The sequence below is a fragment of the Pseudomonas sp. QLc11A genome, from assembly GCF_052112305.1.
Taxonomy (GTDB): domain Bacteria; phylum Pseudomonadota; class Gammaproteobacteria; order Pseudomonadales; family Pseudomonadaceae; genus Aquipseudomonas; species Aquipseudomonas laurylsulfatiphila.
Genome location: NZ_JAVAJJ010000002.1, coordinates 229,884 through 460,569 on the forward strand (window position 1 = coordinate 229,884; position 230,686 = coordinate 460,569).

196 protein-coding genes, 2 tRNA genes and 4 pseudogenes (2 of these 202 only partly in view) are annotated in these 230,686 nt (G+C 60.9%); 97 read left to right on the forward strand and 105 right to left on the reverse strand.

Translation table 11 applies throughout. The features are described 5' to 3' along the window. The 12 genes from Q8X48_RS03940 to glnE form a co-directional block, all read right to left on the reverse strand. On the reverse strand, window positions 1-108 hold the 5' portion of the coding sequence (locus tag Q8X48_RS03940) for an antimicrobial resistance protein Mig-14 (protein WP_126053048.1). The gene continues 789 nt to the left of window position 1, outside the view; only the first 108 of its 897 coding nucleotides appear in the window; its start codon is at window positions 106-108; the stop codon falls past the left edge of the window. After that, a complete protein-coding gene (locus tag Q8X48_RS03945; RefSeq protein ID WP_102673178.1) occupies window positions 108-1,238 on the reverse strand; it encodes a glycosyltransferase in 1,131 nt (376 codons plus the stop codon). Before Q8X48_RS03945 ends, Q8X48_RS03940 begins: the two co-directional genes overlap by 1 nt. After that, window positions 1,222-2,979 carry a carbamoyltransferase family protein gene (locus Q8X48_RS03950; protein ID WP_407799743.1) on the reverse strand — a complete coding sequence of 586 codons (1,758 nt, stop codon included), beginning with the start codon at window positions 2,977-2,979 and terminating at the stop codon, window positions 1,222-1,224. The genes Q8X48_RS03945 and Q8X48_RS03950 overlap by 17 nt, the downstream gene beginning before the upstream one ends. 166 nt (window positions 2,980-3,145) lie before the next feature. Then, a complete protein-coding gene (locus tag Q8X48_RS03955; protein WP_095964667.1) occupies window positions 3,146-3,481 on the reverse strand; it encodes a YceK/YidQ family lipoprotein in 336 nt (111 codons plus the stop codon). Between the two features lie 219 nt (window positions 3,482-3,700). Continuing rightward, window positions 3,701-5,152 (reverse strand): lipopolysaccharide kinase InaA family protein, encoded by a 1,452-nt coding sequence (locus Q8X48_RS03960; protein WP_407799745.1) that lies wholly within the window; start codon window positions 5,150-5,152, stop codon window positions 3,701-3,703. Next, window positions 5,152-5,904, reverse strand: a complete 753-nt coding sequence (locus Q8X48_RS03965; RefSeq protein ID WP_015093189.1) for a lipopolysaccharide kinase InaA family protein — start codon at window positions 5,902-5,904, stop codon at window positions 5,152-5,154. The genes Q8X48_RS03960 and Q8X48_RS03965 overlap by 1 nt, the downstream gene beginning before the upstream one ends. Then, window positions 5,901-6,635 carry a lipopolysaccharide kinase InaA family protein gene (locus Q8X48_RS03970; RefSeq protein WP_015093188.1) on the reverse strand — a complete coding sequence of 245 codons (735 nt, stop codon included), beginning with the start codon at window positions 6,633-6,635 and terminating at the stop codon, window positions 5,901-5,903. Before Q8X48_RS03970 ends, Q8X48_RS03965 begins: the two co-directional genes overlap by 4 nt. Then, window positions 6,635-7,441, reverse strand: a complete 807-nt coding sequence (gene rfaP, locus Q8X48_RS03975; protein WP_126048867.1) for a lipopolysaccharide core heptose(I) kinase RfaP — start codon at window positions 7,439-7,441, stop codon at window positions 6,635-6,637. The genes Q8X48_RS03970 and rfaP overlap by 1 nt, the downstream gene beginning before the upstream one ends. Beyond that, window positions 7,442-8,563, reverse strand: coding sequence for a glycosyltransferase family 4 protein (locus tag Q8X48_RS03980; RefSeq protein WP_407799746.1), 1,122 nt, complete (start codon window positions 8,561-8,563; stop codon window positions 7,442-7,444). Beyond that, window positions 8,563-9,624 (reverse strand): lipopolysaccharide heptosyltransferase I, encoded by a 1,062-nt coding sequence (waaC, locus tag Q8X48_RS03985; protein ID WP_007971808.1) that lies wholly within the window; start codon window positions 9,622-9,624, stop codon window positions 8,563-8,565. The genes Q8X48_RS03980 and waaC overlap by 1 nt, the downstream gene beginning before the upstream one ends. A 1-nt stretch (window position 9,625) precedes the next feature. Continuing rightward, complete coding sequence (waaF, locus tag Q8X48_RS03990; RefSeq protein WP_015093185.1) at window positions 9,626-10,660, reverse strand: lipopolysaccharide heptosyltransferase II; 1,035 nt, start codon at window positions 10,658-10,660, stop codon at window positions 9,626-9,628. A 307-nt stretch (window positions 10,661-10,967) separates the two neighbouring features. After that, window positions 10,968-13,907 carry a bifunctional [glutamate--ammonia ligase]-adenylyl-L-tyrosine phosphorylase/[glutamate--ammonia-ligase] adenylyltransferase gene (gene glnE, locus Q8X48_RS03995; RefSeq protein WP_407799747.1) on the reverse strand — a complete coding sequence of 980 codons (2,940 nt, stop codon included), beginning with the start codon at window positions 13,905-13,907 and terminating at the stop codon, window positions 10,968-10,970. A gap of 383 nt (window positions 13,908-14,290) precedes the next feature. On the opposite strand from glnE, the gene aceE reads away from it, so the two are divergent. From aceE to msrA, 5 genes are all read left to right on the forward strand, one after another. After that, window positions 14,291-16,936 (forward strand): pyruvate dehydrogenase (acetyl-transferring), homodimeric type, encoded by a 2,646-nt coding sequence (gene aceE, locus Q8X48_RS04000; protein WP_126048858.1) that lies wholly within the window; start codon window positions 14,291-14,293, stop codon window positions 16,934-16,936. A gap of 11 nt (window positions 16,937-16,947) precedes the next feature. Beyond that, the gene (gene aceF / locus Q8X48_RS04005; protein WP_407799748.1) at window positions 16,948-18,903 is read left to right on the forward strand and encodes a dihydrolipoyllysine-residue acetyltransferase; all 1,956 of its coding nucleotides are present in this window, start codon (window positions 16,948-16,950) and stop codon (window positions 18,901-18,903) included. A gap of 270 nt (window positions 18,904-19,173) precedes the next feature. Further along, entirely contained in the window at window positions 19,174-20,568 is a 1,395-nt protein-coding gene (locus Q8X48_RS04010; RefSeq protein ID WP_407799749.1) for an alkaline phosphatase D family protein, read from the forward strand. Window positions 20,569-20,797: 229 nt separating this feature from the next. Continuing rightward, window positions 20,798-23,491 carry a putative bifunctional diguanylate cyclase/phosphodiesterase gene (locus tag Q8X48_RS04015; RefSeq protein ID WP_407799750.1) on the forward strand — a complete coding sequence of 898 codons (2,694 nt, stop codon included), beginning with the start codon at window positions 20,798-20,800 and terminating at the stop codon, window positions 23,489-23,491. Window positions 23,492-23,674: 183 nt separating this feature from the next. Then, window positions 23,675-24,328: a peptide-methionine (S)-S-oxide reductase MsrA gene (msrA, locus tag Q8X48_RS04020; RefSeq protein WP_407799751.1), complete on the forward strand. Its 654-nt coding sequence runs from the start codon at window positions 23,675-23,677 to the stop codon at window positions 24,326-24,328. Window positions 24,329-24,448: 120 nt separating this feature from the next. Here msrA and Q8X48_RS04025 read toward each other — a convergent pair whose 3' ends face one another. Then, window positions 24,449-25,288 (reverse strand): 23S rRNA (adenine(2030)-N(6))-methyltransferase RlmJ, encoded by an 840-nt coding sequence (locus Q8X48_RS04025; protein WP_217836998.1) that lies wholly within the window; start codon window positions 25,286-25,288, stop codon window positions 24,449-24,451. A 207-nt stretch (window positions 25,289-25,495) separates the two neighbouring features. On the opposite strand from Q8X48_RS04025, the gene Q8X48_RS04030 reads away from it, so the two are divergent. Further along, window positions 25,496-25,990, forward strand: a complete 495-nt coding sequence (locus Q8X48_RS04030; protein ID WP_015093177.1) for a DUF2165 family protein — start codon at window positions 25,496-25,498, stop codon at window positions 25,988-25,990. An 80-nt stretch (window positions 25,991-26,070) separates the two neighbouring features. Here Q8X48_RS04030 and putP read toward each other — a convergent pair whose 3' ends face one another. Then, on the reverse strand, window positions 26,071-27,555 hold the full coding sequence (gene putP, locus Q8X48_RS04035) for a sodium/proline symporter PutP (RefSeq protein ID WP_126048845.1): 1,485 nt from the start codon (window positions 27,553-27,555) through the stop codon (window positions 26,071-26,073). 461 nt (window positions 27,556-28,016) lie between these two features. Here putP and putA point away from each other — a divergent pair, with 461 nt between their 5' ends. Both putA and Q8X48_RS04045 read left to right on the forward strand, forming a co-directional pair. Then, complete coding sequence (putA, locus tag Q8X48_RS04040; protein ID WP_407799752.1) at window positions 28,017-31,967, forward strand: trifunctional transcriptional regulator/proline dehydrogenase/L-glutamate gamma-semialdehyde dehydrogenase; 3,951 nt, start codon at window positions 28,017-28,019, stop codon at window positions 31,965-31,967. Between the two features lie 258 nt (window positions 31,968-32,225). Beyond that, window positions 32,226-34,028 (forward strand): acyl-CoA dehydrogenase, encoded by a 1,803-nt coding sequence (locus Q8X48_RS04045; RefSeq protein WP_407799753.1) that lies wholly within the window; start codon window positions 32,226-32,228, stop codon window positions 34,026-34,028. Window positions 34,029-34,169: 141 nt separating this feature from the next. Here Q8X48_RS04045 and Q8X48_RS04050 read toward each other — a convergent pair. Both Q8X48_RS04050 and Q8X48_RS04055 read right to left on the reverse strand, forming a co-directional pair. Continuing rightward, a pseudogene (locus Q8X48_RS04050) lies at window positions 34,170-34,688 on the reverse strand (methyl-accepting chemotaxis protein); the annotation flags it as partial. A 345-nt stretch (window positions 34,689-35,033) separates the two neighbouring features. Then, a pseudogene (locus Q8X48_RS04055) lies at window positions 35,034-36,107 on the reverse strand (HAMP domain-containing protein); the annotation flags it as partial. 208 nt (window positions 36,108-36,315) lie between these two features. Here Q8X48_RS04055 and Q8X48_RS04060 point away from each other — a divergent pair. Beyond that, window positions 36,316-36,660: a hypothetical protein gene (locus Q8X48_RS04060; RefSeq protein WP_407799754.1), complete on the forward strand. Its 345-nt coding sequence runs from the start codon at window positions 36,316-36,318 to the stop codon at window positions 36,658-36,660. A 70-nt stretch (window positions 36,661-36,730) separates the two neighbouring features. On the opposite strand, the gene Q8X48_RS04065 is transcribed toward Q8X48_RS04060, so the two are convergent. Then, the gene (locus Q8X48_RS04065; RefSeq protein WP_126048833.1) at window positions 36,731-37,033 is read right to left on the reverse strand and encodes a cell division protein ZapA; all 303 of its coding nucleotides are present in this window, start codon (window positions 37,031-37,033) and stop codon (window positions 36,731-36,733) included. Next, window positions 37,030-37,260 (reverse strand): hypothetical protein, encoded by a 231-nt coding sequence (locus Q8X48_RS04070; RefSeq protein WP_007971835.1) that lies wholly within the window; start codon window positions 37,258-37,260, stop codon window positions 37,030-37,032. Before Q8X48_RS04070 ends, Q8X48_RS04065 begins: the two co-directional genes overlap by 4 nt. Window positions 37,261-37,650: 390 nt before the next feature. Here Q8X48_RS04070 and Q8X48_RS04075 point away from each other — a divergent pair, with 390 nt between their 5' ends. The 4 genes from Q8X48_RS04075 to trxC all read left to right on the forward strand — a co-directional run bounded on the left by Q8X48_RS04075 (window position 37,651) and on the right by trxC (window position 44,815). Further along, a complete protein-coding gene (locus Q8X48_RS04075; protein ID WP_407799755.1) occupies window positions 37,651-39,393 on the forward strand; it encodes a potassium/proton antiporter in 1,743 nt (580 codons plus the stop codon). A 34-nt stretch (window positions 39,394-39,427) separates the two neighbouring features. Then, window positions 39,428-42,796, forward strand: coding sequence for a mechanosensitive channel MscK (gene mscK, locus Q8X48_RS04080; protein ID WP_407799756.1), 3,369 nt, complete (start codon window positions 39,428-39,430; stop codon window positions 42,794-42,796). 48 nt (window positions 42,797-42,844) lie between these two features. Next, window positions 42,845-44,308, forward strand: a complete 1,464-nt coding sequence (gene selO / locus Q8X48_RS04085; protein ID WP_407799757.1) for a protein adenylyltransferase SelO — start codon at window positions 42,845-42,847, stop codon at window positions 44,306-44,308. Between the two features lie 72 nt (window positions 44,309-44,380). Then, the gene (gene trxC / locus Q8X48_RS04090) at window positions 44,381-44,815 is read left to right on the forward strand and encodes a thioredoxin TrxC (protein ID WP_407799758.1); all 435 of its coding nucleotides are present in this window, start codon (window positions 44,381-44,383) and stop codon (window positions 44,813-44,815) included. A gap of 126 nt (window positions 44,816-44,941) precedes the next feature. Here trxC and Q8X48_RS04095 read toward each other — a convergent pair whose 3' ends face one another. After that, the gene (locus Q8X48_RS04095) at window positions 44,942-45,712 is read right to left on the reverse strand and encodes a ParA family protein (RefSeq protein ID WP_007972195.1); all 771 of its coding nucleotides are present in this window, start codon (window positions 45,710-45,712) and stop codon (window positions 44,942-44,944) included. Window positions 45,713-46,067: 355 nt separating this feature from the next. On the opposite strand from Q8X48_RS04095, the gene Q8X48_RS04100 reads away from it, so the two are divergent. The 20 genes from Q8X48_RS04100 to Q8X48_RS04195 all read left to right on the forward strand — a co-directional run bounded on the left by Q8X48_RS04100 (window position 46,068) and on the right by Q8X48_RS04195 (window position 64,419). Next, window positions 46,068-46,793, forward strand: a complete 726-nt coding sequence (locus Q8X48_RS04100; RefSeq protein ID WP_407799759.1) for a beta-ketoacyl synthase chain length factor — start codon at window positions 46,068-46,070, stop codon at window positions 46,791-46,793. Further along, the gene (locus Q8X48_RS04105; protein WP_015093165.1) at window positions 46,769-47,581 is read left to right on the forward strand and encodes a lysophospholipid acyltransferase family protein; all 813 of its coding nucleotides are present in this window, start codon (window positions 46,769-46,771) and stop codon (window positions 47,579-47,581) included. The genes Q8X48_RS04100 and Q8X48_RS04105 overlap by 25 nt, the downstream gene beginning before the upstream one ends. Beyond that, window positions 47,559-47,834 carry a phosphopantetheine-binding protein gene (locus Q8X48_RS04110; protein ID WP_007972202.1) on the forward strand — a complete coding sequence of 92 codons (276 nt, stop codon included), beginning with the start codon at window positions 47,559-47,561 and terminating at the stop codon, window positions 47,832-47,834. The genes Q8X48_RS04105 and Q8X48_RS04110 overlap by 23 nt, the downstream gene beginning before the upstream one ends. A 9-nt stretch (window positions 47,835-47,843) precedes the next feature. Next, window positions 47,844-48,098, forward strand: coding sequence for an acyl carrier protein (locus Q8X48_RS04115; RefSeq protein ID WP_007992314.1), 255 nt, complete (start codon window positions 47,844-47,846; stop codon window positions 48,096-48,098). Next, window positions 48,095-48,640: a hypothetical protein gene (locus Q8X48_RS04120; protein ID WP_407799760.1), complete on the forward strand. Its 546-nt coding sequence runs from the start codon at window positions 48,095-48,097 to the stop codon at window positions 48,638-48,640. The genes Q8X48_RS04115 and Q8X48_RS04120 overlap by 4 nt, the downstream gene beginning before the upstream one ends. After that, window positions 48,637-50,316 carry an AMP-binding protein gene (locus Q8X48_RS04125; protein ID WP_407799761.1) on the forward strand — a complete coding sequence of 560 codons (1,680 nt, stop codon included), beginning with the start codon at window positions 48,637-48,639 and terminating at the stop codon, window positions 50,314-50,316. Before Q8X48_RS04120 ends, Q8X48_RS04125 begins: the two co-directional genes overlap by 4 nt. Window positions 50,317-50,447: 131 nt before the next feature. Next, window positions 50,448-51,182: a glycosyltransferase family 2 protein gene (locus Q8X48_RS04130; protein WP_126048819.1), complete on the forward strand. Its 735-nt coding sequence runs from the start codon at window positions 50,448-50,450 to the stop codon at window positions 51,180-51,182. Further along, window positions 51,179-52,120 carry an LpxL/LpxP family acyltransferase gene (locus Q8X48_RS04135; RefSeq protein ID WP_407799762.1) on the forward strand — a complete coding sequence of 314 codons (942 nt, stop codon included), beginning with the start codon at window positions 51,179-51,181 and terminating at the stop codon, window positions 52,118-52,120. The genes Q8X48_RS04130 and Q8X48_RS04135 overlap by 4 nt, the downstream gene beginning before the upstream one ends. Next, window positions 52,101-53,645, forward strand: coding sequence for an HAL/PAL/TAL family ammonia-lyase (locus Q8X48_RS04140; RefSeq protein ID WP_407799763.1), 1,545 nt, complete (start codon window positions 52,101-52,103; stop codon window positions 53,643-53,645). Before Q8X48_RS04135 ends, Q8X48_RS04140 begins: the two co-directional genes overlap by 20 nt. Then, window positions 53,638-54,063 carry an acyl-CoA thioesterase gene (locus tag Q8X48_RS04145; protein ID WP_015093159.1) on the forward strand — a complete coding sequence of 142 codons (426 nt, stop codon included), beginning with the start codon at window positions 53,638-53,640 and terminating at the stop codon, window positions 54,061-54,063. The genes Q8X48_RS04140 and Q8X48_RS04145 overlap by 8 nt, the downstream gene beginning before the upstream one ends. After that, on the forward strand, window positions 54,060-54,764 hold the full coding sequence (locus Q8X48_RS04150) for an outer membrane lipoprotein carrier protein LolA (protein WP_407799764.1): 705 nt from the start codon (window positions 54,060-54,062) through the stop codon (window positions 54,762-54,764). Before Q8X48_RS04145 ends, Q8X48_RS04150 begins: the two co-directional genes overlap by 4 nt. Further along, window positions 54,748-57,087, forward strand: a complete 2,340-nt coding sequence (locus tag Q8X48_RS04155) for an MMPL family transporter (RefSeq protein ID WP_407799765.1) — start codon at window positions 54,748-54,750, stop codon at window positions 57,085-57,087. The genes Q8X48_RS04150 and Q8X48_RS04155 overlap by 17 nt, the downstream gene beginning before the upstream one ends. Further along, the gene (locus Q8X48_RS04160; RefSeq protein WP_407799766.1) at window positions 57,087-58,244 is read left to right on the forward strand and encodes a sodium:proton antiporter; all 1,158 of its coding nucleotides are present in this window, start codon (window positions 57,087-57,089) and stop codon (window positions 58,242-58,244) included. Before Q8X48_RS04155 ends, Q8X48_RS04160 begins: the two co-directional genes overlap by 1 nt. Then, the gene (locus Q8X48_RS04165) at window positions 58,231-59,478 is read left to right on the forward strand and encodes an NAD(P)/FAD-dependent oxidoreductase (RefSeq protein ID WP_407799767.1); all 1,248 of its coding nucleotides are present in this window, start codon (window positions 58,231-58,233) and stop codon (window positions 59,476-59,478) included. Before Q8X48_RS04160 ends, Q8X48_RS04165 begins: the two co-directional genes overlap by 14 nt. Further along, a complete protein-coding gene (locus Q8X48_RS04170; protein WP_407799768.1) occupies window positions 59,475-60,200 on the forward strand; it encodes a class I SAM-dependent methyltransferase in 726 nt (241 codons plus the stop codon). Before Q8X48_RS04165 ends, Q8X48_RS04170 begins: the two co-directional genes overlap by 4 nt. After that, window positions 60,200-60,817, forward strand: coding sequence for a hypothetical protein (locus Q8X48_RS04175; RefSeq protein WP_407799769.1), 618 nt, complete (start codon window positions 60,200-60,202; stop codon window positions 60,815-60,817). Before Q8X48_RS04170 ends, Q8X48_RS04175 begins: the two co-directional genes overlap by 1 nt. Next, the gene (locus tag Q8X48_RS04180) at window positions 60,814-62,010 is read left to right on the forward strand and encodes a beta-ketoacyl-[acyl-carrier-protein] synthase family protein (protein ID WP_407799770.1); all 1,197 of its coding nucleotides are present in this window, start codon (window positions 60,814-60,816) and stop codon (window positions 62,008-62,010) included. The genes Q8X48_RS04175 and Q8X48_RS04180 overlap by 4 nt, the downstream gene beginning before the upstream one ends. Beyond that, window positions 62,007-62,468 carry a hotdog family protein gene (locus Q8X48_RS04185; protein WP_407799771.1) on the forward strand — a complete coding sequence of 154 codons (462 nt, stop codon included), beginning with the start codon at window positions 62,007-62,009 and terminating at the stop codon, window positions 62,466-62,468. The genes Q8X48_RS04180 and Q8X48_RS04185 overlap by 4 nt, the downstream gene beginning before the upstream one ends. Further along, a complete protein-coding gene (gene fabG / locus Q8X48_RS04190; protein WP_407799772.1) occupies window positions 62,465-63,193 on the forward strand; it encodes a 3-oxoacyl-ACP reductase FabG in 729 nt (242 codons plus the stop codon). Before Q8X48_RS04185 ends, fabG begins: the two co-directional genes overlap by 4 nt. After that, a complete protein-coding gene (locus tag Q8X48_RS04195) occupies window positions 63,193-64,419 on the forward strand; it encodes a beta-ketoacyl-ACP synthase (RefSeq protein ID WP_407799773.1) in 1,227 nt (408 codons plus the stop codon). Before fabG ends, Q8X48_RS04195 begins: the two co-directional genes overlap by 1 nt. Before the next feature lie 139 nt (window positions 64,420-64,558). Here the strand turns inward: Q8X48_RS04195 and Q8X48_RS04200 are convergent, their stop codons facing one another. Continuing rightward, window positions 64,559-64,774, reverse strand: a complete 216-nt coding sequence (locus Q8X48_RS04200; protein WP_015093148.1) for a DUF6124 family protein — start codon at window positions 64,772-64,774, stop codon at window positions 64,559-64,561. 500 nt (window positions 64,775-65,274) lie between these two features. Then, the gene (locus Q8X48_RS04205) at window positions 65,275-66,177 is read right to left on the reverse strand and encodes a LysR family transcriptional regulator (RefSeq protein WP_407799774.1); all 903 of its coding nucleotides are present in this window, start codon (window positions 66,175-66,177) and stop codon (window positions 65,275-65,277) included. 118 nt (window positions 66,178-66,295) lie between these two features. On the opposite strand from Q8X48_RS04205, the gene Q8X48_RS04210 reads away from it, so the two are divergent. Next, window positions 66,296-67,576, forward strand: coding sequence for an MFS transporter (locus Q8X48_RS04210; protein WP_407799775.1), 1,281 nt, complete (start codon window positions 66,296-66,298; stop codon window positions 67,574-67,576). Here the strand turns inward: Q8X48_RS04210 and gspM are convergent. From gspM to Q8X48_RS04325, 23 genes are all read right to left on the reverse strand, one after another. Next, window positions 67,569-68,000, reverse strand: a complete 432-nt coding sequence (gspM, locus tag Q8X48_RS04215; protein ID WP_407799776.1) for a type II secretion system protein GspM — start codon at window positions 67,998-68,000, stop codon at window positions 67,569-67,571. The two genes, Q8X48_RS04210 and gspM, sit on opposite strands and share 8 nt — an antisense overlap. After that, window positions 67,997-69,103: a type II secretion system protein GspL gene (gene gspL / locus Q8X48_RS04220; RefSeq protein ID WP_407799777.1), complete on the reverse strand. Its 1,107-nt coding sequence runs from the start codon at window positions 69,101-69,103 to the stop codon at window positions 67,997-67,999. The genes gspM and gspL overlap by 4 nt, the downstream gene beginning before the upstream one ends. Continuing rightward, window positions 69,100-69,951: a type II secretion system protein GspK gene (locus Q8X48_RS04225; RefSeq protein ID WP_407799778.1), complete on the reverse strand. Its 852-nt coding sequence runs from the start codon at window positions 69,949-69,951 to the stop codon at window positions 69,100-69,102. The genes gspL and Q8X48_RS04225 overlap by 4 nt, the downstream gene beginning before the upstream one ends. After that, the gene (locus Q8X48_RS04230; RefSeq protein ID WP_407799779.1) at window positions 69,948-70,490 is read right to left on the reverse strand and encodes a type II secretion system protein GspJ; all 543 of its coding nucleotides are present in this window, start codon (window positions 70,488-70,490) and stop codon (window positions 69,948-69,950) included. Before Q8X48_RS04230 ends, Q8X48_RS04225 begins: the two co-directional genes overlap by 4 nt. Further along, window positions 70,483-70,866: a type II secretion system minor pseudopilin GspI gene (gene gspI / locus Q8X48_RS04235; protein ID WP_407799780.1), complete on the reverse strand. Its 384-nt coding sequence runs from the start codon at window positions 70,864-70,866 to the stop codon at window positions 70,483-70,485. The genes Q8X48_RS04230 and gspI overlap by 8 nt, the downstream gene beginning before the upstream one ends. Further along, window positions 70,859-71,326 (reverse strand): type II secretion system minor pseudopilin GspH, encoded by a 468-nt coding sequence (gene gspH, locus Q8X48_RS04240; RefSeq protein ID WP_407799781.1) that lies wholly within the window; start codon window positions 71,324-71,326, stop codon window positions 70,859-70,861. Before gspH ends, gspI begins: the two co-directional genes overlap by 8 nt. 3 nt (window positions 71,327-71,329) lie before the next feature. After that, window positions 71,330-71,785, reverse strand: a complete 456-nt coding sequence (gene gspG / locus Q8X48_RS04245) for a type II secretion system major pseudopilin GspG (protein ID WP_407799782.1) — start codon at window positions 71,783-71,785, stop codon at window positions 71,330-71,332. A 3-nt stretch (window positions 71,786-71,788) separates the two neighbouring features. Further along, window positions 71,789-72,997 (reverse strand): type II secretion system inner membrane protein GspF, encoded by a 1,209-nt coding sequence (gene gspF, locus Q8X48_RS04250; RefSeq protein ID WP_407799783.1) that lies wholly within the window; start codon window positions 72,995-72,997, stop codon window positions 71,789-71,791. A gap of 3 nt (window positions 72,998-73,000) precedes the next feature. After that, window positions 73,001-74,473, reverse strand: coding sequence for a type II secretion system ATPase GspE (gspE, locus tag Q8X48_RS04255; protein ID WP_407799784.1), 1,473 nt, complete (start codon window positions 74,471-74,473; stop codon window positions 73,001-73,003). A gap of 3 nt (window positions 74,474-74,476) precedes the next feature. Then, complete coding sequence (gene gspD / locus Q8X48_RS04260) at window positions 74,477-76,396, reverse strand: type II secretion system secretin GspD (protein WP_407799785.1); 1,920 nt, start codon at window positions 76,394-76,396, stop codon at window positions 74,477-74,479. 8 nt (window positions 76,397-76,404) lie between these two features. Next, window positions 76,405-76,941 carry a type II secretion system protein N gene (locus Q8X48_RS04265; protein ID WP_407799786.1) on the reverse strand — a complete coding sequence of 179 codons (537 nt, stop codon included), beginning with the start codon at window positions 76,939-76,941 and terminating at the stop codon, window positions 76,405-76,407. A gap of 77 nt (window positions 76,942-77,018) precedes the next feature. Beyond that, complete coding sequence (gene gbpA, locus Q8X48_RS04270) at window positions 77,019-78,485, reverse strand: N-acetylglucosamine-binding protein GbpA (protein ID WP_407799787.1); 1,467 nt, start codon at window positions 78,483-78,485, stop codon at window positions 77,019-77,021. 293 nt (window positions 78,486-78,778) lie between these two features. Continuing rightward, the gene (gene hemE / locus Q8X48_RS04275; RefSeq protein ID WP_407799788.1) at window positions 78,779-79,846 is read right to left on the reverse strand and encodes a uroporphyrinogen decarboxylase; all 1,068 of its coding nucleotides are present in this window, start codon (window positions 79,844-79,846) and stop codon (window positions 78,779-78,781) included. Between the two features lie 254 nt (window positions 79,847-80,100). Beyond that, window positions 80,101-81,519, reverse strand: a complete 1,419-nt coding sequence (locus Q8X48_RS04280) for an FAD-dependent oxidoreductase (protein ID WP_126048793.1) — start codon at window positions 81,517-81,519, stop codon at window positions 80,101-80,103. A gap of 32 nt (window positions 81,520-81,551) precedes the next feature. Then, window positions 81,552-85,997, reverse strand: coding sequence for a glutamate synthase large subunit (gene gltB / locus Q8X48_RS04285; protein WP_015093144.1), 4,446 nt, complete (start codon window positions 85,995-85,997; stop codon window positions 81,552-81,554). 349 nt (window positions 85,998-86,346) lie between these two features. Continuing rightward, window positions 86,347-87,948 (reverse strand): AAA family ATPase, encoded by a 1,602-nt coding sequence (locus Q8X48_RS04290; protein ID WP_126048789.1) that lies wholly within the window; start codon window positions 87,946-87,948, stop codon window positions 86,347-86,349. 10 nt (window positions 87,949-87,958) lie between these two features. After that, window positions 87,959-89,059 carry a 3-dehydroquinate synthase gene (gene aroB / locus Q8X48_RS04295; protein ID WP_015093142.1) on the reverse strand — a complete coding sequence of 367 codons (1,101 nt, stop codon included), beginning with the start codon at window positions 89,057-89,059 and terminating at the stop codon, window positions 87,959-87,961. 150 nt (window positions 89,060-89,209) lie between these two features. Further along, a complete protein-coding gene (gene aroK / locus Q8X48_RS04300; protein ID WP_015093141.1) occupies window positions 89,210-89,728 on the reverse strand; it encodes a shikimate kinase AroK in 519 nt (172 codons plus the stop codon). Window positions 89,729-89,732: 4 nt separating this feature from the next. Then, the gene (gene pilQ / locus Q8X48_RS04305; RefSeq protein WP_407799789.1) at window positions 89,733-91,796 is read right to left on the reverse strand and encodes a type IV pilus secretin PilQ; all 2,064 of its coding nucleotides are present in this window, start codon (window positions 91,794-91,796) and stop codon (window positions 89,733-89,735) included. 13 nt (window positions 91,797-91,809) lie between these two features. After that, the gene (locus tag Q8X48_RS04310; protein ID WP_407799790.1) at window positions 91,810-92,337 is read right to left on the reverse strand and encodes a pilus assembly protein PilP; all 528 of its coding nucleotides are present in this window, start codon (window positions 92,335-92,337) and stop codon (window positions 91,810-91,812) included. Further along, complete coding sequence (gene pilO, locus Q8X48_RS04315) at window positions 92,334-92,957, reverse strand: type 4a pilus biogenesis protein PilO (protein WP_407799791.1); 624 nt, start codon at window positions 92,955-92,957, stop codon at window positions 92,334-92,336. The genes Q8X48_RS04310 and pilO overlap by 4 nt, the downstream gene beginning before the upstream one ends. Then, complete coding sequence (locus Q8X48_RS04320) at window positions 92,954-93,520, reverse strand: PilN domain-containing protein (protein ID WP_407799792.1); 567 nt, start codon at window positions 93,518-93,520, stop codon at window positions 92,954-92,956. Before Q8X48_RS04320 ends, pilO begins: the two co-directional genes overlap by 4 nt. Next, a complete protein-coding gene (locus Q8X48_RS04325) occupies window positions 93,520-94,584 on the reverse strand; it encodes a pilus assembly protein PilM (RefSeq protein WP_407799793.1) in 1,065 nt (354 codons plus the stop codon). Before Q8X48_RS04325 ends, Q8X48_RS04320 begins: the two co-directional genes overlap by 1 nt. 216 nt (window positions 94,585-94,800) lie before the next feature. Between Q8X48_RS04325 and Q8X48_RS04330 the strand changes: the two genes are divergently transcribed. Continuing rightward, window positions 94,801-97,242, forward strand: a complete 2,442-nt coding sequence (locus tag Q8X48_RS04330) for a penicillin-binding protein 1A (RefSeq protein ID WP_407799904.1) — start codon at window positions 94,801-94,803, stop codon at window positions 97,240-97,242. A 263-nt stretch (window positions 97,243-97,505) separates the two neighbouring features. Here Q8X48_RS04330 and Q8X48_RS04335 read toward each other — a convergent pair whose 3' ends face one another. The 3 genes from Q8X48_RS04335 to rpmE form a co-directional block, all read right to left on the reverse strand. Further along, window positions 97,506-98,774: a malic enzyme-like NAD(P)-binding protein gene (locus tag Q8X48_RS04335; protein WP_008047852.1), complete on the reverse strand. Its 1,269-nt coding sequence runs from the start codon at window positions 98,772-98,774 to the stop codon at window positions 97,506-97,508. Window positions 98,775-98,954: 180 nt separating this feature from the next. After that, a complete protein-coding gene (locus Q8X48_RS04340; RefSeq protein WP_407799794.1) occupies window positions 98,955-99,746 on the reverse strand; it encodes a thermonuclease family protein in 792 nt (263 codons plus the stop codon). Window positions 99,747-99,781: 35 nt separating this feature from the next. After that, window positions 99,782-100,000, reverse strand: coding sequence for a 50S ribosomal protein L31 (gene rpmE / locus Q8X48_RS04345; protein ID WP_008047849.1), 219 nt, complete (start codon window positions 99,998-100,000; stop codon window positions 99,782-99,784). A gap of 290 nt (window positions 100,001-100,290) precedes the next feature. On the opposite strand from rpmE, the gene Q8X48_RS04350 reads away from it, so the two are divergent. From Q8X48_RS04350 to Q8X48_RS04395, 10 genes are all read left to right on the forward strand, one after another. Continuing rightward, complete coding sequence (locus Q8X48_RS04350) at window positions 100,291-102,510, forward strand: primosomal protein N' (RefSeq protein ID WP_407799795.1); 2,220 nt, start codon at window positions 100,291-100,293, stop codon at window positions 102,508-102,510. Window positions 102,511-102,746: 236 nt separating this feature from the next. Next, on the forward strand, window positions 102,747-104,483 hold the full coding sequence (gene argS, locus Q8X48_RS04355) for an arginine--tRNA ligase (protein WP_095964610.1): 1,737 nt from the start codon (window positions 102,747-102,749) through the stop codon (window positions 104,481-104,483). Between the two features lies 1 nt (window position 104,484). Beyond that, a complete protein-coding gene (locus Q8X48_RS04360) occupies window positions 104,485-105,192 on the forward strand; it encodes an SPOR domain-containing protein (RefSeq protein WP_126048774.1) in 708 nt (235 codons plus the stop codon). A gap of 288 nt (window positions 105,193-105,480) precedes the next feature. Continuing rightward, complete coding sequence (hslV, locus tag Q8X48_RS04365) at window positions 105,481-106,011, forward strand: ATP-dependent protease subunit HslV (protein WP_007975582.1); 531 nt, start codon at window positions 105,481-105,483, stop codon at window positions 106,009-106,011. Window positions 106,012-106,065: 54 nt separating this feature from the next. Beyond that, window positions 106,066-107,403 carry an HslU--HslV peptidase ATPase subunit gene (gene hslU / locus Q8X48_RS04370; protein WP_015093129.1) on the forward strand — a complete coding sequence of 446 codons (1,338 nt, stop codon included), beginning with the start codon at window positions 106,066-106,068 and terminating at the stop codon, window positions 107,401-107,403. Window positions 107,404-107,539: 136 nt separating this feature from the next. Next, window positions 107,540-107,917, forward strand: a complete 378-nt coding sequence (locus tag Q8X48_RS04375) for a gamma-butyrobetaine hydroxylase-like domain-containing protein (RefSeq protein ID WP_007999201.1) — start codon at window positions 107,540-107,542, stop codon at window positions 107,915-107,917. A gap of 258 nt (window positions 107,918-108,175) precedes the next feature. Beyond that, complete coding sequence (gene phaC, locus Q8X48_RS04380) at window positions 108,176-109,855, forward strand: class II poly(R)-hydroxyalkanoic acid synthase (RefSeq protein WP_407799796.1); 1,680 nt, start codon at window positions 108,176-108,178, stop codon at window positions 109,853-109,855. Between the two features lie 163 nt (window positions 109,856-110,018). Further along, entirely contained in the window at window positions 110,019-110,873 is an 855-nt protein-coding gene (phaZ, locus tag Q8X48_RS04385) for a poly(3-hydroxyalkanoate) depolymerase (protein ID WP_007975576.1), read from the forward strand. A 115-nt stretch (window positions 110,874-110,988) separates the two neighbouring features. Next, window positions 110,989-112,671: a class II poly(R)-hydroxyalkanoic acid synthase gene (gene phaC / locus Q8X48_RS04390; RefSeq protein ID WP_407799797.1), complete on the forward strand. Its 1,683-nt coding sequence runs from the start codon at window positions 110,989-110,991 to the stop codon at window positions 112,669-112,671. 59 nt (window positions 112,672-112,730) lie between these two features. Continuing rightward, complete coding sequence (locus tag Q8X48_RS04395) at window positions 112,731-113,351, forward strand: TetR/AcrR family transcriptional regulator (RefSeq protein ID WP_407799798.1); 621 nt, start codon at window positions 112,731-112,733, stop codon at window positions 113,349-113,351. A gap of 192 nt (window positions 113,352-113,543) precedes the next feature. Here the strand turns inward: Q8X48_RS04395 and Q8X48_RS04400 are convergent, their stop codons facing one another. From Q8X48_RS04400 to Q8X48_RS04410, 3 genes are all read right to left on the reverse strand, one after another. Then, the gene (locus tag Q8X48_RS04400) at window positions 113,544-114,434 is read right to left on the reverse strand and encodes a phasin family protein (protein WP_407799799.1); all 891 of its coding nucleotides are present in this window, start codon (window positions 114,432-114,434) and stop codon (window positions 113,544-113,546) included. A gap of 10 nt (window positions 114,435-114,444) precedes the next feature. Further along, window positions 114,445-114,867: a phasin family protein gene (locus Q8X48_RS04405; RefSeq protein WP_104451116.1), complete on the reverse strand. Its 423-nt coding sequence runs from the start codon at window positions 114,865-114,867 to the stop codon at window positions 114,445-114,447. A gap of 243 nt (window positions 114,868-115,110) precedes the next feature. Beyond that, window positions 115,111-115,386, reverse strand: a complete 276-nt coding sequence (locus Q8X48_RS04410) for a polyhydroxyalkanoic acid system family protein (protein WP_015093124.1) — start codon at window positions 115,384-115,386, stop codon at window positions 115,111-115,113. A gap of 155 nt (window positions 115,387-115,541) precedes the next feature. On the opposite strand from Q8X48_RS04410, the gene ubiE reads away from it, so the two are divergent. The 11 genes and pseudogenes from ubiE to Q8X48_RS04465 all read left to right on the forward strand — a co-directional run bounded on the left by ubiE (window position 115,542) and on the right by Q8X48_RS04465 (window position 123,736). Then, complete coding sequence (gene ubiE, locus Q8X48_RS04415) at window positions 115,542-116,312, forward strand: bifunctional demethylmenaquinone methyltransferase/2-methoxy-6-polyprenyl-1,4-benzoquinol methylase UbiE (RefSeq protein WP_007975568.1); 771 nt, start codon at window positions 115,542-115,544, stop codon at window positions 116,310-116,312. Continuing rightward, the gene (locus Q8X48_RS04420; protein ID WP_407799800.1) at window positions 116,312-116,935 is read left to right on the forward strand and encodes a ubiquinone biosynthesis accessory factor UbiJ; all 624 of its coding nucleotides are present in this window, start codon (window positions 116,312-116,314) and stop codon (window positions 116,933-116,935) included. Before ubiE ends, Q8X48_RS04420 begins: the two co-directional genes overlap by 1 nt. Then, complete coding sequence (gene ubiB / locus Q8X48_RS04425) at window positions 116,932-118,536, forward strand: ubiquinone biosynthesis regulatory protein kinase UbiB (protein WP_126048764.1); 1,605 nt, start codon at window positions 116,932-116,934, stop codon at window positions 118,534-118,536. The genes Q8X48_RS04420 and ubiB overlap by 4 nt, the downstream gene beginning before the upstream one ends. A gap of 80 nt (window positions 118,537-118,616) precedes the next feature. After that, window positions 118,617-119,018, forward strand: coding sequence for a phosphoribosyl-AMP cyclohydrolase (gene hisI, locus Q8X48_RS04430; RefSeq protein ID WP_015093121.1), 402 nt, complete (start codon window positions 118,617-118,619; stop codon window positions 119,016-119,018). Beyond that, the gene (locus Q8X48_RS04435; RefSeq protein WP_007975564.1) at window positions 119,011-119,343 is read left to right on the forward strand and encodes a phosphoribosyl-ATP diphosphatase; all 333 of its coding nucleotides are present in this window, start codon (window positions 119,011-119,013) and stop codon (window positions 119,341-119,343) included. The genes hisI and Q8X48_RS04435 overlap by 8 nt, the downstream gene beginning before the upstream one ends. A 25-nt stretch (window positions 119,344-119,368) precedes the next feature. Continuing rightward, on the forward strand, window positions 119,369-119,641 hold the full coding sequence (locus Q8X48_RS04440; RefSeq protein WP_015093120.1) for a twin-arginine translocase TatA/TatE family subunit: 273 nt from the start codon (window positions 119,369-119,371) through the stop codon (window positions 119,639-119,641). Between the two features lie 10 nt (window positions 119,642-119,651). After that, on the forward strand, window positions 119,652-120,101 hold the full coding sequence (gene tatB, locus Q8X48_RS04445) for a Sec-independent protein translocase protein TatB (RefSeq protein ID WP_095964598.1): 450 nt from the start codon (window positions 119,652-119,654) through the stop codon (window positions 120,099-120,101). After that, a complete protein-coding gene (gene tatC / locus Q8X48_RS04450; RefSeq protein ID WP_015093118.1) occupies window positions 120,098-120,892 on the forward strand; it encodes a twin-arginine translocase subunit TatC in 795 nt (264 codons plus the stop codon). Before tatB ends, tatC begins: the two co-directional genes overlap by 4 nt. Beyond that, a complete protein-coding gene (locus Q8X48_RS04455) occupies window positions 120,889-121,596 on the forward strand; it encodes a 16S rRNA (uracil(1498)-N(3))-methyltransferase (protein WP_095964597.1) in 708 nt (235 codons plus the stop codon). The genes tatC and Q8X48_RS04455 overlap by 4 nt, the downstream gene beginning before the upstream one ends. A 223-nt stretch (window positions 121,597-121,819) precedes the next feature. Next, window positions 121,820-122,881, forward strand: a pseudogene (locus Q8X48_RS04460) (methyl-accepting chemotaxis protein); the annotation flags it as partial. A gap of 141 nt (window positions 122,882-123,022) precedes the next feature. Continuing rightward, on the forward strand, window positions 123,023-123,736 hold the full coding sequence (locus tag Q8X48_RS04465) for a methyl-accepting chemotaxis protein (protein ID WP_371317841.1): 714 nt from the start codon (window positions 123,023-123,025) through the stop codon (window positions 123,734-123,736). 200 nt (window positions 123,737-123,936) lie between these two features. Here the strand turns inward: Q8X48_RS04465 and mdoH are convergent, their stop codons facing one another. From mdoH to hutU, 15 genes are all read right to left on the reverse strand, one after another. Beyond that, on the reverse strand, window positions 123,937-126,507 hold the full coding sequence (gene mdoH, locus Q8X48_RS04470) for a glucans biosynthesis glucosyltransferase MdoH (protein WP_407799801.1): 2,571 nt from the start codon (window positions 126,505-126,507) through the stop codon (window positions 123,937-123,939). Then, entirely contained in the window at window positions 126,500-128,314 is a 1,815-nt protein-coding gene (locus Q8X48_RS04475; RefSeq protein WP_015093113.1) for a glucan biosynthesis protein G, read from the reverse strand. Before Q8X48_RS04475 ends, mdoH begins: the two co-directional genes overlap by 8 nt. Before the next feature lie 321 nt (window positions 128,315-128,635). Continuing rightward, the gene (dtd, locus tag Q8X48_RS04480; RefSeq protein WP_407799802.1) at window positions 128,636-129,073 is read right to left on the reverse strand and encodes a D-aminoacyl-tRNA deacylase; all 438 of its coding nucleotides are present in this window, start codon (window positions 129,071-129,073) and stop codon (window positions 128,636-128,638) included. Further along, window positions 129,070-130,041: a prolyl aminopeptidase gene (gene pip / locus Q8X48_RS04485; protein ID WP_095964593.1), complete on the reverse strand. Its 972-nt coding sequence runs from the start codon at window positions 130,039-130,041 to the stop codon at window positions 129,070-129,072. Before pip ends, dtd begins: the two co-directional genes overlap by 4 nt. Window positions 130,042-130,145: 104 nt before the next feature. Further along, a complete protein-coding gene (locus Q8X48_RS04490) occupies window positions 130,146-131,051 on the reverse strand; it encodes an alpha/beta hydrolase (RefSeq protein ID WP_407799803.1) in 906 nt (301 codons plus the stop codon). Between the two features lie 151 nt (window positions 131,052-131,202). Continuing rightward, window positions 131,203-132,150 (reverse strand): choline ABC transporter substrate-binding protein, encoded by a 948-nt coding sequence (locus tag Q8X48_RS04495; RefSeq protein ID WP_407799804.1) that lies wholly within the window; start codon window positions 132,148-132,150, stop codon window positions 131,203-131,205. Window positions 132,151-132,403: 253 nt separating this feature from the next. Then, window positions 132,404-133,207, reverse strand: a complete 804-nt coding sequence (gene hutG / locus Q8X48_RS04500; RefSeq protein ID WP_407799805.1) for an N-formylglutamate deformylase — start codon at window positions 133,205-133,207, stop codon at window positions 132,404-132,406. A 10-nt stretch (window positions 133,208-133,217) separates the two neighbouring features. Then, a complete protein-coding gene (gene hutI, locus Q8X48_RS04505; protein ID WP_407799806.1) occupies window positions 133,218-134,423 on the reverse strand; it encodes an imidazolonepropionase in 1,206 nt (401 codons plus the stop codon). 17 nt (window positions 134,424-134,440) lie between these two features. Continuing rightward, complete coding sequence (locus tag Q8X48_RS04510) at window positions 134,441-135,850, reverse strand: amino acid permease (RefSeq protein ID WP_407799807.1); 1,410 nt, start codon at window positions 135,848-135,850, stop codon at window positions 134,441-134,443. Between the two features lie 109 nt (window positions 135,851-135,959). Then, window positions 135,960-137,492, reverse strand: a complete 1,533-nt coding sequence (hutH, locus tag Q8X48_RS04515; protein WP_095964587.1) for a histidine ammonia-lyase — start codon at window positions 137,490-137,492, stop codon at window positions 135,960-135,962. A 119-nt stretch (window positions 137,493-137,611) separates the two neighbouring features. After that, window positions 137,612-139,135 carry a histidine ammonia-lyase gene (gene hutH / locus Q8X48_RS04520; RefSeq protein ID WP_407799808.1) on the reverse strand — a complete coding sequence of 508 codons (1,524 nt, stop codon included), beginning with the start codon at window positions 139,133-139,135 and terminating at the stop codon, window positions 137,612-137,614. A 166-nt stretch (window positions 139,136-139,301) separates the two neighbouring features. Continuing rightward, entirely contained in the window at window positions 139,302-140,132 is an 831-nt protein-coding gene (locus tag Q8X48_RS04525) for a quaternary amine ABC transporter ATP-binding protein (protein WP_015093103.1), read from the reverse strand. After that, window positions 140,129-140,980, reverse strand: a complete 852-nt coding sequence (locus Q8X48_RS04530) for an ABC transporter permease (protein WP_217836937.1) — start codon at window positions 140,978-140,980, stop codon at window positions 140,129-140,131. Before Q8X48_RS04530 ends, Q8X48_RS04525 begins: the two co-directional genes overlap by 4 nt. Window positions 140,981-141,050: 70 nt before the next feature. Beyond that, window positions 141,051-142,019, reverse strand: coding sequence for an ABC transporter substrate-binding protein (locus Q8X48_RS04535; protein WP_015093101.1), 969 nt, complete (start codon window positions 142,017-142,019; stop codon window positions 141,051-141,053). Between the two features lie 233 nt (window positions 142,020-142,252). After that, window positions 142,253-143,920, reverse strand: a complete 1,668-nt coding sequence (hutU, locus tag Q8X48_RS04540) for a urocanate hydratase (RefSeq protein WP_218475790.1) — start codon at window positions 143,918-143,920, stop codon at window positions 142,253-142,255. 452 nt (window positions 143,921-144,372) lie between these two features. Between hutU and Q8X48_RS04545 the strand changes: the two genes are divergently transcribed. Then, window positions 144,373-146,010, forward strand: a complete 1,638-nt coding sequence (locus Q8X48_RS04545; RefSeq protein ID WP_407799809.1) for a methyl-accepting chemotaxis protein — start codon at window positions 144,373-144,375, stop codon at window positions 146,008-146,010. Window positions 146,011-146,016: 6 nt separating this feature from the next. Here the strand turns inward: Q8X48_RS04545 and Q8X48_RS04550 are convergent, their stop codons facing one another. Then, window positions 146,017-146,589, reverse strand: coding sequence for a HutD/Ves family protein (locus Q8X48_RS04550; protein ID WP_407799810.1), 573 nt, complete (start codon window positions 146,587-146,589; stop codon window positions 146,017-146,019). A gap of 10 nt (window positions 146,590-146,599) precedes the next feature. Continuing rightward, window positions 146,600-147,310: a histidine utilization repressor gene (gene hutC / locus Q8X48_RS04555; protein ID WP_193601812.1), complete on the reverse strand. Its 711-nt coding sequence runs from the start codon at window positions 147,308-147,310 to the stop codon at window positions 146,600-146,602. Between the two features lie 146 nt (window positions 147,311-147,456). Here hutC and Q8X48_RS04560 point away from each other — a divergent pair, with 146 nt between their 5' ends. Further along, entirely contained in the window at window positions 147,457-148,821 is a 1,365-nt protein-coding gene (locus Q8X48_RS04560; protein WP_407799811.1) for a formimidoylglutamate deiminase, read from the forward strand. A gap of 113 nt (window positions 148,822-148,934) precedes the next feature. On the opposite strand, the gene Q8X48_RS04565 is transcribed toward Q8X48_RS04560, so the two are convergent. Both Q8X48_RS04565 and Q8X48_RS04570 read right to left on the reverse strand, forming a co-directional pair. Further along, the gene (locus Q8X48_RS04565) at window positions 148,935-149,504 is read right to left on the reverse strand and encodes a lipocalin family protein (protein WP_015093096.1); all 570 of its coding nucleotides are present in this window, start codon (window positions 149,502-149,504) and stop codon (window positions 148,935-148,937) included. A 30-nt stretch (window positions 149,505-149,534) separates the two neighbouring features. Next, window positions 149,535-149,789 (reverse strand): hypothetical protein, encoded by a 255-nt coding sequence (locus tag Q8X48_RS04570; RefSeq protein WP_007975531.1) that lies wholly within the window; start codon window positions 149,787-149,789, stop codon window positions 149,535-149,537. A gap of 297 nt (window positions 149,790-150,086) precedes the next feature. Between Q8X48_RS04570 and Q8X48_RS04575 the strand changes: the two are divergent. Then, window positions 150,087-151,109, forward strand: a pseudogene (locus Q8X48_RS04575) (HAMP domain-containing protein); the annotation flags it as partial. 93 nt (window positions 151,110-151,202) lie between these two features. Beyond that, entirely contained in the window at window positions 151,203-151,967 is a 765-nt protein-coding gene (locus Q8X48_RS04580; RefSeq protein ID WP_371317842.1) for a methyl-accepting chemotaxis protein, read from the forward strand. A gap of 133 nt (window positions 151,968-152,100) precedes the next feature. Here Q8X48_RS04580 and Q8X48_RS04585 read toward each other — a convergent pair whose 3' ends face one another. The 5 genes from Q8X48_RS04585 to Q8X48_RS04605 all read right to left on the reverse strand — a co-directional run bounded on the left by Q8X48_RS04585 (window position 152,101) and on the right by Q8X48_RS04605 (window position 161,170). After that, entirely contained in the window at window positions 152,101-152,703 is a 603-nt protein-coding gene (locus Q8X48_RS04585; RefSeq protein WP_407799812.1) for a DUF924 family protein, read from the reverse strand. Window positions 152,704-152,706: 3 nt separating this feature from the next. Beyond that, window positions 152,707-153,717, reverse strand: a complete 1,011-nt coding sequence (locus tag Q8X48_RS04590) for a class 1 fructose-bisphosphatase (RefSeq protein ID WP_007975526.1) — start codon at window positions 153,715-153,717, stop codon at window positions 152,707-152,709. Between the two features lie 272 nt (window positions 153,718-153,989). Beyond that, window positions 153,990-155,363 carry a DUF3999 domain-containing protein gene (locus Q8X48_RS04595; protein WP_407799813.1) on the reverse strand — a complete coding sequence of 458 codons (1,374 nt, stop codon included), beginning with the start codon at window positions 155,361-155,363 and terminating at the stop codon, window positions 153,990-153,992. Continuing rightward, the gene (locus Q8X48_RS04600; protein ID WP_407799814.1) at window positions 155,360-158,563 is read right to left on the reverse strand and encodes a DUF2339 domain-containing protein; all 3,204 of its coding nucleotides are present in this window, start codon (window positions 158,561-158,563) and stop codon (window positions 155,360-155,362) included. The genes Q8X48_RS04595 and Q8X48_RS04600 overlap by 4 nt, the downstream gene beginning before the upstream one ends. Window positions 158,564-158,719: 156 nt before the next feature. Next, window positions 158,720-161,170, reverse strand: a complete 2,451-nt coding sequence (locus Q8X48_RS04605; RefSeq protein WP_407799815.1) for a glycogen/starch/alpha-glucan phosphorylase — start codon at window positions 161,168-161,170, stop codon at window positions 158,720-158,722. A 255-nt stretch (window positions 161,171-161,425) separates the two neighbouring features. On the opposite strand from Q8X48_RS04605, the gene Q8X48_RS04610 reads away from it, so the two are divergent. Beyond that, the gene (locus Q8X48_RS04610) at window positions 161,426-161,863 is read left to right on the forward strand and encodes a YkgJ family cysteine cluster protein (RefSeq protein WP_007970630.1); all 438 of its coding nucleotides are present in this window, start codon (window positions 161,426-161,428) and stop codon (window positions 161,861-161,863) included. A 229-nt stretch (window positions 161,864-162,092) separates the two neighbouring features. Here the strand turns inward: Q8X48_RS04610 and typA are convergent, their stop codons facing one another. Together typA and thiI are read right to left on the reverse strand one after the other, a co-directional pair. After that, window positions 162,093-163,913, reverse strand: a complete 1,821-nt coding sequence (typA, locus tag Q8X48_RS04615; RefSeq protein WP_007970631.1) for a translational GTPase TypA — start codon at window positions 163,911-163,913, stop codon at window positions 162,093-162,095. Between the two features lie 139 nt (window positions 163,914-164,052). Continuing rightward, a complete protein-coding gene (gene thiI / locus Q8X48_RS04620) occupies window positions 164,053-165,507 on the reverse strand; it encodes a tRNA uracil 4-sulfurtransferase ThiI (RefSeq protein ID WP_126048719.1) in 1,455 nt (484 codons plus the stop codon). 328 nt (window positions 165,508-165,835) lie between these two features. On the opposite strand from thiI, the gene glnA reads away from it, so the two are divergent. The 4 genes from glnA to ntrC all read left to right on the forward strand — a co-directional run bounded on the left by glnA (window position 165,836) and on the right by ntrC (window position 170,883). Then, entirely contained in the window at window positions 165,836-167,242 is a 1,407-nt protein-coding gene (gene glnA, locus Q8X48_RS04625) for a glutamate--ammonia ligase (protein ID WP_007970634.1), read from the forward strand. A gap of 299 nt (window positions 167,243-167,541) precedes the next feature. After that, window positions 167,542-168,057, forward strand: coding sequence for a DUF4124 domain-containing protein (locus tag Q8X48_RS04630; RefSeq protein ID WP_407799816.1), 516 nt, complete (start codon window positions 167,542-167,544; stop codon window positions 168,055-168,057). Window positions 168,058-168,364: 307 nt separating this feature from the next. After that, entirely contained in the window at window positions 168,365-169,450 is a 1,086-nt protein-coding gene (gene glnL / locus Q8X48_RS04635) for a nitrogen regulation protein NR(II) (protein WP_126048713.1), read from the forward strand. Beyond that, on the forward strand, window positions 169,447-170,883 hold the full coding sequence (ntrC, locus tag Q8X48_RS04640) for a nitrogen regulation protein NR(I) (RefSeq protein WP_407799817.1): 1,437 nt from the start codon (window positions 169,447-169,449) through the stop codon (window positions 170,881-170,883). Before glnL ends, ntrC begins: the two co-directional genes overlap by 4 nt. Before the next feature lie 554 nt (window positions 170,884-171,437). Here the strand turns inward: ntrC and Q8X48_RS04645 are convergent. Further along, on the reverse strand, window positions 171,438-171,878 hold the full coding sequence (locus tag Q8X48_RS04645; RefSeq protein WP_015093086.1) for a hypothetical protein: 441 nt from the start codon (window positions 171,876-171,878) through the stop codon (window positions 171,438-171,440). On the opposite strand from Q8X48_RS04645, the gene Q8X48_RS04650 reads away from it, so the two are divergent. Then, window positions 171,877-172,332, forward strand: a complete 456-nt coding sequence (locus Q8X48_RS04650; protein ID WP_102673912.1) for a tRNA (cytidine(34)-2'-O)-methyltransferase — start codon at window positions 171,877-171,879, stop codon at window positions 172,330-172,332. The two genes, Q8X48_RS04645 and Q8X48_RS04650, sit on opposite strands and share 2 nt — an antisense overlap. Window positions 172,333-172,464: 132 nt before the next feature. Here the strand turns inward: Q8X48_RS04650 and secB are convergent, their stop codons facing one another. The 3 genes from secB to Q8X48_RS04665 are packed head-to-tail and all read right to left on the reverse strand — an operon-like array spanning window position 172,465 to window position 173,676. After that, window positions 172,465-172,950 (reverse strand): protein-export chaperone SecB, encoded by a 486-nt coding sequence (gene secB / locus Q8X48_RS04655; protein ID WP_015093084.1) that lies wholly within the window; start codon window positions 172,948-172,950, stop codon window positions 172,465-172,467. A gap of 56 nt (window positions 172,951-173,006) precedes the next feature. Further along, complete coding sequence (gene grxC, locus Q8X48_RS04660; protein WP_007972741.1) at window positions 173,007-173,261, reverse strand: glutaredoxin 3; 255 nt, start codon at window positions 173,259-173,261, stop codon at window positions 173,007-173,009. Between the two features lies 1 nt (window position 173,262). Continuing rightward, complete coding sequence (locus tag Q8X48_RS04665) at window positions 173,263-173,676, reverse strand: rhodanese-like domain-containing protein (RefSeq protein WP_095964570.1); 414 nt, start codon at window positions 173,674-173,676, stop codon at window positions 173,263-173,265. A gap of 152 nt (window positions 173,677-173,828) precedes the next feature. Here Q8X48_RS04665 and gpmI point away from each other — a divergent pair, with 152 nt between their 5' ends. The 4 genes from gpmI (at window position 173,829) to Q8X48_RS04685 (ending at window position 179,032) form a co-directional block, all read left to right on the forward strand. Then, entirely contained in the window at window positions 173,829-175,358 is a 1,530-nt protein-coding gene (gene gpmI / locus Q8X48_RS04670) for a 2,3-bisphosphoglycerate-independent phosphoglycerate mutase (protein ID WP_407799818.1), read from the forward strand. Between the two features lie 251 nt (window positions 175,359-175,609). Further along, a complete protein-coding gene (locus tag Q8X48_RS04675) occupies window positions 175,610-176,905 on the forward strand; it encodes a murein hydrolase activator EnvC family protein (protein WP_102673914.1) in 1,296 nt (431 codons plus the stop codon). 31 nt (window positions 176,906-176,936) lie between these two features. Continuing rightward, a complete protein-coding gene (locus Q8X48_RS04680) occupies window positions 176,937-178,253 on the forward strand; it encodes a S41 family peptidase (protein ID WP_015093079.1) in 1,317 nt (438 codons plus the stop codon). Between the two features lie 2 nt (window positions 178,254-178,255). Then, window positions 178,256-179,032 (forward strand): divergent polysaccharide deacetylase family protein, encoded by a 777-nt coding sequence (locus tag Q8X48_RS04685; RefSeq protein WP_407799819.1) that lies wholly within the window; start codon window positions 178,256-178,258, stop codon window positions 179,030-179,032. 143 nt (window positions 179,033-179,175) lie between these two features. Here the strand turns inward: Q8X48_RS04685 and Q8X48_RS04690 are convergent, their stop codons facing one another. The 7 genes from Q8X48_RS04690 to Q8X48_RS04720 form a co-directional block, all read right to left on the reverse strand. Then, a complete protein-coding gene (locus Q8X48_RS04690) occupies window positions 179,176-179,931 on the reverse strand; it encodes a substrate-binding periplasmic protein (protein ID WP_407799820.1) in 756 nt (251 codons plus the stop codon). Between the two features lie 78 nt (window positions 179,932-180,009). Further along, the gene (gene hisF / locus Q8X48_RS04695) at window positions 180,010-180,780 is read right to left on the reverse strand and encodes an imidazole glycerol phosphate synthase subunit HisF (RefSeq protein WP_007972752.1); all 771 of its coding nucleotides are present in this window, start codon (window positions 180,778-180,780) and stop codon (window positions 180,010-180,012) included. A gap of 9 nt (window positions 180,781-180,789) precedes the next feature. Next, a complete protein-coding gene (gene hisA, locus Q8X48_RS04700; protein WP_015093076.1) occupies window positions 180,790-181,527 on the reverse strand; it encodes a 1-(5-phosphoribosyl)-5-[(5-phosphoribosylamino)methylideneamino]imidazole-4-carboxamide isomerase in 738 nt (245 codons plus the stop codon). Between the two features lie 42 nt (window positions 181,528-181,569). Further along, the gene (locus tag Q8X48_RS04705; RefSeq protein WP_007989200.1) at window positions 181,570-181,827 is read right to left on the reverse strand and encodes a DUF2164 domain-containing protein; all 258 of its coding nucleotides are present in this window, start codon (window positions 181,825-181,827) and stop codon (window positions 181,570-181,572) included. Then, window positions 181,828-182,466, reverse strand: coding sequence for an imidazole glycerol phosphate synthase subunit HisH (gene hisH / locus Q8X48_RS04710; RefSeq protein WP_116580824.1), 639 nt, complete (start codon window positions 182,464-182,466; stop codon window positions 181,828-181,830). Then, on the reverse strand, window positions 182,466-183,059 hold the full coding sequence (hisB, locus tag Q8X48_RS04715; protein ID WP_003186751.1) for an imidazoleglycerol-phosphate dehydratase HisB: 594 nt from the start codon (window positions 183,057-183,059) through the stop codon (window positions 182,466-182,468). Before hisB ends, hisH begins: the two co-directional genes overlap by 1 nt. Window positions 183,060-183,351: 292 nt before the next feature. Beyond that, window positions 183,352-185,016: an OFA family MFS transporter gene (locus tag Q8X48_RS04720; RefSeq protein WP_407799821.1), complete on the reverse strand. Its 1,665-nt coding sequence runs from the start codon at window positions 185,014-185,016 to the stop codon at window positions 183,352-183,354. Between the two features lie 225 nt (window positions 185,017-185,241). On the opposite strand from Q8X48_RS04720, the gene Q8X48_RS04725 reads away from it, so the two are divergent. The 5 genes from Q8X48_RS04725 (at window position 185,242) to Q8X48_RS04745 (ending at window position 189,468) form a co-directional block, all read left to right on the forward strand. Next, window positions 185,242-185,646, forward strand: a complete 405-nt coding sequence (locus tag Q8X48_RS04725; RefSeq protein ID WP_218485876.1) for an acetyl-CoA sensor PanZ family protein — start codon at window positions 185,242-185,244, stop codon at window positions 185,644-185,646. Between the two features lie 78 nt (window positions 185,647-185,724). Beyond that, window positions 185,725-187,956: an AsmA family protein gene (locus Q8X48_RS04730; RefSeq protein WP_407799822.1), complete on the forward strand. Its 2,232-nt coding sequence runs from the start codon at window positions 185,725-185,727 to the stop codon at window positions 187,954-187,956. Next, window positions 187,953-189,020, forward strand: a complete 1,068-nt coding sequence (gene mutY, locus Q8X48_RS04735; RefSeq protein WP_095964560.1) for an A/G-specific adenine glycosylase — start codon at window positions 187,953-187,955, stop codon at window positions 189,018-189,020. Before Q8X48_RS04730 ends, mutY begins: the two co-directional genes overlap by 4 nt. Continuing rightward, window positions 189,017-189,289, forward strand: a complete 273-nt coding sequence (locus tag Q8X48_RS04740; protein ID WP_007972770.1) for an oxidative damage protection protein — start codon at window positions 189,017-189,019, stop codon at window positions 189,287-189,289. Before mutY ends, Q8X48_RS04740 begins: the two co-directional genes overlap by 4 nt. Window positions 189,290-189,392: 103 nt before the next feature. Next, window positions 189,393-189,468: transfer RNA gene (locus tag Q8X48_RS04745), tRNA-Phe, on the forward strand. Between the two features lie 66 nt (window positions 189,469-189,534). Here the strand turns inward: Q8X48_RS04745 and Q8X48_RS04750 are convergent. After that, window positions 189,535-189,984, reverse strand: a complete 450-nt coding sequence (locus Q8X48_RS04750; RefSeq protein WP_407799823.1) for a carboxypeptidase regulatory-like domain-containing protein — start codon at window positions 189,982-189,984, stop codon at window positions 189,535-189,537. Window positions 189,985-190,238: 254 nt separating this feature from the next. Here Q8X48_RS04750 and Q8X48_RS04755 point away from each other — a divergent pair, with 254 nt between their 5' ends. The 4 genes from Q8X48_RS04755 to Q8X48_RS04770 all read left to right on the forward strand — a co-directional run bounded on the left by Q8X48_RS04755 (window position 190,239) and on the right by Q8X48_RS04770 (window position 193,255). Next, window positions 190,239-191,297 carry a PDDEXK nuclease domain-containing protein gene (locus Q8X48_RS04755; RefSeq protein WP_407799824.1) on the forward strand — a complete coding sequence of 353 codons (1,059 nt, stop codon included), beginning with the start codon at window positions 190,239-190,241 and terminating at the stop codon, window positions 191,295-191,297. A gap of 68 nt (window positions 191,298-191,365) precedes the next feature. Beyond that, the gene (locus Q8X48_RS04760) at window positions 191,366-192,340 is read left to right on the forward strand and encodes an alpha/beta hydrolase family protein (protein WP_407799825.1); all 975 of its coding nucleotides are present in this window, start codon (window positions 191,366-191,368) and stop codon (window positions 192,338-192,340) included. 36 nt (window positions 192,341-192,376) lie between these two features. Next, window positions 192,377-192,793, forward strand: a complete 417-nt coding sequence (locus Q8X48_RS04765) for a hypothetical protein (protein ID WP_407799826.1) — start codon at window positions 192,377-192,379, stop codon at window positions 192,791-192,793. Window positions 192,794-192,799: 6 nt separating this feature from the next. Then, a complete protein-coding gene (locus tag Q8X48_RS04770) occupies window positions 192,800-193,255 on the forward strand; it encodes a hypothetical protein (protein WP_407799827.1) in 456 nt (151 codons plus the stop codon). Between the two features lie 71 nt (window positions 193,256-193,326). On the opposite strand, the gene gabP is transcribed toward Q8X48_RS04770, so the two are convergent. Next, window positions 193,327-194,718, reverse strand: coding sequence for a GABA permease (gene gabP / locus Q8X48_RS04775; RefSeq protein ID WP_015093062.1), 1,392 nt, complete (start codon window positions 194,716-194,718; stop codon window positions 193,327-193,329). A 564-nt stretch (window positions 194,719-195,282) separates the two neighbouring features. Between gabP and Q8X48_RS04780 the strand changes: the two genes are divergently transcribed. The 7 genes from Q8X48_RS04780 to Q8X48_RS04810 all read left to right on the forward strand — a co-directional run bounded on the left by Q8X48_RS04780 (window position 195,283) and on the right by Q8X48_RS04810 (window position 200,805). Next, window positions 195,283-196,056, forward strand: a complete 774-nt coding sequence (locus Q8X48_RS04780) for an ABC transporter ATP-binding protein (protein WP_007972784.1) — start codon at window positions 195,283-195,285, stop codon at window positions 196,054-196,056. A 13-nt stretch (window positions 196,057-196,069) separates the two neighbouring features. Further along, window positions 196,070-196,819 carry an ABC transporter substrate-binding protein gene (locus Q8X48_RS04785; RefSeq protein WP_095964553.1) on the forward strand — a complete coding sequence of 250 codons (750 nt, stop codon included), beginning with the start codon at window positions 196,070-196,072 and terminating at the stop codon, window positions 196,817-196,819. A gap of 72 nt (window positions 196,820-196,891) precedes the next feature. Beyond that, entirely contained in the window at window positions 196,892-197,587 is a 696-nt protein-coding gene (locus Q8X48_RS04790) for an ABC transporter permease (RefSeq protein WP_015093060.1), read from the forward strand. Further along, window positions 197,584-198,273, forward strand: coding sequence for an ABC transporter permease (locus Q8X48_RS04795; RefSeq protein ID WP_407799828.1), 690 nt, complete (start codon window positions 197,584-197,586; stop codon window positions 198,271-198,273). Before Q8X48_RS04790 ends, Q8X48_RS04795 begins: the two co-directional genes overlap by 4 nt. Continuing rightward, window positions 198,254-199,483, forward strand: coding sequence for a methyltransferase (locus Q8X48_RS04800; protein ID WP_407799829.1), 1,230 nt, complete (start codon window positions 198,254-198,256; stop codon window positions 199,481-199,483). The genes Q8X48_RS04795 and Q8X48_RS04800 overlap by 20 nt, the downstream gene beginning before the upstream one ends. Before the next feature lie 343 nt (window positions 199,484-199,826). Beyond that, the gene (locus Q8X48_RS04805; RefSeq protein WP_407799830.1) at window positions 199,827-200,651 is read left to right on the forward strand and encodes an FkbM family methyltransferase; all 825 of its coding nucleotides are present in this window, start codon (window positions 199,827-199,829) and stop codon (window positions 200,649-200,651) included. Between the two features lie 78 nt (window positions 200,652-200,729). Then, window positions 200,730-200,805 (forward strand) — tRNA-Thr (locus Q8X48_RS04810). Window positions 200,806-200,869: 64 nt separating this feature from the next. Here the strand turns inward: Q8X48_RS04810 and Q8X48_RS04815 are convergent. The 7 genes from Q8X48_RS04815 to Q8X48_RS04845 all read right to left on the reverse strand — a co-directional run bounded on the left by Q8X48_RS04815 (window position 200,870) and on the right by Q8X48_RS04845 (window position 205,754). Continuing rightward, window positions 200,870-201,580: an SDR family NAD(P)-dependent oxidoreductase gene (locus Q8X48_RS04815; RefSeq protein ID WP_007972810.1), complete on the reverse strand. Its 711-nt coding sequence runs from the start codon at window positions 201,578-201,580 to the stop codon at window positions 200,870-200,872. 44 nt (window positions 201,581-201,624) lie between these two features. Beyond that, window positions 201,625-202,281, reverse strand: a complete 657-nt coding sequence (locus tag Q8X48_RS04820) for a DsbA family oxidoreductase (protein ID WP_407799831.1) — start codon at window positions 202,279-202,281, stop codon at window positions 201,625-201,627. Further along, on the reverse strand, window positions 202,278-202,499 hold the full coding sequence (locus Q8X48_RS04825) for a tautomerase family protein (protein WP_008046542.1): 222 nt from the start codon (window positions 202,497-202,499) through the stop codon (window positions 202,278-202,280). The genes Q8X48_RS04820 and Q8X48_RS04825 overlap by 4 nt, the downstream gene beginning before the upstream one ends. A gap of 265 nt (window positions 202,500-202,764) precedes the next feature. Further along, a complete protein-coding gene (locus Q8X48_RS04830) occupies window positions 202,765-203,055 on the reverse strand; it encodes a helix-turn-helix domain-containing protein (RefSeq protein ID WP_095964537.1) in 291 nt (96 codons plus the stop codon). Beyond that, the gene (locus tag Q8X48_RS04835; protein ID WP_218503698.1) at window positions 203,055-203,369 is read right to left on the reverse strand and encodes a type II toxin-antitoxin system RelE/ParE family toxin; all 315 of its coding nucleotides are present in this window, start codon (window positions 203,367-203,369) and stop codon (window positions 203,055-203,057) included. Before Q8X48_RS04835 ends, Q8X48_RS04830 begins: the two co-directional genes overlap by 1 nt. Window positions 203,370-203,535: 166 nt before the next feature. Continuing rightward, window positions 203,536-204,822 (reverse strand): OprD family porin, encoded by a 1,287-nt coding sequence (locus Q8X48_RS04840; RefSeq protein WP_407799832.1) that lies wholly within the window; start codon window positions 204,820-204,822, stop codon window positions 203,536-203,538. A gap of 260 nt (window positions 204,823-205,082) precedes the next feature. Then, window positions 205,083-205,754 (reverse strand): DsbA family protein, encoded by a 672-nt coding sequence (locus Q8X48_RS04845; protein WP_407799833.1) that lies wholly within the window; start codon window positions 205,752-205,754, stop codon window positions 205,083-205,085. A gap of 263 nt (window positions 205,755-206,017) precedes the next feature. Between Q8X48_RS04845 and Q8X48_RS04850 the strand changes: the two genes are divergently transcribed. Then, a complete protein-coding gene (locus tag Q8X48_RS04850; RefSeq protein WP_407799834.1) occupies window positions 206,018-208,111 on the forward strand; it encodes a TonB-dependent receptor in 2,094 nt (697 codons plus the stop codon). Window positions 208,112-208,288: 177 nt separating this feature from the next. Here the strand turns inward: Q8X48_RS04850 and Q8X48_RS04855 are convergent, their stop codons facing one another. The 3 genes from Q8X48_RS04855 to Q8X48_RS04865 form a co-directional block, all read right to left on the reverse strand. Beyond that, a complete protein-coding gene (locus Q8X48_RS04855) occupies window positions 208,289-208,501 on the reverse strand; it encodes a hypothetical protein (protein WP_015093048.1) in 213 nt (70 codons plus the stop codon). A gap of 244 nt (window positions 208,502-208,745) precedes the next feature. Beyond that, window positions 208,746-209,852: an agmatine deiminase gene (gene aguA / locus Q8X48_RS04860; RefSeq protein WP_126048659.1), complete on the reverse strand. Its 1,107-nt coding sequence runs from the start codon at window positions 209,850-209,852 to the stop codon at window positions 208,746-208,748. Window positions 209,853-210,127: 275 nt separating this feature from the next. After that, complete coding sequence (locus Q8X48_RS04865; protein ID WP_407799835.1) at window positions 210,128-213,040, reverse strand: aminotransferase; 2,913 nt, start codon at window positions 213,038-213,040, stop codon at window positions 210,128-210,130. Window positions 213,041-213,197: 157 nt separating this feature from the next. On the opposite strand from Q8X48_RS04865, the gene rfbC reads away from it, so the two are divergent. From rfbC to Q8X48_RS04885, 4 genes are all read left to right on the forward strand, one after another. Then, entirely contained in the window at window positions 213,198-213,743 is a 546-nt protein-coding gene (gene rfbC / locus Q8X48_RS04870) for a dTDP-4-dehydrorhamnose 3,5-epimerase (RefSeq protein ID WP_407799836.1), read from the forward strand. A 93-nt stretch (window positions 213,744-213,836) separates the two neighbouring features. Continuing rightward, window positions 213,837-215,645 carry a sensor histidine kinase gene (locus Q8X48_RS04875; RefSeq protein ID WP_102673949.1) on the forward strand — a complete coding sequence of 603 codons (1,809 nt, stop codon included), beginning with the start codon at window positions 213,837-213,839 and terminating at the stop codon, window positions 215,643-215,645. Then, window positions 215,642-217,036, forward strand: coding sequence for a sigma-54-dependent transcriptional regulator (locus Q8X48_RS04880; protein WP_217836893.1), 1,395 nt, complete (start codon window positions 215,642-215,644; stop codon window positions 217,034-217,036). Before Q8X48_RS04875 ends, Q8X48_RS04880 begins: the two co-directional genes overlap by 4 nt. 41 nt (window positions 217,037-217,077) lie before the next feature. After that, window positions 217,078-217,533: a YiiD C-terminal domain-containing protein gene (locus Q8X48_RS04885; RefSeq protein WP_015093042.1), complete on the forward strand. Its 456-nt coding sequence runs from the start codon at window positions 217,078-217,080 to the stop codon at window positions 217,531-217,533. A 168-nt stretch (window positions 217,534-217,701) separates the two neighbouring features. Here Q8X48_RS04885 and cysQ read toward each other — a convergent pair whose 3' ends face one another. Both cysQ and nudE read right to left on the reverse strand, forming a co-directional pair. Further along, window positions 217,702-218,529 carry a 3'(2'),5'-bisphosphate nucleotidase CysQ gene (gene cysQ / locus Q8X48_RS04890; RefSeq protein WP_407799837.1) on the reverse strand — a complete coding sequence of 276 codons (828 nt, stop codon included), beginning with the start codon at window positions 218,527-218,529 and terminating at the stop codon, window positions 217,702-217,704. Beyond that, window positions 218,526-219,092 (reverse strand): ADP compounds hydrolase NudE, encoded by a 567-nt coding sequence (gene nudE, locus Q8X48_RS04895; protein ID WP_007972833.1) that lies wholly within the window; start codon window positions 219,090-219,092, stop codon window positions 218,526-218,528. The genes cysQ and nudE overlap by 4 nt, the downstream gene beginning before the upstream one ends. A gap of 88 nt (window positions 219,093-219,180) precedes the next feature. Here nudE and yrfG point away from each other — a divergent pair, with 88 nt between their 5' ends. Further along, on the forward strand, window positions 219,181-219,843 hold the full coding sequence (yrfG, locus tag Q8X48_RS04900; RefSeq protein WP_407799838.1) for a GMP/IMP nucleotidase: 663 nt from the start codon (window positions 219,181-219,183) through the stop codon (window positions 219,841-219,843). 129 nt (window positions 219,844-219,972) lie between these two features. On the opposite strand, the gene lysM is transcribed toward yrfG, so the two are convergent. After that, window positions 219,973-220,413 carry a peptidoglycan-binding protein LysM gene (gene lysM, locus Q8X48_RS04905; RefSeq protein ID WP_102673942.1) on the reverse strand — a complete coding sequence of 147 codons (441 nt, stop codon included), beginning with the start codon at window positions 220,411-220,413 and terminating at the stop codon, window positions 219,973-219,975. A 134-nt stretch (window positions 220,414-220,547) separates the two neighbouring features. On the opposite strand from lysM, the gene Q8X48_RS04910 reads away from it, so the two are divergent. From Q8X48_RS04910 to Q8X48_RS04925, 4 genes are all read left to right on the forward strand, one after another. Next, window positions 220,548-221,435: a LysR family transcriptional regulator gene (locus tag Q8X48_RS04910; protein WP_126048643.1), complete on the forward strand. Its 888-nt coding sequence runs from the start codon at window positions 220,548-220,550 to the stop codon at window positions 221,433-221,435. Between the two features lie 92 nt (window positions 221,436-221,527). After that, window positions 221,528-222,367 carry a formate dehydrogenase accessory sulfurtransferase FdhD gene (gene fdhD / locus Q8X48_RS04915; protein WP_407799839.1) on the forward strand — a complete coding sequence of 280 codons (840 nt, stop codon included), beginning with the start codon at window positions 221,528-221,530 and terminating at the stop codon, window positions 222,365-222,367. Continuing rightward, complete coding sequence (locus tag Q8X48_RS04920) at window positions 222,364-224,712, forward strand: FdhF/YdeP family oxidoreductase (RefSeq protein ID WP_407799840.1); 2,349 nt, start codon at window positions 222,364-222,366, stop codon at window positions 224,710-224,712. The genes fdhD and Q8X48_RS04920 overlap by 4 nt, the downstream gene beginning before the upstream one ends. Before the next feature lie 355 nt (window positions 224,713-225,067). Then, a complete protein-coding gene (locus Q8X48_RS04925) occupies window positions 225,068-225,559 on the forward strand; it encodes a glycine zipper domain-containing protein (RefSeq protein WP_095964523.1) in 492 nt (163 codons plus the stop codon). A 66-nt stretch (window positions 225,560-225,625) separates the two neighbouring features. Here the strand turns inward: Q8X48_RS04925 and Q8X48_RS04930 are convergent, their stop codons facing one another. The 3 genes from Q8X48_RS04930 to Q8X48_RS04940 form a co-directional block, all read right to left on the reverse strand. Then, window positions 225,626-226,048, reverse strand: coding sequence for an acyl-CoA thioesterase (locus Q8X48_RS04930; RefSeq protein WP_407799841.1), 423 nt, complete (start codon window positions 226,046-226,048; stop codon window positions 225,626-225,628). A gap of 176 nt (window positions 226,049-226,224) precedes the next feature. After that, window positions 226,225-227,451, reverse strand: coding sequence for a 3-hydroxyacyl-CoA dehydrogenase (locus tag Q8X48_RS04935; protein ID WP_407799842.1), 1,227 nt, complete (start codon window positions 227,449-227,451; stop codon window positions 226,225-226,227). A 232-nt stretch (window positions 227,452-227,683) separates the two neighbouring features. Then, the gene (locus tag Q8X48_RS04940; RefSeq protein ID WP_407799843.1) at window positions 227,684-229,618 is read right to left on the reverse strand and encodes a RecQ family ATP-dependent DNA helicase; all 1,935 of its coding nucleotides are present in this window, start codon (window positions 229,616-229,618) and stop codon (window positions 227,684-227,686) included. A 263-nt stretch (window positions 229,619-229,881) separates the two neighbouring features. Here Q8X48_RS04940 and Q8X48_RS04945 point away from each other — a divergent pair, with 263 nt between their 5' ends. Continuing rightward, window positions 229,882-230,686, forward strand: partial view of a S8 family peptidase gene (locus Q8X48_RS04945; protein ID WP_407799844.1) — the 5' portion only. The gene runs 260 nt beyond the window's last position; the window shows 805 of its 1,065 coding nt (coding positions 1-805); it begins with the start codon at window positions 229,882-229,884; its stop codon lies off the right edge, out of view.

The following is a 230,686-nucleotide window of genomic DNA, read 5'->3' on the forward strand; positions in this document are numbered from 1 at the left end:
GGGATGAGTCGCGACGCTGCCGCCATAACGCTGCCAGGTTTCGGCGTAAGTCGAGGCGTCGACTACCGCCCAGCCACGCTCACGCCAGCCTTGAAATCGGTTGAGCATCAGCCCCTCTGTGCCAGTTCGGTAACGTGCGGCAAGTGCCAGAAAGCATCGCGCACTGCGCGGTCGGAAAAGCGTTCGCGCAAGCGCTCGAGCATCATCTCGGCACACTGTCGGCGTTGCTGATCATCCATGGCAGCCAGGTGTTGCAGGCCCTGGGCCAGATGTCCGGCATCGCCCAAGGGGAACAGGATGCCCACACCCTCGACCACTTCTTTCGCTCCGCCGCACGCTGTGGCGAGCAAGGGTACGCCGGCGGCCATGGCCTCCAGCAGCACCATGCCGAACGGTTCGTGATCGGAACTCAGGGCGAACACATCAAAGGCGCGGAAATAGTTGCGCGCATCCGGCACCTGGCCGAGGAACAGCACCCGGTCGCCGATACCCAGCTCGCGGGCCTGAGCCTTGAGGTCTTCCTCCAGGCGCCCCTTGCCGAGAATCACCAACTGGCTGTTGGCCGGCAACTGCGGCAATGCCTGGGCGAAACCATCGAGCAGCGTGGCCTGGTCCTTGTCCGGATGCAGGCGTCCGACGTTGCCGACAATCCAGGCATCCGCCGCCAGCCCGAGGGTTTCCCGGGCCTCGCGAGCCGACACCTGCGTGGCTTGCAAGGCATCGACGTCGATGCGGTTGTACAACGTCTGAATTCGCGAAGCCGGCCACTTCGGCAGGCAACTGCGCATGTCGTCGCGCACAGCGTCGGACACACCGAGCAGGCTCAAACGCTTGCGGAATATATGGGCGAACAGTTTGCGGCTGCCGCGCTTGTAGTCTTCAAACCCGTGGTGCACGCCAATGACCGGCAACGAGGTACCGAGCAAGGCAATATAGATAGGCTTGAAGCGATGAGCGATGCAGAAACTGAAGTTGCGCGACGCGGCGATCTTGCGCAGATCGCCGATGGCGCCCAGTTTCAGGCCACGAATGGCCTTGGAACTGTACTCCATGAACAGCACCTCGTCGGAGGCGCAGCCCGCGGCGACTTCGGCATCGGCAACCCCGGTGAGAAACACCGTGGTCACGCGATAACCGGTCCCGGCGAACAGGCTGGCGTACTGCCGTGCGCAGTCCAGGAACGGCCCGTCATAGCCGTGGCAGAACTGCAGCACATGACGCTCAGCCGAACGTGTCATAGGCGTTTGCGCCCTCTTTGACCACCAGGATGTCTTCCATGATCAGATACTGTAGATCCGAACCGAAGAACATGTTCAGCGCATCGGTCGGCGAGCAGATCATCGGTTCGCCGCGACGATTGAGCGAAGTGTTGAGCGACACGCCGTTGCCGGTGAGCACTTCCAGCGCTTTCATCATGTCGTAGTAGCGCGGGTTGTATTCGCGCTTGAGCACCTGGGCGCGGGAGGTGCCGTCTTCGTGGACGACTTCCGGCACGCGGGTCTTCCATTCTTCCGCCACTTCGAAGGTGAAGGTCATGAACGGAGCCGGGTGATCGATCTTGATCATCTGCGGCGCCACGGTGTCGAGCATCGACGGGCAGAAAGGCCTCCAGCGCTCACGGAACTTGATCTGGTGGTTGATGCGATCAGCCACGCCCGGCACGCTCGGGCAACCGATGATCGAACGACCGCCCAGTGCACGCGGACCGAACTCCATGCGGCCCTGGAACCAGGCCACCGGGTTGCCATCGACCATGATTTTGGCGATCTGCTCCGGCATGTTGTCGAGCTTGCGCCACGTCGGCTTGTCGGCATGACGGGCGCAGGCGGCGATCACGTCTTCGTTGCTGTACGACGGGCCGAGGTAGACGTGTTCCATCTTCTCGACCGGTACGCCACGGGCGTGGGACACATAGGCTGCCGCGCCCACTGCGGTACCGGCATCGCCGGACGCCGGCTGTACGAACAGCTCCTTGACGTCGTCGCGAGCGATGATTTTCTGGTTGAGCTTGACGTTCAACGCACAGCCACCGGCATAGGCCAGTTTGCCGGTTTCCTTGAGCACGTCGCCCAGGTAGTAGTCGATCATCTGCAGCGCAATTTTCTCGAACAGCGCTTGAATGCTGGCGGCGTAGTGGATGTAAGGCTCGTCGGCGATGTCGCCTTCGCGCTTGGGACCCAGCCACTCGATCAGCTTCGGCGAGAAGTAGTAACCCTTGCCCTTCTCTTTGTAGCGACGCAGACCGATGACGTTGGCGTAGTCGGTGTTGATCACCAGCTCGCCGTTTTCGAACGAAGCCAGGCGCGAGAAATCGTATTTGCTGGCGTCGCCGTACGGCGCCATGCCCATGACCTTGAACTCACCGTCGAGCATGTCGAAACCGAGGAACTCGGTGATCGCGCCGTACAGGCCGCCGAGGGAGTCCGGATCGAAGAATTCCTTGATCTTGTGGATCTTGCCGTTTTCGCCGTAACCGAAGAAGGTCGTGGCGTACTCGCCCTTGCCGTCGATGCCCAGGATCGCGGTTTTCTCTTTGAAACCGGAGCAGTGGTAGGCGCTGGAGGCGTGGGCCAGGTGGTGTTCGACCGGCTCGATCTTGATCTTCTTCGGATCAAAACCCAGTTGCTCCAGGCACCAGACGATCTTGTTGCGATAGCGCTTGTAGCGACGATTGCCCATCAGGATCGCGTCGAGGGCGCGGTCCGGGGCGTACCAGTAACGCTTGGCGTACTGCCAGCGGGCCTTGCCGAACAGGCTGATCGGTGCAAACGGAATCGCGACCACGTCAACGTCGGACGGCTTGATACCGGCCTGTTCCAGGCAAAATTTCGCCGATTCGTAGGGCATGCGGTTCTTTGCATGTTTATCGCGTACGAAGCGTTCCTCTTCAGCCGCCGCGACCAGCTTGCCGTCGATGTACAGGGCTGCGGAAGGATCATGGCTAAGGGCGCCGGACAGGCCAAGAATCGTCAATGCCACAGGGGTCTAGCCTCTTTAGTCTGCATGCAGGCGCAAGCGCCTCAAAAATTAATGTGCCCTCGCAAGGGGCGAGAGACAGCTAAAGGGCGGGATTATAGCGTAAAAGCAGCGGCTAGCCTCTAGCTACAAGCGGCAAGCAACCAGGGTGGTGCCCTTGCGATTACTTTTAACCGCGCGAAGGCCGCCAGTAGACAAGGATATTGCCGTCCACGCTCTGCCGGTAAATCGTGTAGGGCAAGGCGGCGGTGTCCAGTGCGCCGGACAGGGCCAGGTCGAGCAAAATGAGCGGTACAAGGACACCCGTGGGATCGGGCGGTGCGTTCAGTACGCAGAAGTCATAAGCGAGGCCGCTATAGACCCGGGGGATGGACTGGCAATAGGTCTTTTGCCTGCGCAGCCCGTGCGCGGCTTCGGCTTCATCCTGCAGGACCGTAGCGGCGGTCCCGCAGCCCATTAGCGACACGGACAAAACACCCGATGAAACTGCCATTTTGATCGACACAGCCTGCCCTCCGAGAACGTCAGGCAAACTAGCATCGGGGTAATTTCGGCCACAGTTCATGGCTTCCCAAGATCGCGTAGGACGGTTCACAAGAACCTGCCTGCTTTCTCGGTTGGCAGTTCCGGCCCCTTCGCGAGCAAGCTCGCTCCCACAGTGGTTCCGGTCGTTCAAAAATCCCTGTGGGAGCGGGCTTGCTCGCGAAAGGACCGAAGGTCCGATTCAGGCCACGCTGGAGATGTCTTTGGGCAAACGCTGATCGATGACCTGATAAAGGGCACTGCCTTCAGGCCAATTGCGCATGAACCGCGCCCGATCCCGCGCATATGCCGGTGCATAACTGGTCAGCGAGCCGTGCTGGCACATCGAGTCGAGGTCGATCAACGCCCAGCGATCCTGCTGCCAGAACAGGTTATGGCCCTTGAAGTCGCCATGACTGATACGCAAACGAATCAGCTCGGCAAACAGATGATCCAGCGCCGCCAGTTCGGCCTGCGGTGCGTCACCGCTTTCAACATAGGGCGCAAAACGCTCGATGATGTCCGGCCCCGGCAGATACTCGGTGATCAGGTACGCCCGGCTGCGCAGCCACAGGAAACGCTTTTCCAGCAACGCCAGCGGCTTGGGCGTGGCAACCCCGAGGAACGCCAGGCGATTGCCTTCGCGCCATGAATGCCAGGCCCGGCTCGGGCGCCAGAAACGCTTGAGCCAGTGGGCAAAACCCTTGATGTTGTAGCGTTTGATCACCAGCGTGCGGCCATCCACCTCGACCTTGCCAACACTCGCCGCACCGCCGGTCTTGTACAGATGCCCCTGGTCGAGCAAGGCATCGGCCTGCTCCAGCACCGGCACCATCGACGCCTCTTCCTCGCGGCGAATCGCCCGCAGTTCGAAGGCCCCGCGCTGGACGCTGAACAGCGTGCACTCGCGACCGACCTTGATCAGGAAGTCCTTGAGGCGCCAGTTGCGGACCTTGTCGATCTGCTTCTGCAGCGCCTCCATAGGCAAGGCGTGTTCGCCGTTGCTGAGCAGGTAATACACCAGCAACTCTTCAATGAAGGGCTCGATCGACTTCGGCAACTGGGCGAAGAACACCCCGAGGTTTTCCAGGACTTTCTGCCGCGACAGCGGCTGGCCAGGCGTCTCGCTGCAGATACCGGCACCATCGATCAGGTACAGGCGGCCGCCCTGGCGCAGTAAATTGTCCAGGTGCAGGTCTTCCTGCCACAGGCCCTTGCGATGCATCTGACCGATCGCACCCAACGCCTCGGCCAGCACCGCCCCTTGTCCATCGGACAGTACGGGCTGCTGCTCAACCTGCTTCCAGGTGTCGCCCAGGCTTTCGGCATGCTCAAGGAAATCAAACAGCAGCCAGCCACCCTCGCCGTCTTTCAGGCCGTCGGCCAACAACTGCGGCGTGGTCAGGCCCTGGGCGCAGAGCAGGCGCACGCCGTCCAGTTCACGCTGAAAATGCCGTGCAGCCTTGCTGCCGACCAGCAACTTGGCCAACACCGGCCGGCCACGCCAGACACCGGCACCGACATAACGCTGCCCCGGCAATACCCGCAACAGGCTCAACAGCTGCAAATCGGCGGGGCCGGCGGCATCGGCCAGCGAAACGCTCAGCGGCAAAGCCGGATGGCGGCCAGCGGATTTCAATTCGGACAAACGCATCAACGTGGCCCCTTTTGGCTGCGCCGTGCGGTCAAGCGCTGCAGCCAGCTGTCGATCAGCGAGCTGTCCTGCGGCTGATCCAGATAGGCCGCCAGCAATTGCCGCAGCTGCGATTCGCCCCACTCGGGCGCGCGGCGCGTCAGCGGTTCCAGGTCCTTGATTCGGTCACGCTGCCCGTACAGCAGCGGCCGGGTCTTTTCCAGGTCGATCAATTGAGCCTGGTAGCCGTGGCCGGTGGCACGCATGAAAATGTGCTTGGGATAGAAACACCCGTGCACCTGGCGTGCAGCGTGCAGTTGCCGGGCCAGTTCGCCACTGGCCTTGAGGATCTCCGAGTGCTGTTCAGGGCTCAATTGAGCCCAGCGCTGCAACAACGAGTCGAGGTCGTCCCAACCGTCCAGGGCGCGGGTCAGCAGGATTGCGCGGACTTCGCCATTGACCTTGCGCTGCCCGTAGAACACCGCTTCCAGCGCCGGAATGCCCATCTTCCGGTAACGGGAGATGTTGCGAAACTCACGGGCAAAACTCGGCTCGCCGAACGGCGCGCGCAAGGTGCGGGTCAGGTAGTTGCTTTGACGCTTGAGGTAGTAGCCATGACCTTCCAGATCCAGCCGAAACACGCTGCTCCAGCCGCCGCGACCGGTGTTGGGTTCGTCCACCGCATCGAGCTGCTTGGCCCAGAGCGCCTCGAACGTGCCGAGACCATGGCGCTCAAGCAGCGCACGGTCTTCAGCGGCCAGAAAATCAGTCATTCGCGTCCCTCGAAAAATCTCACCACATGCCGGATACGTTTCTTGTCCGCGGCGTTGAGCCGGGTCCGGTTGCGGTATTGCAGGTAAAAGCGCAGGCGCTGGGTAGCCGACAGTTGATATTTGGCGACCTTGTCCAGGCACGCCAGATCCTTGGTGATTCGGTACTTGAGCCAGAAACCGCGCCAGAAATCGCCGTTGGGGCAATCGATCAGAAACAGTCGGGCCTCGTCGTCGATCAGCAGGTTGCGCCACTTCAGATCATTATGGGTGAAGCGGTGGTCGTGCATGGTCCGGGTGTACTGGGCCAACTGACGGCTGACGGCATCGACCCAGGCCCGATCCGACAGTTTCGGATCACGTCGCTCGGCCAGTGCCGACAAGTCTTCGGTACGCGGCAGCTCCCGGGTAATCATCGCACCGCGAGCGTAGGCCGCACCGCGACGTTCCAGCCCCCAGGCCACCACCTCGGCCGTGGGGATGCCCCACTTGGCGAAACGCTTGAGGTTCTGCCACTCCATCTTCACCCGAGGCTTGCCCAGGTAACGCCGCAAGCCTTTGCCAGCGCCCACGTAGCGCTTGACGTAGTAGTTGACGCCATTGCGCTGAACGCGAATGACCTCGGAGAGCAGGTCCTTGGTCAACCGCTCGCCCTGAAGCGCAAACACAGCCTCAAGGCTGCCGAAGTCATCGGCCAGATCGCTGTAGGCCGGCTCCAGTTTCCAACCCGACATCAGAGCGCATCCCCGTATCGCTGTTTACGCTCGTAGAGCTTGTTGGCCTTGCCATCGAGCCAGCTCAGCAGCCCGGCTTCTTCGCTCAGGATCTGCCGCAGCGGCTGCTGGAAATAGCCTTTGAGAAAACGCAATTTGTCGCGGCGGGTCAGGCCGATGTCCAGGGCGGAAAAGTACAGGGCGGCCAGATCCTTGTTGCGCCAGCGCGAGGTGATCGCCGGACGGGTCTGGGCGCGGTGCAGGTCGATCACCGAAAGCTTGAAGTCATCAAAGGTCACCGGTTTGTCGGTGTGCAGCAGGAAATGGCAGATGTAGCAGTCGCGGTGGTTGACCCCGGCACGGTGCATCATGCCGGTCATGCGCGCGACCTCGGCGATCAGCGCGCGCTTGAGTTTTGGCTCCGGCGGCTGCTTGACCCAGTTGATGCTGAAGTCTTCGAGGCTGACGGTGGGCGCCAACTCTTCGGTAACGATGAACGAGTGCTGGTCGGCCGGGTTACTGCCCTTCTCGCCATACGCGACAGCGGTCATGGTCGGCACGCCGGCTTCCTGCAGGCGCTGAATGGCCTTCCACTCCTGGCCGGCACCCAGTACCGGGAGCTTGGCCGTGAGCAGGTTCTTGAAAATTTCGCCCCAGCCGATGCCACGGTGGATTTTCACGAAAAACCCGTTGCCGTCGACTTCCGTGCGCAATGTCCGGCGCGCTTCCAGCTCGCGGTACACCTCGCCCTTGAGCCCCTCGACTTCGGCGAACGGGTCGCGTCCGGCCCAAAGGCTCTTGAACGGTTCAGCCAGCATCAACTTCATTTAAGCGTGCTCCGCCAGAATCACATCGGCCGCGTGTTGCGGCATGCTGTAGAGGTCGGCCGTTTCGGCGAAGACCAGACCATTGCGGCTCCAGGCCGCCCTTGCTTGAGCGTCGTTCAACATGCCGGTCAGGTATTGCGTCAGCTGTGCCTGATCGAAGGGCTCGTCCAACACCAGGCCAGCATCGGCCTCGGCGATGTAATGGGCGTAACCGCACACCGCGCTCACCAACACCGGCAAGCCGGCCACCAGTGCTTCGAGCAGCACGGTGCCGGTGTTTTCGTTGTACGCCGGGTGGATCAACAGATCGGCACCCAACAGGAAACGCGGGATATCGCTGCGCCCCTTGAGGAACGTGACGTTGTCACCCAACCCCAATGTCGCACTCTGCATCTGGAATAACTTGGGGTCATCCTGGCCAATTACAAACAGCCGGGTACGCTTCCTCAACTCGGCAGGCAATGCCGCCAGTGCCTTGAGGCTGCGGTCCACACCCTTGGTCTTGAACCCGGAGCCGATCTGCACCAGCAGCAGTTCGTCGTCCTTGAGATCGAATTCCGCGCGGAACCCTGCGCGAATCTCATCGGCATCGGCCGGCCGGCGACGATCCTGGGCGATACCCGGTGGCAGCAGGTGGAATCGCTCCAGCGGTGTGTCGTAATGCTTGATGAACAGCGGCTGCTGGACCTCGGAAATCATCAGCACTTCGGTCTTCGCATCCCTGGCGAACACCGCGCGCTCGTATTCGGCGAAGTGGCGATAGCGGCCCCAACGGCGATACAGCGAGTTGCGCAGGTTCTGCGCCTTGTCTTCGAAGCAGCCGTCGGCGGCGTAGTAGACGTCCAGGCCCGGCATCTTGTTGAAACCGATCAGGCGGTCGACCGGGCGCTTGGCCAGGTCCGCTTCCATCCATTCGCTGAGTTTTTCGTTGCGTCGATGGTTGAAGAACGCCTTGACCGGCGCCACCAGCACTTCGAAACCCGGCGGCACGTCGCCCTCCCAGATCAGCGTGTAGACGCGAATCTGATGGCCGCGCTTCTGGCACTCCAGGGCAATGCGCATGAAATCGCGCTGCAAGCCGCCAAACGGAAAATATTTGTACAGGACAAATGCCAATTGCATCAGCGCAGCTCCTCAGCCATTAACAACGTGCTCAGTCGGCTGGCGACACGCTCGGGGTTCAGACGCGTGAAGCACAGGGGCCACTCGCGTTTCAGGTCAAATTGACGGGCATCTTCGGCCGTCGGTTGATAGGTGCATTTCTTTTGCAGGCAAGGTGCACAAGGGAAGTCGCTGGCCAGGTGAATCTGCACTTTGCCGTAGGCGCCGGTCAGGCCCGGATTGGTCGGACCGAACAGCGACAGCGTCGGCACATCCAGCGCGGCCGCCAGGTGGCCCAGGCCGGTATCCACCGCCACGCAGGCTTGCGCGCCCGCCAGCACCTTGCCGACACCGGCCAGGTTCAATTTGGGTAACACTTCGGCGTGCTTGAAGCCCGCAGCGATGCGCTCGGCCCGGGCTTTCTCCTGCGCATTGCCCCAAGGCAACTTGACCCCAACGCCAAGGTAGCCGACCCGCTCGGTCAGCTCGCGCCAGTAAGCTTCAGGCCAGTGCTTGGTGTCCCAGGTCGTGCCATGCAGAAACACCACGTACGGGTTCTTGCGCGGCAATTCCACCAGGCGCTCGACATTCAGACCGTAGTCGCCCATGCCTTTTGGCAAGTCATAGCCCAACGCGATGGCGAACAACTGACGCACTCGCTCCACCGCGTGCTGCCCGCGAGCAACGGCCAGACGCCGATTGTAAAAGCGCGCAGCGATGGGCTCGCGCGCCGAGCTTTTATCGAGGCCGGCCACCGGTGCCTTGACGTAACGGGTCAGCCAGGCGCTTTTCAGCAGGCCCTGGGCGTCGATCACCAAGTCGTACTTCGTGGCGCGCACGCTTTGCTTGAAGCGCTTCCACTCACCGCTCTTGATGGTCTGCCAGATGTTTTTGCGCCAGCGACGGATCGCCACCGGTATCACCTTGCCCACCGCCGGATGCCAGGTCGGGATTTCGGCAAAGCCTTCTTCCACCACCCAGTCGAACTTGATGCCGGGAATCGCCCGCGCCGCGTCGGTCAACGCCGGCAACGCATGAATGACGTCGCCCAGCGAAGATGTCTTGATCAACAGAACCCGCAAGCTATTTGACCTCGACCACAGTGCCTTGCAACCGCTGCAAGGCTTCGTTCACCGCTTGCGGCATGAGCTGGCGCAGGCAGTTGTAATGGCCGAAACGGCAGGTGCGATCGAAGCACGGGCTGCACTCGATGCCCAGGCGTACGATTTCCACGTGCTCGGCCAACGGTGGCGTGAAACCCGGTGACGTCGAGCCGTAGACCGCGACCAGCGGGCGGTTCAGCGCGGCGGCGACGTGCATCAGGCCGGAGTCGTTGGACACCACCGAGTCGGCACAGGACAGCAGGTCGATGGCTTCGGCCAGCGAGGTGCCGCCGCTGAGGTTGACCGATTCTTCGCGCAGGCCGGGAATCAGCCGCGCGCGGATCTCTTCGCCCACGGCGTGGTCGTTTTTCGAACCGAACAGCCAGACTTGCCAGCCTTCACGGATCTTCGTTTCGGCGACCTTGGCGTAATGCTCGGACGGCCAGCGCTTGGACTCGCCGAACTCGGCGCCGGGGCACAGGGCCAACACAGGACGGTCGAGGGTCAGGCCGAACCTGGCCAGTGCCGCCTCGCGGGTGACCGGGTCGATCTGCAGCGTCGGACGCGGATAGGGTTTTGGCAACTCGACGCCCGGCTCGTAGGCCAGGGCCATGAAGCGCTCGATCATCAGCGGATAACGATCTTTGTCCAGCGTGCGCACGTCATTGAGCAGGCCATAGCGGAATTCGCCACGCCAGCCGGTGCGTTTCGGGATGCCGGCAAAGAACGGCACCAGCGCCGACTTCAGGGAATTGGGCAACAGGATCGCCTGGTCGTACTGGCCGGCCAGGGATTTGCCGATGCGCCGGCGCGTCGCCAACTCCAGCACGCCATGACCGAGCGGAAAGCTCAAGGCCTGGCGAACTTCGGGCATGCGCTCAAGAATCGGCCGGCTCCACTCGGGGGCCAGCACGTCGATTTCGCACTGCGGGTGGCGTTGCTTGAGACACTGGAAAAGTGTCTGCGCCATCACCATGTCACCGACCCAACTGGGCCCAACGATCAGAATTTTCATGTGGTTTCCATAAACGAACCGGGGAGGCCTACGCCTCCCCGCCTCGAGAATTTCTGCGGGAGCATGCTGGCTTGCGATGGGTCATCACCTTCAACATTGCTGTCGACTGTCACTCCGCTATCGCGAGCAGGCTCGCTCCCACATTGGGTATTGGTGTACTTCGATCGGCATGACACTGCAGATCTACTGTGGGAGCGGGCTTGCCCGCGATGAGGGCGTCACATCCGAACATCAATGGTGACTGTGCCTCCGCTATCGCGAGCAAGCTCGCTACCACAGGGGTATCGGGCGTATCAAAAATCCCGTTTCAGTTTAACCCCAGCTCACGCCAGATCCGCATGACCTGCTGCCGTTCGTCCGTGAACTGGTCGGCCGGTATCACCCCCGGGTTCTTCTGCAGAGCCTGTCGGTGGGCGGCGGAACGGTACGCTTTATACGCTTCACGCAACAGGCTGGCATCTTCGACGGGCATCAGCCCTTCGTGCTCCAGCTCTTCCAGAATGCGGATGTTATCGGTCCAGCGCAGCAATGGCGGGTGTGTTTCGGACCACGCCAGGGCCGCGTATTGCACCATAAATTCAATATCGACGATACCTCCGGCGTCCTGCTTGATATCGAACGGCGCCGTGGCTTCGAAGGCATTTGCCCCGGTACCGGCCGCCGTGCTCTTGCTGCCAAGATTATCGCGCATCTTGGCCCGCATCTCGCTGACCTCCTGGCGCAAGGTCGGCAAATCACGCGTCTTGCCCAATATCGCGGCACGGACTTTCTCGAAGGCCTGACCGACATCCTGACTGCCCACCAGCACCCGCGCCCGCACCAGCGCCTGATGCTCCCAGGTCCAGGCTTCGTTCTCCTGATAACGGGCAAACGCCCCCAAAGAACTCACCAGCAATCCCGACGCACCGGACGGCCGCAGACGCATGTCCACTTCATACAACTGCCCGGAGTTGGTCTGCGCCGTCAGCAGGTGAATGATCCGCTGCCCCAGCCGGGTGAAAAATTGCGCGCCGTCGATGGGTTTGGGCCCATCGGTTTCAGCTTGCGGATCACCGTCGTGGATGAACACCAGGTCCAGGTCCGAACCATGCCCGAGTTCCAGGCCGCCGACTTTCCCATAACCGACAATGATGAAGCCGGGATCGCACAAGGTGCCATCGGTGCGTAGCGGCGTGCCGTACTTGGCCACGGTCTGGCGCCAGGCCAGTGCGAGCACCTGTTCAAGAATCGCTTCGGCGAGCCAGGTCAGGTAGTCGCTGACTTTCATCAGCGGCAGGCTGCCGGCGATTTCCGATGCGGCCACCCGCAAGCGGTGCGCCAGCTTGAAGTGACGCAGCGCTTCCATTTGCTGCTCGAGGTCGTCCTCGGGAATCCGCGTCAGGCGCTCGCGCAACTCGGCTGCCAGTTCTGGTGCCAGTGGCGGCTTGAACAATCGGCCTTCGTTGAGCAATTCGTCGAGCAGCAGCGGGAAACGGGTGATTTGCTCGGCGATCCACGGGCTCGCGGCGCACAGCGTCAGCAAACGCCGCAAGGCGCCAGGGTTCTCGGTCAGCAGCACCAGGTACGCGGAGCGACGGGCCACGGCTTCAACCAGCGGCAACACGCGTTCCAGCACCAGATCCGGATTGGCATGTTCCACGGACTGCGCCAGCAAACGCGGAATAAACGCATCGAGACGTTCGCGTCCCAGACGCTGCATCGCCCGCAATTGCGGACTGCTGCGCAAGCCGGCCAAGGCGTTCAAGGCCTTGGGCGCATCCTTGAAACCACCCTCTTCCAGTTGGCGGCAAGCGGCCTCATCGTCCTGAGCCTCTTCCCACAGCGGCAACCACTCACCGCCGACCACCACTTCGCTTTCGGCACCCTGCTCTTCGTCGGGATCGGCGATCACCTGCCCGAAGTGCCAGGCTACGCGGCCACGCCAATACATCAGTTGTTCGTGGAACGCCGTCCAGTTGGCGAAACCCAGCATAAAGGCAATGCGCGCCTGATCCTGCTCGCCACTGGGCAACATTTGCGTCTGGCGGTCAGCGATCGCCTGAATCGCGTGTTCGGTGTAACGCAGGAATTCGTAGCCTTCGCGCAGCTCGCTGATCACAGCCGGCGGCAGATAACCCTGACCTTCCAGCGTGCTCAGCACCTTTAGTAGCGGGCGCTGCTGCAAGCTCAGATCGCGGCCGCCGTGGATCAGCTGGAACGCCTGGGCGATGAACTCGACTTCGCGAATACCGCCGGAACCGAGCTTGATGTTGTCGGCCATGCCCTTGCGCCGCACTTCCTGCTGGATCAACTGCTTCATGGTGCGCAGCGCCTCGATGGCCGAGAAGTCCAGGTAACGCCGGTAAACGAACGGCCGCAGCATGTCCTGCAGTTGCGCGCCAGCCACCTGGTCGCCGGCCACCACCCGCGACTTGATCATCGCGTAGCGTTCCCAGTCGCGACCCTGATCCTGGTAATACTGCTCCAGCGCATTGAAGCTCAGCACCAGCGCGCCCGCCGAACCGTAGGGGCGCAAGCGCATGTCGACGCGGAACACAAAGCCGTCGACGGTCATCGGGTCCAGGGCCTTGATCAGCCGCTGGCCCAGACGAATGAAGAATTCCTGGTTATCCAGCGCGCGCTTCACGCCGACGGTTTCGCCGCCCTCGGGATAGGCAAAAATCAGGTCGATGTCCGACGACAGGTTCAACTCCACGGCACCGAGCTTGCCCATGCCGAGGATGACCATCTGCTGCGGCTCGCCGCTGCGCCGCCCGGTTGGCACGCCGAATTGCTGGCAATGCCGCACGTACAACCATTGATAGGCCTGATCGATGCTGGCATCGGCCATGTCCGAGAGGTCGCGGCAGGTCTGGATCAAATCGGCCTGGCGGGTCAGGTCGCGCCAGATGATCCTAACCTGATGGCGCGCGCGTTGACGGCGCAGGGCACGGCCAAGCAGATCGTCGGTCTCGGCCGTGCTCACGGCGGCCGCGATCTGCGCGCACAATTCACCGGGCGCGTAGCTGCGGTCCAGTTCACCGGACTGCACCAGTTGCAGCAACATCAAAGGGTCACGTACAGACTGTTCAATCACGAAATCGCTGGCGGCAGTGACGCGGGCAAATTGTGCCCAGCGCTCTGGCGACCAGGCAGACAGCCCGTGATCATCGTCCAGAGTGGCGACGGCAGCCCGGAACGACTGCTCGGCGCGGGTGACAAACGGCAGGAGAATGGCCGGCAGTTCGGCAAGCGAAGGGAGGCTCATGGTCTATCCTTGATCGGCGTACAACGGACTGCATGTAGTGGTTTGCGAAAACCCACTACCTGAAGGAGTGTCGAACAAAAGTTAGAAATAGCTGAAATTTCTTTTATTTTGGCAGCCAGCATCAAGCTTTTACCTTTTGTAGTTGGAAAAAGACCAACCTTAACGATTATTCTCACAACGCAGCCGGGGGCCACAAGCCGCTCATCTGTAGTTTTACTACTCGTATATACATTAGACGGGCTGAAATGCCGGATGATTTGTAGTAAAACTACACGCCGCCGGAACAACCTGTCGGCAATCCAAGAATTCATAACGTCTGCCCACAAGGCCAGTCGCTAACTCAGGCAACCGATTCTGGTAGCCTTTCCGCCCTGGAGCAAGCCATGCAAGACCTCGATCCCGTCGAAACCCAGGAATGGCTGGACGCCCTGGAATCGGTTCTCGACAAAGAAGGCGAAGACCGTGCTCACTATCTGATGACCCGCATGGGTGAACTGGCGACCCGCAGCGGTTCGCAGTTGCCTTACGCAATCACCACGCCTTACCGCAACACGATCCCCGTTACCCACGAAGCACGCATGCCTGGCGACCTGTTCATGGAACGCCGCATTCGCTCGCTGGTACGCTGGAACGCGATGGCCATGGTGATGCGTACGAACCTGAAAGATTCTGACCTCGGCGGTCACATCTCCAGCTTCGCTTCCAGTGCGACCCTTTATGACATCGGCTTCAACTACTTCTTCCAGGCCCCGACCGACGAACACGGCGGCGACCTGATCTACTTCCAGGGCCACACCTCGCCAGGCGTTTACGCCCGCGCATTCATGGAAGGCCGCATCACCGAAGACCAGATGAACAACTTCCGCCAGGAAGTCGACGGTCAGGGCCTGTCGTCCTACCCGCACCCTTGGCTGATGCCTGACTTCTGGCAGTTCCCGACCGTATCCATGGGTCTGGGCCCGATCCAGGCGATCTACCAGGCACGCTTCATGAAGTACCTGGAACACCGCGGCTTCATCCAGCCAGGCAAACAGAAGGTCTGGTGCTTCCTGGGCGACGGCGAGTGCGACGAACCGGAATCCCTGGGCGCGATCTCCCTGGCCGGCCGCGAGAAGCTGGACAACCTGATCTTCGTCATCAACTGCAACCTGCAGCGCCTCGACGGCCCGGTTCGCGGCAACGGCAAGATCATCCAGGAACTCGAAGGCGTGTTCCGCGGTGCTCAGTGGAACGTGACCAAAGTCATCTGGGGCCGTTTCTGGGACCCACTGCTGGCCAAGGACGTCGACGGCATCCTGCAACGCCGCATGGACGAAGTCATCGACGGCGAGTACCAGAACTACAAAGCCAAAGACGGCGCGTTCGTGCGCGAACACTTCTTCAACACGCCGGAACTCAAGGCGATGGTTGAAGACCTGTCCGACGACGAGATCTGGAAACTCAACCGTGGCGGCCACGACCCGTACAAGGTCTACGCGGCGTACCACGAAGCGGTCAACCACAAAGAACAACCGACCGTCATCCTGGCCAAGACCATCAAGGGTTATGGCACCGGTGCCGGCGAAGCGAAGAACACCGCGCACAACACCAAGAAAGTCGACGTCGAAAGCCTGAAGTTGTTCCGCGATCGTTTCGACATCCCGGTCAAGGACGACGAGCTGGAAAACCTGCCGTTCTTCAAACCGGAAGAAGGCAGCGCCGAAGCCCGTTACCTGAGCGAGCGCCGTACCGCACTGGGTGGTTTCGTACCTCAGCGCCGCGCCAAGAGCTTCAACATCCCGACTCCACCACTGGACACCCTCAAGGCGATCCTCGACGGCTCGGGCGACCGTGAAATCTCCACCACCATGGCCTTCGTGCGAATCCTCGCGCAACTGGTCAAGGACAAGGAAATCGGCCCGCGCATCGTGCCGATCATCCCGGACGAAGCCCGTACCTTCGGTATGGAAGGCATGTTCCGTCAGTTGGGCATCTACTCCTCCGTCGGCCAGCTCTACGAGCCAGTCGATAAAGACCAGGTGATGTTCTACAAGGAAGACCAGAAGGGCCAGATCCTCGAAGAAGGCATCAACGAAGCGGGCGCCATGAGCTCCTTCATCGCTGCCGGTACTTCGTACTCCAGCCACAACCAGCCGATGCTGCCGTTCTACATCTTCTACTCGATGTTCGGTTTCCAGCGTATCGGCGACCTGGCCTGGGCCGCTGGCGACAGCCGCACCCGCGGCTTCCTGATCGGCGGCACCGCCGGCCGTACCACCCTGAACGGTGAAGGCCTGCAACACGAAGACGGTCACAGCCACCTGCTGGCTGCCACCATCCCGAACTGCCGCACCTACGATCCAACCTACGGCTACGAGCTGGCGGTGATCATTCAGGACGGCATGAAGAAGATGACCGAAGAGCAACAGGACGTCTTCTACTACATCACCGTGATGAACGAGTCGTACCAGCAGCCAGCCATGCCGGCCGGTGCCGAAGAAGGCATCAAGAAAGGCATGTACCTGCTCGAGGAAGACAACCGCGAAGCGGCGCACCACGTTCAGCTGATGGGCTCCGGCACCATCCTGCGTGAAGTCCGTGAAGCCGCGAAGATCCTGCGTGAAGAGTTCAACGTCGGCGCCGACGTGTGGAGCGTTACCAGCTTCAACGAACTGCGTCGCGACGGCCTGGCCGTTGAGCGCAGCAACCGTCTGCACCCTGGCCAGAAGCCTAAGCTGAGCTACGTCGAAGAGTGCCTGAACGGCCGTAAGGGTCCGGTCATCGCCTCTACCGACTACATGAAACTGTTCGCCGAGCAGATCCGTCAGTGGGTACCGTCCAAGGAATTCAAAGTCCTGGGCACCGACGGTTTCGGCCGCAGCGACAGCCGCAAGAAACTGCGTCATTTCTTCGAAGTCGACCGTCATTTCGTGGTGTTGGCAGCCCTGGAAGCACTGGCTGACCGTGGTGACATCGAACCTAAGGTTGTGGCCGAGGCCATCGCCAAGTTCGGTATCAACCCGGAAAAACGCAACCCACTGGACTGCTGAGGAGAGATTCTGTGAGCGAACTCATTCGCGTACCTGACATCGGCAGCGGTGAAGGTGAAGTAATTGAACTGTTTGTGAAGGTCGGCGACCGTATCGAAGCCGACCAGAGCATCCTGACACTTGAGTCGGACAAGGCGAGCATGGAAGTGCCCGCGCCGAAGGCCGGTATCATCAAGAGCCTGAAAGTGAAGCTGGGCGATCGCCTGAAAGAAGGCGACGAACTGCTGGAACTGGAAGTCGAAGGTGCCGCTGCTGCGGCTCCTGCGGCTGCCGCTGCGCCAGCCGCCAAGGCTGAAGCCAAGCCGGCTGCTGCCCCTGCAGCTGCCGCCCCTGCTGCTGCGCCGGCTGCCGCCAGCGTTCAGCAAGTGCACGTGCCGGACATCGGTTCGTCGGGCAAGGCCCAGATCATCGAGATCCAGGTCAAGGTCGGCGACACCGTCGCGGCTGATCAGTCGCTGATCACCCTGGAGTCCGACAAGGCGAGCATGGAAATCCCGTCGCCTGCCGCTGGCGTGGTCAAGGCCATCAGCGTCAAGCTCAACGACGAAGTCGGCACCGGCGACCTGATCCTGGATCTGGAAGTGGCAGGTGCTGCGGCACCGGCTGCCGCCCCGGCCCAGGCTGCTGCACCAGCTGCTGCCGCGGCGCCTGCACCTGCAGCAGCTCCGGCTGCACCGGTTGCCGACAGCGTCCAGGACATCCACGTTCCGGACATCGGTTCGTCGGGCAAGGCCAAGATCATCGAAGTCCTGGTCAAGGCCGGCGACACCGTTGTGGCCGACCAGTCGCTGATCACCCTGGAATCCGACAAGGCCAGCATGGAAATTCCATCGCCAGCCGCTGGCGTGGTGGAAAGCGTTTCCATCAAGCTCGATGACGAAGTCGGTACCGGCGACCTGATCCTCAAGCTGAAAGTCAAAGGCGCTGCCCCGGCTGCTGCGACCGCACCTGCCGCTGCTGCTCCGAGCGCACCTGCTCCTGCCGCTGCTGCTCCTGCCGCGGCCGCACCTGTTGCTGCCCCGGCCGCTGCTCCAGCCAAGCCCGGCGCAAAAGTTCACGCCGGCCCTGCCGTGCGTCAACTGGCCCGCGAGTTCGGCGTCGAGCTGAGCGCCGTCGGCGCCAGCGGTCCGCACGGTCGCATCCTGAAAGAAGACGTGCAGGTTTACGTCAAGGCCATGATGCAGAAGGCCAAGGAAGCACCGGCCGCTGCTGCTGGCGCAACCGGTGGCGCTGGCATCCCGCCGATTCCGGTCGTGGACTTCAGCCGCTTCGGTGAAATCGAAGAAGTGCCGATGACCCGCCTGATGCAGGTCGGTGCTGCCAACCTGCACCGCAGCTGGCTGAATGTGCCGCACGTGACGCAATTCGATTCGGCGGATATCACCGAACTCGAAGCGTTCCGTGTTGCCCAGAAAGCCGTTGCAGAGAAGGCTGGCGTCAAGCTGACCGTCCTGCCGTTGCTGCTCAAGTCCTGTGCGCACCTGCTCAAGGAACTGCCGGACTTCAACAGTTCGCTGGCGCCAAGCGGCAAAGCGATCATCCGCAAGAAGTACGTGAACATCGGCTTCGCCGTCGACACCCCGGATGGCCTGCTGGTACCGGTCATCAAGAACGTCGACCAGAAGAGCCTGCTGCAACTGGCTGCCGAAGCCGCTTCCCTGGCTGAAAAAGCCCGGACCAAGAAGCTTTCGTCGGACGAGATGCAAGGCGCCTGCTTCACCATTTCCAGTCTCGGCCACATTGGCGGCACCGGCTTCACGCCGATCGTCAACGCGCCGGAAGTGGCAATCCTCGGTGTTTCCAAGGCCACCATCCAGCCAGTCTGGGACGGCAAAGCCTTCCAGCCGAAACTGATGCTGCCACTGTCGCTGTCCTACGATCACCGTGTGATCAACGGCGCCGCTGCTGCACGCTTCACCAAGCGTCTGAGCGACCTGCTGGGCGACATCCGCACCATGCTCCTGTAATACCGACCGGCCCTCCTTCACCGGAGGGCCGATCGCGTTCCACGTTTCCGAGCGCCACGCTCGTACCTCAACCCCGCCAATTTGGCGGGGCTTTTTTTTGCCTGAAGTTCTTGTTTGAACACCTTCCTACATTTGTGGCTGATATCGCCCACAACTTGAATCCATTTCTGCCAAGTATTTATTCAGGCTAAATAATTAGTCTTTGCTGAACACCCAATTACATCCGAAACAACCAACTTCCTGATTAACTGGCAGCGAATGGACTCAAGTATGCTAAAACCAACTGTCGGCCCGATTATTGGCCATACAACAACTAATCACGCGCGTATTTTTGTACGCGGCCAAGCGCAAAACAGCGCACCCGTATTTGCCGGAGTTCGTTACCGGCAGTCCGGACATGAACAATGGCTTAATAGTGTCTTTGCAAGGCTGACATACCTGCAGGACATGTCCGATGTCATTGTTCTCAATAACCTGGCCGCCGATACCGAGTACGAATACCAGGCCGGCTGGTTCAGCACCCAGAGTACCGAACACACCGCAGATTCGCTGCAGGAACTGCCGCTGAAATGGCCACCAGAGCTCTATCGCTTGCGCACCCGGTCTGGCGCCGCCGGTACGCCACAAGCCTATTTCGTCGGCTCATGTCGTTACCTGCGGATGACAGCTGGCATCCCGTCGGCACCACAACAGGGTGACCGGATATTTGCCTCGATGGCACAACTGGCAGAGCAAGCCGACCCACCGGTCAGCGCAGTACTGATGACTGGCGACCAGATCTATGCCGATGACTTGAATTTTTTTGCGCCTGACCGCGAATATCAGCAAATACTCGCAAAATACCATGCGGCTTTCTCCCAGCCGCATATTTCCAGGTTAATGGCCAACGTATCGACTTACATGATCCTCGACGATCATGAAATTAAAGACAACTGGCCGGACAAGAAAAGTTCGACCGACGAGGTCTTATACAAAAACGCCATCACTGCATATGAGTTATATCAAGCTAGCCACAGCCCGGCATTTGAATTACTTGACGATGGCCGGATCAGCCGGATCCCGAATCACTACTGGTATCAGTTCGCCGATGGCGATATCGAATGGTTCGTCACCGATAGTCGCACCCGGCGCAACTTGTCCGCCGATGATCGACGCATGCTTGATCTCGAACAGGAACATGCCTTGTGCCAATGGCTGATCAACAGCCCGGCCCGGGTCAAGCTGGTGGTTACCAGTGTGATGTTCTTTCCCGACGCCAAACACGATGGGAATGACGCCTGGGCCGGTTTTCCCGGGCAACGATTGCGGTTGCTGGAGTTCATTCGTTCACACCGGCTGAAGAATGTCATTTTCGTTTCCGGTGACATCCACGCCTCTTTGACCAGTCGACTGACCCACAGCGAAGACCCGGACTTCGAAGTGCACACCATCGTGTCGTCGCCATTGTGCAACACCAAACTGCTGCCCTATGCCAGTCAATCCAGCTTTATCCTCGACCGGCCGCTGGCACGGAACACTGCAGGCGAATATCGGCAGGAATTGACCGGCAAGGTCATCAGCCAGGATAACTTCGCGCACCTGATCATCGATGCAGAGCGCATTCAGGTGAATTACCACGATCGGGATGGCAAGTTGCTGCAATCGACAGACATCAATTTGCGCTGATGGCAAAAAATTGCAGCCTTCGAGACGCCCCCTCAAGGCTGCGACCTGATCAAAAGCCGTACTTTTTTGGGAAACTGCAGAAATCTTCGAGCCTGCCGACATATTCTTATAGCACTTAGCCTTCATCTCTCTTGTCAGTCGGTGTCGCAATGATGCAACCTTGCCGCAGGCAACAGTAAAGAGGGCGTGAGCCCAGCGCGTTCAGCATATTCGAAGCGAGTTTCCCTCCATGAAAAGCCAACCCGATGCCGCCAGCCGTATGGTGGCCGAGGTAGTGACGCAGTTGCCTGTGCCCTCGCGGCTCGGCATGCTGCGTTTCGAACGGCTTAATGAACCCAGCTGGGCGCTCCTGTTTCTCGACCCCAATTGCGAACGCCAGTTCGGCCTGCCGGCTGTGGAGCTGTGTGCACTGGTGGGCTCGCCCTACGCCAGCCTGATGGAGCCGGAAGCGCGCTATCAACTTCATGATGCGGTCCAGCACCAGCTGACTCAAAGCACGCATTACCTGATCCGCTACACCCTGCACACGGCCTCCGGCTCCCTGAATCTGCTGGAACTGGGCGAAGCCTACAAACAACACAATCGCCACCTGTTGCGCGGCTACTTGCTGGTCATTGACGGCCTGTACGAGGATGACCCGCTGCAACCGGCCCTGGATCTGGAAACCCGGAACTCGCGCCTGCAAATCGCCCTGGAGCTCAATCAGCGCGCCCAGCAGGAGCAGCTGCTGCATCTGGACCGGGTGCGCGCCCAGCAGGACCTGATCCTGCTGCTTACCCGGCAGCGCTACAGCAGCAACAACTCCTTGCGCGAAGCCGCCGAGCTGATCACCCGCAGTGCCTGCGACATTTACCAAATCGACTGCGCCAGCCTGTGGAGCCTCGAAGGTTCGATGCTGGTGCCGATCTCGGCTTATCACCGCACGAATCAGGAATACCTGCTGCCGCAGCCGATCGACGTCAGCGTGTTCCCCGATTACCTCGACGCCCTGCACACCGGTCGCGCCATCGACGCCCATAACGCCATGCACGACCCGCGCACCCGGGAGATGGCCGAAAGCCTGCGCCCGCGCGACGTCAACGCAATGCTCGACGCCAGCATCCGTGTCGATGGCCAGGTGGTTGGCGTTTTGTGCCTGGAGCAAATCGGTGCCACCCGTGCCTGGCAGTCGGATGAAATCGCCTTCGCCGGCGAACTGGCCGACCAGTTCGCCCAGGTCATCAGCAACCACAACCGGCGAACCGCTACCAGCGCCCTGCACCTGTTCCAGCGTGCGGTCGAGCAGAGTGCCAACGCCTTTCTGCTGGTCAACTGCGACGGCGTGGTGGAGTACGTCAATCCGAGCTTCACCGCAATCACCCAGTACTCCACCGAAGAAGTGCACGGTCAGCGCCTGTCGGAACTTCCAGCCCTGGAAAACCTCAGCGAACTGCTGTTCGACGCGCCTTCGGCACTGGCCAAGAGCAACAGTTGGCAGGGCGAATTCAAGAGCCGCCGGAAAAACCTCGAACCCTACTGGGGCCAGTTGTCGATCTCCAAGGTTTATGGCGACAACCGCGAGCTGACCCACTACATCGGCATCTACGAAGACATCACCCAGACCAAGCTCGCTCAGCAGCGTATCGAGCGTCTTGCCTACACCGACAACCTGACCAACCTCGGCAACCGCCCGGCGTTCATCCGCAACCTCGATGAACGCTTCGCCCGCGACAGCGACGCGCCGATCAGCCTGTTGCTGGTGGACATCGACAACTTCAAGCGGATCAACGACAGCCTTGGCCACCAGACTGGCGACAAATTGCTGATCAGCCTGGCCCGACGCCTGCGCAACAGCTTGATCCCGAGCGGCAGCCTGGCGCGATTCGCCAGTAACGAATTCGCCGTGTTGCTGGACAACAGCGACCTCACGATGGGTCAGCAGGTGGCCAATCAGTTGCTGGCGACCCTCGACAAACCGATGTTCGTCGACAACCAGTTGATCAGCGTCACGGGCTCCGTGGGCCTGGCCTGCGCGCCGCTGCACGGGCGCGACCCGCAAACCCTGATGCGCAACGCAGGGCTGGCGCTGCACAAGGCCAAGGCCAACGGCAAACATCAGGTGCAAGTGTTCACCGAAGCGCTGAACGCCGAGGCCAGCTACAAGCTGTTCGTCGAAAACAACCTGCGCCGCGCCCTGACACAGAACGAACTCGACGTGTTCTACCAGCCCAAGCTGTGCCTGCGCAGCGGGCGCTTGCTGGGCATGGAAGCATTGCTGCGCTGGGATCATCCGGAAAAGGGCATGATCCGCCCGGATCAGTTCATCAGCGTCGCCGAAGAAACCGGACTGATCATTCCGATCGGCAAATGGATCGCCCGCCAGGCCTGCCGCATGAGCAAAGCGCTGACCGCCGCCGGCCTGGGCAACCTGCAAGTGGCGATCAACCTGTCGCCCAAGCAATTCTCCGATCCGGATCTGGTGGCCTCCATCGCCACCATCCTCAAGGAAGAAGCCCTGCCCGCGCATTTGCTGGAGCTTGAGTTAACGGAGGGCCTGCTGCTGGAGGCCACCGAAGACACCCACTTGCAGCTCGATCAGCTCAAGCGCCTGGGCCTGACCCTGGCCATGGACGACTTCGGCACCGGTTACTCGTCGCTCAGTTACTTGAAAAAATTCCCCATCGACATCATCAAGATCGATCGAAGCTTCATCCACGAAATTCCGGACAACCAGGACGACATGGAAATCACCTCCGCGGTGATCGCCATGGCCCACAACCTGAAAATCAAGGTCGTGGCTGAAGGCATCGAAACCGCCGAGCAGTTGTCGTTCCTGCGCCGTCACCGCTGCGACGTCGGCCAGGGCTACCTGTTCGACCGTCCGATCCCGGGCAATGAGCTGATCGAAAAGCTCAAACGCTACCCGCGTGGCCCAATCGCCTGACAGACACAAAACCTGTGGGAGCGGGCTTGCTCGCGATAGCGGTGGATCAGTCGACATTGATGCTGAAAGTTATGCCCTCATCGCGAGCAAGCTCGCTCCCACAAGGGTAGTGCGTATCTGGCCGGCATTGGGCACACTGACGGTCTGTTTATTTACAACCCAACCTGACTGAGAGGACTGATCATGGTTCTGCGCTCGGAAATTCTGGTGAACAAAAACGTGCTCCCTACTAAAGAACAAGCTCTGCCTGGCCGCGAAACCGCGATGACCCTGCCTGAAAAGCACTTTGTGTTTAAAGACACCCCCTTGCTCGGCCCGTTCTTCGAAGAAGATGTAGACTTCGCGATCTTTGGCCTGGGCTGTTTCTGGGGTGCGGAACGCCGCTTCTGGCAGCGTGAAGGCGTGGTCAGCACCGTGGTGGGTTACGCCGGCGGCTTCACGCCAAACCCGACCTACGAAGAAGTGTGCTCGGGCCTGACCGGCCACGCCGAAGTGGTGCTGGTGGTGTATGACAAGTCCAAGGTCAGCTACCAGGAGCTGCTGGCGATGTTCTGGGAACTGCACAACCCGACTCAGGGCATGCGTCAGGGCAATGACATCGGCACCCAGTACCGCTCGGTGATCTACGCCACCTCGCCTGAACAACTGGAAGCCGCGCTCAAGAGCAAAGAAGCGTACCAGGCTGAGCTGTCCAAGGCCGGCCTCGGTGAAATCAGCACCGAAATCGACCAGGCCCCGACCGTCTACTTTGCAGAGACGTATCACCAGCAGTACCTGGCCAAGAATCCGGAAGGCTACTGCGGGATCGGCGGTACAGGCGTGACCTGCCCGATCTGATTACTGTAGGAGCGAGCTCGCTCGCGAAAAACCAAAGGGCGCCGCTGGGCACCTGGTTTTACGCGCTAACGTTCACGAACATCGTCGGAACGCCGCCCGGAGCTAGTTCGCTCCTACAGATCAACTCTCGGCAATCAACCAATCCATCCGCCACCCACCCTGAGTCTGTCCCAACTTCTCGGACAACCAAGGCAGCAGCTCACGCAACTCCTCCTCCAGCCCCCACGGCGGATTGGCAATCGCCAGCCCGGAACCGTTCAGGCTGTTCGGCGTATCCAGCGGATGCACCAGCAACTCCACCCGCAACAGCTTCGGCGCACCAGTACCCGCCAGGTCCTGGTAGAAACGACGCAGCGCACGCTGATCCTTCACCGGATACCAGATCGCCGCCACGGTCTGGCGCATCCGGCCAATCGCTTCCTTGAGCGACGCGGCACAACGCTGCATCTCGTCGAGCTTCTCGAACGGCGGATCGATCAACATCACCGCACGCTTCTCCGGCACCGGCAGCAAGGCCCGCGACACATGCCAGCCTTCGCCCAGGTGCACCTTGACCCGACGATCGCCGGCCATGTTGTCCTTGAGCAGCACGCCGTCTTCCGGGTGCTTCTCGTTGAGCAACACACGGTCCTGCGGGCGAGTCAAACGTCGCGCCAGCTCCGGCGACCCCGGGTAATAGCGCAACTGGCCATCCGGGTTCATCTCGTGCAGCACCTGCATGTAATCAGCGGTCAGGATCGGCAGATCCGGCTGACCCCACAAACGCGCAATGCCTTCCAGGTACTCACCGGTACGGCTGGCCTGGTCACCCTGAAGGTCATACAGACCGATGCCGGCGTGGGTGTCGAGATAGGCAAACGGCTGCTCCTTGCGCGACATCAGGGCGATGAGGCGGGTCAAGGTCAGGTGTTTGAACACATCGGCGTGATTGCCGGCATGGAAGGCGTGACGATAATTCATGGTTGCTCCTGCGAAGGCCGGGAAGTTTACCTTTTACCGGCCGGCAAGTCAGGGGTTGGCGACTGAGCGGACACTTCAAGCATTCATAGCGGCAACAAGCACACACCATCACTCGACAAATTCAGAAGCGCCTCACAACAGGAAGACTCCCGAACCGGCAAACCGGTGTGATAGCGTTCTTTGTCGAAAAGAGCAAAGGACGCACAAATGACCATTCGCTACGCAAAGATTGCAATGACCCTGGCGCTCGCAGCATTCGCCTTCATGACCGTGTTCAACAACATCACCGACTACGCTTCCAACTTCAACTTCGTCCGGCATGTGCTGAGCATGGATACCACCTTCCCTGACAACGCCGCCCGGTATCGCGCAATTGATCTTCCTTGGGTGTGGCATGGGGCTTACTGGCTGATCATCCTTGGCGAAGCCATTACCTGCGGACTTCTTGGCTACGGCGCACTGCAACTCTGGCGCTCACGGTCAGCCGGTGGGCATGAGTTCAGACAGGCCAGGAAGTGGGCCGTAGCGGGTTTGACGACCGGGTTTTTCGTGTGGTTTTTCGGCTTCATGGTTGTTGGAGGTGAGTGGTTTCTGATGTGGCAATCCGATATTTGGAATGGTCAGGACGCAGCCTTCAGGTTCTACATGGCAATACTGGGCGTGCTGATCTTTCTGAATCAGCCCGATACCGATCTTGACTGATCCCCAATAAAAAACGGCCCGCAACCAAAAGCTGCGAGCCGTTTTTTATCAGCGATGGGAAGCGTTCACCCCATCACTCATCACTTGTTCAGACGATAATCACGCTCTGCAGCCGCAAAACGCTGGAACATGCCGGCAGTCGGCGTGCCCATCTTGCTGACGAAGTAGATCGCCAGGCTGGCGAAGATGAAGCCCGGGATGATTTCGTACAGGCCCAGCAGTTCGAAGTGTTTCCAGACGATCACGGTGATCGCGCCGACCAGGATGCCGGCCAGTGCGCCGTTGCGGGTCATGTCTTTCCAGATCACGGAGATCAGCACGACCGGACCGAATGCGGCACCGAAGCCGGCCCAGGCGTAGCTGACCAGACCCAGTACACGGTTTTCCGGGTTGGACGCCAGGGCGATCGCCACCAGGGCAACCAACAACACCATGGCACGGCCGACCCAGACCAGTTCCAGCTGCGAAGCGGATTTACGCAGGAAGGTCTTGTAGAAGTCTTCGGTCAGGGCGCTCGAGCACACCAGCAACTGGCAGCTCAGGGTGCTCATCACCGCAGCCAGAATGGCCGACAGCAGGATACCCGCGATCCATGGGTTGAACAGGATCTTGGCCAGCTCGATGAACACACGTTCGTGGTTCTCGGTGACTGCGCCAGCCACGTCCGGGTGCGCCGAGAAATAGGCGATACCGAAGAAGCCCACAGCCACGGTGCCGCCCAGGCACAGGATCATCCAGGTCATGGAGATGCGACGGGCGTTGGCAATCGATTTCACCGAATCAGCCGCCATGAAACGCGCGAGGATGTGCGGCTGACCGAAGTAGCCCAGACCCCAGCCCATCAGCGAGATGATGCCGATGAAAGTGGTGCCCTTGAGCATGTCGAAGTTGCTTGGATCTTGCGCTTCGATGGCCAGGAAGGTGGTGTCGACACCACCGGTTGCCAGCAGCACGATGATTGGCGTCAGGATCAACGCGAAGATCATCAGGGTGGCTTGTACGGTATCGGTCCAGCTTACGGCCAGGAATCCGCCGATAAAGGTGTAGGCAATCGTCGCCGCAGCACCGGCCCACAGCGCCGTCTCGTAGGACATGCCGAAGGTGCTTTCGAACAGACGGGCACCGGCCACGATGCCGGAAGCGCAGTAGATGGTGAAGAACACCAGGATCACAACCGCGGAGATGATCCGCAGCAGGCCGCTTTTGTCTTCGAAACGGCTGGCGAAGTAGTCCGGCAGGGTCAGTGCATCACCGTTGTGCTCGGTTTGCACGCGCAGACGGCCGGCGACGAACAGCCAGTTCAGGTAGGCGCCGACGATCAGGCCGATGGCGATCCAGCTTTCGGAAAGACCGGACATGTAGATCGCGCCGGGCAAGCCCATCAACAACCAGCCGCTCATGTCGGAGGCACCGGCGGACAGTGCAGTCACGACGCTGCCCAGGCTGCGACCGCCCAGAATGTAGTCGGAAAGGTTGTTGGTGGAGCGATAGGCCATCAAGCCGATCAGCACCATTGCTGCGATGTAGATCACGAACGTGATCAGGGTTGGATTGCTTACGCTCATTAAGTTACGCCCTGGCTTTGTTTTTATGTAGCGGCGGCTGGTGAACCGCTCGCAAACGCATACGTTTGACAGACGATCCGGATTCCCGCGCATTTATGACTGATGTTTCCCCAGGAAAGCCATCAGCCGGAGCACCCGGTTTCTGTTCGGGTTGCACCTTGGGCGCGAATGCTATTCAACAAAGTAAATATGGTGCAACCTGTTTCTTGAGAATAAGTTGCACCCTTTTCAATTTGCGACAAATCCTACGGTTTTTGCTCCCTTTTAGCGCAGTCCAGCCGCTTTGCTAGAAGAAAAAGCACCAAGCAAGCGCGGTACAGACGTACCAGAATTTATTTCCTGACGAGTCGCGTAATATTCCGACAAAAAAAGGGTTGCACCCGGTTGCACCTCAACAGTTGCACGGCTAATCTTGGCGCCAGCTGATGCCACGCAGTCGTGGCAAACATGAGGATAAAAACATGGCTACCACCACCCTTGGGGTCAAACTTGACGACCCGACCCGCGAACGCCTCAAGGCCGCCGCGACCTCGATTGATCGCACGCCGCACTGGTTGATCAAGCAGGCAATCTTCAATTACCTGGAAAAACTCGAGGGTGGTGCAACCCTGACCGAGCTGAGCGGTTTGACCAAGGATTCCGACGACAGCGTCGACGCGCCTCTGGATCACGCCCACCAGTGCTTCCTCGAATTCGCCGAAAGCATCCTGCCGCAGTCGGTTCTGCGCGCCTCGATCACCGCCGCCTACCGCCGCCCTGAGCCGGAAGTCGTGCCGATGCTGATCGAGCAGGCTCGCCTGCCGGCCCCGATGGCCGAAGCCACCAACAAACTCGCCGCCTCGATTGCTGAAAAACTGCGCAATCAGAAGAGCGCTGGCGGCCGTGCCGGCATCGTCCAGGGCCTGCTGCAGGAGTTCTCCCTGTCATCTCAGGAAGGCGTGGCGCTGATGTGCCTGGCCGAAGCGCTGCTGCGCATCCCGGACAAAGGCACCCGTGACGCCCTGATCCGCGACAAGATCAGCACCGGTAACTGGCACCCGCACCTGGGCAACAGCCCTTCGCTGTTCGTCAACGCCGCCACCTGGGGCTTGCTGCTGACCGGCAAGCTTGTATCCACGCACAACGAAGCCGGCCTGACTTCGTCCCTGAGCCGCATCATCGGCAAGAGCGGCGAACCGATGATCCGCAAGGGCGTCGACATGGCCATGCGCCTGATGGGCGAGCAGTTCGTGACCGGCGAAACCATCGCCGAAGCCCTGGCCAACGCCAGCAAGTTCGAAGCCAAGGGCTTCCGTTATTCCTACGACATGCTGGGTGAAGCTGCACTCACTGAGCACGACGCACAGAAGTACCTGGCCTCGTACGAACAAGCCATCCACTCGATCGGCAAAGCGTCCCACGGTCGCGGGATTTATGAAGGCCCGGGCATTTCCATCAAGCTGTCGGCCCTGCACCCTCGCTACAGCCGCGCCCAGTACGAGCGCGTGATGGATGAGCTGTACCCGCGCCTGCTGTCGCTGACCCTGCTGGCCAAGCAGTACGACATCGGCCTGAACATCGACGCCGAAGAAGCCGACCGCCTCGAGCTGTCGCTGGATCTGCTCGAGCGCCTGTGCTTCGAGCCACAACTGACCGGCTGGAACGGCATCGGTTTCGTGATCCAGGCTTATCAGAAGCGTTGCCCGTACGTGATCGACTACGTGATCGACCTGGCTCGTCGCAGCCGTCATCGCCTGATGATCCGCCTGGTGAAAGGCGCGTACTGGGACAGCGAAATCAAGCGCGCCCAGGTCGAAGGCCTGGAAGGCTACCCGGTCTATACCCGCAAGGTGTACACCGACGTGTCCTACATCGCTTGCGCGCGCAAGCTGCTGTCGGTGCCGGAAGTCATCTACCCGCAGTTCGCCACGCACAACGCCCACACCCTGTCGGCCATTTATCACATCGCCGGTCAGAACTATTACCCGGGCCAGTACGAGTTCCAGTGCCTGCACGGCATGGGTGAACCGCTGTACGAACAGGTTGTAGGCAAAGTCTCCGAAGGCAAGCTGAACCGTCCGTGCCGCGTGTACGCGCCGGTCGGCACCCACGAAACCCTGCTGGCTTACCTGGTGCGTCGCCTGCTGGAAAACGGCGCGAACACCTCGTTCGTCAACCGTATTGCCGACCAGTCGATTTCGATCCAGGAACTGGTAGCCGATCCGGTAGCCAGCATCGAACAGATGGCAACCGTGGAAGGTGGTTTCGGCCTGCCGCACCCGCGCATTCCACTGCCGCGTGACCTGTATGGCGCCGAACGCGCCAACTCCAGCGGCATCGACATGGCCAACGAACATCGTTTGGCGTCCCTGTCCTGCGCGCTTCTTGCTACCGCGCACAACCACTGGAAAGCCGCACCGATACTCGGCTGCGCGTCCAGCAACGAAGCCCCGGCTCCCGTGCTGAACCCGTCCGATCTGCGTGACGTGGTCGGCCATGTGCAGGAAGCCACCGTCGAAGACGTCGACAACGCGATCCAGTGCGCCCTCAACGCTGCACCGATCTGGCAGGCCACCCCGCCCGCCGAACGCGCCGCGATCCTGGAACGTGCCGCCGACCTGATGGAAGCCGAGATCCAGCCGCTGATGGGCCTGCTGGCCCGCGAAGCCGGCAAGACCTTCGCCAACGCCATCGCTGAAGTCCGCGAGGCCGTGGACTTCCTGCGTTATTACGCGGTGCAGGCACGCAACGATTTCACCAACGACGCTCACCGCCCGCTGGGTCCAGTGGTGTGCATCAGCCCGTGGAACTTCCCGCTGGCAATCTTCAGTGGTCAAGTGGCTGCTGCCCTCGCCGCCGGCAACCCGGTATTGGCCAAGCCTGCGGAACAGACTCCGCTGGTCGCCGCTCAAGCCGTGCGCCTGCTGCTCGAAGCCGGCATTCCCGAGGGTGTGCTGCAACTGCTGCCGGGTCGCGGTGAAACCGTGGGTGCCGGTCTGGTCGGCGACGATCGCGTCAAAGGCGTGATGTTCACCGGTTCCACCGAAGTCGCACGCTTGCTGCAACGCAACATCGCTGGCCGCCTGGACAGCCAGGGCCGTCCGATCCCGCTGATCGCCGAAACCGGTGGCCAGAACGCGATGATCGTCGACTCTTCGGCACTGACCGAACAAGTGGTGATCGACGTGGTTTCGTCGGCCTTCGACAGCGCCGGCCAGCGTTGCTCGGCCCTGCGCGTCCTGTGCCTGCAGGAGGATTCCGCCGACCGCGTCATCGAAATGCTCAAGGGCGCGATGGCTGAAAGCCGTCTCGGCAACCCTGAGCGTCTGTCCGTGGACATCGGCCCGGTCATCGACGCCGAAGCCAAGGCCGGCATCGAGAAGCACATCCAGGCCATGCGCGACAAAGGTCGCAGCGTGTACCAGGTGGCCATCGCCGATGCTGAAGAAGTCAAACGCGGCACCTTCGTGATGCCGACCCTGATCGAACTGGAAAGCTTCGACGAGTTGCAGCGGGAGATTTTCGGTCCGGTGCTGCACGTGGTTCGCTACAAGCGCAAGGACATCGATCAACTGATCGGTCAGATCAACGCTTCCGGCTACGGCCTGACCCTGGGCGTGCACACCCGCATCGACGAGACCATCGCCAAGGTGATCGACAACGTCAATGCCGGTAACGTCTACGTCAACCGCAACATCGTCGGTGCCGTGGTCGGCGTGCAGCCGTTCGGCGGCGAAGGCCTGTCGGGTACCGGCCCGAAAGCCGGTGGCCCGCTGTACCTGTACCGCCTGCTGTCGACCCGCCCTGCGGATGCGATCGAACAATCCTTCGCTCGTGGCGATGCCGCCGCAGCACCGGACGTTCGACTGCGCGACGCCATGAGCAAGCCGCTGACCGCCCTGAAAGCCTGGGCCGACAGCCACAAGTTCGCCGACCTGAGCACCCTGTGCGTGCAGTTCGCCGCGCAATCGCAAAGCGGCATCACCCGCGTTCTGGCCGGCCCGACCGGCGAGCGCAACAGCTACGCGATCCTGCCACGGGAACACGTGCTGTGCCTGGCGGAAGTCGAAGGCGACCTGCTGACTCAACTGGCGGCGGTACTGGCTGTCGGCGGTTCGGCGGTCTGGCCGGAAGGTGAACTGACCAAGGCACTGTTCGCACGTCTGCCGAAGGATATTCAGGCGCGCATCAAGCTGGTTTCCGACTGGAACAAGGACGAAGTGGTGTTTGACGCGGTTGTGCATCACGGCCATTCCGACCAGTTGCGTGCGGTTTGCCAGCAGGTTGCCAAGCGTGCTGGTGCGATTGTTGGGGTTCAGGGCCTGTCGCAGGGCGAGACCAACATTGCGCTGGAGCGCCTGGTGATTGAGCGTGCATTGAGCGTCAACACCGCTGCGGCGGGTGGTAATGCCAGTTTGATGACGATTGGCTAAACCCGACAATCCGGGCACCTGCAACAGGTGCCCGGTTCAGCAACAATCCCTGTGGGAGCGAGCTTGCTCGCGATAGCGGTCTGTCAGTCACCTTTAATATTGACTGATCTGCCGCCATCGCGAGCAAGCTCGATCCCACAGTGGTTTGTGGCGCTTGCTAAGTTTCTGCGCGGCTCCAACATCACCCTTATCAATCATCCTGTTCAGCCTCTATTCCCAGCCTTAGACTCGGCCCATCCCAACAATAGGTAGGCCGCCATGTCCGAGACGTTGCTCAGTTCCCGCAATCTGGCTTTCGAGCTGTATGAAGTCCTCGATGCCGAGGGCCTGACCCAGCGTGAACGTTTCGCCGAGCACAATCGCGAAACCTTCGATGCAGCCATTGGCACCGCCCGCAGCATCGCCGAGAGGTTCTTCGCCCCGCACAACCGCAAAGGCGACGAGAACGAGCCGCGCTACGAGAACGGTCAGGCAATCCTGATTCCAGAAGTGAAACCGGCGGTGGATGCTTTCCTCGAAGCCGGCTTCCTCAACGCCGCGCGCAGTTTCGAAGCCGGCGGCATGCAACTTCCTACGCTACTGTCCCAAGCCTGCTTCGCACACTTCCAGTCGGCCAACGCCGCCTCGACCTCTTATCCGTTCCTGACCATGGGCGCGGCCAACCTGATCGAAAGCTTCGGCACCGAGGAGCAGAAGCGCCGCTTCCTGCAACCGATGATCGACGGCCGTTTCTTCGGCACCATGGCCCTGACCGAACCCCACGCGGGCTCATCGCTGTCGGATATTCGTAGCCGCGCGGAGCCTGCGTCCGACGGCACTTATCGCCTCAAGGGCAACAAGATCTTCATTTCCGGTGGCGATCATCCGCTGTCGGAAAACATCGTGCACATGGTCCTGGCCAAGCTGCCGGACGCGCCGGCCGGGGTGAAGGGCATCTCGCTGTTCATCGTGCCCAAGTTCCTGGTCAACGACGACGGCAGCCTCGGCCAGCGCAACGACGTGCTGCTGGCCGGGCTGTTCCACAAGATGGGCTGGCGTGGTACCACCTCCACCGCGCTGAATTTCGGCGATAACGGCGAGTGTGTCGGCTATCTGGTGGGCAAGCCGCACCAGGGCTTGAGCTACATGTTCCAGATGATGAACGAGGCGCGGATTGGCGTCGGCATGGGCGCGGTGATGCTCGGCTACGCCGGCTACCTGTACTCGCTGGAATATGCCCGCGAACGTCCGCAAGGCCGCGTGCCGGACAGCAAGGACCCGAACACTGCGCCAGTGGCGATCATCCAGCACGCCGACGTCAAACGCATGCTGCTGACACAAAAGGCCTACGTTGAAGGCTCGTTCGACCTCGGCCTGTACGCGGCGCGGCTGTTCGATGACACCACGACGCTGGAGACCGAAGCCGAACGCAAGCAGGCCCATGAACTGCTGGACCTGCTGACGCCAATCGTCAAATCCTGGCCCTCGGAGTTCTGCCTGAAGGCCAACGAACTTGCGATCCAGATCCTCGGCGGCCATGGCTACACCCGTGAATACCCGGTGGAGCAGTACTATCGCGACAACCGCCTGAACCCGATCCACGAAGGCACCCACGGCATTCAATCGCTGGACCTGCTGGGCCGTAAACTGGCGCAGAACGGTGGCGCGGGGCTCAAGCAACTGATCCGCCTGATCGCCGACACCGCCGAGCGTGCCCAGGCGTTCGAGTCGCTGACGCCACTACGCGAGCCGCTGGAGAAACTGGTGGCGCGCCTGCAGGCTGTGACCATCGGCCTGCTGACCGACCTGGCCCAGGGCAAGATCAACAGCAGCCTGGCGAACTCGGCGCTGTACCTGAAGGTGTTCGGGCACACCGTCATTGGCTGGCGCTGGCTAGAACAGGCGATTCGTGCCGAGGAAGGTCTGGCCAAGGGCAATGCAGCGGATGTGAGCTTCTATAAAGGCAAGTTGCAGGCAGCCCGCTACTTCCTGACATGGGAAGTGCCAGGGTGTCACCATGAGTTGGCGATTCTTGAGGCACGGGATGATGTTTGCCTGGGGATGCAGGATGAGTGGTTTTGATCCCGGCCTTGTGTAGCCTTTGAAATCCAATCGCTGGCAAGCCAGCTCCCACAGGAGTCTCTGTTGTTCACTAATCCAGTGTTCAACACCAAACCCTGTGGGAGCGGGCTTGCCCGCGATAGCGTCAGCACAGACAGCACATCACCCCAGCTTGAACCCACCCATCTGCCGCGCCAGATCATCCGCCACCCGCTGCAACGTCTGGCAATCCTCACGACAAGCCCTGACCTCCCCCGCCGTCGCCCGCGCAAGATCGGAAATGCCCTGCACGTTGCGATTGATTTCCTCGGTGACTGCCGATTGCTCTTCCGTCGCCGTCGCCACCTGATGGTTCATATCGCTGATGCGCTCCACCTGCCCGGTAATCGCGGTCAACGAGGTGCCGGTACGCTGGCTCGACTCGACACCCGTGCCGGTCGCAGCCTGCCCGGAATGCATCGACGTCACCGCGTTCTCCGCGCCTTGCTTGAGGCTGCCGATCATCTGCTGGATTTCATCGGTGGACGATTGCGTACGCCGCGCCAGGGTGCGCACCTCATCGGCCACCACGGCGAATCCACGTCCCATGTCGCCCGCGCGCGCCGCTTCGATAGCGGCGTTGAGCGCCAGCAGGTTGGTCTGCTCGGAAATCCCGCGAATCACCGCCAGCACCTGATCGATGGATGCCACTTGATGAGCCAGCTCGGCCACCGCCGTGGCCGCGACGCCGATTTCCCGGGACATGCTTTCAATATGGCGGATAGAGCCTCCCACCACCTCCCGCGCCTGTATCGCTTCATCACGAGCGGTTTGTGACGCGAACGCCGCGTTGCCGGCATTCTGCGCAATGTCCTGCACGGTCAGGCCCATTTCGTGAACAGCGGTGGCGACCATGTCTGTCATTTCCTGCTGACGATCAGAGCGTTCGGCAGTGTTGTCCACCACCCGCGCCACTTGGCCGACAGCGGTGCGCAAGCGCTCGCTGGTGGTCAGTACTTCACCGATCATGTCTCGCTGGCTATCCAGGAACCGATTGAAACCGCGCGCCAGATCGCCCAACTCATCGGCGCGACTAGAATCTAACCGGTGGGTCAAATCTCCACCACCGCTACCGATGGCCACCAGCGCCGCTGTTACCTGACGAATCGGTCGCACCAGCCCTCGGGCCAGCAACACCACCAGCAACAGGCACACCAGCGCCACCGCCAGGCCGATGCCGCTGCTCATCCACATGGCACGGCGGGCTTCGGCGTAGATCTGCGATTGCGGCACCTCGGCCACCAGGGTCCAGCCGAGATCGCGCAACGGCAGGCTCAATGCGAGGAAGTCTTCGTCGTCGCGCTGGAAGCCGCTGCTGGTGGCGGCTTTTTGACTCATCACCGCTTGCGCCGCTGTAGCACCAATCTGCTCGGCCAAGGTGCGTTTGCCGCTGAACTGCGCCTCTGGGTGAACCTGGATCAAACCGTCGGAACGCACGAGATAGACCTTGCCGCGCTCACCGAAGCTGAAATTTTGAATCAACTCCGACAGCTCTTTCATGCTCAGGCCAAGCCCCGCAACGCCCACGACTTTACCGGCCTGCTCGACCTTAAGGTCGATGAACAGCGCCAATTCTCCGGTGGCCGTGTCGTTGTCGATGTTGAGAGTGCGCGGCTGGTTGCTGTCGAGGAACGCATAGAACCAGGCATCTTTCGGATTGGATCGACTGAGGGTGCGGTCCAGGCCCTTTTCGGTGATGTAGTGATTGGACGCGGTGCCGACAATCAGCGCGGTAAAGGCTTTGTGTTCGGCGCGGATGCCTTCCAGATAGGTGGCAAAGGTGTTGGTTTGGGCACTGTCTTCACCCCCGGCCAACCAGTTGCGCACCATGCTGTTGCTGGCGATATCCTTCGCGGCGGTGAGGGGCTGGACGAGGATCCGCTCGATATCGTTGCGCATCGCCTCGATGCTCGACGGCAATGCCTGCTCGACCAGATAGCTCTGGGCGAGACGGTTGACCACGAGGGTATAAATGCCAACCACGATCAGGATGCTGACCAGCAGGGCGGTGCCCATGCTCAGGATCAACTGCCATTGAATACTGCGTCGCCAGAACTGCATGGAGCACCCCCAAAGAATAAGAGGCTGAAACACTGCAACAGTTGTGCCTGTTGTATACAAAAAAACAATACAGCTGATCACTAAAACATTATTTATTGAGCTCAACTGCACATCACATTTTCTGCACAACTATCAGATATGACAGGTTACTTCGTGGCCTTGTGTTCGTAACATGCCACCTCCATTACCGTAATAACTGGAGTCAAAGATGAAAGACGAAAATGCTAACGAAGTTAAAAACGACAGTAATATCCAGATAAATACCATGCTCAGGTATGTTCAGATTGGCGAATCTGTGTTTCTAGAGGACGACGTGTATGTCGTCTTGTCGAAGACATTCATCGAGAAGAAGTTTCAGGGGTTTGAGATCGAAATCACGCTCGCACAGCAGTCCCTGAAATCCACCCAATTCATCAGCTATGACGACATGCTCCAATTGATCAAGGTTAATGACATCCTGAATATGGAAGACCGGATCCGTAAGGTCATCAGAAAAACCTATTTCAAATCAGCAGACAGTTACTCTGTCGGAATTTCGATGGGTCCCGTCTGATCTGACTGTGCCTTGAAGTGACGTGAGGGCGCTTGTTGCAAATCGTACGCAAGCACCCTCCAGGCAATCATCAACCCTGATTGATGGTCTTGGTGATGGTCTCAACCGTGGCGCTGACTTGCTCTTGGTAACGGCCGAGTTCGAGCTTGTGCTGTTTCTGCATTTCAATCTGCTGGGAGCACAGATTCATCGCCGCCAGCACCAGCAGTCGGTCACCGATCAGTGTCGGGTACTTCCTCTTGGTTTCGGCCAGGGCTGCCTTCAACATCATCGCGGCGTCCAGCAGGGTCTGTTCTTCCCCGGCCGGTGCCTTGATCGAATAGTCCTCCCCCAGGATCGAGACGACTTTTACCCCTGCGGCGTTGTAACTCATGCGCTGACAGGACCTGCGCTGACGCGCTCAACCAGGGCCTGGATGCGAGCCGCCGTGGCGCCTTGTTTCTCTTCCTGCTCCATCAGGCTCAGTTGCAGGCTTTCGTTTTCATCCTTGGCCTGGGCCAGTTCTGCAGTCAGGGTCTGGTTGGTGCCGAGCAACGTCTGGTTCTGTTGCACCAGGTCGCTGACCAGTTGTTCCAATTGGCTTAGGGATGCTTCCAACATTTTGATATTCCGGGCTTTTTCAAAGGGCGCGTACGATAAAGAAAAGTCACCGTGGATGCCAGGGTTATACAGGCGCAAAGCCTTGATTTTGCTGACGGGCGACCTTCCTCGCGAGTTTTAAAGACTGTGATAAGCCAATCTGGTTCCTGCACTTCGTCGCCCGCCCCCAACTTGTGTAGGAGCGAGCTCGCTCGCGATGATTTCAATGGCGACGCGTTGAGTCAGGCAGTACGCGTTATCGTTGACGCCCATCGCGAGCAAGCTCGCTCCTACAGGGTTCTGCGTTTCAAAAGCTTTTTGACAGCATCACATTTCAACAGGTTAGAATCGCTGGCACGCAGACTGCATGGTCAGTTTGTGCCCGCCTTTCAGTTTTCTGGAGTACTGCCTTTGAATGCGACGACCATCAACAGCCTGTTCTTGATCGGCGCGTTGCTGGTAGGTGCGAGCATTCTGGTGAGCTCCCTTTCGTCCCGCCTCGGCATCCCGATTCTGGTGATCATCCTGGCCGTCGGCATGGCGGCCGGCGTCGATGGCGGCGGCATTATCTTCGACAACTACCCCACGGCTTACCTGGTCGGCAACCTCGCACTGGCGGTGATCCTGCTCGACGGCGGCTTGCGCACCCGGGTCTCGAGTTTCCGCGTGGCGTTATGGCCGGCGCTCTCATTGGCCACGGTCGGGGTGCTGATTACCACTGGCCTGACCGGCATGGCGGCCGCCTGGCTGTTCGACCTGAACCTGATCCAGGGCCTGCTGATCGGCGCCATCGTCGGCTCCACTGACGCCGCGGCGGTGTTCTCGCTGTTGGGTGGCAAAGGCCTGAACGAACGGGTAACCGCCAGCCTTGAAATCGAATCCGGCAGCAACGACCCGATGGCGGTGTTCCTCACCGTCACCCTGATCGACATGCTCGCCAGCGGCCAGACCGGCCTGCACTGGAGCCTGCTGACCCACCTGATCCGCGAGTTCGGCATCGGTGGCGTCATTGGCCTGGGCGGTGGCTGGCTCATGCTGCAACTGGTCAACCGCATCAACCTGGCCACCGGTCTTTATCCGATCCTGGTCATCGCCGGTGGCCTGGCGGTGTTTGCCCTGACCAACGCCCTGCACGGCAGCGGCTTCCTTGCCGTGTACCTGTGCGGCCTGGTGATCGGCAACCGTCCGGTGCGCAGCCGCCACGGCATTTTGCACATGCTCGACGGCATGGCCTGGCTGGCGCAGATCGGCATGTTCCTGGTGCTGGGGCTGTTGGTGACACCTCACGACCTGCTGCCAATCGCCTTGCCGGCACTGGCACTGGCGCTGTGGATGATTCTGTTTGCCCGGCCACTGTCGGTGGTGGTCGGCCTGCTGCCGTTCAAGGCATTCCATGGTCGTGAGAAAGTGTTCATTTCCTGGGTCGGCCTGCGCGGCGCAGTCCCGATCATTCTCGCGGTGTTCCCGCTGATGGCCGGCCTGCCCAACGCCCAGCTGTACTTCAACCTCGCCTTCTTTATCGTGTTGGTGTCGCTGCTGGTTCAGGGCACGAGCCTGCCGTGGGTTGCCAAGCTGCTCAAGGTGACGGTGCCTCCGGAGCCTGCCCCCATCTCGCGCTCGGCCCTGGAAGTGCACGTTACCAGCGAGTGGGAGCTGTTCATTTATCGCCTCGGCGCGGAAAAATGGTGCATCGGTTCGCCCCTGCGTGAGCTGAAAATGCCCGAAGGCACCCGTATCGCAGCCCTGTTTCGTGGTCAACAATTACTCCATCCGTCGGGTAGTACGGTGCTGGAAGTCGATGATTTGCTGTGTGTTATCGGCCATGAACACAACCTGCCGGCCCTCGGAAAACTCTTCAGCCAGCCCCCCCAACGGGGCCTCGATCTGCGCTTCTTCGGCGACTTCGTACTCGAAGGAGACGCCCAGCTGGCCGCGGTTGCGGCCCTGTATGGGCTGAAGGTCGAAGGCATCGATCCGGACATGTCCCTTGGCCGCTTCATTGCCCAGAAAGTCGGCGGCGCGCCGGTGGTGGGTGACCAGGTGGAATGGAACAACACCATCTGGACCGTGGCGGTCATGGACGGGAACAAGATCGGCAAAGTGGGCGTCAGATTCCCCGAAGGAAGTCGCCCGGGTCCCGGACTCTTCCTCTAAACTGCTTCCACTCTCACTTGCTTGACCGGTCTCTATGCCTAACCTGCGCTCCTTTTTCGCCATTGCCCTTCTGGGCTTGAGTCTCTCTGTCGGCCCCCTTGGTTTTTCACAAGCGGCACAAGCGGCCGAACCGCCCTCCAGCGAAGCCGTGCAAGCGAGCCTGGACAAGATTGCCGACCGCAAGCTGCCGGAAGCCGATCAGAAGGCCTTGCAATCCGTCCTGCAAGGCACGCTGAACCAGCTCAACAACAAGCGCGATTACGAGCAGAAGCTGATCGAGCTCAAGCAAACGTTGAGTTCTGCACCCAAGCAGACGATCGAGAACCAGCGCGAACTGACCCGCCTCAAGGCCAGCCCTGTGGTGCCGGTGGCGCAGCGCTTCGCCAAAGAGTCGATCCAGCAGCTGGAGCAAATGCTCACTGAGCGCTCCACCCAGCAAAGCGACCTGCAAAAAGCCCTGGGCGATGCCAACAGCCTGACCATCACTGCCCAGACCCGCCCCGAGCGCGCCCAGGCGGAGATATCCGCCAGTCAGACGCGCATCCAGCAGATCAACAATATCCTCAAGAACGGCAAGGACGCCGGCAAGACCCTGAGCGCCGAGCAGCGCGACCAGCTCAATGCCGAACTGGCGGCACTGAACGCCCTGATCCCGCTGCGCCGCCAGGAACTGGCCGGCAATACCCAATTGCAAGATCTCGGCAACAGCCAGCATGACCTGTTGTCGGAGCGATCCGACCGCCTGGACAAGGAAATCCAGGAACTGCAAACCCTGATCAACCAGAAGCGTCTGGCGTTGTCCCAGGAAACTGTCACCCAGCAATCCATCGAAGCGCAGAAAGCCGGTGGCAGCAGCCTGCTGGCCACCGAAAGCGCGGCCAACCTGAAGCTTTCGGACTACCTGCTCAAAAGCACCGACCGCCTCAACGAAGTCACCCAGCAGAACCTGCAGACCAAGCAACAACTGGACAGCCTGACCCAGAGCGATTCGGCGCTGGACGAGCAAATCAACGTGCTCAAAGGCAGCCTGCTGCTCTCGAAGATTCTCTACAAACAGAAACAGGCGTTGCCGCGCCTGCGGCTCGACCGCAACCTGGCTGACCAGATCGCTGATATTCGCCTGTATCAGTTCGAAGTCAGCCAGCAACGGGAACTGCTGAGCAATCCGACTACCTACGTTGAAAACCTGCTGTCGACCCAGCCTCCCGAGCAAGTCACGCCGCAGTTGCGCAAAAGCCTGATGGAACTGGCCACCACCCGCGCCGACCTGCTCGAGCGGCTCAATCGCGAACTGAGCGCAGTGCTCAATGAGTCCATCACCCTGCAACTGAACCAGAAGCAACTGCTCAGCACCGCACAAAGCCTGCGGGCGACGCTCGATGAGCAGATGTTCTGGATTCCCAGCAACAAACCGCTGGACCTGGAGTGGATTCACAGCGTGCCGGATCGCCTCCAGCGTCAACTCGACTCACTCCCGGTACTTTCAAGCCTGAGCGAACTGACCGACGGCTTGACCCAACGCCCGCTGCTGTTCCTGCCATTGGCCCTGCTGATCGGTGCACTGCTGTGGCGGCGCAAGAGTCTGTACGCACGACTGAACAAGGTTCACCAGGACATCGGTCACTTCAAACGCGATAGCCAGTGGCACACCCCGCAGGCGATTCTGATCAACATCCTGCTGGCGATGCCGGTTTCCCTGGGCCTCGCCTTGTGCGGGCTGGCCCTGCAAATCGACGCCCGTGGGCAGAACGCCAATATGGGCGCGGCGCTGCTGCAAATGGCCGGGGCCTGGCTGGTGTTCTACACCGCCTACCGGATCCTCGCGCCGGGTGGCGTGGCAGAACTGCATTTCCGCTGGGAAAAGCCCCAGGTGGAATTCCTGCGCAGATGGATCCGCCGCCTCGGCATCGTGGTGATGGCGCTGGTGACCGTAGTGGCCGTTGCCGAACAGCAACCGGCGGCGCTGGCCGATGACGTGCTCGGCATGCCGGTGGTGCTCACCTGCTACGCCTTGATGACCTTGCTGCTCAGCCGCTTGCTCATCAGCAGCCCGACCCACGAGAACGCCTCGCTGTTCCGCAAACTGGTGGGGATCCTGTTCACCGCCCTGCCTGTCGCGCTGTTCGTGGCGGTGTGCTTCGGCTACTACTACACCGCGCTGAAGCTCAGCGACCGCTTGATCAATACCCTGTACCTGCTGATGTTCTGGCTGGTGATCGAAGCCACCTTCGTGCGCGGCCTCAGCGTGGCGGCCCGACGGCTGGCCTACCAGCGCGCCCTGACCAAGCGCCTGGCCGCCAAAGAGGCCGGCGACGGCGAAACGGTGATCGAAGAGCCGACCATGGACATCGAGAAGGTCAACGAACAGTCCCTGCGCCTGATCCGCCTGGCACTGCTCGGCGGCTTCATGGCGGCGCTGTATTGGGTCTGGGCCGACCTGATCACCGTGTTCTCGTACCTGGACAACATCACCCTCTACGAATACACCAGCGGTACCGGCGCCAACATGAGCATGGTGCCGATCAGCATCGGCGACATGCTCGGTGCGCTGATCATCATCGGCATCACCTTCGCCCTGGCGCGCAACTTGCCCGGCCTGCTGGAAGTCTTCGTGCTGTCCAAGCTCAACCTGGCCCAGGGCAGCGCCTACGCGACCACCACGTTGCTCTCGTACGTGATCGCCGGCGTCGGTTTCGTCTCGACCCTGTCGACCCTGGGCGTGAGCTGGGACAAGTTGCAATGGCTGGTGGCGGCGCTGTCGGTCGGCCTCGGTTTCGGCATGCAGGAAATCTTCGCCAACTTCATTTCCGGCATCATGATCCTGTTCGAACGTCCGGTGCGGATCGGTGACACCATCACCATCGGCAACCTGTCGGGTACGGTGAGCAAGATCCGCATCCGTGCCACGACCATCACCGACTTCGACCGCAAGGACATCATCGTCCCGAACAAGACGTTCATCACCGGGCAACTGATCAACTGGTCGCTGACCGACACCATCACCCGGGTGACCCTCAAGCTCGGCGTCGACTACGGCTCGGACCTGGACCTGGTGAAAGAGTTGCTGCTCAAGGCAGCACGGGATAACCCGCGCGTCCTGAAAGATCCGGAGCCGCATGTGTACTTCCTGAATTTCGGCGAAAGCACCCTCGACCACGAGTTGCGCATGCACGTGCGCGACCTAGGCGACCGCAACCCGGTGCTCGACGAGGTCAACCGCTTCATCAACCGCGAGTTCAAGAAGCAACACATCAACATCTCGTTCCGGCAGATGGAGGTTTACCTCAAGAACCTGCACGGCCAGGAATACAAGATGGTGCCAATCGAGCCTGAAGCGAAAACCATCGTGCCGATCGTCGACGGCAGGCCGGCGCAAGAACCGCCCGCCGCCAAACTCGACTAACCGGTCTTTCCCCAGCAGAATGCTCGGACATTCTGCTGGAGCCGGTCCTTGAAAGCCCTCGACGAACTCACCTTCGATAATCGCTTCGACCGCCTGGGCGACGCGTTTTCCGCCCATGTGCTGCCAGAGCCCATCGACAATCCGCGCCTGGTCGTGGCCAGCCCCGCCGCCATGGCCCTGCTGGATCTCGACCCGGCCGAAGCCGAAACCCCGGAGTTCGCCGAACTGTTCAGCGGCCACAAGCTCTGGGCCGACGCGATCCCCAGGGCGATGGTCTATTCCGGGCACCAGTTCGGCTCCTACAACCCGCAACTGGGCGACGGTCGCGGCCTGTTGCTCGGCGAGGTGTACAACGAGGCCGGCGAACATTGGGACCTGCACCTCAAGGGCGCCGGCCAGACGCCGTTTTCACGCATGGGCGATGGCCGGGCGGTACTGCGTTCGTCAATCCGCGAGTTCCTCGCTTCCGAAGCCCTGAACGCCCTGAATATCCCGACCACCCGCGCCCTGTGCGTGATCGGTTCCGACACCCCGGTGTGGCGCGAAAAGCAGGAGCGCGCGGCCATGGTCCTGCGCCTGGCGCCAAGCCATGTGCGCTTCGGCCACTTCGAATACTTCTACTACACCAAACGCCCCGAGCAGCAGAAAGTGCTGGGTGATCACGTGCTGGCCATGCACTTCCCAGAGTGCCTGGAACAACCGGAACCCTACCTGGCGATGTTCCGCGAAATAGTGGAGCGCAATGCCGAACTGATCGCCAAATGGCAGGCCTATGGCTTCTGCCACGGGGTGATGAACACCGACAACATGTCGATCCTGGGCATCACCTTTGATTTCGGCCCTTTCGCCTTCCTCGACGACTTCGACGCCAACTTCATCTGCAACCACTCCGACGACCAGGGCCGTTACTCTTTCAGCAACCAGGTGCCGGTGGGCCAGTGGAACCTCAGCGCCTTGGCTCAGGCCCTGACGCCATTCATCAGCGTCGAAGCCCTGCGCGAAACCCTGGGCCTCTACCTGCCGCTGTTCCAGGCCCATTACCTGGACCTGATGCGCCGCCGCCTCGGCCTGACCACGGCGGAGGATGACGACCAGAAACTGCTGGAGAACCTGCTGCAACTGATGCAAAACAGTGGCGTCGACTACAGCCTGTTTTTCCGCCGCTTGGGTGATGAAGCACCGGAGCTGGCCATCACCCGCTTGCGCGATGACTTCGTCGACCTCAAGGGCTTTGATGCCTGGGGCGAACTCTATGTCGCCCGGGTCGCCCGTGAAGGCGCACTTGATCAAGAGCAGCGCCGCCAGCGGATGCACGCGGTCAACCCGCTGTACATCCTGCGCAACTACCTGGCACAAAAGGCCATCGATGCGGCAGAGAGCGGCGACTATTCAGAAGTTCGACGACTGCACGCAGTGCTGAGCAATCCGTTCGAGGAACAACCGGGGATGGAAAGCTACGCCGAGAGGCCGCCGGAATGGGGCAAGCATCTGGAGATCAGTTGTTCGTCGTGAGGCGCACACAATTGAAAATCTGGAGACCTGTCTCCAGATAAGGATCATTCGCTTTCGACTGGACGACTTGTCATGACCGACCCACTCCTCATTCCCTGCCCCCACTGCAACGGCCTCAACCGCATCCCCGCCGAGCGTCTCAACGACCACCCGAAATGCGGACGCTGCAAGGCCGAAGTCCTGCTGAACAAGCCGTTTGAATTGAAACAAGGCGATTACGCCAGCCAGATCAAAGGCGATCTGCCGCTGCTGGTGGACGTGTGGGCGGACTGGTGCGGGCCGTGCAAGTCGTTTGCACCGGTGTTCGAGCAGGCGGCCGGGCAACTGGAGGGCAAGTGCCGGTTGGCCAAGCTGGACAGCGAGGCGAACCAGCAGTTGTCGGCGCAGTTGGGGATTCGCTCGATCCCGAGCCTGATCCTGTTCAAGAACGGCCGGGAAGTCGCCCGGCAGAGCGGGGCTTTCCCGTTGCCGCAATTGATGAGCTGGTTGCGTAGCCAAGGCATCTGAAACAACACAGATCCTGTGGGAGCGAGCTTGCTCGCGATGACGGTGTGTCAGTCAACAGAGATGTTGAATTTGACGTCCTCATCGCGAGCAAGCTCGCTCCCACAGGGTTTTGTGTCGTCTGAAAGATCAGGCGTTTTCCAGCAGGCTGTGCAATTCGACAAACTGCTGGGTCAGCTTGTGCCGCGGGTCGAGATGGATCAGCGGCGTGTTGGCCTGGTGGGATTCGCGCATGCGTACCGAGCTGGCCAGGTACACCGGCAGCACCGGCAGGCCTTCGGCGATCAGTTCGTCGAGGATTTGCTGGGGCAGGCTGGCGCGGGCCTGGAACTGGTTGACGACGATGCCTTCGACTTCCAGGCCTTCGTTATGGTCGTCCTTCAACTCTTCGATTTCCGCCATCAGGCCGTACAGTGCCTGACGTGAAAAACTGTCGCAATCGAAGGGAATCAATACACGATCGGCGGCAATCAATGCAGAAACCGCATAAAAATTCAGCGCTGGCGGAGTATCGAGGTAAATCCGGTCGTAGTCTTCGCTAAGTTCCTCAAGCAACTTACGCAGCTTGTTGATCTTGTGCTTGGCTTCGAGTTTTGGCTGCAAGTCCGCCAGTTCGGCGGTGGCGGTAATAACGTGGAGGTTATCGAAGGGGGTTTCGTAGATGTCGACCTGATTCTTTTTGGAGAACGGCCCGGAAGACAGCGTCTGCTTGAAGAAATCGGCGATGCCCATCGGGATGTCGCTACCAGTGAGCCCCGTCAGGTACTGAGTGGAGTTGGCCTGGGCATCGAGATCCACCAATAAGGTGCGAAAACCCTCGCTGGCACTGACCGCCGCCAGATTGCAGGCAATGCTGGATTTGCCAACGCCACCTTTCTGATTGAACACCACGCGCCGCATGTCAAAACCTCCGTGTATCAAAGAATGACCGAGTGTAGTGGTGCACGGCGTTGCTTCGCTACCTTGTCGGCACAGGGACTACACAGTCAGTTGCCTTCTCTTGCTTGAAAAGCCCTGAACGGCCCGATGGTTTGACGCAGGAACCGACAGACGGAGTAGTGATTGTGTGAATAATTACCAATCGCTCAGTTTTTGCGAGCCAGTCGCTGCATCTTGTTGAGCAAAATGTAACCAGCATTTGCTACACGTTCCCGGCACCGGGATAATGCGCGCCACTCGGCGGCAAACGCCGCGCAGGGTGAGTCTCGGCTCTCGGCCACTCCCCGCGTCAAGTAAGCCCGTGAGGGCGGGATGAATGTCTGTGATCAACTTCAACATCGCCCAATGGCGCGCATGGGCCCCGGGGCTTGAGAGCGTGAACGATTGGCAGGCCTGGAGCCGGCAACCCGTCGTGCTGCCGGACAGCGATGCCGCTCCCGACGCTTCCTTTCTGCCGGCCATGCAGCGCCGCAGGCTCAGCCGCCTGGCACGGATGGCATTCAGTGTCGGCTGGCCATTGGCCGAAGGCCGGCAGGATCTGCCATTGGTCTTTGTTTCCCGTCACGGCGAAACGCCGCGCACCGTCGATATTCTCAGTGATCTGGCCACCGACCAGCCGCTGTCGCCGACCCGGTTCAGCTTGTCGGTGCATAACGCGATTATTGGTTTGTGGTCGATCATGCGCGGTGAAACCAGCGAAATGACGGCCCTGGCCGCCGCAGGCGATGGCCTGGAGCACGGCATGCTCGAAGCTGCCGCGCTGCTGGCCGAAGGCGCTGGCGCGGTACTGCTGGTGGTCACCGAAGAGCGGCCGCCGGAGGCTTACGCGACCTGGATCGACGACGTGCCGTTCCCTTATGCCGTCGGCCTGCTGATCACACCCGGTACCGACTGGCAGCTGTCCCTGAACAGCCCCTCGGATGCGTTGTCCAAATCCCGCTGGCCCCACGCGCTGAATCTGTTGCGTATGCTGCTCGGCCAGCAAACCACCTGCCAACATGCCTGGAAAAATCGTGTATGGACCTGGCAACGCAACCCGTGACCGAGAAAAACCGCGACGCCTATTACTGGCGCTTGCTGGCCACCGCCGCGAGCTTTGCCCTGTTCGGGTTGGGCGGCCTGTGCCTGCGCCTGGTGATTTTCCCTGTGCTGAACTGCCTGCCGGGCGACGCCCGGACCCATCGGCTGCGGGCCCGGCAAACGGTCAGCCGCTGTTTCTGGATTTTTGTGCGCTTCATGGCCCGTACCGGGGTGCTGACCTACGACATTGAAGGCGCGGAAAAACTCGGTCGCCCCGGGCAAATGATCCTTGCCAATCACCCCTCGCTGATCGACGTGGTGTTTCTGATCGGCCTGGTGCGTCACGCCAACTGCGTGGTCAAGCAAAGCCTGTGGGAAAACCCTTTTACCCGCGGACCGCTACGCTGCACCGAATACATCAGCAACGACGGCAGCATGGACATGCTCGACGCGGCGGCCGACGCGCTGAAAGACGGCCAGACCCTGATCATTTTCCCCGAAGGTACGCGCACCCGCCCCGACCAGGCACCGGCCTTTCATCGGGGCGGTGCGGCAATCGCCGTGCGGGGTGCGAAAATCCTCACCCCGGTCATTATCAAGGTCAACCCGACCACATTGACCAAGGCCGAGCCCTGGTACCGCATCCCCAAGCGCCGCGTGCACTTCAGTTTCCGGGTCGGGGCCGATATAGACCCACAGGCCTTCGCCGCGCTGGGGCCAGCTCCACAAGCCTCGCGCAAGCTCAACGATTATCTACATTCTTACTTCATCAAGGAGCTCGCCGAAGATGAGCGATCGGAACACCCATAGCCTGGTGCTGGAAATCAAAGAGCTGATCATCGAAGCCCTGGGCCTCGAGGATATCAGCGCCGAAGACATCGGCAACGAGCAGACACTGTTCGGCGAAGGCTTGGGCCTGGACTCGGTGGACGCCCTGGAACTGGGCCTGGCCATCCAGAAAAAGTACGGCATCAAAATCGATGCCGATGCCAAAGACACCCGTAACCACTTCAGTAACGTGGCGAGCCTTGCGGCGTTCGTCACTGCAAAACAGGCAGCTTGAGACCGGACCATGCAAACTCGTGACGACATCTTCAACACCCTGCGCGATGCCCTGGTCGAGCTATTCGAACTGGACCCCGAGCGTGTGAGCCTGGAATCCAACCTGTATCAGGACCTGGAAATCGACAGCATCGACGCGGTTGACCTGATCGATCACATCAAACGCCAGACGGGCAAGAAAATCGCCGCCGAAGAATTCAAATCGGTGCGTACCGTCAGTGACGTGGTCGAGGCGGTCTACCGTCTGGTTCAACCGGCCGCATGAGTCGACTGATCGGCCTCGGCCTGCTGCTGGCAGGCCTTTTGTATCCCTTTGCGGTGTATTTCGGCATGGAGCACTTCGCCCCCTGGCAGTTCGGCCTGCTGCTGGGCGGACTGTGGCTGGCCCGGGCGCTGACCGGCAAACGTCGGCCCGGCAGCCTGTGGATGGCGACGGTGGCCATTGTGTTCTGCCTGTTGCTGACACTGTTCGACAGCCCGGCGCTGTTGCGCTGGTATCCGGTGTTGATCAGCGTCTTCATGTTGGTGCTGTTCGGCTCGAGCCTGACATTCGGCCCACCGATCGTCGAACGCCTGGCCCGGGTGCGCGAGCCGCAATTGCCGGCCGAGGGTATTCGCTATACCCGTCAGGTGACCGTCGCCTGGAGCGTCTTTTTTCTATGCAACGGTTTGTGTGCCGCCGCCCTGACCCTCTGGGCGCCGCTGAGCTGGTGGACGCTGTACACCGGCCTGATCTCCTACGGATTGATAGGCCTGATGTTTGCCATTGAATGGCTGATACGACTTAGGGTACGAGGCCACCCATGAATTGGATAAAACTTGAGCACTTGCTGCTCAAGGCTCAGCCGGACCGCGCCATCACGACCGGTCCGGCACTGGATCACGCCCGACTCTGCGGACTGGCGCTGAGCCTGGCCGCCGGCCTGCAAGCCCGGGGTGTCCGGCAGATGGCCGTGCACCTTGAGGATGCCGCCGACCTGGCGATTGCCCTGCTCGGTGCCTGGCGTGCCGGGGTCAGCGTGCTGCTGCCGTCCGACCTGCAACCGCAGACCCGCCAACGCTGGTCAGGCGAAGTTGATCTGTGGCTGACCGATCAGCCCGACGACACGCACCTTGGCGATCTCCAACAACCACCGCTCAGCGCCGCCGCGCTGGACCTGGGTAACTGCCGACTCAGCCTGTGCACATCAGGTTCCAGTGGCGAACCCAAGCGCATCGAAAAAAACCTGCGACAACTGGCCAATGAAGTCGAAGCCCTGGAACAGCTGTGGGGCTCTGGCCTGGGCCCGGCGTGCATCATTGGCAGCGTCGCCACCCAGCACATCTACGGTTTGTTGTTTCGGGTACTGTGGCCGTTGTGCGCCGGGCGTCCGTTCGTACGCAAGCAACTGGCGTTCCCGGAAGACCTGCAACGTGCCAGCCGCGAGCACCCGGCCTTCGCCTGGGTGGCCAGCCCGGCGCTGCTCAAGCGCATGGGCGACAACCTCGACTGGCCGGCCTTGAGCTGCGTTCGCCGGGTGTTTTCCTCCGGCGGCGCATTGCCGGTCGAGGCCGCACAGAGCCTGCATGAACGTCTCGGGCAATGGCCAACGGAAATTTTCGGCAGCTCGGAAACCGGCGGCATCGCCTGGCGTCAGGGCGCTGAACTCTGGCAGCCCTTTGCCGATGTCACGCTGACTCAAGACAGTGAGGGCGCGCTGCTGATCGCTTCGCCTTACTTGCCTGACGGTCATGTCGAACAGACTGCCGATTCGGCACGCATCGCCGTCGATGGTCGCTTCGAATTGCTCGGGCGACTGGACCGGATCGTCAAACTGGAAGAAAAACGCATCTCGCTGCCGATGCTGGAACAGGCTCTCATGGCCCATGACTGGGTGAGCGAGGCGCGGCTCGGCGTGGTTCAGGAAAACCGCGCTTCCCTGGGGGCGTTGTTGGTCCCGAGCGAAACCGGTTTGCATGCTCTGCGTAATCTGGGCCGACGCAGCCTCACCGAGCACTTGCGCCAACACCTGAGCCAACACTGCGAAACCCTGGCCCTGCCAAGGCGCTGGCGCCTGCTGCGACAACTGCCGTTGAACGCTCAGGGCAAGCTGCCCCAGGCCGACGTCGACGCCCTGCTGCTGGCGCCGCGCCCCAAAGCCCCGCAGGTGCTGGAGCAAGTCGAAAGCGATGGCGAGTGGAGCCTGCAACTGGCCGTGCCACCGGACCTGGCCTATTTCAGCGGTCATTTCCCCAAGGCGCCGGTATTGCCTGGCGTGGTGCAGGTGGACTGGGCGCTGAGCCTGGGCCGGCAACTGATGAATCTGCCGGAAAAATTCGCCGGCATGGAAGTCTTGAAGTTCCAGCAACTGGTGCGCCCGGGCGATGAAATCCAGCTGCACCTGCGCTTCGACCCGGCACGCGGCAAACTTTATTTCGCCTACCGCAACGAAACCGCCACCTGCTCCAGCGGGCGGATCTTGCTGGAGGTGGTCCATGCATAAGCCGGGTGAGTGCTGCGCACTCAATCGCGAGCAAGCTCGCTCCCACACTGGATTTGTGAACGCCGTGGACCCCATGTGGGAGCGAGCCTGCTCGCGAAGCAGACACCTCGGTCTTTCAGGTGTACACCAACATGCATAGCCCCTGCGCGATTGTCCCGGTGTACAACCACGAAGGCGCCATCACCACAGTGGTCGATGCGCTGATCGCCAGCCATCTGCCGTGCATTCTGGTGGACGATGCCAGCAGCCCGCGCTGCGCCCGGGTACTGGACCGCCTGGCCCAACGTGAAATGGTTTACCTGATCCGCCTCGCCGAAAACCAGGGCAAGGGCGGCGCGGTCATGACCGGCTTGCGCGAAGCTTCACGCCTGGGCTTCAGCCATGCCTTGCAGGTGGATGCCGATGGCCAGCACGACCTGCAGGACGTCAAACGCTTCATCGAACAATCACGCCGCCACCCACGGGCGGTGATCTGCGGTTATCCGCAATATGACGCCAGCGTGCCGAAAGGCCGTTTGTATGCGCGCTACCTCACCCACGTCATGGTCTGGATCAACACCCTGTCGTTGCAGATTCGCGACTCCATGTGCGGTTTCCGGGTTTACCCGTTGCCACCGGTCCTGGCGTTGATCGAGTCGGCGAAAATCGGCAAGCGCATGGACTTCGACTCGGACATCCTGGTGCGCCTGGCCTGGCGCAATCAGCCGATGTTATGGCTGCAAACCAAAGTCCGTTACCCGCTGGACGGCGTTTCGCATTTTCGGATGTTCCACGACAACGTGCTGATTTCCAGCATGCACACGCGGCTGTTCTTCGGCATGTTGCTGCGCTCACCCATGATCCTCTGGCGACGGTGGCGGACATGAGTGCCGACAAACAACACTGGGCCGACCGCGAGGAGCGCGGCAGTTTCTGGCTGATGAAGCTCACCGCATTCGGCGCCAAAGTGCTGGGCCGTCGAGTACTGAGCCCGGTGTTGTACGGCATCGTCCTGTACTTCTTCCTGTTCGGTCGCAGTGCGCGACACAGTGCCTGGCAATACCAGCAACGCCTGGCCGACTGGAGCGGTCGCAACGAACTGCGCCCGAGCCATTGGCGAGTATTCGGCCAGTTCATGGCGTTCGCCGACTCCATGCTCGACAAACTCGACGTCTGGAACGGCAGGCTGAGCATCGAGCAAATCGAAATCATCGACCCGGCGCTGCTGCGCGACCAGTTGCGCGCTGCCCGCGGCCAGATGCTGGTGGGCGCACACCTGGGCAATCTGGAAGTCTGCCGCGCACTGGCGGAAATCGGCGAAAAGGTCACGATGAACGTGCTGGTGCACACCAAGCACGCCGAACAGTTCAACCGTTTGCTGGGCGAAGCCGGGGCGACCAACTTGCGGCTGATTCAGGTCAGCGAGCTCGACCCGGGGATCATGCTGCAATTGAGCGAGCGCCTGGAGCGTGGCGAGTGGCTGGCGATTGCCGGCGACCGCGTGCCGCTGCATGGCGGGCGCAGCGTGACCGTGGATTTTCTCGGCCATCCGGCCAGATTCCCTCAAGGCCCGTGGCTGTTGGCCGGTCTGCTGAAATGCCCGATCAATCTGCTGCTGTGCCTGAAAAAGCCCGACGGCGACTATCGACTGACCATAGAACCCTTCGCTGAGGCAATCACCTGGATACGCAGCGACCGCGAACAGGTCATTCATCAGTGGGCGTCCCGCTACGCCGAGCGCCTGAGTCACTATTGCCTCGAAGCGCCCCAACAATGGTTCAACTTTTACCCTTTCTGGAAGACCGATGACAACGCCAACGCTTGAGCCGGTAACCTTCGGCGAACGCCCTTTGCGCATTGAAGATGTGCTGGCTCTGGCCAACCGCAAGGTGCCGACGCAGTTGCAAAGCGATCCCGCCTACCGCGAACGCATCGCCAAGGGCGCGCGTTTTCTGGACTCGCTGCTGGACAAGGAAGGCGTGATCTACGGCGTGACCACCGGTTATGGCGACTCCTGCGTGGTCGCGGTGCCGCTGCATCACGTCGAAGCGCTGCCGCAGCATCTGTACACCTTCCACGGCTGCGGGCTGGGCAAACTGCTCGACGCCCAGGCCACCCGCGCGGTATTGGCGGCGCGTCTGCAGTCGCTGTGCCACGGTGTTTCCGGGGTGCGCGTGGAGCTGCTGGAACGCCTGCAGGCGTTCCTTGAGCACGACATCCTGCCGCTGATTCCGGAGGAAGGTTCGGTGGGCGCCAGCGGTGACCTGACACCGCTTTCGTACGTTGCCGCCACGCTGTCCGGCGAACGCGAAGTGATGTTCCGTGGCGAACGCTGGCAAGCTGCCGATGTGCACCGCGAACTCGGCTGGCAGCCGCTGGTGTTGCGTCCGAAAGAAGCCCTGGCACTGATGAACGGCACTGCCGTAATGACCGGCCTCGCCTGCCTGGCATTCGCCCGCGCCGATTACCTGCTGCAACTGGCCACGCGCATCACCGCGCTGAACGTGGTCGCCCTGCAGGGCAATCCGGAGCACTTCGACGAGCGCCTGTTCGCCGCCAAGCCACATCCGGGGCAGATGCAGGTCGCCGCGTGGCTGCGCAAGGATCTGGCCATCGACGCGCCGACCGCCCCCTTGCATCGCCTGCAAGACCGCTACTCCCTGCGCTGCGCGCCCCATGTGCTGGGGGTGCTGGCCGACAGCCTGAACTGGCTGCGTTCGTTCATCGAGGTTGAACTCAACAGTGCCAACGACAACCCGATCATCGACGCCGAAGCCGAGCGCGTGCTGCACGGCGGGCACTTCTACGGCGGGCACATCGCGTTCGCCATGGACAGCCTGAAAAACCTCGTGGCCAACGTCGCCGACCTGCTGGACCGGCAACTCGCGCTGCTGGTGGACGAGCGCTACAACCATGGCTTGCCGAGCAACCTGTCCGGCGCTACGGCTGACCGCGCCATGCTCAACCACGGCTTCAAGGCCGTGCAGATCGGCACCAGCGCCTGGACCGCCGAAGCGCTGAAAAACACCATGCCGGCCAGCGTCTTCTCGCGCTCCACCGAATGCCACAACCAGGACAAAGTGAGCATGGGCACCATCGCCGCCCGGGATGCGATCCGCGTATTGGAACTCACCGAACAAGTGGCAGCCGCCACGCTACTGGCGGCCAATCAGGGCGTCTGGCTGCGCGGCCAGGCCGAAGATGCGCGCCCACTGCCACCCGCACTGGCCGCCATGCACGAAGCCTTGGCCGGGGACTTCCCACCGGTCATCGAAGACCGCGCACTGGAAGGCGAGTTGCGCCTGTGCCTGCAGCGCATCGCCGAACAACACTGGAGGCTGCATGCGTAGCAAGGGACTTCTGCACACCGACACGGAAATCGTCGTGCCCTTCTTTGACGTCGACAGCATGCACGTGGTCTGGCACGGCCATTACGTCAAATACCTGGAAGTCGCCCGCTGCGCGCTGCTGGACCAGATCGGCCACAACTACACGGCGATGAACGAATCCGGCTACGCCTGGCCGGTGATCGACCTGCAATTGCGCTACGTGCGCGGCGCGGTGTTCGGCCAGAAACTCAACGTGCGCGCCAACCTGGTGGAGTGGGAGAACCGTTTGAAGATCAACTACCTGATCAGTGATCTGCAAACCGGTGAACGCCTGACCCGGGCCATGACGGTACAGGTTGCCGTCGACCTAGCCAGCCGCGAGATGCAACTGGCCTCGCCGAAGGTGTTCACCGATGCCGTTGAAAGGGCCCTGCCATGATGTTCTGCCACCCCCGCTCCCCTGTAGGAGCGAGCTTGCTCGCGATGGTCGTTAACGATGACACCGGGCACCTGACACCCCGCGGCTTTCTCAGGTTTTTCGCGAGCAAGCTCGCTCCTACAGTGTTCTGCGTGCTACTGGGTATTCCTGGACTGGCCCATGCCTTCGACCTGCAACAACTCAGCGAGCAACTGGCCAAACCCGAGGTGATCCACGGCAACTTCATCCAGGAGAAACACCTGCGCGCCCTGCCCCAGCCGCTGACCAGCAAGGGCTCGTTCGTGCTGGCAAAAAACCACGGCTTATTGTGGCTGCTCAAAACGCCACTGCAACAGGACTATCGCATCACCGCCAAAGGCATTGCCCGGCGTGACGGCATTGTTTGGCAAATGCTGCCGGGCAAAAGCGCCGGTGCCGAGCAGAACCGTTTGTTCCTAGCCGTGCTGCAAGGCGACAGCAGTGGCCTGCAACGGGATTTCGAGCTGTCCCTGAGCGGCGACGCGCAGAACTGGAAGCTCACGCTGGTGCCGCGCTCGATGCTGCTCAAGCAGGTGTTCAACCAGATCAACATTACCGGCGCCGCACTGGTGCAGAGCATCGAACTGCTCGAAACCCAGGGCGACAGTACGTTGTTGCGCATGCAGGACAGCACCAGCGCCCAACCGTTGAGCGACGCGGAGCAACATGACTTTGCCGAGTGAACGGTTACTGCCACGGCTGTTTCTGATCCTGCTGCTGGCCGTACTGGCGCTCGCGGGTTGGCAATGGCGTGACGGCGCGCCACTGTCGGCGAACCTGATGGAACTGGTGCCCGGCACGGCGCCCGACGCCCTGGAGCTGCGCGCCGAACAACGCATGCAAGAACCGCTGAACCGCGAAATGCTGGTGCTGGTGGGCCACACCGATCGCCAGCAAGCCGTCGCCATGGCGCAAACCCTCGGCGAGCAATGGCAGGCCAGCGGACTGTTCGAAAAAGTCCAGTGGACCCTGCAAGCCGACTTGCCGGCGCTGCGCACGCAATTGCTGCAAGGTCGCCTGGCGATGCTCTCGGCGGTGGACCGACAACTGCTGATCGAACACCCCGACACCTTTATCCAGCAACGCGTACAAGCCTTGTTCGATCCGTTCAACGGTTACAGCCTGGTGCCGAGCCAGGATGACTGGCTGGGCCTGACCGGGCGTATCCAGAACAGCCAGCCACAACGCGGTTCGGTGCAACTGGACATCGGCAGTGGCACCCTGGTCGCCGATACCGATGGCAAAAGCTGGGTGCTGCTGCGCGCGCGCACCACCGGCAACGCCTTCGACATGGACCTGCCGCTGCAAGTGGCCGACCTGCTCGAGCACAGCCGCGAACAAGCTGCGCAGCACGACGTGCAACTGCTTGCCGCCAGCGGCTTGCTGTACGCGGCCCACGGGCAACAGCAGGCCGCCCGGGAGATGACCTGGGTCGGTGGCGGTGCCACCGTCGGGATTCTGTTGCTGCTGCTGTTGGCCTTCCGGCGCTGGCGCGTGTTGCTGGCGTTCGTGCCGGTGCTGGTGGGCATGCTCTTCGGAGCCGTGGCCTGCGTGGCGTTGTTCGGCCATATGCATGTGATGACCCTGGTACTGGGTTCGAGCCTGATCGGTGTGGCGGTCGACTACCCGCTGCACTACCTGTCCAAAAGCTGGAGCCTGAAACCCTGGCACAGCTGGCCTGCCCTGCGCCTGACCCTGCCAGGGTTGACCCTGAGCCTGATCACCAGCGGTATCGGCTACCTGGCCCTGGCCTGGACACCCTTCCCGGCGTTGACCCAGATTGCCGTGTTCTCTGCCGCCGGTTTGCTCGGCGCCTATTTGTCCGCCGTTTGCCTGCTACCGGCATTGCTCAAGGGCGTAGAGCTGCGTCCGGCGCAGTGGCCATTGCGTGTTTGCGAGTTTTTGCTGGACTGTCGAGAGGCACTGCTCAAACAGCTGAAAACGCCAGTCCTGCTGGCGCTGCTGATCGCCTTTTGCGTGGGCGGGCTGTTGCAGCTGAGCAGCAAAAACGACATCCGCCAGTGGATCAGCGCACCGCAACAATTGACCGACGAAGCCCGGACCATTGCACAGATCACCGGCTATCAACCCACCAGCCAGTTTTTCCTGATACGCGCCGCCAATCAGCAGCAACTGCTTGAGCGCCAGACCGCCCTGAGCGAACGACTGGATCAATTGATTGGCCTGGAAAAGCTCCAGGGTTATCTGTCGCTCAATCAACTGGTCAGCCCGCCGAACCAACAGCAGCAGGTGCGCGAAGCGTTGAACAAACTGCCGGCGTTCTGGCAACCGTTGCTCGACATCGGTGTACCGGCCGAGGCGTTGCAAGCCGAGCTGACGAAGCTCCAGGCATTACCGGCCGTGGACATCGACGCAGCGCTCAGCGGCCCGCTGGCAGAACCCTACCGGCCCCTGTGGCTGGGGCCTACCGAAGACGGCGTGGCGGCGATGGTCAGCCTGCAAGGCATCAACAACCCGGCCCTGCTGCGGCTCCAGGGCGAGGACCTACCCGGCGTGACACTGGTGGATCGACTGGGTGAATTGAACACTGTCTTCGCCGCCACCCAAATCAGTGCCGCCGAACTGAAACTCGCCTCCTGCGTGCTGATCGTGCTGGTGCTGATCCTGCCGTTCGGTCTCGGCGGTGCGTTGCGCATCGTCTCCCTGCCGCTGCTGGCGGCGTTGTGCAGCCTGGCCAGCCTCGGTTGGCTGGGGCAGCCGTTGACCCTGTTCAGCCTGTTCGGCCTGCTGCTGGTGACGGCGATCAGCGTCGATTACGCGATCCTGATGCGCGAACAGGTCGGCGGTGCGGCCGTGAGCCTGCTGGGCACCCTGCTGGCGGCTTTGACCACCTGGTTGTCGTTCGGTCTGCTGGCGGTGTCGAGCACCCCGGCGGTGAGCAACTTCGGATTATCGGTGAGCCTCGGCCTGGTCTTCAGCTTCCTGCTGGCACCCTGGGCCGGTCGACAGGTGCATGAGTCCACGGCCGCGGAGCGTGCAGCGTGATGATCGTTGTGTTTTGGGCGATGGCCCTCGCGTTGTTCGCACTGGCGACCCTTGTCGGCCGGCATTTTGGCCTGATTCCCATCGTCAGCCAGTTGTTGCTGGCAACCCTCGGTTTGCCGCTGCTGATGTATTTCTGGATCGAGCCGCAATGGCAATTGAGCGGTGCGCAGCTGGTGTCGCCGGGCTGGCTGAAGCACCTCTACAGCCTGAGCTTTGCCCTGTTGCTGGGCTACATCCTCAGCGATGTGATCGACCTGCAACTGGATCGCCAGAGCCTGAAAATCGCCCTGCCGAGCTTTTGCATTCCGTTTGCCTGTGGCCTGACCACGGCCGTCTGGCTGTTGCCGGCGCAACCCTGGATCAGCTCGCTGGCCGTCGGCCTGTTGTTCGCCATCACCGCGATTCCGGTGCTGTACCTGTACCTGCGGCACATCGATTACCCGCCCGGCGCCACCCGGCGCCTGGTGCAAACCGCAATCCTCATCGACCTCGCCTGCTGGACCCTGTTTGGCATCGCCCAAGGCAGCCTGCACCTGAGCAGCCTGTTGCTGCCACTGGCCGGTGCCTGCCTGCCGGTGCTGCTGCGGCTGCTTGGCTTGCGCCAGACCTGGCTTTACAGCCTGGGTTTTTTCGCCCTGCTGGTCGTCGCCGAGCACTACAAGCTCAATGCGCTGATTTTCGGCATCGGCTATGTGTTGATCATGGCCGCGTTGAAAGCGCCGCTGGTGCTGCCGTTGCCGGCCATCTGGATGAGCCGTTTGCAGACGTACATCGCCATCCCGCTGATCCTCACGTTCGGCATCGTGCAGATCAACGTGCACAGCGCGATGGACAGCCTCGGCTGGGTGCAACTGGTGGCCCTGCTGCTGTTGCCGATGCTGAGCAAACTGCTGGGCAACTGGCTCGGCCTCGGCTGGGCCGGGGCTTCGTTCAAGGGCGCCAGCCGCTGGCGGGAAAGTGTGCTGCTGAACATCCGCGGCTTGAGCGAGATCGTCTTTCTCAACCTGTTGCTGCAACAGCAACTCATCAGCCCGCCGCTTTACTTTGCGCTGATGCTGATGGGCCTGATCGCTACACTGCTGCCAGCCCTGACCGGTATGCACCGAATCCCCCTGAAAGCCGCTGTCCCGGCAAGGAGCCCTCATGCCAACCGTTGAAATGGAATGCCGCCAGGTCGTGGTCATCGGTGCCGGTCCTTCGGGTGCCATCGCCGCCGCGTTGCTCAAGCGCAAGGGACACGATGTGCTGGTGATCGAGCGTCAGCATTTTCCACGTTTTTCCATCGGTGAAAGCCTGTTGGCCCATTGCCTGGATTTCGTCGAAGAAGCGGGCATGCTCGACGCCGTCAACGCGGCCGGCTTCCAGGTGAAAACCGGCGCTGCCTTTGCGTGGGGTGAGCGTTACAGCGCGTTCGATTTCAGCGAGACGTTCAGCCACGGCAAATCAACGACATTTCAGGTCCAGCGCGCCGATTTCGACAAGCTGCTGGCCGATCAGGCCACGCTGCAAGGCGTGGAGATCCGCTATGGCGAAACCATCGTCAGCGTCGACATCGACCCGGAAAAACCGCAGCTCGGCGTGCGCCGCGAAGACGGCAGCGAGTACCGCATCGAGGCCGGCTTCCTGCTCGATGCCAGTGGTTACGGCCGCGTGCTGCCGCGCTTGCTCGACCTCGAGGCGCCATCGAACTTCCCGGTGCGCCAGGCCGTGTTCACCCACGTCGAAGACCGTATCGACCACCCGGCCTTCGACCGCAGCAAGATCCTCGTGACCACTCATCCGACCCAACGCGACGTTTGGTTCTGGACCATCCCGTTCAGCAACGGGCGCTGCTCGGTCGGCGTGGTCGCCGCCGAGGAACGTTTCGCCGGCCGCAGCGACAATCTGGACGAGTGCCTGCACGGCTTTATCGGCGAGACGCCAAGCCTGGCCAGTGTGTTGACTAACGCGCGCTGGGATACCGCGGCCCGAACCATCGGCGGTTACTCGGCCAACGTCAAAACCCTGCACGGTCCGGGCTTTGCGCTGCTGGGCAATGCCGCGGAATTCCTCGACCCGGTGTTTTCCTCCGGGGTGACCATCGCCATGCGTTCGGCGAGCATGGCGGCCGGGGTGTTGCACCGCCAGTTGCAGGGCGAAGCCGTCGACTGGCAAACCGAGTTCGCCGAGCCGCTCAAGCGCGGCGTCGACACCTTCCGTTGCTACGTCGAAGGCTGGTACGCCGGAACCTTCCAGGATGTGATTTTCCATGAGAGCAGCTCGCCGGAAATTCGCGGAATGATCAGCTCCATCCTTGCAGGCTATGCCTGGGACCCACTCAACCCGTTCGTCAGCGAAGCCCGGCGTCGGTTGAAGGTGATTTCGGAGTTCTGTGCAAGGGATGCGTCATGAACTACTTGAGCGACCACTACGTCGAAGAAACCCGTTTCGGTTTGTGGTTCCTGCGCAGCCGGATCTGGCAACACTATGTGCTGCGGCTGGCGGTCAACGATTTGCGCGGCCTGTTCAGTGAGGCGCCGCCTGCCGACCCGGTACTGCTGGATGCCGGCTGTGGTCAGGGCAAGTCATTCGCGCTGCTGCGCCAGGCCTTTGCGCCCGCTCGCCTGATCGGCATCGATGCCGACCCGCAGAGCCTCACCCAGAGCGCCGAGGAAGCGTCCCGCCAGGGCATGGACGTGGAGCTGATCGGCAGCGACTGCGCGAGCCTCAAGCTGGCGGACGCCAGTATCGACCTGCTGTTCTGTCACCAGACGTTCCATCACCTGGTGCAGCAGGAACAGGCCCTGGCCGAGTTTTACCGCGTGCTCAAGCCGGGCGGTTATCTGCTGTTCGCCGAGTCCACCGAGGCCTACATTGATACCTGGGTGATTCGCTGGTTGTTCCGTCACCCCATGCACGTGCAGAAAAGCGCGGCGCAGTATCTGCACATGATCCGACAACAGGGTTTCGAATTTACCGCGCAAAACGTGTCTTATCCGTACCTGTGGTGGAGTCGCGCCAAGGATTTCGGCCTGCTCGAATACTTGGGTGTGTGCAAGCCAAAACCCTTTGGCCAACGGGAAGAAACCCTGGTCAATGTGGTGGCGCGCAAACCTTTTGAAGGAACTGTGTGATGTCGATTACCCGTCGCCTGGAATACCCAACCTGTGGGAGCGAGCTTGCTCGCGATAGCGGTGGGTCAGCCAATATCAATGCTGAATGTATCGCCGCCATCGCGAGCAAGCTCGCTTCCACAGGGGTAGTCGGTGTGTTGCGATTTCTGCTACTTGCCGCGGCCCTGCTGCTAAGCGCCTGCACCAGCCGGGCGCCATTGCCCGAGCAAAATCCGGATCTGCCGTTGCCGCTGCAATTGCATATCCAGCTATTGAAGCCCGACGACCGCCTGGACTGGGTAGTGGTGATCCAGCGCGAAGAAGCAGGCATTCGCTGGTCGATGATGGACCTGTTGGGCATTCCCCAGGCCCGCCAGCTATTGAACGATAAAACCTGGCACGCCGACGGCCTGTTGCCACCCAACCCGCAAGCCCGGGAACTGTTCGCGGCGCTGCTGTTTGCGCTGACGCCGAATGATGAACTGGCGGCCAACTATCCCGGCGCCTGGCAGCACGGCAGACAACGGTCCCTGCCCGAGCGCTGGGACATCCGCTACGCACAACCGCAGAATTTTGAATTGATGATTACGAAAGGTGCGACCTATCAAGTCACGCCCCTGAGCGGTGAAACACCATGACGGCTTACCTCAATGCCCTCGGACTGGTCTGCGCGCTGGGCCGCGACAAGCAGGAGGTTGCCCGCCACCTGTTTGCCGGCGACTGCGGCGGCATGCGCGAACAAGCCGGGTGGGTGCCGCAACGCTCGCTGCCGGTCGGCGCGGTCCAGGGCAACCTGGCAACCCTTCCAGCCGACATGTCGCGCCATCACAGTCGCAACAATCAGCTGTTGCTGGAAGCCACGCTGCAAATCCGCCCGGACATCGACAGCGCCATCCAGACTTACGGCCGCGATCGCATCGGTGTCGTGCTCGGCACCAGCACTTCGGGAATCGATGAGGCCAGCCAGGGCCTGGCCCATTACCTGCGCGAAAACCAGTTCCCGCCCGAGTACGACTACCAGCAACAGGAACTCGGTGCGCCGGCAAACTTCCTCGCCGAATGGCTGCAATTGAGCGGGCCGGCCTATGTCATTTCCACGGCGTGCACCTCCAGTGCCCGGGCCCTGATGAGTGCCCAGCGCCTGTTGGACCTGGGCATCTGCGACGCGGTGCTGTGTGGCGGTGTCGATACCCTGTGCAAGCTGACCCTCAACGGTTTCTCGGCGCTGGAAGCGGTCTCGGATCAACGTTGCAATCCGTTCTCGCTGAACCGCAATGGCATCAACATTGGCGAAGCGGCGGTGCTGTTCCTGATGACCAGACACGCAGGCGACAGCCAACCGATTGCCTTGCTCGGCAGCGGCGCCAGCTCCGATGCACATCACATTTCCGCCCCTGAGCCGACGGGTCGAGGCGCCCTGCAAGCCATGCGCAAAGCCTTGGGCCGCGCCAACCTGCAAGCGGAGCAGATCGCTTATCTGAACCTGCACGGTACCGCCACCCAGCACAACGACGCCATGGAAAGCCTGGCCGTGTCGACGCTGTTCCCGGCCGGCGTGCCCTGTTCGTCGAGTAAACCCATGACCGGCCACACCCTCGGTGCAGCCGGGGCGCTGGAAGCGGCATTCTGCTGGTTGAGCCTGAGCGCCGACAATCGCGAGCATGCCCTGCCGCCGCACGTCTGGGACGGGCAGCCCGACCCAGAACTGCCGCCGCTGCAATGGGTGACCCCGGCCACTCGCCTGACGTCCATTGCACCCCGTTACCTGATGAGCAATTCCTTTGCCTTCGGTGGCAATAACGTCAGCCTGATTATCGGAGACGCCCCATGATTGACTGGCCGCTCGCCGAACTGCTGCCCCACGCTGGCGACATGATCCTGATCGATCAGGTCCTGGCGTTCGATGAAGAGCAGATTCACACCCGCCTGACCGTCAAGCCCGATGGCCTGTTCAACTTCCCCGACGGCAGCCTGCCGGCCTGGGTCGGAATCGAACTGATGGCCCAAAGTGTTGCCGCTTTTGCCGGTTGCCATGCGCGTCAGCGCGGCGATGCGGTGGAGTTGGGCTTCCTGCTCGGCAGCCGCAAATTCGAATGCAACGTTGAAAGCTTCCCGGCGGGCACCGAGTTGACCCTCCACGGGATTCGCTCCCTGGAGGACGACAACGGCATGGGCGTGTTCGAGTGCCACATCAACGGCCACGGGATCCATGCCACTGCCCGCCTGAACGTGTTCCGCCCACCCCAGGCCGCTCAATATCTTCATGAACCCGAAGGAGTCCAGTCATGACTGAATCCGTACTGGTCACCGGTTCCAGCCGTGGCATCGGCCGCGCCATCGCCTTGCGCCTGGCCCGGGCCGGGCACGACATCGTGCTGCATTGCCGTAGCGGCCTGGCCGACGCCGAAGCCGTCAAGGCCGAAGTCGAGGCCTTGGGCCGCCGTGCGCGCATCCTGCAGTTCGACGTGGCCGACCGCGCCCGCTGCAAGGAAGTTCTCGAAGCCGACGTGGAAACCCACGGCGCCTATTACGGCGTGGTGCTCAATGCCGGCCTGACCCGCGACGGTGCCTTTCCGGCCCTGAGCGAGGACGATTGGGATGTGGTGATGCGCACCAATCTCGATGGTTTCTACAACGTGCTGCACCCGGTAATAATGCCGATGATACGGCGTCGCGCCGCCGGGCGGATTGTCTGCATCACCTCGGTGTCCGGGCTGATCGGCAACCGTGGCCAGGTCAACTACAGTGCCTCCAAGGCCGGGCTGATCGGTGCGGCCAAGGCATTGGCGATCGAGCTGGGCAAGCGCAAAATCACCGTTAACTGTGTCGCACCCGGCCTGATCGACACAGCCATGCTCGATGAAAACGTGCCGGTGGAAGAACTGATGAAAATGATCCCCGCACAACGCATGGGCACCCCTGAAGAGGTGGCCGGCGCGGTGAATTTCCTGATGTCGGCGGAAGCCTCGTACATCACCCGGCAGGTTCTGGCCGTCAACGGAGGCCTGTGCTGATGAAGCGCGTCGTCGTCACCGGCATGGCCGGCATCACCTCACTGGGCAGCGACTGGGACACCATCGCCGGCAACTTCGCGGCCAACCGCAGCGGCATCCGCCGGATGGACGAGTGGGATCGTTTTACCGAACTCAACACACGCCTGGCAGCCCCCATCGATGACTTCAAAGTGCCAAGCCACTGGACCCGCAAGCAACTGCGCAGCATGGGCCGGGTCTCACGGCTGGCTGTGGGCGCGGCGGAAATGGCGCTGGCCGATGCCGGCCTGTTGGGCGACGAATCGATCAAGGACGGGCGCATGGGCGTCGCCTGCGGTTCCTCGACCGGCAGCACCGACGAGATCAAGGCGTTCGGCAACATGCTGCTCAACTCGGTGGCCGAAGGCCTGAACGCCAATTCCTACGTGCGGATGATGCCGCACACCACAGCGGCGAACATCAGCATCTTCTTCGGTCTCACTGGCCGCCTGATTCCCACCTCCAGCGCCTGCACCAGCGGCAGCCAGGGCATCGGCTATGCCTACGAGGCGATCAAGTTCGGCCGCCTGCCGCTGATGCTCGCCGGCGGTGCCGAGGAACTGTGCCCGACCGAAGCCATGGTCTTCGATGCGCTCTACGCCACCAGCCTGAAAAACGACACCCCACAACGCAGCCCGCGCCCTTACGACACCGCACGCGATGGCCTGGTGATCGGTGAGGGTGGCGGCATGCTGGTGCTCGAAGAACTGGAACACGCCCTGGCCCGTGGCGCCCGCATCCACGCCGAGATCGTCGGGTTCGGCAGTAATGCCGACGGCCAGCACACCACCCGTCCGGAGCAAGTCACCATGCGCAGGGCCATGGAACTGGCCCTGGAAGACGCCGGGCTGACACCTTCGGACATCGGCTACGTCAACGGCCACGGCACCGCCACCGAACAGGGCGACATCGCCGAAACCCTGGCCACCAGCAGCCTGTTCGGCGAACACATGCCGATCAGCTCGCAGAAGAGCTTCCTCGGCCACACCCTCGGCGCCTGCGGTGCACTGGAATCCTGGTTCAGCATCGAAATGATGAACCGCGACCTCTACGCCCACACCTTCAACCTCGACGAAGTCGACCCGCATTGCGGCAAGCTCGACTACCTGCGCGGCGAGTTTCGGCAGATGAGTAACCGGTACGTAATGAACAATAATTTTGCGTTTGGCGGGGTGAATACTTCGCTGATTTTCAAGCGCTGGCCGTAACCTAGAATATTTTCCCTGTGGGAGCGAGCTTGCTCGCGATGGACGTCAACGATAACGCGCGGTGCCTGAATGACCGCGTTGTCTGGACGTTGTTCGCGAGCAGGCTCGCTCCCACAAGGGTTCTCGCCTCCCCGGACGATCACGGTGGGTCGAGGTTATCCAGTACCCGATTCACCGCCATTTCCCCCAGCATGATCGACTGCTGGATGCCCAGCAGGGTGTGGCCCTGCGATCCCTTCAAGTCTCTGGCGAAGTCACTCGCCATGACGCTTGCCGAAGCCAGCGACACGCAGGCGTATTCCAGCAGGGTGCGGTTGTCGATGTCGGGGGCGATAAGGAAGATTGTACTGGTCATGATTCAGCGTCCTGAAAATGGGCGGCCACGCCGAATCGTTGCTGATCATAAGGGTGGCAGCTGTACGCAGGTTAGCAGACCGGGTTACGTGAACCGGCGCGCCCGAAGGCGCCCTGCGCACAGCGGCCGTCAAGGGCAGGTATGGACATACCTGCCTTTCAGGAGCGCTAATACGCTTCATGTAACTACGGGCTGCTAAACCCGATCACTGACAATCAGTGACCCGGATCAAGCTACCGATGGCCCTCAAAGCGCACAAGCCGGCGGATTCTGGAGTAGTTGTAGGCAGCGTCGCAAGGCGCTGTAGCCTGTCCGAGGGATTTCGGAAATGTCCCACGGCCGGTGGTGAAGCTTCCTGCTGGATTGGGATACTGTTGGTGTTTTTGCGGACGCCTTCGCGGGCAAGCCCGCTCCCACAGGGTTTCCCGGCGCTACCAAGATTGTGTTCACAACGCTGCCCCCTGTGGGAGCGAGCTTGCTCGCGATTGACGGCGCAGCCGTCACGGCTTCAGTGGCTCAACCTTCCTCGTCAGCAGCTCAACAAACGCCTTGGCCATCGCCGACTTCTGATCCTTGCGCTGCACCAGCCAAACCGCCGAAACCGCCGCCGGATCCAGCAACGGGCGATAAACCACACCATCAATACGCATCCGCTGATAAGACGCCGGCAACACCGACACACCGAGCCCCGCCGCCACCAACCCGATGATGGTCATCGCCTCGCCGGCCTCCTGGGCGAAGTGCGGACTGAATCCGGCGTCCCGGGCCAGGCTGAGCAGCTGCGCATACAGGCCACTGCCGTAGCTGCGTGGAAAGAACACGAAAGGCTCAAGCGCCAGGGCTGACAGAAACAGGCCCTCTTCTCTTCCCTCTACCAACGGGTGCTTGGAGCTGAGCACCGCGACCAGCGGCTCACGCATCAGCTCGACCACGCTGAGGCAGTCCGGCAGCCCGAGCGGGCGCATGATGCCGACCTCAATCGACTCATCCACCAGCGCATCGGCCACCTGGGTGCTGCTCATTTCCCGCAGGTTCAGGTGCACCGCCGGGAAGCGCTGGCGAAAAGAGAAAATCGCCTGGGGAATGGTCGAGTTGAACGGGGCCGACGAGGTGAAGCCAATCTTCAATTCACCCAACTCACCCAGTTGCGCCCGTCGCGCGACATCCGCCGCTTTGTCGACCTGCGCCAGCACCAGCCGCGCCTCTTCCAGGAACAGCCGACCGGCCTCGCTCAGCTCGACCCGACGATTGGTACGCTCAAACAGCCGCGCGCCGACTTCCTGTTCCAGTGCCTGGATTTGCTGGCTCAGCGGCGGCTGGGAGATGCCCAGCACCTGTGCGGCGCGGCCGAAGTGCAGTTCTTCGGCGACGGCGATGAAGTAGCGCAGATGACGCAATTCCATGAAAACCCCATTAGGTCGTAAAAGCTATCAAACAGGTCGAACAATATATTGGATTGAATCATTAGCCAGCTATATGCTTTTTTCATTGCCTGACCGGCTGCGTCCTCCGAGGTCCCCCGTGAAAACTGCTGTCGCCCCACTCGCCCATGAAGTTCCTCCCGCCGCAAAGGACGCTATCGCCTTTGAGCGGGCAGAGATCTACATCGAAAAAGGCACGCCGGCGTTCATGCGCACGGTGCTGGCACTGTTCTGCGGCGGCTTCGCGACCTTCGCCCTGCTGTACTGCGTGCAACCGATGATGCCGCTGCTGTCCCACGAATATTCCATCAACGCGGCGCAAAGCAGCCTGATCCTCTCTGTCGCCACCGGCATGCTCGCTTTCGGCTTGCTGATCACGGGGCCGATCTCCGACCGCGTCGGGCGCAAACCGGTGATGGTCGCCGCGCTGTTCGCCGCCGCCCTGTGCACCCTTGCCAGTGCGATGCTGCCGAGCTGGCACGCGGTGCTGGCGATGCGGGCGTTGGTGGGCCTGTCATTGAGCGGGCTGGCGGCGGTCGCCATGACCTACCTGAGCGAAGAGATCCATCCGCAGCACATCGGCCTGGCGATGGGGCTGTACATCGGCGGCAACGCGATTGGCGGGATGAGCGGGCGCTTGATCACCGGGGTACTGATCGACTTCGTCAGTTGGCACACGGCAATGCTGGTGATCGGCGGCCTGGCCCTGATTGCGGCGGCGGTGTTCTGGAAAATCCTCCCCGAATCGCGCAACTTCCGTTCCCGCTCGCTGCACCCGCGCAGCCTGCTCGACGGCTTCACCATGCACTTTCGCGACGCCGGCTTGCCGCTGCTGTTCCTCGAGGCCTTCGTGCTGATGGGGGCGTTCGTCACGCTGTTCAACTACATCGGCTATCGCCTGCTGGCCGAGCCGTATCACATGGAACAGGCATTCGTCGGGATGCTCTCGGTGGTGTACCTGTCGGGTATCTACAGCTCGGCGAAAATCGGTGCCCTGGCCGACAAGCTCGGTCGACGCAAGATGCTCTGGAGCACCATTGCACTGATGATCGCCGGCCTGGCCCTGACGATGTTCACACCGCTGTCGCTGGTGATCATCGGCATGCTGGTGTTCACCTTCGGCTTCTTCGGTGCCCATTCGGTGGCCAGCAGCTGGATCGGCCGCCGCGCCACCAAGGCCAAGGGCCAGGCGTCGTCGCTCTACCTGTTCAGCTACTACGCCGGGTCGAGCATTGCCGGTACGGCGGGTGGCGTGTTCTGGCATCTGGGTGGCTGGAACGGGATCGGGCTGTTCATCGGCACGCTGCTGGTGATTGCGCTACTGATCGCGCTAAAGCTGGCGAAGCTGCCGCTGTTGCCACAACACACCTCGGCTACCTGAGTACCAGCTGCGCCTCCAAAACATCGTCACGTTTTTCCAGGGTCAGCGACTGCAACGCGACACCGTTGCGCTCCATAACGTCGAGCCACTGTATCAACGGCTGCGCGTTGCCATTGAGGGTCAGGCGCAGCAGGTCGCTGTCGCTGTCCATCTGACGGATTTCCAGCCCCGCTGCCGCTGCGCTTTCACTGATGCGCAGCGACAGGGGCTGACCGGAGTCCGCGGGGACATGGTTGCGCGGTGACGCCCGCTGCATTTGCGCGGCCAGCTCCGCCTGCCGTTGATACTGTCGCTCGACTGTTTCCAGGCGCTGCCGGTTCGGTTGCCAGATCAGACTGAAAGCCACAACCGCCAACAAAAAAGCCCCCAATACCTGCAACAGCCGTTGTTCGCGCACAGAAATGCGCCGCCATGCCTGGATCATGCTTCGTCCTCCACGCTGAGGGTGGCGTGCACCCGCTCTGCAGCTTTGTTCGCACTATCGAGCCGGATGGGTATGCCTTGTTGGCGTCCGCGCTCACGCAATTGTTCCAGTTCGGCAAAGCCACTGGCGGTCAGCTGGATTTTCCAGCCTTCACCGGCCCTGAATTCGATGCGCCGGACCTCGACCGGGCTGGCGCCGATTACCTGCTCAATCAATCGGACCAGCCCCGCAATGCGGGTGTTTTGCGATTCGACAGGCTGGCTTTGCAGGGCCTTGAGTTGCGCTGCCATGTCGACGATGCGGCCTTGCTCCGGGTAAAGCGCCTTGAATCGCAGCTCATTTTGGCTGGCGAGGCGGCGGGCTTCGCTGTCGATGAAGCGAATCCGCGTCTCGCTGGCCCCCCAGGTCAACAGCGCCAGTATCAACATCACCCATCCACCGGTACGCCAGGGCAGACGTTTGCCGCGCAGGGCGAATGCGCCTTGCAGCAGGTTGATGGCCCGGATCGGGCGATGGGTCAGGCATTGGTCGATGACAGCGGGGTCCTCACGTTCGTCCAGCCATTGCATGTCTTGGGGGAACAAAGGGGTGAGCAGCGCCAGGTGGTCTTGCGACAACGCCATGCGTGCCGAAAGGCTTCCACCCAACAGCCAACGACCGAACCACCACGCACCGCACGGTTGAGCGCCGGACAACAGATCGGCATCAACGAACACCCCACGCACCGCGATACCCGTCTCGCGCAGCAGGGCGAGCACGGCGGCCAACCGTTCCCGGCCGATGACCATGGCCGGGTAGCAGCCGTCGCGATCACGAGCGCCAACACCCAGATGCACAACGTCCAGCGCCTCGCTCAGTTGATCTTCCACGGCGAAGGCGATGGCCTGGGCCTCGGGTTGACGCCGCGCCGGCCATGGCTCGCTGCGTACCCAACTGCACATTTCCATGGGCAACAGCACATCGACCGACTTCCCCTGCAATGCCGAGGTCGCCTGACTCAGTGGCATCGGCTCGCGTTGGCCGGTGGGGGACCACAGTATGCAAGGCCAGAGTGCGGATGGCGCATCCCGGCCCTCGGCGGTCAGGTAAAGCCAAGTGTTCATCGCGGTCTCTCGTGGCTACTGGTAGGAAGAAAACGTCGTTGCAGTACCGTCAGTTGTTGAGTCTTGGGGTCGTACCCGACATCCGTGGCCAGATGCAATTGGCGCCCGTCCCGGATCACCTGCACGCCGATCCGATACCAGCGGCTATGGGTGCCAAGGCCGTGATTGCTCAAGCCCTGCCCGGAGAGCAACGGGTCCTGCGTAAACGCCTGAACACTCGCCCAGGGCGTTGTTGCGGCCTGAAGCGCCAGCGCATCGGCGGTCGCGGCGTCCACCTCGCCGAGGGTTCTCAACAACAGCGCCGGTGCGGTGTTGATGTTCAAGGCGACGTCGGTGGGCAGCAGTGCCACCCAGGGCTCCAGTCGTTGCAGCAGGCGAGCGTCAATGCCGGGAAGCAAGCGCAGCTGGCTCAGTTCCCGCAGTGGCCCGACCTGGCTCAGTTGCACAGGAGGAAGCTCGAGCAGCTCAAGCAGGCGCGCCCAACGGTTGAGGGTGACCTGATCCACCTGGCCCTGGCGTAACAAAGCGTTGAGATTGAAACGCCCGGCGAGGTCATCGATATCGATGCGGATCTGCGCATCCTCAACCTCGAAACCCGGTGCCATGGCCGTCCAGCCCTGAATCCGCTCGACGGTTTTTTCCGTGTCCTGTAGCGCATCGCGCAACAGCAGCAACGCCCAGCTTTCCCCGCCCGATGCGAGTTGGCGCAGGTGTATCTGCTGCAACTGTTGCCCGCTGCTTTGCAGCGACAGGTGATGGCTGCGCAACAAGCCACCGGTAATCAGCAGCGCCAGGCTCAGGACCAGCAAAACACTGATCAACGCCATGCCGCGTTGATGCCCGTTCATGGCAATGCACCCGGCATCGGCAACACCCGACGAATCGATTCGAAGCGACCAACCGAGACCTGCACCTCCAGCGCCAGGGGCGCCTTCGCGTCTTGCCCGGACGCCCCATGAGCGACCCAGCCGGACTGGCTGTCGAACAGACGCCAGCTCAACTCGCGAACGTCCTCCAGCAGTTTTTGCCGCTGCACGAGCTCTGTGCCTTCGCCCTGGCTTTCGCGCCACAGCACGTCGCCATCGAGTCGATAGGTCAGCACCTGAAGCTCACTGCGCGGCTGGTCCAGAGGGTTGCGCCAGTGACTGCGCTGGAACTGCAAAAGCGGTTGTGCAAGCACCATCGGCTGCGCAGTGACATGCAGCAGATCCCGCTCGATCACCGCCACCGCGCGCTGCAGGCTCCTGAGTTCTCGCTCGTGGGTCGTCACGCCCCGTTGCACCCGCACCACGCTATCGAACAAGCCCCAACTGGCCAGCCCCAACACGGCGAAGATCGCCAGGGCGATGACCAGTTCCAGCAGGGTGAACCCGCGCTGCTTACTCATGAACCGCGAGTATCCAGCCGCGGGCACGATGCAAGGCGTGCGTACTGTTTGCGGGGCTGACTTGAATGTCGACCTGGAGCAAATTTGGATCACCGGTGGCGCTGATGTGTTGATGCAACACCCAGTCGCGCTGATCCATGGAAACCACCTGTTGTTGCTGCCCGGTCGCCAAGCCGGGTTGCAGGCGCAATTCGTTCAACCGGTTGTCCGCCAGCCACGCCGCAAACAGTCGCGCCTCAACGGCGCCACGCTGTTTGATCACGTATTGACTGGCCGAAAGCACGGCAGCCGCCAGTGTCGCGAAGACCGCCATGGCCACCATGATTTCCAGCAGCGTGAAACCGCCCATGGCGGATCGGGTTCGCGGGCTAGCCATCGATCTCCACCTCGCCAAGGCCATCGCCGGACAGACTCAGCCAGGTCCGGTTGCTGGACTCGAAGGTCAGCGTGAAGGCGCTGGTTTCATCGCTACTGAATATCAGCAACTGCGGGGGGCCCTCGTCAGCCCCCAGGACTATCGAATAACCGTCCTCCGTCAAGCGTGGCCGCACGCTAAGGGGCCAGCGAGAAAGCGCCGCCACCGGCTCCCACCCGCGAACACCCCGGCGCATCACCCGGTAGCCATCGCTACTCAGCCTCAGGCCATACTCCTGGCCCTCGAACACCGCACGCTCACGCAACTGGTGAATCACCTGCACCATCGCCTCGGCTTCCTGCCTGACCTCGCGAGCGGGACTGCCCCCACCGACAAAGCTCACCATGCCCAGCAAAACGCCGACCACGACAATCACGATCATCAATTCCAGCAAGGTAAACCCTCGGCAGCGATAGCCCACGGATCAATTGCTCCAATTGCCGATTTCCGCTGCAAAACCTTCACCGCCGGCTACGCCATCGGCACCCAGGGAGTACAGGTCGTACGTGCCATCCGTCGATCTCACACCCGGATTGAGGTACTGATAAGGCGTGTTCCACGGGTCGACCGGCATGCTCTTGAGGTAACCCTGAGGGTTCCAGCCACGCGCAGCGGGCAGTCCGGAGGGACGTTTGACCAACGCTTCCAGGCCTTGCTGGGTCGAGGGGTAATGGGCGTTGTCGAGGCGATACATTTCCAGGGCGGTGGCGATGGCCTGGATATCGATTCTGGCGGCGGTGACCTTGGCCTGATCGGGGCGGCTCATGAACTGCGGCACCACAATGGCCCCCAGCACCCCGATGATGACCACCACCACCATGATTTCGATCAGGGTAAAACCGCGTTGCACGCGGGAAAGGCTTTTGCGGGCAGGTTGCATGGATCAATTCACCAATTGGTTGAGGCTGAGAATCGGGAGCAGGATGGCCATGACGATCAGCAGCACAACGCCGCCCATCAGCACCAGCATGGCGGGCTCGAACAGGCTCACCACCAGCGCAATGCGCGCGGCGAGGCTGCTTTCCTGTTGTTCGGCGGCCCGGGCCAACATGCGATCGAGTTCGCCGGCACGTTCACCGCTGGCGATCATGTGCAGCATCATCGGCGGGATGTCGCCACTCAATTCCAGCCCGCGAGTGAGTGTTCCGCCTTCGCGCACGGAACGGGCGACATCGACCATCCGCGCGCGAATGGTCAGGTTGCCGATGACCGAGGCGGAAATTTCCAGTGCGTCCACCAAGGGCACGGCACTTTTGCCGAGGATCGCCAGGGTGCTGGCAAACCGCGCGGCTTCCATGGCCCGCAGCACTTCACCGATGATGGGCGCACTCAGCAGCCAACGATGCCAGCGCAGACGCCACTGTGGCTGCTGCCAGCTCCAGCGCCACAGGCCGAACAGCGTCACCAGTACACCCATCAGCAACAGGAAATGGTTGCGCAGGCCGTTGCTCACGCCGATCAGTGCCTGGGTCAGCCAGGGCAACGGTTGGCCGCTGTCGACGAAGATCTTCACCACATCCGGCACCACGTAGCCGAGCAGAAAACCGACGATTGCCGCGCTGGCCAGCATCAGTATCAAGGGGTACACCAGAGCCATCTGGATCTTTTGCCGCGAGGCCTGGCGGGCCTGCGTGTAGGCCGCCAGTTGCTCCAGCACATGGCCCAGATGCCCCGAGCGCTCGCCGGCGGCCACGGTGGCGCGGAACAATTCGGGGAAGGCCCTGGGAAATTGTCCCAGGGCCGAGGCCAGGGCGTGGCCTTCCATCACCCGGCTCCTGACCGCCGAGAGCAGGCCTGCGACCTTGCGCTTCGAGCTCTGTTTCGCCACCGCCTCGAGCGCTTCTTCCAGAGGCAGCCCGGCCTGAACCAGCGTTGCCAGCTGCAAGGTTAACAACGCCAGATCAGCCGCGCTCAGAGCTGCGCCGCGAGTTTGCCTGCCTGTATCGCTGCCGACCCGGACCTCGATCAACACACGCGGCCACACGCCACGCTCGCGCAACAGCTGTCGCGCATGACGGGGTCCATCGGCCTCCAGCCGTCCCTTGCAGGATCGGCCTTGGGCATCAAGGGCGCGGTAGTCGAAGGTGGGCATCCGTCAGTGCTCCTGGGTCACGCGCAACAACTCATCGAGGCTGGTCAAGCCTTCCAGCACCCGCTGACGCCCGTCCTGGAACAGGCTGCGCGAGACCTTGCGCGTTGCGTCAACGAGGATTTGCTCACTGGCGCCCTGATGGATCAGCGCCGAGACGGCGGGCGTCACGCTGATCAGTTCGTAGATGCCGATGCGCCCGCGATAGCCGTGCTGGCACTGCGCGCAGCCCGAGGCTTTGAACAGTGCGTGCGATGTGGCCGTGTCGAGCCCCAGGCGCTCACAGGCCGCCGCGTCGGCGGTGTAGGAAACCTTGCAATGGGGGCACAGGGTGCGCAGCAGGCGTTGGGCCAGAATACCCACCAGCGAGGACGCCAACAGGTAGGCATCGACACCCATGTCGACCAGCCGCGTGACAGCGCCGACCGCACTGTTGGTGTGCAAGGTCGACAGCACCAGATGCCCGGTCAAAGACGCCTGCACGGCGATCTCGGCAGTTTCGCGGTCGCGGATTTCGCCGACCATCACCACGTCCGGGTCCTGGCGCAGAATCGCTCGCAGTCCGCGGGCGAAGGTCATGTCGACTTTCGGGTTGACCGGCATCTGGCCCACACCCGGCAGGTGATATTCGATCGGGTCTTCGACCGTGAGGATGTTGCGGGTCTGGTCGTTCAGGCGGCTCAACGCGGCGTACAGGCTGGTGGTCTTGCCGGAGCCGGTCGGCCCGGTCACCAGCAGGATGCCATGGGGTTTGCCCAACAACTGGCACAGGGCCGCGAGGGTATCATCCGGCATGCCCAGCCGATGCAGGTCCAGGCGCCCGGCCTGCTTGTCGAGCAGGCGCAGCACCACCCGCTCACCGTGGGCCGAAGGCAGCGTCGAGACCCGCACATCGACTTCATGCCCGGCCAGACGCAAGGCCATTCGCCCATCCTGGGGCACGCGTTTTTCCGCGATGTCCAGGCGCGCCATGACCTTGATCCGCGACACCAGCAGCGTCGCCAATTCGCGCTTGGGCCTGAGCATTTCACGCAGTTGGCCATCCACCCGCATGCGCACCGACAGGTACTGCTCGAAGGTTTCCAGGTGCACGTCCGAGGCGTGCTCGCGCACAGCTTCACCAAGCAGTGCGTTGATCAGGCGAATGATCGGCGCATCGCCCTGTTGCTCCAGCAGGTCGGCGGTTTGCGGCACCTGATCGACCAGGCTGAGCAAGTCCAGTTCTTCGTCCAGCCCTTGGGCTACCTGCTCCACCGCGCTTTGCCCCTCGCGATAGGCAGCCGCCAGGCGGGAGGCGTATTCTTCGGCGTCGACGATGACGAACGGCAACGTCGACCCGCACACCCGGCGCGCCTCTGACAGTGCGCTGAGCGGTGCATCGCTGCGCAGGGCAAGGCGCAGATCGTCGCCGTCACGCTCCAGCAACACACCAAAACGCCGGGCGAAACCGAAGGGCAATTGCTCGCTGAACTCGCCCATGGGTTACTGCGCCTTGCCGCGCAAGTCGAACATTGGCGCGTCGCTGGCCGGTTCAAACAACCCGCGTGCCTCGGATGGCAGCAGCAACGAGTTGTTTTCCCCCGCCCCTGACTTGCTCAGGTCACGCAGCGCGTTGTAGCGCTGCTGGCTGACCTGAGACAGGTCCTCCTTGCTGCGCACGATGGTCGGGCGCAAGAACACCATCAGATTGCTTTTGGTCTGGGTGTCGCGGCTCCAGCGGAACATCGCGCCGAGATAGGGAATGTCACGCAGCAGCGGCACGCCGCTTTTCTGGGTGCGCACGCTGTCGCGGATCAGGCCGCCGATCACGATTATTTCGCCATCGTCGGCGAGGATGGTGCTTTTGAGCGCTCGCTTGTTGGTGATCAGGTCCGAGGAGTCGATACCCGACACCGAGGGGGCGATGTCCGATACTTCCTGCTCGACCTCCAGGCGCAACGTCGAGCCTTCGTTGATGTAAGGCTTGATCTTCAGGCTGATGCCGACGTCCTTGCGCTCGACGGTGGTGAACGGATTCTCCGCGCCGTTGCTGTTGGTGGCGTAGGAGCCGGTCTTGAACGGCACGTTCTGGCCGACGATGATTTCCGCTTCCTGATTGTCCAGGGTCAACAGGCTCGGGGTGGACAGCAGGTTGCTGTGGGTGTTGCTGGCCAGCGCCGAAATCAGCGCCCCGAAGCGGTCACTGCCCAGTTGCAGGATCGCCCCTTCCGGCGCCGATCGTTTCTCGTCGAACTTCAACCCGCCGACAATCGGAATGTCGGTGCCGGGAAAGTTGATGAGGCCCTTGGCGTCGCCGGTGTTGAGGTTCCACTGCACACCGACGGCTTCGGCGATGTCGCCGGAGATTTCGACGATGGCGGCATGGATCAACACCTGGGCCCGCGGCTGGTCCAGCTGGCGCACGATGCTTTCGATGGTCCGCACCTTTGCCGGCTCGGCAATCAGCACCAGCGCGTTCTGGCTTTCGTCAGCCTTGATCATGAAGGCTGCGCCGCCCGACATGTCCTTGGCGCTGCCGGTGGCGGACGTCTGTTTTCTGCCCTGCCCCATCGACTCCAGAATCTCGGCCAACTGCTTGGCATCGCTGTGACGCAGGCGAATCACCCGGGCGTTGTCGAGGGTCGTGGTGGCCGGCGTATCAAGCCCACGGGCCAGTTCGATCAAACGTTGGCGAACGACCGGCGGGCCAATGAAAATCAGGCGATTGGTCCGGGTGTCAGCCAGTACCTGTATGGCCGACTCGGCATTGCGCTTGCCCATGGAGGCCTCGATCACCGGCGCGACATCGCCGGCCTGGGCATGCTTGAGCTCAAGCACCGCGTGCAGGTTGTTCTGCCCGGAGTCCAGTTCGCGGATCACCCGGGCGATGCGCTTCACATTGGCGGCCGTATCGGTCAGCACCAACGCGTTGGCCGACACCGAGGGGCCGACATAACCGTTGGCAGAAACCAACGGTCGCACCAGCCCGGCAATATCGGTGGCGCTACCGGTGTTCAACCCGATGACTTCGGTCACGAACTGCGACGCCGTGGTGGTTTTTACCGTGCCCTGACCGGCCCGGGTCCTGGCCTCGGCAACCGGGGCAATGAGAATCCGGTCGCCCTCATCGATCACCGTGAAATTGTGGGCGTCGAGCACCGAATAGAACAACCGGCGCACCCCTTCACGATCGAGGGCCTGCCGGGACATGACGGTGATACGACCGGAGACCTTGGGGTCCAGCACTACCGTGGTCCCGAGAATGCTGGAGATCTCCTCGACGATGTCGCGCAGCTCTGCGTTGTTCATCGCCAGTTGCCATTTTTCTTCGGCGCCTCGTAGCGTGCCCGGGAAGGCTGCAGCCGCCAAAACGGCAAGCAAGAGCATGGAACGCAACCAATGCGCGCCGACGAAGCTGTTCATGAAATTCATCACTCTGGTTGCCCGAAGAGCGGGCGTAAAAAATGGGTGGTCGTGGTGACCGGTTGAGCATCGACGGATGATTCGAGCCCCTTCAGAAAACGTGCGCCAGGGGGGACGAGCGTTAGTAGCTCTTCCCGGCCTTTGTTCCACAGCACAACCTGATGGGTATCGATACGACGCAGGACGCTGCCGCCAGGCAAACGCTCGCCCACCTGATAGAGACGGGAGCCTTGAGCATTGGCCAGCAGTGCCTTGGATAATCCGCTGCTGACAAAGCTCGCCTGCAAGGTCAGCGGTTCGGCGCTGGGCCGCGGTGTGGCCTCTGGCGTCAGGCCGAACACGATGGAAATCGATGTTGTTTCGAGCGGCTCACGTACAGGCACCGTCTCCAGAGCTGCGATGTCGGGCAACGGTGAAGCCAGATGCTCGCGAAACGCCCGTTCCTGCCACGCCAGAAACACCGCAGCGCCCACTGGCAACGCGAGCCAACAAATGCTGCTCAGGCATGCCCGAAAGCGTTGTCCGGAAAAATTCGAAACCTTCATTTTCAACTCGGTACTCAGCAGAAGTGCCTGGCATCAGGCGACCTTTTTTGAGGTCGCCTGATGCCAGTTGCGAGGACTTACAACTTGTCCCACGCCATGTGCCAGTGAGCACCGACACCCGGCTCGAAGCCGTTGGCGGAGGGGCTGTACTGCTTGCAGTAACCCGACTCGGGGAAAGGCTTGCACTCAAAGACTTCATTGGTCTTCGGTTGCAGCACCTTGGTACCGGCGGTGTAGCCGCTGAGGCCTTCAGGGAACACGAAGTCGTATTCGACGCCCACGCCTTCACCGGTCAGTTGGGTGGTCTGGTTGTCCTGACGGGTCGTGCGGCCATCCAGGGTGGTGCCGACCAGGGTCAGGGTGTGCGCGCCCGGGTTACTGCGCACATCCATGGACAGCCAGGTGGAGCCACTGGCCACTTGTGCCGACGTGGTGCCTACCGGTTTGTTGTTCTGGTCGAGCAAGGTGGCTTCAACGTTCATCGCACGGTTCGCAATCATGCCGAACTCGACCTTGGCCCGGCCTTTATCCAGAACGTACTCGGCTTGCTGTGAGGCCACCGACATGCGCGCAGCGGTGTCTTCCTTCATGGCCAACTGCACTTCGTAGCGGACTATGCCGCTTTCCTTTTGTGCGTAGAGGCTGTTGGTACCTTTCACGGGCTCGACATTGCCGCTCTCGTCACGAATACCGGCACGGATGAGTGTGTGGGTCGCGTTGATTTTTTCTGCCAGCTTGAACGACCAGTTCTGCGGGACGCCGTCCTCGGCATTGTCGATACTGATCTCGACGCTGTAATCCGGGCTCTCGCCATTGGCCGTAAACGCACGGGCCTTGACCTTGTCACCTGCTAGCAATGGGGTCGAAGGCACAATGCTTGCCACGCGGGTCCAGCCGCCTGGCAGTTCCGGCTCCGCAAGGATGTTCACATCGGCCACGTTGTAAAACGCGGCATCGGTATCACCGACTGTCCAGATACCCAGGATGACATGGTGGCCCGACTTGTCTGCGGGGATGGTGCAGTTGTGTTTGTCGCTGTTGGACGGCTTCTGATTGCTGCCGTCGATGGTGCAAAACGGCGTGCTCTCAAAGGTGGCACGCTTAAGGGACTCGTTTGGATTCCAGCCATTGCGGCTGATGAAATACTCATGCTTGGTGGCAGGGTGAACGGCGGTGTAACGCCATTGGAAATCGATGTTGCGATCCTTGATGTCCGTCAGGTGCCAGCGGGTGGCGGACTGTGCGTCCAGTGCGGAGAACAGCGCGTGACCGCCGCTGGCGATCTTGCCATCGACCGGCCCCTGCAAGGGGGCACCGCCGACACCTGCCGGAAAGCCCTTGAAGGTTTCACCGACGCTCTGCGGCTCGTACTGCGCGCCGCCACAGTTGGTGTTCAAACCTTTCTGGCAGGCCAGTGCGCGTGACGGCGGCACATCCAGATAACCATGGGCGGAAACGGTTTGAGAGGCCAGCATTGCCGATAACAGGATCATCGATGAGGTGCAGGCCGTTAATGCACTTCTTTTATCAAATGTAATTTTCATGATGTGTTCCAGACTGCTTATCGAAAACAAGGCGCCTTGCAGGCGGCGATGTTTGCTTCGTTACCGTTCAGCGTTGTGCTGAACAGGGGTCTGGAACCTTACGGGGATGACGAAGAATTCTATGTAGGAGTAATCATCGAGTCAGGCGGGAACAGTCTGCGCATCCGTTTTCCGACAAGAAAGGAAAACACTCTTACAGAAAGAGATGCTTTATCCGGGAAATATTTCTGTGGGACATAAAAAAACCTGTCCGGCACAAGGCGGGACAGGCTTCTGAAAAACGGTGTTGGCCGTTATTCGTGATACTGCGCCGACAATTCATGCACGGCACGCAGGAATGCACCGGCGTGTTCCGGATCGACCTCCGGCGTAATGCCATGACCGAGGTTGAACACGTGACCACTGCCTTTGCCGTAGCTGGCGAGAATGCGCCCGACTTCAGCGCGAATGGCTTGCGGTTTGGCGTAGAGCACGGTCGGGTCCATGTTGCCTTGCAGCGCGACCTTGTCGCCAACACGGGCACGGGCGTTGCCGATGTCGCAGGTCCAGTCCAGGCCCAATGCATCAGCACCGGAATCGGCGATGCTTTCCAGCCACAGGCCGCCGTTCTTGGTGAACAGGATGACCGGCACCTTGCGGCCTTCATGCTCGCGGATCAGGCCGCTGACGATTTTGCGCATGTAGGCCAGGGAGAACTCCTGGTACGCCGCTGCCGACAGGTTGCCGCCCCAGGTATCGAAGATCTGCACCGCTTGCGCACCGGCCATGATCTGGCCGTTGAGGTAGCTGGTGACCGATTGCGCAAGCTTGTCCAGCAACAGGTGCATGGCTTGCGGGTTGTCGTACAGCATGGCCTTGGTCTTGCGGAAGTCTTTCGACGAGCCGCCTTCGACCATGTAGGTCGCCAGGGTCCATGGGCTGCCGGAGAAGCCGATCAACGGTACACGTCCGTTCAGTTCACGACGGATGGTGCTGACCGCGTCCATCACGTAGCCGAGGTCTTTCTGCGGGTCGGGAATCGGCAGGGCTTCGATGTCGGCCAGGGTGCTGACGACCTTCTTGAAGCGCGGACCTTCGCCGGTTTCGAAGTACAGGCCCTGGCCCATGGCATCGGGGATGGTCAGGATATCGGAGAAAAGGATCGCCGCGTCCAGTTGTGGATAGCGGTCGAGCGGTTGCATCGTGACTTCGCAAGCGAACGCCGGGTTCATGCACAGGCTCATGAAGTCGCCGGCCTTGGCACGGCTGGCACGGTATTCAGGCAGGTAGCGACCGGCCTGACGCATCATCCACACGGGGGTGACGTCTACGGGTTGCTTGAGCAGGGCGCGCAGGAAACGGTCGTTCTTCAGGGCAGTCATGTCGGCATCCGGAAAAAAAGTGCGGGCATTTTCTCAGAGCCGGGCGCAAAAGGCACGAATGCAGGTCAGCCTTTTGTCTATCGGGTCAATTTGTCGCAATGGAATGCAGCCTTCGCAACACCAAGAAACAACTGTGGGAGCGAGCTTGCTCGCGATGGCGGCATCACATTCAACATTTCTGTCGACTGATCCACCGCTATCGCGAGCAAGCTCGCTCCCACAGGGGGTACTGCATTTGGCTCTGGGTTGGGGGGTTATACCCCCAGGTAATCCAGGATCCCTTCAGCCGCATTACGGCCTTCGAAGATCGCCGTCACCACCAGGTCCGAACCGCGCACCATGTCGCCACCGGCGAAGATTTTCGGATTGCTGGTCTGGTGCTTGTACTGGCCTTGCTCCGGAGCCACGACGCGGCCCTGGCTGTCGGTCTGGATCTCGAACTGCTCGAACCACGGCGCCGGGCTAGGGCGGAAACCGAAGGCGATGACCACAGCGTCGGCCGGGATGATCTCTTCGGAGCCCGGGATCGGCTCGGGGCTGCGACGGCCACGGGCGTCCGGCTCGCCGAGACGGGTCTCGACCACCTTCACGCCTTCGACGCGATCTTCACCGACGATAGCGATCGGCTGGCGGTTGTAGAGGAATTTCACGCCTTCTTCCTTGGCGTTCTTCACCTCTTTGCGCGAGCCCGGCATGTTCGCTTCGTCACGACGATAGGCGCAGGTCACCGACTTGGCGCCCTGGCGGATCGACGTACGGTTGCAGTCCATCGCCGTGTCGCCACCGCCCAGGACCACGACCTTCTTGCCTTTCATGTCGACGAAATCTTCCGGCGACTTTTCAAAGCCCAGGTTGCGGTTGACGTTGGCGATCAGGAAGTCCAGCGCGTCGTACACGCCTGGCAGGTCTTCACCGGCAAAACCGCCCTTCATGTAGGTGTAGGTGCCCATGCCCATGAATACGGCATCGTATTCTTCGAGCAGTTGCTCCATGGTCACGTCCTTGCCCACTTCGGTGTTGAGGCGGAACTCGATGCCCATGCCGGTAAAGACTTCGCGGCGATTGCTCAGCACGGTCTTTTCCAGCTTGAACTCGGGGATGCCGAAGGTCAGCAGGCCACCGATTTCCGGGTTCTTGTCGAACACCACCGGGGTCACGCCGCCGCGCACCAGCACATCGGCGCAACCCAGGCCCGCAGGCCCGGCACCGATGATCGCGACACGCTTGCCGGTCGGCTTGACCTTGGACATGTCCGGGCGCCAGCCCATGGCGAACGCGGTGTCGGTGATGTACTTCTCCACCGAACCGATGGTCACCGCGCCGAAGCCGTCGTTGAGGGTGCAGGCACCCTCGCACAGACGATCCTGCGGGCACACCCGGCCGCAGACTTCCGGCAAGGTGTTGGTCTGGTGCGACAACTCGGCGGCCTGGAGGATGTTGCCCTCGGCCACCAGTTTCAGCCAGTTGGGAATGAAGTTGTGCACCGGGCACTTCCATTCGCAATACGGGTTACCGCAACCCAGGCAGCGGTGGGCCTGGTCGGCCGACTGCTGGGGCTTGAAGGGTTCGTAGATTTCCACGAACTCTTTCTTGCGTTGACGCAACAGTTTCTTCTTCGGATCCTTGCGCCCGACCTCGATGAACTGGAAGTCATTATTCAGACGTTCAGCCATTTTAAAACCTCATCAAACTCTTCAGGCGCATATCACTGCGGGTTGGCACGGGTGCTGGAAAGCAACGATTTCAGGCTGGCAGCCTTGGGCTTGACCAGCCAGAAACGGCGCACGTAATCATCGAGGTTCTCGGCGAGTTCACGACCCCACTCGCTGTCGGTCTCCTCGACGTACTCGTTCAGCACGCGTTGCAGGTGGCTACGGTAGGCTTCCATCGCCTCGCCGCTGATCCGCTGGATTTCCACCAGTTCGTGGTTGACCCGGTCAACGAAACTGTTGTCCTGGTCGAGCACATAGGCGAAACCACCGGTCATGCCAGAGCCGAAGTTATAACCGGTCTTGCCCAACACGCAGACGAAACCACCGGTCATGTACTCGCAGCAGTGATCGCCAGTGCCTTCCACCACGGTGTGGGCACCGGAGTTACGCACGGCGAAGCGCTCGCCCGCGGTGCCAGCGGCGAACAGCTTGCCGCCGGTAGCGCCGTACAGGCAGGTGTTGCCGATGATGGCACTGTCCTGGGTGCGGTAGACGCTACCCTTCGGCGGCACGATCACCAGCTTGCCGCCGGTCATGCCCTTGCCGACGTAGTCGTTGGCGTCGCCTTCCAGATACATGTTCAGGCCGCCGGCGTTCCACACACCGAAACTCTGGCCCGCGGTGCCCTTGAAGCGGAAGGTGATTGGCGCATTGGCCATGCCCTGGTTGCCGTGCTTGCGCGCGATTTCGCCGGAGATCCGTGCACCAATGGAACGGTCGCAGTTGCAGATATCCAGGGCGAATTCAGCGCCGCTCAGGTCGTTGATCGCCGAGGTGGCCATGTCGACCATTTTCTCGGCCAGCAGGCCTTTGTCGAACGGCGGGTTGCGGTCTACGCCACAGAACTGCGGTTTGTCCGCCGGCACGTGGTCGCTGCCCAGCAACGGAGTCAGGTCGAGGTGATGCTGCTTGGCGGTCTGGCCTTCGAGGACTTCCAGCAGATCGGTACGGCCGATCAGCTCCTCGAGGGAACGCACGCCCAGCTTGGCCAGCCACTCACGGGTTTCTTCGGCGACGTAGGTGAAGAAGTTCACCACCATGTCGACGGTACCAATGTAGTGGTCCTTGCGCAGCTTCTCGTTCTGGGTCGCGACGCCGGTGGCGCAGTTGTTCAGGTGGCAGATGCGCAGGTATTTGCAGCCCAGGGCGATCATCGGCGCGGTGCCGAAGCCGAAGCTTTCAGCGCCGAGGATGGCCGCCTTGATCACGTCGAGGCCGGTTTTCAGGCCGCCGTCGGTCTGCACCCGAACTTTGCCGCGCAGGTCGTTGCCGCGCAGGGTCTGGTGGGTTTCCGCCAGGCCGAGCTCCCACGGCGCGCCCGCGTACTTGATCGAGGTCAGCGGCGATGCACCGGTGCCACCGTCGTAGCCGGAGATGGTGATCAGGTCCGCGTAGGCCTTGGCCACACCGGCGGCGATGGTGCCGACGCCCGCTTCCGCTACCAGCTTCACCGAGACCAGCGCTTTCGGGTTGACTTGTTTCAGGTCGAAAATCAGCTGCGACAAGTCTTCGATCGAGTAGATGTCGTGGTGCGGTGGAGGCGAGATCAGGGTCACGCCCGGCACTGCGTAACGCAGCTTGGCGATCAGACCGTTCACTTTACCGCCCGGCAGTTGACCGCCCTCGCCCGGCTTGGCGCCTTGGGCGACCTTGATCTGCAGCACTTCAGCGTTGACCAGGTATTCCGGAGTCACACCGAATCGGCCAGTGGCAACCTGCTTGATTTTCGAGCTCTTGATGGTGCCGTAGCGCGCCGGGTCTTCGCCGCCTTCGCCGGAGTTGGAACGCGCACCGAGGCGGTTCATGGCTTCGGCCAGGGCTTCGTGAGCTTCCGGCGACAGGGCGCCCAGGGAGATACCGGCGGAGTCGAAGCGTTTGAGCACCGATTCCAGCGGTTCGATCTCGCTCATATCCAACGGAGTGTCGAGGGTTTTGACTTTCAGCAGGTCGCGGATCATCGACACCGGGCGGTTGTCCACCAGCGAGGTGTATTCCTTGAACTTGCTGTAGTCGCCCTGCTGCACAGCGGCCTGCAGGGTGTTGACCACGTCCGGGTTGTACGCGTGATATTCGCCACCGTGGACGAACTTCAGCAGGCCGCCTTGCTGGATCGGCTTGCGCGGACTCCAGGCTTCGGTGGCCAGGGCCTTCTGCTCGGCTTCGATGTCGACGAAACGCGCACCCTTGATGCGACTCGGCACGCCACGGAAGCTCAGGTTGCAGACTTCCTCGGACAGGCCGATGGCCTCGAACAGCTGCGCACCGCGGTACGAAGTAATGGTCGAGATGCCCATCTTCGACAGGATCTTGAGCAGGCCCTTGGTGATGCCTTTACGGTAGTTCTTGAACACCTCATAGAGGTCGCCCAGTACTTCACCGGTACGGATCAGGTCACCCAGCACTTCATAAGCCAGGAACGGATAAACGGCAGAGGCACCGAAACCGATCAACACGGCGAAGTGATGCGGATCGCGAGCGGTCGCGGTTTCCACCAGGATGTTGGAGTCGCAGCGCAGGCCTTTTTCGGTCAGGCGGTGGTGCACCGCACCGGTGGCGAGCGAAGCGTGGATCGGCAACTTGCCCGGGGCTATGTGACGGTCACTCAGCACAACCTGGGTACGACCGGCGCGCACGGCTTCTTCGGCCTGATCGGCGACGTTGCGGATGGCCGCTTCGAGGCCGACGCTTTCGTCGTAGTTCAGATCGATGATCGCGCGCTCGAAGCCCGGACGATCGAGGTTCATCAGCGAGCGCCACTTGGCCGGGGAAATGACCGGCGAGCTGAGGATCACGCGCGAGGCGTGTTCCGGCGACTCCTGGAAAATGTTGCGCTCGGCACCGAGGCAGATTTCCAGCGACATGACGATGGCTTCGCGCAGCGGGTCGATCGGCGGGTTGGTGACCTGCGCGAACTGCTGGCGGAAATAGTCGTACGGCGTGCGCACGCGCTGGGACAGCACGGCCATCGGCGTATCGTCGCCCATCGAGCCCACGGCTTCGTAGCCCTGTTCGCCGAGTGGACGCAGCACCTGGTCGCGCTCTTCGAACGTGACCTGGTACATCTTCATGTATTGCTTGAGCTGGTCGACGTCGTAGAACGCCGAGCCGTGGTCGTTGTCTTCCATGGTCGCCTGGATGCGCAGGGCATTCTTGCGCAGCCATTGCTTGTACGGATGACGGGACTTCAGACGGTTGTCGATCGCATCGGTGTCGAGGATCTGGCCGGTTTCGGTGTCCACGGCAAAGATCTGGCCCGGGCCTACGCGGCCCTTGGCGATCACATCTTCAGGCTGGTAGTTCCAGACACCGATTTCCGAAGCCAGGGTGATGAAACCGTTCTTGGTGGTGACCCAACGCGCCGGACGCAGACCGTTACGGTCGAGCAGGCACACCGCGTAGCGACCGTCGGTCATTACCACGCCAGCCGGGCCGTCCCACGGTTCCATGTGCATCGAGTTGTATTCGTAGAACGCACGCAGATCCGGGTCCATGGTCTCGACGTTCTGCCACGCTGGCGGAATGATCATCCGCACGCCACGGAACAGGTCGATGCCACCGGTGACCATCAGCTCCAGCATGTTGTCCATGCTCGAGGAGTCCGAACCCACGCGGTTGACCAGCGGGCCGAGCTCTTCCAGGTCCATCAGGTCGTTGGTGAACTTGGTGCGACGGGCCACGGCCCAGTTGCGGTTGCCGGTGATGGTGTTGATCTCGCCGTTGTGCGCCAGGAAGCGGAACGGTTGAGCCAGCGGCCATTTCGGCAGGGTGTTGGTGGAGAAGCGCTGGTGGAACACGCAAATCGACGTTTGCAGGCGCTCATCGCTCAGGTCCGGATAGAAGGCGGTCAAGTCCGCCGGCATCATCAGGCCTTTGTAAATGATGGTCTTGTGCGAAAAGCTGCAGACGTAGTGGTCGGTGTCGGCGGCGTTGGCCACGGACGAGCGACGACGGGAGGTGAACAGCTTGACGGCCATGTCCTGGTCGCTCAGGCCTTCACCGCCGATGAACACTTGCTCGATCTGCGGCAGGCGCTCAAGGGCCAGGCGGCCGAGGACGCTGGTGTCGATCGGCACTTTGCGCCAGCCGACCAGTTGCAGGCCGGCGGCCAGGATCTCGCGGTTCATGTTCTCGCGAGCGGCTTCGGCTTTGACCGGGTCCTGGTTGAAGAAGACCATGCCCACCGCATATTGCTTGGGCATTTCGACGCCGAAGGTTTCCTGGGCGATGGCTCGCAGGAACACGTCCGGCTTTTGAATCAGCAGACCGCAACCGTCACCGGTCTTGCCGTCGGCATTAATCCCACCGCGGTGGGTCATGCAGGTCAGGGCCTCGATGGCCGTTTGCAAAAGGGTATGACTGGGCTCGCCCTGCATATGGGCTATCAGGCCGAAACCACAGTTATCCTTGAATTCATCTGGTTGGTACAGACCTGCTTTCATAGACACTTTCTCACCAGGCTGCCTCTGATCGAGGCAAATTTCTTTTCAATTCAACCACTTGCCATCCGCGCCGAACGTACGCCAGCTTTGCGGGGACAAAAGGGAGGTCATTGTACACACCGACACTTGGCCTCACAAATTTGACGACGAAATGTCGCAAATCCATGTCGCATTTGTGAAAGGTTTAAAGCGATCTGCTGTGCTAGTCAAAACTTTTTTAATTTTGACCGCAACGACTCAAAGACTACTGTGACGCAGACACCACAAGGCACGCAGCCCGGAAGGTTGCGCGCACTTGTAGAAATTTTGAGGTGCTTGGAGAGGCGGCCTGGGTAAGGCCGCCGAATCTTCAGCGAGTTGTTGCCAGTTCCTGTTGGACGCTGGCGACAGTGCGAGGCCAAGGTTTACCAGCCTGAACCTTCGCTGGCAAGGCCTTGATGGCGGAAACGGCTGCATCACGATTGGCGAAGTTGCCGTAGGTGATCACGTAGAGCGGCTTGCCATTGAGGACTTTCTTGAAATAGCGGTACTCGCCGCCCTGCTCCTTGACGAAGCTTTGTGCGGCCGTTTCGGAGCTGGTGCCGAGGATTTGCACCACGTAGTTGCCCGGAGCCTGACCGGCGTACCAGGTGCCGCCAGCAGCCTTGGCCGCCGGAGCCGGTTTCTCGGCAGGCTTGGCCGCCGCAGCAACGGCTGGCTTGGCTGGCGCTGGAGCAGGCTTGGCCACTGGAGCAGGGGCTGGCTTGGCGGTGGCGACCTGAGTCGGCGCAGGTGCCGGCGCAGGTGTCGGCTTGGCCGCCGGCGTCGGCGCAGGGCCGGCAGGAACGCCCACAGGCGGCGCCGTGGTGGTCACCGTCGGCGGTGTGGCGCTGGAGCCTTCAACCGGAACGCCGTCGTCGCCTTCGGTAATGCCGCCTGCGGCTTCAGCCAGCGGGGCGCGCATGACCGGTTGCGAGTTACCGACCAACGGCAACGGCATCGGCTGCGTGTTGCCGGCGAATTCGACGGCCGGAGCACCGCCATTCGCGGTCGGCTGGCCCTGGCCAAGCGGCAGTTGCGCCTGTTCATTGGCCGGCGCACCGGTGGTTGGTGCCTTGTTGCGACCCGGCATCATCCAGGCGGCAGCTACCGCAACCACGACAACGGCGGAAATCGCCAATACGTGTTTCTTCGGCATATTGAACCCCATTTTTGGACGCTTGACCGCAGAGCGGCTGGCGATCATGGCTTCGATCATTGCATCGCGGGCGACCTGATTGATGCTGCCAGGCCAACCTTCGGAGCTTTCGTGAATATCAGAGATCTGATTCGCGGTGAAAAGTTCGATGCCGCGGCCAGCGCCCTCGAGCCGCTGCTCCAGATACTCGCGGGTTTCGTCCTCGGTATAGGGCTGCAGTTCGATGACATGGAATCGCTCTTCCTCGAGATGCAAAGCCTCAAGCTGAGCGATCATCGAGGTCTCGCCGAACAGGAACACATGCGGGCGACCTTCAGGCGCGCCGGCCGCCAGGACCATCAGAACCTCAAGGGCGGACTCATCGAGCTGTTCGGCGTCATCGACCAGCAAATAGACTTCCTGCCCGGTGAGCGCAAGCTGCACCACCTGGGCCAGAATAGCGTCGGCATCCGCCTGGGCGACATTCAGCGCCTGGGCCACCTGACGCAGCACACCGGCCGCATCACCGGCGCCACGGGCGGACACCACCACGCTTTGTACCGACTGCTTGTTGGTGCTGGCGACCAGGGCTTGACGCAGCAGGGTCTTGCCACTGCCCTCGGGACCGGTGACCACCAGCAGCAGTTGACTGTAGCGGGCCAGGTGATGCAACTGCCCCAGCACGGGTTTGCGCTGGGCCGGGAAAAATTTGAAGCCAGGCACCCGTGGAGCAAAAGGGTCATGACTCAACTGGTAATGGCCGAGGAAAGCCTCGTCGGCATGCAAACTAGTCATCGTGTTCTTATTAACCTTTAAGCTGAGCCAGGGCGCGGTAGTCTGCCCCCAGCGTGGCCTGTAGAACCTCTTTCGGATAATCGTCGGTCACCACCGCTTCACCCATGTGGCGCAGCAGCACCAGGCGCAAACGACCGTCGATCACTTTTTTATCAATGGACATATGTTCGAGGAAATCGGCTTCTGTCATCTCTTCTGGCGGAATGACCGGCAGCCCTGCACGCTGGAACAGACGAATGCCGCGATCACGCTCCTGCTCGCTGATCCAACCCAGTCGCGCGGACATTTCCAGCGCCATCACGGTACCGGCAGCCACCGCTTCTCCATGTAGCCAGACACCATAGCCCATGTGGGTTTCGATGGCGTGGCCAAAAGTGTGGCCCAGGTTCAACGTGGCACGAACGCCCGTCTCTTTCTCATCGGCACCGACCACCGCCGCCTTGGCCGCGCAAGAGCGCTCGATGGCATAGGTCAGGGCTTGCTGGTCCAGATTGCGCAGGCGGTCGACGTTGTCTTCGAGCCAGGTCAGGAACGGCTCATCACAGATCAGCCCGTACTTGATGACTTCGGCCAGACCGGCGGACAGTTCGCGCGCCGGCAGGGTATTGAGGCTGGCGGTATCGATCAGCACCACGTTCGGCTGATAGAAGGCGCCGACCATGTTCTTGCCCAGCGGATGGTTGATCCCGGTCTTGCCGCCCACCGAGGAGTCGACCTGCGACAGCAGCGTGGTCGGAACCTGGATGAAATCGACGCCGCGCTGGTAGCAGGCGGCGGCAAAGCCGGCCATGTCACCGATCACTCCGCCACCGAGGGCGATCACCGTGGTGCGGCGGTCATGCCGCGCGGTCAGCAGACCGTCGAAAATCAGCTGCAGGGTTTCCCAGGTCTTGAAGGCTTCACCGTCGGGCAGCACCACGGAAATCACCGAGTACTGCGCCAGGCTGCGGGTCAGACGCTCAAGATAGAGCGGTGCAACAGTCTCGTTGGAGACGATCGCCACTTGCCGTCCGCGAATGTGCGGGGCCAGCAGCTCAGGCTGATCCAACAAACCTTCGCCAATATGAATCGGGTAGCTGCGCTCGCCTAGATCGACCTTGAGTGTCTGCATGTGTCCCCACAGTGAAGATGAATCAGGCGTCCTGCCTTGAGTTAACGAATATCCACGGCATCTGCTGGTATGACGCCGTTCGGTAGCCATCTGCCACAACCTTGAGCGGTCATGGCCAAACGCCGAGGATAGCGCATTTCGCGCGGCGCTTTAACGGGGTGGCAACTGCTGCAGGCGCTCTAGAATGTCGAGTACGACCATTCGCGGCGGTCGCTCATCGGTTTCGACCACCAGGTCGGCAATTTCCCGGTAAAGCGGATCGCGGATCGCCAACAGATCCCGAAGGGTCTTGGCCGGATCGGCAGTACGCAACAATGGCCGATTGCGGTCACGGGCCGTGCGGCCGACCTGCTGCTCGACCGAGGCATGCAGATAAACCACCCGCCCACCGGCATGCAGTGCCCGACGATTGGCTTCGCGCATGACCGCGCCACCACCTGTCGCCAGCACCACTCCGTCGTAATCGCACAGCTCGGCAATCATTGCCTGCTCGCGATCACGAAAGCCCGGTTCGCCTTCTTTATCGAAGATCCAAGGGATATTGGCGCCCGTGCGCAATTCAATTTCCTTATCGGAATCTTTGAATGGCAGGCGCAGCTCTTTGGCCAGCAACCGGCCGATGGTGCTTTTTCCAGCACCCATCGGTCCTACAAGAATCAAATTTCGCACAGAATCAATGACTCACAGCAATCGCCTGATTATTCATGATACGCGGAGTGAGGAATACCAACAGCTCGGATTTTTTCTCCGAAACCACATCACGCCGGAAAAGGCGGCCAAGATACGGCACATCGCCAAGAAATGGCACCTTATCTACGACCTTGCTCTGAGTATTTGAGAAAACGCCGCCAATGACGATGGTCTCGCCATCGTTGACCAGGACCTTGGCGTTGACCTCGTTTTTCTTGATCGGCGGTACATCCTGGACCTTGTTCAGGTAGTCCGGCTCGTCCTTGGTCACCTTGACCTCCATGATGATCCGGTTGTCGGGCGTGATCTGCGGCGTCACCTCCAGCGACAGCGACGCCTCCTTGAACGACACCGAAGTCGCGCCACTGGAACTGGCCTCCTGATAGGGAATCTCGGTGCCCTTGAGGATCTTGGCGGTTTCCTTGTCGGACGTGACCACCTTGGGTTGCGAGACGATTTCCCCGTTGCCGGTTTTCTCCATGGCCGTCAGTTCCAGGTCCAGCAAGACGTTATCGGTGATGAACGCGATGCCGATTCCCGAGGTGTTATTGGCTACGCCCATGTCGACGAACGGCGAGTTTGTGCTGGTACTGCCGGGCGTGCCGATGGTCGATGACCCGTTGAGTCCATTGCTGACACCGGAGGTGTTCCAGTTGCCCCGGTTCTGTATCGATCCGCCCCAGCGCACCCCGAGGCTTTTGTCATAGTCGACGTTGGCTTCGACAATGCGCGCCTCGATCATGACCTGACGCACAGGGATATCCAGCTGCGTGACGATCCTGCGCAGCTCATCAAGCCGGTCCTGGGTCTGGTAGGCAATGATGTTGTTGGTGCGCTCGTCGACAGTGATCGACCCCCGCTCGTCGGGTTTCGCTTCGGCACTGGTCACCGACTGGAAGAGCTTGGCGATGTCCGCCGCCTTGGCGTAATTCACCTGCAACAGTTCCCGGCGCAACGGCGCCAGATCGGCAATCTGCTTTTGTGATTCCAGTTCCTGTCGCTCACGGGCAGCAATTTCATCGGCCGGCGCAACAAGCAGGACATTACCGACCTTGCGCTTGTCCAGCCCCTTGGTTCTCAGCACCAGATCCAGCGCCTGATCCCACGGCACGTTCTGCAGGCGCAACGTGATGCCACCCTGCACCGTATCGCTGGCCACCAGATTGAGGTTGGTGAAATCGGCGATCAATTGCAGCACCGACCGCACATCGATGTCCTGGAAGTTCAGCGAAAGCTTCTCGCCGCTGTAAGCCTGTGGCCCGACATTGCGCTTTTGCAGGTCGTCGACCGTCGCCGGGCGAACGCTGACCGTGAGCTTGCTGTCGGTCTGATAGGTCGAGTAATCGAACGCACCACCGGGCTCGATGCTGATGATGGCTCGATCGCCGCTCGCGCTGGCCTTGACGAACTGCACGGGGGTGGCGAAATCCTTCACATCCAGACGCACGCGCAACGGCTCGGGCAATCGGGTTTTGGCAAACCCGACAATAATCTTGCCCTCGCGCTGTTGTATGTCGGGCGCAATCGATGGGTCCGACAAGTCGATCACCACGTTGCCCTCGCCCTGCGTCCCTCGCTGAAAATCCACACCCCGAATGGCCTTGCCTGGCGTCGCAGCGGTGCGTGCCGGCATTGCCGGGGCCGCCGGCCTGGGTGTCGACGGTTTGACACCCTGCCCGACAACCACCAGCAAATTGTTGCCTTCAATTCGCGAGTCGTACGGGGCCGACTGAGCCAGGTTGATGATCAATCGCATACGCCCCCCGGCCTCCACCACCGTTGCACTACGGGCATTTCCACTACCGAGATCGCGAGTCTTGCTGGCCAACTGACTGACGACACCCGGCAAATCCAGCGCAATCCGGGCCGGCGACTCAGTCATGTAGCCCTGAGGCAACGGGGGCGGCGCATCGAACGACAACTTCAACTCGACCCGGTCTCCCGGCAGCGCAGCGACATCCAGCGCCTTGAGATTGGCCGCTTGTACCATCGGCGACAACATCGCTATCCATAGCGAAAGGCCGAAGGCGGAGAAAATCCTGTTCATTATTCGGGTTCCACTATGAGTGCTCTTTCAAAGGGATGGTCCGGGGACGCTCCAGCCACGCACCCTGACCATCAGGGACAATTTCAACCACATCGACTTGCGAACCACTGATCGCAACGATTCGTCCGTCGTTACGCCCCAGGTAATCACCGACCTTCAGGCGGTGAACGCCACCCGCCCCGCGCAACAGGGCAAAGGAACCTGTCGCATTGGAAAGGGTGCCGACCATTTCAAACTGCTCGATGTTGAAACCTTCGAGGTATTGCCTGACCCGGTCAGGGTCGGGCTTGACGTTGCGCGAACCCCGCCGATGGGCCGCCAGATCAGTGCTGACCTGTGGTGAAAACGGACTGCGCAGGTTCGCTGCGTCGTAGGTGAATGTCGGGTAAGACCGGAATACCGGCGTTGGTTCAATACTGCCCGGCCCGCGCAGGCGTATTTCGCTCAGGTAGGCGTCCAGATCGCTGTAGTCATCGCCAGCGCCACAACCGGACAGAACAGACAGCAACAGCACCATCGGAATACAACGCGCCGGGGTCATTGATGTCGCCCCGTTTCGTTGTAGCGGTAGGTCTTGGCGAGGATGCTCAAGCGCAGTTTCGGAGCCCCCTGTGGACTGACGGGGGCAAGGTCGAAATCGTGCAAGGTGACGATTCGCGGCAACCCGGCCACGCCACTGACGAAGGTGGCCAGGTCGTGGTACCCCCCGGTGACCATGATCTGGATCGGCAACTCGATGTAGAACGGCTGGGCGACCTCCGGCAGCAACTTGATCTCCTCGAACTCCAGGCCACTGCCCAGACCTGTACGCGTGATGTCTTCCAGCAAGCCGGGCACCTCGGTGTCGCCAGGCAGTTGTCGCAACAGCACACCGAAAGCACTCTCCATCTCTTTGAGCTGCTGGGTGTAGAGATCGAGATTCGCCGCCATGCGCGCTTTACCGGCGAACTGCTCCTTGAGCGTCGACTCTTCCTCACGCTTCAGATCGAGCTGGCTCTCGAGGTCGCGAGTGGAAAAGTTGTAGCCCAAGGCCAGCACCACAAGCATCAGCAAACCGGCCACCAGACACTTGATCGCCGGCGGCCAGGCCCCCATGTTGCTGGTGTCCAGCTCATTGATGTCGATCTTGCGCAGCCCTTCGAACCATTCGGACAGGCTCATTTGCCTCCCTCCGGTGCTGCGGGTTGAGTCTGGCGAACGGTCAACTGGAAGACGTTGGCCTGCTCCACCTGACCGGCAGCTGCGGCCTTGACTTCGGTCAGGCTCGGCGCATCGAACCAGTCTGATGCTTCGAGGTTGCGCATCAAGTCTGAAACACGGTTGTTGGATTGCGCGGCACCGGTGATGGACAAGGTCTTTCCGGTCATTCTCACTTCGGTGAAATACACACCGTCAGGCAGTGCCCGCGCCAACTGGTCAAATATTCGCCCGCTGATTTGGCGGTTGTCCTGCAGGCTCTGAATGATGCGCATGCGCTCGATCAGTTGTTGGCGGCGTTCCTTGAGATCATTGATCTGCGTGATCCGCTCATCGACCACGGCGATTTGCCTGCCGATGTAATCGTTACGGGCGATTTGCCGGTCGATGGCACGGCTGATGGCCTGGTTGGCAACCAGCACCGCACCCATCGTACCCGCCATAGCGGCCACCAGGACCAGCAGGAAGCGTTTGCGTCGAACTTCACGCCGCTCCTCGCGCCAGGGTAAAAGGTTGATCCGCGCCATCAGTCGAAGCTCCTGAGGGCAAGACCACAGGCGATCATCAACGCCGGGGCATCACTCGCCAGGGCGGCACCATTGACCTTGCTGCCCAGCATCATTTCGGAAAAAGGGTTCGCGATCAGGGTCGGCGTGCCCAATTGCTGCTCGATCAAAAGGGGCAGCCCCGGGACCGACGCGGTACCGCCGGCCAGCAGAATATGGTCGACGGCGCTGTACTGGCCGGCAGCAAAGAAGAACTGCAACGAACGCGACACCTGCTGCACCAGTGCCTGTTGAAATGGCTGCAAGACCTCACCGGCATAGTCTTCCGGCAGGCCGCCCTTCCTTTGCGCCAGACTCGCCTGCTCCAGCGTCAGGCCATAGCGACGCTGGATTTCCCCGGTCAACTGCCGACCGCCGAACAGTTGCTCACGGGTGTAGATAATCCGCCCGTTGTGCAGCACGCTCAGGGTGGTCATGGTGGCGCCGATATCCACCACTGCGACCGTCAAAGGTTCCTTGGAAACCGCAAGCCGACTGGCCAGCAACCCGAATGAACGCTCCAGTGCATAGGCCTCGACATCGACTACGCGGGCGGTCAGCCCAGCCAGAGCCAGGGCGGCCTCGCGGACCTCGACGTTTTCCTTGCGGCAAGCCGCGAGCAGCACGTTGACCCGCTCCGGGTTGCGCGCGCAGGTGCCCTGGACTTCAAAGTCGATCGCGACTTCATCCAGGGGATAGGGAATATATTGATCCGCCTCGATCTTCAGCTGACGTTCCATTTCGTCTTCGGAAAGAGCGGCATCCATCTCGATGATCTTGGTGATCACCGCCGAGCCTGCCACAGCCACGGCCACACCCTTGAGGCCGGTTCTGGCCCTGGTCAGCGCGCGCGCGAGGGCCAGCCCCACGCCCTCGAGGTCAGCGATGTTCTTTTCGATCACCGCGCCGACGGGCAAAGGCTCGACCGCATAAGCCTCGACCCGGAAGCGTTCGCCCTGACAGCTCAATTCCAGAAGCTTTACCGAGGTAGAGCTGATATCGATTCCGAGGAGCGTACTGGATTTTTTGTTGAAGAGTCCTGGCACTACCAATTCCCTATGACTTTCCGTGAGTTACGGACTCTGCAATGTCCATTGCGTTCAATCCGCCCGTCTTGACAGCAGCGCCAACCGCGCTCCCGATCAGAAAAATGCTTATAATGCCCAGCGTTTTTTTCCGCATTTGCTCAAGCGCGGGTCGTTCTCATTTAGCCTGAACCCTGTTGCCCAATTCATTTTTACCCTGGATATCCAAAAGCCTTGATTCGTCTGCTGAAGTTTTTCGGTTGGTCCATCGTCGCGGTTTTCTGCGGACTCCTTCTGGGTCTGAGCGGGGCGTACCTCTACCTTAGTCCCGGGCTGCCGTCCGTGGAGGCGCTGAGAAGCATCCAGTTGCAGATTCCTTTGCGGGTCTACAGCAGCGATAACAAGTTGATTGCAGAGTTCGGCGAAATGCGCCGCACACCGATCCGTTTCGCCGACATTCCCCCCAATTTCATTAATGCGTTACTAAGTGCTGAAGACGACAATTTCGCCAACCACTATGGCGTCGATCCCAGCAGCCTGATGCGTGCCGCGACCCAACTGATCAAAAGCGGACACATCCAGTCCGGTGGCAGCACGATCACCATGCAGGTGGCGAAGAACTTCTTCCTGACCAGCGAACGCAGCTTTTCGCGCAAGACCACCGAGATCCTGCTGGCCCTGCAGATCGAACGACAGCTGACCAAGGACGAGATCCTCGAGCTGTACGTCAACAAGATCTACCTGGGTAACCGTGCGTACGGCATCGAGGCGGCGGCGCAGGTCTATTACGGCAAATCGATCCGCGATGTCAGCCTGGCGCAGATGGCAATGATTGCCGGCCTGCCGAAGGCACCATCGCGCTTCAACCCGCTGGCCAACCCGGCGCGCAGCAAGGAGCGTCGCGACTGGATCCTGGGGCGCATGTACAAACTCGGCAAAATCAGCGAGGCCGACTACACCGCCGCGATCAACGAGCCGCTGAACGCCAGCTATCACGTACCGACTCCGGAAGTGAACGCGCCGTACATCGCCGAAATGGCCCGCGCCGAAATGGTCGGGCGTTATGGCAGCGACGCGTATACCGAAGGCTTCCGCGTCACCACCACGGTGCCGAGCGACCTTCAGGAACTGGCCAACACCGCAGTCCACGAAGGCCTGATGACCTACGATCAACGCCACGGCTATCGCGGCCCCGAGTCGCGGCTTCCGGGCAAGACGCGTGAAGCCTGGGTAACCGAGTTGACCAAGCAACGCACCATCAGCGGCCTGGAACCGGCCATCGTGACCCAGGTCGACAAGAGCGGCCTGCAGGTGCTGACCCGCACCGGCCAGGAACACGTCAGCTGGGACACCATGAAGTGGGCCCGTCCGTTCCTGAACACCAACAGCATGGGCGCCAACCCGAAGCAGCCTTCGGACGTGGCCCAGGTCGGCGACCTGATTCGCGTTCAGCGTCAGCCGGATAACTCGCTGAAGTTCAGCCAGATCCCGCAGGCCCAAGGCGCGCTGGTGTCCCTGGATCCACAGAACGGTGCCATTCGCGCCCTGGTCGGCGGTTTCGCCTTCGAGCAGAGCAACTACAACCGCGCATTGCAGGCCAAGCGCCAGCCGGGTTCGAGCTTCAAACCGTTCGTCTACGCCGCCGCACTGGATAACGGCTACACGGCCTCCAGCCTGGTGAACGATGCCCCGATCGTGTTCGTCGACGAGTATCTGGACAAAGTCTGGCGGCCGAAAAACGACACCAACACATTCCTCGGTCCGATCCGCCTGCGTGAAGCGCTGTACAAGTCGCGCAACCTGGTGTCGATCCGCTTGCTGCAAGCGATGGGCGTTGGCAAGACCATCGACTACATCGCTCGCTTCGGCTTCAACAAACAGGACCTGCCACCCAACCTGTCCCTGGCGCTGGGCACCGCGACCCTGACGCCAATGGAGATCGCTACCGGCTGGAGCACCTTCGCCAACGGCGGCTACAAGATCACCCCGTACATCATCGACAGGATTGAAAGCCGCAACGGCGACACGCTGTTCGTCGCCAACCCGCCGAGCGTGCCTAAGGGCGGCGCCGCCAGCGATGGCATTGCCGCACCGGCGCCTCAAGCTTTCACGGTCAATGCAACGCCGGGCGAAGTCCCTGGCGCTGCTGCGCCGACGCCACAGGCACCCGCCGTGGCCGAACGCATCGTTGACGGGCGCACCACGTACATCCTCAACAGCATGCTTGAGGACGTGATCAAGCTCGGCACCGGTCGCCGCGCACTGGCCCTGGGCCGCCCGGACATCGCCGGCAAGACCGGTACGACCAACGAATCCAAGGACGCCTGGTTCTCCGGTTACAACGCCGATTACGTGACCACCGTATGGACCGGTTTCGACCAGCCGGAAAGCCTGGGCCGCAAGGAATTCGGCGGCACCGTCGCGCTGCCGATCTGGATGAACTACATGGGCGCAGCACTCAAAGACAAGCCGCCGCATACGCAAGCGGAGCCGGAAGGCCTTCTGAGCCTGCGGGTCGACCCGGTCAGCGGCCGCGCGGCCAGCCCGGGCACGCCAGGCGCCTACTTCGAGCTGTTCAAGGCCGAAGATACGCCGCCGTCGGGCAACGAGCTCGGTAACGGCAGTGCGCCGGGCAGTCCATTGCCAGCGGACGAGGCAGCGCCAATCGATTTGTTCTGATTACAGCAATGATGAAAAGCCCCGCCTTCGAAAGAAGAGCGGGGCTTTTTTTGCCTGCAAGTTTTGCATTGATAGGTCCGGCCTCTTCGCGGGCAAGCCCGCTCCCACAGTGCTCGCGTCGAACAGAAAAACTATGTACGCCACCGACCCTGTGGGAGCGGGCTTGCCCGCGAAGAGGCCGTACCAGACAACACAAAACCTTCAGGAATGAAAAAGCCCCGACTCTCGCAAGCCGGGGCTTTTCGTTGAAGCGTTACAACGGCTTAGCCGTTGAACACGTCATCCACGCTTTTCAGCGGGTAGTTCTTCGGATACGGCAGGGTCGCCACACCGGTCTCGATGGCGGCTTTAGCCACGGCATCGGAGATCAGGGTGATCAGACGGGCATCCATTGGCTTCGGAATGATGTACTCACGACCGAATTCCAGCTTGATGCCGCCATAGGCGTCGCACACTTCCTGAGGCACTGGCAGCTTGGCCAGTTCACGCAGGGCGTTGGCCGCAGCCACTTTCATTTCTTCGTTGATGCGCTTGGCGCGAACGTCCAGGGCACCACGGAAGATGAACGGGAAGCCCAGTACGTTGTTGACCTGGTTCGGGTAGTCGGAACGACCGGTCGCCATGATCACGTCGCTACGGGTGGCGTGCGCCAGTTCCGGGGAGATTTCCGGATCAGGGTTGGAGCACGCGAACACGATCGGGTTCGGCGCCATCGACAGCAGGCCTTCAGCACTCAGCAGGTTCGGGCCGGACAGACCAACGAACACGTCAGCGCCTTGCAGGGCGTCAGCCAGGGTGCGCTTGTCGGTCGCGTGAGCGAACACAGCCTTGTACTGGTTCAGGTCGTCACGGCCGGAGTGGATCACACCGGTACGGTCGACCATGTAGATGTTTTCGATGTTGGCGCCCATGCTCACCAGCAACTTCATGCAGGAGATGGCGGCGGCGCCGGCACCCAGGCAGACGATCTTGGCTTCCGGCAGGGTTTTGCCAGCGATTTCCAGGGCGTTGATCATGCCGGCCGCGGTCACGATAGCGGTGCCGTGCTGGTCATCGTGGAATACCGGAATGTCGCACTGCTCGATCAGAGCGCGTTCGATTTCAAAGCACTCGGGTGCCTTGATGTCTTCCAGGTTGATGCCACCGAAGGTGATGGAGATGCGCTTGACGGTGTCGATGAAGGCCTGCGGGCTTTCGGAGTCGACTTCGATGTCAAAAACGTCGATGCCGGCGAAGCGCTTGAACAGTACGCCTTTACCTTCCATCACTGGCTTGGAAGCCAATGGGCCGAGGTTACCCAGGCCGAGAATCGCGGTGCCATCGGAAATGACTGCAACCAGGTTGCCTTTGCCGGTGTACTTGTAGGCCAGCTCGGGATCGCGAGCGATCTCGCGTACTGGCTCGGCTACGCCCGGGCTGTAGGCCAGCGACAGGTCGCGAGCGGTAGCAGTGGCCTTGGTGAGCTCGACACTCAGCTTCCCTGGACGAGGATTGGCGTGATATTCGAGAGCGGCAGTTTTCAGATCAGACATTTTGGCATTCCGCTTTTTACTGTTGGACAGACTGGTCAGCGAGGATACGCGCCTCGCAAAGTCCCCACAAGACTGACTGGTCACCCCTGTCAAGCGCCCGCCCTTACGACTTTGGGCCAAGAGCCACGGCTCACAAGGGCTAGACTGTTCACAATCGACTGAAAAAATGTCTACAATTTTTTATCGCTGCACCACTTGAAGCATCGCCGGGTCGGTCAAGGGCAACATCCAGCGCGCCTGACCTTCTTTCAGGCCGCCACGTCGCGAACGATCCAGCACCCAGCCGCGCGCCTCGATCTGCTTGCCCTTGAGGCTTTCCAGCGAATTCACATCGAAACGCGCCAGCAGATTGGGTGCAACGCGCAATACAACCGAGTCCTGCAACTCGATCCAAACCCCGCCCCGATTGCGCTGCACCTTGCTCACACGACCGCTGAGCACGGCAAAGCCGGAAGTGACGATCTGCTCCGCTTTCAGTACAGGCGACTGGCGCCACACACCGAGCCCGGCCTGTCGAGCGTTGCGCTCTGCGGCTTGCTGACAGGCGACCAGATCGACATTCGGCGCCACGGCCACCTGGAAACCCAGGCCTTCGGCGAGCATTTGCGCTTCCAGGTTGGCGCCATCCGCGCCATAGACATGGGCCAGCGTGCGGCCGTAATGATCCTTGCTTTCTTTGCCGGGCACCAACCCGACTCGCCCGTCACTCGCCGCCACCAATGCTTCAAGGCGTTTGCGTGCGGCCACGGCGAAGGGTTCGTCGGAACGGCCCTGCTTGCCCAGCTCCGGCGTGTTCAAGCCAATCATGCGCACATTGCGGCCATCGCTCAGACGCAGGGTGTCGCCATCCACCACCCGCTGCACCGTGACGGACGTCAGGCCGCCTGGCGTCGGGCAAAAGGCCTGCGCGCCGGACAGCCAAATCGCGGACACAAAAAAGGCGCCCGCGAGGGACGCCTTTTTCATCAGCATGGAAAAACCGCAGCGGCTTCCCAAGTTGATCGGCCTTAGGCCTTTTTCGCGCCGAAAGCACCGAAACGGTCTGCGAAACGCTGAACGCGGCCGCCAGTGTCCAGAGTCTTCTGCTTACCGGTGTAGAACGGGTGGCATTCGTTGCAAACGTCGATCGCCAGGGCTTTGCCGAAGGTCGAACGGGTTTCGAACTTGTTGCCGCAGCTGCAGGTAACAGCAACTGCCGGGTATTCTGGATGGATATCAGCTTTCATGGTGTTTTCCTCGGGCTAGCGTGCCGCCACCCAACACTATTGTTGAATACCGCACGTAATTAGGCCGCGGATTCTACCAGACAATCCTGTTCACGCAAGCTGTCGCTTCTACCGACCGTCTGCTAGGCTCCCGGCCCAAAGCACATTCCCCTGTGGGAGCGAGCTTGCTCGCGATAGCGTCGTGTCAGGCAACATAAATGCTGACTGACAGGGCCTCATCGCGAGCAAGCTCGCTCCCACAGGCTATGGGTCCAGCCTTTCATTTACTGCCCGCAAAGAGAATCCCCCGCGTGCCCGACGCCATTCTGCGCCTCGCCCTGCCTTCGCCGCTGCGCCGCCTGTTCGACTACCGCGCTCCGGCCGGCGTCCTGCGTGCCCAACTGCACCCCGGCATGCGCCTGCGGGTACCGTTCGGCCGGCGCGAGATGATCGGGATCCTGGTGGAAGTCACCAACACCAGCGAAGTGCCGGCCGAGAAACTCAAGCCGGCCCTGGCCCTGCTCGACGCTACGCCACCCCTGCCGCCCGCGCTGTTCAAGCTGTGCCTGTGGACCTCTCAGTACTATCAGCACAGCCTCGGCGACACCTTGAGCTGGGCATTGCCGGTGCTGCTGCGCCAGGGTGAGCTGGCAGAAGCGCGACAGGAACGCTTCTGGTCTGCCACGCCAGGCGCCAGCCTCGATGATCCGCGTATCGCCCGCGCCCCGCGCCAGCGTGAAGCCCTGGCCACGCTGGCCCAGCATCCCCACGGCGTCGCCCATCAGTTGCTGAGCAAACTGATGCTGAGCAAGGACAGCCTGGACTTGCTGCTGGCCAAGGAGTTGGTGCAGGTCGAGATCCGTCGCCACGCCCCCGGCGCACGCCACGAACACTGGCTGGCGCAACCGGAACTGCCACTGAACCCGGAGCAGCGCGCCGCCTATGAGGCCATTCGCGCCGGCTTCGAGAGTTACCACGCGTTCCTGCTGGCCGGCGTCACCGGCAGCGGCAAGACCGAAGTCTATCTGCAGTTGATCCGCGAAACCCTCGAGGCCGGCAAGCAGGCACTGGTGCTGATCCCGGAAATCAACCTCGGCCCGCAGACCCTGGCGCGCTTCGAACAGCGCTTCAATGCCCGCATCGCGCTGATCCATTCGGCGGTCAATGACCGCGAACGCCTCGATGCCTGGCTGGCCGCCCGGGACGGTGAGGCCGACATCATTATCGGCACCCGTTCGGCCCTGTTCACGCCGATGAAGAACCCCGGCCTCATCATCATCGACGAAGAGCACGACGGCTCCTATAAACAGCAGGAAGGCTTGCGCTACCACGCCCGCGATCTGGCGCTGGTGCGGGCGCGACAGGAAAACATCCCGATCGTCCTCGGCTCCGCCACGCCCTCGCTGGAAAGCCTGCACAACGCCTACACCGGACGGTACGGACTGCTGCGCCTGAACGAGCGCGCCGGTGGAGCCAAGCAGCCGCGCTTCCTGCGCCTGGATGTCAAAAGCCGCCCGCTGGACAGCGGCATTTCCGGGCCGATGCAACAAGCCATCGGCCAGACCCTGGCCGCCGGGCAGCAGGTACTGGTATTCCTCAACCGCCGCGGCTTCGCCCCGACCCTGCTGTGTCACGATTGCGGCTGGATGTCCGAGTGTCAGCGCTGCGATGCGCGAATGACCGTGCATCAGCGTTACGGCGAGCTGCGTTGCCACCATTGCGGCTACGTCGAACGCGTGCCGCGCCAGTGTCCGAAGTGTAACAAGGTCGATCTGCGCCCCGTCGGCGCCGGCACCGAACGGGCCGAGGAGCGCCTGGCGATTCTGTTCCCGGACTATCCGGTGCTGCGGGTCGACCGCGACAGCACATCGCGCAAGGACGCAATGAACCAGCTGTTCGCGACCATTCAGAAAGGCCAGCCATGCATCCTGATCGGCACGCAAATGCTTGCCAAAGGCCACCACTTCCCACGGGTGACGCTGGTGTCGATCCTCGACGCCGACGGCGGTCTGTTCTCCGGCGACTTCCGCGCCAGCGAACGCATGGCGCAGTTGATCGTCCAGGTCGCCGGCCGCGCAGGCCGCGCCGAAGAGCCGGGCAAAGTGATTATCCAGACGCACCTGGCCGACCATCCGCTACTGGTGCAACTGACCGAACAAGGCTATTTCGCTTTCGCCGAACAGGCCCTGAGCGAAAGGCGTGCGGCTGGGTTGCCGCCGTTTGCCCATTTGGCGTTGTTGCGGGCCGAAGCGCATAAACCGGGCCAGGCCGAAGGTTTTCTCGATGAGGCGTGCAGCGAGGCCGAGCGCTTGCTGGCTGAACAGGGATTGACCGGGATCGAACTGTTGGGGCCGGTACCGGCGCCGATGGAACGACGGGCCGGACGTTATCGTGCCCAGTTGTTGTTGCAGGCTACGGCGCGGGCGCCGCTGCATCGGTTGCTGGCCAGTTGGTTGTTGGTGCTGGAGCAGATGCCGAGTGGGCGGGCGGTGCGCTGGTCGCTGGATGTTGATCCTGTGGATTTGTATTGATTTCAAACCCGTAATCGCGAGCAAGCTCGCTCCCACAATGGTATTTCAGTGGGCATACAATATGTGTCCACCACAAAACCTGTGGGAGCGAGCTTGCTCGCGATTGCGGTCGAATTGTCACCACACATCCACAACCTGCCTGCTAAGGTTGGCAAGCCCGTCTTCGCAACGGATAATGCCCAGTTTTTCCACCAGCGCATGATGCGCCGCCGCGCCTGCGGTCGAAAGAGAAGACCATGAAAGACACCATTCGCCAGCTGATCCAACAAGCCATCACCCAACTCGTCAACGAAGGTGTGTTGCCTGAAGGCCTGTCGCCGGCGATCCAGGTGGAAAACTCCCGCGACAAGAAGAACGGCGACTTCGCCAGCAACATTGCCATGATGCTGGCCAAACCGGCCGGCATGAAGCCCCGCGATCTGGCGGAAAAAATCATCGCCGCCCTGCCGGCTGACGAAAACGTTTCCAAGACCGAAATCGCAGGTCCCGGCTTCCTGAACTTCTTCCAGAACACCGACGCCCTGGCCACCCGCCTGGACGCCGCCCTGGCCGATGACCACATCGGCGTGCGCAAGGCCGGCCCGGTACAGCGCACCGTGGTCGACCTGTCGGCGCCGAACCTGGCCAAGGAGATGCACGTCGGCCACCTGCGCTCGACCATCATCGGCGACGGCGTGGCCCGCGTTCTCGAATTCCTCGGCGACACTGTGATCCGTCAGAACCACGTCGGCGACTGGGGCACCCAGTTCGGCATGCTGATGGCTTACCTGCAGGAAAACCCGATCACCAGCGACGAGCTGTCGGACCTGGAGAACTTCTACCGCGCCGCCAAGCAGCGCTTCGACGAATCCGAAGAGTTTGCCGACCGCGCCCGTGGCCTGGTGGTCAAGCTGCAGGCCGGCGATGCCGACTGCCTGGCACTGTGGACCAAGTTCAAGGATATCTCGCTGTCGCACTGCCAGAAGATCTACGAACTGCTCAACGTCAAACTGACCATGGCCGATGTGATGGGCGAAAGTGCCTACAACGACGACCTGATCAACGTGGTCAACGACTTGAAGGCCGCAGGCATGCTGGTCGAGAGCAACGGCGCCCAGTGCGTGTTCCTCGACGAGTTCAAGAACGCCGACGGCGACCCGCTGCCGGTGATCATCGTCAAGGCTGACGGCGGCTACCTCTACGCCACCACCGACCTGGCGGCCGTGCGTTACCGCAGTGGCAAGCTCAAGGCCGATCGTGCGCTGTACTTCGTCGACCAGCGTCAGGCCCTGCACTTCCAGCAAGTGTTCGCCGTGGCGCGCAAGGCCGGTTTCGTGACCCATCCGATGGAAATGGAACACATGGGCTTCGGCACCATGAACGGTGCTGACGGCCGTCCGTTCAAGACCCGTGATGGCGGCACCGTGAAGCTGATCGACCTGCTGACCGAAGCCCAGGAGCGTGCCTACACCCTGGTCAAGGACAAGAACCCGGAGCTGGCCGAGGCCGAGTTGCGCAATATCGCCAAGGTGGTGGGCATCGGCGCAGTGAAATATGCCGACCTGTCCAAGCACCGCACCAGCGACTACAGCTTCAACTTCGACCTGATGCTCAACTTCGAAGGCAACACCGCGCCCTACCTGCTGTACGCCTACACCCGCGTGGCCGGCGTGTTCCGCAAACTCGGCAAGGACTTCAGCGAAGTCGACGGCCAGATCGTCCTCGAAGCGACGCACGAACACGAACTGGCAGCGAAGCTCGCGCAGTTCGGTGAAATCCTGAACAACGTGTCCGAAAAAGGCACCCCGCACATCCTCTGCACTTACCTGTACGACGTCGCCGGCCTGTTCTCCAGCTTCTACGAGAACTGCCCGATCCTCGCCGCCGATACCCCGGCACAAATGCAGAGCCGCCTGCGCCTCGCCGCGCTGACCGGACGCACCCTCAAGCAAGGCCTGGAACTCTTGGGCCTGGAAACTCTGGAGCGTATGTAAGTTGGCTGCCAAGAAAAAACCTGCACCCAAGCGTGGCGCCAGCCGTTACCAAGCTCCTGCAAAGCAACCGATCCCGGGCTGGCTGTGGATGGTCATCGGCCTGACGGTCGGCGCGTTCATCGTGTTCCTGATGAAGCTGGAACCGGGCAAGGGCGGCGACACGGTCAAGCGTGAAAAGGTCGAGCAACAGCAGAAAGCCAGCAAGATCGCCGAGGCCAACAAGACCCCGCCGAGCCCGACGCAACCGGTGAAGCCGAAGTACGACTTCTACACCTTGCTGCCGGAATCGGAAGTCATCGTGCCGCCGGATGCCGTGCCGGAAAAAACCCTGCCAACGCCGCAAGTGCCGGCCATCCCGACAACGCCGGTCACCCCGGCCGAAGCGGCGAAGATCGACACGGCTCGCGCCCAGGCTGCATTGGCCGGGATCACGCCGCCACCAGCGCCACCGGTCAAGGCTGCGCCTGTGACGAAGTTTTTCCTGCAGGCGGGTTCGTTCCGCAAGGAAACCGATGCGGACAAGGTTCGGGCGCAGATCATTCTGCTGGGCCAGGCCGTTTCGGTAGAGTCCGGTACGGTGAAGGACGAAACCTGGTATCGGGTACTGGTCGGACCGTTCAGCAACCGCGAACAACTGACGACCGCCCAGAAACAACTGGCCGGCGCCGGCTTCAGCAATCTGTTGTTACAACAACGCCAGAGCCGCTGATCCCGTCCCTGTGGGCACCTTGACTTGAGGTCGCCCACAAACCCTGTGGCGAGGGGGCTTGCCCCCGCTGGGGTGCGAAGCGCCCCCAAACCCAGACACCACGTTGCTTCAGACAAATCCGGGATATCGGTTTTGCGGCCGCTGCGCGACCGAACGGGGGCAAGCCCCCTCGCCACAGTTATTGCACGCCATTCGTCCCCCGCCGCTTCCTTCAGTTGAAATCCACTCCACCACCCCCATATGAATGGGCATAAGGCATTTTCGCCCCGCTGCGTGGAGACTCTCCCCTTGACCACCATCGTTTCAGTTCGCCGCCACGGCAAAGTCGTCATGGGCGGCGACGGCCAGGTTTCCCTTGGTAATACCGTGATGAAAGGCAACGCGAAAAAAGTTCGCCGCCTGTACCACGGCCAGGTCATTGCCGGTTTTGCCGGTGCCACCGCCGACGCCTTTACCCTCTTCGAACGTTTCGAAGGCCAGCTTGAAAAACACCAGGGCCACCTGGTGCGCGCCGCCGTCGAACTCGCCAAAGAATGGCGCACCGACCGCTCCCTGAGCCGCCTTGAAGCCATGCTCGCGGTCGCCAACAAGGACGCCTCCCTGATCATTACCGGCAACGGTGACGTGGTCGAACCCGAAGACGGCCTGATCGCCATGGGTTCCGGTGGCGCCTACGCCCAGGCCGCGGCTAGCGCGCTGCTGAAAAAGACCGACCTGTCAGCCCGGGAAATTGTCGAAACCGCCCTCGGTATCGCCGGCGACATCTGCGTATTCACCAACCACACCCAGACCATTGAGGAGCAGGACTGCGCCGAGTAAGTCCGTGCAGCCACCGCACCACGGCTCATTCTTGCTTGAGGTCCACTGAATATTATGTCCATGACTCCCCGTGAAATCGTCCACGAACTCAACCGCCACATCATCGGCCAGGACGATGCCAAGCGCGCCGTCGCCATTGCCCTGCGCAACCGCTGGCGCCGCATGCAGCTGCCTGAAGAGCTGCGCGTTGAAGTCACGCCAAAGAACATCCTGATGATCGGCCCGACCGGCGTCGGCAAAACCGAGATCGCCCGTCGCCTGGCGAAACTGGCCAATGCGCCGTTCATCAAGGTCGAAGCGACCAAATTCACCGAAGTCGGCTATGTCGGCCGCGACGTCGAATCGATCATTCGTGACCTGGCCGATGCCGCGATCAAGCTGCTGCGCGAGCAGGAAATCGTCAAGGTTCGCCACCGCGCCGAAGATGCCGCCGAAGAGCGCATCCTCGACGCCCTGCTGCCACCGGCGCGCATGGGCTTCAGCAACGACGACGCCCCGACTGCCGATTCCAACACCCGCCAGCTGTTCCGCAAGCGCCTGCGCGAAGGTCAGCTGGATGACAAAGAGATTGAAATCGAAGTCGCCGAAATGGCCGGCGTCGACATCTCCGCGCCACCGGGCATGGAAGAAATGACCAACCAGCTGCAAAGCCTGTTTGCCAACATGGGCAAGGGCAAGAAAAAAGCCCGCAAGCTCAAGGTCAAAGAAGCGCTGAAGATGGTGCGCGACGAAGAAGCCAGCCGTCTGGTCAACGATGAAGAGTTGAAGGCCAAGGCCCTGGAAGCCGTCGAGCAACACGGCATCGTGTTCATCGACGAAATCGACAAGGTCGCCAAGCGTGGTAATTCCGGTGGCGTCGATGTATCCCGCGAAGGCGTGCAGCGCGATTTGCTGCCGCTGATCGAAGGCTGCACCGTCAACACCAAACTGGGCATGGTCAAGACCGACCACATCCTGTTCATTGCTTCCGGTGCGTTCCACCTGAGCAAGCCGAGCGATCTGGTGCCCGAGCTGCAAGGCCGTCTGCCGATCCGTGTCGAACTCAAGGCCCTGAGCCCGGAAGATTTCGAACGCATCCTCAGCGAGCCTCACGCCTCGCTCACCGAGCAATACTGCGCACTGCTGAAAACCGAAGGCCTGGGCATCGAGTTCCAGCCGAGCGGCATCAAGCGCATCGCCGAGATCGCCTGGCAGGTCAACGAGAAGACCGAAAACATCGGTGCCCGTCGCCTGCACACCCTGCTCGAGCGCCTGCTCGAAGAGGTGTCGTTCAGCGCCGGCGACCTGGCCAGCTCCCATGATGGCAAGGTAATCCAGATCGACGCCGACTACGTCAACAGCCACCTGGGCGAATTGGCGCAGAACGAAGACCTGTCCCGTTATATCCTGTAAGCCATACTTGTAGGAGCGAGCTTGCTCGCGATGAACTTGAGAGCGACGCGTTTCTTCAGAAAACACGCGTTATCGTTAACGTCCATCGCGAGCAAGTTCGCTCCTACAGGGTTCCATCCAAAACGGAACGGCACTCATGACCCAACTCCCCACCGACATCAAGCTGCACAAAGCCTCGAAAACCCTGTCGCTGAAATACGCGTCCGGCGAGGAATACACCCTGCCCGCCGAGTTCCTGCGCGTGCACTCGCCTTCCGCCGAGGTCCAGGGCCACGGCAAACCCATCCTGCAATTTGGCAAGATCAACGTCGGCCTGACCAAGGTAGAACCGGCCGGTCAGTACGCACTGAAACTGACCTTCGATGACGGTCACGACAGCGGCCTGTTCACCTGGGAATACCTCTACGAACTGGCGCGACGTTATGACGCACTTTGGGAAGATTATCTGGCCGAACTCAAAGCGGCCGGAAAAACCCGCGACCCGAACGAATCCGTCGTCAAGCTGATGCTCTAATCCGAGCCTCTTGCTCTTTAGAGGGCATTTTCTAATTTCATCTGTTTGAATGCTCCGCTTCAGGGCCGTCGATTGGCCTGCTTGCGAAAAAAATTAAACTCGGGTAACCAATGGAACTGGCAAGTTCCCTGCAGTGCTCACTGCGAACAAAAGCAGCGATGCAGTATTAACGGTCACCCGAGCAGCAGTACCTGGCATTGATTGTGTGACTGCACAGCAGGCCCCGGGTACTCGTCTCAGGACATTGGAGCGTCGTAGATGAGTAACAAGAATAACGATGACTTGAAGCAACAAGCCTCCGAAAACACCTTGGGGCTGAATCCTGTCGTTGGATTGCGTGGAAAAGATCTACTGGCTTCTGCTCGCATGGTGCTCAGGCAGGCCATCAAACAACCGATTCACAGCGCCAAGCATGTCGCCCATTTCGGTCTTGAACTCAAGAACGTACTGCTAGGCAAATCCGAACTTCTTCCGAATGGCGATGACCGTCGCTTCGCCGATCCGGCCTGGAGCCAGAACCCGCTCTACAAACGTTATCTGCAAACCTATCTGGCGTGGCGCAAGGAACTCCACGACTGGATCGATGACAGCAACCTGCCGGCCAAGGACGTCAGCCGCGGGCACTTCGTGATCAACCTCATGACCGAGGCCTTCGCCCCGACCAACACGGCGGCCAACCCGGCAGCGGTCAAACGTTTCTTCGAGACCGGTGGCAAAAGCCTGCTCGACGGCCTCTCGCATCTGGCCAAGGACCTGGTACACAACGGCGGCATGCCGAGCCAGGTCAACATGGGGGCATTCGAGGTCGGCAAGACCCTGGCCGTGACCGAAGGTGCAGTGGTGTTTCGCAACGACGTGCTGGAGCTGATCCAGTACAAGCCCACCACCGAACAGGTGCACGAGCGCCCTTTGCTGGTCGTGCCACCGCAAATCAACAAATTCTACGTTTTCGACCTCAGCCCGGAGAAAAGCCTGGCGCGGTTCTGCCTGCGCAGCAACGTGCAAACTTTCATCGTCAGCTGGCGCAATCCGACCAAGGAGCAGCGTGAGTGGGGCCTGTCGACTTACATCGAGGCGCTCAAGGAAGCGGTCGACGTGGTCACCGCGATCACCGGCAGCAAGGACGTGAACATGCTCGGCGCCTGCTCCGGCGGCATCACCTGCACCGCACTGCTGGGCCATTACGCAGCAATTGGCGAGAACAAGGTCAACGCCCTCACCCTCCTGGTCAGCGTGCTCGACACCACCCTGGACAGCGATGTGGCGCTCTTCGTCGATGAACAAACCCTCGAAAGCGCCAAGCGCCACTCCTATCAGGCCGGCGTGCTGGAAGGCCGCGACATGGCAAAAGTCTTTGCCTGGATGCGCCCCAACGACCTGATCTGGAACTACTGGGTCAACAACTACCTGCTGGGCAACGAGCCACCGGTATTCGACATCCTGTTCTGGAACAACGACACCACCCGCTTACCGGCCGCGTTCCACGGCGACCTGATCGAAATGTTCAAAAGCAATCCATTGATTCGTCCGAATGCACTGGAAGTGTGCGGCACACCGATCGACCTGAAGCAGGTCACCGCCGATATCTTTTCCCTGGCCGGGACCAGCGACCACATCACCCCGTGGCGCTCCTGCTACAAGTCGGCGCAACTGTTCGGCGGCAATGTTGAATTCGTGCTGTCCAGCAGCGGGCATATCCAGAGCATCCTGAACCCGCCGGGCAATCCGAAATCGCGCTACATGACCAGCACTGAAATGCCCGCCAACGCCGATGAATGGCAGGAAGAGTCGACCAAGCACGCCGATTCGTGGTGGCTGCATTGGCAGGCCTGGCAGGCACAGCGCTCGGGCAACCTGAAAAAAGCTCCACTGAAACTGGGCAACAAGGCGTACCCGGCAGGCGAAGCTGCACCGGGCACTTACGTGCATGAGCGGTAACTGACACACCCGCCCCCCTGTAGGAGCGAGCTTGCTCGCGATGGACGTTAACGATAACGCGTTCTTTCCGGATTAACGCGTTGCGCTTGAGTTCATCGCGAGCAAGCTCGCTCCTACAGGGGATCGGGAAGAATTCGAGAGAACGACCCACAGGGCCTGAAGCATGCCGCAACCCTTCATATTCCGTACCGTCGACCTGGATGGCCAGACGCTCCGCACGGCGGTACGCCCCGGCAAGCCTCATTTGACGCCCCTGCTGATTTTCAACGGCATCGGTGCCAACCTGGAGCTGGTGTTCCCGTTCATTGCCGCGCTGGACCCGGACCTGGAAGTCATCGCCTTCGACGTACCCGGCGTCGGCGGTTCGTCAACGCCAAACCGGCCGTATCGTTTTCCGGGACTGGCCAAGCTCACGGCGCGGATGCTCGACTATCTCGACTACGGGCAGGTCAACGTCATCGGAGTGTCCTGGGGTGGCGCCCTGGCCCAGCAGTTCGCTTATGACTATCCGGAGCGTTGCAAGAAACTCGTGCTGGCCGCCACGGCGGCGGGTGCAGTGATGGTGCCGGGCAAGCCGAAAGTGTTGTGGATGATGGCCAGCCCACGACGCTACATCCAGCCGTCCCACGTGATCCGCATTGCGCCGATGATCTACGGTGGTGCGTTCCGTCGCGACCCGACGCTGGCCGCCAGCCATGCGGCCAAGGTGCGCTCGGCGGGCAAGCTCGGTTACTACTGGCAGCTGTTCGCCGGCCTCGGCTGGACCAGCATTCACTGGCTGCACAAGATCCGCCAGCCGACCCTGGTGCTGGCCGGCGACGATGACCCATTGATCCCGTTGGTCAACATGCGCTTGCTGGCCTGGCGGATTCCCAACGCCCAGTTGCATATCATCGATGACGGTCATCTGTTCCTGATTACCCGGGCCGAAGCGGTGGCCCCGATCATCATGAAATTCCTGGAGGAGGAGCGCCAGCGCGCGGTAATGCATCCGCGTCCGGCGCCATTGGGCAGTTAAAGCGCTGCATCAGCGGTCGGCAGGACGCCACGCCGCGCAACAACCCGTTACAGCGTCTATGGTGTTCTGGTTCAGTGTGTTTGTTTTTGGCCTGAAGACGAAGGAGTGTTGAATCATGCGCGAGAAACCAGCGAGGGATTCCTTAGCGACTCCCGCCGCGTTCATCAATGCACAGAGTGCGATTACCGGCCTGCGCGGTCGGGATCTGCTGTCGACCCTGCGCAGTGTGGCCGCCCATGGCTTGCGCAACCCACTGCACAGCGCCCGGCATGCCCTCAAACTCAGCGGTCAGCTTGGTCGCGTGCTGCTGGGCGAAACCCTGCACCCGACCAACCCGCACGACGCTCGCTTCGCCGACCCGGCGTGGAGCCTCAACCCGTTTTATCGCCGTAGCCTGCAGGCCTATCTGAGTTGGCAGAAGCAGGTCAAAAGCTGGATCGACGAGAGCAACATGAGCCCGGACGACCGCGCCCGCGCCCACTTCGCCTTCACCTTGCTCAACGACGCCGTATCGCCCTCCAACACCCTGCTCAACCCACTGGCGGTCAAGGAGCTGTTCAATTCCGGCGGTAACAGCCTGGTGCGGGGCATCGGCCATCTGGTGGACGATCTGCTGCATAACGACGGCCTGCCCCGGCAAGTCACCAAGCAAGCGTTCGAGGTCGGCAGGACGGTCGCCACTACCACCGGAGCCGTGGTGTTTCGCAACGAGCTGCTGGAGTTGATCCAGTACAAACCGATGAGCGAAAAGCAGTATTCCAAGCCCCTGCTGGTGGTGCCACCGCAAATCAACAAGTACTACATTTTCGACCTGAGCCCGCACAACAGTTTCGTCCAGTACGCCCTGAAAAACGGCCTGCAAACCTTCATGATCAGCTGGCGCAATCCGGATGTGCGTCACCGCGAATGGGGGCTCTCGACCTACGTCGAAGCCGTGGAAGAAGCGATGAATGTCTGCCGGGCGATCACCGGCGCACGGGAGGTCAACCTGATGGGCGCCTGCGCCGGCGGGCTGACCATTGCCGCGCTGCAAGGCCATTTGCAGGCCAAGCGGCAGCTGCGCAGGGTGTCCAGCGCGACGTATCTGGTGAGCCTGCTCGACAGTCAGCTGGACAGCCCCGCTACGCTGTTCGCCGACGAGCAGACACTGGAGGCTGCCAAGCGCCGCTCCTATCAGAAAGGTGTGCTGGATGGCCGCGACATGGCCAAGGTCTTCGCCTGGATGCGCCCCAACGATTTGATCTGGAGCTACTTCGTCAACAACTACCTGCTGGGCAAGGAGCCACCGGCGTTCGACATCCTCTACTGGAACAACGACAACACGCGCCTGCCGGCCGCTCTGCACGGCGATCTGCTGGACTTCTTCAAGCACAACCCGCTGACCCACCCGGGCGGACTGGAAGTGTGTGGCACGCCGATCGATTTGCAGAAGGTCACCGTCGACAGCTTCAGCGTCGCCGGCATCAATGATCACATCACACCGTGGGACGCTGTGTACCGCTCGACACTGTTACTCGGTGGCGAACGGCGCTTCGTGCTGTCCAACAGCGGTCATGTGCAGAGCATCCTCAACCCGCCGAGCAACCCGAAAGCCAACTACATCGAGAACGGCAAACTGAGCAGCGATCCCCGTGCCTGGTACTACGACGCCAAGCATGTCGACGGTAGTTGGTGGACCCAATGGCTGAGCTGGATTCAGGAACGCTCCGGCGCGCAGAAGGAAACCCACATGGCGCTCGGCAACCAGAACTACCCACCGATGGAGGCAGCACCCGGTACTTACGTGCGCGTGCGCTGACGTTCAACGAGCCACGGCCGCTGCCGGCCGTGGCAAGACCCGATCATTAAGAAGACTGGATGAAAACCCGCGACCGGATCCTCGAATGTGCCCTGCAGTTGTTCAATCAGAAGGGCGAACCGAATGTCTCTACCATGGAAGTTGCCAACGAAATGGGCATCAGCCCGGGCAACCTCTACTACCACTTTCACGGTAAAGAACCGCTGATACTCGGGCTGTTCGAGCGCTTTCAATGTGAGCTGCAACCGCTGCTCGACCCACCGTCCGACGTCGAATTGGGCCCCGAAGATTACTGGTTGTTCCTGCATCTGATCGTCGAGCGCCTGTCCCATTACCGGTTTCTGTTCCAGGACCTGTCGAACCTCGCCGGACGCCTGCCGAAACTGGCCAAGGGTATTCGCAACCTGCTCAATGCACTCAAGCGCACACTGGCGTCGTTGCTCGCACGCTTGAAGGCTCAAGGGCAATTGGTCAGCGACACTCAGGCGTTGGGGCAACTGGTGGAACAGATCACCATGACCCTGCTGTTTTCACTGGATTACCAGCGGATTCTCGATCGCGAAGGCGAGGTGCGGCTGGTGGTTTACCAGATCATGATGCTGGTGGCGCCGCATCTGTTGCCACCGATCAAAGTGGCGACGGAGCAAATGGCGATGCAGTACCTGGATGCACATGAGTAAGCCTGACACCCGCCAACCCTGTGGGAGCGAGCTTGCTCGCGATGGCGTCTGTTCAGCCAACATGGATGTCGACTGATACACCGCTATCGCGAGCAAGCTCGCTCCCACAGTGGGCTTGTGTCGCTCAGAAATTCGCGCACAAACAAAAACGCCCGACCTTGGCAGGCCGGGCGTTTTCTTGAGCCCTGAAAATCAGGACTGACTGGTTGGCGTCGATGGAGCTGGCGCGGCAGTCGGGGTGACAGCAGGGGTTGGCGCGGTCGCGGAGTTCGAGGCGCTGACCGGAGCTGCTGCCGGGGTTGCCGGGGTTGCCGGCTTGGCAGCTGCTACTGCTGGTTTTGGCGCGGCGGCTTTTGGAGCTGCCGGCTTCTTCACTGCAGGTTTTTTCGCAGCAGCAGGTTTGGCTGCCGGCTTGGCGGCAGGTTTTGCTGCAGCTGTTTTAGCCGCAGGCTTGGCCGCGGCTGGCTTGGCAGCCGGTTTGGCGACAGCTTTCGCCGCAGCCGGTTTGGCCGCTGCCGGTTTGGCGGCTGCAGTTTTAGCGGCAGGCTTGGCAGCTGGTTTAGCCGCGGCTTTTGCCAGTGGCTTGGCAGCAGTTTTCGCGGCTGGCTTGGCGGCGGCAGTCTTGGCAGCAGGCTTGGCTGCCGCGGTTTTCGCCGCAACAGGCGCGACCTTGGCACCGGTCAGTTTTTCGATTTGCTTGGTCAGGGTCTCGACCTTGCTGTGCAGTGCCTTGACTTCGTTGCGGCTCGGTACGCCCAGACGCGAGATAGCGCTGTTCAGACGCTTGTCGAAAGCACCTTCCAGCTCATCCCACTTGCCCAGTGCGCGATCTTTCACGCCGCTGATGCGCGATTTGGCCGAAGAAGCGGAGTCCTTGGCGGCGTCGACTGTCTTGCCAACAGCGCTCTTGGTGAGCTTCTCGGCTTTTTCGCCGTCCTTAACCAATGCATCGAAGAGTTTGCTGCCGTCAGTGTCGATCTTCGAGTACACGCCTAAACCAGCCAGCCAGATTTTTCGGGAGTAATCTTCAACCTTCCCGATCCACGAGCTGCCTTCTTTTTCGGTTTTCTTTTTAACAGCCATCCCGTTCTCCTTAAGATTTACGCGCGACACGTTCGAGCAATGCCGTCAGCTCATCGAGCTTAGCAGAGAGTGTCTCAACGTCATGTTTAGACGGAATGCCGATACGATTCAAGGCACTTGCGACACGCGTGTCGAACGCCTTCTCGACCTTGTCGAGTTGAACTTCGACACGGCCTTTGAAAGTGCTGACTTCACTCTTGACTTCATCGATCTCGGCATTGGCCGCTTCAAGTTTCTCAGCGACTACTTTTTTGCCTTTCTTTTCAACAACCTGACCAGCCTTGATCAGCTCTTGAAAGTATTCGCTGCCCTCTTGGCCGACCTTGGCGTAGGCGCCCAGGCCTGCCAGCCAGATCTTGCGGGCATAGGATTTGACGTCGCCCAGCGTGCTGGTCGATGCGTCGATTTTTTTCTTCAAAATAACTTTGGCCATGGTGCACCTCACGCGCAGAAGGTTTGAGGAACTGCCCGGATAAGTGTCGGGCTCTGGCACAAAGTAGGGAGAAAAATTAGAAACGGCACCCTAACAAATGACATAAAAGGCCGGGCGTACCACAAAACAAATGTGGGAGCGGGCTTGCTCGCGAAGACGGTGGGTCAGTTGATAAAAATTTCACTGACACACCGCCTTCGCGAGCAAGCCCGCTCCCACAGGGGATCTCATTTCAAGGGGAAATCAGACCAGGGCTTTATCCAGCGCCTTCTCGATTTCCGCTTTGATCATGCCGCTCATGGCCGACATCATCAGGCCCAGTTCCACATCGACCTTGATCGAATCTTCACTGACATGCACCGCACCCTTCACACCCGAGCGCTTGAGGTTCAGGGTGTCACCGGACCACTGCGGTTCCAGGCCATATTGATCGGAAAGTTTCTGCGCCAGCTTGTCGGCCTTCTCGCGAGCCGCTTCCTTACCCAGGCCGTGGGCACGTTCAACACTAATACGGGCCATTGAATGACTCCTGCTTTATGGATGCTTTCCCGGAGCATCTTGACCTCTGCTGCGTCAAAACGTCCCGATGGTTGCCCATCTTACCTTCAGCCTTGCCAAGACAAAGCATGCCTTGGGGATTAGAATGTCGCGCATTCTCTTTTGGTGACAGCGATATGACTGATCAGCGCAAAGGCAGCGATGCCGAACCCACCACTCACTTCGGCTTCAAAAACGTTCCGGAAAGCCAGAAAGCGGAAAAAGTCGCTGAGGTTTTCCACTCGGTAGCCGCCAAGTACGACCTGATGAACGACCTTCTGTCGGGCGGCATGCACCGTCTGTGGAAGCGTTTCGCGATCGAACTGTCGGGCGTTCGCGCCGGCAATCGCGTGCTCGACATCGCTGGCGGCACCGGCGACCTGACCAGGAAGTTCTCGCACCTGGTAGGCCCGACCGGCCAGGTCGTACTGGCCGACATCAACGAGTCCATGCTCAAGGTTGGCCGTGACCGCCTGCTGGACCTCGGTGTGGCCGGCAACGTCGAATTCGTCCAGGCCGATGCGGAAAAACTGCCGTTCCCGGACAACCATTTCGACTGCGTGACCATCGCTTTCGGCCTGCGCAACGTGACCCACAAGGAAGACGCCCTGCGCTCGATGCTGCGCGTGCTCAAGCCGGGTGGCCGCCTGCTGGTGCTGGAATTCTCCAAGCCGACCAACGCGCTGATGTCCAAGGCCTACGACGCCTACTCGTTCGCCTTCATGCCGCTGATGGGCAAGCTGATCACCAACGACTCGGAAAGCTATCGCTACCTGGCCGAATCGATCCGCATGCACCCGAACCAGGAAACCCTGAAGTCGATGATGGTCGAGGCCGGTTTCGACCGCGTGACCTATCACAACATGACCGCAGGCATCGTTGCCCTGCACCGCGGCATCAAGCCCTGATGCTGCTCGCCGGCCTGCTCGCCAGCGTTGAACTCGGCCTGAACCGGGTGCTGCGCCTCGACAGCACGGCGCTGCCGCGGCTGGCGCATCTGACCGGCAAAGTGATTACCGTCGATTGCCGCAGCCCGGCGCTGCACCTGTTCATCCTGCCCAGCGACGAAGGCCTGATGCTCGCCTCCCAGTGGGAAACCGGCGCCGACTGCACCTTGCGTGCACCGGCTTCGAGCCTGTTGAAACTGGCCATGAGCAAGGACAAGACCTCGATCCTGCACAGCCCGGAAGTCGAACTCGACGGCGACAGCGGCGTGCTGCTGGAACTGGCCGCGATCCTCCAGGACCTGGAGCTGGACTGGGAGTACGAGCTCTCGCGCTGGCTCGGCCCGGTTGCCACGCAACTGGTCGGCGGCCACCTGCGCAGTCGCGCCCGCTGGTACCAGCAAGGCTTTGCCAGCCTGGGCCAGAACCTGGGCGAATACCTGGCCGAAGAATCGCGCACCCTTGTCGGTCAGCGCGAAGCCGAAGCCCGATTCAGTGAACTGGACCAGATCAAGCTCGATCTGGAACGTCTCGAGGCGCGTTTCGAGCGCCTTTCCCGATCCCTCGACCCAAGCGATAACGCATGAAGCTGCTTGCCGTCCGCCGTTTGTTGCGCATCCAGCGCGTCGTGATCCGCTACCGCCTCGATGACCTGCTGTTCGCCCTGCCACTGCCGTGGTTTCTGCGGGCGCTGCGTTACGCGTTGCCGTGGCGCTGGTTTCCGCGCAAGACCCTGGACCTGAGCCGTGGCGCGCGCCTGCGCCTGGCGTTGCAGGACCTGGGGCCGATCTTCATCAAGTTCGGGCAGATCCTGTCCACTCGCCGCGACCTGTTGCCCGAGGACATCGCCGATGAACTGATGAAGCTGCAGGACCGCGTACCGCCGTTCGACTCGCAAGTGTCGGTCAAGCTGATTGAAGAGCAGCTGGGCAAGAAAATCAGCGACGTGTTCAGCCGTTTCGATGTCGAACCGCTGGCCTCGGCTTCGGTGGCGCAGGTGCATGCCGCGCAACTGAAAACCGGCGAAGAAGTGGTGGTCAAGGTAATCCGCCCCGGTCTCAAACCGGTGATCGCCCAGGACCTGGCGTGGCTGTTCATCCTCGCCCGCGCCGCCGAAAAACTCTCCGCCGATGCGCGCCTGCTGCACCCGGTGGACGTGGTCAGCGATTACGAAAAAACCATCTACGACGAACTCGACCTGCTGCGCGAGGCGGCCAACGCCAGCCAGTTGAAACGCAATTTCGACGGCTCGCCGCTGCTGTACGTGCCGCAAGTCTATTGGGACTGGTGCCGGCCGAAAGTACTGGTGATGGAGCGCATCTACGGTATCCAGGTCACCGATCTGGCAACCTTGGCCGACCAGCGCACCGACATGAAAATGCTCGCCGAGCGTGGCGTGGAGATTTTCTTCACCCAGGTGTTCCGCGACAGCTTCTTCCACGCCGACATGCACCCCGGCAACATCTTCGTCAGCACCGTGAATCCGTGGAGTCCGCAGTACATTGCCATCGACTGCGGCATCGTCGGCAGCCTGACCCCGGAAGACCAAGACTACCTGGCGCGCAACCTTTTCGCCTTCTTCAAGCGTGATTATCGTCGCGTGGCGCAGTTGCACATCGATTCGGGCTGGGTGCCGGCGGAAACCAAGCTCAACGAATTCGAAGCGGCGATCCGTACCGTGTGCGAGCCGATCTTCGAAAAACCGTTAAAAGATATTTCCTTCGGTCAGGTGCTGATGCGCCTGTTCCAGACCGCTCGGCGCTTCAACATGGAGGTTCAACCGCAGTTGGTTCTGCTGCAAAAAACCTTGTTGAACATCGAAGGCCTGGGGCGTCAGCTGTACCCGGACCTGGACCTGTGGAACACCGCGCAGCCGTTCCTCGAACGCTGGATGCGCGAGCGGGTCAGCCCCAAAGCCCTGCTCGGCAACGTGCACAGTCAGTTCGAGCAGATCCCGCACCTGGCCAACATGGCCCGCGACCTGCTCGAACGCATGTCCCAGCCCCACGCCTACGACCCGCCGCCAGCGTGGCACCGACGCCGGGACGACTGGTTCCTGCGCCTGCTCGGCACGGCGCACCTGGCCGGTGGAGCGATCCTCGCCGCGGGCGGACCGCTGAACCAGTTGGCCTATTGGCCGGCCGGCATCATGATGGCCGTCGGTTTGTATCTGGTCGTGCGCCGATAGCCAGTTGTGCTGCGCACTGGCACACTGTTTCAACGTTGAGCCTGACTAATGAAGTGTCGGGCTCGCTGTCGGAGTCGAAGATGAAAAACTGGCTGGACGAGATCAAATGGGATGCCAACGGCCTGGTGCCGGCGATTGCCCAGGACCACAAGACCGGGCGCGTCCTGATGATGGCCTGGATGAACCGCGAAGCACTGGAACTGACCGCTGCCGAGAACCGCGCCATTTACTGGTCGCGCTCGCGTGGCAAGCTGTGGCGCAAGGGCGAAGAGTCCGGCCATGTGCAGACCCTGCATGAGATGCGCCTGGACTGCGACGCCGACGTCATCATCCTGATGGTCGAGCAGATCGGCGACATCGCCTGTCATACCGGCCGCCAGAGCTGCTTCTACCGCGTCTACGAGAACGGCGACTGGACAACGGTCGACCCGGTCCTTAAAGATCCGCATGCCATCTATTGCGCAGGGCACAAACATGAGTGACACACTGACCCGTCTGGCCGAGGTGCTGGAAGAGCGCAAAGGCGCCGCTGCCGACAGCTCGTATGTCGCCAGCCTGTATCACAAGGGTTTGAACAAGATTCTGGAAAAAGTCGGCGAAGAGTCGGTCGAGACCATCATTGCTGCCAAGGACGCCGCCGTCAGCGGCGACTGCAGCGATGTGATCTACGAAACCGCTGATTTGTGGTTCCACAGCATGGTCATGCTCGCCCAATTGGGGCAGCATCCACAGGCTGTACTCGATGAACTGGACCGTCGTTTCGGTCTCTCCGGACACGCCGAGAAAGCCTCGCGCCCGTCCGCCTGAATAACTATTAGAGAGGAGCAGCAGCATGGGCATTTTTGACTGGAAACATTGGGTCGTCATCCTGGTTGTCGTGGTACTGGTATTCGGCACCAAGAAATTGAAAAACCTCGGCACCGACGTCGGCGAATCGATCAAGGGCTTCAAGAAAGCCATGAACGACGACGAAAAACCGGCCGACCCGAATGCGACCCCGGCCCAACCGGTTCCACCGGTCCAGCCACAGACCACTGTGAACCAGCCGCACACCATCGACGTGCAGGCACAGAAAGTCGAAGAGCCGATCCGCAAAGACGTGTGAGCACTGACTAATGTTTGGTATCAGCTTCTCTGAACTGCTGCTCGTCGGCCTCGTCGCCCTGCTGGTGCTGGGTCCCGAGCGCTTGCCGGGCGCTGCGCGCACCGCTGGCCTGTGGGTCGGACGCCTGAAGCGCAGCTTCAACGCAATCAAACAGGAAGTTGAACGTGAAATCGGTGCCGACGAGATTCGTCGGCAACTGCACAACGAACACATCCTGTCGCTTGAGCAGGAGGCGCGGAAAATCTTCACGCCGACCCAGCAGGAGCCGACGCCGGTCGAGCATGTGGGTGCGCAGACGATTCAAGCAACTGCCCCCGCTGCCGCGACAACGCCTGCTGTTGCGGCTGTCGAGCCTGCGCCGATTGTTGCTGCAACCACTCCGGTTGAACCCGTTACACCTGCGGCTGCGCCAGTTGCGCCGGCCCCTCATGACCCAACATTGCCGCCGCGAGCCCCATGAGCGATCTCCCAGAAAACGACCAGCACATGCCGCTGGTTTCGCACCTCACCGAGTTGCGTACCCGACTGCTGCGCTGCGTAGCGGCGATTTTCATCATCTTCGCCGGCCTGTTTGCCTTTACCCAGCAGATCTACACCTTCGTCTCGACTCCGCTGCGTGCGTACCTGCCCGCCGGCGCGACGATGATTGCCACCGACGTGTCGTCGCCGTTCCTGACGCCGCTGAAGCTGACGATGATGGTCTCGCTGTTCCTGGCGATCCCGGTGATCCTGCACCAGATCTGGGGCTTCATCGCCCCGGGCCTGTACAAGCATGAAAAGCGCATTGCCGTGCCCTTGCTGGTCTCCAGCATCTTTCTGTTCTACGCCGGCATGGCCTTCGCCTACTTCCTGGTTTTCCCGCTGATCTTCAAGTTCTTCGCCGCCGCCACCCCGGCAGGCGTGGAAATGATGACCGACATCACCAGCTACCTCGATTTCGTCATGACGCTGTTCTTCGCCTTTGGCGTGGCGTTCGAGATCCCGGTGGCCGTGGTGCTGCTGGTGTGGATCGGCGTGGTCGATGTCAAATACCTGAAGAAAATCCGCCCGTATGTGATCATCGGCTGCTTCGTGGTCGGCATGATCCTCACACCGCCGGACATCTTCTCGCAGACCCTGCTGGCCGTGCCGATGTGGCTGTTGTTTGAAATCGGCATTCTGTTCAGCAGCCTGATCAGCAAACGTGGCGAGCATCCGGACGACCAACCGGCTGACGATCACAACGACCAGCCGCCAGCGACCCAAGCGTGAACCTGCTGCTCCTTGAAGAGGCCGACTTCATTGCGGCCGACCGGGCGATCCTGCGTGATCGCCGGCTGACCCACATGCAGGAAGTCCACCGCTGCGAAGTGGGCGACAGCATGCGCGTAGGGCGGATCGGCGGACTGATGGGCTCGGCCGAAGTGCTGCGCCTGGACGCCGACGAAGCGGAATTGCGCGTCACCCTCGACCAGCCACCACCGGCCAAGCTGCCGCTGACCCTGATATTGGCCCTGCCACGCCCCAAGATGCTGCGCAGGGTGTTCCAGACGGTGGCGGCCATGGGTGTGCCGCGTATCGTGCTGGTCAACAGCTATCGCGTCGAGAAGAGCTTCTGGCAGACCCCCTTCCTGGAGCCTGAGGCCATTCGCGAGCAATTGATCCTCGGCCTCGAACAGGCCCGGGACAGCGTGCTGCCGGAAGTCGTCATCGAGAAGCGCTTCAAGCCATTCGTCGAGGACCGTTTGCCGGCGATCACCGACGGCACCCTTGGCCTGGTAGGGCATCCCGGCAATTACCCGCCCTGCCCTCGCGCACTCAGCGAACCGGTGACCCTGGCCATCGGCCCCGAGGGCGGCTGGATTCCCTACGAAATCGACCTGCTGGGCAAATCCGGCCTGCAACCGGTACAACTGGGCGAGCGCATCCTGCGCGTCGAAACCGCCGTGACCGCGCTGCTGGCCCGCCTTTTCTAATCCCGGACACAATTCCTTGTGGGAGCGAGCTTGCTCGCGATAGCGGCGTGTCAGTCAACAATGAAGTGGCTGATACACCGTCATCGCGAGCAAGCTCGCTCCCACAGGTCCGACTTCTACCCGAGGTAGCTATTCGCCCATACATCGGGCAGCGCCTACAGAACCTCGCGCCCCTGCCGATACACCCCCCATAAAACCAAATTGTGGTCCGGGGAGTTTCAGCATGTACCAATGGCTAGCCGAGAATCTGGGAAACGTCAGCGTCAAACGCAAGCTGGGGATCGGCTTCGGCCTGGTGCTGTTACTGACCCTGCTGATCACCTTCACCGGCTGGAGCGGCCTGAGCGGCGTCACCAGCCGTGGCGATAAACTGGGATTCATCGCCAGCCTCAATGACCTGACCAAGGACCTGCGCATTGCACGCCTGGATTACGAGATGCGTCGCGGGGAACAAGGCCCCGGCGCCGTCAACGATCTGCTGGGCAAACTCGAAAGCGGCCTGCAGACCGCCCGCAGCCTGATCGAACAACCGGCCGACACCGCCATGGTCGATCAACAACTGGCCGCTGTCGCCGAATACCGTCGTGCCTTCAACGACATGACCCAGGCCGGCGCCCAGCGTGAAGATGCCCGCAGCAAACTCGGCGCCACCGCCGACAACGCCGTGGCCCGTGTCGCCGAAGTGGAAAAATCCATGCTGCAAGGTGACAGCGTCGCAGCATTCAATAGCGTGATCGACCTGAGCAAACTGATCCAGCAGGCGCGCTTCCAGGTTCGCGGCTACACCTACAGCGGCAAGAGCGAAGCCGAACAGCCAGCCCTCGACGCGATCGACAACGCCCTGAAGAACCTCGAGAGCCTGCCGGCCAAACTGCCCGAAGAACACATCGCCAACCTGCAACAGGCGACTGATTCACTGAAGGCCTACCGCGCCGCCGTCAGCCAGTTCCGCGACTCCCAGGTGGCCAGCGCCAAGGCCTTGGTACGCATGTCCGCCCAAGGCGAGATCCTGTTGGACATGAGCCAGAAACTCACCGTCTCGCAAACCGTCGTGCGTGACAGCGACGCCGCCCACGCCAAGAACATGCTGGCCCTCGCCACCGTTCTGGCCATCGCCTTCGGCCTGCTGGCCGCCTGGGCGATCACCCGGCAGATCATCATTCCGTTGAACCAGACCCTGGCCGTCGCTGAGCGCGTTGCCAGCGGCGACCTGACCCTCAACCTGACGTCGCAGCGTCGCGACGAACTCGGCCAGTTGCAGCGCGCCATGCAGAGCATGACCCAGGGCTTGCGCGAACTGATCGGCGGCATCAGCGATGGCGTCACGCAGATTGCCAGCGCCGCTGAAGAGCTGTCCGCAGTCACCGAGCAGACCAGCGCCGGGGTCAACAGCCAAAAAGTCGAGACCGATCAGGTCGCGACGGCCATGAATGAAATGGCCGCCACCGTGCAGGAAGTGGCACGCAACGCCGAAGAGGCCTCCGAAGCCGCCGTCGCCGCCGACCAGCAGGCCCGTGAGGGTGACAAAGTGGTGGGCGAAGCCATCGCCCAGATCGAGCGCCTGGCCGCGGAAGTCGGCCACTCCACCGAGGCCATGGGCGAACTCAAGCGCGAAAGCGACAAGATCGGCAGCGTGCTCGACGTGATCAAGTCCGTGGCCCAGCAAACCAACCTGCTGGCGCTCAACGCCGCGATTGAAGCAGCCCGTGCTGGTGAAGCCGGGCGTGGGTTTGCCGTGGTCGCCGACGAAGTCCGCAGCCTGGCCCAGCGCACCCAGAAATCCACCGAAGAGATCGAAGAGCTGATCGTCGGCCTGCAAAACGGCACGCAGCAAGTGGCGACCATCATGGACAACAGCCGCACCCTGACCGACAGCAGTGTCGAACTGACCCGCCGTGCCGGTGGCTCACTGGAAAGCATCACCCGCACCGTATCGGCGATTCAGGCGATGAACCAGCAGATCGCCGCTGCCGCCGAACAGCAAAGCGCCGTGGCCGAAGAGATCAACCGCAGCGTGCTGAACGTGCGGGATGTGTCGGACCAGACCTCGGCAGCCAGTGAAGAGACGGCAGCGTCCAGCGTTGAGCTGGCACGACTGGGGACGCATTTGCAGATGCTGGTGGGCAAGTTCAGGGTTTGAGGTGATCTGCGTACCTCGGTTCACTCAGGACCGAGGTAATGCCTTCGCGGGCAAGCCCGCTCCCGCACTGAAATGCGGTCCCCTGTGGGAGCGGGCTTGCCCGCGAAAGCGATCGACCAGACACCGCTGTTACAGAATCTGGCGCAAGTTCAAGAACAAACTTCAAGCCATAAAAAAACCCGCTTTCGCGGGTTTTTTTATCATGCCAACTGAGGCTGTTCGCTCATTGGCTTGAGCGGCAGCAACGGTGCATGGGGATCTGCCTTCACCGACTTGCGCCAGGCGCCCAGCCAATCCGGGTGACCTTCGTTCCAGACCTGCTCGTGCAAGCGAGCCAATGCCACCGGGTCGCTCAACAGTTGCACACGCTCGTTGTTGGTCAGGCCTTCAGGTCCAACCTTCATCGCGTGCCGTACCCGCTCGATGCGCAACCACTCAATCGGCTCAGCCTGATTGTGCCGCGAGGTCGCCAGCGAGCACGCCAGGGCGTTCTGCTGTGGATCGACCACCGAACGGACGAAGCCGTCGTTCAGTGCGTGCCAGCGGTTTTCGTGGGTGTACTGGTCGGTGGCCAGCAAAGCCTGCGGCGGATTGTATTCCTCAGGGATCAGGAACAGGCTCTCGTCACGGGACTTCAGGCCCAGGCCGACACGGCTGGAGATCACCGACACCGGGATCGACAGCATCAACGAACCGACGATCGGCACCAGCCACCACAGGAAGCTCGGGTTCAGCCAGATCACCAGCAAGGCCCAGAAAAAGCCCAGCAGGGTTTGCGGACCGTGGCGCTTGATCGCCTCACTCCACGGCGTGGAATCGTCGTCACGCTGCGGCGAGTTCCAGGTCGCGGCCCAGCCGAGGAACGCGGCGAGGACGAAACGGGTGTGGAAGATCATCCGCACCGGCGCCAACAGCATGGAGAACAGCATCTCCAGCAGCATCGACAGGGTCACCTTGAACTTGCCGCCGAACTCTTTCGCACCCTTGGCCCAGATCAGGATGATGCTCAGCAGCTTCGGCAGGAACAGCAGCACGATGGTGGTCGAGAACAGCGCAATCGCCTTGTCCGGGTGCCATTGTGGCCACAGCGGATAGAGCTGGCGCGGTTCAAGGAAGTACTGCGGCTCCATCAGCGTGTTGACCGCCAGCAGCGCGGTCGACAGCACCAGGAAGAAGAACCACAGCGGCGCCGACAGGTAGGACATCACACCGGTCAGGAACACCGCGCGATGCACCGGGTGCATGCCTTTTACCAGGAACAGGCGGAAGTTCATCAGGTTGCCGTGGCACCAGCGACGGTCACGCTTGAGTTCGTCCAGCAGGTTCGGCGGCAGTTCTTCATAGCTGCCCGGCAAATCGTAGGCAATCCACACGCCCCAACCGGCACGGCGCATCAGCGCGGCTTCAACGAAGTCGTGGGACAGGATCGAACCGGAGAACGCGCCTTTACCGGGCAACGGCGCCAGGGCGCAGTGATCGATAAACGGCTTCATGCGGATGATCGCGTTGTGACCCCAGTAGTGCGACTCGCCCAGTTGCCAGAAGTGCAGGCCGGCGGTGAACAACGGGCCATACACGCGAGTGGCGAACTGCTGCATGCGCGCATACAGGGTGTCCATGCCCGACGCCCGTGGCGCGGTCTGGATGATCCCGGCGTCCGGCGTGGCTTCCATCAGGCGCACCAGACTGGTCAGGCACTCGCCGCTCATCACGGAGTCGGCGTCGAGTACGACCATGTACTTGTAGTCACCGCCCCAACGACGGCAGAAGTCGTCGAGGTTGCCACTCTTGCGTTTTACGCGACGACGACGGCGGCGATAGAAGATCTTGCCGAAGCCACCGGCTTCGCGGCAGACGTCCAGCCAGGCCTGTTGCTCGGCAACACAGATATCGGCGTCGTTACTGTCGCTGAGGACGAAGAAATCGAAGCGGTCCAGGTCACCCGTGGCCGCGACCGACTCGAAGGTCGCCCGCAGGCCGGCGAAAACCCGAGGCACGTCTTCGTTGCAGATCGGCATCACCAGTGCGGTGCGCGCATCCTTTGGAATCGCCTCGTTGCCAGCACTTTTACCGGAGATGCGGTATTTATCGTGGCCGGTCAGCAACTCGAGGAAGCCCATCAGCGCGGTCCAGAAACCGGCCGATACCCAGCAGAACAGAATCCCGAACAGGATCAGGATGCTGGTCTGCAAGGCGTAAGGCAGCACTTGCGTGGCCGTTTGCAGCAGCGGTTGGTGCAGCACTTCGTTGAGGTCGACGAACGACCAGCCCTGGTACGGCATGATGCCTTTCATGTACCAGCCGGCGACGATGGTCTGGCCGAGCATCAGCAGCAACAGAATGTAGCGACGGATCGAACCGACAGTACGCCAGCGCGCAGCCGGCAGTACACGCTCGTCCTTCGGCGGCTTCGGCGGGTTGGTACGACCGGTCATCCGCCGCCAGCCACGCACCAGAATGTTGGTGCGCCACGGCTCCGGCACGACCTTGGTCCGCCGGATCGGCGGGGTCGCCTTGAGGCAGACCCGGCCGTTGGCGTCGAGCACCAGCATTTCCGCGTCCTGCAGCTCTTCGGCGGTGCTCAGGGTCAGGCGTTTGCCGACCGAAGCCTGGGCGGCTTCGGTCGGGGCGTCGAACGTCGAAGACGACAGGCGTTCGTGCAATTCGCTGAAAGACTGGCAGCCCGCGAGTTCCGCGCGCTGCTCGTCGGTCATCGGCAGATGCGCCAGATACTCGGAAAGAGTTTCTGGCCGTACTTGAGAGTTACTCATCGGCAGGCAACTGATAGCTCCAGGTCTCGGTCAGGACTTCTTCAGTCGGCGCCGATTCCGGTGTGGCTGGGGCCGCGTCGGCAGCGACAGGCTGCTTGGCGTCTTTATTGGCCTTGTCCTTGGCATCTGCAACAGGCTTGGCTTCAGCCTGCTTGGCCTCTGCTTGCCTGGCTTCCTTGTCCGCTTTCTCTTGTTGCTTGGCGGCAACCTTGTCGGCCTTGGCAACCGACGAGTTGGACGACGGAATCGACGTCTTGGCCAGGTCCGCCGGCACGATGTTCTGCACCAGCGCAGCACGCATCTCGGTGGACTTGCCCGGATCCTTGATCTTCATCCGCAGGGTCAGGCGCCAGCCCTTGGTTTCAGGGTTGTAGCGCACGCTGTTTTCCACCAGCTCGGCGTTGTCGCCGATGCTGACCTGGCTGCGAACCTCGGCATCGGCCGGCAATGCCGCCAGGGACGGACCTTCGAAGTCCACCAGGTAGGCAACGCTGCCATCGGGCTGACGAATCAGGTTGGACTGCTTGACGTCACCGGTCGAACGCAGGGTTTGCTTGACCCAGGCACTGTCCGGCGCGTGAATCGCCGCTTCGTCCATGGTCCAGTGCATACGATAAGCGACATCGAGCGGCTGGCCAGGTTCCGGCAATTTTTCCGGGTTCCAGAAGGCCACGATGTTGTCGTTGGTTTCGTCGGCGGTCGGAATCTCGACCAGGTCGACGGTGCCCTTGCCCCAGTCCCCCTTCGGCTCGATCCAGGCGCTTGGGCGCTTGTCGTAGCGGTCGTCGAGGTCTTCGTAGTGGCTGAAGTCGCGGCCACGTTGCAGCAGGCCGAAGCCGCGCGGGTTTTCCACGCTGAAGTTGCTCACCGCCAGGTGTTTCGGATTGTTCAGCGGACGCCAGATCCACTCACCGTTGCCGGCATGGATCGCCAGGCCGCTGGAGTCGTGCAGTTCGCGGCGGTAGTTCAGTACTTTCGACGGCTGGTTGGCGCCGAACAGGAACATGCTGGTCAACGGGGCGATGCCCAGTTTGCCGACCTTGTCACGCAGGAACATCTGCGCCTTGACGTCGACGATGGTGTCGCTGCCCGGACGCAGGGTCAGGCGATAGGCACCGGTGGCACGCGGAGAGTCCAGCAGGGCGAAGATCACCAGGTGCTTGTCGCCCGGCTTGGGCTGTTGAATCCAGAATTCGCGAAAACGCGGGAATTCTTCGCCGGACGGCAAGGCGGTATCGATGGCCATGCCGCGAGCGGACAAGCCATAGACGTGACCCTTGCCGACGACGCGGAAGTAGCTCGCGCCGAGCATGGTCATGATTTCGTCTTGCTTGTCGGCCTTGTTGACCGGGTACAGCACACGGAAACCGGCGTAGCCCAGTTGCTCGGTGGCCTTCGGGTCGAACTTCACATCGCCGAAGTCGAAACGACTTGGATCGTATTTGATCTCTTCGACGGTGTTCGCCGTGATTTCGTTGATTTTCACCGGCGTATCGAAGTGCATGCCCTGGTGATAGAAGGACAGCTTGAACGGCGTCTTCTGATCAGCCCATTCGGCTTTTTCCGTTAGAAAACGAATTTTCTGGTAGTCCGCAAACTTCATTTCGCGGAACTCGTTCGGCAGGTTACTGCGCGGCGCTTCGTATTTCTGCGCGGCCAGCTCTTTTGCCTTGGCCGATACATCATCCAGACTGAATGCCCAAAGCTGGCCGGCGCTGAGCAGGCAGAGCAGTGCAGAGCCCGCTACCAGGGCGCTGCGTAACCGTTTGACAGACAATTTTGGTGCGTTACAGGGACTAACAATCACGAGCAACCCTCGCCGAAAACAGATCAAAAAACCAACGGCCAGTTAAAGGGTCTGCACGGTGTACGGTCTGAAAAAACCGCCCTTGCAAACCACTCTTGCCAAGTTGGCGAGCATTGTTCCGACTCCGCTGGGGCGAAATGATTCCCCAATCGGATCCAGACAAGTCTCTACCTAAGTCAAAATGGACCAACGAACGCTGATCCCCGTAGCGCGCGATTATCTAGTAGGCCGCGTTACAACGCATCAGGGGTAACAAAGTATTTATCGCGATAAAGCCCTGTTTTCAGTCGAAATGAGCTTAAAAACTTGTTTCAAGCACTTTCAGGTCTGTAACAGAAAGGTTACCGGGCCATCATTGACCAGGTGCACCTGCATATCCGCGCCGAATCTACCTGATGCCACAGTGCCATGCACCTGTTTCGCTTTGCTTAATAGATAGTCGAACAATTCCTCACCCAAGGCCGGAGGGGCGGCAGTCGAGAAACCCGGACGCAGCCCGCTTCTGGTATCGGCAGCCAGGGTGAACTGAGAGACCAGCAGCAGCCCTCCGCCCACATCCGCCAGGGACAGATTCATCTTGCCCTCAGCGTCACTGAACACCCGATAGTTAAGCAGTTTATTAAGAAGTTTGTCGGCGCTGGCCCGCGTATCGTCTGGCTCAACGGCCACCAGGACCAGCAATCCCTGATCAACGGTACCCACGACTTCGCCGGCAACCTCGACTCGCGCGCCACGCACCCGTTGCAGCAGGCCCTTCATGCCTCATCAGGCGCCAGGTCGAGCAGACGCCGGGCCATCTGATCGGCGGCACGGACCAGCGCGTCGGTGATGCCCGGTTCGGAAGCGGCATGACCGGCATCGCGGATGACCTGCAGTTCGCTGTTCGGCCAGGCTTGATGCAATTCCCAGGCGTTATCCAGCGGGCAAATCACGTCATAGCGGCCATGGATGATCACGCCGGGCAAATGGGCGATCTTGCCCATGTCACGGATTAACTGGTTCGGTTCCAGGAAGGCGTGGTTGCTGAAGTAGTGGCATTCGATGCGGGCAATCGACAATGCACGCTGTGGCTCGGAGAAGCGATCGACCACCAGCGGGTTCGGACGCAGGGTCGCAGTACGGCCCTCCCAGGTGGACCAGGCCTTGGCCGCGTGCATCTGGGCAATCTGGTCGTTGCCGACCAGACGCTTGTGGAACGCGGTAAGCAAATCGCCGCGCTCATCCAGCGGGATCGGCGCGATGTAGTCCTGCCAGTAATCGGGGAACAGACGGCTCGCGCCAGCCTGATAGAACCATTCGATTTCCTGCGGACGGCACAGAAAAATCCCGCGCAGGATCAGACCGTGTACACGCTCAGGATGGGTTTGCGCATAGGCCAGCGCCAGGGTCGAACCCCAGGAGCCGCCAAACAGCACCCATTTGTCGATGCCCAGGTGCTGGCGAATCCGCTCCAGGTCGGCGACCAGATCCCAGGTCGTGTTGTTTTCCAGGCTGGCGTGGGGAGTGGAGCGACCACAGCCGCGCTGGTCGAAGGTAACAATACGATAAAGGTTGGGATCGAAGAAGCAACGACTCTGGGCATCACATCCGGCACCGGGGCCGCCGTGGATGAACACCACCGGCAAACCTTCCGGTGAACCGCTTTCGTCGACATACAGCGTGTGGGTCTCGTCGACGGCCAGATCGTGCCGGGCGTAGGGTTTGATCTGCGGGTACAAAGTCTGCATTGCGCACTCCGTAAGGGGTCGAGGTCATCCCTGGGGGGACTTCTATTATTCTGCCGTCCGGCATCATAAACCCGAATTACGTCAATGAGCATGCCCGTGCGGAGTCAGATTCTTGCCGCCAGGTATCCAAACAGGGCCTGGTACAGCTCATCGACCTCGGCCACCTGCCCGCGGGCCCGCAAACAGCCATGAACCAGGCCCTCGCCGACATATAGCGTGGCAGTCCCGCCCGCAGCGTTCAGTCGCTTGGCATACCGCACGCCGTCATCACGCAACGGGTCGAATTGCGCCACGGCGATCCATGCCGGTGGCAATCCCCTGAAATCCGTGGCGAGCAACGGCATGGCGTAGGCGCTCGGATGGCGGGTGCCCTGCAGGTAAAGGGCGTGATAGCAATCGACGTCACTGCTGCTGAGTAATGGCGCGTCGATGCACTCGCTGCGCGATGGCAGCCGGTGATCGCCGCCCAATCCCGGATAGATCAGAACCTGCGCGCACGGCAACGGCTCGCCGGCATCGCGCAGTGCCAGGCACAACGCTGCTGCGAGATTGCCACCGGCACTGTCACCGGCCACCAGCATGCGCTCCGGATCGAGTTGAAACGGCCCGGTGCGCAGCGCTCGCCAGACCTTCAGGCAATCATCGAACGCAGCGGGAAACGGATGCTCCGGTGCCCGGCGATAGTCGACGGCGATCACCAGCACACCGAGTGTCGATGCCAATTCGGCGCAGATGAAATCGTGGGAGTCCAGGTCCCCCACCACCCAGCCGCCACCATGCAAGTAAACGATGCACGACGTACTGCTGGCCGGTGGCTGATAGGAACGGACGGCAACGCCGGACAACACGAAGTCGACCACATACAACCCGGCGGGACGTGCCGGAGTAAACGCCCGGCACATCTCGCTGTAGGCCTGGCGCAATCCGGCAAGGCTGCTGTCGGTGCTGTTGAAACTGACGGTTTTCTCGACGAATGCCGTCATTTGCTCGGAAAGCGGGTAAGGAGCCATGAGCCGGGTGCCCGTTCAGAGGTATGTGTGGCGCCCACCCCTTGTAGGAGCGAGCTTGCTCGCGATGATCGCCAACGATAACGGGTAAGCCTGATATCCCGCGGCGCTCTCAGGTTTATCGCGAGCAAGCTCGCTCCTACAGGTTTTGGGGTCAGTTCTTCAGGCTGCCCTGAACCGCCGTCACGCCGTCCTTGCCATCGAAACTGCTGACACCCGCCAGCCAGCGCTGCAGGTCTTCGGGATGCTCGCGCAGCCATTTTCTGGCGACATCCTGAGCCGTTTGGCGCTCCATGATCGGTACCATCAGCTGACTTTCCTGGGCAGCAGTGAACGTCAGGTTCTCCAGCAACCGATTGACGTTCGGGCAGCGCTCGGCGTAATCCGGGGCGGTGACGGTGGATACGGTCGCCGCACCTTCGTTCGGCCCGTACACGTCTTCGCTGCCGGTCAGGTAGTCGATCTTCATGTTGATGTTCATCGGGTGCGGGGTCCAGCCGACGAATACCACGAACTCCTTGCGATTCACCGCCCGCTGCACGGCCGCCAGCATCCCGGCCTCACCGGACTCGATCAGTTTGAAGTCCTTGAGGCCGAAGTGATTGGTCTCGATCATCGTCTTGATCGTGGTGTTGGCACCGCTGCCCGGCTCGATGCCGTAGATCTTGCCACCGAGCTGGTCTTTGAACCTGGCGATGTCGGCGAAGGTTTTCAGGCCCGCCGCTGCCACATAGTCAGGGACCGCGAGGGTGGCCTGGGCATCGGCCAGGCTCGGCTTGTCCATGACCTTGACCTGATTGGCAGCCACGAAGGGTGCGATGTTCTTGTCCATCGCCGGTTTCCAGTAACCGAGGAAGATGTCGAGGCGCTTGTCGCGGATGCCGGCGAAAATGATTTGCTGCACAGCGCTGGTTTGCTTGCTTTCGTAGCCCAGACCGTTGAGCAGCACATCGGCCATGCCACTGGTGGCGATCACGTCGGTCCAGTTGACCACGCCCATGCGCACGGTCTTGCAGGAGGGATCGTCAGCGGCCAGGACGCTGGTGCTCAGGAGAGCGGTGCCGCAGAAGATTGAGAGACAGCGGGCGAACAGTCTTTTCATCAGGATGATCTCGTGCGGCAGGATTATTGTCGGGCCGGTGTCTTTGTGCACCGTGGCCAGAACAATACGCAGCAGACGAGCGGTAAAAGCGACCTGTGGCGACCGTGTTTTGCACGGTGGCGACTGTCAGCCTAACCTGTAGGAGCGAGCTTGCTCGCGATGGTCGTGAACGGTAACGCGCCCAGTCAGACACCCCACGACATTCTCTGGTTTTTCGCGAGCAAGCTCGCTCCTACAGAGACCGCACCAAGCCTTAATGGCTGTAGTGCTTCTCGCCCCAGGCCAGCAGCCCTTGCAGCAACTCCTTGAGCACCGCCCGCGTAGGCTCCGCCAGATCCGCCCGATAACGGAACGGCTCGAACTCTTCCATGTACGTGCACTGCCCGAGTTCCAGTTGCACTGCGTGGATGTTCTCGCCCGGGTTGCCGTAATGGCGGGTGATGTGGCCACCCTTGAAGCGTCCGTTCAGCACGTGGGTGTAATTGTCGTGACGTGCGCAGATGGCTTCCAGCTGACTGGCCAACTGTGGATCGCAACTGGCGCCATTGAAGGTGCCGAGGTTGAAGTCCGGCAGCTTGCCATCGAACAGGTGCGGGATGATCGAACGGATCGAATGCGCATCGAACAGCAGCGCGTAGCCGAACTCGGCCTTCAGTCGCGCCAGCTCCTGCTGCAGGGTGCTGTGGTACGGCGTCCAGATCTTTTCCAGATAGGTCGCACGTTCTTCTTTCGAAGGTTCCATACCTTCACGGAACAACGGCACGCCGTCGAACAGCGTGGCCGGATACAGGCCGGTGGTCGCGCCCACGTACAGTGGCTTGTCGTCGGACGGACGGTTCAGGTCTATGACGAACCGCGAGTATTCGGCAGCCAGAGTACTGGCGCCCAGTTCAGCGGCGAAGTCATACAGCTGCGGAATGTGCCAGTCGGTGTCCGGCAGGCTTTTCGCCTGGGGGATCAGCCCGGCCTCGACTGTCGGCGTCAGACGTACGCCAGCGTGAGGCATGCTGATCAGCAGCGGTACGCGGCCTTGTTTGAAGTTAAGTACCTTATCCACAACGGCTCTCCTACAGATGTGTCTCGACGCCGTGGCGCACGACGCGTTTTTCCAGGTCGCCGCCCAGCCAGTACGACAGGTCGGCCGGACGATCGATTTGCCAGGCGACGAAATCCGCGACCTTGCCGGCTTCCAGCGAGCCGTGGGTATCGGCCATGCCCAGCGCGGTAGCGGCGTGAATCGTGGCACCCGCCAAGGCCTCTTCCGGGGTCATGCGGAAGCAGGTGCAGGCCATGTTCAGCATCAGGCGCAACGACAGTCCCGGTGAGGTGCCCGGGTTGAGGTCGCTGGCGATGGCGATTTTCACGCCGTGCTTGCGCAGGGCGTCCATCGGCGGCAATTGGGTTTCGCGCAGGAAGTAAAAGGCCCCGGGTAACAACACCGCGACGGTACCGGACTCGGCCATGGCGATGGCGTCGTCTTCGGTCATGAACTCCAGGTGATCGGCGGACAACGCGTGGTAACGCGCCGCCAGGCTCGAGCCGTGCAGCGACGACAATTGCTCGGCGTGCAGCTTCACCGGCAAGCCCAGTTCCCGGGCGGTGATGAATACGCGCTCGACCTGCGCCGGCGAGAACGCCAGGTATTCACAGAATGCATCCACCGCGTCGACCAGCCCTTCGGCCGCCAGGGCCGGGAGCATGTCGGCGCAGATGTGATCGATGTAATCGTCAGCGCGATCGGTGTATTCCGGCGGCAAGGCGTGAGCCGCCAGGCAGGTGCTGCGCACGCTGACGGGCAGTTCGGCGCCGAGGCGACGGGCCACGCGCAGCATTTTGCGTTCGTTGGCCAGGTCCAGGCCGTAGCCGGACTTGATTTCGATGCTGGTGACGCCATCGCGCATCAGGCTTTTCAGGCGCTTGGCGGCACTGGCGAACAGTTCGTCTTCACTGGCCGCGCGGGTGGCGCGCACGGTGCTGGCGATGCCACCACCGCTGGCGGCGATTTCCGCGTAGCTGACGCCTTGCAGGCGCTTTTCGAATTCACCGCTGCGGTTACCGCCGAACACCGTGTGGGTGTGGCAGTCGATCAGTCCCGGGGTGACCCAGGCGCCTTCAAGATCATTGACGGCCGGGTAATCCCCCGCCGGCAGTTCAGCGCGCGGGCCGATCCACTTAATGAGCGCGCCTGACGTCACGATGGCCGCATCCTCGATGATCGAGTAGACGCCTTGCGCCATGGTTGCGACGTGACAGTGTTGCCAGAGCGTTTTCATCCTTGGCCTCCGTTAGGTTATCGATGAGAAAAAGTCGGGGCCGGCGTCACCAGGGCAGCCTGGCCTGCCGCCGGTTTCACCCAGGTCAGGTAGGCCAGCACCAGCAACACGATCCACACCACGCCGACTATCAGGGCCGCCTGGGTGTCCGGGAAGTAGCCCAACACGCCGAAGACGAACAGCATGAAGGCAATCGCCGCTATCGGTGCATAGGGCCAGAACGGTACCGGGAATTTCAATTGTGCGACCTGCTCGGCGCTCATGGAACGACGCATGGCCACCTGGGTAAACAGGATCATCAGCCAGACCCAAACCGTGGCAAAGGTCGCGATGGAGGCGATCAGCAAAAACACGTTTTCCGGGATCAGGTAGTTCAGCAACACGCCGAGCAACAGCGCGGCGCTCATCACCACAACGGTCATCCATGGCACGCCGTTGCGCGACAGCCGTGCGAAGCCCTTGGGTGCGTGTCCCTGCTGAGCCAGGCCGTACATCATGCGGCCAGCACCGAAGATGTCACTGTTGATGGCCGAGATCGCCGCCGAGATCACCACGATATTGAGGATGGTCGCCGCCGAGCTGATGCCCAGATTGTCGAAAATCTGCACGAACGGGCTGCCCTGGCTGCCGATCTGCTGCCATGGAAAGATCGACATCAGCACCAGCATCGTCAGGACGTAGAACAACAGGATGCGCAGCGGCACGGCGTTGATCGCCCGGGGCAGCACATGCTGCGGGTCCTTGGCTTCACCGGCGGTCACACCGATGATTTCAATCCCGCCGAACGCGAACATCACCACCGCGAACGAAGCGATCAGGCCGCTCACGCCATTGGGCATGAAGCCGCCATGGCTCCAGAGATTGCTGATGTCGGTCGCCTGGGCGCCGGGCGCCGTGCTGATGCCGAACAACATGATGCCGAAGCCACCCAGGATCATCGCGACAATGGCCGCGACCTTGAGCAGCGACAGCCAGAACTCCATTTCACCGAAGACCTTGACGTTGCACAGGTTCAGGCCGCCCACCACCGAGACGATGCCCAGCACCCAGATCCAGCGGGAAACCTCCGGGAACCAGAAGCCCATGTAGATTCCGAATGCAGTGACGTCGGCCATGCCGACGATGACCATTTCGAATGCGTAGGTCCAACCGAGGATGAAGCCCGCCATCGGCCCTAGATAGGTGCTGGCGTACTGGCCGAAAGAACCGGCCACCGGATTGTGCACAGCCATCTCACCGAGGGCGCGCATGACCATGAACACCGCCGCGCCACCAATCAGGTACGCGAGCAGCACCGCAGGCCCGGCCATTTGAATGGCCGAGGCAGAACCGTAAAACAGCCCGGTGCCGATTGCCGACCCCAGCGCCATGAAGCGAATATGTCGGGCAGAGAGCCCGCGTTTCAAACCCTTTGCTGGCTGTTGCATTGCTCGTCCTTAATTATTGTTATTCGACGCAAAATCGAATCGCTGGCAAGCCAGCTCCTACAGGTTCAACGCGATCCATGTGGGAGCGGGCTTGCTCGCGAAGGGGCCATTACAGGCTCGGCAGCAACTTCGTCGAAACCAGCTCGTTCAGGCAACGCGAAGCCAACAGCTCGGTCGCGGCATTGATGTCCGGCGCAAAGAAGCGGTCCTTCTCATAGAACGGCACTTCGTTGCGCAGGATGGCGCGGGCCTTTTCCAGCTTCGGCGAAGTCTTCAGACCATTGCGCAGGTCCAGGCCCTGGACTGCCGCGAGCCATTCCACCGCGAGAATCCCACGGGTGTTCTCGGCCATTTCCCACAGACGCTTGCCAGCAGCCGGGGCCATGGACACGTGGTCTTCCTGGTTGGCCGAGGTCGGCAGGCTGTCCACCGAATGCGGATGGGACAGCGCCTTGTTTTCGCTGGCCAGTGCCGCGGCGGTCACCTGGGCGATCATGAAGCCGGAGTTCACGCCGCCGTTGGCCACCAGGAACGGCGGCAGTTGCGACATGTGCTTGTCCATCATCAGCGAGATGCGGCGCTCGCTCAGGGAGCCGATTTCGGCGATGGCCAGGGCCATGTTGTCGGCGGCCATGGCCACCGGCTCGGCGTGGAAGTTACCGCCGGAAATCACGTCACCTTCCGCGGCGAACACCAGCGGGTTGTCCGATACGGCGTTGGCTTCGATCGCCAGCACTTCGGCGGCCTGACGGAACTGGGTCAGGCAGGCGCCCATGACTTGCGGCTGGCAACGCAGGGAGTACGGGTCCTGGACCTTCTCGCAGTTTTCATGGGAGTCGGAGACTTCGCTGCGCTCGCCGAGCAGATCGCGATAAGCGGCGGCCGCGTCGATCTGGCCTTTCTGGCCACGGGCCGCATGGATGCGGGCGTCGAACGGCGAACGCGAGCCCAGTACCGCTTCCACGGTCAGGCCGCCCAGTGCCAGGGCACCGGCGAACAGGTCCTCACCTTCGAACAGGCCGCGCAGGGCGAAAGCAGTGGACACCTGGGTACCGTTGAGCAGCGCCAGGCCTTCTTTCGCGGCCAGGGTCAGCGGGGTCAGGCCGGCGACTTTCAGCGCTTCGGTGGCTTCCATCCACTCGCCTTTGTAGCGTGCCTTGCCTTCGCCCAGCAGCACGAGCGACATGTGGGCCAGAGGCGCCAGGTCACCGGAAGCACCCACCGAACCTTTCAGTGGAATGTGCGGGTACACCTCGGCGTTGATCAGGGCGATCAGCGCGTCGATCACCACACGGCGGATGCCGGAGAAACCACGGCTCAGGCTGTTGACCTTGAGCACCATGATCAGGCGCACCAGCTCGTCGCTGATCGGCTGGCCGACACCGGCGGCGTGGGACAGCACCAGCGAGCGCTGCAGGTTTTCCAGGTCTTCGCTGGCGATGCGGGTCGAGGCCAGCAGGCCGAAACCGGTGTTGATGCCGTAGGCGGTGCGGTTCTCGGCGAGGATCTGCTCCACGCAGGCCACGCTGGCTTCGATCTGGGCTGCAGCGCTGTGATCGAGGGTGATTTTGACCGGTTGCTGATAGACATCACGCAGTTGGGCAAGGCTCAGTTGGCCGGGAATCAAATTAAGCGCAGTCATGTTCATTCTCCTTTTGAGAGTTTGTTGTTAACTACCAGACGCTCCGGAAATATCCGTTGTCCGTCGCTTCCCCCCTTTTAAGGGGGCTGGCGCCTTGGCACGCTGGTCTTGTTTGGAAATCAGTTCAAGTTCGGTAAGGTTTTTTGCAGCAAAGCAGGGTCTTTCAGAACCCCGGCAGCGGCAGCAATGTCCGGCGCCAGCCAACGGTCCTGGTCATAGGCAGGAACGTGCTCACGCAGCAGACGCCAAGCGGCATCGGTGCCCGCGCCGAAGCGTTGTTCTTTCAAGAATTCAAACGCCTGGGCCGCCAACAGGTACTCGATGGCGAGGATCTGCGTGCAGTTTTCCAGGGCGCGATGCAGCTTCAGCGCTGCGTTGGTGCCAAGGCTCAGGTGATCTTCCTGCAGGCCCGACGTCACGTAGTTATCCAGCACCGCCGGTTGCGCCAGCTGGCGGTTCTCCGCGCACAGGGAAGCGGCCACGTATTGCACGATCATCATCCCGGAGTTCACCCCCGGGTTGGCCACCAGGAACGCCGGCAAGCCGCTGACGTGCGGGTTGATCAAGCGGTCCAGGCGACGTTCGGCAATCGAGCCGATTTCCGCCATGGCAATCGCCAGCAGGTCCGCAGCCATGGCCACGGACTGGCCGTGGGGGTTGGCCTGGGACACCACTCGGTAGTTGTCCGCAGTGCCCAGCACCAGCGGGTTGTCGGTGGCGCCGTTGAGTTCGGTTTCGATCTGCCGGGTCGCGTGCACCAGTTGATCGCGCGCAGCGCCGTGCACTTGCGGGATCGAGCGAATGCTCAGGGCATCTTGCGTGCGAATGCCTTTGCTCTGGGCGATCACTTCACTGCCGTCAAGCAAGGCGCGCAGGTTGATCCCGACCTGTTGCATGCCAGGGTGCGGCTTGAGCGCGATGATCTCGGCATCGAACGCGTCGATCTGCCCGCGCTGGGCTTCGAAGCTCATGGCGCCGATCACGTCGGCCCATTCCAGCAGGCGCGTAGCGTCGGCAATGGCCAGGCAGCTCAGGCCGGTCATGCACGGCGTGCCGTTGACCAGGCACAAACCGTCCTTGGCGCCAAGCTTGACCGGCTGCAGGCCTTCTTCGGCCAGCGCCCGTTGCGCGGCAACGATCTGCCCGCGATAGCTGACATTGCCCACGCCCAGCAGCGCGATGCCGATGTGGGCCATGTGGGTCAGGTAGCCCACGGAACCCTGGGACGGCACCTGCGGAGTGATGCCGCGGTTGAGCAGTGCCAGCAGCGCTTCGACGACCTGACGGTGCAGGCCGGATTTGCCGTGGCTGTAGTTGACGATGGCGGCGCACATGATCGAACGGGTCTGCTCGTCGGCCAGGGGTGCACCAACGCCGCAGGCGTGGCTGAGCAAGGTATTGCGCGACAATTGGCTGAGTTGCTCGTCCTGCAGCGAGACGTTGCACAGCGCGCCCAGGCCGGTGTTGATGCCGTAGGCACGTTCGCCGCTGGTGACGATGCGCTGGACGATGGCCTGGGCGTTTTCGATGCGTGCCCAGATCGGCGCCGACAGCTCAAGCTGCGCGCCATGACGAGCGACGGCGACCACATCCTGCCAGGTGACCTGCGCTTGGGTGATAACGATTTTTTCAGCCTGGGACATCTTCAACCTCTGCGTACAAACCCGAATATTGATGCAGCTTTACCGGCCTTATCGCGAGCAAGCTCGCTCCCACAATGGATCTCCGGTGTTCACAAAATCCCTGTGGGAGCGAGCTTGCTCCGGGCGGCGTTCCGACGATGAGGCCAGCACAGCCGGCACAAACCTCTTAAACCACCGCCGCCCGACGCTGCACAAAGCGGTCGACATACTCATCCGCCGGCGAGTGCAGGATCTCTCTCGGCGTGCCGACCTGGATCAGGCGGCCGTCCTTGAGGATCGCGATGCGATTGCCGATGCGCACGGCCTCGTCAAGGTCGTGGGTGATGAAGACGATGGTCTTGTGCAGGGTCTTTTGCAGTTCCAGCAACTGGTCCTGCATCTCCGCACGAATCAGCGGATCGAGGGCACTGAACGCTTCGTCCATCAGGATGATGTCGGTGTCCGCCGCCAAGGCGCGGGCCAGGCCCACACGCTGGCGCATACCGCCGGAAAGCTGATGCGGGTATTTGTTTTCGTAACCCTTGAGGCCCACGGTGTTGATCCAGTGCAGCGCACGCTCGGCGCACATGGCTTTGCTTTCGCCACGGATTTTCAGGCCGTAGGCGACGTTGTCCAGCACGCTCTTGTGCGGCAACAGGCCGAAGCTCTGGAAGACCATGCTGATCTTGCGCCGGCGAAATTCGCGCAGGGCTTCCATGTCGTATTGCAGGATGTCCACGCCGTCCACCAGGATCGCACCGCTGGTCGGGTCGATCAGGCGGTTGAAGTGGCGTACCAGGGTCGACTTGCCGGAACCCGACAGGCCCATGATCACGAAGATCTCGCCGCTGCCGATGCTCAGCGACAGGTCGTTCACGCCGACCACGCAGCCGGTTTCGGCCAGCACCTGATCCTTGGTCTTGCCCTGGCCGACCATGGCCAGCGCGTCCTTGGAACGGTTGCCGAAAATCTTGAAGACGTTTTTGACTTCGATCTTGCTCACGGTTGCGTTGTTCATTTGCTCACCTCATGCCGTGCGCGACCATACGCCTGTGTAATGCGGTCGATCACCACAGCCAGAATCACGATCGCCAGACCGGCTTCGAGGCCACGTCCGACGTTGAGGGTCTGAATCCCCACCAGCACGTCTTCACCCAGGCCACGGGCACCGATCATCGAGGCAATCACTACCATCGACAGGGCCATCATGGTGGTCTGGTTGATGCCCGCCATGATGCTCGGCAGGGCCAGCGGCAGTTGCACGCCGAACAGTTGCTGCCAGCGGTTGGCACCGAAGGCGTTGATCGCTTCCATCACTTCGCCGTCGACCTGGCGAATGCCCAGGTCGGTCAGGCGGATCAGCGGCGGCGCGGCGTAGATCACGGTGGCGAAAATCGCCGGGACCTTGCCCAGGCCAAACAGCATCAGCACCGGGATCAGGTACACGAAGCTCGGCATGGTCTGCATGATGTCCAGCAACGGCATCAGCACCGAACGCAGGCGATTGCTGCGTGCCGAGAGAATGCCCAGCGGTATGCCGATCAACACCGAAATGATCGTCGCCACCATCATCAGCGCCAGGGTCTGCATCAGCTTGTCCCAGAGGCCGACCGCACCCACCAGGAACAGCAGGCCGACGATCACTGACGTGGTCACGACTTTACGGGTCGCGTGCCAGGCCACGCCCGCCACGATCGCCAGCATCAGCCACCAGGGCGCTGCACGCAGCAGCCCTTCAAGATTGACGATGGCCCACAGGAGCGTGTCGGAGATGCTGCGAAATACGTCGCCGTAGTTGGTGACCAGCGAATCGACCCAACTGTTGACCCAGTCGGCGATGGAAAAGGTAAAGCTTTCGGGAAACATAAGAGACTCTCAATCAAGGGGTTGCGATCAAGCGTCCGACTGCCGTTGCCAGCAGTCGGAGAAGCCCAACCTACAAGGCCGCGTCGATTTTCTTGGCTGCGTCTTCGCTCACCCACGCGTGCCAGACTTCAGGATGTTCCTTCAGGAAGATCTTGGCCAGTTTTGGTGATTCGATCCGCTCTTTGCTCATGCGCCCAAGGTTCTGGTTCAGCAGGTCGATTGGCACGTTGACCTTTTCCAGCACGGCCACCAGTTCCGGGGCTTCGTCGTGGAAGGTCTTGGACAGACCGACCTTGATGGTCACAGTCTTGTTCACGCCTGGTTTCTCTTCGAGTTTCACCGCGTCGATCTGGCCCATCAGCGGCGTTGGCGACCAGTAGTAGAACAGGATCGGCTCGCCACGCTTGTAGCTTGACAGCACCGCGGCATCCAGCGCCGGGCCGGTGCCTGGGCGGAAGTTGGTGTAGGTGCTTTCCAGGCCGTAGCTTTTCAGCATTTCGCTGTTGTCCAGCTCGCAGGTCCAGCCGGCCGGGCAGTTGTAGAAACGGCCCTTGGATGGCTCTTCGGCGTCCTTGAACACCGCCGAGTATTTGCCCAGGTCAGCGATGTTTTTCAACTCCGGCGCCTTGGCTTCCAGCTTGCGCTTGGCGTCGCCTTCGATCACGTAGCGCGGCACGTACCAGCCCTCGACAGCACCCACGACAGGTGCGCCGACACCGACGACCTTGCCGGCTTTCTCAGCCTTGTTCCAGACTTCGCTGCGGCCGACCCACTCTTCGGCAAACACTTGAATATCGTTGCTGCTCAGGGCGTTTTCCATGGTGATGGAGTTACCCGGCAGGCTGTCAGTCTTGCAGTCGTAGCCTTTCTCCAGCACGACTTGCATCACGTCGGTCAGCAACATGGCGCTTTCCCAGTTCAAACCGGCGAATTTCACCGGTTTGCCCGACTCGCACCAACCCGCCGCCTGAGTGGCGCCAGCGCTGGCCAGCAGGCCCATGGAAAGCAATGTGGTCAGCAGGGTCTTGTTCGATTTCATTGTTGTGACGCTCCTAATCATGAATTGGCTTACGGCAGTCAAGAGGCATCCAGCCCTGTCCACGTCCAATCAGGCCTGCGCCGCAGCGCGACCGACATTCAGCTTTTGTTCGGTGACAGCGTCCTGCTCGAAACGGCAGGATCAAACGGTCTGGTGTTGCGCTATGCCGCTGCCTGGCCAGTGAGAGCGAGCGGACTCGCTCTCACATAAAAGCAGCTCCCACGGATCAGGTGTTACTTGCCGGTAATCATCGGCAGGTTCAGCCCTTGCTCCTTGGCGCAGTCGATGGCGATCTGGTAACCGGCATCGGCGTGACGCATAACGCCAGTGGCCGGGTCGTTGTGCAGCACGCGAGCGATACGCTCGGCCGCTTCGTCAGTACCGTCGCAGACGATCACCATGCCCGAGTGCTGGGAGAAGCCCATGCCGACGCCGCCGCCGTGGTGCAGGGACACCCAGGTCGCGCCGCTCGCGGTGTTGAGCAGGGCGTTGAGCAGTGGCCAGTCGGACACGGCGTCGGAACCGTCTTGCATCGATTCGGTTTCGCGGTTCGGGCTCGATACCGAGCCGGAGTCCAGGTGGTCGCGGCCGATCACGATTGGCGCGGACAGCTCACCGCTACGTACCATTTCGTTGAACGCCAGGCCCAGCTTGGCGCGCAGGCCCAGGCCAACCCAGCAGATACGTGCCGGCAGGCCCTGGAAGCTGATGCGCTCGCGCGCCATGTCCAGCCAGTTGTGCAGGTGGGCATCGTCCGGGATCAGTTCTTTTACTTTAGCGTCGGTCTTGTAGATGTCTTCAGCGTTGCCCGACAGCGCCGCCCAACGGAACGGACCAATACCGCGGCAGAACAGCGGACGGATGTAGGCCGGTACGAAGCCTGGGAAGTCGAATGCGTTTTCCACGCCTTCTTCCTGGGCCATCTGACGGATGTTGTTGCCGTAGTCGAAGGTCGGCACGCCCATTTTCTGGAAGTCCAGCATCGCTTTGACGTGCACGGCCATCGATTGCTTGGCGGCCTTGATCACAGCGGCAGGTTCAGTCTTGGCGCGAGCGCGGTACTGGTCCCAGGTCCAGCCGGCAGGCAGGTAACCGTTGAGCGGGTCGTGGGCGCTGGTCTGGTCGGTGACCATGTCCGGACGCACACCGCGCTTGACCAGTTCCGGCAGGATTTCAGCCGCGTTACCAAGCAGCGCGATGGAGATCGCCTTGCCTTCTTTGGTGTACTTGTCGATACGCGCCAGCGCGTCGTCGAGGTCTTTGGCTTGTTCATCGACATAGCGGCTTTTCAGGCGGAAATCGATGCTGACCTGCTGGCATTCGATGTTCAGCGAGCAGGCACCGGCCAGGGTTGCCGCCAGAGGCTGGGCACCGCCCATGCCGCCCAGGCCAGCGGTCAGGACCCACTTGCCCTTGAGGTTGTCGTTGTAGTGCTGGCGACCGGCTTCGACGAAGGTTTCGTAGGTGCCCTGGACGATGCCCTGGCTGCCGATGTAGATCCAGCTGCCGGCGGTCATCTGGCCGTACATGGCCAGGCCTTTGGCGTCCAGTTCGTTGAAGTGTTCCCAGCTCGCCCAGTGCGGCACCAGGTTGGAGTTGGCGATCAGTACGCGCGGGGCGTTGGCGTGAGTCTTGAACACGCCGACCGGCTTGCCGGATTGCACCAGCAGGGTTTCGTCTTCGTTGAGGTTGGTCAGGCTTTCGACGATCTTGTCGTAGCATTCCCAGTTACGGGCGGCGCGACCGATACCACCGTAAACCACCAGTTCCTTAGGGTTCTCGGCAACTTCCGGGTCGAGGTTGTTCATCAGCATGCGCAGCGGCGCTTCGGTCAGCCAGCTCTTGGCGGTCAGCTTGTTACCGCGGGCAGCGCGGATTTCAACGTCACGAAATTTAGTCACGAAAAGAACTCCTCAGCAATCAATCCAAAACCAACCCAGGCAGTGGGCGAGCAAGCCAATGGGCATCAGTGCACACCGGCGAATCAGTGGACGATGGTTGAGTCCTCGTGACTCATACACATACGTCTTTACTTGTACATACAAGCATATGCAATCAAGCGGCCAACTTGTTGGATGAGCATTCAAGAAAAATCCTGAAACGGCTGGAAAGCGCCTGGAACAAGGGATCCAGGGAAGATGAAATATTTTTCGGGGGATTTTTGTGACGAGGGGACGTTGTTACTTGAGCGGGGTTTTGCGCCACGCTGGGGCGTTCGGTAACACCTGATGCCCAATTGAGCGCATTCCAGAAACACCCTACAACATCATCAGAAACATCCGACTCTACCTCCATCAATCCTCGCCGACTTCCCGAGCAAGCCCCCTGATGTCACTTCTGCGAGGAACCCGTAATGAAACAGTGGAAAGTCCAAACCCACCTGCTCCTGCTTGCCGGCATTCTCCTGAGCAGCCTGACCGGCATCGGCGCACTCGGCCTGTACGGCATGCGCGCTACGGTCCAGGGACTGGAGACGGTTTACCTGGACCGGGTCATTCCGCAACAGGACCTGAAGAAAATCTCCGAGCTGTATTCAGTCCGGATCGTCAACGCTATCCACAAAGCCCGCGATGGCATCCTCAGTGGCGTCGACGCAGCGCAGCAGATACGGCAAGCGATGCTTGAAATCGAACCGCTCTGGAGCACCTACCTCTCGACTCGCCTGGTTGATGAAGAGGTGCGACTGATCAACGAAATCACACCGCTGATGCAGGCGACCAAAGTACCGCTCCAGCGTTTGCAGGCGGTCTTGAACCGCAACAACGCCGCCAGTCAGAGCCTGGAGCAGTTCGCCACACACCAGCTTTACCCCTTGATCGACCCGCTGACCTCACTGTTCTCGCAGCTGACGGATGCTCAACTGAAAGAAGCTCGCCATCAGTTCGAGCACAGCCAGGCACTCTATGAGACCAATATGAGGCTGATGGCCGTGGTCCTGGCTCTGGCACTGTTGTTTGGCAGTCTTTATGCCCTGCTGTTCAGCGCCAGGCTGGCGCGATACCTGGGCGCCGAGCCTCACGAGCTGGCCAGTATCAGCACAAGGATTGCCCAGGGCAGGCTCGGCGATCCGGTGAACAGTCACGCGACGTCGACGGGTGTCATGCAATCGGTCGAGGCCATGCGACGCAGCCTGGCCAGCATGATCGGCAAGGTGCGCGAGGCCTCGCAGCATATCGAGTCCTCGACCCTGAACCTGAGCATCTCGTCTGAACAAGGCCTGAAACAGGCTGCCGAGCAAAATGGCGCGGCCTCCTCCATTGCCGCCGCCGCGGAACAGATGTCAGCCAACATTACACACATCGCCGAGAACGCCGCGCAGGCGCACGACACCACCCAAAAGGCCGAGCAGATCACCGCTTTCGGCATTGCCACCATGGAGCGCTCTATCCTCGAGATGCAGCAGATCGCCCAGCTGGTGACCCAGTCGTCGGATGAAATCGACCAATTGACCCTGCACTCCAACGCCATCGGGAAAATTGTCGGCATGATCCACAGCATTGCCGAACAGACCAATCTGCTCGCACTCAATGCCACCATCGAGGCGGCGCGGGCCGGTGAACAAGGACGCGGGTTTGCCGTGGTGGCTGACGAAGTGCGGGAACTGGCAACCCGCACGACCCGCTCTACCGCCGAGATTGTGGTGCTGGTGAGCACCATTCAAAGCGGCATGAGAAAGGCCAACAGCAGCATGAACACCGGGCGCGAGCGCGTACTTCAGGGCCAACAACTGATCGACAGCGCCGGCGCGTCGATGAATGACGTCAAGACCGCGCTCAACGCGTCACTCAATGCCGTCAGCCAGATCTCCAATGCCCTGCAGGAACAGCGTGAAGCCAGCGAAGACGTGGCGCGCAATGTGGAAAACGTGGCGCAGCGGGTCGAGGAAAATGTCGCGGCGCAACAGCAGGCGGTGCACACCATCCAGGCACTCAAGCAGATGTCGAGTGAGCTGGAGGCGACCGTTCGAGGTTTTACCCTCGAACGGGAATGACCGGGATCAGTCGCGCGAGGTCAGTTCGATCACGCAGCACAGCCCATTGATGGCGACATCCAGTAATCCGGCATCAGCCTCCAATTGCAGGCAATCATGACGGCCCAATTGCTGGGCGTTGTTATCGACCGACACCTCAACCTGCTCACTCATGCTGAACACCAACACCGTGCCCGCCGAGCTGAAGAACCGCTGCTCGCCCGACAACCACTGCAACCGCGCGCTGTAACGCTGCGGCGCGTAAATCAGGTTGAAATCGCGAATCGGCCCACCGAGCAATGTGCAGGACACCTTGCTTTCACCACTGAAGGCAAACGGGTCCAGCGGTAACAGTGGCCGTGTGGTCTGGCCATCCACCGTCAGGGTCATGCCGTCGCCCTGCAAAACGGTGATCACTCGCTCATAACCGGCAAAAGTGGAAAAACCGCCCGATTCGCCAATGTCGGCAATCGACAGGCGCCAGCCAAACCCATCCAGGCCGGTGCCGGCATCACGGGTGATTTCTTCGGTGCTGCCGCCGCCGTTTTTCCACGGCATGCGCGGGTAATCCACCGCACGTAAAACTTTCAGACTACTCATTTATGGCTCTCTATTTATGAAACCGACCTTCCAGACGATGACGGGAACCAGGGTGGATCAAGCGAGCGGCGGTCACCGGCTGACGACCGGACCAGGTGCGGCGACGGATCAGCAGGCACGGCTCGCCCTTTTCAATCTGTAGCAATTTGCATTCGGACGGCTCGGCCAGGATCGCCTCGACCACGTGCTCGCCTTCGGTCAGCGGCGCGACCTGGTTCAGATAGGCGTAGGGCGTTTGCAGGGTGAAGTCCTGCTTGAGGTAATCCGGCGCCACCAGCGCGTTAACGAAACGGTCTTCGATCTGCACCGGAATATCGTTTTCGAAATGCACGATCAGTGAATGGAACACCTTCTGCCCTTCGCGCATGTCCAGGGCCAGGGCGCGCTCGGAGCCGGCGGCCTCTTCTTCAAGGGTGATGACCTGGCAGGTGTGGCGATGACCGCGAGAGGCGATTTCATCGGCGATGTTGTGCACTTCGAACAGCGCGGACTGGCTTTTCGGCTCGGCGACGAAGGTGCCGACGCCTTGCATGCGCACCAACAGACCGTCGGCAGTCATCTCGCGCAGGGCACGGTTGATGGTCATGCGGCTGAAGCCCAACTGGCTGACCAGCTCACTTTCCGACGGAACGCGGTAGTGCGGCGGCCAGTTTCCACTGTCGATTTGCTGAGTGATCATTTGTTTGACGCGGGCGTACAAGGGCGCCGGACTGTCGCCCATGTTCGCGGCCAACGGAGAGACTGGAGGCGGAGTCGGCACGGTTAATCCTTGGTCGTTTAGTTGATGTCGCTAGCTTGCCGGAGTTTACCGGGCAGGCAAACGTCTGTATATGTATATACAAATAACACACGATGGGGTGCTGAACCATGTCCGCCTTCTTTGCCGAACGCGCGCTGCTGCCTAGTGGATGGGCCAACAATGTACGTCTTGAGGTCAGCGCCGATGGCGTATTGACCCATATCCAGGCCGATTCTCATGCAGATGGCGCCGAGCGGTTGAGCGGTCCGCTGCTGCCTGGCATGCCGAATCTACACTCCCACGCCTTCCAGCGGGCCATGGCCGGGCTGGCGGAAGTGGCGGGCAATCCGAACGACAGTTTCTGGACCTGGCGCGACCTGATGTATCGCCTCGTCGGAAAAATCAGCCCGGAGCAACTCGGCGTCATCGCCCGTCAGCTGTACATCGAAATGCTCAAGGCCGGTTACACCTCGGTCGCGGAATTTCATTACGTACACCATGACTTCAGCGGCCAACCTTATGCCGACCCGGCTGAACTGGCCCTGCGTATCAGCCAGGCAGCAAGTTCCGCGGGCATCGGCTTGACCCTGTTGCCGGTGCTCTACAGCCACGCAGGTTTCGGTGGTCAGTCCCCGAACGAAGGCCAGCGCCGCTTCATCAACAGCACCGAAAACTACCTCAAGCTGCAGTCGCGCCTGCACCCGGTCCTGGCGCAGCAACCGGCGCAAGCCCTGGGCTTGTGTTTCCACTCGCTGCGCGCGGTCACGCCGCAGCAGATCAGCGAAGTGCTGGCAGCCAGCGACAAGCAGTGCCCGGTGCACATCCACATCGCCGAGCAGCAGAAAGAAGTCGACGACTGCCTGACCTGGAGTGGCCGTCGTCCGCTGCAATGGCTGTACGAAAACGTCGACGTCGATCAACGCTGGTGCCTGGTCCACGCGACCCACGCCAATCCGGAAGAAGTCACGTCGATGGCCAAGAGTCGCGCCATCGCCGGCCTGTGCCTGACCACCGAAGCCAACCTCGGCGACGGGATCTTCCCGGCGGTGGACTTCCTCGCCCAGGGCGGTCGCATGGGTATCGGTTCCGACAGCCATGTGTCATTGAGCGTGGTGGAAGAGTTGCGCTGGCTGGAATACGGCCAGCGTCTGCGCGACCAGCGGCGAAATCGTTTGTATGGCGCGGAGCAGCCGATGGTCGGGCGCACGCTGTTTGATGCCGCGCTGGATGGCGGCGCTCAGGCACTGGGCCAGCCGATTGGCGCGCTGGAAGTCGGCAAGCGCGCCGACTGGCTGGTGCTCGACGGCAACGATCCGTACCTGGCAACAGCCAACGGCGACGGGATTCTCAACCGCTGGCTGTTTGCCGGTGGCGATCGTCAGGTGCGGGATGTGCTGGTCAATGGCCAGTGGGTAGTGCGCGATGGGCGCCATGCTGATGAAGAAGAAAGCAGCCGCGCCTTCACCCAGGTCCTGCGCGAACTCTTGGGTTGACACCAAAAACCTGTGGGAGCGAGCTTGCTCGCGATAGGGCCATCAGCTTCAACAATGATGTTGACTGACAGTCCGTCATCGCGAGCAAGCTCGCTCCCACAGGGGTATATGTATCAGTTCGAGGTCTTGGCCATCTGCTGTTCCGACGCCCGCCAGATCAACCGGGTAGTGTCGTAACCCTGCTGACGCGCCCTGCTCAGCAGCTCCTCGCGCACCACTCCATTCACGGTCGGCGTGCGCGACAACAGCCACAGATACTTGCGGCTCGGGTCACCGACGATGGCGGTCTTGTAGTCATCGCTGACGTACAGCACCCAATAATCGCCCTTCGCCGTACCCGGGATCAGCCTGGAAAACCAGGTATCGAACTCGACCTTCAGCTTGTCGTTCTTGCCGGGCACCTCCGGATAAGCCGTGCCCTTGACCTCTTCCCATTGCCACTGCGCTGTCAGGCAGCGGTTCAATACCGCGACGTTGCCATCGGGTTTAAGCGTGTAATGGGCTTCGGATTGCGCACAGTCGCGCTGGAAGTACATCGGCAGACGGGCCAACTCGTACCAGGTGCCCTGGTAGCGCTTGAGGTTGACGCTGTTGGCCGTCTTGGGTGCCAAAGGGTCCGGGCCAGACGTGGCACAGCCAGCCAACACCAGGCCGGCAAAAAGGATGATCAATAACCGCTTCATTATTTTTCTCCCGTGGGCGATCGCCCCGGTTTACTTCAGGCCTTGGCCGGAAAACATCAGCACTTTGTCACCGGCGAATTGCACGCTGATAAAGCTGTTCTTGTCGCCCCAGGTGCAACTGGACATGCCGAGCGCGCCTGAACAATCGGCGGGTTTGCCCAACAGGGTCTCCACATCGGCCTTGGCCATGCCGGCCGAGAGCTTCGAGTAGTTTTCCTGATTGACCTTGCTGCAGGCAGCGAGCAATACGCAGAATGAAAGCAGGGCGATGGAACGCAGCGACATGGTGAAACTCCGGGGGGGCGTAGGGGATTGGCATGGCTGCCAAGCTGAAGCTTAGAAGAGAAAACCCCTGTCTGGTTCCCTGCCCGGCAGGCTATTTATCGGGCCACTCGTCTGCCTTTTGCCGAAAATCATTCACTTTCCTCGTTCACCGAGCATTTCGTCGTTTTTCAGGAAAATCCGCCTAATCTTTGGCGCCGTTCAGTCGACATAAATGCAACGCAATGCCACGTCGGTGGCATTTGCTCCCCCATTTTGTAGAACAGCCCCTCTGCGGTAGCTCATCCCATGACCAGAAACATGAAGTTCAGCCACAAGATCTTGCTGGCTGCCGCCCTCGTGGTGGCCGTCGCATTCGCTTGTTTCATCCTGTTCAACGACTATCGCCAGCGCGAAACCCTGCGCAACAGTACCGAGGCTTCGATGCAGGAACTCGGCAGCCTGACCACCAGCAACATCCAGACCTGGCTGGAAAGTCGCATGCAATTGCTGCAGTCGATGGCCCAACAGGTCAGCGCCGATGGCAATGCACCCGCCAGTCTGAAACGGATCATCGACCTGCCCGCCTACACCGGCAACTTCCAGCTGAGCTACTTCGGTGGCGCCGACGGCGTGATGTTCTCGGTCCCGGCCGGCAACCGCGCCGCGGACTACGACCCACGTGCCCGTGGCTGGTACAAAGCAGCCAATAGCGCACAACAGACCATCGTCACCGAACCCTACATCGCCGCCTCCTCCGGCAAACTGGTGATCACCGTGGCCACCCCGGTGCAGCACCAGGGTCAGATGATCGGCGTCGCTGGCGCCGACATCGATCTGTCCAGCGTCAGCGCGATCATCAACTCGCTGAACTTCGGTGGCCACGGTCATGCGTTCATCGTCGGTGCCGACGGCAAGATCCTGATTCACCCGGACAGCAAGCTGGTGCTCAAGAGCCTGGCCGAGGCCTATCCGAGCGACACACCGAAAGTCAGCCCGGGCCTGAAAGAAGTCGAGATCGACGGCAAGCGCCAGTTCATCTCCTTCACCCACGTCAACGGCGTGCCATCGGCGAACTGGTACGTGGCACTGGTGCTCGACCAGGAAACGGCGTTCTCGATGCTCAGCGAATTCCGCACCTCGGCGATCATCGCCATGGTGATCGCCGTAGTGATCATCATCGCCCTGCTGGGCATGCTGATCAGCCTGCTGATGCAGCCGCTGCTGACCATGGGTCGCGCCATGCACGACATCGCCGAAGGCGAAGGTGACCTGACCAAACGCCTGACCATTCACGGCCACGACGAATTCGGCGCGCTGGGGCTGTCGTTCAACCGCTTCGTCGAACGCATTCACACCTCGATCATCGAAGTGGCCTCGGCCACCGGGCAGGTCAACGAAGTGGCGCTGCGTGTGGTGGCCGCGTCGAACTCGTCAATGTACAACTCCGACCAGCAAGCCTCGCGCACCAGCAGCGTGGCTGCGGCGATCAACCAGCTCGGCGCCGCCGCCCAGGAAATCGCGCAGAACGCCGCCCTCGCCTCGCAGCACTCCAGCGACGCCCGCAGCCTGGCCGAAGACGGCCAGCAGGTGGTGGATAAAACCATCGCGGCGATGCAGCAGTTGTCGGCGAAGATCAGCGACTCCTGCGGCAACATCGAAACCCTCAACAGCAACACAGTCAACATCGGGCAGATCCTGGAAGTGATCACCAGCATCTCCCAGCAGACCAACTTGCTGGCGCTCAATGCCGCCATTGAAGCGGCCCGCGCCGGTGAGGCCGGTCGCGGTTTTGCCGTGGTGGCCGATGAGGTACGCAACCTCGCTCACCGCACCCAGGACTCAGCGCAGCAAGTGCAGACGATGATCGAAGAGCTGCAAGTCGGCGCCCGCGCAGCGGTGGGCATCATGACCGACAGCCAGCGCCAGAGCGAAAGCAGCGTCGGCATCGCCAACCAGGCCGGCGAACGCCTGGGCAGCGTGACCCAGCGCATCGGCGAGATCGACGGCATGAACCAGTCCGTGGCGACAGCGACCGAAGAGCAGACCGCCGTGGTGGAGTCGATCAACGTCGACATCACCGAAATCAACACGCTGAACCAGGAAGGCGTGGAGAACCTGCAGGCGACCTTGCGTGCGTGTGCTGATCTTGAGCAGCAGGCGGCGCGGTTGAAGCAGCTAGTGGGAAGCTTCAGGATCTAAGGCGCACTCACCGGCCCCTTCGCGAGCAAGCCCGCTCCCACAGGGATCAAGGACGGGCACAAATTTTGTGTCCGACCAAATCAACTGTGGGAGCGGGCTTGCCCGCGAAGGCGGCATCAGCCGCCATGAAGATCTAGAACCTCGACCCAGGCTTCGACAGAAACGCCAATTCCTCAGCCGTAGACGCCCTCCCCAACACCGCATTGCGATGCGGAAACCGCCCAAACTGCGCAATCACTTGCTGATGCCGCTCGGCATAGTCCAGGTAATCGCTGAACAGTGCCCGATCGCTTTCCGGCTGCTGCGCCACCAATTCGATATAGCGCGAGACGCCTTCGTTCTGCACCGCCAGGTTCTCGCTATGCTCGAACACCAGGTAGATGAACACCCGCTGGATCGGCTGCAACTGCCGGTCGAAATCCGCGGCAATGCCTTGCGCCACCAGTGTCTGAGCCCTGATGTCACCGGAAAAAGCCTTGGGAGAATCGCGAAAGATCATTCGCGGGAGTTGATCGAGCAACAGCACCAGGGCCAGCCAACCTTCGGGACGTTGCATCCACTCGGTCAATCCGCCGGCCAGTGCCTGCTCGACCCAGTCCCCGAAACGCTCACGCGCTTCGAGGTCCTGGCTGTCGCGCTTGCCGAACCATAACCTGCCCTTCTGCGCCGCCACTTCGCTCGCCGATCCGGAGCTTCCGAACCACCAATCAAGCAACGGCTGCCAGGGCGCAGTCATGGTTTATTCCTTGTGATAAGCCGTGACGCGGGCCACTTCTTCTTTCGAACCGAGGAACACCGCCACACGCTGGTGCAGGCCTTCCGGCTGGATGTCGAGGATGCGCTGGTGGCCGTCGGTGGACGCGCCGCCCGCCTGCTCCACCAGGAACGACATCGGGTTGGCTTCGTACATCAGACGCAGCTTGCCCGGTTTGGACGGCTCGCGGCTGTCACGTGGGTACATGAACAGACCGCCGCGGGTCAGGATGCGGTGCACGTCGGCCACCATCGCGGCGACCCAGCGCATGTTGTAGTTCTTTTTCAACGGGCCTTCATCGCCTGCCAGCAATTCGCTGACATAGCGCTGCACCGGTGCTTCCCAGTGACGCTGGTTGGACGCGTTGATGGCAAATTCCTGGGTGGCTTCAGGAATGGTGATGTTTTCGTGGGTCAACACGAAGCTGCCCATTTCACGGTCCAGGGTGAAGCCTTTCACGCCGTCGCCCAGGGTCAGGATCAGCATGGTCTGCGGACCGTAGATCGCGTAACCGGCGGCCACTTGCTGGGTGCCTGGCTGCAGGAAGGCCTTTTCATTCAAAGGTTCGTTCTGGCTCAGGTATTCGTTAGGGCAACGCAGTACCGAGAAGATAGTACCGACCGGGGCGTTGATGTCGATGTTCGACGAACCGTCCAGCGGGTCGAATACCAGCAGGTACGCGCCTTTCGGGTATTTGCCCGGGATCTGGTAGGCGTTGTCCATTTCTTCGGACGCCATGCCGGCCAGGTGACCGCCCCATTCGTTGGCTTCGAGCAGGATTTCGTTGGAGATCACGTCGAGCTTCTTCTGCACTTCGCCCTGGACGTTTTCAGTGCCCATGCTGCCCAGTACACCACCCAGGGCGCCTTTGGACACGGCGTGGTTGATCTCCTTGCAGGCACGCGCCACCACTTCGATCAGGAAGCGCAGATCGGCAGGAGTGTTGTTGCTGCGGGTCTGCTCAATCAAATAGCGACTCAAGGTAACGCGGGACATGGAAGGCTCCGGTGGAATGGGGGGCTAAAAACCCGCGCAGTTTAACGCGAGTCGGGGCGCATTTCCTCCTATCAGACGTGATCCGCCGAAGAGAGTTCATGCGCGGGGTTGAGCGTAGATGGAAATGGGCTGCGTGTGAGCCGGAAAGTAGCGCTCATCTCAGCATTTTTATTGACTGATATACCGCTATCGCGAGCAAGCTCGCTCCCACAGGGACAGCGCAATACCTGTGGGAGCGAGCTTGCTCGCGATTGGGTGCCCAGCACCCACGGTCAGGATTTGACAGAAGGCTTGCGCAGCAGACTGAACGCCATCGCCGCCAGGACCACCACGCAGAGCAACAACACCGCCCACAAACCGAATTTCTTCCAGTGGCTGTCGACCGGCGCAGACGTAGCGCCTGCCGACGGCTGCGTAGCCGCCGCCCCGACATCCACCAGGGCCCGGCCCAGGGTCGCCAGCTTCTGCGGGCTGTAATCCGGAATCAACGTCGATAGCGGCAAGTTGGCTGCCTTCGCCGCGGCATTCCCCACCACCAGCGTGTATGGCCCCGGCCCACGTGCCAGAAACACCAGTTGTGTGGCGCGCATGGCAAACTTCAGCGTCGGTGCCTGATCACCCAGGCCGCCACCGCGCTCGTCCACGGTCAGTTTCAATTGCTGGACGATTTGCCCGGACAACTGCAATTGGTTTTGCACCGCGTCCTGACCATTCTGCGTCAGGCGATAGAGCAAACCGCTGCCCAACGACTGCCATGGCAGGCTGCTGTCGCGCCGGCCGGCCAGGCTCACTGGCGCCAGGCTGTTGGGCTGGCTCAATTCGACCTGCACCCGCTCGACATTAAGCCCCATCGGCAACTGCCAGGTGTATTCACCCGCCTTCACGCTGCTGCCGGCCAATGCCTGGGACCAGACCAACGGCAGTGGCAGGCTGCGGGTACTGGAGCTTTGCAGTTGCGCCGACGTCAGTGTCGGCGCCGAATGCGGGGTGATCCACAGCAACCGCAGGTAGCGCGCCGACTGGCCCGGCAGGTTGACTTCATGCTGCTCGACCCGCTCGTCGGAAAAGGTCAGGCGCGCCACCTGCCCTTCGCCCCAGGACTGCCAATGCTGCAGATCATCGCTGGCTTCGATGGTGAAACGCTGGAAGCCGTCGCGTTCGCTGGTCCAGTCGAGAATCAATTGCTGCAATGGCGCCTTGATAGCGGACGCGTCGAGCAACCAGCCGCGCAACTCCTCCTCACCTGCCTCCAACTGACTGGAGGGCTGCACCTCGACCAAGGTGCCGTTGGTGCTCGATTGCACCCGTACGCTCGGCGCGGTTTCAGTGGCGTCCACCGAGTTGTACAGCGCAAACCATTTCACCTCGGTGAAGGTACGCGTTTCATCGCTCCGCGCCGACTCCCGGGCCAAGGCATAAGCCTGAGCTTCACCCACGGCGTTGAATACACGCACATCGCTCAGGTCAGCCTGCCGTGCATTCAGTTGTACGCTCAGGGGCAGTTCAAGGCGATACCAAGGTCCTTCGCCCGTTACCGACAAAGGCACTTGGGTGGTGAAGTCCGCCGGTTTTTCCTGGGCAACCGCCGACAACACCACACCCATGGCAACAATGCCCAGCCAACCCAGGTTCAGCTTCTGACTCAAGACGACACTCCTTGTGATTCCGGGACCGGTTTGCCGCTATCCGGCGCAGTTTCGGCGCGTTTGGGCGGTAGCGGAGCGAAATAACCCACCACCAGCAGCAACACGCCGACACCAATGAACGACACGATTCGCGCCAGCCCGCCGCGATTGCTCAATTCGACAAAAAACAGCTTGGCCACGACCACGCCAATCAAGGCCGCACCGATCAGCCAGACTTCACGACGGCGACGCAAATGGCCGCCGATCATCAGGCTCAGGGCCATCAAGGTCCAGACAATGGACAGGCCGGCTTGTACTCGCATCGACTCCAGCAACAGATCCAGCTCGAACGGCACCGCGCTCCAATGGTGCGCCGTGCGCATCACCAAGGCCGTAAAGAACACGAACAGCGAGGCACCTGCGACCCCTTGCGTGGCAATAGCGGCGTAATCCTTGCGGACAGCCAGTTGGGGCATGGCGCTGCGGGACCAGACGTAGACGCCGAACAACGCAAACAACAGGCCCAGCTCCAGCGGATTGATCAATGGCACGTAAGGCAGTGGCTCGGCGTTGCCCTCACTGGCGATGTTTGCCAGCCAGAACCAGCCGAGCATCAGCAAGGCCAGCGGCGCAGCGGCGTACACGCGGTATTCCCGAGAATAGGCCGACACCGGCCAAGGCCATGCGCGAGGTGCTGCCATCAACACCAGATACAGGCTTGGCAGAATCGCCCAGCCCAACCAGCGCCAGGCGTTGTATTGCTCGGACAACACCAGCAAGGCGTAACGCAGTTCCAGCGCCAGCACACCCATCAACAGCCAGCAGCCAAGCACATGAGCGACGCTCAGCACAGGCGCTGGCAACATGGGCGCCAGGCGTCGCAGGGACATGAAATGCACGACGAACACGGCGGCCCACGCCAGCCAGCCAAAGTTGGCCGCCGGGTGATAACGCGAGTGCAAGGCCGCGAGCAGCACCAGCGCCGCAGCGGGTATCAACACCGTGCCGAGTCCCCCCAGTGACGGCCATTTCAGGCGCAGCGCCAATACCGTCCACAGCGCAACACTCACGGCAGCGATGCCCAACAACAACGTCGCCTGCATCGACTGCGGCGCAAAATGCAGCACTTCGATAACCCAGGCCAGCGCCCACCAACCCGCGCCCCACACCAGCAACGCCTGGGACAATCGCAACAGACTCAGACCTTTGAACGCGGTGAACGAATGACCGATCTGCAAACGCCAGGCCCCGACCATCGCGGCCAGCCCCAGCAGCAGCGGCGCCCAGAACCCGCCATGGGCCAGGGGCTGCAGACCGTCACTGAACTGTGGCCCAGCCGTCAGGAACAGCGCGCCACCCAACAGTTGCACAGCGAACGCGGCGAACACGAACGTGCGCGATTGCAGGTGCAAGCCAACAAACAACGTGAGCGCCCCGGCCAAGGCCCAACTGATCACCGTGCCGTGGCTGAAGAAAAACAAGGGAGCCAGCAAATAGAGAAACGCCAGCCCGAGACAGGCCAATACCGGCAGGCCTTTGAGCTCCCATGGCCTGATCTGCTCCGGTGAGGCTTTGCGCAATTGGTAGAAACTGAACAGCAACGCGACGCCCAGTAACAGCGCACCTAGCGGTACACCGCCGAGCAGGCTGCTCTCGCTGTCGTGCAGCTCGCGGAGAAACGCCAGCGCCGCCCCCAGTTGCAGCAGCAAGGCAAAGGCCCGGCCCAAGGGCCTTTGTTGGCGCAGACCGAGCCAGAAAATCCCCGCGCCTTCCACCGCCCATGCCGCCGTCGTCCAGCGCGCATCGAGCCCCAGCGGTATCGCCAGGCTGGCGAAGATCACGCCCAGGGCCAGGCAGGTTTCGCCCAACAACAGCGTGCGCCCGGCCATCAGCCAACGGGCAAGCCCCATATAAATGATACCCAGTGCCAAGGCACTGAATGCAGCAGCGAATTCAAGATGCTGCACCAGCACGAACTGCAAGCCGAAACCCACCAGTGGCGGGCCGAACAGCAGTGTGCCGTCGACGTAGTCACCCTTGCGCGCCGACCAGCGCAGCAGTGCTTCGCGACTGCCGTCTGCGGGTGTATCGCCCATCTCCATCAATCTGCGCCGGGCGAACAGCAGACCAATGGCCAGGTACATCAGGAAAAACAAAATCAGAAACGGCTCGGTGCTCCACAACAGCTCCGGCGAGTAGGAGCGCAGGCCCCAGGCGAATCCAATGCCAAAGGTGCCGGTGAAGCCGATGACATTCAACAGCCGCCAGGCCTTGAACCAGGCGATGGCGAAGATACCGGAGTTGAGCAGGGTAAAGTAACTGAACAGCGCGACATGGCTGCCGGTGCCGGTGGAGGCCAGGATGGGCGCGGCGAATCCGCCCAGTGCGGCCGCGGCGGCCAGCCCCAGGGAATCCTGGGCAATGGCGAGAATCGCCGAACAGACCGTCACCGCCACCAGCAGGCCAAACCCCGCCGAGGGCTCGAGCAGCGGATGCAGGCGCATCGCGGCAAACACCGTCAGGTACAGCACGGCAATCCCGGCGCCCTGCAGGATCAATGCATAACTGCTGTTGCGGGCCCTCAACCACCAACCCAGCCCGAGCAACCCCAGTGCTGTGGCAGCCACGCCTGCGTAGCGCAACTCAACCGGCACCACCACGCCTTCAGTGGCATAGCGCAGCAGAAAGGCCAGGCCGAGGAACAGCAGCACCACGCCGACGCGCAACACGGTATTGCCACCGAACAACCAGGCGCGGGCGCGACCTATGGCGCGGTCGATGAGATTCGGGCCACGCGGAGAGACAGGCGATTGCGCTTCGCGAGCGGTCGGTTCGGGTTTCCAGGCATCGGCGGCCGGACGCCTGATTTCGCTGGCCGCAGCCTGGATTGGCTCGAGTTCGGGCGGCAGTTCCCAGATCAATTCCGTGGCTGCGGCAGGGGCTTCATCAAGGAAGGTTTCAGGTGAGACAAGCGGCTCGCGGGTTTCCGGCGCCTTGCCGCCGGATGCTTCGAGCAGCGCCAGCCGTTGCTCGACCGCTTGCAGGGCTACCTGCGCCTGCTCCAGCAAACGCTGCTGCTCGACGGCCTGCGAGTCCATGCGAGCCAAGCGAAGGGCCTGGCCGATACCCAACCCGAGTAACGCGCCCAGCAGCGCATCGCTGAATGACTCGTCGAGTATCCAGCCGAGCACCAGCCCTATCAGCATGAACATCCATTGCATGGTCGATATCCCTAAGCGCATTAGCCAATCCGGAAAGATTAGCTCAGCCGTATCCATAAAGATCGCAGCCTTCAGCAGCTCCTACAGGATGGGTGTAGGAACTGCCGAAGGCTGCGATTTTTTCCGGCGCGCCAGTATATCCACCTGCCTGAAGACTTACTCCAGCGCCTTCCAGATTTCCGTGGCGTACTCGCGAATGGTCCGGTCCGACGAGAACCAGCCCATCCGCGCCGTGTTCAACACCGCTGAACGCCACCATTCTTTCGAATCGTGCCAATGGGCTTCGACGCGCATCTGCGCGTGCCAGTAAGAATCGAAGTCGGCGCAGACCAGGAAGCGGTCGTAGTCCACCAGCGAATCGATCAATCCGGTGTAACGGGACGGATCATCCGGCGAGAACACCCCTCCACGAATCGCTTGCAACACATCGTTCAGGCGATGGGACGCGGCAATGTCCGGTACGGCACTGAACTCATGGTTCTGCTTGCGCGCCTCCACTTGCTGCGCGCTGAGGCCGAAGATGAACATGTGCTCGGCACCGATGCGATCGCACATTTCCACGTTGGCCCCGTCCAGGGTGCCGATGGTCAGCGCGCCGTTCAGGCCGAACTTCATGTTACTGGTGCCTGACGCTTCGAAACCGGCGGTGGAGATCTGCTCGGACAAATCCGCCGCCGGAATGATGCTCTCCGCCAGGCTGACGTTGTAGTTGGGCAGGAACACCACTTTGAGCAAGCCGCGCACGGTGGGGTCGTTGTTCACCACCCGGGCGATGTCGTTGGTCAGCTTGATGATCAGTTTGGCCTGGTGATAACTCGCAGCTGCCTTGCCGGCGAATATTTTCACCCGTGGTACCCAGTCGATTTCAGGTTCGGCGCGGATCGCCTGGTACAACGCCACGGTGTGCATCAGGTTGAGCAACTGGCGTTTGTACTCATGGATGCGCTTGACCTGCACGTCGAACATCGCCGCCGGGTTGACCGCCACGCCCAAGCGCTCATGAATCAGGTACGCCAGGGCTTTCTTGCTATGCAGGCGTTGCTCGGCGAACGCCTTGCGGAACGCGTTTTTCTCGGCGAACGGCTCGAGGGCGAGCAAACGCTCTTCCGGGTTGTCCAGCACCTCGGGGCCCAGGGCATCGACCAGCATCGAGGTCAGCTCGGGGTTGGCCTGGTACAGCCAGCGGCGGAAGGTAATGCCATTGGTCTTGTTGTTGATTCGCTCCGGGTACAGCTTGTGCAGTTCGGAGAACACCGTTTGGCGCATCAGTTGCGTGTGCAACCCGGACACACCGTTGATGCTGTGGGAGCCGAGAAACGCCAGGTTGCCCATGCGCACCCGACGACCGTTGTCTTCCTCGATCAGAGACACCGCGCGCAGCACGTCGAAGTCGTGGATGCCTTTGGCCCGCAGAGAGTCGATGTGGTGGGCGTTGATCAGGTAAATGATCTGCATGTGCCGCGGCAACATGCGCTCCATCAAGCCGACCGGCCAGGTTTCCAGCGCTTCGGGCAACAAGGTGTGGTTGGTGTAGGAGAGCGTATCGACGGTAACCTGCCACGCCGCATCCCACGCCACGTCATAGACGTCGACCAGTTGCCGCATCAGTTCAGCCACGGCAATCGAGGGGTGAGTGTCGTTGAGCTGGATCGAGGCGTGATCGCCCAGGGTCAGCACCGAGGTGTGCATGTTGCGATGGCGGCGCAGCAGATCCTGCAACGAGGCGGCGACGAAGAAATACTCCTGGCGCAGGCGCAACTCCTGGCCGGCCTCGGTGCTGTCCGCCGGGTACAGCACCCGGGAGATGCTTTCGGCCCGGGCCACTTCGGCCACGGCGCCCAGGTGGTCACCGGCGTTGAAGCGCTCCAGGTGCAGATCTTCCATGGCTCGGGCGCGCCACAGGCGCAACGTGTTGACGCTCGCCCCGCGCCAGCCGACCACCGGCGTGTCGTAGGCAATCGCCCGCACGGTTTCCGCCGGGGACCAGACTTGCCGGGATTTGCCGGTGTCGTCGGTCAGGGTCTCGACACTGCCGCCGAAACCGATGGTGTAGACCACTTCCGGCCGCTCGAACTCCCACGGGTTGCCGAAATCCAGCCAGTGTTCGGTCTGCTCCTGCTGCCAGCCGTCGACAATCGCCTGGCGAAACAACCCGTGTTCATAGCGGATGCCGTAACCATGACCGGCGATGCCGAGGGTCGACATGCTTTCCAGGAAACACGCCGCCAGACGCCCGAGGCCGCCGTTGCCCAGGGCAGCATCGGGCTCCAGCAGACGGATGCGCTCAAGGTCGACGCCGAGTTCGGTCAGGGCTTCGCGCGCCACGTCGAGCAGGCCGAGATTGCTCAGGCTGTCGAACAGCAGCCGGCCGATGAGAAACTCCAGGGAAAGGTAATAAACGCGCTTCTGACCTTTGCGGTAGATCTGCCGCGTATGGTCCATCCAGTGCTCGACCATGTGATCCCGCGCGGCCAGGGCAATGGCTTCGAACCAGTCATGGTCGAACGCGTGATCCGGGTCTTTACCCACTGCATAAGTGAGCTTGGTCAAGACGGCGTCGCGGAATGCGGCCACCTCTGCTTCGCGAACAAGTGGTTCTTGAGTCATCGATAGGACCTCGAGCGAGCTTGGAGTTGTCTGAGCCTAGACGGTCTGACAGGCGGTAGAGGCTCTGGTTCGGCAGTTTTTCCTGTAAGTGCGAATCGGGTCGGCAATACATTGTCGAGTACCTGATTCAATGCAGGGGCCGTGCCGGATTAGCGGTTTATTGGCCGGCAGTGAAAAAATCTGGCGAAAGGTTGTTCAAAAATCCACCAGTCCCGGTATGATCGCGCGCCCTGATGCACACGCTGGTAACAAACGATGATGAAGCCGAACCTGATCGCTGCCGCAGAGATCGACCGCCTCGATACCTGGGCCAAGTACTCTGCCCCGATGTGCGGCTCGTGCATGTCCAGCTGCTGCACCCTGCCCGTCGAGGTCAAGATCAAGGACCTGATCCGCATCGGCGTGGTCGATGAGTTCGAGCTGGGCGATCCTCCGAAGAACATCGCCAAACGCCTGCAAAAGGAAGGTCTGGTCGAGCGCTTCAACCAGAAGTCGGGAATCTTTACCCTCCAGCGCATGAGCAACAACGATTGCCTGTACCTGGATCGTAAGAGCCGTCTGTGCACTATTTATGATAAGCGCCCGGATACTTGCCGCAACCACCCGAAAATCGGCCCGCGGCCGGGGTATTGCGCGTACAAGCCGAAGGAAGTTGAGCGCGAGCGGAATTCGCGCAGTATCGAGCGGTTCTGATATTTCCTGAGATTTTCGGTAGCTGATCGGCCGCCTTCGCGAGCAAGCCCGCTCCCACAGGTATTTTCGGTGTTCACACAATGTGTGCCTCACCTTGAACTCTGTGGGAGCGGGCTTGCCCGCGAAGGGGCCCTGACAAACACCACACAAACCCCAGACAAACCCCAGACAAACAAAAACGCCCCCGGCCTTTCGACCGGGGGCGTTTTCGTTCAGCCGGGGCTAAATCTTATGCCTTGGCTTTCTTGGCAGCGCGGGTACGCTCGCTTTCGTCAAGAATTTTCTTACGCAGGCGAATCGACTTTGGAGTCACTTCGCACAATTCATCGTCCTGGATGAATTCCAGAGCCTGTTCCAGGGTGAAGCGAACAGGTGGAACCAGAGCGATGGTTTCGTCTTTACCCGAAGCACGCATGTTGTCGAGCTTCTTGCCCTTGGTAGGGTTGACGCCCAGGTCGTTGTCACGGCTGTTCAGACCAACGATCTGACCGTTGTAGATTTCCTGACCGTGTTCTACGAACAGCTTGCCACGCGCCTGCAGGGTTTCCAGGGAGTAGGTCAGTGCCTTGCCGGTTTCAACCGAAACCAGAACGCCGTTCTGACGGCCGGACATGTCGCCGGACTTCATCACGTCGTAACGATCGAAGATCGAGGTCAGGATGCCAGCGCCGTTGGTCAGGGTCAGGAACTGGTTACGGAAACCGATCAGACCACGAGCAGGGATGTTGTATTCCAGACGTACACGGCCCTTGCCATCCGGCACCATGTTGGTCAGGTCGCCCTTACGCAGGCCCATCTCTTCCATCACCTTGCCCTGGGATTCTTCCGGCAGGTCGATGGTGACGTTTTCGAACGGTTCGTGCTTCACGCCGTCAACCAGACGGATGATCACTTCCGGACGGCCTACAGCCATTTCGAAGCCTTCGCGACGCATGGTTTCGATCAGTACCGAGAGGTGCAGTTCGCCACGGCCGGAAACCTTGAACTTGTCAGCCGAGTCGCCTTCTTCAACGCGCAGTGCAACGTTGTACAGCAGCTCTTTGTCCAGACGTTCCTTGATGTTACGGGAAGTCACGAACTTGCCTTCTTTACCGCAGAATGGCGAGTCGTTTACCTGGAAGGTCATGGAAACGGTTGGCTCGTCGACGGTCAACGGCTTCATCGCTTCAACGGTGTCCGGGTGGCACAGGGTGTCGGAGATGAACAGCGAGTCCATACCGCTGATGCACACGATGTCGCCTGCAGCAGCTTCTTCAACGTCTACACGGTGCAGACCGTGGTGACCCATCAGCTTCAGGATACGACCGTTACGCTTCTTGCCGTCGGCGCCGATAGCCACAACCGGGGTGTTCGGCTTGACGCGACCACGAGCGATACGGCCAACACCGATAACACCCAGGAAGCTGTTGTAGTCCAGTGCGGAGATCTGCATCTGGAACGGACCGTCACGGTCGACTTTCGGCGCAGGTACGTTGTCGACGATCGACTGGTACAGCGGGGTCATGTCTTCAGCCATTTCGGTGTGGTCCAGACCGGCAATACCGTTCAGGGCCGAGGCGTAGACGACTTTGAAGTCCAGCTGTTCTTCGGTGGCGCCCAGGTTGTCGAACAGGTCGAAGATCTGGTCCAGAACCCAGTCCGGACGCGCGCCTGGACGGTCAACCTTGTTGATGCACACGATCGGACGCAGGCCGGCTTCGAACGCCTTCTTGGTCACGAAACGGGTTTGCGGCATAGGGCCGTCTTGAGCGTCAACCAGCAGCAGAACGGAGTCGACCATCGACATTACGCGTTCAACTTCGCCACCGAAGTCGGCGTGGCCCGGGGTGTCCACGATGTTGATGTGGTAGCCGTTCCAGTTGATGGCGGTGTTTTTCGCCAGAATGGTAATACCGCGCTCTTTTTCCTGGTCGTTGGAGTCCATCACGCGCTCGTCGTTGAGCTCGTTGCGCTCCAGGGTGCCGGATTGACGCAGGAGTTTGTCTACCAGGGTGGTTTTACCATGGTCAACGTGGGCAATGATGGCGATGTTGCGTAGATTTTCGATCACTTGTGTATCTCGATCAGAGGATTCGGTGTGCTGACAAGTCTTGGCAGCGATTAACAGTAGCGTCCGTGAAAGCCGTTACAGCTTGACGGTGGCGTCGGGGGGCCGGTGACGCAGGCCACAGGCAAACAGCCCCGGGCACTTAGCTCGGTCGATAAACGCGCACATTGGCATGCCCCTCACTGAGCAAATGGTGGGCATGCAGGCGACTCATCACGCCTTTGTCGCAATACAGCAGGTACTGGCGAGTAGGGTCCAGTTCCTTGAAACGAGCGTTCACTGCATAAAACGGCATCGTTTGTACCTCGATGCCAGCAAGCTCCAGCGGGTCATCTTCAGCGGCATCCGGGTGACGGATGTCGATGACGATCTGACCGGCCAGCGCTTCGCTGACTTCTTCAATCTGCAAGTCCTGGCCCAATTCGTCGATCACGCGATCGATCGGCACCAGCTTGGCGTTTTCGAGCGCACGCTCGAGCACTGCCATATCGAATTCTTTCTCTTCGTGCTCGACACGGTAGCGCTTGGCGGCGGTCTTCGGGTTGACCGAAATGACCCCGCAGTACTCCGGCATGTGCCGGGCGAAATCGGCGGTGCCGATCTCGTTGGCCGTGTCGATGATGTCTTGCTTGTGGCTGGCGATCAGCGGGCGCAAGACCAGTTTGTCGGTCACGCAATCGATCACTGACAGGTTCGGCAGCGTCTGGCTCGACACCTGGGAGATCGCCTCACCGGTGACAAGGGCCTCGATGTGCAGTCGATCGGCAATTTGGGACGAAGCGCGCAACATCATACGCTTCAATACTACGCCCATATGACTGTTATCGACTTTGCCGAGAATTTCGCCCAGCACTTCCTCGAACGGCACACTGACAAATAGCACGCGTTGGGAGCTGCCGTACTTCTTCCAGATGAAATGCGCGACTTCCATGACGCCCAGTTCGTGGGCACGTCCGCCCAGATTGAAGAAGCAGAAATGCGCCATCAGGCCGCGGCGCATGATCTGGTAGGCCGCCACGGTGGAATCGAAGCCGCCGGACATCAGCACCAGCGTCTGCTCCAGGGCGCCCAGCGGATATCCGCCGATGCCGTTGTGCTGGCTGTGGATCACAAACAACCGTTGGTCGCGAACTTCGATGCGGACTTCGATTTCAGGCTTTTTCAGGTCGATCCCGGCGGCACCGCACTGACGGCGCAACTGGCTGCCGACATATTTCTCGATATCGATCGAGCTGAACGGGTGCTTGCCGGCACGCTTGCAACGCACCGAGAAGATCTTGCCGGCCAGTGCATCACCGTAGTGCTGCTTGCACTTTTCAACGATGTCGTCGAAATCACCCAGCGGGTACTCATCGATTTGCAGGAAGTGCGCGACGCCCGGCATGCAGCTCAGGCGCTCGCCCATCTCCTTCAGGGCCTTGGGGTCGCTGACACGGGTTTCCAGCTCGAGGTTGTCCCACACGCCGTTCACCACCACGGCCGGGTCCAGATCGCGGAGCACGGCACGGATGTTCTTGGCCAATTGGCGGATGAAACGCATCCGTACCGGGCGGCTCTTGATGGTGATCTCGGGGAAGACTTTTACGATTAATTTCATGGAAACAGCGCGCGCAGGGCCTGCCGAAAAAGGGGGGCGCGGATTATAGCGGAAATTGCTCAAGGTTTAACCAGTTAATGTGCAGAAGGTTTTGCACGCACCAAAACGGGTCATTTATTGAAATGAACGCCACATTGTAGGGCGGTATTTTTAGCTTTAGGGTGCTTTTCCGCCTGACAGGCGTGAAATTGGGGCAAAAAACCCATGCTGGGGCACTGGCATGCAATTTGCTCCCTTGTGAGGCAGGTTGCCTTGGCAGAGTATTCGCGCCGGCATCACCCACATTTAAGGGCATCCACTACTAGCCCGAAGCCACCCGGAGGACACTATGTCGAAGTCGGTTCAACTCATCAAAGATCATGACGTCAAATGGATTGATCTGCGCTTCACGGACACCAAAGGCACTCAGCACCACGTGACCATGCCGGCTCGCGATGCGCTGGATGACGACTTCTTCGAAGTCGGCAAAATGTTCGACGGCTCCTCCATCGCTGGCTGGAAAGGCATCGAAGCCTCCGACATGATCCTGATGCCGGACGACTCCACCGCCGTTCTGGACCCGTTCACCGAAGAACCGACCCTGATCCTGGTCTGCGACATCATCGAGCCTTCGAGCATGCAAGGCTACGACCGTGACCCACGTGCGATCGCCAAGCGCGCCGAAGAGCACCTGAAAGCCACCGGTATCGGTGACACCGTGTTCGCCGGTCCAGAGCCAGAGTTCTTCATCTTTGACCAGGTGAAGTTCAAGTCCGACATTTCCGGTTCCATGTTCAAGATCTACTCCGAACAAGGTTCCTGGATGTCCGACCAGGACATCGAAGGCGGCAACAAGGGCCACCGTCCAGGCGTCAAAGGCGGCTACTTCCCGGTTCCACCGTTCGACCACGACCACGAAATCCGTACCTCCATGTGCAACGCACTGGAAGAAATGGGCCTGACCGTCGAAGTTCACCACCACGAAGTGGCAACTGCCGGCCAGAACGAAATCGGCGTCAAGTTCAACACCCTGGTGAAGAAAGCCGACGAAACCCAAACCCTGAAGTACGTCGTGCACAACGTTGCCGATGCCTACGGCCGCACCGCGACCTTCATGCCTAAGCCTCTGTACGGCGACAACGGCTCGGGCATGCACGTGCACATGTCCATCTGGAAAGATGGCAAGAACACCTTCGCAGGCGAAGGCTATGCCGGCCTGTCGGACACCGCTCTGTACTTCATCGGTGGCATCATCAAGCACGGTAAGGCCCTGAACGGCTTCACCAACCCGGCGACCAACTCCTACAAGCGTCTGGTTCCAGGCTTCGAAGCGCCAGTGATGCTGGCCTATTCGGCTCGCAACCGTTCCGCTTCGATCCGCATTCCTTACGTGTCGAGCCCGAAAGCCCGCCGTATCGAAGCACGCTTCCCGGATCCGGCTGCCAACCCGTACCTGTGCTTCGCCGCACTGTTGATGGCTGGCCTGGACGGCATCCAGAACAAGATCCACCCTGGCGACGCTGCTGACAAAAACCTGTACGACCTGCCGCCTGAAGAGGCGAAAGAGATTCCACAAGTTTGCGGCAGCCTGAAAGAAGCCCTGGAAGAGCTGGACAAAGGTCGTGCGTTCCTGACCAAAGGCGGCGTTTTCAGCGACGACTTCATCGACGCTTACATCGCCCTGAAAAGCGAAGAAGAAATCAAGGTACGTACCTTCGTACACCCACTGGAATACGAGCTGTACTACAGCTGCTGATCCGGTAGCGCTGCGGCACGCGGCGTGACAAAAAAGAGGCCTCCTTCGGGAGGCCTCTTTTATTGCCAGCGATTCAACGGCTGACGCACATCCCTGTGGGAGCGGGCTTGCCCGCGAAAGCGGTCTGTCTGATAACAGGATGTTGTGTGTACTGACGTCTTCGCGAGCAAGCCCGCTCCCACAAGGGGTTTTCTGTGTTCAGGCGGCCTCGGCAAATCATGCCTAGATGTTAATGGCTTGGGATAACCGCCCGGCCTGACCTATGCTGCAACCCAACGCTTTCGCTTCCGGTAGATTCCATGGGTCGTGGTTTTCTGTTCATCCTGCTGCTGATCGCCCTGCCCGCCATGGCGCAGATCTACAAATACACAGACGCCAACGGCGCCACTGCGTACAGCAATCAACCGCCTGACGGCGTCAGCGTCCAACCGGTCCACCTGCCGCCCCTCAACAGCATTGAGCGCCAGACTCCCGGCGAAGCCGCGCCTGTTGCTGAAACCACCCGAAATGAGCAACCCCAAAAGCCCTATGAAGTACTGGAGCTGACCGGCCTGCCCAATACCGAAGCCCTGCGCGCCAACAATGGAACCTTCACGATAAACGTACTGATCAAGCCGCGCCTGCAAAGCCCCCACCGGTTGCGCCTGCTGCTGGACGGCCAGCCCTACGGCCAGCCAGTCAATGTGCCGATCCTGCAACTGGTGAATATCGATCGCGGCGAGCATCGCCTCGCCGTGCAAGTGATCGATGGCGAAAACGTTGTGCAGCAGAGCCCCACCGCAACCTTCACCTTGCAACGAGTGCACACGCGCTGAAGGCCTGGCTGCTGATTGCCGGCTTCATTGCACTGCTCATGTCGGCACGAAAAACCCCATTCCTGCGACTTTTCTAACCTCATTCAGGTTTGCGCACTATATTGGTGCAACTACTTGCACCGTACTCAGATTCCAACCCATTTTGGTTCGAAATTACCCGCGAAAGCTGGCAGAACGCTACGCAAGCGAGCGTCGAACGCCCGTTTCAGGCCTTTGGCGCTTCTTTTCGGAGCCTTGGTTTACTTTTTGCAACTTCTAATTACCAACACTTGTTTCTTGCGCATGCTCCGCCCCAAAAGAGGTCCCGATGACCATTAGCGACGCACTCCACCGTTTGCTACTCGACAACCTCACCACCGCCACCATTCTGCTCGATGCCGAACTGCGCCTCGAGTACATGAATCCGGCGGCGGAGATGCTGCTGGCCATCAGCGGCCAGCGCAGCCATGGACAGTTCATCAGCGAGTTGTTTACCGAATCGACCGAAGCGCTGAACTCCTTGCGCCAGGCTGTCGAACAGGCCCACCCGTTCACCAAGCGCGAAGCCATGCTGACCGCCCTCACCGGTCAGACCCTGACCGTCGACTACGCGGTAACGCCGATTCTGAGCAATGGCGACACGATGCTGCTGCTTGAAGTCCACCCTCGCGACCGCTTGTTGCGGATCACCAAGGAAGAAGCACAGCTTTCCAAGCAGGAGACCAGCAAGATGCTGGTGCGCGGGCTTGCCCATGAAATCAAGAACCCCTTGGGCGGGATTCGTGGCGCGGCGCAGTTGCTGGCCCGGGAACTGCCGGAAGAAAGCCTGCGCGACTACACCAACGTCATCATCGAAGAAGCCGACCGCCTGCGTAACCTGGTCGATCGCATGCTCGGCTCCAACAAGCTGCCGTCACTGGCCCTGTGCAATGTCCACGAAGTGCTGGAGCGCGTCTGCCATCTGGTGGAAGCCGAAAGCCAGGGTTGCATCACGCTGGTGCGCGACTACGACCCTAGCATTCCCGACGTTTTGATCGACCGCGAACAGATGATTCAGGCCGTACTGAACATCGTGCGCAACGCGATGCAGGCCATCAGCAGCCAGAACGAGCTGCGCCTGGGCCGAATCAGCCTGCGCACCCGTACCATGCGCCAGTTCACCATCGGCCATGTGCGCCATCGCCTGGTGACCAAGATCGAGATCATCGACAACGGTCCGGGCATCCCCGCGGAACTTCAGGAAACCATCTTCTTTCCCATGGTCAGCGGTCGCCCGGACGGTACCGGGCTCGGCCTGGCCATTACCCAGAACATCATCAGCCAGCACCAGGGCCTGATCGAATGTGACAGCCACCCCGGCCACACCACCTTCTCGATCTTTCTGCCACTGGAACAAGGAGCCCCATCGACATGAGCCGTAGTGAAACCGTGTGGATCGTCGATGACGACCGTTCTATCCGTTGGGTCCTGGAAAAAGCCTTGCAACAGGAAGGCATGACCACGCAAAGCTTCGACAGCGCCGATGGCGTGATGAGCCGCCTGGCACGCCAGCAACCGGACGTGATCATTTCCGACATCCGCATGCCCGGCGCCAGCGGCCTGGACCTTCTGGCGCGGATTCGCGAACAGCATCCACGGCTGCCGGTCATCATCATGACCGCTCACTCCGATCTGGACAGCGCTGTCGCGTCCTATCAGGGCGGCGCCTTCGAATACCTGCCCAAGCCGTTCGATGTCGACGAAGCGGTTTCCCTGGTCAAGCGCGCCAACCAGCACGCCCAGGAGCAGCAAGGCCTGGAAGTCGTCCCGACATTGACCCGCACCCCGGAAATCATCGGCGAGGCGCCGGCGATGCAGGAGGTGTTCCGCGCCATCGGCCGCCTGAGCCATTCCAACATCACCGTGCTGATCAATGGCGAATCCGGTACCGGTAAAGAGCTGGTGGCCCACGCCCTGCACCGTCACAGCCCGCGCGCCGCTTCGCCGTTCATCGCGCTGAACATGGCGGCGATCCCCAAAGACCTGATGGAATCCGAACTGTTCGGCCACGAGAAAGGCGCGTTCACGGGCGCGGCCAACCTGCGTCGCGGGCGTTTTGAACAGGCGGACGGCGGCACGCTGTTCCTCGATGAAATCGGCGACATGCCCGCCGACACCCAGACCCGCTTGCTGCGGGTGCTGGCCGATGGCGAATTTTACCGCGTCGGCGGTCATGTACCAGTGAAGGTCGATGTGCGCATCATCGCCGCGACTCACCAGAACCTGGAAACCCTGGTGCATGCCGGGAAATTCCGTGAGGACTTGTTTCATCGCCTCAACGTGATCCGCATCCATATCCCGCGCCTGTCGGATCGTCGCGAAGACATCCCGACCCTGGCCAAGCACTTCCTCAGCCGCGCAGCCCAGGAGCTGGCAGTCGAGCCCAAGTTGCTGAAAAACGAAACCGAGGAATACCTCAAGAACCTGCCGTGGCCGGGCAACGTGCGCCAACTGGAGAACACCTGTCGCTGGATTACGGTGATGGCTTCGGGTCGCGAAGTGCACATCGGCGACCTGCCGCCGGAGTTGCTGAGCCTGCCGCAGGATTCGGCACCGGTCACCAACTGGGAGCAAGCCCTGCGCCAATGGGCAGACCAGGCGTTGGCCCGTGGTCAATCGAGCCTGCTCGACAGCGCTGTGCCGGCCTTCGAGCGGATCATGATCGAGACCGCCCTCAAACACACCGCCGGTCGCCGCCGCGATGCCGCCGTTTTGCTGGGTTGGGGGCGTAACACCCTGACGCGCAAGATCAAGGAATTGGGGATGAAGGTGGATGGTGGGGATGATGATGAGGGGGATGAGGGTTAAACAGCCTTTAGTTATTCGCTGATCGTTGGCCCAATCGCGAGCAAGCTCGCTCCCACAGTGGTTTTTCGGCGTTTTCACTATTGTGTAGACACCATTGAACCCTGTGGGAGCGAGCTTGCTCGCGATGCTTTTAGAGCCATCAATGCACCGACTGAATGCACCGTGAACCGCAATCGCGCACGAAAGCTAAATCGAAACACCGCCTCCATCTGCCGCAAAACTCCCCCCAAAAAACACCAAAGCCCCGAATTACGGGGCCTTGAGTATTACTTCAGAATTTTCTGTTACCACATATGAAAACCTGGCACGCCCCCTGCAATAACCCTTTCAAGTGATTCCGATCACCGACCCGGTTTCGGGGACCTTGGTACAGGCAGGCCGGGGATTCCCCTCTTTACACCGGGCTCACACCGCAGCCGCGACGAGCCCAGCCGTTTTGGGGCCCTTGATACAGGCAGGTCAGGGGTTCCTTCTTTACACCAGGCTCACACCGCACTCGCGACGAGCCTCCCGTTTCGGGAACCTTGGTACAGGCAGGCCGGGGATTCCCTCTTTTATTGCTCCCGGAGATGGATCTCCAGCCGCCAGCGGTCATCGACCTCGCTACCGGCCCACTCGCCCAGCAACGGCCGGGCCGCCACCAGCGTCAGCAGCAACCCTCCATCACTCAAACGTACCCGCCAGTTCACATCCTTGCCGCCAAGCTTGAGCTGGCCTTTCTGCGCCTGGCCCTCGGCGCCAAACAGCAGCGCGACACTGCCGTCGACGATTTCGCCATGGACCTTGGGTTCGTTGTTGAACCACACCACCAGCCCGTCGCCCGTCACCTCAACCTGCTGCAACTGACTCGGGTCTGGCGTGGTCAGGCGACCGATCATCAAGCCGATCATCATCCCGACAATCGCCAGCGAGCCCATCACCCGCAGGAATAGTTTCGAACGCACGTCTGCTTGCGGCGTAGAATGCGCGTCATCTTTACCTTCGGAGCCGTGCATGTTTCACGTCATCCTTTTCCAACCAGAAATTCCGCCGAATACCGGCAACGTTATCAGGCTGTGCGCCAACAGTGGCTGCCACCTGCATTTGATCGAGCCGCTGGGCTTCGAGATGGACGACAAGCGCCTGCGCCGCGCCGGCCTCGACTACCACGAGTATGCCACCTTGCAACGTCACGCCGACCTCGCCAGCTGCCTGGAAAGCCTCGGTCATCCACGGCTGTTCGCCTTCACCACCAAGGGCTCGCGGCCATTCCACGATGCCAGCTTCGCCCCAGGCGATGCGTTCCTGTTCGGCCCGGAAAGCCGGGGTTTGCCCGCCGAGGTGCTGGACACCCTGCCCCCTGAGCAACGCCTGCGCCTGCCGATGCGCGAGGGCTGCCGCAGCCTGAACCTGTCGAATACGGTGGCCGTCGCGGTTTACGAAGCCTGGCGCCAGAACGACTTCAAATAACACCGCATAGCAAATGTGGGAGCGGGCTTGCTCGCGAAAGGGTCATCAGCTTCAACATGAATGTTGACTGAAAAACCGCTTTCGCGAGCAAGCCCGCTCCCACATTGGACTTGCTTCGACGCTCAGAAATGCTTACTGAACGGTCGGAGTCTCGCCGGCAGCCTGCATGCGTTGCAGCTCTTGCGCGTACAGCGCATCGAAGTTCACCGGAGCCAGCATCAGTGCCGGGAACGAACCGCGGGTCACCAGGCTGTCCAGGGTTTCGCGAGCATACGGGAACAGGATGTTCGGGCAGAACGCACCCAGGGTGTGGCTCATCGAAGCATCGTCCAGGTTCTTGATCAGGAAGATACCGGCCTGTTGCACTTCAGCGATGAACGCCACTTCGTCACCGTTTTTCACGGTAACCGAAAGGGTCAGCACGACTTCGTGGAAGTCGGATTCCAGTGCCTTTTGACGGGTGTTCAGATCCAGGGCGACACTCGGCTCCCACTGCTGGCGGAAGATCGCCGGGCTTTTCGGAGCTTCGAAGGACAGGTCACGCACATAAATGCGCTGCAAGGAGAATTGCGGTGCAGTTTCTTCTTCGTTCGCAGCAGTGTTCTGTTGGTCAGTCATCGCAGATCCTTCTTGATCCAGGGTTCTTTTAGGTTTGCTTGTTTGGGGTATTGCCGTCAGGCCCTGAGCAGCGCGTCGAGCTTGCCGGCGCGCTCCAGGGCGAACAAATCATCACAACCGCCCACGTGGGTGCTGCCGATCCAGATTTGCGGCACGGACGTACGTCCGGCCTTCTGGGCCATCGCAGCGCGCACCTGCGGCTTGCCATCGACCTTGATCTCTTCGAAGGCCACGCCTTTGTTCTCGAGCAGGTATTTGGCTCGCGAGCAGTAAGGGCAGTAATCGCTGGAATAGACGACGACGTTGCTCATATCACTTCACCAGCGGCAGATTGTCGGCTTTCCAGCTGGAGATACCGCCGGACAGCTTGGCGGCGGTGAAACCGGATTTCACCAATTCACGAGCGTGAGTGCCGGCGGTCTGGCCCATGGCATCGACCAGGATGATGGTCTTGGCCTTGTGCTTTTCCAGTTCGCCAACGCGGGCGATCAGTTTGTCCTGGGGAATGTTCAGCGCGCCGACAATGTGACCGGCGGCGAAATCCTTGGTTGGACGAATGTCGATCACCACGCCGGCGTCCTTGTTGACCAGGCCGGTCAGTTCGCCAGTGCTCAGGCTACGGCCGCCGCCCTGCATTTGATAGGCAATCAGCAACGCCAGCAGTACGACGAAGATACCGACGAGAATGTAGTGGTTAGTGGCAAATTGAATCAGGTTAGCAACCATCGAAGGAGGTTCCAGGGCGTTAAAATGTCGGCCAGTATACACAGCCACTATGGTGGGCCAAACCCCGTCCGGCGGTGACGCGGCCGGAACTTCGCTTTAAACTGCGACTCCCTTTTCCATCGCCCCTTTTTACTTGAGCCAGAGCGAATTCCATGACTACCACGCCTAAACCTTTGGTCCTGATGATTCTCGACGGCTTCGGTCACAGCGACAACCCCGAATCCAACGCCATTTTCGCGGCGAAGAAGCCTGTACTGGACCGCTTGTGGGCCACCGTGCCGAACGGCCTGATCTCGGGCAGCGGCATGGACGTCGGTCTTCCGGATGGCCAGATGGGCAACTCCGAAGTCGGTCACATGAACCTCGGCGCCGGTCGCGTGGTGTACCAGGACTTCACTCGCGTCACCAAATCGATCCGCGACGGCGAGTTCTTCGAGAACCCGACCATCTGCGCAGCCGTGGACAAAGCCGTCGCCGCCGGCAAAGCCGTGCATTTCATGGGCCTGCTGTCCGATGGCGGCGTGCACAGCCACCAGGACCACCTGGTCGCCATGGCCGAACTGGCCTTCAAGCGCGGCGCTCAAAACATCTACCTGCACGCCTTCCTCGACGGTCGCGACACGCCGCCGAAAAGCGCGCAATCCTCGATCGAACTGCTCGACGCGACCTTCCAGGCCCTGGGCAAAGGCCGGATCGCCAGCCTGATCGGCCGTTACTACGCCATGGACCGCGACAACCGTTGGGACCGTGTCTCCCAGGCCTACAACCTGATTGTCGATGGCCAGGGCGAATTCAACGCCGCCACCGCCCAGGAAGGCCTGCAAGCAGCCTACGAGCGCGGCGAGAGCGACGAATTCGTCAAAGCCACCTCCATCGGCGAGCCGGTAAAAGTCGAAGACGGCGATGCCGTGGTGTTCATGAACTTCCGAGCCGACCGCGCCCGCGAACTGACTCGCGTGTTCGTCGAAGACAATTTCAGTGAGTTCGAGCGTGCCCGCCAGCCGAAACTGGCCGGTTTCGTCATGCTGACCCAATACGCCACCAGCATTCCTGCCCCGTCGGCTTTCGCTGCCGGCAGCCTGGAAAACGTGCTGGGCGACTACCTGGCGAAAAACGGCAAGACCCAGCTGCGCATCGCCGAAACCGAAAAATATGCCCACGTGACCTTCTTTTTCTCCGGCGGCCGCGAAGAACCGTTCCCGGGCGAAGAACGCATCCTGATTCCGTCGCCGAAAGTCGCCACCTATGACTTGCAGCCGGAAATGAGCGCACCGGAAGTTACCGACCGCATCGTCGACGCCATCGAAAACCAGCGCTACGACGTGATCGTGGTCAACTACGCCAACGGCGACATGGTCGGCCACAGCGGCGTGTTCGAAGCGGCGGTCAAGGCTGTTGAATGCCTTGACCTGTGCGTGGGCCGCATCGTCGATGCCCTGGAAAAAGTCGGCGGCGAAGCCTTGATCACCGCTGACCATGGCAACGTCGAGCAAATGTCCGATGCAACCACCGGCCAGGCGCACACTGCGCACACCACCGAGCCGGTGCCGTTCATCTATGTCGGCAAGCGCGACCTGAAGGTCCGCGAAGGCGGCGTGCTGGCGGACGTGGCACCGACCATGCTGAAGCTGCTGGGGCTTGAACAGCCGGCGGAAATGACCGGGACTTCGATTCTGGTCTGATCGGATTTCCAAAACGCCACAAAATCTGTGGGAGCGAGCTTGCTCGCGATAGCAATCTGACAGCCAACATCTATGTTGAATGATCGGACGCCATCGCGAGCAAGCTCGCTCCCACAGTGGTTTTTGGAGTTTTTGAAATGGAATTCAGTCTGTCGCTTGCTCCAGTCATCACACAGTCAGAAATGGGCATTTTTTTTGCCGCCCATGGCGGGCATACTAGGCCGTCCCTTTCCCTGGTGCCGCCCGCCCCTATGCTTCGCGTCCTGATAGCCCTAGCTCTGACTTGCCTGCTCCAACCGGCCTTTGCTGACGAGCGCGCAAACACCCAACAACAGTTGGACGCCACGCGTCAGGACATTGCCGAGCTGAAGAAGCTGCTGGGCAAGCTGCAGGAAGAAAAGTCCGGCGTGCAGAAAGAACTCAAGGGCACCGAAACCGAAATGGGCAAGCTCGAGAAGCAGGTCGATGCCCTGCAAAAAGAGCTGAAGAAAAGCGAAGCCGAGCTGCAGCGACTCGATGCGGAGAAAAAAAAACTCCAGAGCGCGCGCATTGAACAGCAACGACTGATTGCCATTCAGGCCCGGGCGGCCTACCAGAACGGTCGCCAGGAATACCTCAAGCTGCTGCTCAACCAGCAGAATCCGGAAAGATTCGCCCGTACCCTCACCTATTACGACTACCTGAGCCAGGCTCGCCTGGAGCAGTTGAAGAGTTTCAACGAAACCCTGCGCCAACTGTCCAATGTCGAGAAAGACATCGCCATGCAGCAGGCGCAACTGCTGGTGCAGCAAAGCAGCCTCGACACCCAGCGTGACGAGCTCGAAAAAGTCCGCAAGGAGCGCCAGCAAGTCCTGGCCAAGCTCAATGACGACGTAAAGGCTCGCGATCAGAAACTGGCGGCGCGCGAGCAGGATCAGGCAGACCTGTCTAAAGTCCTTAAAACTATTGAAGAAACCCTGGCCCGCCAGGCCCGTGAGGCAGAAGAAGCGCGACAAAAAGCGCTGATTGCCCAGCAGGAAGCCGAAAAAAAGCGTTTACGTGAGGCCCAGGCGCAGGCAGATGCCAGCGATGACGCCCCACGCAAACCGGTCAAGTCGACTCCCGGCGCACTGGTTTCCAGTTCCGGCGAGACCTTTGGTGGTCCGTTTGCGTCAACCCGCGGCAAACTTCCCTGGCCTGTCGATGGTCGACTGCTGGCACGCTACGGTGAAAGCCGTGGCGACGATGCCCGGACCAAGTGGGATGGCGTGATGATCGGCGCGTCTGCCGGCAGCACCGTGCATGCGGTGCATGGTGGTCGCGTAGTGTTTGCCGACTGGCTGCGAGGCGCCGGGTTGTTGGTGATCCTCGACCACGGCAACGGTTTTTTGAGTCTTTATGGTCACAACCAGACGCTGCTCAAGTCTGCGGGTGATGTGGTTAAAGCCGGTGAGTCCATCTCCACTGTCGGCAACAGTGGCGGGCAGGACACGCCAGCGCTGTATTTTGCTATTCGTCAGCAGGGTCACCCGAGTGATCCGGCGCAATGGTGCCGCGCGCAAGGATAAGCGCGTTACCTAATTCAGGAGTTTGTTAGACATGCTGCATTTGTCCCGCCTTACCTCGCTGGCCCTGACGATCGCCCTGGTGATCGGCGCGCCTCTGGCGTTTGCCGCTCAACCGGCCCCGGCGGTTGCGCCTGCGGGTACTGCTGCGACCACCAAGGCGCCACTGCCGCTGGATGAGTTGCGCACCTTTGCCGAGGTGATGGACCGGATCAAGGCCGCTTATGTCGAACCGGTGGACGACAAGACCCTGCTGGAAAACGCCATCAAGGGCATGCTCAGCAACCTCGACCCGCATTCGGCTTACCTCGGCCCTGAAGATTTCGCCGAGTTGCAGGAAAGCACCAGCGGTGAATTCGGTGGCCTGGGCATTGAAGTCGGCGCCGAAGACGGCTTCATCAAAGTGGTGTCGCCGATTGACGACACCCCGGCTTCCAAGGCCGGCATTCAGGCCGGCGACTTCATCGTCAAGATCAACGGCCAGCCCACCCGCGGCCAGAGCATGACCGAAGCCGTCGACAAGATGCGCGGCAAGATCGGCCAGAAAATCACCCTGACCCTGGTGCGCGACGGCGGCACCCCGTTCGACGTGACCCTGTCCCGCGCCGTCATCCAGGTCAAGAGCGTGAAGAGCCAGCTGCTGGAATCGGGCTACGGCTACATCCGCATCACCCAGTTCCAGGTCAAGACCGGTGAAGAGGTTTCCAAGGCGCTGGCCAAGCTGCGCAAGGAGAACGGCAAGAAGCTCAACGGCATCATCCTCGACCTGCGCAACAACCCGGGTGGCGTATTGCAGGCGGCGGTGGAAGTGGTCGACCACTTCATCACCAAGGGCCTGATCGTCTACACCAAGGGCCGCATCGCCAACTCCGAGCTGCGTTTCTCTGCCACCGGCAAGGACGAAAGCGAAGCCGTGCCAATGGTCGTGCTGATCAACGGCGGCAGCGCCTCGGCATCGGAAATTGTCGCTGGCGCCCTGCAGGACCAGAAACGCGCCGTGGTGATGGGCACCACCAGTTTCGGCAAGGGCTCGGTGCAAACCGTGCTGCCGCTGAACAATGATCGTGCATTGAAGATCACCACGGCGCTGTACTACACGCCGAATGGCCGTTCCATCCAGGCCCAGGGCATCGTCCCGGACATCGAAGTGCGCAAGGCCAAGATCACCAGCGAGCAGGACAACGACTACTTCAAGGAAGCCGACTTGCAGGGTCACCTGGGCAACGGCAACGGCGGTGCGGACAAACCGACCGGCTCCAGCAAGGCCAAGCCGATGCCACAGGACGATGATTACCAACTGGCCCAGGCCCTGAGCCTGCTCAAAGGGCTGAGCATCACGTCCGGCCGTTGAGGATGCGCCTGCGGTACATTCTCGGTCTGCTTTGCTGTCTGGCGGGTGTTGTTCACGCAACACCCGCCCCGACCACCCCGCAAAAAGCCTACCTGACCCTGATCATCGATGACCTGGGGCAGAACCTGCCCCGGGATCGCCGCGTGCTGGCCCTGCCCGGCCCGGTGACCACGGCAATCATGCCCGACACGCCTCACGCCACCGAATTCGCCCGCGAAGCCCATCGCGCGGGCAAGATCGTCATTCTGCACATGCCCATGGATCCGGCCACCGGACCGTTCGCCTGGCATCCCGAATTGCCTGTCGATGAGCTGGAAAAGCGCCTGAGCGCCGCGTTCAAAATGGTTCCCTACACCAGCGGCATCAACAATCACATGGGCAGCCGCATGACCGCACAACCCGCGGCCATGGCTTGGTTGATGGCAGATTTGCAACAACGGCACAAATTCTTCGTCGACAGCCGCACCAGCGCCCGGACCGTGGCCGCGGCCGAAGCGCAGAAGATCGGTCTGGCCAGCGTTTCGCGGGATGTGTTTCTCGACGATGAACGAACCGAAGCCGCGATCTTCAGCCAGTTGCAGACAGCGATCAACCTCGCGCACAAGCAGGGTTCGGCGGTGATGATCGGGCATCCGTATCCACAGACACTCGCGGTGCTGGAGCGGGAATTGCCGAAGCTGAAGGCTCAGGGAATTGAGTGGATTGATATCAGGCAGATGATCAGTGTGCGCGGTAATCGGGCGACTGCGGCGCATGGGAAGGATGGGGTGTACCGCTAGAGCTACACAGCGCCCCCTGTGGGAGCGAGCTTGCTCGCGATAGCGATCTGTCCTTCACCAATGTTGTCGACTGACACGACGCCATCGCGAGCAAGCTCGCTCCCACAGTGGTCCGGGCATGACTGAAGGGTTGGTGTTGAATCCTATAGATACCGCGCCATGATCTCGTCGACCTTGCCTTCCTTGCGCATCTGATCCAGCGCCGCCTGGAGCCTGGCCACCGTCTCGTCCGGCACGTCCTTGTTCAGTGCCAGGTACAGTTCGGCACTGTTGAAACGCAGTACGGTTTTCAACCCGTTGACCCCTTCCTGACGCGCCAGATAGCGCCCGGCCGGGTCACCGGTGGCCCACAGGTCGATCTGCCCGTTGACCAGTTTTTTCGCGTTGTCCTGATCGCGCAGTACAACAATCGGATTGAGCCCCTGCTTGGCCAGCGTCTCGGCAATCGCGTCGCCCTTGTAGGCGCCGATCTTGTACTTGCGCGCATCATTCAAGGTTTCGAGGGTGATCTTGCTGTCAGCCTTGGCCAGCATGATCCAGTCATCCGGGCCGATTGGGCCGACCCATTTGAACAGCTTCTCGCGATCCGGTAACCGCGCCATGACGAACACGCCATAGCCGGGTTTTTCCAGGGTGAGCTTGTAGATTCGCTCCCAAGGGAAACGCAGCGTCAGGCTGTATGTAATGTTGGCGCGCTTGAAAACCTCGCGGACGATATCGGTGGCGATGCCGTCGATGTTCTCGTCCTGAGCGAAGTTCTTGCCATTCTTCGCCATGTTGTAGGGCGGGAAGTTTTCAGTCAGCAACACCATGTCGGCATCGGGGCTGTCTTTTGCGTGTGCTCCGCTGATGAACAACAGAGAAGCGCTGGCAAGGACGAGAAGAAAGCGTTTAAGCATGTCTGGCTACCGAAATCCATGGCGTACCCAAGAGTGCCTTGGGCACGCCATGATGTCCACTGGCCTGCACTGGTTTGTTCAGCGCATCACAATTCCGCGATGGGCCATATAAGCCTTGGCTTCCTGCACGGTGTATTCGCCGAAGTGGAAAATACTCGCCGCCAGAACCGCGCTGGCGTGACCTTCGATAATGCCATCGGCCAGGTGTTGCAGGTTGCCGACGCCACCGGAAGCGATCACCGGAATGCCCAGCGCATCGCTGATGGCGCGGGTGACACCCAGGTCGAAACCGTTTTTCATGCCGTCCTGGTCCATGCTGGTCAGCAGGATCTCACCGGCGCCCAGGCCTTCCATTTTCTTTGCCCATTCGACAGCGTCGAGACCGGTTGGCTTGCGACCGCCATGGGTGAAGATTTCCCAGCGCGGGGTTTCGCCAGGTCCCGAAACCTTCTTCGCGTCGATCGCGACCACGATGCATTGCGAACCGAAATGCTGCGCGGCTTCGCCGACGAACTCAGGGTTGAACACCGCTGCGGTGTTGATCGAAACCTTGTCCGCGCCGGCATTGAGCAGGTTGCGGATGTCCTGCACGGTGCGTACGCCACCGCCCACGGTCAGCGGGATGAACACCTGGCTGGCCATGCGCTCGACGGTGTGCAGCGTGGTGTCGCGGCCATCGACGCTGGCAGTGATGTCGAGAAAGGTAATCTCGTCGGCGCCCTGCTCGTCATAGCGACGGGCGATTTCCACCGGGTCGCCGGCGTCGCGGATGTTTTCGAATTTCACACCCTTGACCACCCGGCCGTTGTCCACGTCCAGGCAAGGGATGATGCGTTTGGCCAGCGCCATGATCAGTCCTCAGCCTTTGTACGAATCGCAGAAAGCTTGCGCTTCTGCGACATCGAGGGTGCCTTCGTAAATCGCACGGCCGGTAATGGCGCCGATGATGCCCGGCGCCTTGGCGTCGAGCAGGGTCTTGATGTCGCCCAGGTTGTGGATACCGCCGGAAGCGATCACCGGAATCGAAGTGGCGGCAGCCAGTGCCGCGGTGAACGGTACGTTGCAGCCCTGCATCATGCCGTCTTTGGCGATGTCGGTATAAACGATCGCGGAAACGCCGTCGGCTTCGAATTGCTTGGCCAGGTCGATCACCTGAATGGTGCTGATTTCAGCCCAGCCGTCGGTGGCGACGAAGCCGTCTTTGGCGTCCAGGCCGACAATCACCTTGCCCGGGAATGCGCGGCAGGCTTCGGCAACGAAGGCCGGATCTTTCACGGCCTTGGTGCCGATGATCACGTAGCTGACGCCCGCTTTCACGTAGTGCTCGATGGTTTCCAGGGAGCGGATACCACCACCGATCTGGATCGGCAGGTTCGGGTAGCGTTTGGCGATGGCGGTGACCACTTCGCCGTTGACCGGCTGGCCTTCGAAGGCGCCGTTCAGGTCGACCAGATGCAGACGGCGGCAACCGCCCTCCACCCACTTGGCAGCCATGCTCACCGGGTCATCGGAGAACACTGTGGAATCTTCCATGCGGCCCTGGCGCAGACGAACACAGGCACCGTCTTTAAGATCGATAGCGGGAATAATCAGCATCTGGCAAACCTTCAAATTTGAATGTTCAGCTTGGCTCGGAAATCAGTTTTTCTCGAGCGCCCACAGGTCGCTTTCGATGCTTTCGAACCTCTCTTTGAGGTGCGCCTGCACATCGAAAATCGCCCTGTTGTAATAGTGCGGAGCAATTTCACGGGTAAACAGCTCAAGAATCTCCGCCGCCTCGAACGAGCCGAGGTCGAGTTCGAAGCGGTCTTCCATGAAACGCTTGATCTTGCGATTGGCCTCGCTCTCCTGCTCGGGAGTGAGGGTCAGAATCGGCGGCTTCTTCTTGACGGCCATTTACCAGCGACCGTCCCACGCAGCGAAGTTCTGCAGCAACTGCAGGCCATGGGTATGGCTTTTCTCCGGGTGGAACTGCACGGCGAAACGCGAGCCTTCGGCCAGCGCCGCGGCGAAATCGACACCGTAGTGCCCGCCACCCACCACCTGCCGCGCGTTGGCGGCAGCGATGTAGTAGCTGTGCACGAAGTAGAAACGCGCCAGGTCCGGAATGTCGTGCCACAGCGGGTGACTGACCTTCTGCTTCACTTCGTTCCAGCCCATGTGCGGGACTTTCAGGTGCTCGCCGTCCTCGACCAGATCCTTGCCGAAGAACTTCACCGCGCCCGGGAACAGGCCGATGCAGTCGACGCCGTCGTTCTCTTCGCTGGTGTCGAGCAAGGCTTGCATGCCGACACAGATGCCAAGGAACGGACGGTCCTGGCTGACTTCACGCACCAGCGAATCGAAGCCGAGGCGACGGATCTCCGCCATGCAATCGCGAATGGCGCCAACACCGGGGAAAACCACCCGGTCGGCTTCGCGAATCACGGAGGCATCGCTGGTGATCAGTACCTTGCCGGCACCCACGTGCTCGAGGGCCTTGGCCACCGAGTGCAGGTTGCCCATGCCGTAATCGATAACCGCGACTGTCTGCATTACAGGACGCCCTTGGTCGAAGGCATTTGCCCGGCCATGCGGTCATCGAGCTCGACGGCCATGCGCAGGGCGCGACCGAAAGCCTTGAACACGGTTTCGATCTGGTGGTGGGTGTTGTGCCCACGCAGATTGTCGATGTGCAAAGTGACGTTGGCGTGGTTGACGAAGCCCTGGAAGAATTCCTGGAACAGGTCAACATCGAAGCCACCGACGGTGGCACGGGTGTAGGGAACATGCATCTGCAGGCCCGGACGGCCGGAGAAATCGATCACCACGCGCGACAGCGCTTCATCGAGCGGCACGTAGGCGTGACCGTAGCGACGGATGCCTTTCTTGTCGCCGATGGCTTTGGTGAAGGCCTGGCCGAGGGTGATACCGACGTCTTCCACAGTGTGGTGGTCATCGATATGCAGGTCGCCCTTGCTGACAATATCCAGGTCGATCAGCCCGTGACGGGCGATCTGGTCCAGCATGTGCTCAAGAAAAGGTACACCGATATCGAATCGGGCCTTTCCGGTGCCATCGAGGTTGATCGAGGCTTTGATCTGGGTTTCCAGAGTGTCGCGCTCGACAGACGCCTTACGTTCGGCCATCACCAGCTCCGCAAAATCATTGGGCGAAAAAGGCAGCCATTATAGGCTTGCGGGCGCCAAACAGAAACACGCGAGGTGATATCACTGACGGAGTGAATTCGGAGGTGTCGGCGATGTACATGTCCATACAAGCCATTTGGCACACCCCAAAACAACTGTGGGAGCGAGCTTGCTCGCGATGGGGCCCTCACACTCAACCTTTCTGTCGACTGTCAGACCGCTATCGCGAGCAAGCTCGCTCCCACAGTGTGGGTGTTTGTTCAGGACTGGGTGTTGTCAGCCCGTGAACACCTTAGTGAAACAGTACCGCCGTCTTCTGCAAGGTCACCCACACACCCCACGCCAACGGAATCCCCACCACCAGCCACGCCGCCACCGCCAGCGGTTTGGTGCCAGGCGCGGCTTTCCACTCCAGCACGGTGCTGCTGTCAGCCCCTTTGTCATGGCCCAGCGCCTGTTCGGCGGCCAGTTCGGCGTCGGTCATGAAGTACTTGTCCGCCACCGGGCGCACCAGCAGGTTGCACAGGAAACCCAGCACCAGCAGGCCGGCGAGGATGTACAGCGTGATGTCGTACGCTGCTGCACGCTCAACGCCGATGCTCAGCTGATATTCACGCAGGTAGTTCACCAGCACTGGGCCGAGCACGCCGGCAGCCGCCCACGCCGTCAGCAGACGACCGTGAATCGCACCGACCATTTGCGTACCGAACAGGTCCGCCAGATACGCAGGAACAGTCGCGAAACCACCGCCATACATCGACAGGATGACGCAGAACGCCGCCACGAATAGCGCGATGCTGCCCAGATGACCCAGGTTCGGAATCAGTCCGTACAGGGCAAAGCCCAAGGCGAAGAACACGAAGTAGGTGTTTTTGCGACCCAGGTAATCCGAGAACGAAGCCCAGAAGAAACGCCCGCCGATGTTGAACAGGCTCAGCAAACCGGTGAAACCGGCCGCGATGGCGGCGATCGAAGCCAGTTGCGAAGCGTCGAGTTGGCCGAACGCCAGGTCATTGCCCAACAACTTGCCACCGAACACTTCCTGCAACAGCGGCGACGCCATGCCGAGGATACCGATACCGGCCGATACGTTCAGGCACAGCACCAGCCACACCAGACGGAACTGCGGCGTCTTCCAGGCCACATTCACGTGAACATGACGATGAGTAATCATCGCGTTGGAGGCTTTTTTCGCCGGGGCGGTCCAGCCTTCAGGCTTCCAACCGGTTGGCGGGACGCGGTAGGACAATGCGCCACCGATCATGAACACGAAGTAGATCGCGGCCATGACCAGGAAGCTCTGCCACACGCCGACGCTGGTTGGCGAAGCGAAGTGCCCCATCAGCGCTGCCGCCAGCGGAGCACCGACCATCGCACCACCGCCGAAGCCCATGATCGCCATGCCGGTGGCCATGCCGCGCTTGTCCGGGAACCACTTGATCAGCGTCGAGACCGGTGAAATGTAACCCAGGCCCAGGCCGATACCACCAATGACCCCGGAGCCGATCCACATCAGCCAGATCTGGTGGGTATACACGCCCAGCGCCGAAATCAGCAGACCGCCGCACCAGCACAGAGCCGATACAACCCCTGCCTTGCGTGGCCCGGCATGTTCCAGCCAGCCACCCCAGATGGCGGCCGAGCAACCCAGGAAGATGAAGAACAGGGTGTAGATCCAGCCGAGCATCGAGATCGGCCAGTCACACTGGGACGAAAAGACCTGTGCGATAAAACCCATGTCCGCTGCGCAGGCCACTGGCGCCGTGATGCCCAGCGCCTTGGACAGCGGCAACCAGAACACCGAAAAGCCGTAGGCCATGCCGATGCACAGGTGGATGGCCAGCGCGGCCGGTGGCACCAGCCAACGGTTGAAACCGGGCCTGGCGATGATCCGCTCCTTGGACAGGAACGCGGGCTGGTCGGCACTGAGGCCGTCCGCCGTGATGCTCGTGGTCATTGTATTTCCCCCAATTATTAGTAGGGTTCGCCAGCCACGCTCCCGGCCTTTATGCACGCAGACATGACCGTTTTTTGGTGGAGCGCCTTGTTGTGCGACAACAGGTCGCAGAAGGACGGACGAACGGGCAAAGGTTACCATCTGCCAGTGACAGAAAAACCAAACTGACATCACCTTTGGTACGTCGTCTGACCTCCATCGCTTCATGACCCCACAGGAATCACCATGCCGATCATTGTCGAGCCGCTGAACCAAGCCACGTCCCAGGATCGGCAGGATCTGCAGAAGATCTACCGCGACGCTCCAGACTGGTTGTTCGCCCCGTTTTCCGGCGAAGCGCAGTTGATCGAGGACTGTTTGCGCGACGGCACACTGATCGCCGGACGCTTCAACGATCGCCTGCTGGGCGCGGCCCGCTTGCAAAGGCACCAAGACGCCTGGCATTTGTCACAAATATGTGTGCGAAAAATTACCCGTCGCCGTGGTGTTGCCGAGCGACTGGTGGCCGAAGCGCAAAAAATGGCCGCTCAATCGGGCATGACGCTACGCCTGCTGGCGCCTGCCGGGCACCTGGAAGCGCAGGCGCTGGCCGCCAAGCTGAAACTGCCGCTGGATGTGCTGCCGGAGTGATCGCCGAACGGTCGTCCGTTCCGGGGCGCTATACTCCCCGGCTAAATTTTGAATTCGACTAATTACAAGGACTCGCCCATGAAAGCGTTCGGCAAAATCCTGGGTCTGGTACTTCTCGGGCTGTTGCTGATCATTGTGGCGCTGGGCTTTGCCCTGACCCACCTCTTCGATCCCAACGACTACAAAGACGAGATTCGCCAGATTGCCCGCGACAAAGCCCACATCGAGCTGACGCTCAATGGCGATATCGGCTGGAGCCTGTTCCCGTGGCTGGGCCTGGAGTTGCACGACGCCAGTGTCGCGACCATGGTCAAACCGACTGAACCGTACGCCGACTTGCAGATGCTCGGCCTGTCGGTGCGCGTACTGCCGCTGCTGCGCCGTGAAGTGCAGATGAGCGACGTGCGCGTCGAAGGCCTGAACCTGCGCCTGAGCCGCGACAAGCAGGGTCATGGCAACTGGGAGGACATCGGCAAGCTGCCTGCAACGGCCGGCACCGACGCGACCGGCATCCCGCCAGCCACTCCCGAACCTGTGCCCGAAACCGGCGCCGCGGCGGAAAAACCGTCCCAGCCGATCCGCCTGGACATCGACAGCCTGACCGTGAACAACGCACGGGTCGAATACACCGACGAAAGAACCGGCAAGAGCTTCAGCGCCGAAAGCATTCAGTTGAGCACCGGCGCGGTCCATGACTCCGTCAACATTCCGCTCAAGCTCACGGCTTTCCTGTCAGCCAACCAGCCTGCACTGCGGGTGCGTACCGAACTCAACGGTGAGTTGCGCATCGCACGTGCACTGCAGCGCTATCAGTTCGAGGATATGAAGCTGACGGGGGAAGTGACCGGCGACCCCTTGCAAGGCAAGGCCGTGACGTTCTCCGCCCAGGGCCAGTTGGTGCTGGACAGGGCCGCCAACGTTGCCGAGTGGACCGGCATCAAGGTCTCTGCCAACCAGTTGCGGGCACTGGGTGAACTGAAGGTCAACGATCTGGACAAGACCCCACAGGTCAGCGGCGGCATCTCGATTGCCCAGTTCGACCTGGCGAAATTCGTCGACAGCATCGGCCAGAAACTCCCGGCCATGGCCGAAGGCAGCCTGAGCAAGGTCGAGCTGGTCAGCCGGTTGGCCGCGACACCGACCAGCCTGGCGCTCGACGACCTCAACCTGAAAGTCGACGACAGCACCTTCAGCGGCCGCATCGCCGTCGAAGACTTCGCCAGGCAATCGCTGCGCGCCGTGCTCAAGGCCGACACCTTCAACGTCGACCGTTACCTGCCGCCGAAATCCGCCGAGGCCAATAGCGCGACACAAGTGCGTCAGGCCGAAGTCGCCAGCACCGAAGCCGATGCCATGGCCGGCGCCGGCAGCACGCCATTGCCACCCGCGCCGACCAAGGACGCGTGGAGCAGCGAGCGCCTGCTGCCAGTGGAACGCTTGAGCAAGCTCGATGTGGACGCCGACCTGACCTTCGGCCAGTTGACCCTGCAAAAACTGCCGATCCATAACGCTGCGCTCAAGGCCACCGGCCAGGGCGGCCTGCTGACGCTGGCCAACCTGCGCGGCGACCTGTACGAGGGCAACTTCGAAACCACCGGCACGCTCGATGTGCGCCAGCCAGTGCCGGCACTGAATCTGCAGACGAAGATCAGCCGGGTACCGGCGGAAAAAATCCTCGAAAGCCAGGGCAAGAATCCACCGGTCAAAGGCCTGGTCACGCTCAACAGCAACCTGACCGGCAACGGCAACAGCCAGAAGGCGCTGATCGAAACCCTCAACGGCAACGCCAGCTTCGTCATCAACAATGGCGTGCTGCTCAACGCCAACCTTGAGCAACAGCTGTGCAAAGGCATCGCCACGCTCAACCGCAAAACCCTCAGCGGCGAGCCGCGCGGCAAGGACACCCCGTTCCAGGAGCTCAAGGGCAATCTGACCTTGCGTAACGGCGTAGCCAGCAACCCGGACCTGAAAGTGCGCATCCCGGGCATGACCGTCAAGGGTGACGGTGACATCGATCTGCGAGTGCTGGGCATGGACTACCGCGTCGGCATCATCGTCGAAGGCGATACCAGCGCCATGCCGGACCCGGCCTGTCAGGTCGGCGACAAGTTTGTCGGCATCGAGTGGCCACTGCGCTGCCGTGGCCCGCTGGAGCTGGGCGCCAAGGCTTGCCGTTTGGATAACGACCGCATGAGCCAGGTCGCGACCAAGTTGGCTGGCGACAGGATCAGCGACAAAATCGACGAAAAATGGGGCGACAAAGTCGACCCGAAACTGAAAGACGCGCTCAAGGACCTGTTCAAGCGATGAGAGCCGAGCAGTTTTCAACGGCGGTGCTGGACTGGTTCGACCGCCACGGCCGTCACGATTTGCCCTGGCAGCAGGACATCAACCCGTATCGGGTTTGGGTCTCGGAAATCATGCTGCAGCAGACCCAGGTCAGCACAGTGCTGAACTACTTCGACCGCTTCATGGCCTCGCTGCCAACGGTCGAAGCCCTGGCGGCGGCACCGGAAGACGAAGTGCTGCACCTGTGGACCGGCCTGGGTTACTACACCCGCGCGCGCAATTTGCAGAAGACCGCGAAAATCGTCGTCGAGCAGTACGGCGGCGAATTTCCCCGGGACGTGGAAAAGCTCACCGATCTGCCGGGGATCGGCCTGTCCACCGCCGGCGCCATTGCCAGCATCAGCATGGGCCTGCGCGCGCCGATCCTCGATGGCAACGTCAAACGCGTCCTGGCGCGCTTTACCGCGCAAGAGGGCTACCCGGGCGAGCCGAAGGTCGCCAGACAGCTCTGGGCCAACGCTGAGCGCTTTACACCGCACGACCGGGTCAACGCCTACACCCAGGCGATGATGGACCTCGGTGCCACGCTCTGCACCCGCAGCAAACCGAGCTGCCTGCTGTGCCCGCTGGAAAAAGGCTGCGAAGCGCACATGCTCGGCCTGGAAACCCGTTACCCGATCCCCAAGCCGCGCAAGGCCATCCCGCAGAAGCGCACGCTGATGCCGATGCTGGCCAACACCGAAGGCGCCATCCTGCTTTACCGTCGCCCCTCTACGGGCCTCTGGGGCGGCTTGTGGAGCCTGCCGGAACTCGACGACCTCGACGACCTGTCACACCTGGCAGCGCAGCACTCGCTGGAACTGGGCACCCAACAGGCATTGCCGAGCCTGGTGCACACCTTCAGCCATTTTCAGTTATCCATCGAACCCTGGCTGGTTCAGGTCCAGGAGACCGGCCATCACGTGGCCGAGGCCGACTGGCTCTGGTATAACCTCGCCACCCCGCCGCGCCTGGGCCTTGCCGCCCCGGTCAAAACCTTGCTCGAGCGCGCGGCCGCCGTATTGAACGCAGGAGAGTCGTCATGACCCGCACCATCATGTGCCGCAAGTACAAAGAAGAATTGCCAGGCCTGGAGCGCGCTCCCTTCCCGGGCGCCAAAGGCCAGGACATTTTTGACCACGTCTCGGCCAAGGCCTGGGCCGACTGGCAAAAACACCAGACCCTGCTGATCAACGAAAAACGCCTGAACATGATGAACGCCGAAGATCGCAAATATCTTCAGGGCGAGATGGACAAGTACTTCTCCGGCGAGGATTACGCCAAGGCCGAAGGCTACGTACCGCCGTCGGAATAACCCCGATTTATCGGGGGTCGGAACGTAAGCGACGGTAATAATTAAAATTTTTTTGAAAACTTGCTTGACGACCCCCTGAAAAACCCGTTTAATGCGCCCCGTTGCCCAGATAGCTCAGTCGGTAGAGCAGGGGATTGAAAATCCCCGTGTCGGCGGTTCGATTCCGTCTCTGGGCACCAAATACCGAAAACCCTGAATCGCAAGATTCAGGGTTTTTTTATGCCTGCGATTTGAGGAGCCTCTCGTTAACTCGCATCATTCCAGTGGAAAACCAGGTTACGGGCTGCACCACTGCCAACATCGGCAACGTCCTGCCGGGTTTCGCCGTTGCGCGTCGCAATGACCGTGTATTTACCGGCAGGCAGCTTCACGTAAACCAGCGGGCCGGCATTATTGAGCGTCAGCACGGTTTGCCCCGGGGCTTTCTGGATGACCACGCTCACGTCAGGAATGTATTCATTTTCCGTCCCGACAGAGAACGTCATGTGCAGGTTGTAGCCGGTGCTCTGCTGGATGGCCCTGGACTCATCCTCGCCGATACCGCCGGACAGGTAGGCGATGCCGTTTTGCTCCTGGCGCTGCACCTGTACGCCAGTGCTGTCGATTGGATCAAGGCTGGCGGCGGGCGACATCGATGGAAACATCAGCACGCCGACGGCGGTGAGAGGCAACAGGAGTGAATGGAGGTACTTCATGATGACGACTCCCGGGTTCTGCAGAACCCAATCGTTACATTCTTTGGATTTCCAGTCGCAGGGCGGGGTTTTAGATTGATTTAGCCTGAGTACGAAACGTACTACGCCATTTGCTCCTCAGCCCTCGCCTGCCCTCCGACGCGTCCTGCCAGCGAACCCGGCATTTCCTGCCTGTTTTTCAGTCACTCCCGGCAGCTTCGAAGGGTGCTCACTTGTCATTCTCCTTCGCTATCCAATCTGCTGCGGAAGACCTCATGACGGCCCTCACACCCAACGACATTCACGACCCCTATCTGGCTTCACTGCTTGGGAACCTTGGCAAATCGATCCATCAGGCACGTCAGAAGGTGCTTCGGGCGGTCGATACCGTTCAGGTGCAAACCTGTTGGCAGATTGGTCGACATATCGTCGAGTTCGAGCAGGAAGGCGCTCGGCGGGTGAGGTATGGCAAAGAGTTACTGTCGACCCTGGCAAACAGGCTTACTGCAGAATTCGGGAAAGGCTTTGACGAAACCAATCTGCGAAAAATGCGCCAGTTTTATCAGGCGTTTCCAATTCGTGACGCACTGCGTCTCGAATTGAGCTGGAGCCACTACCGCCACCTGCTTCGGGTCGACAACGACAGCGCCCGTCTCTGGTACATGAACGAATCAGCCACCCAAAACTGGTCAAGCCGCGCCCTGGAACGCCAGATCAATACGCTGTACTACGAACGCCTGCTGGCGAGCCGAGATCGCAGCAGTGTCAAGCAGGAGGCCGCCACCAACATTCAAAACATGAAGGCCAGCCCTCGGGATTTCATCCGTGATCCGGTGGTACTGGAGTTTCTGGGCCTACCCAATGCCGGCAAGCTTCAGGAAAGCGAGATCGAACAGGCGTTGATCGAACAGCTGCAAGGCTTCTTGCTGGAGCTGGACAAGGGCTTCGCGTTCATAGCCCGCCAGCAACGCATCAGTACCGACAGCAAAGACTTCTACATCGATCTGGTGTTCTACAACTACTTGCTCAAATGCTTCGTCATCTTCGATATCAAGCGCGGTGAACTGACCCATCAGGATGTGGAGCAGATGGACATGTACCTGCGCATGTACGACGACCTGAAACACAGCGCGCAAGACAGCCCTACCGTCGGCATCATTCTCCGTGCGCAAAAAGATGAATCCGTGGTGCGCTACTCAATGCAGGAAGGAAGCGAACAACTGCTCGCCAGCAAGTACAAGCTCGTCCTGCCGAGCGAAGAGGAACTCCGTAACGAACTGGATCGGGAACGGGCAGCACTTGAAGAACGACTGCTCGATCAACCACTGCCTTGAGGCCAATGGATTGTTCATCAACGGCATCAAGACTATCGTTGGCAGCTACCCGCAAAGGTCCGACGCCGATGAATTTGCAGGAAACGCCTTCACTCGTCCCAACTCAAATCGAGTTGCCGTTGCAACGCGTTGCGTCCGGCGAACCGTTCAAGGAAATCGCTGCAGACGGCTTTGTCCTCGGTGGTTTCACTTGGCGACACCCGTTCCGGGATGCCGCTCGTCCGGTCGTTATCATCAACGCCGCCACCTCGGTCCGTTGTCGTCATTACTCGCGCTTCGCCGACTATCTGTTCGATCACGGCTTCGACGTCATCACCTATGACTACCGCGGCATCGGCGAGTCGCGGCCGGCATCGCTCAAAGGCCTCAAGGCCTCATGGACCGATTGGGGAGCGCTGGATTTCGAGGCGATGCTCAAGCGCGCACAGCGTGAGTTCCCCGGGCAGCCTATCGATGTGGTCGGCCACAGCTTTGGCGGCTGCGCAGCGGGCCTGGGGGCGTCCGGGCACCTGATCCGGCGCCTGGTGACGGTCGGAGCGCAATTCGCCTACTGGCGCGACTATGCACCCGCCCTTCGCTGGCGGATGTTTGCCAAGTGGCATGTGCTGATGCCACTGGTAACGATGATCTACGGCTACTTTCCGGGCAAACGCCTCGGATGGCTGGAGGACACACCCGCCGGCGTGGTCCGTGACTGGAGCCTGTCCACTGCCCGTTACGAAAAACGCTCCAGCGGCCGCACGATCAGCACAACAAGCGGGCAACTGCCCTTTGCCGATGTCACCGCACAAACCCTGGCCATCAGCATCAGCGATGATCCTTACGGCACGGTCCCGGCCATCGAACGCCTGCTCAGCTACTTCACCGGCAGTACAAACGTTCACCTGCGTATCCATCCCGAAGACATCGGCGAAGAAGAAGTCGGACATTTCGCCTTTTTTCGCAGCCCATACCAAGCCACACTATGGCCCATTGCATTGGCCTGGCTGCAAAACGGCGAACTGGCCCCCGATACCCCCGGGCGGCGAGTGCCGCACAGCTAAGTCAATTGCCCTTTCAACGAATACGGAACGACGCCCATGGCCTCCGCCAACAAGCAGCAAAAACGCGCCTCCCGCGCCAAGGCCAAGGCCAAGCAAAACCGCACCCAGCGGGCCGCCGTGCCGGTCGAACTGGACCCGAACGACGATCGCATCGATTTCGAATCGGTGGATCTGACCGAACTGTTCAAGAAAATGATCGACGCCGAAAAGATCAGCCAGCAAGCCATGTGCACGGCCTTCCTCGAAGACCCGTTGCTGGAACTGGTGTACGAGCAGGAAGGCGAAGAAGGCGCGATGGACTTCATCCTCGCCGCGCTGATCGAATATCGCCAATGGTCGGCCGAAACAGACGAAGCCGGCGCCCTGGCGTGGATCGAATCTCCGGCCTTCCAGGCCGACTATGTGGCGGCGTCCGACGCCATTGCCGCGCAAACCCAACAGAAACCGAACTGAGTTCCCATGGCCTCCCTGAACAAGCAACAGAAACGCGCCAAGCGTGCAAAAGCCAAAGCCAAGCAGATCAATATCCACGGCAGGAAACCCGCTGCACTGGACGATGATGAACTCGGACACCTCGCCGAGCCGATCCCGGAATACACCCTGGCGATGTTCAGCAAAATGCGCGACGCCGAAGCCGTCGGCCGCAGCGAAATGCTCTCGGTCCTGCTGACGAACCTCGCCTTTATCATCGTCGACCACCCAGAACTGCTGGACATGGAAAACGCCGACGACGAAGGCATGGCCGCCACCCACCTGGCCGCCGACATGCTGATCGACTACCGCATGTGGGCCGACGGTATGGACCGCGACGCCGCCCAGGCATGGCTGAGCGAACCACAGTTCATTACTGACTTCGGCACTGCGCTGGACGCCTACCGCGAGTCGCAGGAAATGCCGGCAGAAAAAGCCGAGTAAGGGTTACGGCGCAAACAAAAACGGCCGCTTGTCTTCACTGACAGCGGCCGTTTTGCATTACGCAATATGGATCAGTTCAGCACCACCGCGCCGCGCTTTTCCAGTTTGCGACGGCGAGCCACCAGCAAGCCGGCCGCTACTACCAGGGCACTGAGCAAGCCGGTCGCGAGGATTTCCACACGATGGGCATCCTGGAACAGCATGATGGTCAGGGCCGCAACGATGAAGACGATCACCGCGTAGGTCAGGCCCGGGAAAAGCCACATGCTGAAGACGATTTTCTCACCACGAGCCATACGCTGCTTGCGCATGCGCAGTTGCGAAATCGCGATCACCAGGTACACCAGCAACGCGATGGCGCCGGAGCTGGCCAGCAGAAATTCGAACACGGCAGCCGGGGCCACGTAGTTGGCGAATGTCGCCAGGAACGCAGCGCCAGTGGACAACATCACCGCCCAGTAAGGCGTGCCACTCTTGTTGGTGCGCGTGGACATGGCCGGTGCATCGCCACGCTTGCCCAGGGAGAACAGCATCCGCGACGAAGTGTAGAGCGCCGAGTTCAGGCAGCTGGTCACAGCAACCAGTACCACGATGTCGACGATCATCTTGGCATTCGGGATGCCCATGCGCTCAAGCACGGTCTGGTAGGAGCCCAGGCTTGCCAGTACCGGGTCGTTCCAAGGCACCAGGGCCACAACGATGAAGATCGACACGAGGTAGAACAAGCCGATCCGCCAGATCACCGAGTTGGTGGCCTTGGAGATTTGCTTGCCAGGGTTTTTCGATTCCGCGGCCGCGATGGTCACGATCTCGGTGCCCATGAAGGAGAACATGGTGGTCAGGATCGCGCCCAGTACAGCGCCCATGCCGTTTGGCAGGAAGCCCTGGGTGTCGAACAAGTGCGAAACGCCGCTGACCTGGCTGTTCGGCAGGAAGCCGAAGATCGCCGCTACGCCGAGAATGATGAAACCGATGATCGCCAGGACTTTGATCAGGGCGAACCAGAATTCGAACTCACCATAATTCTTCACGCTGAACAGGTTGGTCACGGTCAACAGCATCGTGATGACCAGGGCGAAGGCCCAGATGTCCACGCCAGGGAACCAGGCATGCAGGATGGTCGCGGCAGCGTTGGCTTCCAACGGGATCACCAGAACCCAGAACCACCAGTACAACCAGCCGATGGTGAAACCGGCCCAGTGACCGATCGCGCGGTCGGCGTATGTCGAAAACGAACCGGTGTCCGGCGAGGCAACGGCCATTTCGCCGAGCATGCGCATCACCAGTACCACCAACATGCCGGCGGCGGCGTAAGCCAACAGAACAGCCGGACCTGCAGCGGCGATGGCGTGACCCGAGCCGACGAACAAGCCGGCGCCGATAACCCCGGCAATCGACAGCATGGTCACATGGCGCGGTTTGAGCCCCTGTTCGAGGCCATTAGAGCTTTGGGTACTGCTCATTAAAACTACCTTTGTAAGGAGAAGCGAATGCGTGCATCCCGTTCGGCGGACCTTCTCGTAAAAAGAAGCCAACAGGGCGTTCTGGATTCTGCACGCAATAATTGCGCCAAAATATTTCAAAACCCTCTAACCCGGCGATCTCGCCTCGACCGGACAGTCATCGCAACCCATTGAATTTAATGGCACTTTGCCAGAGCGTTACCCTGCGACCCACTTTGTGTGGTGAATCAGTGCACCGGAAACACACCTGAAAATGGCTGCGCGCACATTAAAAGTGCACAAGCGGTGCATTTGGCCGGATAGCGCTTCCAACACCCTGTCAAAGCTGGCAACATCGCGCCTTTTTTTGCGGCAGCCACCGCGCTTTTTATCGACAGGCAAGGTTCAAACGGCTGTTCGGTTGTTGATGGGGCGACAGTCTGCTGCGCCGATGCGACAACCTGCCACGTACCAGCCGTTTACCGTCCGTAGCGCTGTTGGCTGCCATTGAAACGCTATGCTAGGTTGGCCGCCTCGCCAGGAAGGCCGCCAAGAGCAGGAGCGCAACATATATGAGGAACGCACATGGCTGAGGCCACGCCCGCGCTTGAAATCCGCAACTTGCACAAACGCTACGGTTCGCTGGAGGTGCTCAAAGGCATCTCGCTGACCGCCCGCGACGGCGATGTGATCTCGATCCTGGGTTCCTCCGGCTCCGGCAAGTCCACGTTCCTGCGCTGCATCAACCTGTTGGAAAACCCGCACCAGGGCCAGATCCTGGTGGCCGGCGAAGAACTCAAGCTCAAGGCTGCGAAGAACGGCGAGCTGGTGGCCGCCGACGGCAAGCAGATCAATCGCCTGCGCAGCGAAATCGGTTTTGTATTTCAAAACTTTAACCTGTGGCCGCACATGAGCGTGCTCGACAACATCATCGAAGCCCCGCGCCGCGTGCTCGGCCAGAGCAAGGCCGAAGCCATCGAAGTCGCCGAAGCCCTGCTGGCCAAGGTCGGCATCGCCGACAAGCGCCACGCCTACCCGGCGCAACTGTCCGGCGGCCAGCAACAACGCGCGGCCATCGCCCGCACCCTGGCCATGCAGCCCAAGGTCATCCTGTTCGACGAGCCCACCTCCGCGCTTGACCCGGAAATGGTCCAGGAAGTACTTAATGTCATCCGCGCGCTGGCCGAAGAAGGCCGCACCATGCTGCTCGTGACCCACGAAATGGGCTTCGCCCGTCAGGTCTCCAGCGAAGTGGTGTTCCTCCACCAGGGCCTGGTAGAAGAGCAAGGATCGCCACAGCAGGTGTTCGAAAACCCGCTTTCGGCGCGCTGCAAACAATTCATGTCCAGCAACCGCTAACGGAGCTACCCACATGCAGAACTACAAAAAGGTCTTCCTGGCTGCCGCCGTCACCCTGGCGTTCAGCGCCGGTGCCATGGCCGAAACCCTGAAGATGGGCATCGAAGCGGCCTACCCGCCGTTCAACAACAAAGATGCCAGTGGCAATGTCGTCGGCTTCGACAAAGAGATCGGCGACGCCCTGTGCGCCAAGATGAAAGTCGAGTGCACCGTCGTGACCTCCGACTGGGACGGCATCATCCCGGCCCTGAACGCCAAGAAGTTCGACTTCCTGATCTCCTCGATGTCGATCACCGACGAGCGCAAGCAAGCGGTGGACTTCACCGACCCGTACTACTCCAACAAGCTGCAGTTCATCGCCAAGAAAGACATCGACTTCAAAACCGACAAGGCGGCGCTCAAAGGCAAGATCATCGGCGCCCAGCGCGCGACCCTGGCCGGCACCTTCCTGGAAGACAACTATGGTGACGACATCACCATCAAGCTCTACGACACCCAGGAAAACGCCTACCTCGACCTGACTTCCGGCCGCCTGGACGGCATCCTGGCCGACAAGTACGTCAACTACGAATGGCTGAAAAGCGACGCTGGCCGTGCCTACGAGTTCAAGGGCGACCCGGTGGAAGAAAGCGACAAGATCGGTATTGCCGTGCGCAAGAAGGACCCGATCCGCGAGAAGCTGAACACCGCACTCAAAGAAATCGTCGCTGACGGCACCTACAAGAAGATCAACGACAAGTACTTCCCGTTCAGCATCTATTGATACTGACCTGCCTGACCGGCGCCCGATGGCGCCGGTTCTCGGCCTTGCCTGCCGCGATTTGAAAAGAAATCCATGATTATCGACCTCTACGGATTCGGCCCGGCGCTCGCCGCTGGCGCGCTGATGACTGTGAAACTGGCACTCTCGGCCCTGTGCCTGGGGCTGGTGCTCGGTCTGCTCGGCGCCTTGGCCAAGACTTCCCCGTACAAGCCGCTGCAATGGCTTGGCGGCACTTACTCGACCCTGGTTCGCGGCATCCCGGAATTGCTCTGGGTGCTATTGATCTACTTCGGCACGGTCAACCTGATGCGTGCCCTGGGCGAGTTCTTCGGCAACCCCGACCTTGAACTCAACGCCTTCGCCGCTGGCGTGATTGCACTGGGCCTGTGCTTCGGCGCCTACGCCACGGAAGTGTTCCGCGGTGCGATCCTCGCCATCCCCAAAGGCCATCGCGAAGCCGGCGTGGCCCTGGGCCTGTCGAAGTGGCGCATCTTCACCCGGCTGATCATGCCGCAGATGTGGCGCATCGCCCTTCCGGGCCTTGGCAACCTGTTCATGATCCTGATGAAGGACACCGCGCTGGTGTCGGTGATCGGCCTGGAAGAAATCATGCGTCATGCGCAAATCGGCGTGACCGTCTCCAAACAGCCGTTCACCTTCTATATGGTGGCCGCGTTTATGTACCTGAGCCTGACGGTGCTGGCGATGACCGGCATGCACTTCCTGGAAAAACGTGCCGCTCGCGGCTTCGCGAGGAGCACCCAATGAACTGGGAAGTCATCATCAAGTGGCTGCCGAAACTGGCCCAGGGCGCGACCCTGACCCTGGAACTGGTGGCCATCGCCGTGATCGCCGGTTTGCTGCTGGCCATTCCACTGGGCATCGCCCGCTCGTCGCGCCTGTGGTGGGTACGGGCATTTCCCTACGGCTACATCTTCTTCTTCCGTGGCACGCCGTTGCTGGTTCAACTGTTCCTGGTCTACTACGGCCTGGCGCAGTTCGACGCGATCCGTAACAGTTCGATGTGGCCGTACCTGCGCGATCCGTTCTGGTGCGCCACGGCGACCATGACCCTGCACACGGCAGCCTACATTGCGGAAATCCTGCGCGGCGCCATCCAGGCGATACCACCGGGCGAGATCGAAGCGGCACGGGCGCTGGGCATGTCCAAGCCAAAAGCGCTGTTCTTCATCATGCTGCCGCGCGCGGCGCGCATCGGCCTGCCGGCCTACAGCAACGAAGTGATCCTGATGCTCAAGGCCAGCGCCCTGGCAAGCACCGTGACCTTGCTGGAACTGACCGGCATGGCCCGCACCATCATTGCCCGGACCTACCTGCCGGTGGAGATCTTCTTCGCCGCGGGCATGTTCTACCTGGTGATGGCTTACGTGCTGGTGCGCGGCTTCAAGCTGCTGGAGCGCTGGTTGCGCATCGATGCCTGCCAAGGACGTTGAGGATGGCGTGTTGACGGGCGAGGCCCTGCTCGCCCGCTTCACCGCGCTGGATGCTTTTCTGACAGAGCATCAGGCACTGTGGAAACCTCGGCCGTTCACTCATCTGCAGCTTCCCTGGGAAGCGTCCTACCCAGCTCTGGCCGAATGGCTACGCAAGCGGTCGCTGGAAGACGCGGAAAACGCCCACAATCAACCCGCCCTACTGAATGCGCCGGAACCCTTTGCTTCCTTGGCATCGATGTCCGTTGCCTTGAGTGCTGTGGATGAATTGCCTGCACACGCACTCGAAGCGGCCGGCCATCGGCTGAACGTCGATGTACCGGGGCGCAAATGGCAGCAGATTGAAGCTTTCGCCAGTCGATTGCAGTTCTGCGAAACACCGAAGCATTGGCTGGACTGGTGCTCGGGCAAGGGACACCTGGGGCGACGCCTGCTGCAGCCTGGGCAACAACTGACTTGCCTGGAATACGACCCGGCACTGGTAACCAGCGGCCAGGCACTCAGCCAGCGTCATCATCTGCATGCGCTGCATATCGAACAGGATGTGCTCGCGGCAAACGCAGCTACTTTACTGAGTGCGCACCACACGCCCGTCGCGCTTCACGCCTGCGGTGATTTGCATGTGCGTCTGATTCAACTTGCCAGCGCCACAGGCTGCAAACAACTCGCCATTGCGCCGTGCTGCTACAACCGGATCAGTCTTGCCCAATACTCGCCGATTTCCTCGGCCGCCCAAGGCTCCGGCCTACAGCTTTCCCTCGACGACCTCGCGCTGCCCATGAGTGAAACCGTCACCGCTGGCGCCCGCGTGCGCCGTCAACGCGACACCTCCATGGCTCGGCGCCTGGGCTTCGACTTGCTGCAGCGGCAACTGCGCGGCATGGACGAGTATCTGCCAACCCCTTCCCTGCCCAGCGCCTGGCTGGACAAACCCTTTGCCGATTACTGCCATCACCTGGCCGCACTCAAAGAGTTATCCACAGTCGGCCCGCAAAATTGGCCAGCCCTCGAAGCCGCCGGTTGGCAGCGACTGGCCGAAGTGCGCAACCTTGAACTGTTACGCGGACTTTTCCGACGCCCACTGGAGCTTTGGCTGGTTCTTGACCGGGCACTTTTCCTCGCCGAGCAGGGCTACAGTGTCCGCGTCGGCACCTTCTGCAAAACCCCACTCACACCGCGTAATTTCCTGCTCCTGGCCGAACGCGCTTAAGCACATCCGACCTGTGGATAACTCTGTTGATGAAATAATCGTGGATCCAATATCTACGCCTGTTTCAGGACTAAATCCACACTGTTCATTTTTTGCACACCCGCATAAAAAATCGAAAAAACAGGCATTTGCGGACAAATGAGAACGGATCCACAAATTCGGCCTAAACCCGGTGCGCCGCCAATGCCATTGTGCATAAGCATTTAACCAAAACGACATAAACGCCTAATCCCGGACCGCAGACAGGGGAAATTGCACCCTTTCATTACTCTTGATATACACACACGCAAGGGCGCCGGCAGTGCGGCCACGAACAAGACCATTCCTCCGACAGGATGCGCCAGTGACGTTCATTTCCTACGCACAGAATTTCGAAGACATACGCCTGTGGCGCGCCCTCAAAACCGTCGAGAACGGCTTCTACATCGACGTCGGGGCAAACGACCCCACCCATGACTCGGTCACCAAGGCGTTCTACGACAACGGCTGGACCGGCATCAACGTCGAACCGATGCCCAACTACTACGAAGCCCTGTGCCAGCAACGCCCCAAGGACACCAACCTGCAATGCGCGGCCGGGGAAAGTGCTGACGAACTGACCTTCTACGGCATCGCCGGCACCGGCCTCTCGACCCTCGACCCAGCCATGGCGAAAATGCACAAAGACGCCGGCATGGACGTTCGCACCCAGACGATCAAGTCCCGCACCCTGAGCTCCATCTGCGAAGAACACGCCCGGGGCCGCGCGATCCACTTCCTGAAAATTGATGTCGAAGGCCACGAAGAAACCGTCCTGCGCGGCATGGACTTCACCCAGTGGCGGCCATGGGTGATCCTCATCGAAACCCCTTGGGCCCGCGACCAGGCCTGGGAAACCCTCGTCACCGACGCCGGCTACCACTCCATCCTGTTCGACGGCATCAACACCTACTACCTCGCCGAAGAACACCTGAACCTCAAACCCGCCTTCGACATCCCGCCGTGCAACCTGGACGAGTTCCAGTTCTGCAAAGGCCACAACTTCAGCCACCCCGTCAGCGACGCCGAACACCAACTCACCGCCGCCCTGCAACGCGCCGAACAGGCCGAAGCACAGCTGCGCGCAATGCAAAACAGTCGAACCTGGAAAGCCATCCAAAAACTCAAGAAAACCCTGCTACGCGCCTGACCCGAAGCCCGCGTAAAAATAGTCAGAATTCAGGGGTTTACAGAACCTATCCAATCGCTATAATCGTCGCCCTGACACGCCGGTATAGCTCAGATGGTAGAGCAACTGACTTGTAATCAGTAGGTCCCGGGTTCGATTCCTGGTGCCGGCACCATACAAAACAAAGCTCCTGCAGAAATGCAGGGGCTTTGTTGTTTCCGGGGTCTGAAAAATCGCTTTCAGTGACCCGCGCTCTGACCACCATCCACATGCAGGATTTCGCCAGTTACAAACTTGGCGCCGTCCAGATACACAACCGCCTGCGCAATATCATCGACCTCGCCCATGTGCCCGACCGGGTGCAGATTGCCCAGTGCTTCATGGGTTTCTGCGCCGTGCATCGGCGTCTTGATGATGCCCGGGCTGACCGCGTTCACCCGGATTCCGCGCTTGGCGTATTCGATGGCCAGGGATTTGGTGGCCGCGTTGAGGCCGCCCTTGGTCAGCGAAGCCAAGACCGATGGCACACCGTCGATGGCGTGGTCCACCAGGCTGGTGGTGATGTTGACGACGTGGCCGCTGCCTTGCTTTTCCATCTCGGCGATGGCGAGTTGGGTGATGTAGAAGAAGCCATTGACGTTCACCGACAACACATTGGCGTAGTCTTCTGCCGTGTATGCGGTGAACGGCTTGGCGATGAAGATCCCGGCGTTGTTGACCAGGGTATCGATGCGACCGAAACGGGACATCGCTTCGCGGATGACGCGCCGGGCGGTTTCCGGCTCACCTATGTCACCGGCCACGGTGAGAATGTCCGGATCGGTGGATGGCTTGATCGAGCGCGAAGTGGCGACGATCCGGTAACCGAGTTCACGAAAGGCTTTGACCATACCGTCGCCGAGACCTTGGGATGCGCCGGTGATGACGATGACTTTTTTCGAAATGCTCATGATGAAGACCTCTGACAATTAAAAGTGGGGTAGAAAATCTGTGATCAGGCGTCGGCCGGTGCCTTGGCCATTTCTCTCAACATCTGTTCGTAGTACTCGACCGATTGCGAGCCGGACACCAGGTGGCGACCGTTCAGCACCATGGCCGGGACCGAGTTGATGCCGCGCTGCTGGTAGTACGCTTCAAGCTCCCGCACCTCAGCGGCGAACGCACCGGACGCCAGCACCTCTTGTGCAGTGGCCCTGTCCAGCCCCGCTTCAGTCGCCAGACTCACCAGCGCCTGGTGATCGCTCGGGTTCTGGCCTTCACTGAAATAGCCCTGCAGCAGCACCTTCTTCAGCTCGACTTGCCGCCCTTCCTGCAACGCCCACAGCAACAAACGGTGTGCATCAAAGGTGTTGTAGAAGTGCGTGCGCTTCTCCAGATCGAATTTGAAGCCGATGGCCTCGCCGCGAGCGATCTGCATGGCCTTGCCGGCAGCGACGTCGTCGGCGGTTCTCCCGTACTTGCGCATCAGGTGCTCGACCGCTGGCTCACCTTCAGCCGGCATGTTCGGGTTCAATTCGAACGGCTTGTAGGTCAGCTCGACCGAGACTTCCCCGGCCACGTTCTCGATCGCCTGCTCCAGCGCCGTCGCCCCCAGCGCGCACCAAGGGCACACCACATCGGAGATGAAATCGATGGTGACGGAGGACGTCATGACTGCCCCTCCGCCTCAGCCAGTTGCTTGCGGTACTGGGTGGTGGTGATGCCGGCGTAACCCCAGTTATCGGTGTCGACTTCCTCGATCACGATGTGGGTCAGGTCAGGGCGCTTGTTGAGGACGCGTTCCAGGGTTTCAGTGATTTCGGCGATCACCTGAGCTTTCTGCTCAGTGGTAACGCCATCGCGGGTGATGCGTACAGTTACGAAAGGCATGAGGGCAACTCCAGTGACCTTCCCGTCGGGATGATGGGAGAGGCGTTGGAGATGAATGTATGGGGTTGGCGGGAGGGGATAAGGTGGGGGCGGGAACTTCATTCGTTACGTGGCGTAATGAGTTTGGCATACCGAAAATACAAGACTGCAAGACTCATCCGGGTCAATGCGACCCGCGTCCAACAAAAAACGCAGCCTTGGGGGAGGCTGCGTTTTTTGTGACGGGGGCTGGAAACGCCGCAATCATTAAACTGAGATTGACTGATCAGTAACCCAACGCTGCAAGTACATGCTCCGGGTCATTATGAATCGCTCGCAACAACGCACGGGCAGGCCCCTCAGGATCACGACGTCCTTGCTCCCAATTGCGTAACGTTCCCACGGGAACATCAATTCGCTTGGCAAACGCTGCCTGGGAAAGTCCCGTGGCGAGGCGAATTTTTTTAACCTGTGCAGCATCGACATGGAATTCGCGCGATGGCTCTCGCTCACCTCGGTCGATCTCATCCATCTGCGTCATGCTTTCAACAAGACGATCGAAGAGATTTTTTTCCATTATTTCCATCCTTTATTGATGGCACAAAGAACTGCTTTTTCTCTATCCGAAAGGGTGTCTTGAATCCCTTTCCGGTAAATCAGTAGCAAACGTATCTGAAAAGCAGAGGTTACGTGATAGTAGATCACCCTTACGCCACCGCTCTTGCCCCTGCCATGCGCGGCCCAGCGAATTTTTCTAAGCCCGCCAGTGCCCTCGATCAAAGCGCCTGCCTCGGGATGCTCGGCGAGATACTGCTGAAATTCTCCATATTCGTGATCGCCCAGATGACCTGGAAGGTCAGCGGTAAAAATCGGCGTCTCGATGAAGATCATGCAGTCCCTGCTATACGTCAATGGCGTATAGCATGAATTCTAGGTGTCAGGATAGTTAAGGGCAATTAGTCTTTCATTTCAGCGTTTTTATTCAAAAAAAGCCCCGAACCAGTCGGGGCTTTTTCTTTCTCAGCCTCTGATCAGGCCTCGAGACCACACCCCATAATCAGAAGATATTGATCGGGTAATCCACAAACACACGCACTTCATTGCCGCTGACGTTGTACTCGCTGGACTTCTGCGACACACGCAGGACCGAGCTGCGCAGTTTCACGCTGAGGTCTTTGGCCGGGCCGCTTTGGACGACGTATTTGATCTGGTTGAAGATCTCGCGCTCGGTGCCGCCTTCGCTGGTGGAGGTGGTGATGTTGTCACCGCGTACGTAGGCGAAGTTGTAGCTCAGGCCCGGTACACCGAAGGTGCTGAAGTCCAGGCCGTAGCCCAGTTGCCAGCTGCGTTCGTCTTCGGCGTTGAAGTCGGACCAGTAGGAGTTCGCCAGGTAGATGGTGTTGCCACCGTCGCCGATGCGACCCTGGTCTTTCTGGTAGCCGCCGTAGGCGTAGCCCAGGTTGCTGTCGCCAGTGCTGCGCTGGTGCGCGAGAGTGAACGAGTGCGGGCCGGTGATGAAGGTGGCCGCCAGGCTCCAGATTTTGTTGTCGTCGCCGGTGATAGCGTTTTCGCGGACGTAGGAGTCGTCCAGCTTGGTGCGGTAGCCGTTGAAGTCCAGGGTCAGGGACTGATCCTTGTCGATCGGGAACACGTAGTTGGCGTTCACGTATTGCTTCTTAAGCACGTCTTCGACGTCGGAAGCGTACAGCGCGGCCTTGAATTGTTCGGTGAACTGGTAGCTACCGCCCAATACGTTGATCGACTTCAAGCCACCACTGTCACGGCCTTCAGCGCTTTTACGCGATTCGGCGGTGAAGCGACCGGCGTCCAGTTGCAGGCCTTTGATCTCCCTGGAGGTGATCAGGGTGCCGGTGTAGCTTTCCGGCAGCAGGCGCGAGTTGTCGTAGTTCAGCACCGGCAGGGCCGGCATCTGGTCGCCGTAGGTCAGGGTGGTGCTGGACAGGCGGAACTTGATCGCTGCGCCGCCCTTGGACAGGTCGTCAGCCGGCTCGCCGCTGTCGCCCTTTTTGAAGAAGTCGATGCCTTGCGCGCCGCTACGGTCTTCGCTGCGCTCCAGGTTCAGAGCGTAGAGACCGAAAGCGTCTACACCCACACCCACGGTGCCCTGGGTGAAGCCCGACGAGAACGTGCCGATGGCCGCCTGGCCCCACTCGGATTTATCCGGGTTGCCGTCTTTGTAGTCACGGTTGATGTAGGCGTTGCGCAGCAGCACTTTGAGGCTGCTGTCTTCAACGAAACCCTTTGATTCGGCCTGGTCGTTCGCCATGGCCTGTGTAGCGCTCAACATCCCCAGAGCAATCAGGCTGATTCTCTTGTTCAACATTTTGTTTTTTTCCTTGATACGGTTGATACGCGCTGTGTCGAATGGCCGAAACGGCGCTATTGCGCTCTTATTTCAAGGCGAAAACAAAAAGGCCCGCCCACGATTTCTCGCGGCGGGCCTTTTATTGTTTTTGAGTCGTGGCGGTCGGCCACAGGCGTTGGGCCGAATCGTAGCCGCGCCTTTGACGATGTGTCAATTTCATGAATCTTCTAAAAACAGGCGAAAAACGTCTAAGAAACTGCTTTACGCGGCAGGAATATTCAATCGACGCAGCCTTCGAGGCCACAGGCTGCTACGGAACGGGATGAGAGCTGCTCCGGCAGCGACTGTCCCAGCCACTGCGCAAATGCCTGGGGTTTGCCCAGCCATGGCCCGATGTCGATCAGGGTGAATTGGTCATTGTGTTCAAGCACCAGGGTCGGAAAACCCTGCCCGCCCACGTTGGCCAGCAAAGCCCGGCTGTCCTTGATATGGCCTTCGGTGTCGGCTGCCCCGAAGGCTCTTTCGAAGGCTTGAGGCTCCAACCCCATACCGTGGGCCAGTTCAAACAGCACCGACTCGTCGGCGATGCGGCGCCCTTCCACGTAGTGAGCGCTTTGCAAACGCCCCAGCAACTCCAGCCCGCGACCTGCCATTTGCTCGGCCGCCAGCACCGCAGCGATGGGTGGAGCCGAGTCGAACACGGCGCTGTGATCTCGCAGCAAACCTTCGAAATAGGCTTCACCGAACGGCTGCCCGCTGTATTCGGCAATGCGCCGGTCATGGGGCATGACGTAACTGCGCAGTTGTGGCGAAACCCTTTGACGATTGGCCCCCGTCATCATGCCGCCACCGTGGGCAAGCACGGGCAGCACAGCCTGGGCGGCTTGCACCAGCGGTTTGGCGCCGTAGCACCAACCGCACAACGGGTCGTAGATGTAATGCAGGATCATGGGAAAGCTCCGATAGAAATTCAGGAAAATTCGATGTCGGCAGATTAGTGCCACAGCGGTTTCGGAAAAACGCCGGATCAGCTTTCAGTCTGTTGCTTGAATCGGTCGAATGACTGCACAAACCCTTTGTATCAACTCAGAAATAATTCGAAACAATCAAATGAGAAAAGCTCTCAATAAGCACTAACAACAGTAAATGACAAGCATTACTATTCGCGCCCTCCAGATGCTTCAACCTAAAAATCCCACGGATGCGCTCTTCAATGCCTGCCCCTTTTCGCCTTGCGCCCTACAGCCTTGGGCTCTCTGCCTTGTTGTCTGCCGGTTTTTCCTTCGCTGCACCGACCACCCTGCCTGCCACATCGATCAGCGCCGAAACTGAAGCCGACGACCCGCGCGTGACACAAACCAACACGGCGACCCGGACTGCCACACCGGTACGCTACGTGCCACAAGCCATCGACTCGATCAAAACCTCGAACGTGATGAATTACGGCAGCAACGATATGGGCACGGCGCTCAGTGGCATCCCCAACGTCAGCAGCGGCGCCGACACACGCTTCGACAGCCTGCGCATCCGCGGTTTCGACGCCAGCAACGATTTCTATCTCGATGGCATCCGCGACGACAGTCAGTACGTGCGCGACTTGCACAACATCGAACGCATCGACGTCCTGAAAGGCCCTGCCGCCGTGTTGTATGGCCGTGGCAGCCAGGGCGGCATCGTCAACCGGGTGAGCAAACTGCCCGAGTTCGGTCGCCGCTCGACCCTTGAAGCCCAGGGCGGTAGCGAGGACTTGCGCAGCCTGTATGCCGACCTCAGTACCGATCCTTCCGAGAACATCAGCCTGCGCCTGAACATGGGCAACATGGACGAGAACAGCTTCCGCGATGGCGTGAGTGGCAATCGCCAGTTGTTCGCACCTTCGATGAGCTGGCAGCTGACACCCGACCTGAACTGGTTGGTGCAGTACGAATACAGCCGCTACAACCGCACGCCGGATCGTGGTATCCCCGGTGTAGACGGTCGCCCGGCCGACGTAGGACGCGATACCACCTACGGCAGTGAAAACGATTTCATCGACGACAAGGCGCAATCCCTGCGCTCGAAACTCACGTATGAACTGAGCGACAACTGGCAGCTGCGCCAGACCCTGGGTGTGTTCAAGCTCGACAGCGATTTCGACAATACTTACTTGAGCGGCTATGTCCCGGCCACCAACAAGGTCACGCGCCAGCACTGGCAGCAGGACCTGAATACCCGCAACCTCTACAACAACGTCGAGCTGGAAGGTGGCTTCGATACGTTCGGCCTGGAGCACCGCTTGCTCACCGGCATCGAGATCGGCAGCCAGCGCCGCGACCCGCTGCTGTACACCGCCGCCACTTCCGGGCCGGGCAGCTCCCCGGTGCCGGCGCTGGACCTGTACGCCCCCGACCGCAATTTGCGTCATACCGGGCGCATGGTGGTGTCGAGCAACACCCATACCGAGGTCGAGAGCCGTGCGGTGTATGTGCAGGATCAACTGCGCCTGAACGATCAATGGCAGTTGCTCGCCGGCCTGCGTTACGACACGTTCGATATCGAGTCGACCAACAAGGTGCGCGACATTTCCGAGGACAGTGACAGCCATAGCACCAGCCCTCGCGTTGGCGTGGTCTGGACGCCGCTGCAAAATCACTCCTTCTACGCGTCCTGGAGCAAGACGTTCTCGCCGGTCGGTGGTGGCTTGATTGGCATCACCCCGGGTGCGGCCGGTAACAGCAATGACCTGAGCCCCGAGCTGACCAGGCAGAAGGAACTCGGGGTCAAGAGTGACTGGCTCGATGATCGCCTGAGCACCACGCTGGCCATCTACGAGCTGGAGCTCTACAACCGCCGCACCAGCGATCCGAATAACCCGACCATTACCCTGCTCTCCGGGCTGCAACGTTCTCGCGGGATCGAGCTGACCGCTGCCGGCAGGATTACCGGCAACTGGTACGTGCGCGGTGGCGTGGGTCTGCAGGACGCAACCATCGAAAAGGACAACAACGGCCTGGAAGGCAAGCGCATCAACAACGTGGCCAAGCACAACGGCAGCCTGTTCCTGACCTGGAAACCGGAAATGGGCTGGTATGCCGAAACCGGTTTGACCCTGGTTGGCGACCGCTATGCCGACAACCTCAACACCGTCGTGTTGCCGGGTTATGGCCGCTGGGACGCCTTGGCGGGCTTCCGTCAGAAAGATTGGGATTTGCGCGCGGCGCTGAACAACATCAGCGACAAGACGTACTACTCGTCGGCGACCAGTGCATTCCAGATCCAGCCGGGGGCACCGCGTAGCCTGGTGGTGACGGGCACCTACAGCTTCTAGACACCACAAAACCTGTGGGAGCGGGCTTGCCCGCGAAGGCGTCGTGTCAGCCGATGGCAACGTTGCTGACACACCGCTTTCGCGAGCAAGCCTGCTCCCACAGTGTTCAGTGTGTTGAAAAAAAAAGCGCTGCCATCCCGGCAGCGCTTTTTCTTGATCAATCCGTTGTTGTTCTTCTTATCCTTCCATTACATCCCACAACGCATCCAGTTCCGCTTCGCTGAATAAACCAGCAGGGTAACGCTCGATCATCGTCCGGCGCGGATCAGTTTCACTGATCTGACGCATTCCATTGGACTTGAACCACTGCGCCAGAATCTGGAGCGATTCGCTGTTTACGGCCAGGGGATGCAACGCCTTGTCGCTCACTACGTTCACTTCGGCGTTCATTTCAGCGCTCTCTCCCGGTTTGTGAGCGGCTAACTTATCCAAGGTTTATGACAGAACATCGAAGTCCTCCCCCTCCCCGAGTTACAACAACAGAGATACAAGAGCTGTGCCAAGGTGTCTGAAGTGTGGCCTCGCGGATACAAAAAAGCCCGCAACCCTGAAGGGCTGCGGGCTCTGCGAATTGCGGCAGGCTGATTTACAGTTTGAGAAATTTCGCAATCAACTCAAGATGTTACAACCTCACTCACTCCTTGTGCGGCGCGGGTTGCTGCTGGGTAAGGCAGTGAATATTGCCGCCCCCCAGTAACAGTTCACGACCAGGCACCATCACCACTTCATGCTGTGGGAACAGGTTCTGCAGGATTTCCTTTGCCGGGCCATCCTGCGGGTCGTCAAAGCATGGCGCGATGATCCCGCCGTTGACGATCAGGAAGTTCACATAGGAACCGGCCAGACGCACAGTCGGGTTACGTTCCTGAGTACCGTCCACCGGATCGACGCCGGCGCACTCTTCCTCGGTCGCAAACAGCGGGCCCGGGATCGGCATTTTGTGCACCGTGAACGGGCGGCCCTTAGCGTCGGTGCTGCTTTGCAGCACGTTCATTGCCGCCTGGCAGCGCGGGTAGTTCGGGTCCTGCGGATCATCGGTCCAGGCCAGCAGCACTTCACCCGGACGCACGTAGCAGCAGAAGTTATCCACATGGCCGTCGGTTTCGTCGTTGAACAAGCCATCCGGCAGCCAGATGATTTTATCCACCGCCAGGTTCGCACTCAGGACCGCTTCGATTTCTTCGCGGTTCATATGCGGGTTGCGATTGCGGTTGAGCAAGCACTCTTCGGTGGTGATCAGCGTGCCTTCACCGTCGACGTGAATCGAACCGCCTTCAAGTACGAAGCCTTCGGTGCGGTAACGCGGGCTGCGTTCGATCTCGAGGATCTTGCCGCCGACCTGCGAGTCACGGTTCCACGGCGAATACAGGCCGCCGTCAAAACCACCCCAGGCATTGAAGTCCCAGTTCACGCCACGGACTTCGCCACTGTTATTGATGACGAAAGTCGGGCCGGAGTCGCGAACCCAGGCGTCGTCACTGGACATTTCCACTACGCGAATATTCGGCACGTCCAGACGGGCACGGGCGTTTTCGTACTGGCCGGCGGAAACCGCCACGGTGACCGGCTCGAAACGGGCGATGGCCTTGGCCACGGCCACGTGCGCGGCCTGTGCCGGTTTGCCACCCAGGCGCCAGTTGTCCGGGCGCTCGGGCCAGATCATCCAGGTCTGGGTTTGAGGTGCCCATTCGGCTGGCATGTAGAAGCCGTCGGCGCGAGGGGTGCTGTTCAACGTGGTCATGACTCAGGACTCCGGAGTGGCGTTGATGCCTGACAGAAAAGAAAGCGCATGGGTACACGCCGTGGACTGGCCACTTTATATCCGATAAATATCGGCTTTTAAAGCACCTTCAATCCGCAGCTACAAAAATAATCGACAAAAAGCCGATATCAATCGAATTAACACCACCACCTCTGTGGGAGCGAGCTTGCTCGCGATGAGGCCATTCCCGTCACAGATTTTTCGACTGAAAGACCGCTATCGCGAGCAAGCTCGCTCCCACAGGGGGATTGTGTCTACAACCCTTCTGCCAGCACCTTCGACAGCATGTCCACGAAGAAATCCACGCTCTGGCGCGAAGTGACCATCGGCGGCTTGATCTTGAGGATGTTCAGGTAATCGCCGGTCGGCTGCATGAAGATCCCCAGCTCACGCAAACGATCGCACAGTGCGGTGGTTTCCTCGGTGGCCGGCTCCAGGGTTTCGCGGTTGCGGATCAACTCGACGCCCAGGTAGAAACCGGAACCGTGCACCGCGCCCACTAACGGATGAATATCGATCAACGCTTCGAGGCGCTGTTTGAAGTGGCCGCCAACGACCTGAGCGTTCTCCCAGAGTTTTTCCTCTTCCATCACATCCAGCACGGCCATGCCAACCTGGCAACTGACCGGGCTGCCACCGGCGGAGGAGAAGAAATAACCCTCGGCCTCCAGCGCCTCGGCGATTTCCCGGCGGGTGATGACCGCGCCCAATGGCTGGCCGTTGCCCATGCCTTTGGCCATGGTGATGATGTCCGGCACCACACCTTGCTCTTCGAAGCCCCAGAAGAAATCGCCCATGCGTCCGTAGCCGACCTGCACTTCGTCGGCGATGCACACGCCGCCCTGGGCCCGGACCATGCCATAGACTTGCTTCAAATAGCCTGGTGGCAGCGAGATACCGCCGGCATTGCCGTACACCGGTTCACAGATGAAACCGGCCAGTTGGCGTTTCTGTTCGGCGATTTTCGCCAGGTTGTGCTCGACGCTGCGCACGTAATCCGGCGCACTGTCGGGGCCACGGAATTCACCGCGATAAGTGTTTGGCGCGGTCACCGGATGTACCCAGTCCGGGCGGCTGCTCAAGGCCTTGGGGTTGTCGGCGATCGAGGTCGAAACCGAGTCCGCGCCCACCGTCCAGCCGTGATAGGCCTCCAGCACGCTGAGCATGTCGCGGCCGCCGCTGTAGGCCCACGCCAGGCGAATCGCCAGGTCGTTGGCCTCGCTGCCGCTGTTGACCAGGAACACGCGGTCCATGCCGTCAGGGGACAGTTTCAGCAAGCGTTCGGAGAACTCGGCCACGGCCGCGTAGTTGAAGCGCGAGTTGGTGTTGAGCAACGACCACTGGCGGCTGGCGACCGCTGCCATGCGCGGATGACCGTGGCCCAATACCGCGACGTTGTTGAGCATGTCGAGGTAGGAGCGCCCCTGCATGTCGATCAAATGGTTGCGCCAGCCACGCTCGATGCGCGGCGGGTCGACGTAATAATGTTTTTGCGTACGGGCGAAACTGGCGTCACGCCTGGCCAGCAAGGTCGCGCCGTCGAGCTCTGCTTCGGCATCACAGGCCAGCCCCAGCAATGCCGCAGGAGATGGGCACAGTGCCTGCCAGGCAGCGGCGCGCGATGGCGTGCAGAACAACGGCGCATCGATCGACGCGCCACGGCTCAACTGCACGATCAACGGCCCGTTGACCGAACCCAGCACCTGGCCTTTGACCAGTGCCGCGCCACTGTGCAGCGACGGCGTGACACCCCAAAGCCGCACACTCAATTGCGGGCCGTCCAGTTGCAGCACGCCCGCCGACGGGTGGTGCACCACACCGGCAAACGGTGCTTCGACCGTCGTGCCCTGAGGTACACGCAACTCGACGTGCAAGGGGCAAGTGTCCGGTTCGGTGGCACTGTCCGGGCGGGTGTGGGACAGGCGGTACTGTCCATATCGACTGGCCGCCAGGCCATGAGCTGCGGCGGCTTCATCCAGCAAGCGCTGATCGACCCCCTCCTGCTCCCAGTTCCCGGCTTCGAAATGCGGGCTGAGCACCCCCAGGTCGATCAAGGCGAACTCACGCCCCACCAGGCTTGGCAACAGCGGCGCAAAGCCTTCACTGCCGATGGCCGGAAGGCTGTGGCCGACAGCAGTGAGGATCGCCGCTTCCATCAATGCCAACGGCACCGACGTGGCCACACGGAAGATTTCCCATTCATGGACCAGGTTATCGCGACTGTAGGCATTGCCCGGATCGATGCTGACCTGCTGTTCGCCACTGAGCACCAGCACCGCCGCACGGGCGACGATCAGCGGCCACAGCGCCAGCAGCTCTTCGTGTTGCAAGGGGTTGACCGCATGGTAAGCCTGGATTGCCGGCAAAATGCAGAACGGATCGCCCTCGCCATGATGCAGCAGCGCGGCGCAGGTGACCGACAGATCGGTAATGCGCCAGGTACGCACCAGGTCACCGAAATCGATCACGCCTTGCAGTTGCCAATGGCGTTGCGCATCGCGCTGCCACACCACGTTGTCGTCGGTGATGTCCATATGAATGGCCTGCACCGGCAGCCTGGCTTCCAGCGGCTGCAAATGCCGCTCGGCTTGTGCAGACGCTTCGACGATCAGTTTGCGCTGGGCTTCATCCTTGATCACCGGCAGCAAGTGCGCGATCAGGGCGTGAGCATGGCGAGCGTCCCATTGCAGGGTTCGCACCAGACCCGGATGATCGAAATCCGCCAGGGCCAGGTCCATTTCACCGCACAGGCGACCGAAACCGGACACCACCGTCGGGCTGAAATGACCGAGGCTCGTCAGCGGCTGGCCTTCGATGTAGTCGAGCAGACGAACGTGCACGGCCTGGCCACCCACGTCCAGCGACAGCAGGTCTGCACCGTTTTTCGCCGCGATAACACGCGGCACATGGACATCGGGGTGCTCGCCCAAGTGCTTGAGCCCGGCATGCTGTGCCTGAAGCTCAACGACCGCGTAGTCGCCACGGCAGATTTTCAGGACGAAACGTCCCCGCTCGCTGTCGACACGGTAGTTCAGGTCTTGCTGGCTGCCCAGGGCCTGAAGTCTGCCGCTGAACCCGTAATGTTCTTCCAGCAGCTCTAGCGCTTGCTCCGCAGACACCTGCGGGCTGGGCAAACTGGCGCGATGAATCAACGTGGCGAGCGGCATACAACAACCCCTGAAATTTTATTAGGCGCCTATATCGCCACTGCTTCGGGCGATACGCAACCCCCCGCAAGCCGGTATGGGTGTTCTGGCACTCGCCTCCAATGGCACTTTGCGCAAGAATGGCGGCCATCAAACGCATGCAACTGGAGAGCCCACCATGAACGTAGTGACCACCGACCTGCCCGGTGTTCTGATCCTCGAACCCAAGGTCTTTGGTGACGATCGTGGTTTCTTCTACGAGAGTTTCAATGCCAGGGCCTTCAAAGAGGCTACCGGGGTGGACACTGAGTTCGTTCAAGACAATCACTCCCGTTCGCAGAAGGGTGTGCTGCGCGGCCTGCATTACCAGCTGGAAAATACCCAGGGAAAACTGGTCCGCGTCACAGTCGGTGAAGTGCTGGACGTCGCCGTGGACATCCGTCGCAGCTCGCCGCACTTCGGCAAATGGGTCGCCGTGCGGCTGTCCGCCGCCAATCATCGGCAGCTCTGGGTCCCGGAAGGTTTTGCCCACGGGTTTGTCGTACTCAGCGAATTTGCCGAGTTCCTGTACAAAACCACCGACTACTACACGCCATCGGCCGAACGCAGCATTCGCTGGGACGACCCGGACCTGGCCATCGACTGGCAACTGAAAGGCACGCCGCAACTGTCGGCCAAGGATCAGGCCGGCGTGTTTTTCAAGGACGCCGACGTCTTTGCCTGAAAGGCCGGCTGAAACTCGCCTTTCAAGATGCAGCTGACCCAAGGCGGGCAAGCCTAGGCATAATGCGCCTGTACCCACAGGCGCATGCTGCTCATGAAACCGACTCTCCCCCCCAGACCCCGTTGGCGCAGCCTGGCCCTGCTGGCACTGTGCCTAGCGCCATTGCTGTGGCCGCTGGAGCACCTGGCCGAGCGCTATTACCGCAGCGAACTGGCCAGCCAGAATCGTCAGACCCTCGACCTCTATGTCGCCAACCTGCTGGGCACCCTGCACCGCTATGAAGTGTTGCCGCAAATCCTCGGTGACCTGCCGGCCCTGCGCGCCGTTGTCGGTGCACCGGACGATGGCGTCACCCAGGGCAATGCCAACCGCCTGCTGAAAAATATCGCCACCCAGACCGGTGCCGAAGTCATGTACCTGATGGACGCCACCGGCAAGACGCTGGCCGCCTCCAACTGGGACAAGCACGACAGCTTTGTCGGGCGCAATTTTTCCTTCCGGCCGTATTTCAGCGAAGCCATGGCCGGGCGGCTCGGGCGCTTCTTTGGTTTGGGTACCACCTCCGCCAAGCGCGGTTACTTCTTCGCCGCCGGCGTACGCAATGGCGAAAAAATCGTAGGGGTGCTGGTGGTCAAGGTCGACCTCGACCACACCGAAAGCCTCTGGGGCAAAACCCCGGAACAACTGCTGCTGACCGACCACAACGGGGTGGTCATTCTCACCTCGAGACCGGAGTGGCGATTCCGCTCGACCCGCCCGTTGAGCGAAGCCGAAAGCAAAGCCATCACTGCGATCCAGCCCTATCCAACCCGCGATCCCAAACCGCTGGAGCTCAACCCCAACGCCTGGCTGACCCAGACCCAGCAGATCGCCGAAACCGGCTGGAATGTCAGCATCCTCGCCCCGCGCACCTTGATCGACCGTCCGGTGCGCACGGTGGTGGCCATCGGCGGTGCAACGCTGCTGGTGGTGATGCTGTTGCTTGGCCTGATGATGCAGCGCCGCCGCCATTACCTCGATCGCATTGCTTTCGAAGCCAAGGCCCGCCGCGAACTGGAAGGTCGGGTCGCCGAGCGCACCAGCGATCTCGAAGGCCTGAACCGGCGCCTGAAACAGGAAGTACTGGAACGCGAGCAGGCCCAGCAGGAGCTGGTCCGCGCCCAGGATGATCTGGTCCAGGCCGGCAAACTGTCGGCACTGGGCACCATGTCGGCAAGCATCAGCCATGAACTCAATCAGCCGCTGGCAGCGATTCGCAGTTATGCGGAAAACGCCGAGATATTGCTCGACCACCAGCGCACCGACGATGCCCGCGGCAATCTCAAGCTGATCAGCGAACTGACCGGTCGCATGGCCTCGATCATCGCCCACCTGCGCGCCTTTGCCCGGCGTGACCGGCATGCCCCGGAAAGCGTGGCCCTGCAACCGGCACTGGATGATGCCCTGGCCTTGTTGGCCAAGCGCCGACGCAGCATGGACGTCGAGCTGATCCGTGATCTGCCCGCCGCCACCCTGTGGGTCGAGGCCGGGGAAACCCGCCTGCGCCAGGTGCTCGGCAATCTGCTGGCCAACGCCCTGGATGCCCTGACGGAAAAAGGCCCGCCACGCAAACTCTGGTTGAGTGCCCAATCCACGACCGAAGGCGTCAACCTGTACATTCGCGACAACGGCCCGGGCTTTTGCATGGAGGCCCTTGGACGCGCCAGCGAGCCGTTCTACACCACCAAGACTCGAACCCAGGGCCTGGGTTTGGGGCTGGCGATTTGCGAAACCCTGATGCGCGCCTTCGGTGGTGAACTGTCGTTCGCCAACCACAAGGAAGGCGGCGCCCTGATTACCCTGAAGCTGCGCGCAGGCGCACCAGGCGTGAGCCTGCAACCGTCCGAGGACCGAAGTGCATGACCATCGACAACCGCATTCAGGTCGTGTTGATCGACGACGATCCCCACTTGCGCCAGGCCTTGAGCCAGACGCTGGATCTGGCCGGCCTGAAGATCCTGCCGCTGGCCGAAGCCAAGGGCCTGGCCGGGCAACTGGAGCGCGACTGGCCGGGTGTGGTGGTCAGCGACATCCGCATGCCCGGCATGGACGGTCTGGAACTGCTGACCGAACTGCACGCCCAGGACCCTGAATTGCCGGTGCTGCTGATCACTGGCCACGGCGATGTGCCACTGGCGGTGCAGGCCATGCGCGCCGGGGCCTATGACTTTCTCGAGAAGCCGTTCGCCAGCGACGCTTTGCTCGACAGCGTGCGCCGCGCGCTGGCCCTGCGCCGGCTGGTGCTGGACAACCGCAGCCTGCGGTTGGCCTTGAGCGACCGCAACGAACTGAGCGCCCGCCTGGTTGGCCATTCACCTTCGATGCTGCGCCTGCGCGAGCAGATCGGCGCCTTGGCGGCGACCAAGGCCGACGTGCTGATCCTCGGCGAAACCGGCGCCGGCAAAGAAGTCGTGGCCCGGGCGCTGCACGATCTATCAGGCCGGCGCAACGGTCCGTTCGTGGCGATCAATGCCGGTGCCCTGGCCGAATCAGTGGTCGAAAGCGAGCTGTTCGGCCACGAGCCCGGCGCCTTCACTGGCGCGCAGAAACGCCGCATCGGCAAGTTCGAATTCGCCAATGGCGGCACCTTGTTCCTCGATGAAATCGAAAGCATGAGCCTGGATGTGCAGGTCAAATTGCTGCGCTTGCTGCAGGAGCGCGTGGTCGAACGCCTGGGCGGCAATCAACAGATCCCGCTGGACATCCGCATCATCGCCGCGACCAAGGAAGACCTGCGCCAGGCAGCGGATCAAGGGCGCTTTCGTGCCGACTTGTATTACCGCCTGAACGTCGCGCCGCTGCGGATTCCACCCTTGCGCGAACGGGGCGAAGACGCGCTGATGCTGTTCCAGCATTTCGCCGACGAAGCCAGTGCCCGCCACGGCTTGCCGCCCCATGAACTGCAACCAGGACAACGTGCCCTGCTGCTGCGCCACACCTGGCCCGGCAATGTGCGCGAGCTGCAAAATGCGGCCGAGCGTTTTGCCCTCGGGCTGGAACTGGCCCTCGACAACAGCACGCCGGAAGGCGGCGCTGGCCCTATGGCCGAAGTCGTCAGCGGTGGGTTGAGCGAGCAAGTGGAGAACTTCGAAAAAACCCTCATCGCCGCCGAACTGGCGCGCTCGCACAGCTCCGTGCGCAGCGTCGCCGAAGCCCTCGGCATTCCGCGCAAGACCCTGCACGACAAACTGCGCAAGCACGGTTTGAGCTTTTCGGACAGTGGCGCTTCGGCCCACCCTGATGACCTCGACTGAGCTACCGTCCAATCATCCAATTCAAGCAAGAGGCCCCCTGAATGAGCCGCGACAGTCGACAACTGGAATCAGTCCTCCATCACGACATTCCCCTCACCCGGGACATGGGCCTCAGAGTGCTCGACTGGCATGACCAGCAACTGCGCCTGCACTTGCCGCTGGAAGCGAACGTCAACCACAAGAGCACCATGTTCGGCGGCAGCCTGTATTGCGGCGCGGTCCTGGCCGGTTGGGGCTGGCTGCATTTGCGCCTCAAGGAAGAAGGCATCACGGACGGGCACATCGTGATTCAGGAAGGGCAGATCAGCTATCCGCTGCCGGTGACGGGCGATGCCAACGCTATTTGCCAGGCGCCGGATCCGGTGATCTGGAAGAAATTTTTGACCACGTTCCAGCGGTACAGCCGAGCTCGGTTGACGCTGCATACGCGGGTCGTCAATGAAGGTCGTGATGAGGATGCGGTGCGGTTTGTCGGGCAGTACGTATTGCACCGCTGAATGTGAGGGGTGTTGTACAACCTGTGGCGAGGGGGCTTGCCCCCGTTCGACTGCGCAGCAGTCGCAATTCAGGCAATGACGTTTAGCTGAAAATGCGCAGCGGCCGAGTTTGGGGCCGCTGCGCAGCCCAACGGGGGCAAGCCCCCTCGCCACAAAATAAAGGTGAGTTCAGGAGCGTGCCAATTCCAGCAGCTTCTCCCGCCAAGCCGCCTTCGCCGGCAACGCCAGAAAGAACGCATTCAACAGCGACTCCCGCGCCGGATAGCTGAACGGCTCACCACTCAGCTCCAGCACCTCACCGCCCGCACCTTCCAGTACGCCTTGGGCGGCCGCCGTGTCCCACTGCGAAGTCGGTGCCAGACGCGGATAGCAATCCGCGACCCCTTCAGCCAGCAAACAGAATTTCAGCGAACTGCCGATGTTGGCCAGTTGCAGCTCGCCAAGACTGGCGCTCAACCCGGCCAGCAAACGCTCCTGCTCCGGGCTCGAATGGCGACGGCTGGCCACCACGGTGAACGACTCTCCGGGCGCTAATGCATCACGCACCTTGATCGCCACTGGCGTACCACCTTTATCGCCACGCCACGCGCCGAGGCCGGCGCCACCGACATAGAAACGACCATTGGTCGGCATCGACACCACACCGAACACCACCCGACCGTTTTCTATCAGAGCGATGTTGACGGTGAACTCTTCGCTGCCGCTGATGAACTCCTTGGTGCCATCCAGCGGATCGACCAGCCACCAGCGCTGCCATCCGGCCCGCACGCTTTGCGCAATGTTGGCGTCCTCTTCGGAGAGCACCGGGATGCCCGGATCCAGCGCCGTCAGTCCGGCCAGAATCAGGTGGTGCGCGGCCAAGTCAGCAGCGGTCACCGGCGAATCATCAGCCTTTGCCGTGACGGCCGTGCCTGTACGCCAGAACGGCAGGATCGCTTCGCCGGCCTGCAAAGCCAGCTCAATGACCGATGCCATCAACGGATGCGGGAAATTCATGACTGGAACGCTCCGCGCTGAGTCAACAGGTCTCGGGCCAGGTACAGCGCCGCCAAGGCACGGCCTTCGGTAAATTGCGGGTTTTGCGCCAGCGCCGAGAGTTCACGCAGATTGACCTTGTCCACCCGCATCGGCTCGGGTTCGTCGCCCTCCAGGCGCGCTTCGTAGAGGTCGGTGGCCAGCACCACCTGAATCTTCTGGCTCATGTAGCCGGGGGACAACGACAACTCGGTCAGGTGCTCCAGCTGTCGCGCGCCGAACCCGGCCTCTTCCTTGAGCTCACGCTCGGCCGCCGCCAACACGTCTTCGCCCGGCTCGATCAAACCCTTGGGCAAAGACATTTCGTATTCATCGGTGCCGCCGCAATACTCCTCGACCAGCACCGCATGCTCGGCATCGAGCATCGCCACGATCATGACCGCGCCGTACCCGGCCCCTTTGCCAACCAGGCGCTCATACGTACGCTCCACGCCATTGGAAAAGCGCAGCTTCAGCTCCTCCACGCAGAACAATCGACTGGTGGCGACAATTTCGCGGGCGAGTATGGTGGGTTTCTGGCGCATGCAAAGCTCCTTGGCGTGAACGCGCTACTATAACGCGGCTTTCCCGTTTGTTTACGCCAGAAATCTTTCTACTGCCCGAGACGTTGCCATGCCTTCATTACCCTGGTCCGACATCGATACCGTTCTGCTGGACATGGACGGCACGTTGCTTGACCTGCATTTCGACAACCACTTCTGGATGGAGCACCTGCCCCAGCGTTACGCCGAATTGCACGGGGTCAGCCGGTCCATGGCCGAGATGGAATTGCAGCCGTTGTTCGAGCGCAATGCCGGCCAGCTGCAGTGGTACTGCCTGGACTTCTGGAGTGCCGAACTGAAGCTGTCGGTGCGCGACCTGAAACTGGAAACCGCGCATCTGATCGCCCTGCGCCCGGATGCCGACACCTTTCTGACGGCGATCAAACGGGCCGGCAAGCGCGTGGTGCTGATCACCAACGCCCATCGGGATGCGCTGTCGTTGAAGCTGGAAAAAATCGAACTGGCGCCCTACTTCGAGCGCCTGATCAGTTCCCATGACTACGGCTTCCCCAAGGAAAACCCGCAGTTCTGGGATGCGCTGCAAGCCGATATCGATTTCGAACCGGCACGCAGCCTGTTCATCGATGACACCTTGCCGATCCTGCGCAGTGCGCGGGATTTTGGTGTGGCGCATTTGCTGGCCGTGCGTGAACCGGATAGTCGCAAGGGGCCGAAGGATACGGCGGAGTTTGCGGCGGTCGGGGATTATCGGGATTTGATTGCAGGACTTTGATACCGAGGCGCCTGCTTCGCGGGCAAGCCACGCTCCCACAGGATCTGCGTCGTTCGCATCCATTGTGAAACGGCTCAGACTCTGTGGGAGCGTGGCTTGCCCGCGATGGCCATCACGCGGTTTGACGACTTACTCAGGAATCCGCAACGATTGCCCCGGGTAGATTTTGTCCGGGTGCGACAGCATCGGTTTGTTGGCTTCGAAAATCTTGTTGTACTTGTTGGCATCGCCGTACACGCGCTTGGAAATCGCGCTGAGGGTGTCGCCCTTCACGACGGTGACAAACACCGCGGCCTTCACCACCGGCCCGGTCACAGTGATCTGATCATCCACGCTGCCAACCCCGGCAATATTGCCCACGGCCAACAGAATTTTTTCCTTCTCTTCCTGGCTTGCCACTTCGCCGGTCACGGTCACTTTGTCACCATCGACCGTCGCCTGCACATTCGGGTTGCCCAGCCCGACCTTTTTGATGTGCTCCTTCAATTGCTCACTGGCATTGGCGTTGCCTGGCGTCAGCAAATCCAGCAGTTTTTCGCCTGCCTCCTTCACAAAGCTCAAAAGACTCATGGTGCACTCTCCTTGGGGTTGGGGTTGGGGTTCCAGACGCAAAAGCCTAGACCACGGCCACCACTTGCGAATCCAACCCGACCAATGACCCCGCTTGCGATAGAATCCGCCACTTCCCGCGCCCAGGAGCGAAGATGGACATCAAGCAGCTGAAATTCCTCATCGCGCTCGACGAAACCCGCCATTTCGGCCAGGCCGCCGCACGCTGCCACATCACCCAGCCAACCCTGTCCATGCGCCTGCGCAGCCTCGAAGAAGAACTCGAGCTGCCGCTGGTCAATCGCGGCCAGCGCTTCGAAGGCTTCACCGCGCCGGGCGAGCGGGTGCTGGCCTGGGCGCGCACGGTGTTGGCGGCCTATGACGGCTTGTATGCCGAGGCCGCTGCCTGTCGCGGCAATCTGGTCGGCACGTTGCGCCTGGGCATGGTGCCGTTGTCGAGCTTCGATCCGCTGCCCCTGCTGCAACGCCTGCACGCCCAACACCCGAACCTGCGCTTCGAGCTTTCAGCGTTGAGTTCGGAACAGATCCTCGAACAACTGGCGAACAATCGCCTGGATCTCGGTGTTTCCTACCTGGAACGCCTGGACGCCGAACATTTCGACTCCCTGGCCTTCAGCGAAACCCGCATGGGTCTGCTCTACGACCAACGCTTCTTCACCTTTGGCGAGGCGCCGCTGAGCTGGGAATCGTTGATCGAACTGCCACTGGGCATGCTCACCAGCGGCATGCACTTTCGCCAGTCGATCGACCATAACTTCCATAGCCGCGGCCTCACCCCACAACCCTTGCTGCAGACCGACGCCGTCCATCAACTGCTTCAAGCCGTGCACGGCGGCCTGTGTTGCGCCGTGATGCCCCTGGACGGTGGCCTCGAAGGGTTGACCGACCACTTGCGCCTGCAACCGATCGAGAACGCCCAGACCCTTGGCCGCCTGGGGCTGATCATGCGTCGCAGCGCGCCACGCTCGGCCCTGGCGGAAGCCTGTTTCGCGATTTATCAGCAATCACTGACGAGCGCTTGATCGACGGCATCTATCGGTAGATCAGTATTAGCGATTAGACGCGACAGTTTGCCGCGCCTAGTCTTAAAGCTGATCAAACCGTGGGTGATGCCATGAACACCAAGCGCCCTGCCTGCGCGGCGCCTGCCCTCGAAACGCCCGCGCCCGCCGCCAGCCAGACGTACAGCTACAGCAACTTTGAATACTCGGAATCGGACAGCACCGCCCTGGCCGAGGAAGTCGCGTTGGCGATTGCCTATAACGGCATCAGCCAGGCGGTCATGCTGGTAACGCCAACGGATCTGGAGGACTTCATTGTCGGCTTCAGCCTGGGCAGCGGCATCATCCAGGACGCCTCGGACATCTACGACCTGCAACTGAGCGGCTCGGGCTCGGCGCAATACGCGCAAGTGACCATCGCCAATCGCGCCTTCTGGAACCTCAAGCAGCAGCGTCGGCAACTGGCCGGCACCAGCGGTTGCGGGCTGTGCGGCGTGGAAGCGGTCGAGCAGGCCTTGCCTGACCTTCAGGTATTGCCCGGCGCCCCGCTGCCACCCGTTGAATGGCTCGATGGCCTGCGCCAGCGCATCGGCGCCTTCCAGCCTTTGGGCCAGCATTGCGGTGCGGTGCACGCTGCGGTGTTCATGAACGATCAGGGCGAGTTGCTGATGGGCCGCGAAGACATAGGCCGACACAACGCCCTCGACAAGCTGATCGGTGGCCTTGTCCGCCAGAACATCCCGACCGCCGGCGGGCTGGCGATTGTCACCAGCCGCTGCAGTCTCGAATTGATCCAGAAAGTCCTGCGCGCCGGCATCCAGACCCTGGTCAGCCTGTCGTCGCCCACGGGCCTTGCCGTGCAATGGGCTCGGCGCCACAACCTCAACCTCATCCATTTGCCACAGAAGAATGCGCCGCGGGTCTACAGCCCAACGTTGGAGAATCAAGCGTGAGTCAACACCGTCAAGCCGACCAGACCCCCGTCCCTCGCTACAAGCCCTACAAAGGTCCTGCCGGTGGCTGGGGCGCTCTGATCAGCGTGGCGCAGGCCTGGTTGACCAGCGACAACGCACTGAAAAACCTGCGCATCATGCTCAAGACCAACCAGAACGGTGGCTTCGACTGTCCGGGTTGCGCCTGGGGCGATTCTCCGGAAAAGGGCATGGTGATGTTCTGCGAGAACGGCGCCAAGGCGGTGAACTGGGAAGCGACCAAGCGCCGTGTCGACGCCAAATTCTTCGCCAGACACAGCGTCACTTCGTTGCTGGAGCAGAGCGACTACTGGCTCGAATACCAGGGTCGCCTGACCGAGCCGATGCGCTACGACGCCGAAACGGACCGCTATAAATCGATCAGTTGGGACGACGCCTTCGCGCTGATCGCCAAACACCTGAACGGCTTGTCGAGCCCGGACCAGGCCGAGTTCTACACCTCGGGCCGTGCCAGCAACGAAGCGGCTTATTTGTACCAGCTGTTCGTGCGCGCCTTCGGCACCAACAACTTCCCTGACTGCTCGAACATGTGCCACGAGGCCAGCGGTGTGGCGCTGTCGCAAAGTGTCGGCGTCGGCAAAGGCACCGTGACGTTCGACGACTTCGAACACGCCGATGCGATTTTCGTCTGGGGCCAGAACCCCGGCACCAACCACCCACGCATGCTCGAACCGCTGCGTGAAGCCGTGAAACGCGGTGCGCAAGTGGTGTGCATCAACCCGCTCAAGGAGCGCGGCCTGGAACGTTTCCAGCACCCGCAACACGCGATCGAAATGCTCACCAACGGCGACAAACCGACCAACACCGCGTTTTTCCGCCCGGCCCTCGGTGGCGACATGGCGATCATGCGCGGCATGGCGAAATTTCTCTTGCTGTGGGAACGCGACGCACAGAAATCCGGCGCACCCGCGGTGTTCGACCATGACTTCCTCAATGAGCACAGCGTCAATGTGCTGGAGTACCTGGCGGCCATCGACGACACCCCGTGGGAGCAGATCGTCGAGCAGTCCGGCCTGACCCTGGTCGAGATCGAGCAAGCGGCGCGCATGTACGCCAAGGGCAAGAACGTCATCATGTGCTGGGCCATGGGTATCACCCAGCATCGCCATTCGGTGGCGACCATCCAGGAGATCGCCAACCTGATGCTGCTGCGCGGCAACGTGGGCCGCCCGGGTGCAGGCCTGTGCCCGGTGCGGGGTCACAGCAACGTGCAGGGTGACCGGACCATGGGCATCAACGAACGTCCGCCGGCAGCCTTTCTCGATGCCCTGGAGCGCCGCTTCCAGTTCAAGGTGCCACGTCACAACGGCCACAACGTGGTCGAGGCGATTCATGCCATGGCCGAAGGCCGGGCGAAAGTCTTCATCGGCCTGGGCGGCAACTTCGCCCAGGCCACGCCGGACAGCCCGCGCACGTTCCAGGCTTTGCAAAACTGTGACCTGACCGTGCAGATCAGCACCAAGCTCAACCGCAGCCATTTGACCCACGGCAAGGACGCGTTGATCCTGCCGTGCCTGGGCCGCACCGACATCGATATCCAGAACGAAGGCCCGCAAGCGATAACCGTCGAAGACTCGTTCAGCATGGTCCACGCCTCCAATGGCCAGTTGCAGCCGCTGTCGAACCAGATGCGCTCGGAACCGGCGATCCTGGCCGGTATCGCTGCCGCGACACTGGGCAGCCACCCGGTGGACTGGAACTGGCTAGTGGCCGACTACAGCCGCATCCGCGACCTGATCGCCGAGACCATTCCCGGTTTCACGGACTTCAACGAGAAGGTCAAGAATCCCGGCGGCTTCTACCTGGGCAACAGTGCCGGCGCACGCAAGTGGAGTACCGACTCGGGCCGGGCCAACTTCCGCCCGAACGCACTGCCCATAGACCTGGTGCACGAACGCACCCGCGCCACCGGTGTGCTGCCGGACCTGATCATGCAATCGATGCGCTCCCACGATCAGTACAACACCACGATCTACGGCCTGAATGACCGCTATCGCGGGGTGAAGGGACAACGCGACGTGTTGTTCGTCAACGAGGCCGACATCATTCGCCTGGGCTTCAAACCGGGGCAAAAGGCTGACATCGTTTCGCTCTGGGACGATGGGGTCGAACGTCGGGTGAAAGGCTTCACCCTGCTGGCATTCGACATCCCGGCCGGGCAAGCGGCGGCGTACTACCCGGAAGTGAATCCGCTGGTGCCGCTGGAAAGCACCGGCGATGGCAGCCATACCCCGACATCGAAGTTCGTGGCGATCCGGTTGGAAGCGGCGAGCGAGACCGGGTTGATCATGGCCAGGTCTGCGTAACGCTTCGCCTGAACCGGCCCCTTCGCGAGCAAGCCCGCTCCCACATTGAATCTCTTGCGTACACAAAATTTGTGTTCGCTGAAGATCCAATGTGGGAGCGGGCTTGCTCGCGAATACGGTAGATCAAACAACAAACTTTCCGAATTCTGCACTTTCCTTTCGCCCACAAAAAAGGCCGTTTCCTGATGAAAACGGCCTTTGCGAAGTAGTAAAAGACCGGCAAAAAAACGTTAAGTTCCACCAAAAAAACAGTAACTTGCAATATTGTATACAAGTCGTGTTATTCGTCGGATTTCGATTGTCACGCCCATTCCAGAGCCTCAGGATCGCGCCGTCATCCCCTTGAGGTTCCTCCATGAAGTTCTCCTCGATTCTCTTGTTGTCCCTTGGCCTGGTCAGCGGTATCGCGTCTGCTGGCGGCACCACCGAAGCCGGTGTAGGCGGCGCATTGGGCGGGGTTCTAGGCTCGGTCGTCGGTCAGTCGTTAGGCGGCAGTACAGGTTCCACCATCGGCGCGGCCCTGGGCGGCGCGGGTGGTAGTGCCGTCGGCGCAAACAAACACAGCCGTGGCGAAGCAGCCATTGGCGGTGCGTTGGGCGCAGCGGGCGGTAACGTGGTCGGCCGCAGCGTGGGCGGCACCACCGGCAGCCTGATCGGCGCAGCAGCAGGCGGCGGCGCCGGTGGTGCGCTGGGTAACTACATGGGCAAAGAGTACGATAATGATGACGACGACGATCGTCGTTCGTATCGCGGCCATGGTGATCGTCGTTACTACCGTGACGGCCATCCAGGCCGCGGCCATGCCTATGGCCATCGCAAGCACCGCCACAAGTACTACCGCGACTAAGGCCTCGAGCGCCTCGCTGATCAGTACAACAAAAATCGCAGCCCAAGGGCTGCGATTTTTTTTGCCTTACTGAACCACCAGACGCTCCAGCGCCCCGCGTAACCCGGCAGGAATCGCTACGGGTTGATTCGACGCACGATCGACAAACACATGCACGAAGCGCCCTGCCGCACAGGCTTCATCCTCGCCTTGCCTGAACACGGCCAGTTCGTACTGCACCGAACTGTTGCCCAACTTGCCCACGCGTAGACCGATCTCGATGCGATCCGGGAAAGCAATGGACGCAAAGTAATCACAGGAGGAGCTCACCACGAACCCCACCACTTCGCCGTCATGGATATCCAGACCGCCGACTTCGATCAGGTAAGTGTTAACCGCCGTATCGAAGAAGCTGTAATAGGTGACGTTATTGATGTGACCGTAGGCGTCGTTGTCGTGCCAGCGGGTGGTGATGGGCTGGAAATGCGGATAGTCGGTGCGTTGAGGCATCAGCGTTGCATCCTGGAATGGGTTTACCAAGTCTAAGGCGAAAAACGCGATTTCGTTCTTCGCGAGCAGGCTCGCTCCCACAATGGATCATCGCCGAACACACATTTTGCAGACAATGAAGTAACAATGTGGGAGCGAGCCTGCTCGCGAAGGCGCCCTTGCAGACGCTACATCAATCACTGGTCAGCAAAGCCCTTGCCCGCCACCGCCAACTCTCCAATCAACCGCGCCGGGTTCCAGTGATCGCCCTGACGCGTCTCAAGATCGATCAGGCGCCGATGGATATCCGCCAGCCCTTGTTGATCCGCCCAGGCCATCGGCCCGCCCTTGTCCGCCGGAAAACCGTAACCATTGAGGTAGACCAGATCGATATCCCGAGCCGATCCGGCAATGCCTTCCTGCAGGATCTTCGCGCCTTCGTTGACCAGTGCCAGCAAGCAGCGCTCGAGAATCTCCTCCGGGCCGATCTCGCGACGCTGAAATCCCAGCTTTTCACTGACTTGAAGCACCAGTGCATCGACCTGCGGATCGTGCTCGGCCTGCCGGCTGCCCGGTTCGTAATGGTAAAAACCGTTGCCACTCTTTTGGCCGAAACGTTCCAACTCGCACAGTCGATTGTCCACCTGAACTTCAGGCGCGTCCTGCCCGACACCGGACAGTTGCCGTGCTCGCCACTGCAGGTCGACGCCCACCACGTCGAACATGCGGAAAGGCCCCATGGCGAAACCGAACCCTTGCAGCGCTGCGTCTATCTGGTAGGGATAAGCCCCTTCCAGCAGCATTTTCCGCGCCTCAAGCACATAGGTATTGAGCATGCGGTTGCCGATGAAACCGTCACAATTGCCCGCCACTACACTGACCTTGCCCATGCGCTGGCCGAGCGCCAGCGCCGCGTCGAGGACTGCCGGAGCAGTCTGCGCGCCACGGACGATTTCCAGCAGCTTCATGATGTGCGCCGGGCTGAAGAAATGCAGGCCCAGCACTTGCTGTGGTCGGCGTGTGACTGCCGCGATAGCGTCGATGTCCAGCGCCGAAGTATTGCTCGCCAGAATCGCTTCAGGTTTGAGCAAGCCATCGAGCTCACGGAAGATTTTCTGCTTGAGCTCAAGGTTTTCGTACACCGCTTCGATGACCAGGTCGACATCGCGGATGGCCACATAACCATCGGCCGCCGTTACGCGCGCGATACGGGCGTCGGCTTCTGCCTGATCAATGCGGCCCTGACGCACACTGTGGGCGTAGGTGTCCGCCACGGTTGCCATTGCCTGTTCCAGCATTTGCGGATTGTTGTCGACCCACTGCACGGCCACTCCGGCGTTGGCCAGGCACATGACAATGCCACGGCCCATGGTGCCCGCGCCGATGACGGCGGCGCGCTGAATATTCGACGGTGTCTGGCTCATGTTTTGTTCTCTTGTTGGCGATCCGAAGACAGCCACCACCATAGTCAGCCACTGCACATTTTTGAAATTTATTCCTGTGATGATCAACATTCAGCGGATGGATATAGCCCTTTGAGTACACCGTAAATCCCTGTGGGAGCGAGCTTGCTCGCGATGGCGATTTGTCAGTCACCATCACTGTTGAATGTGCCGGCCTCATCGCGAGCAAGCTCGCTCCCACAGGGGTTGTGGTTCAGGCTGCCAGATGCCGCTGGGCCCACCCGCGTACCTCGGCATACGGATAATCTTCCAGCGCCGCAAATCCGGGAATCGCCCGTGCCTTGAGTTTTGTGAACAGCGGCACGCTGATCCCGCATAAAAACCGCGTCACGCGTTCAGCCGAAGGCACGTTGCCCGTGTGCTGCTCGTGCCTGTGGATAAAGTCGCCACACAACGCCTCGAAATTTTTATCCACAAGCGCCGGCAACTCCGGTGGTGCCGGGAGCCGCGCCACTTGCCCATGGCAGACCGAACAATGTCCGCATTGCTGCGGAGCATTGTGATCGCCGAAATACTCGGCCAGGCGATAGCCCAGGCAACGGTCGGTGGCGAACAGATCCAGCATCGCGTGAATCCGCGCGATCTCGGTGTGTTCATGCCGAGTGAAATAACGGTGCAGCTCTTCGCTCAACACGGTGCTGTCGAACCCGCTTTGCAGCACGCTGTAGACCTCGGTCATCTGCTTGCTTTCGAGCTCCACCCAACCCTTCTCCTGGAAGTAGTCCAGCGCCTTCACTACTCGACTGCGCTCGGCCTGATGCTGCTCGTGCAACGTCTCGAAATTCACCGTGGCCCAGGTCCGGGCGCGGCTGGAGGTCTGGATGATCGCAGCGACAAAATCCCTGCGCTCGCCTTCAAAACGCGCCAACAATGCCTCGGGCTCCTCCAGATACTTGAATCGATACTCGGCGTAGTAGGCGTAACGCGGTGCGATCAACCCGCGCAGTTCGAGTTGCACCAGCAAGGTCTTGAGCGGCAATTGGCGAATATTGCTCTGATCCGCCAACGGCCCCAGCAGAAACTCCCACTGCCCTTCGGGTGCTGCGGCCTGCATCTCGTCCATCACGCAACGGATGCCATCGAGCTCGGGGGTGTCGCCGTAGACGAAGTTCTCCAGCACGTTGAGGCTGTCGCGGTTGGCCAACACCAGGCAGTCCGACGGCTGCCCGTCACGCCCGGCGCGACCGATTTCCTGGCTGTAGTTTTCGGTGGATTTGGGCAGGTCGAAATGCACCACATTGCGGATGTCGCTTTTGTCGATGCCCATGCCAAAGGCGATGGTGGCAACGATGCAATTGGACTGCCCGCCCATGAAGCGACGCTGGATCGCTTCCCGTTGTTCATGAGGCAACCCGGCGTGATAGGCCTCGGCCTGAATGCCGTTGCGGTTCAGGTGTTCGGCGATGTGTTCCGCCGTTTTCTGCAGGGTGACGTAGACGATGCTTGGCTGGTCCGCACGCAGGCTCATCCACTCGACGAGGCGTCTGCGCTTGTCCGCTCCACGAACCGGTTCCACCAGCAAATTGAGGTTCGGGCGATAGAAACCGGTGGTCACCACATCGTCGGCGGCGATGGCGAACTTCGCCTGCATGTCGGAGATGACCCTGGGCGTCGCCGTTGCGGTCAGCAGCAGCACCTGAGGGATATTGAACTGGCGTTGATAGTCGGGAAGCTTGAGGTAGTCCGGGCGAAAGTTGTGCCCCCATTCGGAGATGCAATGCGCCTCGTCCACCACCAGCAGCGAGATCGGTACTTGCTGCAGAAAATGCCGGAAGCGCTCGTTCTTCAGGCGTTCCACCGAGATCATCAGAATCTTCAGTTCGCCGGATTTTGCCCGAGCCATGACGTCGCTGGCGTCATCGCGGCTCTGGGCCGAATCGATACTACCCGCCGAGATGCCGTGGCGTTGCAGGAACGCCAGTTGATCCTGCATCAACGCCAGCAACGGCGAGACCACCAGCGTCAGGTGCGGCAGCAACAGCGCCGGCAATTGGTAGCAAAGGGACTTGCCGGAACCGGTGGGGAAAATCGCCGCCGCCGAACGCCCGGCCAACACGGCACTGACGGCCTCCTCCTGACCGGGCCGAAACTGTGGATAACCGAAAACCTGTTCCAGGGTGTTGTGCATAAGCTGTCACTCCGTTGACCGCTGCGGAGTCAAAAGCCTAGCCGGCGATTGCAGCGAGTCGAGAAAAGGTCGGGGGCGAAAACGATACGGGATGATACAGCGTCCCAACCCACCGATCCCTGGCCATAGGTTGAAACACAGGAGGCACTTTGCCCACTGATCTCGGCCTTACATCAGCCGGTATGGTTTACCGCCATCAACTTCCGCCAGGTATCCATCATGCGGGAAGCCTGAGATACGCGGATTTTTATCAAGGAACGACCATGTCCCAAAAACACTTTTTTCCGCTTGCCTGCACCCTCGCACTTCCCCTTCTTTTGAACGGATGCCTGACCGTCCCGGAGCAGCCTTCCCTGGACACGGCAGCCTTTGAAACGCCGGAGTATCAGGCCCAGAAAGGTCTGGCGATTGTCAACGCATCAAGTCTTTATGCCCGCGGCGGCACCGGCCAGGGTGTGGCTGTCGCACTGATCGATTCGGGTCTGAACAGCAGTCTGCCGGAGTTTCGAGGAAGGCTCCGCGATCCGGGTTTTGACCATGTCGAGAATCAGGTCGGCACTTTTGATCGGGTCGGCCACGGCACCCAGATGGCCGGCATCCTCGCAGCCAACAAGGATGATCAGGGCATGCACGGCGTCGCGTTCAACGCACAGCTGATCCCCTATCGCTTCGGCGACGATAACGAACCCTTTTTCTTCGACGGTGAAATCGCTCAGTCCTGGCAAGCAGGTTTCGACAAGGGCGCGCGCATTCTCAACAACTCGTGGGCCAACGCCATTCCTGCGACCGAAATCAACGAGGCGCGTTACAAGCAAGTCATGCCGCAATCACTGGTGACCGCGCGCAAACTGGTTGAGGACGGCGCCGTATTTGTTTTCCCTACCGGCAATGAACTGAAACGAGAACCCTTGGCTGAACCCGGCTTGCCTGTCGCCATCCCCGAACTGGAAAAAGGCTGGATCGCGGTGGTTGCGTTGAAAAACGACGGCAGCACCATCAATGCCAAATCCAACTATTGTGGCGTGGCGGCAGCCTGGTGCATTGCTGTACCGGGTGGCGACTCCGGTG

Excerpts from the sequence above, each read along its gene's own strand:
- Q8X48_RS03945 (WP_102673178.1), bottom strand. The coding sequence starts at position 1,238 with ATGACACGTTCGGCTGAGCGTCATGTGCTGCAGTTCTGCCACGGCTAT.
- Q8X48_RS03960 (WP_407799745.1), bottom strand. The coding sequence starts at position 5,152 with ATGCGTTTGTCCGAATTGAAATCCGCTGGCCGCCATCCGGCTTTGCCG.
- Q8X48_RS03965 (WP_015093189.1), bottom strand. The coding sequence starts at position 5,904 with ATGACTGATTTTCTGGCCGCTGAAGACCGTGCGCTGCTTGAGCGCCAT.
- Q8X48_RS03970 (WP_015093188.1), bottom strand. The coding sequence starts at position 6,635 with ATGTCGGGTTGGAAACTGGAGCCGGCCTACAGCGATCTGGCCGATGAC.
- rfaP (WP_126048867.1), bottom strand. The coding sequence starts at position 7,441 with ATGAAGTTGATGCTGGCTGAACCGTTCAAGAGCCTTTGGGCCGGACGC.
- Q8X48_RS03980 (WP_407799746.1), bottom strand. The coding sequence starts at position 8,563 with ATGCAATTGGCATTTGTCCTGTACAAATATTTTCCGTTTGGCGGCTTG.
- waaF (WP_015093185.1), bottom strand. The coding sequence starts at position 10,660 with ATGAAAATTCTGATCGTTGGGCCCAGTTGGGTCGGTGACATGGTGATG.
- glnE (WP_407799747.1), bottom strand. The coding sequence starts at position 13,907 with ATGAGCCTCCCTTCGCTTGCCGAACTGCCGGCCATTCTCCTGCCGTTT.
- aceE (WP_126048858.1), top strand. The coding sequence starts at position 14,291 with ATGCAAGACCTCGATCCCGTCGAAACCCAGGAATGGCTGGACGCCCTG.
- Q8X48_RS04010 (WP_407799749.1), top strand. The coding sequence starts at position 19,174 with ATGCTAAAACCAACTGTCGGCCCGATTATTGGCCATACAACAACTAAT.
- Q8X48_RS04015 (WP_407799750.1), top strand. The coding sequence starts at position 20,798 with ATGAAAAGCCAACCCGATGCCGCCAGCCGTATGGTGGCCGAGGTAGTG.
- msrA (WP_407799751.1), top strand. The coding sequence starts at position 23,675 with ATGGTTCTGCGCTCGGAAATTCTGGTGAACAAAAACGTGCTCCCTACT.
- Q8X48_RS04025 (WP_217836998.1), bottom strand. The coding sequence starts at position 25,288 with ATGAATTATCGTCACGCCTTCCATGCCGGCAATCACGCCGATGTGTTC.
- Q8X48_RS04030 (WP_015093177.1), top strand. The coding sequence starts at position 25,496 with ATGACCATTCGCTACGCAAAGATTGCAATGACCCTGGCGCTCGCAGCA.
- putP (WP_126048845.1), bottom strand. The coding sequence starts at position 27,555 with ATGAGCGTAAGCAATCCAACCCTGATCACGTTCGTGATCTACATCGCA.
- putA (WP_407799752.1), top strand. The coding sequence starts at position 28,017 with ATGGCTACCACCACCCTTGGGGTCAAACTTGACGACCCGACCCGCGAA.
- Q8X48_RS04045 (WP_407799753.1), top strand. The coding sequence starts at position 32,226 with ATGTCCGAGACGTTGCTCAGTTCCCGCAATCTGGCTTTCGAGCTGTAT.
- Q8X48_RS04060 (WP_407799754.1), top strand. The coding sequence starts at position 36,316 with ATGAAAGACGAAAATGCTAACGAAGTTAAAAACGACAGTAATATCCAG.
- Q8X48_RS04065 (WP_126048833.1), bottom strand. The coding sequence starts at position 37,033 with ATGAGTTACAACGCCGCAGGGGTAAAAGTCGTCTCGATCCTGGGGGAG.
- Q8X48_RS04070 (WP_007971835.1), bottom strand. The coding sequence starts at position 37,260 with ATGTTGGAAGCATCCCTAAGCCAATTGGAACAACTGGTCAGCGACCTG.
- mscK (WP_407799756.1), top strand. The coding sequence starts at position 39,428 with ATGCCTAACCTGCGCTCCTTTTTCGCCATTGCCCTTCTGGGCTTGAGT.
- trxC (WP_407799758.1), top strand. The coding sequence starts at position 44,381 with ATGACCGACCCACTCCTCATTCCCTGCCCCCACTGCAACGGCCTCAAC.
- Q8X48_RS04095 (WP_007972195.1), bottom strand. The coding sequence starts at position 45,712 with ATGCGGCGCGTGGTGTTCAATCAGAAAGGTGGCGTTGGCAAATCCAGC.
- Q8X48_RS04100 (WP_407799759.1), top strand. The coding sequence starts at position 46,068 with ATGTCTGTGATCAACTTCAACATCGCCCAATGGCGCGCATGGGCCCCG.
- Q8X48_RS04105 (WP_015093165.1), top strand. The coding sequence starts at position 46,769 with ATGGACCTGGCAACGCAACCCGTGACCGAGAAAAACCGCGACGCCTAT.
- Q8X48_RS04110 (WP_007972202.1), top strand. The coding sequence starts at position 47,559 with ATGAGCGATCGGAACACCCATAGCCTGGTGCTGGAAATCAAAGAGCTG.
- Q8X48_RS04115 (WP_007992314.1), top strand. The coding sequence starts at position 47,844 with ATGCAAACTCGTGACGACATCTTCAACACCCTGCGCGATGCCCTGGTC.
- Q8X48_RS04120 (WP_407799760.1), top strand. The coding sequence starts at position 48,095 with ATGAGTCGACTGATCGGCCTCGGCCTGCTGCTGGCAGGCCTTTTGTAT.
- Q8X48_RS04125 (WP_407799761.1), top strand. The coding sequence starts at position 48,637 with ATGAATTGGATAAAACTTGAGCACTTGCTGCTCAAGGCTCAGCCGGAC.
- Q8X48_RS04130 (WP_126048819.1), top strand. The coding sequence starts at position 50,448 with ATGCATAGCCCCTGCGCGATTGTCCCGGTGTACAACCACGAAGGCGCC.
- Q8X48_RS04135 (WP_407799762.1), top strand. The coding sequence starts at position 51,179 with ATGAGTGCCGACAAACAACACTGGGCCGACCGCGAGGAGCGCGGCAGT.
- Q8X48_RS04140 (WP_407799763.1), top strand. The coding sequence starts at position 52,101 with ATGACAACGCCAACGCTTGAGCCGGTAACCTTCGGCGAACGCCCTTTG.
- Q8X48_RS04145 (WP_015093159.1), top strand. The coding sequence starts at position 53,638 with ATGCGTAGCAAGGGACTTCTGCACACCGACACGGAAATCGTCGTGCCC.
- Q8X48_RS04150 (WP_407799764.1), top strand. The coding sequence starts at position 54,060 with ATGATGTTCTGCCACCCCCGCTCCCCTGTAGGAGCGAGCTTGCTCGCG.
- Q8X48_RS04155 (WP_407799765.1), top strand. The coding sequence starts at position 54,748 with ATGACTTTGCCGAGTGAACGGTTACTGCCACGGCTGTTTCTGATCCTG.
- Q8X48_RS04160 (WP_407799766.1), top strand. The coding sequence starts at position 57,087 with ATGATCGTTGTGTTTTGGGCGATGGCCCTCGCGTTGTTCGCACTGGCG.
- Q8X48_RS04165 (WP_407799767.1), top strand. The coding sequence starts at position 58,231 with ATGCCAACCGTTGAAATGGAATGCCGCCAGGTCGTGGTCATCGGTGCC.
- Q8X48_RS04170 (WP_407799768.1), top strand. The coding sequence starts at position 59,475 with ATGAACTACTTGAGCGACCACTACGTCGAAGAAACCCGTTTCGGTTTG.
- Q8X48_RS04175 (WP_407799769.1), top strand. The coding sequence starts at position 60,200 with ATGTCGATTACCCGTCGCCTGGAATACCCAACCTGTGGGAGCGAGCTT.
- Q8X48_RS04180 (WP_407799770.1), top strand. The coding sequence starts at position 60,814 with ATGACGGCTTACCTCAATGCCCTCGGACTGGTCTGCGCGCTGGGCCGC.
- Q8X48_RS04185 (WP_407799771.1), top strand. The coding sequence starts at position 62,007 with ATGATTGACTGGCCGCTCGCCGAACTGCTGCCCCACGCTGGCGACATG.
- fabG (WP_407799772.1), top strand. The coding sequence starts at position 62,465 with ATGACTGAATCCGTACTGGTCACCGGTTCCAGCCGTGGCATCGGCCGC.
- Q8X48_RS04195 (WP_407799773.1), top strand. The coding sequence starts at position 63,193 with ATGAAGCGCGTCGTCGTCACCGGCATGGCCGGCATCACCTCACTGGGC.
- Q8X48_RS04200 (WP_015093148.1), bottom strand. The coding sequence starts at position 64,774 with ATGACCAGTACAATCTTCCTTATCGCCCCCGACATCGACAACCGCACC.
- Q8X48_RS04205 (WP_407799774.1), bottom strand. The coding sequence starts at position 66,177 with ATGGAATTGCGTCATCTGCGCTACTTCATCGCCGTCGCCGAAGAACTG.
- gspM (WP_407799776.1), bottom strand. The coding sequence starts at position 68,000 with ATGATCCAGGCATGGCGGCGCATTTCTGTGCGCGAACAACGGCTGTTG.
- gspL (WP_407799777.1), bottom strand. The coding sequence starts at position 69,103 with ATGAACACTTGGCTTTACCTGACCGCCGAGGGCCGGGATGCGCCATCC.
- Q8X48_RS04225 (WP_407799778.1), bottom strand. The coding sequence starts at position 69,951 with ATGAACGGGCATCAACGCGGCATGGCGTTGATCAGTGTTTTGCTGGTC.
- Q8X48_RS04230 (WP_407799779.1), bottom strand. The coding sequence starts at position 70,490 with ATGAGTAAGCAGCGCGGGTTCACCCTGCTGGAACTGGTCATCGCCCTG.
- gspI (WP_407799780.1), bottom strand. The coding sequence starts at position 70,866 with ATGGCTAGCCCGCGAACCCGATCCGCCATGGGCGGTTTCACGCTGCTG.
- gspG (WP_407799782.1), bottom strand. The coding sequence starts at position 71,785 with ATGCAACCTGCCCGCAAAAGCCTTTCCCGCGTGCAACGCGGTTTTACC.
- gspF (WP_407799783.1), bottom strand. The coding sequence starts at position 72,997 with ATGCCCACCTTCGACTACCGCGCCCTTGATGCCCAAGGCCGATCCTGC.
- gspE (WP_407799784.1), bottom strand. The coding sequence starts at position 74,473 with ATGGGCGAGTTCAGCGAGCAATTGCCCTTCGGTTTCGCCCGGCGTTTT.
- gspD (WP_407799785.1), bottom strand. The coding sequence starts at position 76,396 with ATGAACAGCTTCGTCGGCGCGCATTGGTTGCGTTCCATGCTCTTGCTT.
- Q8X48_RS04265 (WP_407799786.1), bottom strand. The coding sequence starts at position 76,941 with ATGAAGGTTTCGAATTTTTCCGGACAACGCTTTCGGGCATGCCTGAGC.
- gbpA (WP_407799787.1), bottom strand. The coding sequence starts at position 78,485 with ATGAAAATTACATTTGATAAAAGAAGTGCATTAACGGCCTGCACCTCA.
- hemE (WP_407799788.1), bottom strand. The coding sequence starts at position 79,846 with ATGACTGCCCTGAAGAACGACCGTTTCCTGCGCGCCCTGCTCAAGCAA.
- Q8X48_RS04280 (WP_126048793.1), bottom strand. The coding sequence starts at position 81,519 with ATGGCTGAACGTCTGAATAATGACTTCCAGTTCATCGAGGTCGGGCGC.
- gltB (WP_015093144.1), bottom strand. The coding sequence starts at position 85,997 with ATGAAAGCAGGTCTGTACCAACCAGATGAATTCAAGGATAACTGTGGT.
- Q8X48_RS04290 (WP_126048789.1), bottom strand. The coding sequence starts at position 87,948 with ATGACTAGTTTGCATGCCGACGAGGCTTTCCTCGGCCATTACCAGTTG.
- aroB (WP_015093142.1), bottom strand. The coding sequence starts at position 89,059 with ATGCAGACACTCAAGGTCGATCTAGGCGAGCGCAGCTACCCGATTCAT.
- pilQ (WP_407799789.1), bottom strand. The coding sequence starts at position 91,796 with ATGAACAGGATTTTCTCCGCCTTCGGCCTTTCGCTATGGATAGCGATG.
- Q8X48_RS04310 (WP_407799790.1), bottom strand. The coding sequence starts at position 92,337 with ATGACCCCGGCGCGTTGTATTCCGATGGTGCTGTTGCTGTCTGTTCTG.
- pilO (WP_407799791.1), bottom strand. The coding sequence starts at position 92,957 with ATGAGCCTGTCCGAATGGTTCGAAGGGCTGCGCAAGATCGACATCAAT.
- Q8X48_RS04320 (WP_407799792.1), bottom strand. The coding sequence starts at position 93,520 with ATGGCGCGGATCAACCTTTTACCCTGGCGCGAGGAGCGGCGTGAAGTT.
- Q8X48_RS04335 (WP_008047852.1), bottom strand. The coding sequence starts at position 98,774 with ATGTCTGATCTGAAAACTGCCGCTCTCGAATATCACGCCAATCCTCGT.
- Q8X48_RS04340 (WP_407799794.1), bottom strand. The coding sequence starts at position 99,746 with ATGCTGATGAAAAAGGCGTCCCTCGCGGGCGCCTTTTTTGTGTCCGCG.
- rpmE (WP_008047849.1), bottom strand. The coding sequence starts at position 100,000 with ATGAAAGCTGATATCCATCCAGAATACCCGGCAGTTGCTGTTACCTGC.
- argS (WP_095964610.1), top strand. The coding sequence starts at position 102,747 with ATGAAAGACACCATTCGCCAGCTGATCCAACAAGCCATCACCCAACTC.
- hslU (WP_015093129.1), top strand. The coding sequence starts at position 106,066 with ATGTCCATGACTCCCCGTGAAATCGTCCACGAACTCAACCGCCACATC.
- Q8X48_RS04375 (WP_007999201.1), top strand. The coding sequence starts at position 107,540 with ATGACCCAACTCCCCACCGACATCAAGCTGCACAAAGCCTCGAAAACC.
- phaC (WP_407799796.1), top strand. The coding sequence starts at position 108,176 with ATGAGTAACAAGAATAACGATGACTTGAAGCAACAAGCCTCCGAAAAC.
- phaZ (WP_007975576.1), top strand. The coding sequence starts at position 110,019 with ATGCCGCAACCCTTCATATTCCGTACCGTCGACCTGGATGGCCAGACG.
- phaC (WP_407799797.1), top strand. The coding sequence starts at position 110,989 with ATGCGCGAGAAACCAGCGAGGGATTCCTTAGCGACTCCCGCCGCGTTC.
- Q8X48_RS04395 (WP_407799798.1), top strand. The coding sequence starts at position 112,731 with ATGAAAACCCGCGACCGGATCCTCGAATGTGCCCTGCAGTTGTTCAAT.
- Q8X48_RS04400 (WP_407799799.1), bottom strand. The coding sequence starts at position 114,434 with ATGGCTGTTAAAAAGAAAACCGAAAAAGAAGGCAGCTCGTGGATCGGG.
- Q8X48_RS04405 (WP_104451116.1), bottom strand. The coding sequence starts at position 114,867 with ATGGCCAAAGTTATTTTGAAGAAAAAAATCGACGCATCGACCAGCACG.
- Q8X48_RS04410 (WP_015093124.1), bottom strand. The coding sequence starts at position 115,386 with ATGGCCCGTATTAGTGTTGAACGTGCCCACGGCCTGGGTAAGGAAGCG.
- ubiE (WP_007975568.1), top strand. The coding sequence starts at position 115,542 with ATGACTGATCAGCGCAAAGGCAGCGATGCCGAACCCACCACTCACTTC.
- Q8X48_RS04420 (WP_407799800.1), top strand. The coding sequence starts at position 116,312 with ATGCTGCTCGCCGGCCTGCTCGCCAGCGTTGAACTCGGCCTGAACCGG.
- ubiB (WP_126048764.1), top strand. The coding sequence starts at position 116,932 with ATGAAGCTGCTTGCCGTCCGCCGTTTGTTGCGCATCCAGCGCGTCGTG.
- hisI (WP_015093121.1), top strand. The coding sequence starts at position 118,617 with ATGAAAAACTGGCTGGACGAGATCAAATGGGATGCCAACGGCCTGGTG.
- Q8X48_RS04435 (WP_007975564.1), top strand. The coding sequence starts at position 119,011 with ATGAGTGACACACTGACCCGTCTGGCCGAGGTGCTGGAAGAGCGCAAA.
- Q8X48_RS04440 (WP_015093120.1), top strand. The coding sequence starts at position 119,369 with ATGGGCATTTTTGACTGGAAACATTGGGTCGTCATCCTGGTTGTCGTG.
- tatB (WP_095964598.1), top strand. The coding sequence starts at position 119,652 with ATGTTTGGTATCAGCTTCTCTGAACTGCTGCTCGTCGGCCTCGTCGCC.
- tatC (WP_015093118.1), top strand. The coding sequence starts at position 120,098 with ATGAGCGATCTCCCAGAAAACGACCAGCACATGCCGCTGGTTTCGCAC.
- Q8X48_RS04465 (WP_371317841.1), top strand. The coding sequence starts at position 123,023 with ATGAATGAAATGGCCGCCACCGTGCAGGAAGTGGCACGCAACGCCGAA.
- mdoH (WP_407799801.1), bottom strand. The coding sequence starts at position 126,507 with ATGAGTAACTCTCAAGTACGGCCAGAAACTCTTTCCGAGTATCTGGCG.
- dtd (WP_407799802.1), bottom strand. The coding sequence starts at position 129,073 with ATGAAGGGCCTGCTGCAACGGGTGCGTGGCGCGCGAGTCGAGGTTGCC.
- pip (WP_095964593.1), bottom strand. The coding sequence starts at position 130,041 with ATGCAGACTTTGTACCCGCAGATCAAACCCTACGCCCGGCACGATCTG.
- Q8X48_RS04490 (WP_407799803.1), bottom strand. The coding sequence starts at position 131,051 with ATGGCTCCTTACCCGCTTTCCGAGCAAATGACGGCATTCGTCGAGAAA.
- Q8X48_RS04495 (WP_407799804.1), bottom strand. The coding sequence starts at position 132,150 with ATGAAAAGACTGTTCGCCCGCTGTCTCTCAATCTTCTGCGGCACCGCT.
- hutI (WP_407799806.1), bottom strand. The coding sequence starts at position 134,423 with ATGAAAACGCTCTGGCAACACTGTCACGTCGCAACCATGGCGCAAGGC.
- Q8X48_RS04510 (WP_407799807.1), bottom strand. The coding sequence starts at position 135,850 with ATGCAACAGCCAGCAAAGGGTTTGAAACGCGGGCTCTCTGCCCGACAT.
- hutH (WP_095964587.1), bottom strand. The coding sequence starts at position 137,492 with ATGACTGCGCTTAATTTGATTCCCGGCCAACTGAGCCTTGCCCAACTG.
- hutH (WP_407799808.1), bottom strand. The coding sequence starts at position 139,135 with ATGTCCCAGGCTGAAAAAATCGTTATCACCCAAGCGCAGGTCACCTGG.
- Q8X48_RS04525 (WP_015093103.1), bottom strand. The coding sequence starts at position 140,132 with ATGAACAACGCAACCGTGAGCAAGATCGAAGTCAAAAACGTCTTCAAG.
- Q8X48_RS04530 (WP_217836937.1), bottom strand. The coding sequence starts at position 140,980 with ATGTTTCCCGAAAGCTTTACCTTTTCCATCGCCGACTGGGTCAACAGT.
- Q8X48_RS04535 (WP_015093101.1), bottom strand. The coding sequence starts at position 142,019 with ATGAAATCGAACAAGACCCTGCTGACCACATTGCTTTCCATGGGCCTG.
- Q8X48_RS04545 (WP_407799809.1), top strand. The coding sequence starts at position 144,373 with ATGAAACAGTGGAAAGTCCAAACCCACCTGCTCCTGCTTGCCGGCATT.
- Q8X48_RS04550 (WP_407799810.1), bottom strand. The coding sequence starts at position 146,589 with ATGAGTAGTCTGAAAGTTTTACGTGCGGTGGATTACCCGCGCATGCCG.
- hutC (WP_193601812.1), bottom strand. The coding sequence starts at position 147,310 with ATGGGCGACAGTCCGGCGCCCTTGTACGCCCGCGTCAAACAAATGATC.
- Q8X48_RS04560 (WP_407799811.1), top strand. The coding sequence starts at position 147,457 with ATGTCCGCCTTCTTTGCCGAACGCGCGCTGCTGCCTAGTGGATGGGCC.
- Q8X48_RS04565 (WP_015093096.1), bottom strand. The coding sequence starts at position 149,504 with ATGAAGCGGTTATTGATCATCCTTTTTGCCGGCCTGGTGTTGGCTGGC.
- Q8X48_RS04570 (WP_007975531.1), bottom strand. The coding sequence starts at position 149,789 with ATGTCGCTGCGTTCCATCGCCCTGCTTTCATTCTGCGTATTGCTCGCT.
- Q8X48_RS04580 (WP_371317842.1), top strand. The coding sequence starts at position 151,203 with ATGTACAACTCCGACCAGCAAGCCTCGCGCACCAGCAGCGTGGCTGCG.
- Q8X48_RS04585 (WP_407799812.1), bottom strand. The coding sequence starts at position 152,703 with ATGACTGCGCCCTGGCAGCCGTTGCTTGATTGGTGGTTCGGAAGCTCC.
- Q8X48_RS04590 (WP_007975526.1), bottom strand. The coding sequence starts at position 153,717 with ATGTCCCGCGTTACCTTGAGTCGCTATTTGATTGAGCAGACCCGCAGC.
- Q8X48_RS04600 (WP_407799814.1), bottom strand. The coding sequence starts at position 158,563 with ATGCAATGGATGTTCATGCTGATAGGGCTGGTGCTCGGCTGGATACTC.
- Q8X48_RS04605 (WP_407799815.1), bottom strand. The coding sequence starts at position 161,170 with ATGACTCAAGAACCACTTGTTCGCGAAGCAGAGGTGGCCGCATTCCGC.
- Q8X48_RS04610 (WP_007970630.1), top strand. The coding sequence starts at position 161,426 with ATGATGAAGCCGAACCTGATCGCTGCCGCAGAGATCGACCGCCTCGAT.
- thiI (WP_126048719.1), bottom strand. The coding sequence starts at position 165,507 with ATGAAATTAATCGTAAAAGTCTTCCCCGAGATCACCATCAAGAGCCGC.
- glnA (WP_007970634.1), top strand. The coding sequence starts at position 165,836 with ATGTCGAAGTCGGTTCAACTCATCAAAGATCATGACGTCAAATGGATT.
- Q8X48_RS04630 (WP_407799816.1), top strand. The coding sequence starts at position 167,542 with ATGGGTCGTGGTTTTCTGTTCATCCTGCTGCTGATCGCCCTGCCCGCC.
- glnL (WP_126048713.1), top strand. The coding sequence starts at position 168,365 with ATGACCATTAGCGACGCACTCCACCGTTTGCTACTCGACAACCTCACC.
- ntrC (WP_407799817.1), top strand. The coding sequence starts at position 169,447 with ATGAGCCGTAGTGAAACCGTGTGGATCGTCGATGACGACCGTTCTATC.
- Q8X48_RS04650 (WP_102673912.1), top strand. The coding sequence starts at position 171,877 with ATGTTTCACGTCATCCTTTTCCAACCAGAAATTCCGCCGAATACCGGC.
- Q8X48_RS04645 (WP_015093086.1), bottom strand. The coding sequence starts at position 171,878 with ATGCACGGCTCCGAAGGTAAAGATGACGCGCATTCTACGCCGCAAGCA.
- secB (WP_015093084.1), bottom strand. The coding sequence starts at position 172,950 with ATGACTGACCAACAGAACACTGCTGCGAACGAAGAAGAAACTGCACCG.
- grxC (WP_007972741.1), bottom strand. The coding sequence starts at position 173,261 with ATGAGCAACGTCGTCGTCTATTCCAGCGATTACTGCCCTTACTGCTCG.
- Q8X48_RS04665 (WP_095964570.1), bottom strand. The coding sequence starts at position 173,676 with ATGGTTGCTAACCTGATTCAATTTGCCACTAACCACTACATTCTCGTC.
- gpmI (WP_407799818.1), top strand. The coding sequence starts at position 173,829 with ATGACTACCACGCCTAAACCTTTGGTCCTGATGATTCTCGACGGCTTC.
- Q8X48_RS04675 (WP_102673914.1), top strand. The coding sequence starts at position 175,610 with ATGCTTCGCGTCCTGATAGCCCTAGCTCTGACTTGCCTGCTCCAACCG.
- Q8X48_RS04680 (WP_015093079.1), top strand. The coding sequence starts at position 176,937 with ATGCTGCATTTGTCCCGCCTTACCTCGCTGGCCCTGACGATCGCCCTG.
- Q8X48_RS04685 (WP_407799819.1), top strand. The coding sequence starts at position 178,256 with ATGCGCCTGCGGTACATTCTCGGTCTGCTTTGCTGTCTGGCGGGTGTT.
- Q8X48_RS04690 (WP_407799820.1), bottom strand. The coding sequence starts at position 179,931 with ATGCTTAAACGCTTTCTTCTCGTCCTTGCCAGCGCTTCTCTGTTGTTC.
- hisF (WP_007972752.1), bottom strand. The coding sequence starts at position 180,780 with ATGGCGCTGGCCAAACGCATCATCCCTTGCCTGGACGTGGACAACGGC.
- hisA (WP_015093076.1), bottom strand. The coding sequence starts at position 181,527 with ATGCTGATTATTCCCGCTATCGATCTTAAAGACGGTGCCTGTGTTCGT.
- Q8X48_RS04705 (WP_007989200.1), bottom strand. The coding sequence starts at position 181,827 with ATGGCCGTCAAGAAGAAGCCGCCGATTCTGACCCTCACTCCCGAGCAG.
- hisH (WP_116580824.1), bottom strand. The coding sequence starts at position 182,466 with ATGCAGACAGTCGCGGTTATCGATTACGGCATGGGCAACCTGCACTCG.
- hisB (WP_003186751.1), bottom strand. The coding sequence starts at position 183,059 with ATGGCCGAACGTAAGGCGTCTGTCGAGCGCGACACTCTGGAAACCCAG.
- Q8X48_RS04720 (WP_407799821.1), bottom strand. The coding sequence starts at position 185,016 with ATGACCACGAGCATCACGGCGGACGGCCTCAGTGCCGACCAGCCCGCG.
- Q8X48_RS04725 (WP_218485876.1), top strand. The coding sequence starts at position 185,242 with ATGCCGATCATTGTCGAGCCGCTGAACCAAGCCACGTCCCAGGATCGG.
- Q8X48_RS04730 (WP_407799822.1), top strand. The coding sequence starts at position 185,725 with ATGAAAGCGTTCGGCAAAATCCTGGGTCTGGTACTTCTCGGGCTGTTG.
- mutY (WP_095964560.1), top strand. The coding sequence starts at position 187,953 with ATGAGAGCCGAGCAGTTTTCAACGGCGGTGCTGGACTGGTTCGACCGC.
- Q8X48_RS04740 (WP_007972770.1), top strand. The coding sequence starts at position 189,017 with ATGACCCGCACCATCATGTGCCGCAAGTACAAAGAAGAATTGCCAGGC.
- Q8X48_RS04750 (WP_407799823.1), bottom strand. The coding sequence starts at position 189,984 with ATGAAGTACCTCCATTCACTCCTGTTGCCTCTCACCGCCGTCGGCGTG.
- Q8X48_RS04755 (WP_407799824.1), top strand. The coding sequence starts at position 190,239 with ATGACGGCCCTCACACCCAACGACATTCACGACCCCTATCTGGCTTCA.
- Q8X48_RS04760 (WP_407799825.1), top strand. The coding sequence starts at position 191,366 with ATGAATTTGCAGGAAACGCCTTCACTCGTCCCAACTCAAATCGAGTTG.
- Q8X48_RS04765 (WP_407799826.1), top strand. The coding sequence starts at position 192,377 with ATGGCCTCCGCCAACAAGCAGCAAAAACGCGCCTCCCGCGCCAAGGCC.
- Q8X48_RS04770 (WP_407799827.1), top strand. The coding sequence starts at position 192,800 with ATGGCCTCCCTGAACAAGCAACAGAAACGCGCCAAGCGTGCAAAAGCC.
- gabP (WP_015093062.1), bottom strand. The coding sequence starts at position 194,718 with ATGAGCAGTACCCAAAGCTCTAATGGCCTCGAACAGGGGCTCAAACCG.
- Q8X48_RS04780 (WP_007972784.1), top strand. The coding sequence starts at position 195,283 with ATGGCTGAGGCCACGCCCGCGCTTGAAATCCGCAACTTGCACAAACGC.
- Q8X48_RS04785 (WP_095964553.1), top strand. The coding sequence starts at position 196,070 with ATGCAGAACTACAAAAAGGTCTTCCTGGCTGCCGCCGTCACCCTGGCG.
- Q8X48_RS04790 (WP_015093060.1), top strand. The coding sequence starts at position 196,892 with ATGATTATCGACCTCTACGGATTCGGCCCGGCGCTCGCCGCTGGCGCG.
- Q8X48_RS04795 (WP_407799828.1), top strand. The coding sequence starts at position 197,584 with ATGAACTGGGAAGTCATCATCAAGTGGCTGCCGAAACTGGCCCAGGGC.
- Q8X48_RS04800 (WP_407799829.1), top strand. The coding sequence starts at position 198,254 with ATGCCTGCCAAGGACGTTGAGGATGGCGTGTTGACGGGCGAGGCCCTG.
- Q8X48_RS04815 (WP_007972810.1), bottom strand. The coding sequence starts at position 201,580 with ATGAGCATTTCGAAAAAAGTCATCGTCATCACCGGCGCATCCCAAGGT.
- Q8X48_RS04820 (WP_407799831.1), bottom strand. The coding sequence starts at position 202,281 with ATGACGTCCTCCGTCACCATCGATTTCATCTCCGATGTGGTGTGCCCT.
- Q8X48_RS04825 (WP_008046542.1), bottom strand. The coding sequence starts at position 202,499 with ATGCCTTTCGTAACTGTACGCATCACCCGCGATGGCGTTACCACTGAG.
- Q8X48_RS04830 (WP_095964537.1), bottom strand. The coding sequence starts at position 203,055 with ATGGAAAAAAATCTCTTCGATCGTCTTGTTGAAAGCATGACGCAGATG.
- Q8X48_RS04835 (WP_218503698.1), bottom strand. The coding sequence starts at position 203,369 with ATGATCTTCATCGAGACGCCGATTTTTACCGCTGACCTTCCAGGTCAT.
- Q8X48_RS04840 (WP_407799832.1), bottom strand. The coding sequence starts at position 204,822 with ATGTTGAACAAGAGAATCAGCCTGATTGCTCTGGGGATGTTGAGCGCT.
- Q8X48_RS04845 (WP_407799833.1), bottom strand. The coding sequence starts at position 205,754 with ATGATCCTGCATTACATCTACGACCCGTTGTGCGGTTGGTGCTACGGC.
- Q8X48_RS04850 (WP_407799834.1), top strand. The coding sequence starts at position 206,018 with ATGCCTGCCCCTTTTCGCCTTGCGCCCTACAGCCTTGGGCTCTCTGCC.
- Q8X48_RS04855 (WP_015093048.1), bottom strand. The coding sequence starts at position 208,501 with ATGAACGCCGAAGTGAACGTAGTGAGCGACAAGGCGTTGCATCCCCTG.
- aguA (WP_126048659.1), bottom strand. The coding sequence starts at position 209,852 with ATGACCACGTTGAACAGCACCCCTCGCGCCGACGGCTTCTACATGCCA.
- Q8X48_RS04865 (WP_407799835.1), bottom strand. The coding sequence starts at position 213,040 with ATGCCGCTCGCCACGTTGATTCATCGCGCCAGTTTGCCCAGCCCGCAG.
- rfbC (WP_407799836.1), top strand. The coding sequence starts at position 213,198 with ATGAACGTAGTGACCACCGACCTGCCCGGTGTTCTGATCCTCGAACCC.
- Q8X48_RS04875 (WP_102673949.1), top strand. The coding sequence starts at position 213,837 with ATGAAACCGACTCTCCCCCCCAGACCCCGTTGGCGCAGCCTGGCCCTG.
- Q8X48_RS04880 (WP_217836893.1), top strand. The coding sequence starts at position 215,642 with ATGACCATCGACAACCGCATTCAGGTCGTGTTGATCGACGACGATCCC.
- Q8X48_RS04885 (WP_015093042.1), top strand. The coding sequence starts at position 217,078 with ATGAGCCGCGACAGTCGACAACTGGAATCAGTCCTCCATCACGACATT.
- cysQ (WP_407799837.1), bottom strand. The coding sequence starts at position 218,529 with ATGAATTTCCCGCATCCGTTGATGGCATCGGTCATTGAGCTGGCTTTG.
- nudE (WP_007972833.1), bottom strand. The coding sequence starts at position 219,092 with ATGCGCCAGAAACCCACCATACTCGCCCGCGAAATTGTCGCCACCAGT.
- yrfG (WP_407799838.1), top strand. The coding sequence starts at position 219,181 with ATGCCTTCATTACCCTGGTCCGACATCGATACCGTTCTGCTGGACATG.
- lysM (WP_102673942.1), bottom strand. The coding sequence starts at position 220,413 with ATGAGTCTTTTGAGCTTTGTGAAGGAGGCAGGCGAAAAACTGCTGGAT.
- Q8X48_RS04910 (WP_126048643.1), top strand. The coding sequence starts at position 220,548 with ATGGACATCAAGCAGCTGAAATTCCTCATCGCGCTCGACGAAACCCGC.
- fdhD (WP_407799839.1), top strand. The coding sequence starts at position 221,528 with ATGAACACCAAGCGCCCTGCCTGCGCGGCGCCTGCCCTCGAAACGCCC.
- Q8X48_RS04925 (WP_095964523.1), top strand. The coding sequence starts at position 225,068 with ATGAAGTTCTCCTCGATTCTCTTGTTGTCCCTTGGCCTGGTCAGCGGT.
- Q8X48_RS04930 (WP_407799841.1), bottom strand. The coding sequence starts at position 226,048 with ATGCCTCAACGCACCGACTATCCGCATTTCCAGCCCATCACCACCCGC.
- Q8X48_RS04935 (WP_407799842.1), bottom strand. The coding sequence starts at position 227,451 with ATGAGCCAGACACCGTCGAATATTCAGCGCGCCGCCGTCATCGGCGCG.
- Q8X48_RS04940 (WP_407799843.1), bottom strand. The coding sequence starts at position 229,618 with ATGCACAACACCCTGGAACAGGTTTTCGGTTATCCACAGTTTCGGCCC.